The organism is Luteibacter sp. dw_328 (genome assembly GCF_018449605.1).
Classification (GTDB): Bacteria; Pseudomonadota; Gammaproteobacteria; order Xanthomonadales; family Rhodanobacteraceae; genus Luteibacter.
In genome coordinates this window covers 1-230,022 of the sequence record NZ_JAAVUW010000007.1, presented here as the reverse complement: position 1 = coordinate 230,022, position 230,022 = coordinate 1, and the positions used below count along the sequence as shown (strand labels likewise).

Below are 230,022 nucleotides of genomic sequence, written 5' to 3'. Positions count from 1 at the left end.
CGGGGCAGACGACGTCCTGCAGGACTTCCGGTCGCATGCGCTCGATAAACAGACGGGCGATGGCCCGGTAGCCGTCGGTATGCACCATCGACGACCAGTAGCGCCGCTGAAATGGGGTGCGCTCCCCGGGGGGTGCCACGGATCCCTGAAGCGTCACTGCGGCACGCAGTTGCGCGGGATCGTGGACACGAATGCCGGGCGACCAGGCAACAACACCCGCCACGACATCCGGCCGGCTCGCTGCCAGGTCCAGTGCCAGCGAGCCGCCCATGGACGTACCGACGAGAAGTACGCGCTCGCCCAGCTGGAGACCGATGTCCAGCGCATGCCGGACGTCGGCACGCCAGCGCTCCGGCGACGCACCGGCCATGGCGTCCGGCGCATCGCTGCCGTGATCGCGCAGGCGGGCCAGGTAGAGGTGAGCGCCCACGGCCTGGGCGATCTCACGGTGGGCCGGCGCCCCTTCGCCCTGGCTCGCCGTGAACCCGTGAAGGTAGACGACGGCGAGTGGACGCCGACCATGCGGCGCTTCGCCATGAAAAACGATGCGTGCCTCGTTATCGGGTTTGATCGCCATCGCCGCCAACTCGCCCTGCCCGACCTCGCGCGCCAGGCCGTCGAGTTCGGTCACGCGCCGGCGTCCGCGGCGGTGCGTGCACCCTGGCGTTGGGCATCGATAAAACGATGCACCGAACGACCGAGGGCATCCAGCTCGACCACGGCGGCGCGCATGTCGCCGCCGGCATCGATCAGCACGGAGAGATCGTCGCAGACCCTCGATGCGCCGGGCACGCCGAGGTTGCCCAACACGTTGCGCAGGGCATGGATGCACTCCGCGGCCGTGGCGATATCACGCGAGAGCACCGCGTTGCGCAAGGTTTCGAGATGGGTCTCCGCCGCTTGCGAACACAGGTCGATGAAGCCGATGTATTCCTCGACGCTGGTAAGCGCGCGCATCTCATTCAGCGGCGTAGCCACCGCACCACGCTCCGTCGGCTCGTCCAGCAGCGGCTGTTGCCAACCGCGCGCGGTTTCTTCCATGCGCCGCTCGGCCGCGATGGACTCGATCACGTCAAGGAGGCGCTGCGCGGCAATCGGCTTGGTCAGGTAAGCCCGTGCGCCAGCCTTGAAGGCGATGCGCACCGCGTCGTGGCTGGAATCGGCGCTGAGCATGACGATGGGCGGCACGCTTGCGGTGCGCCGGATCACGTCGATACGGCCGAGCACGTCCCAGCCGGAACTCCCGGGCATGTGCAGGTCCATGAAGATCAGGTCGAAACCGTCAGCACGCAGGCACGCCAGCGCCTCATCGCCGTTCGCACTGAAGACCGCCCGGTGCCCCGCGCGCTCGAGGATACGCCCGACGATCTCACGATTGGCCGCGTTGTCGTCCACCACCAGGCAACGTTGCGATTCCACGCGCGCACGGTGCTCGTCGAGCAGCTCGACCAGCGGGGTGTCCGCCACGCTGCGCGCGCCCGCGGCGGCACGCGGCAGCGGGAAGCGCCAGGTAAAGACTGCCCCTCCCATCGGGTTGTCGGTGACATCGAGGCCACCCTGCATCTGCTCGGAGACATTGCGCACGATATACAGCCCCAGGCCAACGCCCTCCTGCCGCCTGCTCTCGCCGGCGCTGAGCTGATGAAACGGGTCGAAGATGCGTTGCTTGTCGGCATCGGCGATGCCGATGCCCGTGTCCGAAACACTGCAGGTGATCGTAGGGTCGCGGCCACCGACGCCCTCATGGAGCTCCACGTGCACGTTCACCGAACCACCCGGCGGCGTGAACTTCAGGGCGTTGGACGCCAGGTTGGAGAGCACCTGCTCGATGCGCCCCGGATCGCCATTGAAGACACCCTCCACCGACGCGTCGCGGGCGAGGCTGAAAGCAATGCGCTTTTCTGCGGCGAGGGGGCGGCAAACCGCGCCCACCGTCGCCAGTACTTCGTCGAAGGAGAACGCCTGGTGGCGTAGCGTGAAACTGCCACCGGCGAACGAGGCCACGTCGAGCACCGCGTTGACGCGATGCAGGAGGGCGTTGGCATTGGTCGACAACAAGGCGACAAGGCGGCGCTGGTCGTCGCTCATCACCGCGGTGTCGATCAGGGAGGCCGAGTGGATCACCGTGCTCAAGGGCGTCCGCATCTCATGGCTCATCATGGAGATGAAGCGATGCTGGGCCTCCCGTGACGCAATGGCCTCGGCCGATACCTCGCGCAGCGCGTCCATCATCCGGTACAGCGTCATGGGCAGGACGATGACCAGGGCCAACGCGTAGAGCGCATAGGCGGGCCGGCCGATCCAGTAACCGTCCGGCGCGCTGACAAGAAGAATCGCCACCGAGGCGACAACGCCGCCGGCGAAAGCCCGTCGGCTATACCGCACGCCGACCGCGACCGAGAGGAACGGCAGGACGGCGGTCACCGTGATCACCAGCATGAAGGCCGACTTGAGCAACAACGCGACCATGGCGAAGTTGGCCACGCTGCCTATCACGTCGACGGTGCCGCTCTGCCCTTCCTGACGCGCACGGATGAAAAGCATCCACAGCGTGCTCACCGCGAACAGGGCAAGCGCGACGGGGAAGGCACGATGGGCTTCCAGCGCCATCGTCGTGGGGCCGTGCAACCAGGCGGCGGTCCAGATGACCACGAAGCCGAGGATGACCGTGCGCATGAGCGATACGCGGTACTCGCGGAAGCTCGCCACGATCCGGTCGATGCGGGGATTGCGCAGCCGTTCGGCAACCTCGCTCAGCATTACCGGCTCGGGGCGATTCACGCTGCCGCCATCGATCTTCATTACCGCCCGGTCCGCCCCCTCCCCTGATAGCTGCCTAGTCTAGGACTTGGGCGGGTGGTGGCAAGTGCGGGTTGCAGGGAGCGGGCATGCGTAAACGCTTACATTGGCGTTTGGGCGCGAATTAACCGATTTCAGCCAGCGCGGGGGCCGGGTTTCGCCCGTTTCGTTGCCGCCAGCTCGACCCACGTAGGGGCATGGTCACTGGCCTTGGGCAGGTCACGCACCCAGCGGTCCACATTGGCGTCCTTCAACCGGGCGGCTAGATCCTTCGACAGGAGCAGGTGGTCGATGCGCAGGCCCCGGTCACGGGGCCAGTGCTGGCGAAAATAGTCCCAGAAGGTGTAGATGCGCTCGTCGGGGTGCCTCTGGCGCAGGGCGTCGGTCCAGCCCTGGGCCAGGAGGCGGGCATAGGCCTCCCTGCTCTCCGGCTGGAGCAGGGCATCGCGGCGCCAGCCCTTGGGGTCGTAGATATCCTCGTCCGTGGGCACGACGTTGTAGTCACCCGCCAATACCACAGGGTGACCACTTTTCATCAAGGCCGAAGCGTGGCGCAGGAAGCGTTCGAACCACGCCAGCTTGTAGTCGAACTTCGGGCCTGGCTGCGGGTTTCCGTTGGGCAGATAGAGGCAGCCCACCAGCACCCCATGCGCCGCCGCCTCGAGGTATCGGCTCTGCGTGTCCTTCGGGTCGCCGGGCAAGCCGCGCCGGCTCTCGACCGGGTCCACCCCCTTCGCCAGGATAGCCACCCCGTTCCAGGAGGTCTGGCCCGCCCAGAGGGCGCCGTAGCCGGCGTCGTTGATCGCGTCGACCGGAAAGGCCGCGTCCGCCGACTTCAGCTCCTGCAGGCAGGCAACATCCGGCGCCTCCCGCTCCAGCCAGGCGAGCAGATGGTCGAGGCGCGAGCGGATCCCGTTGACGTTGAAGGTGGCGATCTTCATGGGGCGCAATGTCGGGCACCCCCGGTCGACGCCCGGTGACGGCGGCGCTCGACTTTTCTGGCACGGGATTTGCCACGATCCAAGACCGAGGACATTTTGTGAAGGTGAATTACCAAACCACCGGTTTTTTTCGGTTTTCTTTACGGGCCTCGAAGAGCCGCCCCGCCTTGGTTCCATGCCATGCCCTGTAAGTACAAAAAACCACCCAAATACCCATAGTTACACCGTTTTCTGCTGCGCCGCGCCATTCCATTTAGACGGCTGGACGGCCATCCAAACGCCCGTTCGAAGCTCTGGACATCTCGAGGCGCCTGCTGTAAACCGTCAGACCAGTTCATTTGGATCGAGACAAATGAACGTTTCAGCGATGGAGTGCGGGGAGGGGTCTTCGGGGCTCCGTTCACGGCGATAGGCGGGGGCCCGTCGCCGCGGTCCCGTGCTGCCGTCATTTCGGGGCAAACATTTCGGGGAAGGCATGAAAAACCAGTTTCTTTTTCGCAGGAGCGCACTCGCACTGGCGGTATGTACCTGCCTGGGCGGCGTTTCGAGCGTCTATGCGCAGTCCACTACCGGCAGCCTCAACGGCAGCGTTCCGACCGGCGGCAATGAGACCGTCGTGGTCGAAAGCGGGACAGGCTTCCGCCGCGAGTTCGCCGTGGACGCACGCGGCCGCTACGCCGCCAACCAGCTCCCGCTGGGCACCTATACGGTGACCCTCATGCGTGACGGCGCCGTTGCCGATTCACGCAAGGACGTCACGCTTCGCGTCGGCGCCAGCACCGATGTCTCCTTCAATGCGCCGGCGGCACAAGGTTCCGCGACGCAAACCGACGCGACCAGCCTCGCTGGCGTGACCGTAAGCGGTACCGTCCTGCCGAGCATCGACGTCACCTCGGTCGACTCGCGCACTGTCATCACCTCCGAGCAGCTCGCCAAGCTGCCCTTGGGTCGCAGCGCGGAAGCCATCGCGCAGCTCGCTCCTGGCGTCGTCAACAACGGCGGCGGCTTCAAGAGCGACAACGGTAATTCGGTCGTCAGCTTCGGCGGTGCCGCCGCCAATGAGAACGCGTACTACATCAACGGTTTCAACACCACCGATCCGCTCAATGCCATGGGTGGCCTGCAGCTGCCCTATGGCGCGATCGACCAACAGGAGGCTTACACGGGCGGCTACAGCGCCCAGTACGGCCGTTCCGACGGTGGCGTGATCAGCCAGGTCGGCAAGCGCGGTACGAACGAATGGCACTTCGGCGCTCAGGTGCTCTGGGAGCCGGAGTGGGCGCGTGCCTCGGGCCCGAACCTGCATTACACCAACACGCCTGCCTCGGCCCCGGCAGGTGACATGTACCAGCCGAAGAGCCAGGACACGCAGTGGACCACGACCACCAGCATTTACGCCGGTGGCCCGCTGATCAAGGACAAGTTGTTCTTCTTCGTCGCCGGCGAATTCGAGAAGGAGAGCCAGCGCAACGTCAACGAAGTCGGCAACACCACGCCCGCGTCTGACAACACTTACAAGAACCCGCGCTGGTACAGCAAGCTCGACTGGAACATCACCGACAGCAACATCCTCGAACTCACCAGCGTCGGCGACAAGCGCGAGGGCTCGGGTACGCGTTACAAATACGATTACGCGAACCTTGCGCGCACGACGACCATCGGTCCGGTAGACAATACGAAGACCGGCGGCGACCTGTGGGTGGCCAAGTACACCGGCTACATCACCGACAATCTCACCGTGAGCGCTACCTACGGCAAGATGTCGAGCAAGAACTACGACCAGGCCGGCGATTACGACCCGACCCTCGCACGCGTGGATAGCTCGACTCAGCAGAATCCCGCGCTGAACGGTGGCAAGCCCATCCAGAACAGCCAGGTCGCTGACATCAGCTTGCCGGGCCGTGGCAACAAGACCAACAACCTGCGTTTCGATGTCGCCTACACCGCCGGCGATCACACGATCTCCGTCGGTATCGACAACGTGAAGTCGCAGATCCTGGACTTCGGCACCAACAGCCCCGGTCCGGGCTATACCTGGACGTATGGCGTGCAGAAGGACCCAACCGTCGCCATCGACAACACACCGGGCCAGAACTTCGTGCCGGCGCCGGCCCTGTTCCCGAATGGCCAGAGCGGTTACTGGGTGAACAAGGCCGTCGTCGCGAACGCGGTGAACGTGCGCTCCGACCAGAAGGCGCAGTACATCGAAGACAAATGGCAGGTCAGCGATCGCTGGCTGGTCTCCATTGGCCTGCGCAACGACCAGTTCACCGACTACAACCAGAATGGCGAGGCCTTCATCAAGCAGACCTCACCACAGTGGGCTCCGCGCCTGGGTGCCGCGTGGGACGTCAACGGTGACGGCAGCTTCAAGGTCTACGCCAACGCGGGCCGTTATTACCTCGGCCTGCCCCTCAACCCCGCTACCGGCGCTGCCGCTGGCTACACGGCAACCCAGCAGTACTTCACGTACTCCGGCATCGACCCGGTGACCGGTGCGCCGACGGGTCTCACGCAGTTCAGCAATGTCGTATCCGGCAACAACTCGTACGGTATTGCTCCCGACCCGCGCACGGTTGCCGGCAAGGGCCTGAAGGCCGAGAACCAGGACGAGTACATCGTAGGCTTCGACAAGACGCTCACCGAGAACTGGACTTACGGCGCCAAGCTGACGGTCCGCAAGCTGAACTCGGTCATCGACGACTTCTGCGATATTGGCCTGGTAACCGACAAGGCTGCTGCGCTCGGCTATTCCGTGGGTTCGACCAACAGCTGCTACCTGGTGAACGGCGGACAGGCCAACACCTTCACCATTCTCGATAAGAGCGGGAATGCGCAGGAAGTGCCGCTCAGCCGTGAAGAGATGGGGATGCCGAAGCCGAAGCGTCGCTACTACGCTGCGGAGCTTTACATGACGCATGAGTTCGACGGCGTCTGGTACGGCAAGTTCGACTATGTGTTCTCGCGCTCGTACGGCGATACCGAAGGCCAGTCACGCACCGATACGCGTCAGAACGGTGCCGCCGGCAGCGTCGACTGGGACAACCAGTACGTCATGGCCAATTCCAATGGCGAGCTCGGCAACGACCATCCCCATGTGTTCAAGGCCTACGGCTACTGGCAGATCGCTCCTGAGTGGCAGGCGTCAGGCAACTTCACGGCCGCCAGTGGCGGCCCGCAGAATTGCCTCGGCTACTATGGCGACGGCGTCACCGACCCGGATCCGGCGCACTACGGCAGCTCGTACCACTCGTGCGATGGCAAGCCGTCGCCTCCGGGTTCCGCGGGTCGTCTGCCCTGGACCTTCCAGCTGGATCTCGGCGTCACGTACCGTCCGGAGTGGGCGGCGTCGAAGCTGGCGTTCTCTGCGAATGTGTTCAACGTGCTGAACGAGCAGCGTGCGACGTTCCGTTACCCGACCGAGTACAGCTCGCCGGGTACGCCGCATCCGATCTACGGCGTTGCACTGATCACCCAGGACCCGCGTTACGCGCGCCTGGCTGTGTCATACGACTTCTAAGAACGCTGAAACCCTTTTACATCCCTGTGTAACTCTTGCGCCCCCTTCGGAAACCGGCTCCTCCCCAGCCGGTTTCCGAAGTCGGGCGCTCTTTTTTTGAAAGGAAATGTGGGAGCCGCTTCAGCGGCGAAAAGCCAACGGAGCGGGGACGCCGTGCGCCTTTTCGGCGCGAGCTAGCGAACCTCACCCGAAGCAGCCACCACCATTTCGATGTAACCAAGGATCTCCGCCACGCTGAGCTCGAAGACCCCCGCATCGCCATTGTCATAGGCCTGGCGCCAGACAGCGTAGCCACTCTCCCAGGCCCTATCCTCGTCGGATGCCGTGGTCAGCTCGCGCAGGCTCTTGTCCAGCGTGGTGCGCAGCACCGCCGCGTGGTGCATCGCAGGCTGGGCGCCGCCCGGCACCCGGTGGTTGCGCAGCTTCACGCCGAGGATGGAGATGTGGAACACCTCCCCGTCGTCCGGCTCGATGCCCACCTTTCGGATGACAACGCGCGAGCCTTCCTCACCGGGGCGGTGGTCGTAGGTCCAGACCTGGCCCTCGGCGTAGTCGGGCTTCGTCATCGGTAGCACCTTGTTCCAGCGGGGATTTGCATCTTAAAGGTTGGGTCCCCCCGAGGATATGGATTATCCTTGACAGAACGACGCGCGAGGCAGCGCGGCCCCGAGGGCCGCTTCCCCAGCTGATCCCCGGCTTCCGCGCACGGTGCGGCGGTTCCGTCACTACGACTTCGAGGTTCGAACAGACCATGGTGGCATTGGCGACCGAGCACGTCATCGACGTGCACCACTGGAACGACACGCTTTTCAGCTTCCGCACCACACGCGATCCCGGTTTTCGCTTCGAAAGCGGGCATTTCGTGATGATCGGCCTGGAAGTGGAAGGCCGCCCGCTGATGCGGGCGTACTCGATCGCCAGTGCGCATTACGAAGAGCACCTGGAATTCTTCAGCATCAAGGTGCAGGACGGCCCGTTAACCTCCCGGCTGCAGCACCTGAAGCCCGGCGACCCGATCATCGTCAGCCGCAAGCCCACCGGCACGCTGGTCCTGAACGACCTCAAGCCGGGCAAGCGGCTGTACCTGTTGGGCACGGGCACGGGCCTGGCGCCCTTCCTCTCGATCATCCGCGACCCGGAAACCTACGAGCGCTTCGACACCATCGTGCTCGCGCACGGCGTTCGCCACGTGAACGACCTGGCTTACTCGGAATACATCGAGAAGGTGCTGCCCGAGCACGAGTATCTGGGCCCACTGGTGCGCGAGAAGCTCCTCTACTACCCCACGGTCACGCGTGAAGAGTTCCGCAACCGGGGTCGCATCACGGATGCGATTGCCGATGGCGAGATGGCACGGAGTCTTGGCCTGCCGCAGATCAATCCTGCCGAAGACCGCGTGATGCTCTGCGGCAGTCCTTCGATGCTGGACGATATCTGCGTGCTGCTGGACGGCGAGGGTTTTCAGGCGTCGCCGCGTACGCGGGAGCCGGGGGACTATGTGATCGAGCGGGCGTTTGTGGAGAAGTAAGCTGGCCCGCTGCCGCGGGATCGCCGCTGAAGCGGCTCCCACATGGCCTGATCTACATGACCTGATCTACATGGCCTGATCTGCATGGCCCGATCTACATGGCCTGATCTACATGGCCCGATCAGCGGCGGATGCGGCCCTGGCCCTCGTTGTCCCAGTAGCCGAAGATGCGCCGTGCGATGAGCTTGTAGAGGCGTTTCCCGGTGGCGCGCCAGAGCCGTGAGTGGGGCGCTGGCGCCGAGAGGATCGCCCGCTGCCGGGCGGAAAGACGGTCTGGCGCATAGGTTCGTTTGTGCTTGAGCAGGTGGCGCAGGTCTTCTCGCGCCAGCAGGCGGAACAGGCGGCCACGGCGGCCGCGGGTCCACGCTATCTGGAAGTCCACCAGGCCAGGCGAGCCGTCTTCGCGAACCAGCCAGTTCGGTTCCTTGGCCAGGTCGTTATGAACGATGCCGCGCCGGTGCAGCCTCGCGAGCAGGCGCAGGGCGTCACGGTAATACGCCGGATCCAGCGGTTTTCCCACCTGCATCGGTTCGCCAGCCATGTAGCTGCGCTCGAGCACGCGCCCGTTCCACGCCAGCAGTCGCGGAACACCATCCATGCCGTCGAGACGGCCCAGCGCGCGCGCTTCACGCGCAGCGGCCCGGCGGGCAAACCCGCGCGCCCACCAGCGCGCCGCGGCAATGTCGCGACGAATCAACAGCACGCCATGGCGCTCGACACGCTCGATGCGGCCGAGCTCGTCGGCTTTGAGGAGGGTGACGGTTTCTGTCGTCGCGTCGTGCACGCTTTTCCTTCGGTTCGTTGACGCTTCCTGCGCTGCGGGAGGGCTACGCTAAGATGCGAGCCTTGCAGGGAGGAATTGCCGACATGCTGGTGCGACACATCCTGTCGCTGGTCTTTGCCACGGTCGGCCTTGCAGCCTGCCGCGGCGGAACGGACCGGACGAACGGCGGGGACTCGCCGCCGCCCGCACGGGCGAGCGTCGACAAGGATACCGAATCCGGCCAGGAGGGCCTGTATACGATGGAATTGTCCCTTCCCGACCTGCCTCCGAAGGCCGAGCCGCTGCGCGCGACCATCGAGCGCTACGTGGGTCGGCAGAAACGCGCCTTCATGGACAGCCTGGAGGCCCCCGGCGCGCGTGAACGCGCGCGGGAGCTGCCCTGGGACCTGAACCTGGATATCGCGATCGCCTCGCGTACGGACCGCTTCATCAACGTGCAGGTCGACGGCTCCGCCTTCACCGGAGCGGCGCATCCGGCAGCCATCGTGGACAGTTTCACCTACGATGTCGAAGCCCGTCGTGTCGTCGGCCTTCGCGAACTGTTCGCCGATCCGCATGCCGCCGAGAAGGCTTTTGCCGCCGAGGCGCGCCGCCAGCTGCTTACCGCCCTGGACGACCAGGACGAGCCCCTTGCGTCGGACAGTCAGCAGATCGATGCCGGTACGGAACCGGGCAAGGATCACTTTCGCGTGTTCAGCCTTCTGACGGGGCCGGACAACAAGGTGCACGGCCTGACCTTCATCTTCCCGCCCTACCAGGTGGCCTCGTACGCCGCCGGCCCGCAGGCCGTGGACGTGCCCAGCGACGCCTTTTCGGCCTACCTGAAACCAGAATATCGCGGGGCATTTCGTTGATGGACCTCTTCCTCTACGTGCTCGCCACCGTCCTGATCATCGGAGGCCTGGCGGGCGCCATCCTGCCCGTCCTGCCCGGTGTCCCGATGATCTTCGGCGGTATCTGGCTGGCCGCCGCGGTCGACGAGTACAACCACCTCGGCTGGGGATGGCTGGTGGCGATCGGCGCGGTCGCGGTACTCGGCATCGCGGTGGATTTCATTTCCGGTTCCCTCGGTGCAAAGAAAATCGGCGCCAGTCCGCGTGCGCTCTGGGGCGCGGGTATCGGAACCACCATCGGCATGTTCTTCGGTCTTCCCGGGCTTCTCATCGGCCCTTTCGCGGGGGCGGTGATCGGCGAGCTGTGGTCGGGCAAGAGCATCCTTCGCTCGGCCCATGTCGGCGTCAGCACCTGGTTCGGCATGCTGCTTGGCGTCGTTGCCAAGGTCGTGCTTTCGTTTCTGATGATCGGCATGGCCGGCCTCGCCCTCCTCTTCAGCTGACCGGCCATTCGGCACATTGGCCGGACCCGGGCACAGCGGCTAGTCTCGGCGGATCATCACGGGGAGACACCCATGTTCCGACGACTGACCCTCGCCGCCGCCATCACGCTCACCATCGGCGCCGCCCATGCGCAGGACACCAAGCCGGCCGACTGGATCGCGCGCAGCAACGCGGACGCCCAGACCCTGCTCGACATCACGGCACGCTTCAGCCCGGAAACGGCAACCGATATCGGGGTGAAGGGCTACGATGAAAAAACGGCAGACCTGGGCCCCGACGCCGACAAGCGACAGCGCGAGGCGCTCGTCGCCGCGCGCGCGAAGTACGCGCAACGCCTTGCGGACGAAAAGGATCCCAACGTCCATCAGGACCTGCAGATCCTGCTCAAGCAGATCGACGGCAGCATCAAGGGCATCGACCTCAACGACAAATACCTGCTGCCCTGGTACGACGCGGGCCAGATCGTCTTCAGTGGCGAGTTCTCGTTGCTCAACCAACAGAGCACGCCGGAACAAAACCAGGCCGCCCTCGGCCGCCTGAAGTGCTATGTCGGCATGGCCCCCGGTTGCACGCCGCTGGTCGACGAGGCGCGTGCGCGCACCAACGAGAAGATAGGCGATAAAGCGTTGCTCGGGCCCGTGAAGGCCGACGTGGAACAGAAGCTCGGCAACACGCAGCGCTATGTGGATGGCATCCGCAAACTCTTCGCCGAGAAGAAAGTCGCGGGCAGCGAGGAGGCCATGGCGAAGCTGGACAAGCAACTGAAGGATTACAACGCCTGGGTAACCAAGACCGTGCTACCGCACGCGCGCACGGACTTCCACCTGCCCGAGCCGCTGTATACCTACAACCTCGAACAGGTCGGCCTTGACATCGCGCCGCGTGACCTGATCGGTCGTGCGCAGCTGGAGTTCATGGAAACGACCTATGCGTTGCAGGCGCTCGCGCCCGTCGTCGCAAAGGCCGAGGGGCTACCCAATGGCGACTATCGCGAGGTGCTCAAGGGGCTGAAGAAAAAGCAGCTCGCCAAGGACAAGGTGGAGCCCACCTATCACGAGGTCCTGCTGAAGATTGAAGACACGATCCGCAAGCAACGCATCGTCGAGCTGCCGCAGCGGCAGATGGCCATGCGTGTTGCGTCCGAAGCGGAGAACGCGCGCACGCCCGCGCCGCACATGGATCCCCCGCCCTTTGTCGGCAACACCGGTCAACGTGGCACCTTCGTCCTCACCACGGGTAACCCGCCCACCAGTGGCGAGAAGACGCAGATGTACGACGACTTCACCTTCGAAGCCGCGGCGTGGACGTTGACGGCACACGAGGGTCGGCCCGGTCACGAGCTGCAATTTGCCGCCATGGTCGAGCAGGGCGTGTCGCTCACGCGCAGCCTGTTCGCCTTCAATAGCGTGAACGTGGAAGGCTGGGCGCTCTATTCCGAAATGGAAATGATGCCGTACGAGCCGCCGGCAGGTCAGTTCGTCGCGCTGCAGTTCCGCTTGCTGCGTGCGGCGCGCGCCTTCCTCGATCCGATGCTCAACCTGGGGTTGATCGATCGCGATCGCGCGCACGACATCCTCGTCAACGACGTGGGCCTGTCCGAGCCCCTGGCACGCCAGGAACTCGATCGCTACACGCTGAACAGCCCCGGTCAGGCTACGGCCTACTTCTACGGCTACACACGCATTCTGCAACTACGCGCGGAAACGCAGATCCGGCTGGGCAAGAAGTTCGATCGCAAGGCCTTCAACGATTTCCTGATCGCCCAGGGCCTGCTCCCGCCGGACCTGCTGGCCGAAGCGGTGCGTACACGCTTCGTTCCGGAACAGGAAAAGAAAGGCGGCTAGCCGGCGACGCGCCGGCCCGTGGTCAACGCGCCGGCGCGTCGGGGATGACGTAAAGCAACACCGCCAGGAAATGCAGGACGCTTCCGGCCAGGACGAAAACATGCCAGATGGCGTGATGGAAAGGCAGCTTCCGCGCCAGGTAGAAAGGCACGCCCAGCATGTAAGCCAGGCCGCCGCCGAAGAGCAGAAGCAGGCCGCCCGTTTCCACGTGCTCGCGCAGCGGCTCGATCGCGATCACCGCGACCCAGCCCATCAACACATACATCAACACCGCGGCCTTGCGGTACCGCTTGAGGATGCCGAGTTCGGCCAGGCTGCCGATGATCGCCAGGCTCCAGATCGTGCCGAAGAGGCCCCAGCCCCACGCGCCCGGCAGGGCAAGCAGCGTGAACGGTGTGTAGGTTCCGGCAATGAGCAGAAAGATCGCGATGTGATCGAACGTGCGTAGGACGCGCTTGGCCGCGACGCCGGGGATCGAGTGGTACAGCGTCGATGCGGTGTAGAGCAGGACCAGCGTGCTGCCGAAGACCGAACTGGCCACCACGGCGCGCTGGCCGCCATACATCGCCGAGAACGCAACGAGGACGGCCAGCCCGGCGATGCTCAACACGAGGCCAATGGCGTGGATCACGCTGCTGGCGACTTCCTCGGCGAAGGGATAGCTCGGTTGGACGCTTTCGGTGGCCATGGCAATTCCGGACGACACAAAGAACGGAGCGTAACCGATGCGACGCGTTGTTGCGAAACACTCTCAATTGGACCCACGGCGCGGACACGGACATTGACCTGCATGCATCCCGCGTTGTTCCATGGGCCATGACACTCGAACTGCTCGTGCACATCGGTCGTCTTCCTCCGCAAGGCGCAGGGCTGCGTGCCGCGCTGGCCATCGCCACGCGCATCGACGCAAGACTCGACGGCATGCACGTGGTGGACCTGCCTGCCGCCGCCTTCACGGTTCCCGAAGCGGTACCGATGCAGCTGGATGCGGTCCGGCAGCGCTCCACCGACGCCAAGGCGGTCGGTGCGGACTGGACGGCACTGCTCGAGTCGCGGGGCCTCAAGGGCAACTGGCGAGTGGGCAATGGCGACACCGTCACCCTCCTGTGCCATGCCTCCGCCGGTTACGACATGCTGGTCATGGAGCGCTCGTCGACCATGCGCGGCGATGCACCGGTCGGCTTCGGTGTCGTCTCACGCACCGTCTTCGGCGCCAGCCGCGGGGTGCTCGTGGTACCCGAGGCGGCACCCGTCGAGACCCTGGGCGAACACGTGCTGGTGGCCTGGAGCGGAAGCCGCGAATCCGCGCTGGCCGTGCGCTCGTCGCTTCCGCTACTGCGCAAGGCCGCCCGGGTCACCGTCATCGACGGTAGCCGCGATGAAGATCTCGATACCTGCGCCCTGCCCGACACCGACATCTGTGGCTGGCTCGACACCCATGGCGTGAAGGCCGAGGTGCGCCGGCTGGATGCTGCCGCCCAGCCAGCGCCGGGACCGGCGCTGCTCGACCTCGCGCATCAGGAGGGGGCCGATCTCATCGTCATGGGCGCCTGGGGGCGGTCGCGGTTGTCGGAGATGGTCTTGGGCGGGACCACCCGATTCCTGTTCATGCAGTCCGATGTGCCGATGCTGGTTGCGCACTGAGGCGACCCCGGAAGAGCATCGCCGCTGAAGCGGCTCCCACAGTTACCTACTGAGCCGTCTAGACGGCCCTCTTGCAAGTTCCTTCGAAGCCTGCCTACTCTGCAACCGGACCTGAACACGATCCCCGCCGGTCCCCACCGGCCGTGTTCCCGACCATGCCTTACCTTCCCCCACGTTGCAGGAGGTGGCTCATGTCGTTCGCTCGTCCGCAATCCCTGGCCGGGGTTCACCCGGATACCGTCCGCATCGTCGCCATGAGTGCAGCCATTGCACTGAATGCCGCTGCGCTCATTGCCGTCATGCGACCCATGGTCGCGCACATGGTCGACGCGCCGGCGTTGCCCAAGGCATTCGTTCTCCAGTTCGTCGAACCCCCTCCGCCGGTGAAACCGCCCCCGCCGATCGAGCTCGAGCGCCTGCCGACCAAGGCACCCGTCATTACCCACGTGCAGAAGCAGGTCGAAGCACCGCCGGTCGTCGCACCGCCCGTCGCCAGCGACGAAGGCTCGGCACCGATGGTGCCGCCCGCACCGGCGGTCGATACGATCGCCCCGCCCTCCGTCCAGGCCGGACCGGTCGAGGCCACGCTGGCCTACGTCGCCGCACCCGCGCCGAAGTACCCCGCCCAGGCCATTCGCGGCCACATGCAGGGCACGGTGACGCTACGCGTGCTTGTGGACGAGACCGGTAAGCCGCTGGATGTCGTCATCGAATCCAGCAGCGGGCACGATCTGCTCGACCGCGCCGCTCGCGATCAGGTCCTGGCCAGGTGGCGCTTCCAGCCGGCGCAGGCAAATGGACACACGGTCCAGGCCTGGGCGCGTATCCCGGTCACCTTCGACCTCAGAAGTATCTAAGGCGCGGCAACGAAACGCCCCGGCTAGGCCGGGGCGTTTCACTCAGCGGTGGGTAGCGGGCATCACGACCACGTCCGGGCGGCGCGACGACCGCGCAATGGCCCAGACGATGAAGGCCAGTAAGGCCACCGGGAGAAGCACGGGCAACAGGGCCAGGGCGACGACAGGCGCTACCAGCAGCATCGCCACGCCGCCGATCACGGCGCCCAGGATGCCGCCGACGATGCTGAAAACGCCGCCAATGATGCCGAACACCAGCTTCAGCACGGCGCCGAGCAGCGCGAAGACCAGCCAGAAACCAACGGCAAGGACGACGAGCGAGGTGAGGACGATCATGGCTTTACTCTCCGTGGGTCGATAGCCGCCAGGTGGCGGTTCCGACAGTTCGATGCGGCCTGTGTGGAAAGAGTTTAAACCGACTCTCGAAAGTCCCGGGTTACGAGTGTTTAACGGGGCCCATGCTCCACTTCCCGCCAGTTGATTTCATGTGGACGGCCTCGGGCCATGGGTAAGCGCTCCTCCATCATCAAGACCTTGCGGGACATCGCGCTCGATCATTCGGACGTGGAGCACCCCGACCTCGCCTCCATGGGGCGGGAGATCGGCCGCGTGCTGCATGGCCGCAGCGCCGATGTCATCGAAGCACTGGGGCCGTTGCGCGAACGTCGCCGCGGCTTCGAACGCTGGATGGTCGCCGAGCGCGCCCGCCCGGGTGTCAGCATCCTGGTCCTCGCCTGGCCGCCGGGCTACGCCACGCCGGTGCACGATCACGGCGGACTCTGGGGTCTCGAAGCCATGATCGCGGGTGCTCTGGAAGTGGAATCGTTCGACAAGGACGACACCGACCATTCATTGCGCAGCACCGGCCGGACCTGGCTCGGCCCGGGCGATGCGACCTGGTTCGAAGCCGCCGAAGCCCACGCACACCGCTGCCGCAATTTGTCGCGGCATGACACGGCGCTCACGCTTCACGTGTACGGTGGCGATCTGGCACAGTACCTCGCGTATGAGCAGCCCGGTCCTTCGGGACACTGGATCGCACGACCGAGGCAATCGATTATTGCGGGACGCCTGACGGCCTGACGGTCTAACGGCCCTCCACCCCAACCCAAGGGCGAAGGACCAAAGCATGTTTCATAAAGTCGCCATCATCGGCGGTGGCGCAGCAGCGGCGACGCTGGTGAGCGAATTGCTGGAGCGTCGTACGCCCCGGCCGTTGCACCTGAACTGGTATGCCGGCGCCCCGGGCGCCGGGCGCGGTGTCGCCTACGGCACGCCGTCCGAACGCCACCTGCTCAATGTCCGCGCCGCTTCCATGGGCATGTTCGTCGGCAAGCCGGGCGGTTTCCTCGAGTACGCACAGGCGCTGGATCCGACGGTGAAAGGCTCGGATTTCCTGCCTCGCCGCCTGTATGGCGATTTCCTGCAGTCTCGCGTCGAACAGGCGGTCAAGAACGCCGGTTCGTTCGGACACGACGTGAACGTCATTCCTTTCATGGCCGAGTCGTTGGTGCCTTCCAGTGAAGGCGTGACGATCGGTTATGGCGATGAAGTCGCGCAGGCGGAAGCGGCGGTGCTGGCCATCGGCTCACTGCCTCCCCGCCCGTTGCCCGGCGTGGAAGATGCCGCCATCGCCAGTGGCCGATACGTCACCGATCCCTGGCCGTACCTCGTTTCCGCGCCTGCGGATGAGCGGCCGCTGCGCGTGCTGGTGATCGGTCTCGGTCTCACTGCCGTCGATGTCGTGCTCGAACTCTCCGCGCGCTGGCCGAAGGCGAACTTCACCGCCCTCTCCCGTCACGGCAAGTTGCCCGAGCCACATCTGGCTTCCGCCTCTGCGCCGGGTGAGAAAGACGCCGAACTGATCGAATCGTTACGCGACGACGCCAACGTGCGCGCCTGGATACGCGCCCTGCGCGAGGCCGCGGCGGAAGCCGACGACTGGCGCACGCTGGTCGACGGCCTGCGACCGTATACGCAATCGTTGTGGGCCGACTTGCCCGAAGGCGAGCGTGCACGATTCCTCCGTCACGCCCGTTGGGCCTGGGAGCGGGCGCGCCATCGTATGCCGCCGCAGGTCGCGGCCTCCATCGCCGACCTGGAGCGCGCCGGCCGCCTCACGCGTGGGCGTGGGCGCATGCGTGGCGTATCGCTTTCGCTCGAGGGTGCGCTGGACGTCAAGCGCTTGGTTCCGGGTGGCGGTGAAGCGGTCGAGTCCTACGATATCGTCATTCAGACGGTCGGCCTCAATACCGACACGCTGCGCACCGAGCATCGTCTGGTGCGCCAGCTGGTGATCGACGGCCTGGTCAAACCCGATCCGCTCGGCCTGGGCTTCGCTGCGCTGCCGGACGGCCATCTGCTCGATGGCAACGGCCGGCCGCGCTCGAATCTTTTTGCGATCGGTAGCCTGCTTCGTGGCGCGTTGTGGGAATCGACGGCGATCCCGGAAATCCGCAAGCAGGCCCAGAGCGTGGCGAACATGCTCATGGCCGAGAGTGCCGAGCGCGTCCACTCGCGCTAGGTCAGGAAAAGCCCGCGAGAACGACCTTGCCGATGGTCTTGCCGCTCTCGAGCATGGCGTGCGCCTTGCGCAGGTTGGCCGCGTTGATGGCACCCACGTTCTCGCGCATCGTCGTCCTGATCACGCCCGCATCGACGAGGTTCGCCACCTCGTCGAGGATCCGGCCCTGCTCGGCCATGTCCTCGGTGTGGAACAGCGAGCGCGTGTACATGAGCTCCCAGTGCAACGACAGGCTCTTGCGCTTCATCAGGCGGATGTCGATCGGCTCGGCGGGGTCGTCGATCAGGCCGAACTTGCCGTGCGGCTTGAGCAGCTCGACCAGTGCCGGGAAATGCTCTTCGGTGCGCGTCAGGCCGAGTACGTAGTCGACACCCTCCGGCGCCACCGCCCTCACTTCATCGACCAGTGACTTCGAGTGGTCCACCACGTGGTGTGCGCCCATTGCCTGGACCCATTCACGCGTTTCAGGGCGCGACGCCGTACCGATGATGGTGAGGCCCGTGAGCCGGCGCGCGAGCTGCACGGCGATGGAACCGACACCACCCGCCGCACCGACCACCAACAACGTGGCAGGACGACCCGGCGTGCCGTGTGCAATGCCCATGCGCTCGAACATCAGCTCCCACGCGGTCACGGCGGTGAGCGGCAGGGCCGCGGCTTCGGCCATGCTCAGCGTGGACGGCTTACGGCCGACGAGACGTTCGTCGATCACGTGGAACTCGCTGTTGGCACCCGGCCGGTCGAGCGCGCCGGCGTACCACACGGCGTCGCCGACCTTGAAGCGCCGCACTTCCGGGCCAACCGCGACCACGGTGCCTGCGGCGTCCCAGCCGAGCACCTTGTCGGTACCTTCCGGATCGGTGTTCTTGCGGATCTTGGTGTCCACCGGATTGACCGAGATGGCCTCGACCTTCACCAGCAGGTCGCGCCCCCTCGCCTCGGGCGTGGTCAGCTCGACATCGAGCAGGCTCTGCGGATCGGTCACGGGAAGCGGGGTGCGATAGACGACGGCTTTCATGGAGCTCTCCTGGAAGTCAGGCGCCTTCGGCCACCGCGGTCACGGGACGGCGGCGTTCGAGCGCAACGCTGGCCATCGTAGCAAGCAGGCCGGCCACGGTGACGCCGGCGCCGGTCAGGCTCACCATCGGCATCGAATAACCGGCCGCGAGCACCGCGCCACCCAGCCACGCGCCGCCAGCGTTGCCCAGATTGAAAGCGGCGATGTTCAAGGTGGACGCCAGGTTTGGCGCATCGCCCGCGACATGCACCACACGGGACTGCAACGGCGCGATCGTGGCAAACGCAGCAATGCCCCAGAGGAACACGGTGACGATGGACGCGACGGTCGAATGCATCGTCCAGGCAAACGCGACCAGAAGCGCGGTAAGCACCACCAGGATCCCCATCAGCGAGGGCATCAGCTTCCAGTCGGCCAGGCGGCCGCCGAGCATGTTGCCGATGGTGGTGCCGAGGCCGAACAGAACGAGCACGGCACCGGTCCAGTGGGGGCTGACATGCGACTGCTCCTGCAGGATCGGCGCGATGTAAGTGAACACGGTGAACACGCCGCCGAAGCCCAGCACTGTCATGCCCAGGGCGATCAGGGCCTGCGGCTCGCGCAGCACGCGCAACTCGCGACGCATGTCCGGCGCCTTGAGGTTGGGCAGCGAGGGAACGAAGCGGGCCACACCCAGCGCGGCGATCACGCCCAGCGCCGTCACCGCCCAGAACGTGGAGCGCCAGCCAGCCCACTGACCAAGGAACGTACCGAAGGGCACGCCAAGCACGTTAGCCAGCGTAAGTCCGGCAAACATCAGGGCGATGGCACGAGCGCGCTGGTTGGCTGGCACCAGGTGTGCGGCGACGACGGCGCCGATGCCGAAGAACGAGCCGTGACAGAAGGCGGCCACCACGCGCGCCACCATCAGCACGTCGTAGTTCGGCGCGATGGCGCACAGGGCATTGCCGAGGATGAACAGGCCCATCAGCAGCAAGAGGGCGTGTTTGCGCTCCATCTTCGCGGTGAACGCGGCAAGCAGCGGCGCGCCAACGGCCACGCCCAGGGCGTAACCGGAGACAAGCATGCCAGCGGAGGGAATACTCACCTTCAGGTCGGTAGCGACTTCCGGCAGTAGCCCCATGATCACGAACTCGGTGGTACCGATCGCGAAGGCGGCTACGGCCAGTGCCAGCAGGGGCAGGCGGGACGGAGAGGGGTTCATGCGTTAGGCTCGTTGGAAAGCGATAACGTGGATTGTCCGCCCCAGGCCCTTATGCACATACACCCGCACGCGACAAAGACTCTTGCCGCAGGATTGAAGATCGGGGTCGGAAGCCCATGATCACGTCAATGATCGCGATCGCCGCGTTGGCCCTGCATGTCGCGGGGATCTTCGCTGGCATGCATGCCGTGATGCATACACGCACGGCGCAAGGGGCCTTCGCATGGGTGCTTGGGCTGGTCTTCCTGCCCTACGTGACCCTCGTCCCCTACTTCTTCCTGGGCGCCAGCCACTTTGGCGGCTACGTCGACCTGCACCGCCAGCGCCAGGCACGCTTCTTCATGCTCCACGAGGAAGCCGAACTCTCGGCGCGGCCAGGCCTGCTTCCGGTGACCACCCCCGTGGGCGATGAGCGATATGACGCCATCGGCCGCATGCTGAAGACGGCGATGCACGGCGGCAACGGGCTGGCGCTGCACATCGATGGCGAGGCCGCCTTCAAGGCCATGTTCGCCGCCATCGCACGCGCGGAACATTACGTCCTGGTGCAGTTCTTCATCATCCACGACGACGTGCTGGGTCGACGCCTGCGCGATGCCCTGCTAGAGCGGGCGGCCGCCGGCGTAGAAGTCTGCCTGCTCTACGACGGCATCGGCAGCCACGATCTCCCCTCCAGCTATATCGAGGCCTTGCGCAGCGGAGGCGTGAACGCACACCGCTTCGCGACGCGACGCTGGCGCAACCGATTCCAGCTGAATTTCCGCAATCACCGCAAGGTGCTCGTCGTCGATGGCGTGCGCGGTTTTGTCGGTGGCCTGAATGCGGGCGACGAATACCTGGGCTCGAAGCCGCCGCTGTCGCCGTGGCGCGATACGCACATGGAAATCGAAGGCCCCGCCGTCGCCGACCTGCAACGCGTCTTCGCCGAAGACTGGTACTGGGTCACCGGTGAACGGCCGCCGTCGTCACCGCCGCCGGAGCGCTGCGGCCGCGCCAATACGATGATCGTCGCGACCGGCCCGGCCGACCGCCAGGAAAGCTGCTCGCTGTTTTTCACCCAGGCCATCCATGCGGCGAAGCACCGCGTATGGATTACCACGCCCTACTTCGTGCCCGACCAGGCCGTGTTCGGCGCGCTGCGTCTGGCCGTGTTTCGCGGCGTGGACGTGCGCATCCTCATTCCCTGCCGTCCCGACCATCGCACCGTGTTCATGGCCTCCACGCTCTATGCCCACGAAGCCACCCTGGCTGGCATCCGCATGTTCCGTTACCAGCCCGGCTTCATCCACCAGAAAGTGATGCTGGTGGACGACGACACCGCCGTCGTCGGCAGCATGAACATGGACAACCGAAGCTTCCGCCTGAACTTCGAGATCACGGCGTTGAACGTGGACGAGACGTTTGCCGGCGAGGTAGAAGCGATGCTGACCCACGACTTCGCTCAGTCCGAAGAGGTCAACCAGAACGACTACGATCGACTGACCTACCTGCAACGCGTGGCGCTGCACGTGGCACGCCTCTTCGACCCCGTCCTTTGATATGGGCGCCTTTGTAGGAGCCGATTTATCGGCGATAGGGTGCTCGCGAGAACGTTGCCCGCTGCCGCGGGATCGCCGATGAATCGGCTCCTACAAAAAAACCAGCTTAGGGAACCGACATGCTCCGCAGCCTCGCCTTTCTCACCGCCATGATCGCCACCGGCGCTTCCGCCGCCCCCGCGACATTCGTCGAACGCAGCGTGGACGTCCATGGCAAGACCTACCGCTACCAGGTGTTCGTTCCCGTCGATGTGGAAGGCAAGCATCCCGCCGTGGTCCTGTTCCTGCATGGCAGCGGCGAGCGCGGCAACGACAACCAGGCGCAGCTGTCGCAAGGCCTGCCGCCGTGGTTGAAGCAGCACACCGATTTCCCGGCCGTCGTGGTGATTCCGCAGGCGCCGAACGATACCGAGTGGACCGACAAGGCCGATGCCGACATGGCCCTGGCCGCGCTCGAGAAAACCGTGAAGGAATTCCACGGCGACCGTAAACGCCTGTACCTCACCGGCTTGTCCATGGGCGGTTTCGGCTCGTGGCAGATCGCTGCCGATCACCCGGGCATGTTCGCCGCCGCGGCCATGATCTGCGGTGGCGTCGAACCGCTCCCGGGCGACGGTCGCAACCTTTACGTGCACGGCGTACCCAAGGGCGACGATGCGTATGCCTGGGTGGCGAAGAAGATCGGCAAGCTGCCGGTGTGGATCTTCCACGGTGGCGACGACAACGTGGTGCCGACCGAACAGTCGCGCCGAATGAACGCGGCGCTGATCGAGCGCCACGCCGTCGTGAAATACACCGAATTCCCCGGCGTGAATCACGGCTCGTGGGAAAAGGCCTATGCGACGCCCGACCTGTGGGACTGGATGTTCAGCCACAGAACCTGAGGATACTTTCTGTAGGAGCCGATTCATCGGCGATCCGGTGCTCGCGATAACCCGGCCCCGCTGCCGCGGGATCGCCGATGAATCGGTTCCCACAGGGAATAGCGCGTTACGAAGAGCGCATGCCAGCAAGGAGGCGCTTGAAGCCGCCGGAGAACATCGCCCAACCGATGCACGCGCCGATCAAGGCGCCGACGATGTCGAAGAACACGCGCAGGCCGATGGCATCCGGATCGTGCACGGCGGCGAGCTTCAGCTGCAAGAGTGTCAACGACTGCAGCGGCGCCATGGTGAAGTAGAGCAGGTCCCACATGTCCTGACCGCCGCCGATCGCCACCGCGAGAACGAAGGCGATGGAAATCTCCTTGCCATCGCTCCAGCCGTTGGGTTTACCGGCGAAGGCGTGGAGCAGCGCGTAGACGATGATGCCGACGAGCAAGGCGATCCCACCCGATTCCAGGGCGCCGAGAACGCCAAAGTCCATCCAGCTGCGGTCGTACGGCATGTAGGAAACTCGTAAGGGATCAGGCGGCCATTATGCCCGTGCGTCGGCCCTTTGATCGCGCGGCGGCGCATCGCGGCCGAAACGCATGTATAGCGATACCGAAAGGATCGCCGCGGCGAGCGAGGTGAAGCCCGCGACCAGGAAGATCGCAGGGTAGTCGTACAAGCCTGCGATCCAGCCGCCGACGGGCCCGGTCAGGCCGAGCGCGACGTCCAGGAAGACCGAATACGCGCCGAGGGCGGCGCCGCGGTTGTGCGTGCTGACCCGACCGACCGCTTCCACGCCCAAGGCCGGGAAGACCAGGGCAAAACCCGAACCCGTCAACGCGGCACCCGCCAGCGCGGCATGCGGCGTCGTGCCCAGCCAGAGCAGGATCAGGCCAAGGCACTCCACCAGGAACGACACGATCGCCACGCGATAGCCGCCGAAGCGGTCGATCGCGTTACCGAAGATCAGCCGGATGCCAATGAAGCAGCCACCAAACACCGAGAGGGAAAGCGCCGCATCGGACCAGTCACGGCTGGCGTAATACAACGCCACGAAGGTGGACAACGAACCGAAGCCGATCGACCCGAGCGCCAGTCCCACGCCATAGGGCATGACGCGAGTCAGCACGCTCTTGAACGGCAGACGCTCGCCATGGCTTGGCGCGACGCGCGCTTTCATCAGCGCGAAGGGCAGCGCTACGAGACCCAGCGCGAAGGTGAGGATACCCAGCGCAATGAAGCCATGGTCCCGCGCCAACATCACGCCCAGCGGCGCGCCGACGGCAATACCGCCGTAGGTGGCGATGCCATTCCAGGAGATGACGCGTGCGGTGTGCTCACCGCCGATGCCGCCGATGCCCCACGTGATCGCTCCTGTGCTGACCCAGCTTTCGGCGAAACCAAGACCGAGCCGGCTGAGCAGGATCAGGGCAAGCGACAGCCCCGGCATCTTCGGCACGATGGCGCCCAGTGCCAGGAACAGGCCGGAAATCGCCAGCACGACCAGACCGGCGACCACGGTGCGTTTCGGGCCCATCGCATCCGCCATGCGCCCGGCATGAGGTCGACTGAGCAGGGTCGCAAGATACTGCGCACTCACGGCCAGGCCGGCGATGATCGTCGAATAGCCGAGGTCCAGATGCGCGAAACCTGGCAGCACGGCAAGCGGAATGCCGATGCACAGGTAGCAGACGAAGGAAAAGACGACCGAGGAAAGGATGCGCGCGGTCACGGCGAAGCGCCGGCCGCGGGTGGGAACTAGGGAGGGGAGAGACATGGCCGGCCCATTATACCGTGGCGTTGCTGCGGTGCGTCATAGTGGGTTTATGAAGGGTTTTTCATGGGGGATCACCGCCAGCACCTATCGCCCATCGCCGCTGAAGCGGCTCCCACAGAGAGAGCGAGGGCTGAGGGAAGCCGTGACCCTGTGGGAGCCGATTCATCGGCGATGCTCTTCAACCCGCCTCAGTCCAACAAAACCGGCTGCCCGCTCTGCAACGACTCCCGCAACGCAATCGCAATCCGCGTCGCCTCGACCGCATCATCCATGGTCAGGTCGAACGGCGTGTCATCCAGCACCGCATCCACGAAATGCTTCGCCTGAGTCACGAACGCCGGTGCAAACCGCTCATAGAACGACGGCACGACCGTATTACGCACACCATTCGCATCGGCAATCTCGACACGGTCCGCACGGGGATTGCGACCCACGCTCAAGCGCCCCGCCGTGCCCGTGATGTCGGTATGCGTGTCGTGCCCATGCGCCTGCGTCCGCGAGGCGTAGAACATCGCCATGCGGCCACCTTCGAACTCCACGATGGCGATGCCGTTGTCCACGTCACCCATCGCTTCCAGTGGCGGATACATCGCCACCGTGCCGGCCGAATACACTTTCTTCGCCTTCGGACGGCCGAGCAACCAGCGCGCCAGATCCACGTCGTGCACGCTGCAATCGAGAAAAATGCCGCCGCTGGTCGGCGCGAACTTCAGGAACGCTCCGCTCGGATCGGCCAGATCGGTGGTCTGCGAATAGACCAGGAAGGGACGGCCGATACCACCCGCCTCGATGTGCTGGAATGCGTGCTGGTAGCTTTCGTCGAAACGACGGACGAACCCCACCATGGCGCGCTTACCCGCCTTCGCCGCGTGCGCGGCAGCACGCCGGCAGTCCTCCAGCTCGAGCGACAAGGGCTTCTCGCAGAACACATGCTTGCCCGCGTCCAGTGCTTGCTCGATCTGTGAGGCATGCAACGAGGTTGGCGTGACCAGGAAGATCGCGTCGAGCGAGGGATCGGCGAGCATCTCCTCGTAGCCGTTATAGATGGTGGACACGCCAAGCGTGTCGCGTGCCCAGGCACGCTCACTCTCGACGGGACTGCATACCGCCGCCAGCTCCGCCCGCGGCACGGCGCGGGCGAGATTTTCAGCGTAACGCTGGCCAAGCCGACCGAGGCCGGCCAGACCGATGCGAAGGGAAGTCATCTCGGATGCTCCCCTCAGATGTTCACGGCCACGGCCTGGCCTTCACGCCAGGAACGTGCGGCGGCTTCGGCCAGTTCCAGCGCCTTGATGCCATCGGCGATCGTAGTCCGCACTGGCGTGCCTGCGGCAAGCGCGTCGAAGAAATGGGCGATTTCCGCGGCATACGCCTCGCGATAGCGCTCGAGGAAGAAATGCTCGGGGAGGTCATGGGCGATGTTCTTCGCCGTGTGCGAAACCACCTGGGTAGGCGACACATTGCCGGCCTGCAGCATGCCCTTGCTGCCGAGCACTTCGAAGCGCTGGTCGTAACCGTAAGCGGCGCGACGCGAGGTATTGATCTGGCAGAGCCGGCCCTTCTTCGTGCGGATGGTGACGGCGGTGGTATCGATGTCGCCCGCGGCTTCGATCGCCGGGTCGGTGAGGCAGCTGCCGGTGGCATGCACGCTGACGGCCTCGTCGTCGAGGATCCAGCGGAAGATGTCGAAATCGTGGATCAGCATGTCCTTGAAGATGCCACCCGAGCTCTTGATGTAGCTGACCGGCGGTGCACCCGGATCGCGACTGGTCACGACGAGCAGCTCCGGTGTGCCGATCTCACCCTCTTCCAGGCGCTTCTTCAACGCGGAGAAGGTCGGATCGAAACGACGCTGGAACGCGATCATGCAGACCACACCGGCTTTCTCGACGGCGGCCTGGCAGGAGCGCGCGCGCTCGACGTCCAGGTCGACCGGCTTCTCGCAGAAAATCGCCTTGCCTGCGGCGGCGGCGCGATGGATCAGGTCCGCATGCGTATCCGTGCTGGAGCCGATCACGACCGCGCCGACGGCGGGATCATTGAGGGCCTCGTCCACCGTGGCGACCTTCGCGCCATGCTTGTCCGCAAGTTCCTGCGCCGACGGCGCGTGCACGTCCACCACGTAGCGCAGGTGCGCTTCCGGGTGGCGGGCGACATTGCCCGCGTGAATCTTGCCGATGCGACCGGCACCGAAAACGGCAACTTCAATCATCGTATTCTCCTCGGGGAAGTGTTTCTTCAACTGTGAGTTCGAGCCGATAGGCCAGCGCAACGAACAGCGCCTGGCACAGGCACATGGTGCTGGTGAGGCCACGGAACGCGAACGCGCTCCCCTCCTTCACCTTGAGCAGAACGTCCGAGTGGCGCGCGAGTGGACCGAGATCGCTCTCGGTAATGGCGAGCACACTAGCCTTGTGTTGTTGCGCGACGCGCATCGCGTAGAGGGTTTCCTTGCCGAAGGGCGGGAAGCTGATCGCGATGAGCGCGTCGCCCTTGCCCATGCTGCGCAACTGCTCGCGGAACATGCCGCCCAGGCCACTGACCAGGTGCACGCGTTTCTGCGTGTGCTGCAGCGCATAGGCGATATAGGCGGCGATGGCGAATGAGCGGCGCACGCCCATCACGTAGATGTTCTCCGCCGTGGCGAGCATGTCCACGGCCTTCTGGAAGCGCGTTTCATCGAGTTCGTCGGCCAGTTCATCCAGGCCGGCACGGCTTGCATCGATGAAGCGCGAGGCGATTTCCACCGCCGGCATGGTCGAGGCGCGGTTCTTGATGACACTGCGGATGCGCTGCTGGTAGCTGCGCGAGGGCGAGGCCTGCGCCGTGAATGCCTCGCGGAACACCGCCTGCATCTCGGTGAAGCCGGAATAGCCGAAGCGCTGGGCGAAGCGGACCACCGCCGACGCATGCACCCCGCAGCCTTCGGCAATCTCACCGACGCGCAAGACCATGATCGAACTGCGATGTTCCTCAAGGTACCGGGCCACCCCCTGCAACTGGCGCGGCAGGGCCTCGAACTCCTCGGCGATGCGCTGCATGAGGGCATCGGCTTCGCTGCGTTTGGCCATCGGGGCACTCCATGGGGACCGGCCGCATTGAAGCACGCGATAGAACATATTTTCCATTTATTTTTTTGCTGCAATGCAAATTGCAACGCTGGAACAGCCGGTCCATGCTCGGTCCGCTCTCGGCAAAAAAGCGGCCTGCACGGCCGCATCGCGTTCGACACCCGTCCGGCCGGTAGAACCGGTCTCCTGTGGAGGCACTATGCGATCCAAACTGATTCAAGCCACCCTGGCTGCAGCCCTTGCCCTCGGTCTCGGCCTCGCCGCCCCCGCCTCCCAGGCGGCCCCGGGCGACCGTTATGTCCTCGTGACCCACGCCGCCGACTCGGACTCCTGGTGGAACACCATCAAGAACTCCATCAAGCAGGCCGGCGAAGATTTCGGCGTAGACGTCGACTACCGCGGTTCAGGCAACGGCGACCTCAGCGAAATGGCCCGCCAGCTGGAATCGGCCGCCGCCCGTAACTACCAGGGTGTCGCCTTCGATATCGCCAGCTTCGCCGTGCTCAAGGCGCCGGCCGCCAAGGTCTCGGCCAAGGGCATTCCCATCGTCACGATCAACTCCGGCACGCCGGACGAGAGCAAGAAACTCGGCGCGATCCTGCACGTCGGCCAGGGTGAGTACGACGCCGGTAAAGCCGCCGGTGACCGCGCCAAGGCGGCCGGTGTCACCAGCTTCGTCTGCGTGAACCATTACGCGACCAACAACGCGTCATTCGAACGCTGCCAGGGTTTTGCCGATGCGATCGGCGTGAAGGACTGGCGCAAGACCTCGATGATCGACACCGGCATGGACCCGACCGTGGTCGCCAGCAAGGTCAGCGCCTACCTGCGCAGCAACCCCAAGACCCAGGCCATCCTGGCCCTTGGCCCGAATGCCGCCGAGCCGACCATCAAGGTGGTCAACGACATGCACCTGGTCGGCAAGATCAACTTCGGCACGTTCGACCTGTCGCCCGCGATCATCGCCGGCATCAAGTCCGGCACCATCCAGTACGCGATCGATCAACAGCCGTACCTGCAGGGCTACATGGGCATCGCCGCCCTGGTGATCGCGCATGACCAGAAAACCAACGATCCGGCAAAGATCATCGCCACGCTGAAGGCCAACCCGAAGTTCCAGGCGCGCCTGAAGCAGTACGACCTGCACCCGGTCTATACCGCCACCGGCGTGAGCTCGGGTCCCGCGTTCGTCACCAAGGACAACGTGGCGACGGTTGAGAAGTACGCCGGCACGTACCGCTAAGCGATCGGAAGGACCAAGAACCATGAGTGCCATCAACGAGAGCGTTACGAACATGATTGAACCGAAATCCACGGACGAACGCGTACGCAAGCTGTCACCGTGGCGCATCCTGCTGGACCGCCCCGAACTGGGGTCCATTGCCGGCACGGTGCTGGTCTTCGCCTTCTTCGGCGTTTTCGCCGGCGGCTCGGGCATGTTCGCGCTCGATGGCATCATCAACTGGGCCCAGGTGGCCGGCTACCTCGGCATCATCGCCGTGGGCGCCTGCCTCCTCATGATTGCCGGTGAATTCGATCTGTCGATGGGTTCGATGATCGGATTCGCCGGTGTCATGGTGGCCATTCCACCCATGTATCTCGGCTGGCCGCTGTGGGCCGCGGTGATCTTCGCCTTCGTCGGCTCCATGGCGTTGGGCGCGCTCAACGGCTACCTCGTCGTACGCACGAAGCTGCCGTCGTTCATCGTCACGCTCGCTTTCATGTTCATCCTGCGTGGCCTCACGCTGGTGCTTTCCACCAGCTTCGCCAACAGCACCATCGTCAGCGGTATCGGTGACAAGTTCACCGACGACCCGGTCATCTCGGCGCTCTTCCAGGGCACCACGTTCCACTGGCTGTTCAATGGACTGGCCAGCATGAACCTGATCACCAAGCTGCCCAGCGGCGACCCGGTGGTCGGCGGCCTGCCCAAGGTGCTCGTGTGGTGGATCGTCATGGCCCTGGCTGCCGGCTTCGTGCTTGCCCGCACCCGTTTCGGCAACTGGATCTACACCGTCGGCGGCGATTCCAACGCCGCGAAGAATGTCGGTGTGCCGGTACGTCGCGTGAAGATTTCCCTGTTCGTGCTCACCGCCTTCTGTGCCTGCCTGTTCGGCGTGCTGCAGGTGGCCGACGTGGGTTCCGCCGCAGCCGATCGCGGCTTGCAAAAGGAGTTCGAGGCGATCATCGCCGTGGTCATCGGCGGCACCCTGCTCACGGGTGGCTTCGGTTCGGTCATCGGCGCGTGCTTTGGCGCGCTGATCTTCGGCGTCGTGCAGATCGGCATCTCGTACACCAATATCGATTCCGACTGGTACCGCGTCTTCCTCGGCGGCATGTTGCTGCTGGCGGTGCTGTTCAACCATTACATCCGCAGCCGCGCTGCGGCGACGAAGTGAGGAGTGCCACCATGGCCGACGATTACATCCTCGAGCTCGACGACGTAAGCAAGTTCTTCGGTACCGTCATTGCCCTGCAGGGCGTCACGCTACGCCTCAAGCGCGGCGAGGTGCACTGCCTGCTCGGCGACAACGGTGCCGGCAAGTCCACCCTGATCAAGACCCTGGCCGGCGTGCATCAGCCGAGCTCGGGCTCGTATCGTGTCGATGGCGAGGAAGTGCGTTTCAACTCGCCACGCGAAGCCCTCGACCGCGGTATCGCCACGGTCTACCAGGACCTGGCGCTCGTGCCCCTGATGAGCGTGGCGCGCAACTTCTTCGCCGGTCGCGAACCGCGGAAGAAGCTGTTCGGCGTCATCCCCGTCATCGACATGAACTACGCCAACGAAACCGCGCGCGACAAGCTGGCCGAGATGGGTATCCGCGTGCGCGACGCCAGCCAGCCCGTTGGCACGATGTCCGGTGGCGAGCGCCAGTGCCTGGCCATCGCGCGCGCCATTCATTTCGGCGCCAAGGTGCTCATCCTCGACGAGCCCACGGCCGCTCTCGGCGTGAAGCAGTCCTGCAACGTGCTCAAGCTCATCCATCAGGCACGCGCGCGTGGCATCTCGGTGATCTTCATCACGCATAACGTGCACCACGCTTACCCGATCGCCGACAGCTTCACGCTGCTCAACCGCGGCCAGTCCATGGGTACCTTCGCCAAGAAGGACATCACCAAGGAAGCCGTGCTCGACATGATGGCCGGCGGCACCGAGATCCAGAGCCTGGTCGACGAACTGGAAGGCCGCGCGGCCTGATTACGGAACCCTTATGCGAAGCCCCCTGCCCCGTTCCCCCTCCCGCCCCATCGACGTCGCCTGCCTTGGCCGGCTCGCCGTGGACCTCTACGCCCAACAGATCGGCGCCCGCCTCGAAGACGTCACCAGCTTCGCCAAGTACCTTGGCGGCTCCTCGGCCAACGTCGCTTTCGGCACGGCCCGACTGGGCATGCATTCGGCGATGCTCGCCCGCGTTGGCGACGACCACATGGGCCGCTTCCTCACCGAGACACTGGCCGCCGAAGGCAGCGATGTCAGCCAGATCCGGATCGACCATGAGCGCCTGACCGCGCTGGCCATCCTCGGCATCAAGGATCGTGAAACCTTCCCGCTGCTGTTCTATCGCGAGAACTGCGCCGACATGGCGCTGACCGCGGACGATATCGACGAAGCGTTCATCGCGACATGCCGGGCGCTCGCCATCACCGGTACGCATTTTTCCGAGCCGGGCGTCCATGCGGCCAGCTCGCGTGCGATCGAGCTGGCCCGCAAGCACGACGTGCGCACCGTGCTGGATATCGACTACCGCCCCGTGCTCTGGGGCCTGACCGGCCGCGGTGAAGGCGAGCAGCGTTTCGTCGCCGCCGACCACGTCACCCGTCACCTGCAGGCCATTCTTCCCGGTTTCGATCTCATCGTCGGTACGGAGGAAGAGTTCCATATCGCGGGCGGTAGCGAAGACCTCATGGCCGCCCTGCGTGCCGTTCGCGGTATCACTGCGGCCACCCTCGTGGTCAAGCGTGGCGCCATCGGCTGCAGCGTCATCGAGGGCGTCATTCCCGCGAGCATCGACGATGCACCGACGTATCGCGGCAGCCGCGTCGAGGTGCTCAACGTGCTCGGCGCCGGCGATGCCTTCCTGTCCGGCTTCCTCACCGGCTGGCTGAGTGGCGAGAGCATCGAGCGTGCCTGTGCCTTCGCCAATGCCTGCGGCGCCATCGTCGTATCTCGCCACGGTTGCGCGCCAGCTATGCCGAGCCGCGCCGAACTGGATGCCTTCCTCGCCCGTGAAGGCGGTATCCCGCGACCGGACCTGGATAAGGAGCTTTCCCATCTGCACCGCACCTCGGTGCCGCGCAAAACCTGGGACGATCTCTACGTCTTTGCCTTCGACCACCGCACGCCGTTCTTCGAACTGAGTCGTGATGTGGGCGGTCACGAGGCGAACATTCCGCGGCTGAAGGAACTGCTGGTCGAGGCCGTCGCCGCGACGGAGCGCGCCGGTCAGCTGCACGGGCACATCGGCCTGCTTGCCGACGACCGTTACGGTCAGGACGCGCTGAACTCAGCCAGTGGCCGTGGCTGGTGGATCGGTCGTCCGGTGGAAGTCCCCGGCTCCAACCCGCTCGAATTCGAACGCGGCCGTTCCATCGGCACGCAGCTGGTGAGCTGGCCGAAGGAACACGTCATCAAGTGCCTGGTCGCCTTCGATCCGGACGCCGACCCGATGCACCGCGTGGAGCAGGAGACCCAGCTGCTGGCCCTGTATGACGCAGCAAAGGTGAGCGGCCACGAACTGCTCCTCGAGGTCATTCCGCCGGGCTGCAAGGACGCCGCGCACCGCGACGACCAGGTGCTGCGCGCGATGAAGCGCATCTACAACCTCGGCATCCGGCCGGACTGGTGGAAGCTCTGTCCGCCGCGTCGCGAGGCCTGGGGCGCGATCGATGCGCTCATCCACGAGCGGGATCCCTACTGCCGAGGCGTCCTCCTGCTCGGCCTCAATGCGCCGGTGGAAGCGCTGGCAGCCGGCTTTACCGACGCCCTCGACAGCTCGACGGTGCGCGGCTTCGCCGTGGGCCGTACGCTCTTCATCGAGCCCGCTTCGGCCTGGCTGGCCGGCAAGATCGACGACGCCACCCTGGTCGCACAGGCCCGCGCGGCGTTCGAACGCATGATCGCGCTGTGGCGCGACGGACGGCGCACGCCGGACCAGCGAATGAAGGAAGGCGCGGCCGCATGAGCGCAACCATCCGTCTTACCACCGCCCAGGCGCTGATCCGTTACCTGGCCGCCCTGCGCGGCCGCGACGCGGACTCCGATGAATCGGCGCCGTTGTTCGGCGGCGTCTTCGCCATCTTCGGCCACGGCAACGTGGCTGGCATCGGCGAAGCGCTGTACGAAGCCCGCGACAAGCTGCCAACCTACCGCGCCCATAACGAGCAGGCCATGGCGCATGCCGCCATCGCTTATGCGAAGACGAACATGCGTCGCCGCATGATGGCCGTGACCACATCCATCGGTCCCGGTGCCACCAACCTCGTCACCGCGGCCGCGCTCGCTCACGTGAACCGTTTGCCGGTACTCCTGCTGCCAGGCGACATCTTCGTCTCCCGCGCGCCGGATCCGGTACTCCAGCAGCTCGAGGATTTCTCGGACGGCACGGTGTCGGTCAACGACACGCTGCGCCCGGTCTCGCGTTACTTCGATCGCATCGTCCGCCCGGAACAACTCCTCGTCGCCCTGCCCCGCGCGATCCGAGCACTGACCGATCCCGCCCTCTGCGGGCCGGTGACACTGGCCCTTCCGCAGGACGTGCAGGCCGAGGCCTGGGATTTTCCGATCTCGTTCTTCGAGCCACGCGAAATCGTCTTCCGCGCACCGCAACCGACCGACGACGAGTTGATGTACGCACTGGACGCGATCGAAGCCTCGGAGCGCCCGGTGATCATCGCCGGCGGTGGTGTCCTTTATGCGAAGGCCTCGCACGCGCTGCTCGACTTCGCCGACAAGCACGGCGTACCGGTGTGTGAGACCCAGGCCGGCAAGGGCGCCTTACCCTGGAACCATCCCCTGCACCTCGGGCCCGCCGGCGTGTCCGGGTCATCCTCAGCCAACGCCCTGCTTCGCGATGCCGACCTGATCATCGCGGTGGGCACGCGTCTCCAGGACTTCACCACGGGCTCGAACGCCCTGTTCTCGCACGTACCCATCCTGTCGGTGAACGTGAATGCGTTCGACGCACTGAAGGGCGAAGGCCTCGAAGTGATCGGCGATGCACGTCAGGTCCTCGACGACCTGAGCTTCGGTCTCGAAGACTGGGCCGCACCCGATGCCTGGACCACACGCTCCCGCGATGCCGCCAGCGAGTGGGTGCACGTGGTGTCGCGCATCACCGAACAACGCAGCGCACCGCCGGGCCGCCTGCCTTACGATGGCGAAGTGATCGGCGCGGTGCAGCGCTCGTCGTCGCAGTCGACGGTCAACGACATCGTGCTCTGCGCCGCCGGCACCCTGCCCGCCGAACTCGAGAAGCTGTGGCGCACGGAAACCCCGGGCGGCTATCACATGGAATACGGCTACTCGTGCATGGGTTACGAGATCGCCGGCGGCCTGGGCGCGAAGATGGCCGCGCCGGAGCGCGAAGTCGTCGTCATGGTCGGTGACGGCAGCTATCTGATGATGAACTCGGAGATCGCCACCTCGGTGATGCTCGACGCCAAGCTCATCATCGTGCTGCTGGACAACCGCGGCTACGGCTGCATCAACCGTCTGCAACAGGCGACCGGAAGCGCGCCCTTCAACAACATGTTCGACGACTGCCTGCAAGGCGGCCACGGCATGCCGATGATCGACTTCGCGGCGCACGCCCGTTCGCTTGGCGCCATCGCCGAGCACGTGGCCGACATCGCCGGGCTCGAAGCGGCCATGGAGCGGGCACGCGACGCTGACCGTACCTATCTCATCAGCATCGATACCGACCACACGCGCACGACCGAAGAAGGCGGCGTATGGTGGGAAGTGGCGGTGCCGGAAGTTTCCACGCGGGAAGCCGTGCGCGACGCGCGCGCGGGCTATGAATCCGCCACCGTGGGCCGCAAGGCCAGGAACACGCCAGCATGAAGAATGATCCCATCCGCATCGGCATCAACCCGATCTCCTGGAGCAACGACGACCTCCCGTCGCTCGGTGGCGAGACACCGCTTTCCACGGCGCTCAGTGAAGGCAAGGCCATCGGTTACGAAGGCTTCGAACTCGGCAACAAGTTCCCGAAGGATCCCGCCGCGTTGCGCGACCTGATGGCCGGCTACGGACTCGACGTCGTCTCCGGCTGGTATAGCGGCCGCGTCGCGGCGCGCCCGGCGAAGGACGAGATCGTCGCCGTGGAGACCCACCTTCGCCTGCTCGCCGAGAACGGCTGCAAGGTCATGGTCTACGGCGAGGTGGCCGATGCCATCCAGGGCGAACCGCATCCGCTCTACAAGCGTCCGCGTTTCCGTACGGCGGACGACTGGAAGCGTTACGGCGACAACCTCACCGAGTTCGCGGCGTTCACGCTCTCCCGTGGCGTGCGCCTGGCGTACCACCACCACATGGGTGCCTATGTGGAATCGCCCGACGATGTCGACCAGCTCATGGCCAACACCGGCGACGACGTGGGCCTTCTCTTCGACAGCGGCCACACGTATTTCGGGGGCGGCGATCCGCTCACTGTCCTGAACAGGCATATCGATCGCATCTGCCATGTCCACTGCAAGGACGTACGCCCCGGCATCGTGCGCATGGCGCGCAACCGCCACTGGACCTTCCTCGAATCCGTGCTCAACGGTGCCTTTACCGTGCCGGGTGACGGCTGCATCGATTTCGCCGGCATCATCGACCGGCTGAAGTCCCACGGCTACAAGGGTTGGCTGGTCGTCGAGGCCGAACAGGATCCTTCCGTCGCTCCCAGCTTCGAATTTGCCGAAAAAGGCTACAACACGCTGCGTTCGCTGCTCGATGGCGTGTCGGTGCGGGAGGTCGCATGAGCCTGCTGGTCAAGGCCGCCGCCAAGGGCGAGGCCATCGTTCGCGTCACGCCGGAATCCGCCCACTGGAAGCACGTCGGGTTCGAGGCACGTCGTCTCGTTGCCGGCGAGACGACCGAGATCGCGTTGCCCGCCGACCGTGAAGGCTGCCTGGTGATCCTTACCGGCACGGTCGACGTCATCGTCGGCGGCCACGACTGGAAGGGCCTGGGTGGGCGCGAGAGCGTGTTCGAAGACCGTTCCACCCACGCCATCTACGCGCCGCCGTCGTCGGTCTATAAGGTGACCGCGCAGTCCGACGCGGAGCTCGCCGTCGCCTCGGCACCCGCCAGTGGACGCCTGGACGTCCGCCTGATCGAGCCCGGCTCGATGAAACGCTCCGTGCGCGGCACCGGCGCCAACACGCGCTACGTGTGCGACGTGCTCCCGGAGACCGAGCAGGCCGAATCGCTGCTCGTGGTCGAAGTGCTGACGCCCGCCGGCCACTCCTCCAGCTATCCGCCACACAAACACGACACCGACGCCCTCCCCGACGAAAGCGTGCTCGAAGAGACCTACTACCACCGCATCGATCCGCCGCAGGGCTTCGCCTTCCAGCGTGTCTACACGGACGACCGCGATATCGACGAATCGATGGCCGTTGGCGACCACGACGTCGTGATGGTGCCGCGCGGCTACCACCCCGTGGTGATGCCGCACGGCTACCGCGGCTACTACCTCAATGTCATGGCCGGTCCCCGCCGCGAATGGCATTTCCGCAACGATCCCGCCCACGAATGGATGATCGCGCGCTGAGGCGCCGCGATCGGAGAAACCACCTCATGTCCGCCCAGCCCTCCCGCAACACCCTCCCCCGCATCGGTCACTTCATCGCCGGCAAGCCGTATGCCGGTACGCCCTCAGGCACCGCGCCGGTCTACGACCCGGCGCGCGGCGTCGTCGCTTCCGAGGTCGATCTCGCCTCCGTCGCCGATGTCGACCATGCCGTGCGCGCCGCGCATAACGCGTTCCCCGCCTGGTCGCAGCTTCCTCCGCTCAAGCGTGCGCGCGTCATGTTTCGCCTCAAGGAACTGATCGAGCGCGACATGGACCGCCTCTCGCGCGTCATCGTCGCCGAGCACGGCAAGGTGCTGTCGGACGCAAAGGGTGAAATCGTGCGCGGCCTCGAAGTGGTCGAATACGCCTGCGGCATCCCCGAACTGCTCAAGGGCGAGTACACCGAGCAGATCGCCAATGGCATCGATGCCTGGACCATGCGCCAGGCCATCGGCGTCTGTGTCGGCATCACGCCGTTCAACTTCCCGGCGATGGTGCCCATGTGGATGTTCCCGATGGCGATCGCCTGCGGCAACACCTTCGTGCTCAAGCCCTCCGAGCGCGATCCCTCGCTCGCGGTGGAACTGGCCAAGCTGCTCAAGGAAGCCGGCCTTCCCGATGGCGTGTTCAACGTGGTCAACGGCGACAAGACCGCCGTGGATGCGCTGCTCGACCACGAACTGGTGCGCGCGGTGAGCTTCGTCGGCTCGACGCCGATCGCTGAATACATCTATGCCCGCGGCACCTCCCAGGGCAAGCGCGTGCAGGCACTTGGTGGCGCGAAGAACCATATGGTCATCATGCCGGATGCCGATCTGGACAAGACCGCCGATGCCCTGATCGGCGCGGGCTACGGCGCCGCCGGCGAGCGTTGCATGGCGATCTCGGTCGCGGTCGCCGTCGGTGAAGCGACCGCGGACGCATTGGTGGCCCGGCTCGCACCGCGCGTGAAAGCGTTGCGTATCGGCAACGGCATGGACGAAACCGTGGAGATGGGTCCGGTGGTCACCGGTATCCACAAGGACCGCATCACCGGCTACATCGACGACGGTGTCGCCTCGGGCGCCGAGCTCGTCGTGGATGGCCGTGGCTACCAGGTCGCCGGGTGTGAGCAGGGATTCTTCGTCGGCGGCACGCTGTTCGACCGCGTCACACCGGCCATGCGTATTTACAAAGAAGAGATTTTCGGCCCGGTGCTTTGCGTGGTTCGCGTGCCTGACTTTGCCAGTGCATTGAAGCTGGTCGACGAACATGAATATGGTAATGGCACGGCGATCTTCACGCGCGACGGACAAATAGCGCGAGAATTTGCGCATCGTGTTCAGGTAGGCATGATTGGCGTGAACGTGCCTATCCCGGTTCCCATGGCATTCCATAGCTTTGGTGGATGGAAGAAGAGTCTCATGGGAGATCACCACGCGCACGGCCCTGAATCCGTGCGCTTTTACACAAAACAGAAGGCCGTTACACAGCGTTGGCTGAACCACGATGAAAGCGCTGGCGCGGAATTCGCGATGCCCACACATTAGTACGACAAAAACACTAGAATGCGGCGGTTGAATGCACGGGGAGTATTGTGCGTTGCAACTTAAATAATCAAAAGCCACAAACTAAAAAGCTTAAATTTTTTCAGGGAGAAGGGTAAATGCTCAATCATTTTTCTAAGCGTCCCCTCGCCGGTCTGATGCTCGCTTGCCTCGGTCTCGGCGCTACCGCCGCTCACGCAGACGACACGATGAAGTCCGACTTCAGCGACATGTCGACCAGCAAGTACCTCTTCGGTGATTGGGGCGGCACCCGCTCGCGTCTCGCCGATGAAGGCGTCACCTTCGATCTGGGCTACGGCTCGGAACTCGCGCACAACTACTCCGGTGGTGACCGCGAGATCACCCGCTACACCGACCAGTGGAAGCTCGGCACCTCGTTCGATCTCCAGAAGCTCTGGGGTTGGAATGGTGCGAAGTTCACCATCGTCGTGACCGACCGTAACGGCCGCAACCTCGGCGCCGACGCAAACATCGGCAACAACCAGCTCATTCAGGAAGTCTACGGTCGTGGCCAGACCTGGCATCTGACGATCTTCGCTCTCGAGCAGAAGTTCCTGGACGATCGCCTGACCGTGAAGCTGGGTCGTCTGCCGGTGGGCGAAGACGTCAACCAGTTCTCGTGCGACTTCCAGAACCTGACGTTCTGCGGTGCCCAGCCGGGTAATATCGTGGGCGACTACTGGGTCAACTGGCCGACCAGCCAGTGGGCCGCGGTCGTGAAGTATGCGACGTCGGAAAACACCTGGGTGCAGATCGCCGGCTACCAGGTGAACCCGAAGTACGTCGACGACACGTACGCCGAAGAGAAGGGCCTCCTGCCGGCCTTCCCGAGCGGCACCACCGGCGCGCTGATTCCGCTGGAGTTCGGCTGGAAGCCGACCGTCAACGGCCTGCCGGGTTCGTACCGCGTCGGCGTCTGGTACAACACCTCGCACGGCAACGATCTCTACCTCGACGCCAACCACGAGCCGATCGCGCTCACCGGTGCACAGCCGCTGCAGCACGACGGTCGCAAGGGTGCGTGGATCACGTTCTCGCAGCAGGTCACGGGTACGGCTGGCGGTGAAGGCGCGACGGTGTTCCTGAACATCACGTCCGCCGACCACGCTACCTCGGCCACGAACAACCAGGTCGCGCTCGGCATGGAGTACAAGGGCCCGTTCGGTCGCCCGAACGACTTCATCGGCGCCGCCTTCGGTGGTTCGTACGCCAGTGGTTACGCCGCGAAGAACCAGCGCCTGATCAACGAGATCACGGGTTCGAACACGATCGTCAACCGTGGCTACGAGCGCGTGTCTGAAGTGTTCTACAGCTGGTCGCCGATTCCCTCGATCGCGATCCGCCCGAACCTCCAGTACATCCAGGATCCGGGTGGCAGCAGCCAGCGTAACAACGCTTTCGTTCTTGGTCTGAAGACCAGCGTCGCGTTCTAAAAAGAAGAAAAGCTCAGGCTTGACTTGTCAGAGGCTCGGGGAAACCCGGGCCTCTTTTTTTTGGTTCATCGCGGAATCCCGGGGACGCCGAAGACGGTGAGGCGCAGAGCCTTCGGTGCCCACCCTCGCTGCTCAGACACGTCCTCCGCGTTTCGTACCGGAAAGGCCGCTGCGCGGCCGTGTACTTATTTGGCCTGCGGCCGCTCCACTTGTGCGGAACTCGCCTCGAGGGTGGGCACCGAAGGCTCTTCCCATCCTTGAGGTTCGTGTGGGTCGAGCCGACAAAGCAGCGCCGCTTCGGCTGCTGGCTCCTCGCCATCGCCACCGCCAAACGGTCGGCCCCAGCGTGCCGAGATCATCCGTGCGAGTCGTGCAGCGGTGAGGAAAACGCTCGCCGCGCCGGGAATGACGTATCTGCACGACCGTCGTAACAGCCAGCTTCGGCGGCAACACCCACGGCCAACGGCACTCCGTCCAGCTGACCGTATCGTCGTGAGAGACCTTGGTGTCCACCCTCGAGGCGAGTTCCGCACAAGTGGAGCGGCCGTAGGCCAGTTAAGTACATGGGCCGCGCGAGCGGCCGTCCTTTTCGAACGCGGAGGACGTGTCTGAGCAGCGAGGGTGGGCACCAAGGTCTCCCCGCGAAACGCCCAAGTGTAGAGAGCGATGGCAACGCCGAGCCCGCGAGGCCGAAGGCGAGCCACGTGCTACGTGCGAGGTGACGAAGCATGCCCGGCCTGAAAGCCGAGTGCCCGGGCCCCGGTAATCCGCGAAGAACCTTTTTTTGCTAAGGCCCGGATGAATCCGGGTAGTGTTTTTCATTCGCCGATGAATCGGCGACGCTCTCCACGATCACCCATCATTCTCGGCCGACGCGGTCAGGTCGAAACTCTCGTCCCCCTCATCCACCACCAGCCGCATCACGATCGGCCGGCAGCACACCTGGCAATCCTCGATATAGGTCTGGCTGCCGCCCGATGTATCGACCGCAACCTCGATGGTTTCGCCGCAATACGGGCAAGCGATGTCGGTGAATTCATAGCCGGGCATGATGTTTCTCGTAGCGCGCTTCGTGGTAGCCGATTCATCGGCGAATGGATGCTCGCGCTATCCTACCCCACCGCCAAACTCCGGATCTTGCACCCATGATCGACCTGGTCGGCTTCGACGGCGACGATACGCTCTGGCACAGCCAGGAGTTCTACGACCGTGCGCAGGACGAGTTCGAGGCCATCCTCGGACGTTATATCGACCTCGGCCGTGAGGGCCTTCGCGAGGCGCTGCTCGACACCGAACGCGGCAATATCAAGCTGTTCGGCTACGGTGCCAAGGGCATGACGCTGTCGATGATCGAATCGGCCATCGAGCTCACCGAAGGCCGTGTGGAGGCCCAGGACATCCATCGCGTCGTGCGCCTGGGCAAGGACGTACTCGCTCACCCGGTCGAGCTGCTACCGGGTATTCGTGAGGCGGTCGAAACCGTGGCCCGCGACCATCGCGTGGTCCTCATCACGAAGGGCGACCTCTTCCACCAGGAATACAAGGTAGCCCGCTGCGGCCTCGCCGACGTCTTCCACCGCATTGAGATCGTCTCGGAAAAAGACCCTGCCGCCTACGCACGGCTGTTCCGCGAGTTCGATGTCACTCCGGACCGTTTCGCCATGGTCGGCAACTCGCTGCGTTCGGACATCGCGCCGGTCGTCGAACTCGGCGGCTGGGGCGTTTACATGCCTTACCACAGCACCTGGTCGTATGAGACCGACACCGACTTCGCCATGAACGAGCGCGTGATCGAGGTGAAGGGCGCCGAGGGCATCCCTGGCGCCATCGCCCGAATGCACACGGCCCCCGGCCCGCGCTCCTTGTAGGAGCCGATTCATCGGCGAACGGGTGCTCGCCACGACCGGGCCCGCTGCCGCGGGATCGCCGATGAATCGGCTCCTACACGAGCTCAGGTGCCACTCCACGCGATTTTCGCGTTGCCACCGCGAAGCTGGGCTTGCTAGCGAGAAAACGGAGACCGACGCGTGCATTCAAGGCTAAAACTCGGCTTGACCGTGGTCCGCACCACGGCGAAGGGCTTCAGCGACGACGAGCTCATGACCCGGGCGGCCGCCCTGGCCTTCTATTCCGCGCTGTCGTTCGCGCCCCTGCTGGTACTCCTGCTTTGGGTGGTGGCTTCGCTCCGCCCGGAATGGCAGGCGCAGCTGATCGACAGCCTCAACGGGCTGGTCGGGGCGCGGGCCTCCGAGGCCGTGCGTCTGGTGATCGAGAATGCCAAGCAGAAGCCCAGTGTCGGCAGCATGGCCGGCGTGATCGGCCTGGGCGTGACCCTGGTCGGTGCCTCAGCGGTCTTCGCCCAGCTCCAGGGCGCCCTGAACCGCGTGTGGAGCCTGCAGCCACGGCCGGGCAAGGCCAGCCACGCGATTCTCGGCTGGCTGCGCGCACGTCTTCATGCGCTGGGCCTCCTCCTCTCCCTGGCCTTCCTGCTGGTGATCTCGTTTTCGGCCAGTGCGATGATCGCCGTCTTCGTGCGCGGCGGGACGACGGGCTGGAACGTGCTGGAGATGGTCGTCTCTTTTGGCGTGTTCGTGCTGATCTTCGGCGCCATCTACAAGGTGTTGCCGGATGCGGTGATCGAATGGCGCGATGCCATGATCGGCGCCAGCCTGACCGCCCTGCTCTTCGCCATCGGCAAGTTCGCCATCGGCATCTATCTGGAACGCAGCAACGTGGGCGGCCCCTACGGTCCGGCCGGCGGCGTCGTGGTGCTGCTGGTCTGGGTCTATTACTCGGCGTTGATCCTGCTGCTCGGCGCGGAGCTGACCGAGGCCGTGGCGGAGGCCCGTGGCACGCCGATTAAACCGCGGCCATACGCGATGTCGACCAAATCGACGGACCAGGCGCCTATTGACCCACCCGTCACGGTAGCGGCGGTATCCCTGAAGGCCACCGAGAAGGAGGACCTGCCATGAAGACCCATCTGCTCGCCGCTGCGGCATTCGCACTCGCCACCGGCGCTGCCGTGTCTGCCCCGCCGGCCCAGGCCCAGCACCGCAGCCAGCATCAGGAGTGCCGCGACGTCGAAACCAAGCAGATCAACTCCAGTGACGACCACCGGGTGGCCGGTACGGCCATCGGTGCCGTCGCGGGCGGCCTGCTGGGCAATCAGGTCGGTCACGGCAAGGGCAAGACCGTGGCCACCGTGGGTGGCGCCGTTGCCGGCGGCGTCGTAGGCAACCAGGTTCAGAAAGCCCACCAGAACAACAACGCGACCTACGAGACCCACCGCGAGTGCCATTGGGTGGACGATTGAGGCCGCTGTAAGCCTTAGGCGGAAACCCCGGTCTTAGTGGGAAGGGCGCGATCTCGCGCCCTTCCTTGCTTACGGAGGCTCCATGCGCAGCACCGATCCCGACCGCCGCCGCTTCCTGGGTGTCTTCGCCGCGACTGCGGTCGCGTCGATCTCCCTGCCCTTCATCCTGCGCGGCATGCGCCCCGCCATGGCTGCTGACGCGCCACGGCCCAAGGGCGGTAACGTGACGCTGGACGAGTTCGGCGCGAACAAGAAGCTGATCGACACCCGTTCCCTGCCCCGCGTCGTGATGACCGAGGAGCAATGGAAGGAGAAGCTCAGCACGCAGTCGTATTACGTCACCCGTGAAGCGGGCACCGAAGCGCCGTATAGCGGCGGCAAGGTCTACGAAAGCCACGCCAACGGGCTGTACCGCTGTATCTGTTGCGATACGGCCTTGTACGACTCGGCGACGAAGTTCGAATCCGGCACCGGCTGGCCGAGCTTCTACCAGCCGATTTCGAAGCGGAACATCGCGCAGAACACCGACCGCAGTCTGATCGAGGAGCGCACCGAGGTGAAGTGCGCGCGCTGCGATGCGCATCTCGGGCATGTGTTCGACGACGGCCCGGATCCGACCGGGCTGCGCTACTGCATGAATGCGGTGGCGATGACGTTTGTCGCGTATGCGGCGTAGAGGCGGCTCTTTGTGGGAGCCGGCTATGCCGGCGATGGGTTGAGGCGACCTGGCTTTCGCCGCTGAAGCGGCTCCCACATTTTTCACGCAAGAAAAAGACCTCGCTTCGCAGCGAGGCCTCCCCGTCGTTCGTCACAAGCTAAGTCATGCACGTGAGCCACACAACAACGCTCATCGGCCGCAAGCAACTTTATAGACAGTGGGCTTTGCCACAACGCCATCTGCGTCTCTCGCTTCGACCGAAATCTCCGCAAGCGGCTTGCCAACATCATCGCGGGTACACAGGTACTGGACCCTGTGTTTTTCAACATCGGCCTGACTGAACAAGCTCGCCGACCTCGAATGGCAATAGCGTCCCGAGCAGTTCAAGGCCCGCGACGTTACGTGAATAGGAAAGGCTGGATTGCCCGTCAACTCGACCGGAAGGTGCACGTCATACCCAACGCGACCAAAGGCTTGCAGTACGGGCTTGACCGAGAAATCCTCGCAAGGCTTGCCTTCGCGGAACAAGCGGTAGCCCTTCGCAACGCCTCTCATGGCGAGACCCTGGAACTCGCTATTGCGAAGCAGAAGCGCATCCTCGGGATTCGTGTGGAAGCCGACCTCGACGATGACGGACGGCATCTTGGCATGTTTGTTCTCGCCTCTGCCAACGAGAGGCATCGGCTTCGACGGGATGGGGTACGTGCTGAATTCATCCTTCGAATGAATCAGTTCCCGCATGCTGCAGAGGATATTGACGGCCAGCTTTCGATCCGGAGCGCGTTCCTGGATGACCGCTTGTGCACCGCGCGGTCTTGATGTGTCGTGTGCATTCGTATGAACGTGCAAGAAGGCGTCGGCGCCAAGGAAGTTGGCATAAAGGGGACGGCTTCGAAGATCCTCATCCCGTTCACGAAGCGCGTGGTCCGCTCCCTGGAAGGCATGCCATATTTCCGGATGATCCGGGAGCTTTTCTTCGAGCTGATATCTAGCCCCGAGTCGCCACCACGGCTGACCGCTTGGCCTGTGACTCAACACGTTGCCCTCCGGCCGAAGGTTGTGCACGGTCACGCCGTCGCGCTGTAGTGCCGAGGCGAGCTGACCGGCCATGACGGGCGTTATGTCGTCTTCGAGAACTCCGTTGACTGTTTCACGGTGAGGGCGCCAGTCTTTGAAGCCGTGGTGATAGTAAAGACCGTGACCCGGCGAAATGGCGACAACGGGCGCTGTGGCACGCTGCGTCGGTTGGACGAGCGGGTCGTCATCAGGTTCGTCTTGCGCCGGCTCGGGAAACCAGTGAGTTGAAGGCTTTCCGCCGAAGAGAAATCTTATTCCCATCATCCCCTCGATCCGATCGTAGTGCTCCAGAATCGAGAAACGAATCGTATCGAGGAAGTCTTCCGTCTCGGATCGCTCAGCTCGTGGCCCGATCCTCTCATCCAGATCAATCACGACAACGTTGTTGTCGATGTCGAGGCTTACCAAAGCAGTAACCGGTAATGGGTCTTCGTAGTAGAAGAAGCCCTTATCGCCGACCGCTTTCACCGAGGCGTTCATCTGACTAACCAGAAGCGTCCGCTCTTCTGGCGACATCTCAGCCAGGGTAGCCGCACCCACGTCCATCGATACGCACGCCGTCACCAAGGCAAAGATCATCGTGCTCAGCCTGCGCCGCCTAACCGCTCCTATGGCTTGCAAGAGGTTCATTCACGTCACCCGTAAGGCCGCGGATTGCGGCCCACTCATCGTCGCGGGAGGGTCCTTCGACGATCAGTCACCGGGGCCCGCGCCGAGGTCGAGGGCGTGTCCGCTTATTGCATGAGTGTCTGCTGACAGGGTGTCGGAGTGGGCGCGGTGTATGCGGGGGGCGTGGTCGCGGGGGGGGCGTTGCCTCTGGGGCGTGGAGACGTTATCGCCAGCACCCTTCGCCGATGAATCGGCTCCTACCAGGCAGAGCGCGCCCCGCTCGGCAGGAGCCGATTCATCGGCGATGCTGCTCAAACGCCATATCAGTCCGATCCGGACCAGTAGCTACGAAGCTGCCCGGACGATGCGTCGCGCCGCCACACGCAATGCAGCCCGCTGCGACGAAGACCATCGCTGCGGGAAGGCACATGCACGGAATAGGCTTTCGCTGCGACGCCGCCGAAAGCGCCCCGCAGGGCGAACAGGGAAACAAGAATCTTGAACATGGCACACCTCCAGCCCACGGCCGGAGGTGAGCGAGTTACCCGTGACGGATCTCGCCCACGCCTTGCGCGCGGACATGCACGTTGGGGGCGATCACAAACGCGAGATTCGCGATCGCCTGTCGACTCGGATAACTATCCATGGGTTCCACTTGAGTGAAAGACCGACCACACGATCGGCGCGGGGATCGTACGCCTTCCGTAAAGACCGGGTCAATATGAGAAATGTCTAAAAAAAGGCCCCGCTTCGCAGCGGGGCCTTCTTCGTTCACCAACCTGTGCTGGCCATCAGCCGCCGGGCGGCGTCATCGGCGTGAGCTGGTATTCCTTCGGCGGCGTGCCGCCGGCGAGATTGCGCACGAAGTAGTCCCAGCGGCGACGCGTCATGTACGTGGTAGCAGCGCCGTAGCCATGGTGAGCATTCGGGATCATCACCAAGTCGAAGTCCTTGTTCGCCTTGATCAGCGCATCGACCACGAGCAGGGACTCGTACGGCGGCACGTTGTCGTCGAACGTACCGTGGGCGATCATCAGGTGGCCCTTGAGGCCCGCGGCCCACTTCTGGTTGGCCTGGTCGTCGTAGTTGGACTTGCCGTCCTTATCGGTGACCAGCAGGCCCTGCCACTTCTCGGCCCAGTCATCTTCGTAGTTGCGGTTGTCGTGGTTGCCCGACTCCGAGATACCGACCTTGAACACGTCCGCATAGCGGAACATGGCGGTCGCCGTGGCGTTGCCGCCGCCGGAATGACCCCAGATGCCGACCTTGTCGGCGTCGAGCCAGCTGTACTTCTTGGTCAGCTCCTTCACCGCCGCGACCTGGTCGGGCAGCGTGTTGTCGCCGATGTTTTCGAAGTACGCGTCGTGGAACGCCTTCGAACGGAGCGGCGTACCCATGCCGTCGACCGCGATGACCACGAAGCCGAGCTCGGCCAGTGACTGGTTGTCGCCGTGCGATGCCACGAAGCTGCGCGAGCGCACCGAGCCGACCTGCGGGCCCGGATAGATGTAAACGACGAGCGGGTACTTCTTCGACGGGTCGAACTTCGTCGGCTTGAACATCTGGCCGTAGAGGTCCGTCTTGCCGTCACGCGCCTTCACCGTAAAAGCGGTGGGCGGAATCCAGCCCGTGGCCTTCAGGCGCGAGATATCGCCATGGGCGATTTCCTTCACCGTGGCACCGGTATCGGCGCGACGGACCACGGCGACCGGCGGCGTCTCGATGGTCGAATACGCGTCGAAGAAGTACGTGCCGTCCTTCGACATCGAGACCGAATGGTCCATCTTTTCCGGGGTGAGCAGGGTCAGGCCCTTGCCGTCGAAACCCACCTTGTAGAACGACTGGTAGTACGGATCGACACCCTTCTCACGACCCACGCCGCGGAACCAGATCGTTTTCGTCTTCGCATCGATGTGCAGCACCTGGGTGACGTTCCAGTCGCCGGTGGTGATCTGGTGTTCGAGCTTGCCGGTCTTCAGGCTGTACATGTAGAGGTGGCCCCAGTTGCTCCGCTCGGAGAACCAGATCACTTCGTCGGTCTCGGGCACGTACTGCCAGTTGACCATGTCGTTGCCGCTTTCGAAGTAGGTCTTCGCTTTCTCGCCGAAGACCTCGCGCACGTCACCCGTTTCCGGGTTCGCCACGCGGAACCATTCCTGCTTGTGGTCACGCGAGGTGGAGACGAAGGCGATGCTCTTGCCGTCGGCGGCCCAACGCACGTCGTCCCACAGGCCCGGGCTGCACGACACGTCGTCGCAGATCGTCGAGCGATGCTGGTCGGCCGGCATCTTGAAGCGCACGGTCTTCTTCGTCGGCACGTCGATGACGACGCGCTCGATCATGGTGACGTCCTTGTCGCCCGGCAGCGGGTACTTCCAGGTATCGACCTTGGGGTGGCCGACGTTGGTGCTGACGAGGGTCATTTCACCCGTCTTGCGCTGGTCCTGCTGAAAGGTCGCGAACTTCGTCGAGTCCGGCGACCACACGCCGATGGCGTCGTCGGTGTGCTTCCAGCCAGCGTTGTCGGTGGCGTAACCGTAATCCTTGACGCCGTTGGTGGTCAGCTGCGTTTCCGCACCGCTGGCCACGTCGCGCACCCAGAGATTCCAGTCGCGCACGAAGGCTTCGGACTTGCCATCCGGCGAGACCAGACCCGGCTCTTCGCCGTACGCCTTGCCGTTGGCATCTTTCTTCACCGCCGCCAGGTCGCACTTGTCGGCGGCCTTGTCGCAGAGGTAGTGCTTGCCATGCGAGGTGATATCGAGGGTGCCGTCCGGACGCACCGTGAATGCGGTCACCGGCAGCTTGGTTGCATCGACCTTCTTGCCCGTGGACGTCGACAGCGCCGCGGCCACCTTGTCGCGGTCGAATGCGCGCGTCGCCTGACCGGTCGAGGCGTCGACCGTGATGAACTGGTCGCCGTCCTTGTCGTGGTCGCGATACCAGAAATGGGTGTCGTCGACCCACGTGACGCGGGAGACCGAATGGTCCACCAGTGGCGCCGTATTGGTGCCGAGGAACGAGTCCGCGCGGCGGTAATCGTCGGTGGTGACGGTCTGCGCCGAGGCGGTGGCCCCGATCAGGCCAAGGAGGACGGCGCCGGACAGCGCCGCGTTACGTTTGATCGACATCGATGGTCCCCGTGACGGCAACGCGGCGCGGAAAGCGCCGCAAACCGGACGAGGCTAGCCCCAGGCGGCCCCGGCGGCCTATGCCAGAGGTCACGGGTCGACCGGCCAGCGCCCCTGTAGGAGCCGATTCATCGGCGATCGGGTGCTAGCCGTAACCGGACCCGCTGCCGCGGGATCGCCGATGAATCGGCTCCCACCACCGTTGGCGGCGGCGAGTTACCCGGAATGAGGCCCCGACCGGTACCGCTTGCCTTGCCTTTCGATCATTTTCAGGGCCAGGGCGTCCGGCATCAGCTTGAACAGGGCCTTGATCGCCCGGTTCACCCCGCCGTTCACGTAGACCGCCTTGCCGGCCTCCACCGCGTCCATGCCCTGCCGGGCCACGGTCGGGGCGTCCATCCACATGAAACCTGGCATCTTCGAGACGAGATTGCGCGAGCCCGTCACGTCGTGAAACTCCGAATACGTGAAGCCGGGACACACCGCCGTGGTGTGCACGCCGCTGGCCTTGCCTTCGAGCGCCAGCGACTGCGAGAACTTGATCAGGTAGGCCTTCGACGCCGCATAAAGCGTGTGCCCTGCTGAACCCGGAACATGGCCGGCCAGCGACGCGACGTTAACGATGCGACCGTAACCGCGCGACTTCATACCGGGAATCAACCGGTAGGCCAGTTCGGTCGGCGCCGTCATCAATACCTGGATGAAGGCAGCATGCGTCGCCCAGGGCTGCTCTTCGAGATAGCCGGTGACGCCGTAGCCCGCGTTGTTGATCAGCACATCGATGGTCAGGCCCTGGGCATCGAGGGCCGCCACGAGTGCTTCGGGCCCATCGGTACGCGACAGATCGAGCGGCGCGACGATGGCGTCGATGCCATAGCTGTCGCGTAGTTCGGTCGCGAGCGCTTCGAGACGCTCCGCACGACGGGCCGTGAGGACGAGGTCGTGGCCGCGACGGGCCAGTTCCCGGGCGAAGGCTTCGCCGATGCCGGCTGAGGCGCCGGTGACGAGCGCGCGACGACGATTCGATGCCATGAACGGTATTCCGTGTGTGTCGTGAACGTTGAGTATGCACCGCATGAGCATGAACAGCGTCTGGGTGTGTTGGTCTGCGCGACGCTTATTTCACGAATCCGTGCACCCCTTCGCGGCGAAGCTTGATGTCCCCGAACGACTCACCGTGAGTCACCCAAGGAGCCACCACCATGACCAGCACCGACCACGACATCAAGGTTCTCAACGGCCTTATCGAGACCACGATCGACAGCGCCGAAGGCTATGGCGAGGCGGCAAAAGATGCCGACAACACCCGTTATGCCGCATCGTTCCAGAGCCGCGCTGCCGAGCGTCGCCAGGTGGCACAGCGCCTGCAGCAGCAGGTCAGCTCGCTCGGCGGCACGCCGGAAGATGACGGCACCGTTCTGGCCAAGGCCCATCGCATGTTCGTTGAGCTGCGCGCCAAGATGAGCTCGAAGGACGACACTGCCATTGTCGACGAAGTGGAGCGCGGCGAAGACCACATCAAGGCGAAGTACGAAGACGCCCTGAAGGATACCGACGTCACCGCCGGCACGCGTTCGCTGATCAACGAGGCCTATGTCTCGGTGAAGAGTGGCCACGATCAGATGCGCGACCTGAAGCACGCGCTGCACGGTACGCACTAAGATCTCGAGTGATTAAAAAAAGGGCGAGACCGTGAGGTCTCGCCCTTTTTTTGTGCGAGCGGCGGATCAGTTACCGGTCGCGTCTTCGTTCATCAGGGCGTTGATCTGCGCCTTGTGCGACTCGTAGAAGGCCACGTTCTTCTGGTTCACCTTCGACTGGTCGACATACGCCGCCATCTGCGGATTGTTTTTCGCTTCCGACGCGATGGCCGCATTGGTCACGGCAAGGTTGGCGAGCAGGAACTCACGCGGGGTGAAGCCGTACTTCTTGATCAAGGGCTCAATGCGCGGATCGGCGGCGGTCACCTGCGCGGCGAGATCGTCGAGCGAATGGATCTTCGAGAAATCGGTCTTGGCATCCTTCGGCTTGATGCCTTCCTTCTTTGCTTCCTGCGAGACCTTGACGATGCGGGTGAACACGTCGTCGTTGAGGTTGTAGTTCTGGATGGCCTGCTTGTCTGCGGCGGGAATCTGAGAGGCAGGATTGGCGGCAGGCGCGGGCTGCTCGGCCGGAGCGGCCTGCTGGGCGAAAACAGCCGCCGGGGCGACAGCAGCGGTAGCGAGCAGTGCGGCAAGGATGTAACGAGACTTCACGGGCATCTCCTGAGGTTCGCTGTCCGTGGCGGACGGTGTGGCAGCATAAAGCGGCAATTGTTACGTATGTGTCTGCGCGGTCACGCTTTCTTCAGGAATCTTCGGCACATTCCAGCCCATGGCGTTATAGAAGTGGTATCGGGCAATGCCGACGTACTCGTGAATGGCGAAGTCCGCATAGGAGAGGTTGTCCGAGCCCGGCAGCCAGTCGTAGCGCGCCGTGACATAGTCGCCGCGCACAGGTTCGCCATGAATGGCGAAGTGCGCGAAGTACAACACGGCCCGTTTCAGGTGCACCGCGGAAGAGACCAGCACCACCTTGTCGGCACCGTAGCTCATCAACAAGGGCTTGGTGAACTGCGCATTCTGGAAGGTGTTCATGCTCTGCGCTTCGAGAATCATGTCCGCGCGCGGCACACCGAGCCGGTCCAGCGAGATCGCGTAGACATCCGCTTCGGCCTGCTTGAGCTTCATGGCATCGCCGCCGCTCACTTCCACCTTGCAATCGCCGCCGGTGGCCTTGCACGAGCGATACAGTTCGGCGGCCCGCAGGATACGGCCGTTCGCGTAGAGGCTGGGCTCGATCGCCCCTGCGCCGCTACGCACGGTACCCGCACCGAGCAGGATGATGACGTTGCGCTGGCCCCAATGGGCGATGTCCGGCGCGAAACCGGACTGCAGGTTGCCCAGCAGCATGCCGGTTAGCGGACCGCAGCCAGCGAAAAACAGCCAGGCGATACCGATGACCAGCCACGCCGATCCAGCGCGTGGACGACGGCGCCAGAGCAGAACGAGGGCGATGAGCAGCAGGAGCAGGAAGAGGATAAGTGTCATGCCGCCGAGCGTAACCGGATGCGCATGACCGCTCCACCCCGTAGGAGCCGATTCATCGGCGATCCCGCGGCAGCGGGCCAGGCTGAGGCAAGCACCCATTCGCCGATGAATCGGCTCCTACAGGGGGCGCGATACGTTACGCGACCGGGACAGTGCCTGCTCCAGGCAGGTCACCAGCGTGTCGCCGTGGAAGGGCTTGCCGAGGTAACAGAACGCACCCGCCGCCATGACGCTCTCGCGCACGGCCTCGTCGAGGAAGCCCGAGACGAAGACGATCGGATAGGTGCGGCCACGTTCAATCAGGCGGCGCTGCAAGGCGGTGCCATCGATCCCCGGCATATGGACATCGCTAACGAGGCAGTCGATGCCTTCGTCGCCACCGGGGCGGAGGAAATCTTCAGCGGAAGCAAAGCCTCGCACTTCGTGTCCCAGCGACCGCACGAGGCTGGCGGTCGCCAGTCGGACCGCTTCGTCGTCGTCTACGATCGCCACAATCCTGTTCGCGGCCAAGCTGTCGTCCTCATCCAGCACCATCGTGCGGGCCTACAGTGCGCGCCCGGCTCCAGGTTGGGAATCATACGGAGGTGTGCGGTCTGTCACCCCTTGGCTTCAAGGGTGCGTAGCGAGGGCCTCAGCCTGGCGCACCAGCTCAGCCAGTGAGCGGGCGGCCATTTTGCGCATCACGTTGCCGCGGTGGATCTTCACGGTGATCTCGGACAGGCCAAGCAAGCCGCCGACCTGCTTGTTCATCAGGCCCGCCGTGACATGGTGCATCACCTCGCGCTCCCGGGGGGTGAGTGAGGCATAGGCCCGGCGCAGGGCCCCGATGGCGTCGGCCTCACGACGCCCGGCGGCATCACGCTCGATCGCCATGCTCACCGCATCGAGCATGTCCTGGTCGCGAAAGGGCTTGGAGAGAAAGTCGAGCGCTCCGGCCTTCATCGCCCGCACCGACATGGGAATGTCGCCGTGCCCGGTCATGAAAACAATGGGAAGGCGGTTGTCCATGGCCGCCAGCTGGGCCTGGAAATCCAGACCGTTAACGCCGGGCAGGCGGACATCCAGCACGAGGCAGCCCGGTGCGTTGGCATTCTCGCGGGCGAGGAAGTCGGCGGCGCTGCCGAAGGCGGCCACGTTGAGGCCGACCGAACGGAACAGGGAATCCAGGGCTTCGCGCACAGCGGCATCGTCGTCGACGATGCAGACGACAGGCGCCTGCGCCGTTGTCAGGGGGAGCGGCATTCGGGTCACGCGCCAGCCTCCTCGGCTACCGTGACCGGCAGCGTGAAATGGAAGGTCGCCCCGCCTTCCGGTCGGTTCGTCGCCCAGAGGCGCCCCCCGTGAGATTCGACCGTCGACCGGCAAATGGCAAGGCCCATGCCCATACCGCCACCGCGCGTCGTCACGAACGCGTCGAAAAGATGGGCGGCGATATCCTCGGGAATGCCGGTGCCGCTGTCTTCCACCTCGACCAGGATGCCTTCCTCACCATCGGCCCGGGCACGCAGGACCAGCGAGCGCGTTCCCTCGACGGCGGACATCGCGCGGATCGCGTTACCCATCAGGTTCAGCACCACCTGCTGCAATTGCACGCGGTCGCCGCGGGGCAAGGGGGCTTCGGGAGCTATGTCGACACTCAGCATGACGTGATGCTGGGCCATCTCCCCCTCCAGCAACAGCGCGCATTCGGCAACCAGCGCGCCGAGATCGACGAGCACGTGCTGGCGTGGTTCCTTGCTGGCCAGGCTGCGTACGCGGTGCACCACCTCACTCGCCCGGCGTGCATCACGAACCACCCGCTCGATCGCGTCGCAGGCTTCCTGGAAGTTCGGCTCCTGGCGGCGAAGCCAGCGCAGGCTGGCTTCGCCATGGGTGACGATGGCGGCCAGCGGCTGGTTCACTTCGTGCGCAATCGAGGCGCTCATCTCGCCGAGCGCCGTCACTCGCGCGGCCTGGGCAAGCTCCGACTGGACCGCCATCAGCGCGCGCTCCGCCCGCTTGCGGTCGGTGATGTCGACCACGCTGACCAGGACACGATCGAAGCGCGTCGGACCCAGCGGCATGTTCAGGGCGAACAGCACGGTAAGCCGCTCACCCTTGAGATTGGCGATATGCGTTTCACCTTCCGCCACGCCGCCGCCTTGCGCAATGGTCAGTATCACCCGGCCGAATGTCGTATCCGTGGCGGGCAGAAACCGGTCCAGCGGCCCGAGCAGGTCTTCGCGGCAAGGTGCGCCAAGCATGCGAACGGTGGCGTCGTTGACGTCGGTCACCTGGGTGAGTTCGCAGCATTCGCGGACGAACGCCGGATGGGCCTGAAGGTAAGCCGCGAGGTCGACCATACCCTCCTCGCGCAGCTGGGCGATACGGGCCATGACCTGGGTCCAGTCCTCTTCCCAGAAAGAAAACCGGGCCTTTTCGAACATGCTGCGATAGCGGCCCTCGCTTTCGCTCAAGGCCGCATCCGCCGCACGGCGGGCAGTGACGTCGGTTCCCGCCTCGAGGATCACCCGCGCCTTGCCGCGATCGTCGCGTAACAGCGCGCAACGGGCGGCTACGATGACAAGGCGGCCATCCCGATGACGCTGCGTCACCTCGCCCTCCCAGCGCCCGGCACTGAACAGCGCGGCGTCCACGACGGTGTGATGGCCCGGCAACGTGGTGCCGAGCAGGTCGCTGGCGCGATGCCCCATGGCTTCGCTCGCCGTCCAGCCGTAGAGCTGCTCGGCGCCGGAATTCCACAGCACGATGACATCGTCCATGTCGCGCACGTAGATCGAATCGTGGGTCAGTTCGATGAGCCGGGCCTGCCCGGCGATCGTCGCCATGCGGTCGCGTGCCCGTAGCGACAGCACCGCCGTGATGGCGATCGCCGAGAGGCTGACCAGGCAACGCAACATGGCCGCATCCAGCCCGGGCCAACCATGACCACGGACGAAGGAAACGAGGGTCAGCGCCATGCAACCGAAGGCGGCCCCACCGATGGCACGACGGCTGCCACTGGCCGCCACCAGCAGCACCACAACCAGGTACACCACGGCCACGGCGCCTTGCAGCGGGGTAAAGGTGTCGACGAGGAAGACGGCCAGCGACAGCAGGGCGCCCGCCGTCATCAACAGACCGGCCACGGCCCGGCGTGGCCCGATGAGGGAACCGCCGGCGCTGGCTTGGAGGGGTCGGTAAGGTGGCATCGAAGGTGGCTCGGCCCGATCGTCTTGTGCAGATTCGGCCTGAAGCGTGGCCGAATGATGTCAGATCGTCTTGCACGCCGGTGATGGTTTTTGACCGTTACGGCACGACAGCTACAAGATATTCCGACAAGGGAGGGTTTAACCCTTTGGTATGAGCTTTACAGTCCCTTTGTAGAATTCAGTACACCCCCGCATCGCGACTAGGCTGCAAGTGTGGGCAGACCGCCCACGCCCGTTGCCGTGGAGCTCACGCTGATGCGATACGAAACCAACACGTTCGCCGGGACCGGTGGTGCGCGCACCACCGAGGCCATGCATGTCCTTGCGCCCTTCGCCATCGATGCCCCCGCTGCCGAGCAGGAACCGACGGTCACCCGCCTGCTCGAGCAGGCCCTCACCGCCGTCGAGACCGATCTGGCCACGACCCGCGCGTGTGTCGCACGTGTCGCCGCCCTCCTCGATCGCGAGGAAATCCACGCGGAAACCGCCAGCTCGGCACGCCGCCGCGTCGGTGCCGGCCTCGCCCCATGGCAGGCACGTCGTGTCGCTAGCCACGTCGAGGAAAACCTCGGTTTCGCGATCACCATCGACCATCTGGCCACGATCGCCGGTCTGTCGAGCAGTTATTTCTGTCGGGCGTTCAAGGACACCTTCGGCGATCCCCCGCACGCCTACATCATGCGTCGCCGCGTCGAGCGGGCGCAGACCCTGATGCTGCAAACCCGCGAACCGCTCAGCCAGATCGCCCTGGCCTGCGGCCTTTCGGACCAGGCCCACCTGTGCAACCTGTTCCGCCGCCTCGTCGGGCAGAGCCCGAGTCATTGGCGGCGTTCGCAGTGGCAGGAAGCGTAATCGTCAACCGAACAGCTTCGTCGCGACCTCGGCAATGTGTTTGCCCTGGAAACGTGCACCAGCCAGTTCGTTTTCGGAGACCTGACGGGAACCGTCGGTGCCTGCGATGGTCGTAGCTCCGTAGGGTGCACCACCCGTGACCTCGTCCAGCTTCATCTGACCCTGGAAACTGTAGGGCAGGCCCACCGGAATCAGACCCAGATGAAACAGGTTGGTGATGATCGAGAACAGGGTCGTTTCCTGGCCACCGTGCTGCGTCGCCGTCGAAGCGAATGCGCCACCGACCTTGCCGTTGAGCGCACCACGCGCCCACAACGGACCGGTCTGGTCGAGGAAGCTGGCCATCTGCGAGGTCATGCGGCCGTAACGGGTACCGGTGCCGATGATGATCGCATCATAGGATTCCAGTTCGTCGACGCGCGCGATGGGTGCGGGTTGGTCAAGTTTGAAGTGCGCGCTTTTGGCAACATCGTCGGGGACGGTTTCGGGCACGCGTTTAATATCGACGTGCGCGCCGGCTTCGCGAGCGCCTTCAGCCACGGCGTTGGCCATTTTTTCGATATGGCCGTACGCCGAGTAATAGAGAACGAGGACTTTTGCCATCGGGGTAACTCCTCTGCGAAAGAATCGGGAAGGGAAAGATAGGCACGCTGGTCGTCGAGGTGAGGTTATGGGTATGTCGTACGCACAGATTGTCGATATTCGCTCCGCCGCCGATGGGCCGGCGCGGAAGTCACACGCCTGGAAGGTGCTGCGCGAAGCCGCGCGCGTCGAGCCTGACGAAGCCCGTCGGATCGCCTGGTACCGCAACGACCCCATCGAGCACCTGGACCTGCAAACCGCCGAGGTCCTGGTGGCGTCCGGACGCTACGAGGAAGTGCTCGCCTTCTTGCGTGGCGTAAAGATAGATCTGGGTCTGGAGGTTTCCGTGGGGTTCGGGGCGTTCTGACGACCGCCCTCAGGCGCGGTAGACGCGTGCCTCCCCCGGGCGAAGCAAGGCCGGGGACGAGCCTGCCACGGTCGAGATGACCACGGCCCCCGGCACGGGCAAGGGCAAGGGCAACAGCCTCTCGCCGTCGGTGAAATTGAGCGCCACGACATAGCGCTCGTCGCCATCGCAACGTTCGTACACCATCACGGCGTCATCGACGGCGAGCAGCCGAAAGCTACCGACGCTCAGCGCGCGACTGTCACGGCGCAGGCAAAGCAGCGCTTTGTAGAGCGACAGCAGGGACGCATGATCCTCCGCCTCGCTGGCCACGTTGCAGGTCGCGATGTGGTCGCCCACGGGCAACCAGGGAGTACCACGGGTGAACCCCGCGCCTTCACGGGGAAACCAGCGCATCGGCGTGCGTTGCGGATCGCGACCGAGGCCCTTGCCGGGCTCGTTGAGTTCGAAGGGGTCACGCACCTGGCCCGGCGTGATCACCCCGTCGTGCATGCCGATCTCGTCGCCGTAATACATCGTCGGCGTGCCCCGCAGGGTCAGCAGCAACACCGCGGCGACGCGGGCCTGCAGGTCACCTACGCGCGAGGCGACGCGCGGCTTGTCGTGATTGCCGAGCACCCAGTTAGGCCAGCCGCCGGCGGGCAACGCCGCTTCATAGCGCTCGACCAGGCTGGCAATGGTTCGCGCCTCCCAGGCCGTCCCGATCAGCAGGAAGTTGAACGGCAGGTTCGCGCCGTCCAGGTTCTCGCCGTAATAAGCGACGATCCGGTCCAGCGGCAGGTAGAGCTCGCCGATCAAGACCCGCTCGGGAAACTCATCGATGACATCGCGCATGGCGGTCACGATGCCGAGCACCTCCGGCAGGTCGGCCGTGTAGACGGGAAGGAACCGGTTCGCCTCCGAATCGATGCCCTCGCGATACGCCGGGTTGAGCGGGTTGTCACGGAACTGCGCGTCCTTCATGACGTGGTAGAGCACGTCCACACGGAAGCCATCGACGCCACGGCGGAGCCAGAAGCGCATGGCGTCGTACATGGCTTCGCGGACGACCGGATTGCGCCAGTTGAGGTCGGGCTGTTTGTCGAGAAAGAGGTGCAGGTAGTACTGGCCCGTGGGCGGGTCGAAGGCCCAGGCGCTGCCACCGAAATTGGACAACCAGTTGTTCGGCGGACCGCCACCGGGCGCGGGATCGCGCCAGAGATACCAGTCGCGGAAGGCGCTGTCGCGCGAACGCCGGCTTTCGCGGAACCACGGATGTTCGTCGGAGGTATGGTTCGGCACGAAGTCGAGGATGATCTTGAGGCCCAGGGCATGGGCATCGGCAATCAGGGCATCCATGCTTTCGATATCGCCGAAAAGCGGGTCGATGCCGCGATAGTCGCTGACGTCGTAACCGAAATCGGCCATCGGTGAGGGAAAGATCGGCGATATCCAAAGCGCACGGACGCCCAGGCCCGCCAGGTAACCGAGTTTGGCGCGGATGCCTTCGAGGTCGCCGATGCCGTCGCCGTTGGCGTCCGCGAAGGAGCGCGGGTAGATCTGGTAGATGACGCCGTCTTGCCACCAGAGGGGGTGTGTCATGCCCGTACCTTGTTGATCGATGTGAGGCGTCGCTGCGGGCCATCGCCGATGAATCGGCTCCTACATGGAGCCGTGGCCAACAGAATGTTGGGGGGAATGTGTAGGGAACGCCTTCACGCGACTCCTCGTAGGCTCTTGCTCCTACCTCGTGCACCGGCTGCCGTCATGATCAACGACCTCTGGTACAAGAACGCGATCATCTATTGCCTCTCCGTGGGAACCTTCCAGGATTCCAACGGCGACGGCATCGGCGACTTCCAGGGACTCGGGCGCCGGCTGGATTACCTGCAAGGCCTGGGCGTGACCGCCGTGTGGCTCATGCCGTTCCAGACCTCGCCCTGCAAGGACGGCGGGTACGACATCAGCGACTATTACAACGTCGACCCGCGCTACGGCACGCTGGGCGACTTCGTCGAGTTCACCCATGCGGCGCATCAGCGCGGCATGCGCGTGCTGATCGACCTGGTGGTGAACCACACCTCGGACCAGCACCCCTGGTTCCGGGAAGCCTGTCGCGATCCCGACTCGAAATATCGCGACTGGTACGTGTGGTCGAAGACGCGACCGGCCAACGCGAACACCGGCATGGTGTTTCCCGGCGTGCAGAAAAGCACCTGGAATTACGAGAAGAAAGCCAAGGCCTGGTACTTCCACCGCTTCTACGATTTCCAACCCGACCTGGACACCTCGAACCCATACGTGCAGGCAGAGATCCTCAAGATCATGGGGTTCTGGACACAGCTGGGCGTCTCCGGCTTCCGCATGGACGCCGTGCCCTTCGTCATCTCGACCAAGGGCGCGGACGTAACGAAGCCGAAGGAACAGTTCGACATGCTGCGCTCGTTCCGCGAGCTGCTGCAGTGGCGCCAGGGCGACGCGATCATCCTGGGCGAAGCGAACGTGCTGCCGAAAGACGATCTGGAATATTTCGGCGACGACGGCGACCGGCTCCAGATGATGTTCAACTTCCAGGTCAACCAGAACCTGTTCTATGCGCTGGCCGCCGGCGACGTCAGGCCGCTGGTCGGCGCACTGGAGAAGACCCGGCCCCGACCGTCCACGGCGCAGTGGGCCATGTTCCTTCGAAACCACGACGAACTCGACCTCGGCCGGCTGACGAAGCGCCAGCGCGATCGCGTGTTTGCCGAATTCGGGCCCGACAAGGACATGCAGCTCTACGATCGCGGCATTCGCCGGCGCCTTGCCCCCATGCTGCGCAACGACCGTCGCCGGCTGGAGCTCGCGTACAGCCTCATGCTGACCCTGCCCGGCACGCCGGTCATCCGCTATGGGGACGAAATCGGCATGGGTGACGACCTCTCCCTGCCCGAGCGTGAGTGCGCACGGACGCCCATGCAATGGTCCACCGAGCGGCTCGCCGGCTTCACCGATGCGCGGCGTGCGGTGAGCAAGGTCATCGGCGACGGGCCGTTCGGCTTTCCCCACGTCAACGTGGCCGAGCAGCGACGCGACCCCGGCTCCCTGCTCAACTGGATGGAACGTGTCATCCGCATGCGCAAGGAGGTGCTCGAAGTGTCCTGGGGCGATTTCGACGTGCTCCCGCTCGATGACAACGCCATCCTGATGGTTCGCTATACCTGGCGCGGCAATGCCGTGCTGTTTTTGCACAATCTTTCCGACGCGCCGTGCGAGGCGGCATTCACCCTCGCCGAGCCCCTGGTCAACCTTTTATCGGACGACCACAGCCAACCCGAGGGCCGGGGAAAACACCGGATCCTGCTGGAACCGTATGGCTACCGCTGGTTCCGCGAAGGCGGGCTGGGCTACGTGCTCCAGCGGAAAGAAGTCGACGGCGTGTGAGAACCAGGTGTTGCATATGTGACATACCCCATTAGGGGGTGGCCGGCGATCCTTGCGTGCGCAATGCTTCGATTCACATCCGATTTCCCATGAGGATCGGCCCATGTATCGCGCCGAAGCAGCCTGTATCGCCACGACACCGCGTACGGCCACCGTCATCGTCGACCTGGCCCAGCGCTCCGCCGCGCTGGATCGCGGCGACGGACCGAGGGGAAGGCATAGCCTGCTGCACGAGTTGCGCCAGCGCGATGAAGTCATCGAAATCCTGCTCGAGGCCGTCGACGGTCTCGAGGACGAGCTGTTGCTCGTTTATCGCGCCAATCGCATGGCGGACGAAGGAACGGGGGCCATCCTTTTCCGGCGGCAACGCCCGGCCGGCGCCGAGGCGGTGCACCCGCCGGCCGTGCACACCCTGGCCCAGGTGCTTTTCGACAGTCTTCGGGCCGAGGCGCCAAACGCGCCCCTGCTCGCCCACGTGGCACTGGCCCTGCGGGCCATCCTTCCGTGTACGCCCGGACGAGACGACCCCGGCGCCCCACGCGGCGGTCTCGCGGGCTGGCAGGAGCGCCGGGCCATTGCCTATATGGAAGAGCGGCTCGACCAGTCGTTCCCGGTCTGCGATGTCGCCGAGGCCTGTGGCCTCTCCGTCAATCATTTCTCACGCGCCTTCCGCCGCAGCATCGGCAAGCCACCGCACCGCTGGCTCCTCGACCGGCGCATCGAACGCGCGCAGGACATGCTGCGGATCAATCATCTCTCGCTGGCGGATATCGCGCTGGCCTGCGGCTTCGCCGAGCAGAGTCACTTCACCCGCGTATTCACCCGCACCGTCGGCATGCCGCCGGGCGCATGGCGTCGCTCTGCCGATTAAGACCTACAAATGCGGGTCGGAAATGCCAAACGATTGTGCTTTCAGTCAAGCCATCATTCCATCGGCTACGTATCCTTTCACGTACGACAGCGGCATCGGCAGGAACATGAGCGGCGACGACGATAACAACAGCGGGGCGGCGCTCGACCTCGGCCGAGACCTCATGTTGGCGGGATCCCGCCTGCGCGATGCCGTTGGCCGTCGCGCCCAGCGCGAGTTCGGCATCACCGCGCTGCAGAGCGACATGCTCCTGCTGCTGGCCACGCGTGGCAGCATGATTTCCACCGAGCTGGCTTCCGCCTGCGGCGTCAACGCCAGCACCGTCACCCATGCAGTGGATGCAGGTATCGAGCGCGGACTGATGCGCCGCGTCCGTAACGAAGCCGACCGCCGTCTGGTCGACATCGGCCTCACGGTCGCTGGCAAACGCATGGCCGAGCGCGTCCGCGCCCTGGTGGCCGATCTGGCGCGCAGCGCGCTTGAAGGCCTGGGCACACCGGACCTGGCCGTCCTGGCGGAAAGCCTGGCCCAGGTCACCCGGAATCTCGAGAAAGACTAGGCCGCGCGGCGACCGAAGATCAGGTACAGGCCGAACAGCGAGAAGATCGCCCCGGCCCCACCGTCGATCCAGCGACTGGCCCGGACATAGCCCCGGCGCATGGCCGGCAGGGCGAAGATGCCGGCGACCACGGCGAACCACAGCATCGTTTCCACCGTGATCATGGCCCACAAGCCCCAGCGTGCGCCCGCCGTCATTTCATCGCCGACGAAGGCCGAGAAGATCGACGCAAAGTAGATGGCTGCCTTCGGGTTGGCCAGGTTGGTCGCCAGCCCGCGTACGAGTGCCTTCCAGGGACTGGAGCCGCGCACGTCCACCGTCGGCGCCACGGCGTCAGGCTTGGCCCGCCAGGCGGCCCGGAGCAGCTGAAACCCCATCCAGCACAGGTAAGCGCCGCCAAGGATGGCGATACCGCGCTCCAGCCACGCCAGCCTTTGCAGCAGCACGTGCAGCCCGAGCAGGGCCAGGGCGGCCCAGGCGGCGACGCCAAGGGCGATGCCGACGACACCGGCCAGGGCCTCGCGTCTCGACCGGCTTGCCGCCAGCTGGGAAACGAAGAAGAAATCCGGCCCCGGCGTGATCAGGGCGACGATGTGGACGAGGGCGATGGTCAGGAAGAGGCTCATGCGCAAAGGGTAACCCAGACCGCTCTCAGTCCCAATTTCGCGGGCTACCTTGCCCCACAAGGCCACCTCCCGTAACCTCCCGTCTCTCAACGAGTTCACGAAAAGCGGTCACGGGGCTACCCCCGGCCTTCATAGGGGTAAGTCACGATGCTCGGTCTGTTGGGCCATGTAGGGTTTGGCCTGTTCGGTCTGGCGATGCTTCTCGCCATCGCCTTCTGTTTTTCGAACAACAAGCGGGTTGTCGACTGGAAGCTCGTCGCCACCGGCATCACCCTGCAGATCGCCTTCGCGGCGGTCGTGCTGAAGGTGCCGCTGGGCCGCGATGTCTTCGACGCCATCGCCACCGGTTTCGTCCACCTGCTCGACTACGTCGACGTCGGCTCGCGCTTCATTTTCGGCAGCCTGCTGGACAGCTCCAGGTTCGGCGTGATCTTCGCCGTGAAGGTACTGCCGACCATCGTGTTCTTCGCCGCCCTCACCGGCGTGCTCTACCACATCGGCGTGATGCAGCAGATCGTCAAGGGCATGGCCTGGGTCATCACCAAGGTGATGCGCGTCTCCGGTGCGGAGACCACCAGCGTCTGCGCCAGCGTGTTCATCGGCCAGACCGAAGCGCCGCTGACCATCAAGCCCTATATCGAGCGCATGACCCAGGCCGAGCTCATGACCGTCATGATCGGCGGCATGGCGCATATCGCCGGCTCGGTGATGGCCGCCTATGTGGCGATGCTCGGCGGCGACGATCCGGCGCAGCGCATGTTCTACGCGAAGCACCTGCTTACCGCGTCGGTCATGGCGGCCCCGGCCACCATGGTGCTGGCCAAGATCCTCGTGCCCGAAACGCAGGAGCCGCTCACCCGCGGCACCGTGAAGATCGAGGTCGAGAAGACCACCGCCAACATCATCGATGCCGCTGCCACGGGCGCGGGCGACGGCCTCAAGCTGGCCATGAATGTCGGCGCCATGCTGCTCGCCTTCATCGCCCTCATCGCACTCGTCAACGGTCCGGTGCAGTGGCTCGGCACGCTCGGTGGCGACCACAGCCTCAATGCCTGGCTGTCCGCCGCTAACGGCCACGAGATCAAGCTCAGCCTCGAGACCATCTTCGGCTGGGTGCTTTCGCCCATCGCCTGGCTGATCGGCGTGCCCTGGCAGGATGCGACCCTCGTCGGCAGCTTCATCGGCGAGAAGGTCGTCATCAACGAGTTCGTCGCCTATGCCGACCTCGCCAAGCATCTCGACCAACTGCTGCCGCAGAGCCGCCTCATCGCGACGTATGCGCTGTGCGGCTTCGCCAACTTCTCGTCCATCGCGATCCAGATCGGCGGCATCGGTGGCCTCGCTCCGAACCGTCGTGGCGACCTCGCCCGCCTCGGCCTGCGCGCCGTGCTGGGTGGCTCCATCGCCACGTTCATGACGGCGACCATCGCCGGCGTGCTCGAGCAGTTCTAAGGAATGACCGCCGTACGTCTTATCGTCATCGGCGGGTACAGCGAAGAAGAGCGCTGGCAGACAGCGCAGCTTCCCCGCAATGGTGAGCCCGCCTATGCCGACAACTTCGAGCGTCGGCCAGGCGGCAAGGCATTTCATCAGGCCGTCGCCGCGTCGCATGCCGGCGTGGCTGTGGGCCTTATTGCTGCGATCGGCGATGACGTGATCGATCCGTCCGGCTTGCCGCCGTTGGTCGACGCGCGCTGGCAGATGACGCCGGGTGTGCGTACCGGGCGTACGGCTTTGATTGTCGATGCGAAGGGGCAGACGATTTCCGCGCTGTCCTCAGGTGCCAACGATCATCTTTCCGTGGACTTCGTTGCCACGCAGTCGGATCTTTTCGACTCGGCGAAGGTACTGTTGATCTCCGCCGAAGCGAATATCGATACGGTGGCGGCCACGCTTGAGCTCGCTGGCTCGAAAAGGCTGTTGCGCATTCTCGATCCCGGCCCGCTTCCGCCTGCCCTGTCGGTCCGCGAGTTCGCCAGCACCGACGTGTTGCTGTTGAGCCTGCACGAGTTCGCACGCTGCTGCGGCCGCTTCCTCTCCATCGACATCACCGCCAGCACGGTAACGGGCATGGACGACACCACCATCAACGCCCTGGCCCGCCGCCTCTGCGCCGGCACGGTGGTCGTCTCGCTCGACAAGACCTGCCTGGTCTCCCACGGCACCGACCGCCACGGCGACAGCGCCGACGTCTACCGCGCCGGCTCCTGCGGCCTCGGCGACGCCTTCAAAGGCACCCTCGCCGCCAAGCTCGTAGACGCCCCCTGCTTCCGCGATGCCCTGACCGCCGCCTGCCTGGCTTAGCTCTCCGCCCAAGAAACAACTACCGCCCCACCCTCACCTCATAAACCGCCTTCCACCGCTTCCCGGTAACGAACAGGCGATCGTGCGCCGCGTCGTACGCGATCCCATTCAGAACATCGTTGGCAGGGTCGCCCACCGTCTGCGCCTCCACCAGCTTTGTCATGTCGATCCACCCCACCACGTGCCCCGTCTTCGGATCGATCTGCGCAATCCGCGGCGTCTGCCACACGTTGGCGTAAATCTTCCCCTTCACCCACTCCAGCTCATTGATCTGCTGCAACGGCACGCCGTTCGCCGTCACGCTGATCGAACCGGTCTGCGCGAAGGTCTGCGGATCCAGGATGCGGATGACCGGCGTGCCGTCGCTCATGTAGATGTGGTCGGCATCGCGCGTCATCGCCCAGCCTTCGCCCGGATAGCGAATCTGGTCGATGAGCTTGAACGTGGCCTTGTCGTAGATGAAGCCGACGCCCTGCTGCCAGGAGAGCTGCAGGATGCGCTGGTTCGAAGCGATGATGCCTTCACCGAAATAGCCTGCTGGCGTGTCGCGGCGCTGGACCACTTCGCCGGTTTCCAGCTTCACCTTGCGCACGCCCGCACCTTCGAATTCGCCGGTGCTTTCGTAGAAGTAACCGTCTTCGTAGAAGAGGCCTTCGGTGAAGGCGGTGGGGTCGTGGGGGTAGGTGTGGATGATGCGGTAGGGGTGGACGGGGATGTTGTCGGCTTGGGCGCAGGCAGCTGGGACCAGGGCGATGGTCAGGCAGGCCCACAAGGTTTTGCGGGCGATGGGGTGATTCATTGCGAAGGGTCCAGCGTTCGGTAGGCGGCAGTGTAAGCGCGGTTACACGATTGCACGCAACCCCTTGTCAGCGAGGATATTGAGCAGCTTGAGCGCGGGGCCGGTGGGACGTGTGTCGCCCTGTTCCCACTTACGTACGGTAGACGTGGATGTGTGCAGATGAAGTGCGAATATGGGCTGGCTGAAATTGAGCTTGTCGCGCAATCCCCTGATGTCATCGGCACTGAAAGCACGCACGGGCGGAGGACAGATGGCGTCAAACTCACGCATCGTCACCTTATCGACTATTCCAAGCCTGTGAAATGCAGCCATGTCACTCCGCACTGATTCGATGATCTTGCTCGCCACAATAAATCTCCATTAATTTGCCGTCTTCCACGGCCCGCGACACGTCCTCAGCGGATAGGCGTAGAAGAATCTTCCCTTCAAACTGCAGATGCCTACGCTCATCGTCCGAAATGTTTGCTACCGCATGCTTGGCGAAGCCGTGCAGAAACACGTGGCGGCGTCCGATGCTAGCTGCCAGCAGCGTGCGGTAACCACCACTCTTGCCAGTGCCCTGACGTGCCACTCTTTTCTTAAAAAGACAGCCGCCAAGATCCGCATCAACAAGGCCGCCTTCCATCTCCTGCACCGCTTTGCACAACGCGGCATCAGGAAGACGTTCCCGTGCCTGCCATCGCGCAAAGTCCCTTCGCTTGAGGACCCTCATGTCCAGCCCGTCCTTGTGAGTATGCCCGTAGCGGGCATGTTTCTCCACTTTAGGTGCCGGCCCATTGGGCGGTAAGGCGGGTCAGCCGATAGCGCGTGACGGCGATTTACGCTTTCATGTGTAGGAATGCATCGGGTCGAATGCGGCGTAAAGCGAGCGAATCTTGGACGGACCCGTAGCGAGTCGCGAGCACCCTTCGCCGATGAATCGGCTCCTACCGATCCAGCGCCGAGCTGTTGCGGCGAGATGGGATTTGCGGAGGAGCCGCTGGGACATGAGCTGCGCAGCAGCTAGCCGCTTACGCATAAAAAAACCGCCGGCAAGGAGGCCGGCGGTTCGGTCACTCAAAGCGATCTATCAACCGTTCTTTTTCAACCAGGCATCCACCGCCGGCAGGCGCTGCGTGCGCACCATGTTGCGGTAACGGATGGTGGTCACCGCGGTCTCGGCATCACGACGCGAGGTCGGGGCGATGCTCTTCTCGGCGAAGGCCTGCAGCTTGTCGATCGTGGACAGTTCGAGCGAGCCGGAGGCGAGGCGCGGGTAGTAGCGCGAAGCGGAGGTCGAGTCGACGAAGCTGTCGACCTTGTCCTTGTGCGCCACGGCGAAGTCGAAGGCCAGTTCCGGATGGCGACGGGCGACACCCGAGATCAGTGCCGCGCTGTTGGTCTCGCCGGCTTCACCGGTCAGCGCGAGGTCGAGTGCACGCTTGGCCAGGGCTTCGTCTTCGGTCTGCGCGAGCAAGCCGTACAGGCGGTCCTTCACCAGCGGGGACTTCTCCGCCTTGGCCGCCTCGTGCATCTTGTCCCAGGTGGCCGCGTCAGCATGCTCGGCGACGACGCTGAGGATCACCTTGCGCAGTTCGGCCGGCATCGTGTCGGTCTCGTAGCGATGACGTGCCTCGGCAATGACCTTGGTATCGCCCAGGATGCCAAGCGTGGCGATGAGGGACGAGCGCAGGATCGCGACCGGTGCCTCTTCGCCTGCCTTCGCTTCCCATCCGACCTGAGCGAACTTCGGCGACAAACGCGCGATGGCGTACTTGCGCAGCACGGCCTGGCGCTTGGTGTCTCCGTGGTAATAGGCGTCGAGGGCGTTGAAGTCCCCCGCAATGCTGTCCCACAACTGCGGCGGCGCATCCAGCGGCGCGACCTTGATGAGGTCGAGCACATCCGACGCCGGCTCGAGGCCCGCCATGCCCAGCGACCACACATCGGCGAAGACGCCGAGCTGGTCGATCGGCTCGAGCTTGGCAAAGTTACCGGTCAGCGCCTTCACCTGCGCCGGCTGGTACAGCGTGCGGAAGTAACCGGTCTGGCCGGCGTTGACGACGACAGGAGCGCAACCGGCCACGGTGATCGTGCCCGAACCGTTCTCGAGCAGGGTGGTCGTCGCCGCGCCGCCGATCGTCTTCGCAATCACCGGCACGTGCCAGGCAATCGCCTGCTTGTCGGGGCGGTCGCGAGTGAACTCACCCTGCGCCAGCTTCAGCGTGGTCGAACCATTCGTGCACGTCGCCGATTCCACGCGCACCAGCGGAATGCCCGGCTGCAGCGTGAAGTCGTGCGCGATGGTGCTCACCGGCTTGCCAGCCGCCTTATCGATTTCCTTCCAGAGATCGTTCGACACGGTGTTCGAATAGGCGTGCGCCTTGATGTAGGCCTGCACGCCCTTCTGCCATGCATCCGGACCCACATAGGCCTCGAGCATACGGATGACGGACTCGCCCTTTTCGTAGGTGATCTCATCGAACGCCTGGCTGGCCTGCTCCACCGTGTCGATCTTCTGCACCACCGGGTGCGTGGTCGCGACAGCGTCGCGGGACATAGCGCCCTCGCGCGTGGCGATCGCGTAGAGGTTCGTGTGCCATTCCGGATGCAGGCGCTCGGTGGTGCGCGACGCCAGCCACGAGGCGAAGCCTTCGTTGAGCCAGAGGTCGTCCCACCAGCGCATGGTCACGAGGTCACCGAACCACTGGTGCGCCATTTCGTGCGCGGCGGTGTTGAAGACTTCCTGCTTATCGGCCTGCGTTGAAATCGACGGATCGAGCAGCAGCGCGTATTCGAAGGTGTAGATAGCTCCCCAGTTTTCCATCGCCGCGAAGAACTGGCTCTGGCCCGGCGACGCAATGTTGTCCAGCTTCGGCAACGGATACGGCACACCGAAATACGCGTTGTATTCCTTCATCACGTCCTTGCCCGTGTCCAGCGTGAACTGGGCCTGCGAGGTCAGTCCCTTCTGGGTGATCACGCCGATCTCGACGCCATCGGACATCGTGGTGGCGCGGTCGAACTCACCCACGCCGAAGAAAAGCAGGTAGGTCGACATCTTCGGCGTCTGCGCGAAGGTCACCTTCTTCAGGCCGTTGCCGAGATCCTTGCTCGACGCGACGGGCATGTTGTTCACCGCCATGTCGGCGGCGGGCACGGTCGCGTCGACGGTGAAGGTAGCCTTGTACGCCGGCTCGTCCCACGAGGGGATAAAGCGGCGCGCGTCGGAATTCTCGAACTGCGTGTAGAGCGCGCGCTTCTTGCCGTCGCTCTTGGTGTCGTAGTCGATGGCGAACAGGCCGTTGGCCTGCGTGCCGATCTTGCCCGTGTAATCCATCGCCAGGCGATAGCTACCGGCCGGAATCGCGTGGTCGAAGGTGAACGTCACCATCTGCGCGGCGGCGTCGATGGCCACCTTCGGTGCAGCGAACTTCACCTTGCCCTTGACCGGCGTGAGCGTGACGTTGGCGAACGTCATGTCTTCTGCGTTGAGCGTGATGGACGAGGTCGAGTCCAGCACGTCCACGGCGATCGCGACCTTGCCTTCGAACGCCAGCTTGTCGGCATGCGGTACGACGGAGACGTCGTAATGCGTCGGACGGACGCCGCGCGGAAGCTGGGTGGTGGCGAGCTGATCGCTGGTGTCGGCGGCCGGGGCGGCAAACGCCGCGGTGGTCAGGCCGGCGAGCGCGAAGGCAATCGCAGAGACGAGAGGTGTACGCATGATGGAGATCCCAGGGGGTGCGTCGCCCTGCCGGCAGCTCCGGCGGAGTCGATTACCCTGATGCTGGGGCACCCGTGGGGGCCGGAGAAGCGCCGGAAGTCATGGTCGCAGGATCTTGCGGGTGCTGTTCTGGCTTCGCCGCTACCAGAACTTCCACCAGGCGGGCTTCTCCAGCCGGCGCATCGCCTTCAGGTGGCCGCGCTTGGCCGCCTTGCGGTACCAGGCGCGGGCAATGGCAGCGTTGCGCGGCACGCCTTCGCCGCGCTCGTGAAGCAGGCCGAGCTCGAACTGGGCGTCGGCATGTCCGCCGCCAGCGGCGGACCGGTACAGACGCACCACCTCCTCGAGGTTACGCGGCACGCCGCGCCCATGATCGATCATCTGAGCCAGGGCGTACTGAGCCGGCACGTGACCGCGATCGGCGGCCAGGGCCAGCCATCGAACAGCCTCCGGTTCGTTGCGAGCGACACCGTCGCCCGAGGCCAGGCGCTGGCCGAGGAGGAACTGGGCAGGGGCATCCTGCGGGCCGATCTGGCTGATACGTTCGGTCCCGGCGGGAGTCTCCGCGGCCTCAGCGTCCAGCTCGGTCATTCGCTGCTTCGCTTCACTGTCGCCCTGGGCGGCCGCGCGACCCAGCCACAATCGGGCCTGCTCGCGGTCGCCGGGAAGATCGCTGGCTTCCAGGTACATCTTGCCGAGGGTGAACTGGGCGATGCTGTTACCCAGCTCAGCCGCGCGGCGGAAGTGATGCGCACCCATGGCGGCATCGCGGGTCACGCCGATGCCGTCCACATACATGTGGCCGAGGCTGCACAACGCGTCGCTGAAACCCCGTGCTTCGGGGTGCCCGCGCTCCACCGCCTTGCTGTAGAAGGCGAAGGCAAGCTCGGCATCGCGTGGCACGCCGCGACCGAAATAATGGGATACGCCGAGATTCACGCACGCCTGGACGTGACCCTGGTCGGCGGCCAGACCCCACCAGTGCAGCGCTTGCGCACGGTCCGCATTGACGCCGTTGCCCCGGGCATAGAGGGTGCCGAGTGCGCATTGCGCGTCGGGAAAACCGGCCTCCGCCGCACGGCGGAACCAACCGGCAGCCTCGAAGGGATCCCGCGGTACGCCCATGCCCTCGGCATAGTGCGAGGCGAGGCGGCACTGGCTTTCCAGGTGTCCCTGTTCCGCCGCGCGGCGAAACCAGTGCACGGACCGCGAGCGGTCCTGGGTGATGTGTTCACCCTCGAAATACATGGTCGCCACACGAAACTGTGCCTGCACGTCGCCGAGCTGGGCATCCCGTTCGAGGGAGCCGAACCGCTGCAGTGCATCCATTTCCGCGGCGAACCGACGGTCGCCCAGCAGCGTGCCTGTCTTCGCTTCCGACATCCCGTTCCCCTGAACCGCCTGCCGATCGTGCGCGCATCATAGGGGGATAAGCGGCCGGAAGATATCGGCTTTTTGGGCAGGTTATTTTCCCTCTGGCGATGAAACTGATCACGCGTTCCGACGGTTTTTCCCGGGGCCCCCAGGGCGGACCATAAGCCCCTGCCCAACGGAGAACCCCATGAAAGCCATCGTCTACACCCAGCACGGCCTGCCCCTCGACGACGCCAATGCCCTGGTCGAGATCGAATTGCCGAAGCCGCAGCCCGGTCCACGCGACCTGCTCGTCGCCGTCCGCGCCGTGTCCGTAAACCCCGTCGATACCAAGCTCCGGGCCGGCGTGCCGGTCACCGAGCCGCGCATCCTCGGCTTCGACGCCGTCGGTACGGTTGCCGAGGTGGGCAGCGAGGTCAGCCTCTTCAGGAAGGGCGACGAGGTGTTCTACGCCGGCTCCATCGTCCGGCCCGGCAGCAACGCCGAGTTCCAGCTGGTCGACGAGCGCATCGTCGGACACAAGCCGGCCAGCCTCGACGATGCCCATGCGGCCGCCCTCCCCCTCACCGCCATCACGGCGTGGGAACTGCTGTTCGACCGGCTGCGCGTGCCCGAAGGCGGCGGCGAAGGTGAGACCCTGCTGATCATCGGCGCCGGTGGCGGCGTCGGCTCGATCCTGGTCCAGCTGGCCCGCAAGCTCACACGCCTCAACGTCATCGGTACGGCCTCGCGCGAAGAGACCTCACGCTGGGTGCGCGACCTCGGTGCGCATCACGTGATCGACCATAGCAAGCCGCTGGCTGCTCAGCTCGCCGCCCTCGGTGTCACCCACGTCGACCACGTGGCGGGTCTCACGCACACCGCCGGCTACTACGAGCAGATCGTCGACATCCTCAAGCCGCAGGGCCAGTTCGGGATCATCGACGACCCCGCCACCCTCGATGCCATGAAGCTCAAGAAGAAGGCGATTTCACTGCACTGGGAGTCGATGTTCACCCGTTCCATGTTCGAAACGCCGGACATGATTCGCCAGCACGAACTGCTCGATCGCGTCGCGGCATTGATTGACGACGGCACGCTGTGTACCACGCTCGGCGAGAACGTCGGCAAGATCGACGCGGCCAATCTGCGTCGCGCCTATCAGCTCGTCCAGAGCCACAAGGCCCGGGGCAAGCTGGTCCTTGCCGGCTGGTAGTCCCGCGATTTGGCGGCCCTTCCGGACGTCGCTGCCTAGTCGAACATAGCGTGGACACTGGCCAGCAAGCCTTCGATCTCGAAGGGCTTGGTGATCATGTCCATGCGGGTGCCGAGAAAGCGCGAGCGCTGCAGGGCGTTCTCGGCATAGCCGGTCATGAACAGCACCGGCAAGGTCGGACGCCAGGCCCGCGCTACTTCGGCGAGGTCCCGGCCGTTCATGCCGGGCATGCCGACGTCGGTCAGCAACAGGTCGAGACCCTCATCGCCACGCAGCACACGCAGGGCGTGGTCGATGTCGCCCGTGGCAATGCATTCATAGCCGGCACGGACCAGGATTTCCTCGGCCATCATGCGTAAGGCATCCGTGTCTTCGACGATCAGGATGCGCTCGCCGTTGCCGCCGCTGATCGGGGCCGTGCGCTGCATGAGGGGAACCACTTCACCCTGGCCGACCGGCAACAGCAGGGACACGGCGGTGCCCTCACCCACCGTGCTGACGATGCGCGCCTGGCCGCCCGACTGCCGGGCAAAGCCGTAGATCATCGACAGGCCCAGGCCCGTGCCCTGACCGAGCGGTTTGGTGGTGAAGAACGGCTCGAACACCTTCTCGAGAATCTCCGGCGCGATGCCCCCGCCGTTGTCGACCACCGTAAGGACCACGTACTCGCCGTCGGCGAGCTGGGCATCACGTTCGATCCGCACCTGCGCCGTGGTGACCCGGATCTCGCCCTGGCCATCCATCGCGTCACGCGCGTTGATGACCAGGTTGATCACCGCATTTTCCAGCTGGTTCGCGTCGACGCTGGCGATGGCGGGCGACGCACCGAGTTCGAGCGCCAGCGAGATGTGCTCGCCGATCGTCCGGCGCAGCATGTCTTCGAGCGAACGCACACGGTCGTTGACGTCGGTGGCCTGGGCATCCAGCGGCTGTTGGCGCGCGAAGGCAAGCAGGCGGTGGGTAAGTGCCGAAGCACGTCGCGCCGAGCCGAGCGCGGCGTCGGCGAAACGCTGCACACCCTGAGTCTTGCCCGCTTCCACCGAGCGATTGATCAGGTCGATACCGGTAATGATGCTGGTAAGCAGGTTATTGAAGTCGTGCGCGATACCACCGGTGAGCTTGCCCAGCGCGTCCATCTTCTGCGCCTGCAACAGCTGCGACTCGCTGCGCTCGCGCTCGGCGATCTCGATCGCCAGCTGCGTGGTCGCCGTGTCGATCTGTTCCAGCTGCGATCGCTCGCGCAGGCGTTGTTCGGTGACATCGTCGATGAAGACCAGGCCTGCGTCGTCGCGGTAGGGCGTGACCCGCCACTCCGTCTCGCGCACGCCCAGCGCACTGTGCATGGACAGATCCCCGCGCCAGCGCTGCCGTGTCGCGAGGGTCTGCCGCATCTCGCCGAGCAGCTCGTCCTGGCCGGCGATAAAGCAGCCGTCCAGTGAATCGTCGCAGCCCGCGTCGCCGGCCAGCCGACGAAACGCGTCGTTGGCCTCGATGACCTTGAGATGGCCGTCGACCACGCCGATGGGTGCGGCGATATTGATGAATATCTCGCGGAAGCGCGCTTCGGACTCGCGCAGCGCGTCTTCGGTTTCGCGCACGCGCAACAGGGTGCGGATGGTCGCCAGCAACACGTCCGGATCGACCGGGTGGATCAGGTACGCATCCGCGCCGTTGTCGAGGCCCGTGATCATGTCACCGGTTTCGATCGAGGCGGCCGACACATGGATCACCGGAAGGAGCTGCGTCTCCGGCGAATCGCGCAGTTTGCGCACGATGTCGAAGCCGGTCATGTCCGGCAGGTTCACGTCGAGGATGAGGCCGGCGAAGTCATTCGCGGCGATCATGTCGAGTCCTTCCGATCCGGTACCCGCCTCCAGCACGGTATAACCGTGACGCTCCACGGTGCGACGCATGGCATAACGCGTGGCCGCGTTATCGTCGACGATAAGCAGTCGGTTATTCGGCGGCATCGAGGGCATCTTCGGCCACCTTCAACGGCAGCACGACATGGAACACGGAGCCCACGCCCGCCTTGCTCTCCAGGCCAACTTCGCCTCCCAGCAGGTGTGCGAACTGCCGGCATAGCGACAGACCGAGGCCCGTGCCGCGCAGGCGTTTCTGCAGCGGCGAGTCGACCTGGGCAAAATCCTCGAACAGCACGCCCTGCAATTCTTCGGGAATGCCTATGCCGGTGTCACTCACGGCAAAGCGTACGTGGTCGGGGCCTTCCATTCCGGCGGAGACACGCACTTCGCCACGCGGCGTGAACTTCAGTGCGTTGGAAATGAAGTTGCGCAGGATCTGGGAAAGCTTCTTGTCATCGGTATACAGGCGCGGCATACCCTCCGGCGCTTCGAAGATCAGGTCCGCTTCGGTGCCATCCACGATCGGACGAAACATGCCGCGTAGCGCGGTGAACAGATCCATCAGCTCGAACCAGGCCGGCGAGATGGTGATCCGACCGGCCTCGATCTTGGCCAGGTCGAGCAGGTCGTCGACCATGTCACTGAGGTCGCGCGCGGCGCCGCTGACGAAGGCCAGCTGCTTGTGCTGTTCCGTGGTCAGTGGGCCGTCCAGTTCGTCATCGAGCAGCCGCGTGATGCTGAGGATGGAACCCAGCGGCGTGCGGAACTCGTGACTCATGTAGGAGAGGAACCGGCTCTTCAGTTCCGAGGCCTGTCGAAGCTGCTCGGCCTGGTTGTCCAGCTCCGCATACAGCGCGAGCACGCCCTGGTTCGTTTCGTCCAGTTCCGCGCGCAAGGCGTCGTTCTGGGCGCGAAGGCTGTCGATGTCGTCGGGGCCACTCATACGGAAGTCTCCAGGCGGATCGCAAGCACGGCCGAATCATCGCGGCCGCGCGAGAAGTCCCGATGCAGCAAGGCGGTCACCACGGCTGGGTGACGGGTCACCAGGCCAGGATAGTCACGCAGGTTCCAGCGCGACTGCAGCCCGTCGCTGTGCAGGATAAGCAAACGGCCCTGCACCGGCGAGAACTCGAACGGCTGCCGGGGTCGCGCCTGTGTGCCGACAATACCCGGATGCGACGCAAGACCGCGCGTGCCTTCCAGGTCCTGCAGGCTACCGGCGATATTACCCAGGCCGGTGAAGCGAAGCGTATCGGTCTTGCGGTCGTAACGTGCCACCGCCACGGCGCCGCCGCGCGTGCCATGCATCGCGGCATCCATCGCGGCAAGCGCCGTGACCGGTTCGCTGCGCGCCTCGGTGAGCCAGGCGTCCGTGCCCGCTCGTGCGGCGGCATGCGCCAACGGCCCGTGCCCAAGCCCGTCGACGACCATCGCCGAGATGGCCTCGTCACCCAGGCTCATCGCCCAGCCGTCGCCACTCACGGCCTCGGTATGCAGGGGATGGTGGCTCGCCCCGAAGCGCACATCGGCGCGGGCGAAGCCTTTCGGGTACAGGCGTGCCAGCAGGACCGAACCCCGCTGGTCGGCATACATGTCGAGCACGTCGGCGACGCGCTTGACGGCACCCAGCCCTTCTCCTCGTGTTCCGCCCGTCGAAAAGCCGTCCGGCAGGCAGTCGGCAAGGTTGAATCCGGGGCCGCGATCCACGGCGATGAGTTCCACGCCACGCGTTCCCACGCCGGGAACGATGGCGACATGAATCTCGCCGGTTCGCGCGTGCTTGAATACGTTGGTAGCCAGTTCGGTAGCCACGAGTGCCACACGGGCTGCGTCCGTCTCGTCGAAACCCGCCCGCGTGGCTTCACTCACTGCCACCCGGCGCGCATGCCCGATCTGGCTGCTGTCTTCTACGCGGAGCACCACCGTGGGTTCTCCGGCAAAGGTCACGTCCATTTGCAGATCATGACCCGCGTACCCTGCCCAGGCGCACTTTCCACGGAAAAGTCGTCTACCAGGCGCTTCGCGCCGGTAAGGCCAAGGCCGAGGCCGCCGCCCGAGGTCCAGCCATCGGTCATTGCCAGCTTCATGTCCGCAATACCCGGGCCCTGGTCGCGAAAGGTCAACCGCAGGCCCTTGCGACGCTCTTCTTCGAGGATTTCCCAATCCATGTCGCCACCGCGGCCGTAGACCACGGTGTTGCGCGCCAGTTCGCTGGCCGCGGTCACCAGCTTGGTCTGGTCGACCAGACGCAGGCCCGCTTCCACCGCGAGCTTGCGCGCGGTCTGTCTTGCCAGCACCACGTCCTGTTCGATGCGAACCGCCTGGGTGCCGCTTCTGAGAACGTTCATTCCGACTGCACGCGTTCACGCAGGAGGCTCATGCCGCGCTCCACGTTCAGAGCGGTGATCACGCCAGGAAGCGTCAGGCCGAGTTCGACAAGGGTGATCGCGACAGCGGGTTGCATGCCGACCACCACGGTCTGTGCGTCCATGATTCGCGACAGGCCGGAAATGGTGCCGATCATGCGGCCGATAAACGAGTCGACCATGTCCAGCGCGGAGATGTCGATGAGCACGCCGCGCGCCGACGTCTTGCTGATCCGGTCGGAGAGGTCGTCCTGCAGCGTCATGGCGAGTTCGTCGTGCATGTCCACCTGGATGGTGACCAGCAGGAAGTCGCCCATGCGCAAGATGGGGATGCGTTCCATCAGGTCGCCTTGGTGACGGTAAGACCTGCGCGCTTCAACGCGAGCGCCAGCGCATCGGCGAGGTTCGCCTTGGTCACGATGCCCTGCAGGTCCAGACCCAGGTGCACGATGGTCTGCGCGATCTGCGGACGCACGCCGCTGATGATGGCGTCGGCACCCATGAGGCGGATGGCCGTCACCGTCTTGAGCAGGTGCTGTGCGACGAGGGTATCGACCGTGGGCACGCCGGTGATGTCGATGATGGCGATTTCCGCACCGGTTTCCACGATGCGCTGAAGCAGCGACTCCATGACGACCTGGGTGCGCTGCGAATCCAGCGTGCCGATCATCGGCAGAGCCAGCACGCCGTCCCACAGCTTCACCACGGGCGTCGAAAGCTCGAGAAGTTCTTCCTGCTGGCGGGCAATGACTTCCTCGCGCGACTTCTGGAAGGCGCGGACGGTGTACATGCCCAGCGCGTCGAGGAGTTCGGTCACTGCCCAGAGCTGACTGCCGAGCTCGGTCGGGTTGCTTGCGTACTGGGTGTGGACGAGTTCGAACAGCGGGCGTTTCAGCGAGAAGATGAAGTTGGCCGTGGTGTGCGAGTCGAAGCCCTGCAGCGCTCGGCTGCGCGAGAGACCGTCGAGGAATGCGCGAACGTCCGACCATTCGCTGGCGGCGATGTTGGCGCTGTCGCCGTTGTTGGTACCGGCCAGCAGCAGGCGCAGAAAATCACGCGTCTGTGTCTCGAATTCGGCGTGGTTGATGCGGGAATCGCGCGAGGCACCGCTCGCGTCGAGGTTGGCCTGCCAGCTGGCCAGCAGCTGGCTCTCGTTCTTGCGGGTGGCGTCAATCGTCTGCTGGCTGAGTGCTGTCATGGTCATCCCCTTAAAGCACGTATGATGCGGCCCAGCCGTAAGCAAGGGAATAGCACACGGCATACCGGGTCCGTTGACGCCGGGTTCACACCGAACCCGTTATTTGCGTCGCCGATAACATCATCGATTACCTCGTGAAGTGCCCTTCCATGACCCAAGATAAACCCCTCTTCGTTCTCCTTGTCGAGGATGATCCCGCCATCCGCGAGATCTCCGCGATGATCCTCGAGGACGCGGGCATGACCGTGCACACCGCCTCCAGCGGCGATGAAGCGGAACGCTGGCTCGAAACCGGCAAGGCCGACGTACTGTTCACCGACGTGCGCATGCCGGGAGGAATTTCCGGGCAGGAGCTCGCCACACGTCACGCCGACATGAACGTGCTGGTGACGTCGGGCGAGGCCAAGGAGCAGCATGCGTGGCTGCAGGCGAGCATGGGTTACCTGGCCAAGCCGTATGACCGGAAGGCGTTGTTGGCGGCGCTTCGGGACGTGGCTGCCTGAGGATTGTCGCGGGGTGATGGGTACTTGCGGCAGCCCTACTTCGCGCCCACCGCAACCTTGACCCCACGAACCTCATCCAACCCAGCCTTGGCCTTGGCGTCGTCGGGCTTCAGTTTCAGGCAGGCCTGGTAGGCTTTCGTTGCGTCGTCGTAACGCTTCAGCTGCAGCAGATCGAATCCCTGCCCGGTATGCGCCCGGCACAGGAAATCGTTCTTCTCGGCGTCCTGCCAGGTATCCATGAGATCGATGTTCCGGATCGCCGCACGATAGAGCTTGTACGAGTCGTCGTAGCGACCCTGGCGCTGGTTCACGAACGCCAGCTCGCCCAGGAACTGCGAATCCTTCGGCGATAACTGCAGCGCCTTGTTCAATTCGACATCGGCTTCCGGAAAGCGGCCGAGGTCGCCATAGGCATACCCGCGCGCCCAATACGCCATCGCCCAGGCCGGGCCGATGTTGAGTACACGCTTGCCGGTTGCCGGGTGTTTCTTGTCACCGGTCGCGAGGGCCGCATAGTCCAGGGTCAGCGCCGGTCCGCGAGCGGAATAGATCTGGTCGGGGCTGTTCGCGTATTGCTTCTCCAGCCGGGTCACGACATCCGCCAGGGGGCCGTCGATCGCCGCCTGCGGCTTCCCGGCCTTGATCATGCTGATGCCGTCGCCCACTTCCTTGTCGTCGGAATTCAACTTGACCGGCTTCTCCGACTGCGGCGTCTCCCTCGGAGGAAGCGCTGCCGCACAGGCGGCAAGCGACACCACCACACACGCAACCGCGGCGCGCTTCCAGACCGTGAACATCGCAGGCACCCTCATTTTCGATGAGGCAAAGCTTGGGAAACGCACCTGTCGGCAGGCTTTCAGCAAGAAATCACGGCTCATCCGCGATCGATGATGCGGTTGATCTTGCCGTTGTGGAAACCGAATTCCGAGGTGCCCTGCATCTCGATGATGCTGCCGGCACCCGGACCATCGGGGATGTCCTCGGCGATCTCACCGTGGAATTCGATCGTCGCGATGACGACGGTGCCTTCCTCGTGCATCTTCAACAGCTTCTGATGGCGCGAGGCGAACAACGCCGCGCCCACGCGGGCCAGCTTTTCCAGCTCGGCCTTGCCGTTGGTCGCCACACTCAGTTCGTCGCCGGTGTGGTGCTCGAAGCGCACGTCGTCCGTGACCAGGGCCAGCATGCGATCGATGTCGAAGTGGTTGTACGCGTCGATATAGGCATCGATGAGAGCGTGGCGTGCGGCGTCGATCATGGTCGCGGATTCCTGGGTGGTGTCGAAACGTGGCGTTCGCGGAAAAAGTCGATGAACACGCGCAGCTTGCGCGGCACGTGCACACGGCTGGGATAGTACAGATGGAAAGCGCTGAACGTAGGCCAGAAGGCTTCCAGCACGGGCAGCAGCCGGCCGCTGTCGAGGTCGGGCCGGACCAGTTCCTCGAAGTGGCAACCGATGCCGACGCCCTGCCGGGCTCCCTCGATCAGCAGGTCGGCATCGTTGCTGATCATCGACGGCGTGGCCTCGACCTCGATGAGACGGCCGTCCTGCTCGAAATCCCAGCGCATCAGGCTGCGCTCCTGGTCCAGGCGAATGCACGCGCAACGATGGGCAAGCAGGTCGGCCGGCGTGCGCGGCACGCCGTGACGGGCCAGATAGGCCGCCGAGGCGAAGCTCGCCAGCCGGTGCGGCCCGCCGATGGGCACGGCGACCACATCGTTAGCCAGGCTTTCGCCCAGGCGAAAGCCTGCGTCGAAGCCGCCCGCGATGAGGTCCTTGAAGCGGTTGTCGCAGTGCAGCTCCACGACCACGTCCGGATAGGTGTCCATGAACTGGCCTAGGTGAGGCATGACCACGAGGTCCGCCACCACGCGCGACAGGTTGATGCGCAACACGCCGGCGGGCGCCTCTCGCGACTCGTCCACGGCATCCACGGCCCGGGCAATGGCGGTCAGGCCGGTCTGCGCCTCGGCCAGGAACCGGCGCCCTATTTCGGTCACACCGACCCGCCGGGTCGTGCGGTCGAGCAGGCGCACACCCAGACGCCCCTCCAGTGTGCGGACGGTCTGTGAGAGGGCCGAGGGCGACACGCCCAGTTCCCGGGCCGCGCGCGTAAAGCTCTCGTGGTGAGCGACACGGGCAAAGGCGGAAATCGCGGGCAGCAGCTCGGGCGGCATCGCAGCGTCCATTATGAAGCAGTACTTCAAAGCCTATCCCCTGATAGCCCGTTTATCCAGGGGCAATCGCGAGCCTATCGTTGGCGGCATCCCTCCACGGAGTACGCCCCCATGAGCAAGCGCCTGAACGACTACATCACCCTCGGCCGCTCCGGCCTGCGCGTCAGCCCCGTCTCGCTGGGCACGATGACCTTCGGCGAGGAATGGGGCTGGGGTGCCGGCGAGACCGAGTCCCGCACCATGCTCGACACCTACATGGAACGCGGCGGCAATTTCATCGACACCGCCAACTTCTATACCGGCGGCACATCGGAAACCCTGCTCGGCAAGTTCCTCGCCGGCCGCCGCGACCACGCGGTGATCGCGACCAAGTACTCGCTGACGACCGATCCCACCAACGCCAATGCCTCCGGCAACCATCGCCGCAACATGGTTCGGGCGGTCGAAGACAGCCTGCGCCGCCTCGACACCGACTACATCGACCTCTACTACCTGCACGTGTGGGACGGCCTGGTGCCGGTCGAGGAAATCATGCGCGCGTTCGACGACCTCGTCCGCAGCGGCAAGATCGTCTACGCCGGCATCTCCGATACCCCGGCCTGGCAGATCGCCCGCATGCAGACACTGGCCGACCTCCGCGGCTGGGCGCCGCTGGTCGCGCTGCAGATCGAGCACAGCCTCATCGAGCGCACGGTGGAGCACGACCTCCTGCCGATGGCACAGGAACTCGGCCTCGGCGTGCTGGCGTGGTCGCCGCTGGGCAGCGGCGTGCTGTCGGGCAAGTACTCGCGCGCGGACATCGAAAAGCATAAGGGTGGCGACATGTTCAACGGAGGCCGCGCGGCCGTCGCCGCTGGCATGGGCTCGCTGAGCGAGCACAACCTCGACATCGTCGATGCACTGAAAGCTGTCGCGGAAGACGTGGGGCATACCCCGGCGCAGACCGCCATCGCCTGGCTGCTCGCGAAGCAAGCGCCGACGATCATCCCGATCCTCGGTGCACGCACCGCCGCACAGTTCGAAGAAAACCTCGCCGCCCTGGAAGTCACCTTCACCGACGAACAGATCCGCAAACTCGACGAAGCCAGCGCCATCAGCCCGATCTTCCCGCACTCGTTCCTGCCGCGCGTACACGACACCGTCCGCGGCGGCGCCAACATCACCCGCGCATAGGTGCGTTCTTCTGTAGGAGCCGATTCATCGGCGAACGGGTGCTCGCGGTAACGTTGCCCGCTGCCGCGGGATCGCCGATAAATCGGCTCCTACCGAGCAAGGGGATGCGCGTCCGGGGTGTCCACGGGATACGTCCGCGGACACACCCATGGTTGACGAGATCCGGCCTTGCCAACGACTCTCCCTTGGCCCACCCCTTGCAACGCCGCCCCCGACCACAAGGAGCGGCTATGGCAGGCATATCGAAGCGGGTGTGGGTTTTTCTGATCGCAACAGGCGGCATGACAGCACTCGCCCACGCGAACGAACCACCCCCGGTGCATTACGACATCGGCCTCGACGTGAAAGAAAACACCGTCGGAGGCATCACCGTCCGGGCTAGCGTGCGCACCGGCGACGATGGCACCGTCGACTTCGATCCACCGAAGCAACCTCCGGCCGAGGTGCATGCTGAGCGCGGCCAACTCGACACCTCAGTGGCCGGCCGCTGGCGGGTAACAGCCACACCCGGCACGGACATCGTGCTTGCGTGGCGAACCCCGACGCCCGAGCCCATCTCCGCTCCCGACTGGGTGGCCTGGGAAAAGGTCATGCGCCCTAACGGCGCAGTGTTCTCGTATGGCGCGATCTTCCTTGCCATTCCGAGAGGTCCCGCGACGCGGGAGGCAACCGCAACGATCGCATTGCCCTCCGGTTGGCGTGCCTCCACGGCCCTGGCAAACGACACGCTGACCACAGGGGATCTTGCGTATACGTCCATCCTGGCTTCGCGTGACCTCTACTCGACCACGCGCCCGATCGGAACGACCACATTGCGCATCAGTTCCATCGGCACTCGCCAGCAAGAAACTGACGCGATCGCCACACAGATGGCCTCCTTGTTGAGTGCATTGCGCAGCAGTGCAAACCTCCATGGCACCCACAGCGACAACGGCTCCACGCAACTGACGGTGAACCTGACGACTTTCAATGCAGGCGGAGGCCAGGGCAGCAGCGCCGGCGGGTCATCAGCAACGGTGTTTCTTTCTCACGAGGATCCTGCGCGAGGCTGGCTGTCCGAGGTACTGCGCAGTCTGGCGGCGGCGAATGACCCGGCGGCAGACACGTCCAACGCGTGGTTTACCCAGGGCTTCAACGCCTATCGCGTGGCCCGTGTGCTTCGTGCAGAGGGCATGCTCGACAACGTCACGTTCGCCCAGCACGTAGATCGAACGCTCGGCGCGTACGGTGGATCGCCCCTCCGGCGCGTGTCGAACGCGCGGGTAGTCGAGGACTACGACCGTATTCGCGAGATGCAAAGCCTGCCCGCCGCGCGTGGCGAGCTCTTCGCCTGGCTGGTCGATGCGCGAATGAAAGGGGCGACCCAGGGCCGAAAGGACCTGGCGGATGCGCTCCGCAGGATGGACGCCGAACCGGCCACGATGAGCGCCACCCGGGACCGGGGCCCCACCTTGATCGCTGCCGTCGCCGCCGAAGGTGGTGGCGACATCGCGCCGCTCTACCAGCGCTACATCGTCGATGGCGAGCTGCTGCAGCTGCCACGTGATGCGCTCGGCCCCTGCTTCAGCATCGGCACCGTCGTTTACGACTACGGCTGGCAGCAACAGCATGTTTTCGCCAAACCACCAAGCCAGTGCAACACCGCCGCCATGTAGGAGCCGTTTCATCGGCGAACGGGTGCTTGCATCGAACTGGCCCGCTACCTCGGGATCGCCGATGAATCGGCTCCTACCGGGCGAGCGATGCGGTCGCTAGCCTTGCCGGATGGCGGCCACCCCCGTATGTTCCGTTCTTCCGTCCCGATCGAGCCACCGCCGATGTCGCACCCGCAGGAATCGCCACCCGAACAGCACCTCAGGCGTAGCCTGTCGAACCGACACCTGCAGCTGATTGCCATCGGCGGCGCCATCGGTACCGGCCTGTTCATGGGCTCGGGCAAGACGATCAGCCTGGCTGGGCCGTCCATCCTTTTCGTTTACCTGATCATCGGCGTGATGCTGTTCTTCGTCATGCGCGCGATGGGCGAGCTGCTGCTCTCCAACCTGGACTACAAGTCGTTCATCGACTTCTCCACCGACCTGCTCGGTCCCTGGGCCGGGTTCTTCTGCGGGTGGACGTACTGGTTCTGCTGGATCATCACCGCCATCGCGGACGTGATCGCCATCTCCTCGTACGCGCAATTCTGGTTTCCCGGCCTTGCGCCATGGATACCCGCCCTGCTCTGCGTGATCCTGCTGCTGGTGCTCAACCTCACCACGGTGAAGCTCTTCGGTGAGCTGGAGTTCTGGTTCGCGCTGATCAAGATCATCGCCATCTGCGCGCTTATCGTCTGCGGCTTCGGCATGGTGGCCTGGAGTTTCCATTCGCCGAACGGCCACGTGGCCTCCCTGAGCAACCTGTGGAATGACGGCGGCATGTTCCCGACCGGCCTGGGCGGATTCTTCGCCGGCTTCCAGATTGCCGTGTTCGCCTTCGTCGGTATCGAACTGGTCGGCACCACGGCCGCCGAAACGGCCGATCCGGAGCGCAATCTGCCCAAGGCGATCAACTCGATCCCCGTGCGCATCATCCTGTTCTACGTCCTGGCCCTGGTCGTCATCATGTCGGTGACCCCGTGGCGCGAGGTCCTGCCGGGCAAGAGCCCGTTCGTCGAGCTGTTCGTGCTGGCCGGCATTCCCGCGGCGGCGAGCCTGATCAACTTCGTGGTGCTCACCTCGGCCACGTCGTCCGCGAACAGCGGCATCTTCTCCACCAGCCGCATGCTGTACGGCCTCGCCGAAGAAGACCACGCGCCGTCCGCGTTCAAGCGCCTGTCGAAGGCGGCGGTACCCTCGCGCGGCCTGCTGTTCTCGTGCATCTGCCTGCTCGGCGGCGCCACGCTGGTGTACGTCATTCCCGACCTCGTCACCGCGTTCACCCTGGTGACGACGCTGGCCGCGATCCTCTTCATGTTCGTCTGGTCGCTCATCCTCGCCGCGTACATCGCGTATCGCCGCAAGCGTCCCGAACTGCATGCGGTGTCGAGCTACAAGATGCCCGGCGGCGTGTTCATGTGCTGGGTCTGTCTGGTTTTCTTCGCCTTCGTGCTGGTACTGCTGGCATTGGAAGACGATACGCGCAAGGCACTCATCGCGAGCCCGGTATGGTTTGCCATCCTGGGAATCGGCTACGCGTTGCGCCGCCGTCGCGCGTAACGTAATCGACGCACGCGGCCTGATTTTGTAGGAGCCGATTCATCGGCGATCCCGCGGCAGCGGGCAGGGTTGTCGCAAGCACCCTATCGCCGATGAATCGGCTCCTACCGAGCAGTGCGAGATCGAACCCTCAGGGTGCGGACAGCACCGCTCCCTGCGCCAGCGCCGCGGTGATGAAGGCATCGGGCTGGTCCGGCGACAGGACCAGCTTGCTCCCACCGGCCAGCACCACCACCACGCCGTTATCGCGATTGCGCGCATAACTGCGCACGAAGCCAATCCGGCGGGAATAGAACAGTCCGTCGAAGGCGAAGAAGCCGCCGTTTCCGAACACGCGCGTCATGCCCTGGAACGCGAGGGCGTCGCGGCTTACCGACGCGCCGCGCAGCTCGAACGACTTGCTACCCAGCACCTTCTGCACGACCAGCCGGCCGTTGGAAATCTCGTACTCGCGCGTGGAAACCAGGTAGGTGCCACCGAGAATCAGCACGAGCACGCCGCCCAGGTACGGGCCGGCCGATTGCCCCGCATCGCGCCCGAACAGGATGACCAGGGCAACGACAAGAATCGCTACCGTCGTCAGTCCCAGCCAACGGACGTGGGGCGACATGCTTGTTGAAAACGTCGACATGCCAAACATCCCGGTCAATGCGTCACAGGCGGCGATGCCGGCACGGGTGCCGACAACAGCAGGCTACCGCGCACCACATTCACGTACGCCGACGCGACCGGCTCCAACTGGCCGTTCTTCAACCGCCACGCCGAAACCATCCAGTCGTCGTTGGCGCGCCAGCCCACATGGCCGTGGCCGATATAGCCGAGCAGTGTCTCGCCGCGGAAGGTGAACGGAAACATCGTCGCTTCGCTGTCGTAGCCGGTCATCGAACCCACGGCGAGGCCATCGCTGCCGAAGTCCGGAAGCGTCGGTGAGTCGCCCTTCGAGGCGATACCGCCCGGCGCCTTTGCACGCGCGACCGCGGCGTCATAGGCGGCTCTCTCGCTACCCTTCAGGGCACGATCCAGCGTACCTCCCTGCGGATTGCGGTCGTACTTCGCCACATAAGTCATGGCCGCCGTACCGAATTCGTCGCACGGCGACTGCTTCGGTGCACACGCCGAGCTATCGAGCTTCAATGCGTGGTCGAAACGCAGGATCAGATCCTCTGCTGGTCCAAAGCCTTTGCCCGCCCAGCGACTGGCTTCGATGGACTGCTGGTTGGGATCGCCGATATCGACGTTCATGGCGGCATAGTCGTCGCCCAGCTTCGCGACGAGGTGGTCCGTCATGCAATCGTCCCCCCAGACCGGTGGCCCGTCGATGGCGAACGCTTTCTTCCCATCGATGCGGTATGGCGCCTCGGTGAGGCAGTGCGCGGTGCCACCCATCGCGTACGCGGAGCTGAAGGGCGCGCCGGCGAGGACGCGGTTGTTGGGGCTCTCTTCGAGCTCGGTGATGGCCTTCTTCAGCGCGTTGTCCGCCTGATAAGGGAAGGCGGATACGTCCTTCATTTCCACCTCTTCAGCCAGCGCGATCGGGGCGCCCTGCTTCTTCAGGTCATTGAGGATGTCACGGGAGCCTGATGGCAGCTTCGGCAGTGCATCCGAAACAACCGTGAGCGGCGCCTTTGGCTTGCCGGCATCCAGGCCCGCAAGGAAGTCGATGCGCTGCTTGTACTGCCCGGCCAGGAAGTCTGGCAGCTGCTTGCCGAGGTCGCCGCTGAGGTACGTCCACGCCGAGTCGTCGCGACTGGCCAGCCAGTGACGTTGGTCCAGCTTGAGGGCGTCCGCCTTGTCGGGGTGATTCTTCAGTGCCGTGAGGAAGACATCGGCCAGCTTGCCGTCCAGCGCCGAGAGTTTCGGCGAGGCGCAGACGGCCTTCTCGCTGGGCGTGCGCGCCTTGGCGCAGTCGAAGCCGGCGGCATGGGCTACCAGCGGCGCAACAAGAAGCACCGCGACGCTGGCGACTCGTAATTTCCTGAACACAGGCGGTCCTTCGTCTTGCCGGCGGGGAGCGGCAGTGCCTGCATCTTGAACAAAACCGAAGGTGGCGCCAAGGGTTTGGCTTACATCAGACGTTGTAGCCACCAGCGACTTCGATCGATTGCGCGTTGATCCAGCCGCTCGCGCCGGACAACAGGCTCGCGATCACACGACCCACGTCGTCCGGCTCACCGACCCGGCCGAGTGCCGTCTGCCCCGCGAGCATCGCCTCGAACTCCGCGTTGAGACCGCCGCCGAGTTCGGTGCGGATGGCTCCCGGCGAGACCGCGTTGGCGCGGATCCGACGCTCACCGAATTCCTTCGCCATGTAGCGCGTCAGCACCTCGAGACCACCCTTGAAGGCGGCATAGGGCGCCACGCCAGCCGTAGCGACACGGGTGGTGGCACTCGTCAGATTCACGATGCTCGCGCCGTCGGCAAGCAGGGGAAGCAGCGCCTGGGTGAGGAAGAACGGTCCTTTCAGGTGCACGTTCATCAGGCCGTCGAACTGCTCGTGCGTCACGCTCTCCAGCGGATTGAAAAGGCCGTACCCCGCATTGTTTACCAGCCCGGCAAGGGAACGGCTTCCCCATGCGGAGGCAAGCGTGTCGCGGACGGTCTCGCGAAACGCTGCAAAGCTGTTGGCATCCGATACGTCCAGCGGGAGGGCGACCGCCTTGCCACCCAGCGCTTGGATCCGTTGAACGACCGAAGCGGCCGCTTCCGGCTGACTCTTGTACGTCAGGATGATGCCCATGCCCTGCTCGGCGCACTGGATGGCGGCGCTGGCGCCGATGCCGCGACTGCCGCCCGTGATGACGATGACTTTCATGCGTGGAAACTCGCTGTAGTGGGTAGAGATCCACCTTAGAAGTCGCAGCGATACGCTTCGCACCCGTTCCTGCTCCATACCTGCCCAATCCTCCCAACCGCTCCGGATGCCGCCCCGTCTCCCGCTACCATGAGGCATGAAAGACGCATTGCAGGAATTGAGAGCCCTGGCGGCGGGCGCCCGGAATCGCCTGACGGAGACGGGCATTCCGCGCGTGGCCATGGTCCAGGGCGTGATCCCGCAGCATCAGCTCGCAGCGGTCTACGAGCCTATGATCAACCTGATCCTGCAGGGCGGAAAGTCGATGACCGTCGGCGATCGCACGCTGCACTACGACCCCGCGACGTACTTCGTCATGTCAGTCGAACTGCCTGCCGTCGGCGCCGTTCGGCCGTCGGAACAAGGGGACCCGTATCTCGCGGTCAGCCTCACACTCGATCCCACCGTGCTCGCGACGCTGCTGACCGATCTTCCACCACCGTCACCGGACAGTCGCGGCGTCTCGGCTTTCGAGGTCGCCGCGGTCACCCCGGCGTTGATGGATGCCTGGGTGCGGATGTTGCGCCTCGTGCGGCACCCGGAAGACATTCCCGCACTCGCGCCCGCGTATGAGCGCGAAATCCTCTACCGCGTGCTCCAGGGCCCCCTCGGATGGATGCTGAGCGACATCGCCGCGCCCGATAGCGCCCTGGCTCGTATCGGGAAGGCCATCCAATGGATACGGCAGGAATTTGCCCTGCCGTTACGCGTCGAGTCGCTTGCCGAGCGTGCGGCCATGAGCTCGTCCGCCTTCCATCGTCACTTCAAGGCGGCCACCGCGCTCAGCCCCTTGCAGTACCAAAAGCGCCTCCGGCTCCTGCAGTCGAGGAAGCTCCTGTTAGGCGGCGCCGGCAACGTCACTTCCGTCGCGATGGAGGTGGGCTACGAAAGCCCCACCCAGTTCAGCCGCGAATACGCGCGTGCCTTCGGCCTGCCGCCCACCCAGGATGCGGCGCGGATCATTGCCGATGCGCGGCGCCATGGGGTCAGGGCGTTGTAGGAAACGGCCTACAGAAATCCACACGAAACCCCGCTATATTCCCCGAGTCCCAAGGACCCGCCGGGGGGCGGCGTCGCGTTGGGAAATCACAGGGGGAAGTCATGGAAGTCCTACCCGGCGCCCATGGGCGCCACTCGATGCCGTACCTAGAGGAGTCGCGCCGATGAGGCCCGGCATGAAGTCCGTTCGCCATCGTCACGACGATGCGCTGAGCCGGCTCACTTGGGGAGCATTCGAACACCTGGTGGCCGAGCACTTCCGACGACAGGGCTATCGCGTCGAACACACCGGCGCCGGCGAGGGCAACCTCCCGGACGGCGGCATCGATCTCAAGCTCCACCGCGACCAGGAACTCATCGTCGTCCAGTGCAAGCACTGGAACTCCTTCCAGGTGCCGCACAACGACGTGCACCAACTCATCGGCGTGATGCATACCGTCGGGGCCACGGGCGCGATAGTCGTCACCTCGGGCGAATTCACCACCGCAGCCATGGAGGCCGCGGTGAAGTTCCGGCATATCCGGCTGATCGACGGAAAGACCATACGGGCCATGCTCGGGCCGGTCGCGGAGCCCATCGGCGAAGCGCCTGCCTCGCCCGAGTTCCCTGCATGGTCGGGCGCGGCAAGACCGCCCGTCCGGCACACGCATACTCGCCAGGCGAGAATCGATCGCGCATCGGCCGTGGCCGCTGTCGCTGCCGTCGTCGTGATGGCGGGTGCCCTGGTGATGCTCTACACGTTCTACATTCACGAGATCCAGCAGGCGCAGATGGCGAGGTTGCTCGAGTCACGGAAGCCCGTGGCCACCGAGCAACAGCCGGTCGCCTCGCTACCCTCCGTACTCCCGGGGCTGAGATCTGGTCTGAGGGCAGTCGAAGCGATGCGGACGCACCCGCCCGTGGTCCACGACGCCGCCAGGGAACGTGAAATCGTCGCTTCCCTCGACGACAAGAAGCCGATCGCCACTGCCATCAAAGATCAGTAAGACCGCCTGCGATGGGACACAGGAAGGCAAGGTTCCGCCACGCCGATCCCCTGGCCAGCATGCCGTGGGACGAATTCGAACGCCTGATGGCGCGGCACTACGCGGCACGAGGCTATCGGGCCGAGCACTCGGGGACGGGGGTACAAACGTCGCGGAAGACATTCGACGGTGGCATCGACCTCAAGCTCTTCCGTGACGGTGAATACATCGTCGTGCAGTGCAAACGGGTGAACTTCTTCGAAGTGACGCATAACGTCGTTCACGAGTTGATCGGCGTGATGCACACGCAGCATGCCACGCGGGCGATTGTCGTTATCACGGGATCGTTCAGTGCCGCCGCCATCGCCGCAGCCGCTGAGTTTCCGCAGATCGAATTGATCGACGGTGTAGCGCTACGGCACATGCTCGCGGAAACGGGAGATTTGCCGACGACGTATTGGGCCGATGACGTGCTTTCATCCATGGCCGGTGCGAAGCCAACGGGTCCGTCGTGGACGCGGCGCAACCGGATGCCTGTAGCCATGCTAGCCGCGGCAATGCTGACAGCCGGGATAGCTGTACTCGGCTACTACGTCGTCATCCCCGCCGTGTTCCGGAGCATGACCTCATCCATTGTCCCCGCCACCCAGCGAGCGCCAACCGCGCGACCTGCGCCCGTCGTGGTGAGAGCGGTTCCTTATGCAGCCGCCGGCGCCGTGGGCAGCACGCCCAGCGGCGAGGCAACCGCCCCGCCATCCCCTCAGTCGCCGCCTGCCTTTACGAAGCTCAGCAAGAAAGAGGCGGAGGAGTGGGACAGGAAGAACGCCGAATCGATGCGGATTCTCGAGAAGACGACGCCGTCGCTGCCTTGAGACGCTAAGCCGGGGCAACCGCCTCGCAAGGCGTCGTCGACCTCATCGATCGCCTTAGGCGAATCGCGCACGCGCTCGAGCGACCGCCGAATGGTTGGCTACCGCGATCTGCCGAAAATCGTCGCTGATCTCCGTCCGCTCGGCCACACGCTTCCAGTAGATCTCAGCCCACGCAGCTGCTGTTGTCCAGTACGGCAGATCAGAAGGTGTCGGTGCAGGCGGCTGGAACTGACGCGCGACGACCTCACCCGTGCTGGCCGGCCTGTATAGCATCGGCAGCATGTCGTAGCTGGGAGTGACGCGAAGCGGCAACGTGTCGTCGAGGAAGAAACTCAGGTTTCCGAAATGCATGTCCGTATTCGCGATCATGCGCCCGAACCACCAGCGCTGTCGGACCTGTTGCTGGGTATCGTTGTTCACCCAACCGCCCTGCTGCATTCGCAGTGTGGCGCTCGGCCAGTCGTCGCGTTCTCCGTCATGCGCATCGCTCCATGCGGCGAGTGTTACGCACCCACGCCTTCCGTACGCTCCCACGCGATCGAAACGAGTCACTTCGAGGCAGAGTCGTCCCTGAGACCAGACCAGATCGGTACGAGCGCTGTCATTTCCCTGTTCGGCGAGCAGCTCGCTGGCGAGATGTTCGCAGATAAGGAGATCGGCCCACCGCCGTGCAGCCGGATGGTTGTCGACCGGCTCACTGAACTTGACGATGACGTGGCGCAGATGTTCGTCGCCGTCGTCGACGGTTGTGGTGAACTTGGGTTGCTCGCCGGCAGCGGACGAACCTACCGATTCGCCTGCAAGGGCAGCGACCGCGAGTTCTGCGTAGCGATGCGTTCGGGACGCACGAGGCGTGACTTCGGGTTCAGACTGCAGAGCACGTGCAAGAGCTCCTTCGCCGAGTACAAAGTCTCCAGGCCCGTCTTCTCCGTGCAGCACGAAGGCGGCGAGCACCGCATCATCGTTCCAACGAAGGATGTCCGCCGGGAGTCCAAGTTCGCGAGACCAGCGTTGGGCAAACTGTCGACCGAGGAAGCCTTGTGGCCGCTGGTCGTCGAGAAACCACGGCACCCCGGGGAACAGTCCATCCACGAAATCATCGCGAAGCCAATCGACCGGTTCTGGTGACGAGACGAGGCTGCCAGCGCCATAAAGCGAAGTCAGGCTGCCGAAGTCGTGTGGTCGCCCATGCGCATCGATTCGAAACAACGGCCATGTTGTGCCAAGACCCCGTACGTCTCGTAGCGCGGCGTAACGAGTGCGGCGGCCCCGGCCTATCTTGGCCACGCGGTCGCCAACCTCAGTGAGCATGCGCGAAATCGTCGGCTGACTTACCCCCAGCGCAAGGCCCAAATCGCGCGCGCTCGAAGGTCCTCGCAGGCGGAGGGCGTCAAAGAGAGGTCCGGAGCGGTCTACTTGGGCGGGCATGATTGAATAGATACTTGAATAGATTTTATAAGTCAACGATTAGCTATTTCAATGACTTACTCAGATCAACATGGGTCATATGAATAGATTTATATGGCGATTTTTGCTGATGCTGCATTTCTGCCGCGGCTTGAGGCTAAGAGGCGTCGGGTATCGCAAATGCCCATCAGTTCAACTTGCCGCAGAAGCCGTAGCCGTTGACTCTGCACGTGAACCCGTCGACATCCGATATTCGGTCCACCAGCGGTTGAATACGGCGCTCGATGCCCTCGCCCAGCCGATCGAGGGCAAACTCGTTAGGGAGCGATTGGACGCTGCTTCCATAAGAGGACTCCAAGAATAGCCAGTCAGTCGGGCCGTCCATCATCCTGACGACGCCATCCGACCGGTATCAGCGCAAGGCGTGGCGATTGTCGGGCGCGCCCGTCCCCACTCATCCCATTCCGGAATGAGCCCCATCCCATAACCCGCCTACTGACCGCCCTCGATGCCCCGACCTATGGCGCAACCGGAAGCCGCAAGCCGCTTCCCAACGCCCATCGGTCATCGAGGAAACGCTCATGTCTCGCCTGTTCTCACCCATCAAGGTCGGCCGTTACACCCTCTCCCATCGCGTGGTGCTCGCGCCCATGACCCGGCTGCGTACGATCCAGCCCGGCGACATCCCGAGCCCGATGATGGCCACGTTCTACGGTCAACGTGCTTCGGAAGGTGGTCTCGAGATCATCGAGGGCACCAGTGTCTCGATCAGTGCGCGCTCGTACCTGGGTGCCGCGAGCTTCTATCACGATGGTCAGATCGAGGGCTGGAAGGCCGTGGCCGATGCCGTGCATGCGAAAGGCGGTCGCGCCTTCATGCAGTTGATCCATGGTGGACGGCAGAGCCACGTGGAGATGACCGGCGGCGTCGATCCCGTGGCACCTTCGGTCGTCCCGTTCGAAGGCGTCGCCCTGACCAAGGACGGCTTCGTCCCGGCATCCCCACATCGTGCACTCGGCATCGAAGAGATCCCCGGCATCATCGAGGAGTTCCGCGTTGCGGCACAACGCGCTCTCGACGCTGGCTTCGACGGTGTGGAACTGCACGGAGCCAACGGCTATCTGGTCGACCAGTTCATCCAGGACGGCACCAACCGTCGCACCGACGCTTACGGCGGCCCGATCGAGAACCGAGCTCGCTTCCTGAAGGAAGCCGTCGAAGCCTTGATTTCCGTCTGGGGCGCCGATCGCGTCGGCGTGCGTATCTCCCCATCCGGCCAGTGGGGTGGTATTTCGGACAGCGACCCGGAAGCGACCTTCAGCTACGTGGCCAGGCTGCTGGACGGCTACAAGATTGCCTACCTCCATGTTGTCGAGCCGCGCATCAAAGGCGATGACACGCTACATGAAGGACAGGAGCCGGTCGCGGCCCACTACCTGCGGCCGCACTTCACGGGCCCGATCATCGCGGCAGGTGGATTCGACAAGGCGGGAGCGGAAGCCATCGTTGCTTCGGGTGACGCGGACCTCGTCGCCTTCGGTCGCCACTTCAGCTCGAATCCCGATCTGCCGCATCGCCTGCAGCACGACATTCCACTGACTCCGTATGTTCGCGCGGCATTCTGGGGCGGCACCGAGAAGGATTACACGGACTTCCCGCGTACGGAGCTGGTCGAGCCGGCCTGATTGCACCCGCACCCGCGGAGCCGATTCATCGGCGATCCCGCGGCAGCGGGCCAGTTCGAGGCTAGCACCCTATCGCCGATGAATCGGCTCCTACAACAGCGTCGCGAATCACGATCAATCAGCCAGGCAGCTCTCCACGAAAGCGGCGAACTGCCTGGCTTTCGTGCTGGCCATGCGGCCCGTGGGATACACGGCCGATACGCCGAGGCGCGGCAAAGCCCAGTCATCGAGCACCGAGACGACCTCACCGGATTTCAGTTCCGGCGCGAACGACCACGCCGACGCGATCGCCACACCCATATGGGCGAACACCGCCGCGCGAAGGCCCTCAGTCGCATTGATCTTCACCTGGCCGTGCAGCTTCACGTCCACCGCATCGGTTCCCTTACGGAACGTCCAGTCTTCGCCGCCGCCCATGTCGCGCGTGTAGATCACGGTTTCGTGGGCGAGAAGGTCTACCGGTGCTTTCGGTATGCCGTGTCGCTTGAAATATTCGGGCGTGCCGACCACGCGGCGAGGTGCTTCAGCGAGCAAGCGCGCCGTCATCGACGAACTGGCCAGTGGTCCCATGCGCAAGGCGATGTCGATGCCTTCGTCGACGAGATCGATCGTGCGGTCGTCGAGCACCAGCTCGAGGTCGAGCTCGGGATGCTCCTGAAGGAACTCCGGCAACCTCGGCACAATATGCAACCGGGCGAAACATACCGCCGCCGACACGCGAAGTTTGCCGCTCAATCCGGAAGCCGCGCCGCGCGCTGCGATCACCGCCTCACCGGCCTCCTCGATCGTCCGCAGCGAGCGTTCGTAGAAGCTCGTTCCGGCTTCGGTCGGGGTGACTGACCGCGTCGATCGCAGGAGCAGCTTCACACCCAGCCACTCCTCCAGTTGGGCCACCGCCTTGGAAACGGTCGGCTGGCCGACGTCGTAGTGCCGCGCAGCCGCCGAGAACGAGCCGGTCTCCACGACGCGCACGAACATCTCAATTGCCTCTAGGCGGTCCATCGGGGTACTCCGTCGCGGAAGGACTATCCGATGATACGACGTCGTCCACAATCAGTAATCAAATTCGGAAAGCTTGGCCAGAATTCGGAACTTCCTGTGGCAGGATCATTCTGCCGCTGTCCACTGTAGATCAGTGAACGGGCTCTCGGGGAACGTCGATTGGTTCGTAGATCGCATTCACTCGCCGCGCATGCGTGCGTGTCGACAACTATCCACGCCGTCACGCCAGCGACCATCGGATTCTGGACGATCCTCTCGACGAACCTCAATGCTTTAGGGCAGCGTCTCGCGGGATCATGGGGCGATGCGTAGTAACAAGCCGCCACCGAGATCAATCCAGATCAGTACGGCAAGGAAACATGTGCCGACTTCTGCGACATGGCCGCGCGTATTGCAAACATGCCGCCGATCAACAACAAATCGGACTATGGCCTGGCACGCTACCGTCAGACCTGTCGAGTAGCCCAAACCACCATCTGGCGCCGATGGACTGGAGTGACATGAAGCATTGCCGGAGCCTGCGTTACCTCTTGTCGGCCGTATATGCATTGGCAACCACGTCCTCGGTCGGCGCTGCCGCGACGTCGACCGATCCACCGCCCCTGCAGGGCCGATTTTTTTTCGTCGCCCTCGACCCGTCGGAACCTCCCGTACAGGGGAGCCCGTTACGTCAGCGGCTTTACGCGGCCCCCGCCGATGGAAGCACGTCTCCGGCGGTCGTCGCGAATTTTGCCAACGCTAGTGACCTCGTCGTGTATCCACGGCAGCACGCGCTCGGCGTAAACAGCAAATCTGGGGCAGATCGTGGACCCTTCCTCGTCGACCTGATGGCCGGGCATGCTTACGCGACCCAGAAGGCACTTAGTAGCCCGACCGTCGATCTCTTCACCGCAGCGGACTGGGACGCACCGTCATCGCAGGATCCCGCGCACCGCTATCTTGCTACCCAGGTCACCCTGTCACCGGATGCACGACGCGTCGCCGGCCTCGGCCCCGGAGGGCGAGTATGCGTTGCGCCGATCGACGGGCAAGAGGTGTCGGTCTGCGCATCCGACGTAACAGGCTGTCGAGGAATGTTCCCGACGTGGTCACCCGACGGCAAGACCCTCGCCTTTGCAGGTGGCACCAAGGGCAACCTCACGGCGTGCAATCTGCACGAGGTGTTCCTGATGGATACGGCCACCGGCGCAACGAGGCAGCTCACGGATATCCCTGGCGCCAGGCTCAACAACGAGATGCGCCACAGCATCGTGCGAGGCGGCGACCCCACGGACCATTGGCACCGGACCGGAGATCCGGTCTGGTCGCCGGACGGGCAATGGCTCGCCTTCAGTTCGGCCCAGGGGATCGGGAAAGTGCATCCCGATGGAACGGGGTTGCAGATGCTCGCGCAGGGCAGCAATCCGACATGGTCGCCGGATGGAAGCATGCTGGCGTATCTCGGGCCTCACGGTCACATCTACGTATGTCATGCCGATGGTAGCCATCCGGTAGAAATCGTCCCCAGGCAAGGGACACACCTGGGTATCTCGGACGTAGTGTGGGTCGAGTAGGATCCGCTAGCGTTTCAGCATCTCCGCCGCCTTCAGCGAATCCATATCCCGGTTCACCGTGGCCACGGCGATCACCCGCCCGTCCTTCTCGTACCGCACTTCGGCATCCTTGTCCGCCACGGAGCCTTCCTCGCGAATGGCGTCCCAGTCCTCGGCGTGCCCGACGTAGCGAATGGTCGTGTCGTAGTGGACGCTCCAGAAGAACGGCGGCTCTTCGAACGGGTCATCGATGCCCAGCATCCCTGCTGCGGCGACCTGGCCGTGACGCTCGGCGAGTACCCAATGCTCCACGCGCGCGAGCTCCCCATGTGCACCGGGGTAACGCGCGATGTCACCCGTGGCGAAGATGTTCGGGTCCGATGAGCGCATCGACGTGTCGACAACCACACCGCCTTCGATTCGCACACCGGCCGCTTCGGCCAGCTGTAAGCGCGGCTTCACGCCGATGCCGAGCACCACGCGCGTCGCACGTACCAATGTACCGTCATCCAGCTGCACCAGGCCATCGGCATAGCTTTCTGCGCGACGCCCCAGATGGAAAACCACACCGTTAGCCTCGTGCAAGGCCTTGATCATCGTTCCGATGGACGGACCGAACTTGCTTCGCAGTGGAATGAGCTCCGACCCGATCACATGCACCTTCGCACCACGATGGCGAAGCGATGCCGCCGCCTCCAGCCCGATGAAGCTGCTACCGATGACAGCGACGACATCGGAAGCGGTTACATCCGCGATCACCCGCTCGGCATCCTTCATGCTGCGTAGCGTGTGCACGTGCGGTTGATCGAAGCCCGGAGCGGAAGGGCGTATGGGCTCGGCGCCCGTAGCCAGCAAAAGCTTGTCGTACGAAAGCGTATCGCCCGAGGCCAGCGTGATCGTTCGCGAAGGCGCGTCGATACCGCGGACCACCGTCCCGAGCTTCAGGGAAATGTTCAGGTCCTTGTAAAACGCGTCGTCCTTCAGCGGCATCCACGCCGGGTCGGCCGTGCCGGCCAGGTAGTCCTTGGACACGTTCGGCCGGTCGTACGGTGCGTCCGCGTCGGAACTGATCATGGTGAGCTTGCCCGCAAAGCCATGCTCGCGTAATCGCTGCGCGGCCGCGAAACCCGACGCACCACCGCCGACGATCACGAAATGCTTGTCCGCCATAAGCGCCGGGGCAGAGGGCGCCTCTTCGGGCAGTGCCTCACGAATGAACACTTTGCCGCCCTCCTCTTCCACCTTCCAGCGCGCCACGGGGGCCAGTGCCGGCGCTTTCAATGCCCGGCCGGTCTTCAGATCGAAACAGGCGTGATGCCAGGGGCAGCTGATGGTGTCACCCACACGGAGGCCTTCGTGCAGCGGTCCGCTGTAATGGCTGCAGGCACCACCCAAGGCCACGATGCCGTCGTTGGTGCGCGCCACGATGATCGCCTCGCCATTGACATGGCCGGCGAAGACACCGTCCTCGGGAAGCGTGCTGGCGTAAACGCCCTGGCTGAAATCGGGCCCAACGGGTGAGGCGTCAGAATCGGTGGACATGACAGGTTCCCGTGCTGGCGAAAGCTAGCTTTTGAATGTAGAGGCCAAATGTGACCGTGGCTAGGCGGTTCTGTGTGTACATCGTGATGTGTTGACAGCACCAATGCGCCCTACGTTCCAGGTGTCATGCAATTTCGGAAGAAGTTGATGATTTCGTGAAGACACCGTAGTGAGAACCGGATCTCTTGGCTTTTTATCCTGCGTTCGGCAAGCTCCGGGGTCGCCATAAAGGAGCTCCACGATGAGAACGGCCCACACGCTCGCCATCACCCTCGCCCTCCTCGTCACCGGCAGCAGCGCCTTCGCCGCCGACAGCACCAGCCAGGTGATCAAGCGCCAGGCACCCAAGGGCATCACGGCTTCGTTCTATGCGTGCGTCGACAAGGCCGGTTCCGACACGACGGCGCAGGGCACCTGCCTCACCGCTGAAAAGAAGACGCAGGACACGCGCCTTAATACCACCTATAAGGCGCTCACCGCCAAGCTCACCGGCAAGGCGAAGGACAATCTCCTCGCATCGCAGCGCGCCTGGCTCGAGTTCCACAACAAGAACGGCGATTTCGAAGCCACGCTGTATGGTGATGAGCCGGTAGCCGACCTCCAGGTCACCCAGAACGATATCTTCCGCCTCGCCGAGCGCGCGGACGCCCTGGATAAGTACCTCACCATCGCCAACGATCAGTAATCCGTTCCTTCAAGGAGAGAAGTCATGGCTGGTATCGACACGCACGATGTGAACTCGCTCGCAGGTGCCACGTATTTCGTGGTGGGACGTGGCACCGAAGGCGGTCCGTCTTCGTACCACCTGTCCATCACCGGCGTGACCTCCGGAACGTCCGATCCCAACTGGGGCCATGCGAACAAGATCATCGCGGACAGCGGTTACTCGCTCGGCACCATCCAGGTTGACCTCGGCAAGCGCGGCACCTGGGCGCTGGGTGCCACCGATGGCGCGGCGCTGGCACCCGGCCAGACCACGTATGTGGACGGCATCATCGACCAGTCCTCGCAGTACGCGAAGGATCACGGACTGAGCTACACCAGCGACACGACGAAGCTCCGCCGTGACCTGCTCACGCATGGTAACGGCGAACACGGTCGCACCACGCTCAACTTCATCGACAAGGACACCCGCGACGGCATCAACGCGTGGGCGGGCTCGCAGAACGGCCAGAAGTGGATCCACACCAACATCGACTACCCGCAGATCAAGAACGCGACGCAGTCGGCGATGGACACGTTGGGCAAGTACGGCAAGAACATCCCCGAAGATCGTCGCCTGGAAACCGTCGCCATTCTCGCCAAGACGGAGAACCAGATTCCGTCGCAGATGAAGAAGTTCGAGAAGGTCATGCAGGATGGTGGCGACTACAACGCCGTACTCGCCAAGGCCAACGAGATCAAGGAAACCTACTCGTACTACGACGGCCCGAAAGCCGCCGCATTAGCCGAGCAGTACAAGAATGCATACAAGGACCCGGAAAAGGCCGCCGCACTCGATCGTGCCAGCGCCAAGGTCGGTGATCCAAACTTCGATCCGTCGAAGTCGGGTAATGACGCGGATATCAAGGCGGCGCTGCAGGCGATTGGCCAGGGTGGTCGTGCGCATGCGCCAGCTGGCCATGCGTCGTTGAAGGACGGCTCACATGGCGAGAAGGTGACTGCTCTGCAGACCGACCTGGCCAAGCTTGGCTTCACCGACGCGCATGGCCGTGCGCTGCGCCCCGACGGGGATTTTGGTCCGGGAACGAAGGCAGCGGTCGAGGCCTTCCAGCGTGCCCACGGATTGACTGCCGATGGCGTGGCTGGACCGAAGACGCTGGACGCGGTGCAGAAAGCGGCACATCCACCCCAGGTCAGCCATCCGTCGCCCGTCAGCCTGTCCGACACCAGGCATCCCGGCCATGCGATCTATACGCAGACGTTGGACGGCGTGAAGGCTATCGATGCGCTGCGTGGCCGTACGTCGGACCATCGGTCGGAAAACCTCGCCGGTTCGCTCGCCGTGGCGGCGAAGAAGGAGACGATGTCGCAGGTCGACCACGTCGCCATGAGTGACGACGGCTTGCGCGCCTATGCCATGCAGGGTGCATCGAATTCACCGTTCAAGCGCGTTGCTGAAGTCGATGTCGCCGAGTCTGTCGCAAGGCCGCTGGAACAGAGTAGCGCCGAGTTCGAGAAAGCTCACCAGCAGCAGGGTCAGCAGACCGTTCCACAGCAACAGCAGACGCAGCAGCAAGCTCACGTTCCGCAGCAGGCTCCGGGCGTGCAGCCGTAGCGGCATAGAATAATTCTGAAAAGTTGTGAAACTTAGCGAATTTCAATGGCACGTCCTTGTTGCCATCTGAAGGAACTGCAAGGATGCGCGTCGGTCGACGAACAAGGGCTCACGTATGAGCGCGTCGCCGCCCACCTTGAATGGAATTCAGATGAACAAGCTAAGTTTACTTTTCGCTGCCGCGGCGGCTGCACTCGCACTTTCCGGTTGCGCCACGCCCTTCGACCACAAGACCGGCACGTACGTCGCACCGGAGGCGCTCGCGGGCTTCACGAAAGGAACGACCACGCGCGATGACGTGGTCGCCGCCATCGGTCAGCCACCCGAGAAGAAAGAGGTCATGGGCAAGGAGGTCTGGACCTACCCCTACATGAATTTGCCGGCCAACCCGTATGCGAAGAAGACGCAGGAGACCACTGTGTTCGAGTTCGATCGCAACGGCAAGCTGATCAGCGCGTACAAATCCGGCGCCATCCCGGGAAAGAGCGGCAACCCCCTGTTGGACGCCGCGGGCATGTGATTGCCGCTTACGCCGATAGCGCCCGGGCAAGCACTTTGTAGACGCGCGCGTCCTGTGACTGCGCCACATTGAAACGCACGAAGCCCGTCGCACTCGACGCCTGGCTGAAAGCATTTCCCGGCGCGAGCACCACGCCCTCTTTCAGGCACGCTCGCGCCACTGTGGCCGCATCGACACCCGTCGGTAACTGGCACCACAGGAACATGCCGGCTCCCGGAACGAGCCATGGCTTGATGCCCAGGTCGGCAAGCTTTGCCACGGTTTTCTCCATCGCTTTCGCCAGGCGCTCGCGCACGGTTTCCATGTGCTTGCGATAGCCGCTGTCCGTCAATGCGGCAAACAGGATTTCAGCGGACAGGCGCCCTCCTCCGAAAGAGGTCGCGATCTTCAGGTCGGCCAGGCCCTCTATCCAATCAGGACGGGCCGCCACGTAGCCGCATCGAAGCGATGCCGAGATCGTCTTCGAAAAGCTACTGACGTGAATCACGCGCGAGAGGCCGTCAAAGGCCGCCAGCCTCGGCGCAGGCACGGCTTCGAAGTCGGCAAAGATATCGTCTTCGACGATCACCAGATCCGACGCCTCGGCAAGCTTCAGGAGGCGATGCGCAACGACGGCGGACAACACAGCGCCGGTCGGATTGTGCAGCCCCGAGTTGGTGATATAGAGGCGCGGCGAATGCGCCTTCAACGCTGCTTCGAACCTGCCGACATCCGGCCCGGTTGGGGTATACGGAATGCTGACAACGTTGACGCGATGTGCCTTCAGCAACGAGTGGAAATTAAAGTAGCAGGGATCGTCCACCATCACGGTGTCGCCAGGCTCCAGCAGGAACCGGCAGATCAAGTCGATGGCCTGGATGCCCGACTCGGTCAACATGATCTGATCGGGTGCCGCGTCGACGCCGATGCCATGCATCCGGCGGGCGAGCAGCTGACGCAGCCCGGGGTGTCCCAGCGGCGTCGCGTATTCCACCAGCTCCAGCGTCTCGGCCCTCGCCACGGCGCGCAGGGCGCGGCGCATGCCGGCTTCGAAGAGCCAGTCCGCCGGGAGCCAGCCGCAGCCCGGCTTGAGTAATGTGGCATCCGCTTCCAGCGACTGCCGGGAGATCCAGAGCGGATCGACCTCCCTCTCGACCTTCGGACCCATATCCGCCAGCGCTAACGGTGCCACCGGGCCGGCCACATAAAAGCCGGCGCCTCGTCGGGACGTAATGACGCCCTCGGCGGCCAGCCGCTCGTAGGCTTCCACCACGGTCGAGATCGATAACTGCATGGTTTGCGCTTGCGCACGCACCGATGGCAGTCGCGTACCCGGCAGATAGCTGCGCGAGGCGATGCGCGACCTCACTTCGGTCATGACGGTCTCTATCCGACTGCCGCTACGCATCGCTCGCCTCGACTGTACTGGGTTGGAAAGCATTACAGTTTCTTTTAATTGTACTGCTTTGTGCCTCGTTTGCGCCCTTTCCGGATGCTCAACTTCGTCGGTCTGATTAGGAACGACCGATGGAAAAAGCAGCAAGTGGATGGATCAATGGATTCATCGGTGTCGCCATCTTCGCCGGCTCACTGCCGGCAACGCGTGCGGCCGTGGCGGACTTCGACCCCATCTTCCTGACCAGTGCGCGGGCATCCATTGCCGGACTGTTAGGACTGGCGCTTCTTTTGGTGCTGGGACAACGGCGACCGGCATTCGTCCATCTCGTGCCCCTGGCGATGACTGCTTCAGGGGTCGTCGTGGGCTTTCCGCTGCTGACTGCGCTGGCATTGCGGCATGTCACATCCGCCCACTCGGTCGTCTTCGTTGGCTTGCTTCCGCTGTGCACGGCCATCTTCGGTGTGCTTCGCGGAGGCGAGCGTCCCCGACCCGTCTTCTGGGTGTTCTCGATCTGTGGTGCTGCGCTGATCGCCGGCTACGCAGCCATCAGCAGCGCGGGCGGATCCGCCCAAGGCGACCTGCTGATGCTGGCCGCCATCATCGTCTGCGGCATGGGGTATGCCGAAGGCGCGCGCCTTTCGCGCATCCTGGGAGGCTGGCAGGTCATCAGTTGGGCGCTGGTGTTGGCGCTACCCGTCATGTTGCCCACGGCGCTCGTCACCATGCCCGCCTCGTTCGAGCACGTGAGCCGGGCCGCATGGCTTGGACTTGCCTACGTCTCGGTATTCAGCATGTTGATCGGTTTCGTGTTCTGGTATCGCGGACTGGCGCAAGGCGGTATCGCCGCGGTAGGACAACTGCAATTGGTCCAGCCCTTCATGGGCCTCGCACTCGCCGCGCTCCTGCTGCGCGAAACGGTGAACTGGACGATGTTGCTCGTTACGCTAGCCGCGGTGGCGTGTGTTGCTGGGTCGAAGAGGTATGCAGCCCCGGCGCAAGGTAAGCTTTAGCCTTTCACCTTAGGGGCGTTATTCCGTGCGGACATTCTCGATCGTCGTCATGCTAGTGATCGCATCCATGGCAGGCAGTGCCGCGGCACAAGCCGAAGACTGCGACGAGGCGTCCAGTCAACTGTCAATGAACATGTGTGCCGACCAGGAATTCGAGGCGGCAGATAAGCAATTAAACGCCACGTACCGCCAGGTCACCGGTCGGTTGAAAGGCGACCAGGCCGCGACTTCGCTCCTGATCAAGGCACAACGCGCGTGGCTTTCATTTCGCGATGCACAATGCGAGTTCGCCGCCTCGGCGAACGCCCAGGGGAGCATCTCTCCGATGCTGATTGCCCAATGTCGCAGTGCTGCCACACACGCCCGAACCAAGGAGCTGGAAGCTCTTCTTCACTGTGAGGAAGGCGACATGAGTTGCCCTGTGCCCGGACCGTAATCCCGGGCTATCGTAAGCTTCCCCGTCAAGCAGACATTTCAAAACAGAACATCAGGCGGCTTGTTGACGGTATCGAGGCGTGAAAAGAGGTGTTGATCGAGGACTTCTTCGCGGAAGGTTCGATTGAATCGCTCGATGTACGCATAGACTTTCCCGTACCAGACACGTCGACAGTGAGCGCGCCCCTGCAGGACGGCATGATCAGCACGATGCCGTGAATACCGTCGCTTTCCACTCGCGCGGTCAAGGCAATGCGGCGGTGATCATAGACAGATGGGCTGGCACCCGAGACCGACGTGAAGACGCCCTACTTGTCGATGCAAAGCGAGATCGGTTTCGATCTCACCTCACCTTCGAAGCCTGCAAAATCTTTTGCCATTCCATCGTGGTAGATCGCCGAAATGGTGTAACAACCCTTTGTCAGCATATGAGCGTTCTTGATGATCTGAAGATTGAACATATGCCCGATTATTTGCCCAGGCGTCAGTATGATGTACGTACTTTCAGTAGGAACTTCGGGATTAATGTGCGACGCGTCAGGGAAGACCTTTGCGTGATTTCGAATATCGAAGGTCAGGCTCCCGAAGATCCGATCAAGCAGGAAGTCCTTACGCACCTTGACCGCGTTGTCTTGTGTGTTCGCAACAATAACGTAGATATCGCCCTTGTCACGCGACACTTTCAATGAAAGCTCGTCGGAAGCCTGAGACAGCACAGGAACCGCCATCGCAATTACGAAGGCGATGATCTGCTTCTGGAAATATTTCATATCAATTACCTAAAGGCTTATAGATGCGATGACCAATCAAGGACTTATTAATCGCCGCGGTAGGACAACTGCAATTGGTCCAGCCCTTCACGGGCCTCGCACTAGCCGCGCTACTGCGAGAAACGGTGAACTGGACGATGTTGCTCGTTGCGCTTGCGGCGGTGGTGTGTGTTGCCGGGTCGAAGAAGTATGCAAGCCGGGTCACATGAATTGCGATGCTTCCCGATAGCATCACTTCTACGCCGATGTGAAATACGCCGCGTTCCTCTGAATCGCCGGCTCAAGCACTCTCAGCACGTCGCTCGCCCGGATTCTCAGAGGCTCCCACGAGCGATGCCGCATGGCGGCGATGGATCCCTCGCGACTGTTCGTAGGCAGGCCCTCGACGACGATGGCCTCCTCAGGCAGTTCCTTCAATGCACTAGCCAGCCTAACGAGCGCATCAGCTTGCGCGCCCGTGAAGTAGGACAGCGGGGAGTTGACCATACCTGGAATCGGCCCTGAAACGTCCTCCTGAATTTCCCAGGCGACATTGTAGTTACCCATCACTTCGCACTGCTCGTCCGCACTGAGCTCAAGAATGCGAAGTGCCTTGAGGAAGTAGAAGATTTCGTGCTCGAACCACTCTTCCGCTGATAATTCTTCATTCACGATGGGTCCTCCACCCGACTACCTGCTTGAATCCATCATTGCTTTCACGGCCGCCCTACCCCCGGGGGTCATAAACGGAAGCAGCGCATCGAAGTCCGCAGTGAACCCGATGTCACAGCCGTCTCCCGTCGCCCATTGGTTGAAGGCCATGCCGGTGGCGGTAAGACTGATACGAAACAGCACCGCACCGGTGTAGTTCGCCGTGCAGTTGTCGTCGCCTGCCGGTATATCACCGGGCTTCACGAACTTCGCCAGCAGTGGCGCGGGCATGGTCGCCGAGTCATCGGCGCCTGGGGTACCTTTCGCACCGAACCATCCCCACAGGTCGACACGCTTGCCCGTCACCAGGTCCCAGGTCAGGTCGTGACTCGAAATACCGCTTTGTCCCATGCCAGCCGCCCATGAGTAGAAGTTTATCGACAGGTACCGGCCTAACCAGAACGAAGGTGCCACGGTCGTCTCGTCGTCCATGACGAACCCGCGCGTGCTCAGGTCGTTGCGACGTCGGGCGTTGTACTCAGCCACTGTTGCCGGGCTGTCGTCGATGAACTGGCGAAGGTCGCGGTTGATGGCGTCGGCGGCGGCACCCGGTAAAAGGATCTGGATCGTCGCCTGGTTAACGCCGGATAGCGTGCGGTAGCCGTGACCATTGAAGTCATTGCGCGGGCCGGTGACCACGCGCGGCGCGGTTGGCGCTTCCAGCAGCGCGACGAAGGCATCGCTGCCGCAAGCTTTTGGGTCAGCTACGCCGGCGCGGGTCAGCGCGACAGGCACCCCGACCGCGTCATCCTTTTTCTTCTTCCAGCTGCCGGTGAGCGTGTCGCTCCCTGCGGCCAGTTCGACTTCCCAGACGCCGTCGGCTTCCTTGATGGTCTTGTTACTCGCGTCGAAGCCAACGCTGATCGGCACGAGGTGCTTGAGGTAGTAGTAGCTGCCCTCCGCCCCGTGGGTGTCCGAGCGATTGAAGCAGGCGACGACAGGTTGCCATCCGATGCTGCCTTTCCAGATACCGGGCAGAGCCGCAGGATCGAGTGACGCGGCCATGACCAGTGGCGACGTGATCACCAGCGCAGCGACAAGTATTCGTATGTATCCAATCAGTCCCAGGCGCATATCCGGTGGAGTTCCTTCTCGTGGCGTTGCGGAATCTTACGCCGTACCGCTACACACCTGCGATGGGGCCTCGCACCAACGGCACCGCCGCCCGAATCACCGACAACCCTGTCTGCAAAAACAGCGCAGCCAACGCCGCACCGAAGACCAGGTCGAGCCACCACCAGCCGGTCCACGCGATCAGCCCGCTGGTAACCAGCACCCCTGCATTCCCGATGACATCGTTTCGCGAACACTGCCACACCGAACGCATGTTGATGTCGTCCGCGCGATAGCGTGTCAGCAAGGCCAGGCAGGCGCCGTTGAGCATGAGCGCGCCAGCCGACGCCAGGCTCATTAGGCCCGTGGTGGGTGGCACCCCGTGGGATAACCGGTAGACCACCTCGGCCATCACCACCGCCGCAAAGGCGACCTGCAACCCACCCTTGGTCAACGCGGACATCGCGCGAGCGCGCAGGGAACGACCGACCACCAGCAGACTGATGCCGTAGACCAGGGCATCTCCCAGGCTGTCCAGCGAGTCGCCCTGCACGGCACTGGAATTAGCCAACCAGCCGACGCCGAACTCGCCGCCGAAGATCACCAGGTTGATAACCAGCACGGTCCAAAGCACACGGCGGTGGGCCGACGTATCCGCCAGGGCGCGGGCCTCGCAGTTATCGTGATCACAGCAACCCATGCAGGGAGTTCCACCAGGAAAGGGCTTAGACTGAGGTCCGTAGTAACTACGGAGTCAACCCATGCGCATCAGCGAACTGGCCGCCGCCACCGGGTGCAACCTGGAGACGATCCGGTACTACGAACGGATCGCTCTGCTTCCCGAGCCGCCCCGGCTGGGAACGTATCGCCAGTACGGCGCCGACGACGTGGCGCGTCTGGACTTCATCATGCGGTGTCGGCATCTGGGTTTCAGTCTCGAGGAGACCCGGAGCCTGCTCGGCCTGAGTGCCAGGCGAGACGATTCGTGCGCGGCAGTCGACGTGATCGTCCAGACGCACCTTGAACAGATCGAGGCGAAGCAGAAGGCGCTGGCGGAGATGGCGGGGGATCTGCGCAGCATGCTGGCCGCCTGTGCACAGAAAACCGTCGCCACCTGTAGCGTCGTGCAAACACTGGCGCACTGAGGCCTATTGCGAGCTCACTCCGCAAACCGGCAGCTTCCTCCCTGCCGTCGGGTTCGCAATCCCCAGGAAGTCGAGCACATGCGGCGTCACTCCATCGATCTGGGTCAGCGGATAGCTGGTGAGGTCGCCATGGCAATAAGGAACCGCCGCGGGCTTCCCATACGTATTGTTGAGTATGAACAGCGCATCCCGCTCCGAGGCGCTCTGCCCGCCGTGGTTATCGTTGAGCCCACCGTGGTCCGAGGCCACCACGATCAGCCAGTCCTCATTCGCATAATCCGGCCGGTGGACAAGCGCATCGAGCACCTGTGCGATCTGCGCGTCCTCGTCGAGGATCTTCTGCTGATACACGGCGTTGAGTGGGTCGTAGCAGCAGGTGTGGATGTCCACATTGTGCAGATAGTAAAAGATCGCCGTCGGGGCGTTATCCCAGCTCAGCCATTCCTTAACCACGTCCGTCGCCTGTTGCGAGTTCTTGGCATCGTTACGCGAGACGAAGTCAGCACCCGTCGGCATCAGGCCCTGGGTAAGGTTGGCCCAATCGGCGACCACGGCTGTCGTCGCGTCCGGATAAACTTTCTTGATCAGGTCGAACACGTGGGGCTTCTTCAACACCTGGGAGATGTCGTTCGACGTAACTCCGTGGTCCGCGGCCCAGTACCCCGTGAAGTTGCTTGCCCAGCCCGGGCCACTCAGCGTCACTTGAGGCCCGCCGGCCAGCATGTCGCTGTGGAAGGCTCCGCCATCGATCAGCGCGTTGAGCGAAGGCGGATTCGCGCAGCCCGTACAGCGCACGGCATCGCCCCTGAGACCGTCGATCCCGATAACGAGCACGTGCCGTTTGCCGGGGATGGGATCGGGTGCGTTGACCGCTGGAGAAAGGCTGTAGTGGTCATACGGATTGCCGGCATAGTCCGTTTTCAGTCCACCTACATCCGCTGCCCGCTTGTTGCTCAGGTCGCACTGGCCGGACGCCCGGTAATAGTCGAACGAGACACACCACGCACCGTGGTCGACATCGCGACATGTCGTCGCGCACGCCTCGGGTGTGACGTTGTTCAGATGCTGCGTGTTGAATCCCGAGATAGCCGCGTTCGGCGTGAAGCGGAATTCGCCCAGCGATTGCGCGTGAACTTGCGTGGCCAGGCCAAGCAAGGCAGCCACGCCCGACAAGAAAAGCTTCTTCATGGTCGCTCCCTTCCAGTGAGGTGAATCAGAACTGCACGCGCACGCCGGTCATGACATTGACCGCGGACGTAAAGAGATAGCCGTTCGCCAGGCCGTCCTCGACATGCGAATACATCGCGCCCGCGTACACGTCGAATCGTTTGTCGAACCGGTAGTCGAGGACGGCGGACACCGCGTTGAGTGTGCCGCTGCACGTACTCGCGGAACGATTGGAACAGCCCTTGCCGTCAAAGCTGTCCTGGTCGTAGTGGTACCAGGCGCCCGTCAGCGTGAGCGCATCAGTGAGGCGCATGTTCGAGCCGACCCAGGACACCTTCAACACCTTCTCATGCGGATAGGCATTGTTGTTCACGAAGCTGATGAAGTAGCCGCCCAGCGAACTGAAGCCGGCAGCCAACGGCGACGACGGATTCTCGTAGGTGATTCGTTCGAACCCGCCCATGACATTCCACCAGCCTCCCGGCCGGTACGCGGCGGTCAGCCCATAGGAGTGGTTATCCGAAACGGTCGCCGCCAACGAGTCGTGTGGCACACCCGGCGTCGCCATCTGAGCGGCCGACAGCGATGATGCAAGCAACGCCTGTTTCTTCGAGGCATAGATGGCGTCGACGGCTAAGGCCCCGAACACGCCACCCGCATCCAGCTGAAGTGCCCTACCCGGGCTCGTGTCGTTATGCCCGAACTGATACAGCGCGCCCGCGTGCAGGTTCTGCCATGTGTAGGTGTACTTCAAGGAATCGTCCAGCCGCACGTCCTGGGTGTTGCCGCCACCCGCCGTCGTGCCCGAAGCACCCAGCACGGAGAAGGCGTAGGAAACGGTCAGCGGGTCGAACTTCGTCACGACATCCGTCAGGAAGGTGTTATGACGGCCAACCGTGAGCGTGCCGAAGGTCGGCGAGGCTAGTCCTGCGAATGCCGGACCGTTGAACAACTGCCCCGCGCGGGAGCCATCGGCGCCCGTCGTCTGCACATCCGCCGACTTGCCGTTGTTATGGACCAGAGCGGCCAGCGCGTCGGAGAGCTTTCCAGACTCGGGATTGAAGCCCGACTCCAGGTTGAAGACGAAACGAAGGTCGTCGGCCACCGGAACATCGCCCCTCAAACCCAGCTTCGACTGACTCAGTCCGTTCGGCGCCACTGAGGTGATCGCGTGGTTGCTGTTCTTGGTGACCATGTACGCCAGGCCCGTATACATGTCCTGGCTGAGTGGCGCACCGTGGTTCTGGTGAGCCACGCCAATGTCCACCGTGCCGTAGAGCGTGATGCCGCTCCAGGTGAGGCTATTGTCATCGGCGGCAAAGGAAGTCTGCGTGATGCCCAGGGCGGCGAGACCGATGATCGCGCCGAGTTTCTTCCGGTGTGCCGGATTGTCGTGTCGTGCCACGTTGTAACCCCCGTCGAACGTTGCGAATGAGTGGGAAAACGATGGATTCAGGCAAGCCGCCCCCATGGCGCATCGCGTGGCGATGCGCCCGAACAAGACTCGTGGAGTGAAATCAGTGCGTGTGAGTGTGCGAGAGCGTGCCGTACGGCTGGCTGCGTGCGGCGGCTTCGCGAGCGCGTGCCGTTTCCACGCTGCCCTCTTCGAGCGAGACGTTGCGGGTCTCCTTACCCATGCGCCACCACAGTGCGGCGGCGATCGGGCCCGGCAGGGCCAACGTAATCAGGACGATCAGGGCAGACGAAGGCACGCCGGACATCTGGTAGGCATAGGTCAGCAACAGCGGCGAGATCATGGCCCCCACCCTTCCGACCGCCACCGAGATGCCCAGGCCCGTGGCCCGCATGCGGGTCGGCAGTACTTCGGACGAGATCACGTAGCCGGAGATATACGCCCAGGTCACCCCAAACTGGATCATGCAGTACGCGGCGACCATGCCGGGCAACGTGTGCAGTACATAAAGCGGAACGATCGCCAGGGCCGTGAAGCTGTAGCTCACCAGCAACGACCAGCGGCGTCCCCAGGCTTCCACCAGCCAGGCCGCCGTAAGGCCGCCAAGCAACGCCGCCGCATTGCCGTACACATAGTAGATCGGCATGCGATCCGCAGGCACCTTCATGTACGGCAGGATCACCAGGGCCATCAGTGAGAGAACGCCATATACCACGGCTGCCTGTGAGAAGTTCAGCGCGCTGGCGAGGCCGCAGCGCAGGCGGTATTGGCCGAAGAGCTCACGGATATTGCGCAGGAAGGCCGGCGTCGTCGGTGTGTACGGTACAGCCGGGTAGCGCTTGCGGGCCTGGAGCTTGTGATCGACCGACGTACCGGCGCGCTCGGCACTCGCGGCGATGCGATCCACGATCGCTTCCGTCTCCGCAATGCGCCCTTGCTGAAGTAACCAGCGCGGTGACTCGGGAATCACGCGACGAATCCAGAAGAACATCAGCGCCAGCGTCGTCCCCAGACCAAAGCCCACACGCCAGGCGATATTGCCGGGAAGCTGGTTGAGTAGCAGCAGCGTGACGGCAGCGGAAGTCAACGCGCCCAGCGGAAACCCGGAAAGAATCGTTGCGTCCGTTCGTCCGCGATGCCGCTTCGGAATGAACTCGCCCATGGTCGCCGTCACCGCCGAGTACTCACCGCCTACAGCGAGCGCCGTCATTACGCGAAAGAACAGGAAGGACTCGTAGTTCCACGAGAACACCGTGCCCGTGCTGAACACCGCATACCAGAGAAGCGTGCCAAGGAAGAGCCTCTTACGGCCGTAACGATCAGCGAGATAGCCGAATCCGATCGCACCGATGAGCATGCCAATCACCCAAAGGCTCACGGCGAGCGACCCCTGCGTGGACGAAAGATGCCATTGCGCTTTCAGCACACCGAACACGCTACCGATGATGTTCGTCTCGAACGAATCGAGTGCCCAGCCCACGCCAAGCGCAAGGGTCAGGATGGTGTGGAATCGCGTCCACGGCATTTCGTCGAGGCGCGCAAGCGCATCGGTCTGGATACTCTGCTGCGCCTTCATAAGGATGCCCCTACGGCTTGGCTGCCCGGTACGTCCACAACGTCCCGAAACGGAAAGCGCTCGATGGCGCCGATGAAGTTGCGACCGCGCACGCCGTCGAACGCTTCGGCGACGACGTCGCGCCACTGCGCCGGATCCATGCCGTAGTCGCGCGAATCCGATGACACGCCGAGGCCGTCGAGGAAGATCCGCAGCGTCTGTGGCGCGCTGCGCAGGTCGCCGAAGAGGTCTTCAAGCGCGCTGTCGCAGGACGGTTCCGCGCCGATCGCGGCCGTCATCACGTCCGGCAGGCAGAACGAGCAGGCGATGCCGTGCGCGATGCCCTGGCGGAGGGTGATCGGGTAAGAGATGTTGTGAGCCAGCGCGGTGCGTGTGTTGGAAAACGCGAGGCCTGCGCGCAGCGAGCCCAGTGCCATCAACGTGCGGGCGTCGAGGTCATGGAGGTCGCCGTTGAGGCGCGCCAGGCCCCGCATGATTTCCTTTGCTGCCTGCACGGCCAGGCTTCGCGTAATTGGGCTGGCGTTCTTGTTCCAAAGGCTTTCCAGGGCATGCGACAACGCATCGAGACCGCTGGCGATGGTGACGCTACGAGGCAAGCCGGCCACGAGTCGCGGGTCCACCACCACCGCTTCGGGGTAGAGATCGTCCCGCGACAACGACAGCTTGCGGTCGTTTTCCGGATCCCACACGGTGGCCCAGCAAGTGACTTCGCTGCCCGTACCCGAGGTGGTCGGAATGGCGATGATCGGCATGGCGCGTGGCACGTCGGCCGCCGGGTTGTTGAGTGCCTCGACCACAGGCTGCCAGCGACCGTGGCCGGTGGCGAGCACCTTGGCGGAGTCCATGACCGAGCCACCACCCAGCGCGACGAGCACGTCCGGCTTGGTCGGTAGCGCCTCCATCTGTGCACAGACGGTCTGCAGCATCGCCAAGGTCGGGTTGGGCTCGATGGCGTCGATGGTCACCAGCGCCGGCCCGGCCTGCGCCGCGATACGTTGCGCGAATCCGCGAAAGATGTCTCCCGCATAAGTCACCAGCGCGTAGCTACGTCCGTGCAGCAGACGACCGATCGTATCGAGCGAGTCCACGCCGAAGTGCACGCGAACCGGGTTATGAAACGACCAGTCCTTCATGGCGCCACCCCATCGGCAAGACGCGCTTCGATGGCATCGATCACCGGCAGCAGGTCCGCGATGGTCTCGATCACGAAATGCGCGCCCGCGGCTTCCAGGCGATGCCGCGCTACCCCCAGCCGTTCCTGCTGCTGTGTAGAAGGCAGCGCATGCCAATCGGCCAGCGACAGACCCACCTCGTTACCACTCGCGGAAACACCCACTGCCCACATGCCGGCAGCGCGTGCCGAGAGCAGGCCACTCGGGCTGTCATCCACAACCACGCAAGCCCTCACGTCCAGCGCCTCGAGGACCAGCGCGTTGACCAGGCACATGTCCGGCGCCGGACGCCCACGCGGCACGTCGCTCACCGTGCAGGTGTGGTCGGGTTCGTAGCCCTGAGCCTTCGCTAGCGGAACAAGGTTAGCCATGACTTCATGCGGATAACCCGTCGTGCTGCCGATGCGCAGGCCACGTGAACGCAGGGCAGCCATGGTCTCCAGGGCACCGGGGATGAGCGCGCTGTGGCGCTCCACGTTCGCGGCATCCGCGCTGAGAAAGGCGGCGTAGAGCTGGTCCAGATCGCCCGCGGTCGGCTTATGACCCCTCACGGCGTGCCAGCGACCCTCCACCTCGCTCATGGCCAGGATCATGGCGATGTGCTCGCGCTTGGCTGCGCCCATGGGCAGCCGGGCTTCGGCGATCGAGATCGGCACGCCGGCCGCCTCGAACACCTGACGGAAGGCGTCCACCGGCGCCATGCAGCCGAAGTCGAGCACGGTGCCCGCCCAGTCGAAGATCGCGGTGGTAAGCGGCCCGGGATAGCTACCACCCGAGGGCCGGGACGAAGGAATAACCGAAGACATGATGATGAGCGCCGCTCTACTGCCGATGATGGAGGCAGGTTAGAGACGCCAGGTTGCACCTCAATGATCGAATCCCGCCCCCTTAACCGATGGTTCCATCGGTTTTTTCGGTGGATAGATGTCACATGGATCGTTCAACCTATGGCGCAAACGATCGGACCGCCCCCATGACCCTCACCCAGCTCCGCAGCTTCATCGCCGTTGTCCAGCATGGTGGATTCACCGCTGCGGCGCGTGCCATGCACACCAGCCAGACCACGGTGACCTCTCAGATTCAGGCACTTGAAGAAGAACACGGCGTGGAGCTGTTCCATCGGCGCGGCCGCCGCGTGGACCTCACGGCCACAGGTAGCGAGTTCCTGCGCATCGCGCGGCAGATCGTGGATCTGGAAGACGACGGGCGCGTGCTATTGGAAGACAGCGGTTCCATGCGTCGCGGTTCGCTGAGGATCGGCGCGGTAAGTCCGTTCCATGTCACCGAGATGATCGACAAGTACCACGCGCGTCATCCGCAGATGTTCCTGTCGATGTCGCTGGGTAACTCGGAGAAAGTGCTGCACGATCTGGAGCACTACCTCTGCGACGTGGGCGTCATCGCAAAGGGAACCGTCGATACGCGGTTCCATATGCAGCCTTACGCGACGTACCCGGTGATCGTCTTCGTACATCGGGAGCATCGGTGGGCGAAGCGCGAGTCGGTCAGCCTTGAGGAACTCAGCGCCGAGCCGTTGCTGGTGCGAGAGCCCGGATCCACCACGCGGCTCGCACTGGAAGCAGCGCTGGGCGAGCAAGGACTCGCCGCGACGGTAGCGATGGAGATCGGCAGCCGCGAGGCACTACGCGAGGCGGTGATTCGTGGGTTGGGCGCAGGAACCGTGTCGAAGTCGGAATATGTGCCGGATGAACGACTCGTTCCGCTACCGATCGAGGGCGAACCAGTGGTGACCCATATCCAGGTCTGTTGCCTCAAGGAGCGTCGAAGAACGCAGTCGGTAACTTCGTTCTTCGACGCGATCAAACCTACTTCCGCGCAGCAATAATCTCGCTCAAGTCATCCGGCGTCCCATGTGCGCAGGAAACCGTCGCCACATGTAGCGTCGTGCGCAAACTCGCTCATTGATTCGCCATATCGTGCCCGCCCAGTATTCGATGCCTAGCCCATTTCCGTTGGACTGGAGGTACTCCGTACCGCCGCCAGTCCATGACTTCAGGCATGTATTACCATTAGTATTCAGATACTTAGACATACATGGCAGCTGTACTGACCCCTTGCCGCCTTCCAGGACATGCTCTAAACTGCACTTGTGCAAGAACCTGTACAAGTTAAGAAAGACATCAGAAGTACATAGAAAGGTAAGACACACAGGAGAACCCCATGCGAGTCGTCAGCTTTTCGGACGCCCGTAACAACCTCAAGGGTGTGCTGGATACCGTAGCGAGCGACTGCTCCATCACGGTCATCCATCGCCGTGACCACGAGGACGCAGTAGTCATGTCCCTTGCGGACTACAACTCGATGGCAGACACCATTCACCTGCTCAGCAACAAGGCAAACCGCGATCACCTCGCCAAGTCCATCGCTCAGTTCAAGGCGGGCAAGACTTCGAAACGAGAGCTGATCGAGGAGAAGGAAACCGCTTGATGGCACGGAGTATCAAGTTCACGGACGAAGCCTGGAAGAACTATCAGGATTGGACCGAAGATAAGAAGACGCTGAAAAAGATCAACTCCCTTATCAAGGATGTGCAGAGGAGTCCGAACGACGGATTGGGCGATCCACACGAATTGAGCGGTGATCTGGCTGGCTTTTGGTCCAGATCCATCAATAAGAAGGATCGACTGGTCTACGCCTTCGACGATGAGTGCATCTCCATCATCAGCTGCAAGTTCCACTACGGTGATCACTAAGCCGAAGCGCAGCTTCAGCGAAGACACAGCCGCATCGGGAGATACGGCCGTGTCTTCGGGTCAACGTTAGCGGGTAACTGCCTACTTCCGCGCAGCAATAATCTCGCTCAAATAATCCGGCGTCCCATCCACCCGCACCAGATGCGGATACTGCAGACCACCGTGATAATCCACGGGAACGGTACGGAAGCGACCCTGGTACTTCAGCGTCAGCTCGATCGGCGTCTTGCTGTCCTTGGCGGCGGTAATCGCCGTCGTCAGCACATCCTTCGAATAGGCGGCGCCATTAACCGCGACCACGGTGGCACCGCTGCTGACGCCTGCCTTGAACGCAGGGCCATCCCAGCGCACGTCGCCCACCTTGCCAGCGTCGGTCATCGTCAGGCCGATCGACCAGGTGAAGTTCACCAAGTGGCGAAGCGCTTCCGGCCGGGCGTCGTACGCCTTCTCGTAGTCGCTCTCCTTGTCGTCGTAGACCAGCTTCCAGCCCGTGCCCGCAAGGCCATCCTGCAGCTGCGGATTGATCGAGGCGACATGCGCCTTCAGGAAGGTTGCCCAGTCGTACTTGGCAACACCATCTAACGCTGCCACCACGTCCTCGAACGTATAGGTCTTGGGCACATAACTGCCATTCTCGACACCGAAGAAGCTGCGCGCGAAATCGTCGAGTGACGACTTGTCGTGCGTGAGACTGCGCAGCTTGGTGTCCACGGCCAGCCACATCATCTGGCCGCCGCTGTAATAGTCCTCACTCATCTGCCAGCTGCGGTACGGCAGGGGCCGACGCTGCGCGACGGTCGGATCATTCGTGGTGTCCTCGAGCGTGCGCCACTGGAAACCTTCGCGGTTGCGCTCGTAGTTGGCCGCGACCAGCGCCAGCCCGTCACGGAACTCCTGCGGCGACCACATACCGGCGCGCGCGGTCAGTACAAAGCCCCAGTACTGCGTCTGGCCCTCGTACACCCACAGAAGTGAATCGCCCATCGGTACGTTGAAGTTGGGAGTCCACAGATCGGCCGGACGGCGGAACTTGCCGTTCCACGAATGCGTGTACTCATGCGCCAGCAGGTCGCGCTCGGATGCCGCGTCCTTCCAACCGGTGAAGTAGTCGGCGCCCAGTCCGTCTTCGCTGGACTGGTGATGCTCCGTGCCGTTACCCGCCAACTGATCCGACAGTGAGAACAGGAAGTCGTAATGGTCGTAGTGGTGCGAGCCGAACAGCTTCGTCGCCTGCGTCACCAGGTTGCGATGCACCGTGAGCTGCTCGGGCGTTATCTCGAGGTACTTCGGCTCGTCGGCGACCACGTCCAGGAACACCGGCGCCTTGTCACCCGGATTGAGCGCGACGCGCTTGAAGTACTGGCCCGCGTAAACCGGCGAATCGACGAGGTTCTCGAAGGACACCGGCTTGAACGTGGTGGTGTCGCCTGCCTTCGAGGCGGTCTCCAGTGCGGTGCCGAGCTGCCAGCCGTGCGGCAGCGTCAGGCTGGGCGCGAAGGTGATGCCGCGCGTGTAATAGCCCGCGGGATACAGCGCCACCTTGCTCCACTCCATCGACATCAGGCGATCGGTGATCTCGAAGTCCGCGTCATCCCCGCGCTCGGACAGGTACTGAAAGTCCGCGTCGATCGACGAGACATCCGCCGGCACGTCGAGATGGAAGGCGTAGACGTTGTACTCATCGCGCTTCCACGCGAGCGGCTTGCCATTGGCGCTGAGCTTAAGGCCAGCGAGCATGGCGATCGGGCCGGTGGGCGAGTGGTCGCCGGGAATCCACTGCGGGTACAGCAGGGTCAGCGCGCCCGCCTTCACCGGAATGGATTCATGGACGCGGAAGATGCCCTGCGCCGTATCGTTCGCATCGACGTGGATCGCCACCGTCCCGACGTACGGCGTGTCCTGCGGCGGGGGTACATGGTCGGAGACAGTCCATTGCGCGGCCGCCGTGCCGGAGGCGAGGGCCAAGGCAAGGGAGAGAGAGAGGCGCGAAAACTTACGATGCTTGGCAGCCGGCACACCGGCGAAAGGGACTGAGTGCATGAAAGGCTCGACGAGTAAGTGAGGAGGGGCACATGCGAACCATGCGGCCGCCGTGAATCATAGTGCCCATTCCGCTCTTACCCGAGTGCCTTTACGCCTCGACGTTTGGCAACCGCCGCGCGCTTGCCTGCCGCCTTCGCGACGTTCGCCGCCGGCGCGCAACTACCACCGCTACCCGCGCAGCAGTTCTCGGTCAGGTAACCGACAAGGCCATTCACCGCGGCGATCACCGGCGCGTAGTAAATGAAGCGACCGCTCTGGCGACTGGTGACAAGGCCCGCGTGCAGCAGCTCTTTCAGATGGAACGAGAGGGTGGCACTCGGAAAACCCAGACGTTCGCCGATCACCCCCACGGGCAATCCTTCCGGCCCCTGCTCGATGAGCAAGCGGAATATCGCCAGGCGCGACTCCTGAGCGAGCGCGGAAAGGACCTTGATGGCGTCGGCGGTTTGCATGGCGGTTGCGTCGTTCGTCTCGATATCTCTAGAATGATAGAATCATTAGCGCCAGGCAACCCTCGGAGAGCATCGTGACGTCAGTCGATCTTCCCCACCTGACCGGCAACCTGCCGCTGCCCGAGTGGGAACGCCTCACCGTCCAGGGCGACGGCGGCCATGCGCCGCGCATCCTGATCCTGTACGGCTCGCTGCGACCGCAATCCTTCAGTCGCAAGCTCGCCTACGAGGCGGAGCGCATCCTCCAGCACCTGGGCGCCGAAACACGCGTGTTCGATCCCGCCGACCTTCCCATGCTCGACAGCGTGCCCGCGAGTCATCCGAAGGTGCAGGAGCTTCGCGCGCTTTCGTTGTGGTCGGAGGGCCATGTCTGGGTCAGCCCCGAGCGGCACGGCAGCGTGACCGGTGTATTCAAGAACCAGATCGACTGGCTACCGCTGGAAGACGGCAGCGTGCGTCCCACCCAGGGCAGGACGCTGGCCGTCATGCAGGTATCGGGTGGCTCGCAGTCGTTCAACGTGGTCAACGCCTTGCGCGTACTCGGCCGCTGGATGCGCATGGTGACCATCCCGAACCAGTCCTCAGTAGCGAAGGCCTGGAACGAATTCGATGCCGCCGGCCACATGAAGCCGTCGCCGTACTACGATCGCGTGGTTGACGTCATGGAGGAGCTGATGAAGTTCACGCTTCTGGTCCGTGGCCGCAGTGATTATCTTGTTGACCGCTACAGCGAGCGCAAAGGCGCCGCTGAGGCCCGTGCACTGGCTGCCGCTGCAGCCGTAGTGGAACCTACGTCATGACCATGAACGCAACGATCTATCACAACCCCCGGTGCGGCACCTCGCGCAACACGCTGGCGATCCTTCGCCATGCCGGCATCGAGCCGACCGTGATCGAGTACCTGAAGACCCTGCCGGATCGAGTGACACTGCTGCGCCTCCTCGTCGATGCGGGGCTGACGCCCCGCGAGGCGGCGCGTCAGAAGGAACCGCTGTTCGGTGAGTTGGGCTTAAAGGACCCGTCTGTCAGCGACGAGGCGATTGTCGACGCCATGCTTGCGCATCCGATCCTGATCGAGCGGCCGTTTGTCGTCACGGATCGCGGAACGCGCCTGAGTCGTCCGTCCGAGAAGGTGCTCGAGATCATCCCGCCGCTGCCCGGCCCGTTTACCAAGGAAGATGGCGAGATCATCGCCCCCTAGAGCGACCCGATGAGCCGCGAACCTCATATCCATTGCCCGCGTTGCAGCTGGGAACCCAAACCCGAGAGTCGCTGGGTATGTGCACCCGGCGAACCCGGCTCAGGATGCCTTACGCAGTGGCATACCTTTTGGACCGCAGGCTGCTGTCCAGGATGCGGCCATTTCTGGACCATGACCGCTTGCCCGTCGTGCAAGCGGTCGTCTCCCCACGAAGCGTGGTACCACTTTCCGCCGCCGGACAAGGATGAAGAGGTGACGAAGGAGAAGGAAGAGGTGGCTGTGGGTTGAGGCGTATGCCCGGAGCAAGCTCACCGGGACGTGACGCGTGAATCCGTGCTTCAAGAAACGCGCGGAAGCGTCAACCGGAGCGTCCTGTACTCAAGATCAGAGACGCGCTTCAAGAGTGCCGGGAAAAGCATCCTTTCGCCGCCGTGAATTACCCTTAAAAAATCGAGGTCGGCCTGCATCAGATCGAGCTCGTCGTTCAGAAGCGAATGCACCGAGCCATCCGACTGCTGAACGAACAGATCGATCGTGTCCGTTTGTGCAGTGACGGAGTCGACGATGAGTTCGATATCTCCGCTCTCGACGAAGCCCAGCAGGTTGCACGCCATATCCACCGCATCGATAGCGGCCGACGTGTAGTCAGAGTCGTACCGGCCTTCGGAATCCGGCACAGCACGCTCGCATTCCGCGACGGATACGAACTTGACCGCCTCGGCCGGACTACCCTCCAGCACCGCCCAACACCGGGCAACGGCCGCGCGCATGACGCCGCCGCCGACCCACCCCGTGTCACATTGGAACTGAAAGAAGGCCGGCATGGCCCGCTCAAGCAAGCAGATGCCGAACGCCAGGGCCTTCGCGTCACCAAGCTCCCTGATGCCGGCCACCAGTTGGTCAATCTCCGACAGCTCACTCATATCAAGGAACGCCAGTCGGAAGCTGAGGTGCACTGCCCACGTAGACCGAAAGGAGATTCTTCCCTGACGACTGCACGGTGTAGATGCCGAAATCGGCGGGGACGCGGTAGCTGACCGACATCTCGTTCGGCAGTCGCATACAGGCCGACGACATGTAGACATCGCAGGGATACTTCCGCAGATCTTTCTCGGCGGCACGTACGCTTCCAAGCGTGCAAACGCAGATGAAAAGGAGGCACGCCAGCCTCTTTGTAAATGCCATACGTCATTGCTCCAACGGGTCTGGTGCCGCCAATCGGTAGGGACCTATCCTTGGCGCCAGCTGCCGCCAGACCGTCCACGGAGACCTGCGATGACATTCCCTAAGCGCTTCATACTCGGCTTCGCCACGCTTGTCACCCTGCCCTCAGCGCATGCCTTCGACACCCAGGAGTCTCGCCGACCTACGTGATGCTTCCAGCGGATCACGCTTCGCTTCCACGTACCTAGTTGCCGGTATCACGCGTGTTGGTTCGCGCGTAAGTCGCCACCCATCGCGCTACATCGTCTGCCTCTAGCTTCCGCCCGGCAGGATGCAACGTCCAGCTGCCTTGCAAGTCCAGCAGGCGGCCATGTCGATCCACGATGCCAAGCGTTGGATACATCGCGATGTTGGCCCTGTCGAAAAAGGAGACGGCGCCCGTGACGATTTCCCACTGCATCCCGTACTTCTTTCGGAAGGCGGCTAATCCTTCCTTTGCCTCGTACGTTAACCCCAGCGCACCGATCTCCGGATGCGCCGCGTGGAATGCATTGAGCGCAGGAATCTCGGCGATGCATCCAGTGCATTCGTAAAAGAAAAAGTTGACGACGGTGAGGTCATGGTCGAAGCGATGCGAGCGGATGGTGCGGCCTTCGCTCGAGGGCAACGTGAAGGCAGGTAGCGGATCGCCGATGACCAAATCGCCCCACTTGTTCAGCGGCTTCGAGGGCAGCTTGCTGAGCGTCAGCGTGACAATGCCGCTACCCGGGTCAGGAATGAAAGAGAACTCACCGCCCGGAGCGTTCGCGCCAGCCAGAAACGCCTTGATGCCGATAGGTGAACCATCGCGACCGCGCAGCACGAGTTTCGAATGGGGGTCGATGCTCAGGCGTTGCCGTAGCGTGGCTTCGTCGGGAAAGGCTTTGGGCCGACTGTCAGCCACCACCGTGCCGGTCGCCAACATGGCTAGCAGGAAGAGAACACCGATCTTCTGCATGGCATGACTCCGTCGCGATGGATGGACGCGCTTCAGGACACCCAGTTGCTCCGGCTAGAAACGATGCGCCAGCCCCAATGGTCGTGAGATACGACGGATGTCATCGAGCCTGCGCACATCACGCCGCAGTAGTGCCCGTACGTGACGTCGTAATTGCCATCCGGCCGTTTCTGCGGGAGGCCGATGCTGATGTGATATTCGCCTTGCACGGCGTTGTCGCTCGCCGTGGCACTTGGCGCGGCACTAGCCGGAAGGATCGTAATGCCCGCGATCTGTGTCCTGGCGATGGCGGCTGCTGGGAGATCGACAGGTTTTTCGCCGCCAGTGCTGACGCTGACGTACCAGGTGCTTCCGTAGCCTCCTGAGGAAGGCGGTGTGCTGGGAGCCATCTTGAGCAGGACCGTGAGCCAGAGGTCTTCGAGATCCGGTGGACGATGCAGCCCTGCCTCTTCGGCGGCCTGGGCGGTGGCCTGCATCTGAGGAAGCGCGGGAGAGCCGACGGAGATGGCGGGGGTAGCCAGAAAGCCCAGTAGGGCCACTACGAGCCGACAGGTACGGAGATCGAGGCTACGAACGATCAGCGTGCTCATGGACGTCCCTATAAGTAAAAAGAGAGTGACTACCCCAATGCCGATACGCGTCGCCCCCTCCCTCGGCGATGCTCACTCTAACAATTTCGTGATACCAAGGCGTCCACGAGGATGCCCGAGCCGCGCCCAGTCATGTGCTCTGCCGTTTTTGTATAACCCGGACGCAATGGATCCGCGCTACCGGCCACCCTGCCCGGCGACCATGGCGGCCTTTGTCTCCGCATAGGTGCCATCCAAGGCGTAGATTTCCCTATGAAGGTCTGACCCAGGTTCGTCCCGCGGACGAGCCGCCAGGCACACGCCGAGCACTTCAGCCAGACGAAGAGAGTTCGCCGACCAGTGGGTCGCACCACAGCTGACATGCTGCACGATCAGGCACAGCTGCCGGTGATCGGGCGGCTTGTGGCTGGCAGCCTCGCGAAGCAACAGACCTTGGGCCAACTTGACGGCAAACAGGATCCCGTCGAAGGACGTGTTCGGCGGCACATCGCTCAGCCAAGGCTCCCCGAGGCTGACTTCTCGGGCCTCGAGGACGCGCATGGGATGTCGTCCTGGCTGACTGGCGAAGCGTTTCAGCCGTGCCCAGAGCCTCGCCAGCGAGGAGGCGGTACGAACGACCAGCCAGCGCACGTCATCGTCGGTCAGAGGGTCAGGTAGGGCTGCGGTGGTCATGCGGCCGATCGTGAGCCTCGGCCGTATCAAATCTTGCGAGCGGCGCTAGAGCCATCCCATGGCCGACCCCTGCTCTATCTCCTGAGCATGGTGCTGGCTCTGCTGCACGATCTCGGATCCTTGTTTTAATGGTACCACATATGATACCATTTTGGCATAACAAAGGATTGGCTGATGGCCACAATAGTTCAGGAATACGTTTCATCAGACGGGCGAAACCACTACCGCGAGTTTTTCAACAGCCTTGCTCCGCAAGCAGCAGCTAAAGCGGCTACTGCCGTTGCCCGCATGGCTGCTGGCAACACCAGTGGACTAAAAGGCCTCGGAAGCGGGCTCGCAGAATGGCGCATTGATTGGGGACCGGGCATCCGCCTCTACGTTCACCAGGATGGCGATCAACTGGTGGTGATGCTCGGAGGTAGCGACAAAGGCAACCAGTCCGCTGAAGTCACCGCTGCCGCCACGCTGGCAGCAGAATACAAAGAACGAAAGAAAGCGGCGGCGAAGACCGCCAAAGAAGCCAGCAAGGATGCGAAGGTTCAAACTGGCAAATCCACGAAACGAAAATAGCCCTCTAAACGACGGCATCAATATCCTGATTAAGGAAAGCCTTCATGGCACTTACAGTGGACTACCGCGACACGATCGCGAACCGCATCAAGGAAGATCCAGAATTTGCAAGCGCGCTCTTGGACGAAGCCATGGCACTCATGGTCAACGGCGAAGCCGAGGCCGCACGTCTGCTAATGCGTGACCTCACTCATGGCTTGCTTGGCTTCGAAACTCTCGCACGGGTCACGGGAACGCCGCCGAAGTCGTTGCACCGAATGCTTTCACCACGTGGCAATCCGAGCATGAACGCCTTGTCCGGAATCTTTGCGGAACTGGTGAAAGCCACGATCCACGCGCCGGCATTGGTGCACGTGAGCGCCGCACCGACCGTCGCCTGATACCAGTCATGAACGTCCGAATCGCTTCGACCGTTACGTGGCGCCTCTCCGCCACTAATGGCGGCTCGATGCATTTCAGCCGCATATCCGAAGATGGACCCACAAGCCGATAGACCACGAAATATCGCTATGCCATCGTGAACGCTGGCATCGAAAACATGAACCTTGAGAATGGCGGATTCGACGATGAATGTGTAAGAAACATCTTCGGCATAGAGAAAAATCCGCTTTCTGCACTTTGAAGAAAAAGTTCGAACCGCGCATCATCATTCACGAGATCCTCTCGCGAATAGATATCTTCGTCATACCCAAAATACTTAGGCATAAGTCTTTCGGGGAGAGTTCCAAGTGACGACAGCACTCGCTTGAGACTGTCTTTTTGAAATGCGTGCTGAATATCGATCATAGATCTCGACTCAATCTTTCGGACCCAGGCTGTCTCGTCGCTCTTGAGCAATCTCCTGCCGGCGATCTTGTGGTGACGGCTCGTTCTGGCACCGATACCTCACCTGGCCCAGCCGCACTGAAAGTCATCAACCACGATCGAATCATCGACAGCCACCCCATTCCTGTCGCGAGTGCTTCCACTGCGCTCGCCATGTACGGTGAAGACACAATGTTCGCTGACACGGGGAAGCTTCGTCGCGGCTGAAACATAGGCAAGTTTCAGCTTTGTCGTCGCGGTCCCGTGCTCAGTCACCGTAATATCCACCCAGCTGATGATGACGCCTGATGGCACCCTCGGCGTTTCTGATACCGCGATGACACGCGCATTCATCGTATGCGGCGCGGAAGCGCTGGCCGAGAAAGACAGAAGAAGCCCCACGACTAGTAGCGAAAACTTGCCCAAGCGGTACATGCTCGACTCCAGATCATGGCGCACCAGCATTCTTAGGAATAGCGAACGTGGTCTCGATCACCTCCGAAAAGCAGCCCGGGCCAGGATCCAGCTTGAGCCTCCAAGAGACCGCGACGGCCGACCGGGTCAGCGTCGATTCGAGGTCAGGAAAGATTGAGACCAGATCGAACTCCCGGACGAACTTATCCTTGGCTCGAATTGTGATCGGCGAAACGCCTGGTGACACTAACGGAACCAGTGTACGCAAAGGCCGATTGTTTTCTTTCTCGACGGCGCTCAATCGAAGCAAGTCTGACTCGAAGTAGAATGCCATGAGGTCGACTGCGACGTCCGTTGGATTGGTGACGGTAAGTACGAGTTTGTGACCGCCATCGGTCTTGATCAATGAACCATTGGCAGGCAATGAAGTGCAGACAGCAATACTTTCGGCGGCCACTGCGGTGTTGGACGTAGCGCCAGCAAGCAGCAGGAGAAACACAAAGCAGTTCCTGATCGTCGATAGGTTCATGCTATTTCCCCCTAGGTCCCGGGCTAGCAATGACCTTGATGCGTTCCTCCGGACGGGCGCCAAGATCCAGTCCCGTTGATCCGCACACCATAAGGCTGACACCGTAAGACGAGGAATCCGCGACGAAACGTCCCGTAATCTCTACGTACTTGCCCGTCAACGTCTTTGCCATGGATCCCAGGCTTCCCGCATTCAAAAGGCTCAGACAGCCTGAGTTTTTCTGCCACGCATCATCGTTGTCGAATTTTCTGTCGACAATGTACAACTGCTCGGGCCCGATCCACAGGTAGCCCTTGAGCCTGACGTCCTTACCGTCAAACTCCCCCCTACGTTGATTGAGAGACGAAACCGTATCAACCGACGTCGACTCAGAGGCGCTCGTCGATGCGGACAGAAGAAGCCCCAACACTAGTAACGAGAACGCAGGCAGATGTGCGCGCATCAGTAACCTCTCGACACACATTGACGTAAACGGCGTGAACGGACCCAACAATAGGATTGATCAGATGATCGTTAGGTTCGTTCCGTTCGCCTTTCTATTCGCGGAATTAGCGCGGAACGCAACAGTTCTATCCGGCTGCGCAACATGTCCGCGTGCTTGACAGTTGGCTCGGCCGATACCGGAAACACTTTGCTAAGGTCATCGGCGCTGCGAACCGCGGCTATCCACTGATCCATCAATTCGCAATATCGCTCAAGCGCCTGCGCCTCGTCGTCCATCGGCTCGACAACTAAATAGGCGCTAGGTACGTCACCAACGACTACCCAAAGCTCCTCATCGTAGCCTTGGATTTTCTGAAGAAACTCCACTATGAACACGGCGACTACTCCGCCAACCCCGCACGCGAAGTACATGTCCTTGATCGGTGGGCACCAAGAGAAGGACTGTATGTAGGCCTTTGCAGTATCCGCATCATCACCCCCAATGATGCCAGTGGCCTTTTTATAGTGCTGCTTGCTCATCATGGGATGAATCGCCGTTGTCCTTGTGATCCTGCCTATGCCCGGCAAGTGCGCGCCCCACTTGACAGGACCCAGGTCCAGCTGTTCTAGAATACCCCGCCATGCGTCCCCGCTTCCGCCTTAGCCGCCGCCGTCGAGCCCTCTCCATCGGGCTGGTGATGTTCTGCCTGCTGTTCCAGCAGCTGGCGATGGCGGCTTATGTGTGCACCCTGCCGACCCAGCCGACCGCCATGGTCATGGCCGGCGGGTGTGCGGACATGGCGATGGCCGCCGCGCCAACGAGCCACGCCCCCAGCATGCACGGCACCGATCCGCGCTGCGCGGAACACTGCGCCGACCACACCTCGGCCGTGCCCGATGCCCGCGTGCCGACGCTGCCGCCCTTGCTCCTGCCCGCCGACTGGCCGGTCCTGACGGCCACGCTGTCCGATTGCCCGGAACGCGTCGCGCTGCCGGACCCGACCCTGCTCCGGCCTGATCCACCGCCCTCGCTGCGGTTCTGCACGCTCCTGATCTAGACCCCGATCGCACGTCCCTCGTCGGCCGTGTGCGCACGGCCGTGTGTGTCTGCGATCGGAGATCATCATGGTTTCGTTCAAGCGGCTTTTGGCCGCTCTCGTTCCTGCGTTAGTACCCGTCGTGGCGGCCGCGGCGTCGCCACCTATCCTTACCCTGCAAGCCGCCGCTGATCAGGCCGTGGCGCAGGCGCCGTTGCTCGAAGCGCGCCGCGCGCAGGCGGAGTCCGCCCGTCAGGAAGCCGCCCGCGCCGGTGCCCTGCCCGACCCGCAACTCACCTTCGGCATCGACAACCTGGCGACGCAAGGGCCGGGCGCGTACACCGCCGGCGGCGACGACATGACCATGCGCACAGTCGGGATCAGCCAGGCGCTGCCCTCGCGTAGCAAGCGCAACGCAGAGCGCGCCATGGGTCAGGCGCAGGCCGTGGTGGCCGGCGCCACCGAGGTGGCGACCTCGACATCCGTCCGGCAAGCCACCGCCGAGGCGTGGGTCAGTGCCTGGGGCGCACAGCAGGAAATCGCGATGCTTCGCGCCCTGCGCTCGGCCTGGAATCAGGACATCGACGCGGCGACTGCCCGCCTGCGTGGCGCCTCCGGTAGCGCGGCGGATGTCCTGGCGGCGCGCATGGAAGCGCTGGATCTGGATAACCGTCTCGACGAAGCGACCGCGCAGGAGGCGCAGGCGCGGGTCAGTCTGGCCCGCTGGGTCGACACGGCGAACGATGCGTCGCTGGCGGATCCGCCGGACTTCACCGTGCTGCCTTTCGACGAAAAAGGCCTGCTCGCGCATGTCGACGCGCAGGGTGCCTTGCTGGCGTGGCCCGCGCGCGAAGACGCCGCAGCCGCCGCGCTCACCGCCGCGCAAGCGGACAAACGCCCCGCTTGGAATCTCGGCGTGAGCTACGGCTCGCGCGTTCGTGGCCTGTCCGACATGGTCTCCTTGCAGGTCGGCGTCAGCCTGCCGCTGTTTACACGCAACCGACAGGACCGTGGCATCGCCGCGCGTGCCGCCGATCTGGATGCCGTGCGTTTCGAACACGAAGACGCAAGGCGTGCGCAGATCGAGGCCATCCAGCGCGCATGGTCGCAATGGGAGGCGTGGGGCGCGCAAGTGCGTCGCCACCGCGATGTGCTCCTCCCTCTCGCCCGCGATCGTGTCGCGCTCGCCCTCGCCGCCTACCGCGGCGGTGGCGACATCGCACCCCTACTTAGCGCCCGCCGCGACGAACTCGCCCACCACGCCGACTACGCACGCATGCAAGCCGAGTACGGCCGCGCGTGGGCGGCCCTGGCTTACCTCATTCCCGCCGGAGCTGACCGATGAACCGCCCTGCCCGTCTTGCTCTTGGCGCGTTGCTTGTCGTCGTGATCGCGACCGCCGCTTATCTCGCCGGCCGCCACGGCGCGACGCCACCCGAAGCTTCCCCGATGCAAGCCACCGCGAAGGCGCCAGCGAAGGCCGTCCGCTACTGGTACGACCCGATGGTCCCCGAGCAGCACTTCGACCATCCCGGCTTGTCGCCCATGGGCATGGAAATGGTGCCCAAGGTCGATGACGCGAGTGCACCCTCGGGTGGCGTTCGCATCGACGCCGCCACGGAACAAAACCTCGGACTGCGAACGGCCCTCGTCGCGAAGCGCAGCCTGGCATCCGCCGTGGACGTGCCCGGCAACGTGACGTGGGATATGCGCCAGGCCGTCACGGTCAGCGCGCGCGTCGATGGCATCGTCGAGCACCTGGATGTCCGTGCACCGTATACGACGGTGACCAAAGGCGCGCCCTTGCTTGCGCTTCTCGCACCGCAGTGGCGCAGTGCCCTAGCCGAAGCCGAGGCACTGCGTCACGTGCAATCGCCCGACGCGAAGGCCTTAAACGACGCCTCGCAAGCGCGCCTGCAGGTGCTCGGCCTGTCGCCGGCCGATGGTGCGACCGCGCGCAACGATGGCGCGGCGATTCGACTCAGCGCGCCGATCGGCGGCACCATCACCACGCTCGATGTCCGCGAGGGCCAGCGCGTCACCGCCGGCCAGACACTCATGACCATCAACGGTACGACATCGGTCTGGGTCGAAGCGGCCGTACCACAGGGACAGGCATCAGCGATTCGGCCTGGCACGCCGGTGTCCGTACGCGTCGACGCGTGGCCGGGTCGCATCTTCAGCGGTCAGGTCGAGACCTTGCTGCCGGAGATCGATGGTGCCACCCGTACGCAGCGTGCGCGGATCGTGCTGAGCAATCCCGATGGTGCGCTCGCCGCAGGGATGTTTGCGCATGTCACGCTGAGTCCCGCCTCGGAAGCGCCCGTCATCGTCGTGCCCGATGAAGCCTTGATTGCCGATGGGGAGGGCACGCGCATCATCGTGGCCGAGGGCGAGGGTCGCTTTCGGGCGGCGGTGGTCACGCCGGGCCGTACCTCCGGCGGCATGACGGAAATCCGCAGCGGACTGGCGGAAGGAGACCGCATCGTTGTCTCCGGACAGTTCCTGATCGATTCCGAAGCCAACCTGTCGGGTGCGCTGGATCGTCTGGAGCATCACCCATGATCGCGCGCCTGATCCGCGCGTCGATCGCCCACCGCGGCTGGGTGCTGCTGGCTGCCCTGGTGCTTGCCGCCGCCGGTATCTACTCGGCGGCACGTACACCCATCGACGCCCTTCCCGACCTCTCCGACACCCAGGTGATCATTCGCACCAGCTGGGCCGGCCAATCGCCGCAGATCGTCGAGGACCAGGTCACCTACCCCCTCGTCACCACCATGCTCTCGGTGCCCGGTGCGACCAGCGTGCGCGGCTATTCCTTCTTCGGCGACTCCTACGTCACCGTGCTGTTCGACGAGCAGACCGATCTGTACTGGGCGCGCTCACGCGTGCTCGAGTACCTGAGCCAGGTGCGCGATCGCTTGCCGACCGGGGTCTCTCCCGCCCTCGGTCCCGACGCGACGGGTCTTGGCTGGATCTACGAGTACGCGCTGGTGGACCGCACCGGTCAGCACGACCTCGGGCAACTACGAAGCCTGCAGGACTGGTTCCTGCGCTACCAGCTGAAGACCGTACCGGATGTCGCCGAAGTCGCCAGCGTGGGCGGCATGGAGCGCGCGTGGCAGATCGTGCCCGACCCGGCGGCGCTCGCCGCACGCGGCATCACCGTGGATCGCCTCGTCGACGCGGTGCGCGCCGCCAACGGTGCCAATGGCGGTTCCGTGATCGAGCAAGGCGAAGCCGAGTTCATGGTGCGTAGCGAGGGCTATCTGCGAACGGCCGAGGACTTCGCCACCGTGCCGATCACGACATCGGCCGGAGGAACACCCGTGCTCCTGCGCGAGGTGGCCACCGTGCAACGCGGCCCGACCTTCCGTCGCGGTATCGCCGAGCTCGACGGCCAGGGCGAGGTAGCCGGCGGCGTGATCGTGCTGCGCTCGGGCAAGAACGCGAAGGCCGCCATCGCCGCTGTGAAAACGAAACTGGAAACACTGCAACGCAGCCTGCCCGCCGGCGTGCAGATCGTGCCGACCTACGACCGCTCGCAGTTGATCGACGCCGCCGTGGACAACCTCACCGGCAAGCTGATCGAAGAGTTCCTCGTGGTGGCGCTGGTGTGCGTGCTATTTCTTGGACACCTGCGTTCCGCCCTGGTCGCCGTGATCACCCTGCCGCTGGGTGTACTCGCCGCCTTTGTGGTGATGCACATGCAAGGTGTCTCGGCCAACCTCATGTCGCTGGGTGGCATCGCCATTGCCATCGGCGCGATGGTCGACGCCGCCGTCGTGATGATCGAGAACGCGCACAAGCACCTGGAACACTGGCGGGATCGGAACGATGGGGTGGAGCCCTCCTCGGCCGAGCGCTGGACACTGATCGCCGAAGCCTCGGCCGAAGTCGGTCCGGCGCTGTTCGTCAGCCTGCTGATCATCGCGCTGTCCTTCGTGCCGGTGTTTGCGCTGGAGGCGCAGGAAGGCCGGCTGTTCAAACCGCTGGCCTTTACCAAGACCTACGCGATGGCTGCGGCGGCCGGACTTGCGGTGACACTCGTGCCAGTGCTGATGGGTTACCTCGTGCGCGGGCGTATTCGTGCCGAGCGTGACAATCCGCTCAACCGTGTGCTCATCGCTGCGTATCGGCCGATTCTCGATGCGGTGTTGCGCTTTCCGAAGACGACCCTGGCCCTCGCCGGCCTGCTACTGCTGAGTGCGCTGTTTCCGTGGAGTCGGCTTGGTAGCGAATTCATGCCGCCGATGGATGAAGGCACGTTGCTTTACATGCCCACCGCCTTGCCGGGCTTGTCCGCTGGCAAGGCGTCGCAACTGCTGCAGCTGACCGACCGGATGATCAAGACGGTGCCTGAGGTCGACCACGTCTTCGGCAAGGCCGGCCGGGCGGAGACCGCGACCGATCCCGCACCACTGGAGATGTTCGAGACCACGATCACCTTCAAGCCCAAGGATCAGTGGCGTCCCGGCATGACGATGGCGAAGCTCAAGGACGAGTTGAACCAGGCGGTGCACGTGCCCGGGCTGACCAATCTCTTCGTGCCACCCATCCGCAATCGTATCGACATGCTGGCGACCGGCATCAAGAGTCCGATCGGGATCAAGGTACTGGGGAGCGATCCGTCGAGCTTGCAGCAGGTGGCGGATCGTATCGAAGCGGTAGCGCGTGGCGTACCGGGTGTGGCCTCTGCCGTAGCTGAGCGCAGCGCGAGCGGGCGCTATGTCGATGTGCGGGTACGCCGGGACGACGCGTCGCGCTACGGTCTCACACAGGCTCAGGTGCAAGGCACGATCGCTACCGTCGTTGGCGGTGATCCGATCGGGCAGACCGTCGAAGGGCGCGAGCGCTATCCCATCGTGGTGCGTTATCCGCGGGTGGATCGGGATTCGTTGGCGGCACTGCGGCAGCTGCCATTGGTCGCCAGTGGCGGTGCGCAGGTAACGTTGGCGCAAGTGGCCGACATCACCGTGGTCGCCGGCCCGCCGATGCTCAAGAGTGAAAACGGGGCACTGGCGACGTATGTATATATCGATACGGCGGGGCGCGATCTTGGGTCGGTGGTTGCTGACCTGCAACGTACCGTCGGTGCGCAGGTCGTGTTGCCTCCGGGCACCACGCTCGCGTGGTCCGGTCAGTTCGAGTATCTCGCGCGTGCGATGGCGCGGTTGGTCTGGGTCGTGCCTGCTGCGCTGGTGATCATCTTTGGCCTGATCTACGCGGTGTTTCGTCGTGTCAGTGAGGCGCTGGTGATCATGGCTAGCGTGCCACTCGCGCTGGTCGGCGGACTGTGGCTGATCTGGGCGATGGGTCACGCGATTTCTGTCGCGACGATCATCGGGTTTATTGCGCTAGGTGGCGTAGCCGCCGAGTTCGGCGTGGTGATGCTGCTGTATCTGCGCCACGCCTGGGACCGCACGTTGGCGGCGCATCCCGATGCCGGAGAGGCCGAGCTGGATGAGGCCATCCGCGAGGGTGCCGTGCAGCGTGTGCGGCCCAAGGCGATGACGGTGGCTGTGATTCTTGCTGGCCTGTTGCCGATCTTGCTGGGGCATGGCGCTGGGTCCGAGGTCATGCAACGCATTGCGGCGCCGATGGTCGGTGGAATGCTGACCGCGCCGCTTCTTTCCATGTTGGTTCTTCCTGCTGCTTTTCACCTTCTGGTTCGTCGGCGCTTGCGTCGGCGGGCTGGAATGCTTCCCTCCCCTCACTAAGGAACACTTCGATGAAAACGATGTTTGCTCTTCTTGCACTTGCCAGCCTTGGAACCGTCACTGTGGCTAGCGCACAGCAACCCATGGACCCGCACATGGCCGGCATGGACCACGCTGCGCAGCCGGCAGATGCTCAGGGCGTTGGTGTGATCAAGGCGATCGACACGGCCAAGGGGACGATCACGCTGCAGCATGAGGCGATCAAGGCGATTGGGTGGCCGGCTATGACGATGGCGTTCAAGGCGGGTTCGCCAGAGTTGCTCACGGCTGCCAAGGTAGGTGATCGGGTGCGGTTTGGATTGAAGCCGAATGGGATGGGTGGGACGGTGACGTCGATCGCGCCGGCGGACTGAGTCGATCAGTCACATGGACGTACCACCCATGCGGGTCGTGCGTCCATGTGACCGCTCCCCCCTATGCGCTGATCCATCGCGACTATTCGCTCGTACCGAAAGCCGCCCCCACCAAGGCGATCAACCCGGCCACGCCCGCAACAAGCGCAATCCCCGCGAGAGCCAGTACTAGCAGCGTCCCATCTCCCCCGTGCACAAGGGTGATGCCGTAAGCGGCTGCTCCTGCCATGCCCACGCAAACAACCCCGTATACGCCCGAGCCTTTCCGCGCTGCTCGTGAGCGACGTGCCCTGATCGCCCCGAACAACGCCAGTGAAGGCAGGCCGAACAGGATCAAGCCGGCTATGGCGTACATGATATAGGTCGCCGTCTGTTCCACGGACCGGCGTGCCTCGTCCGCTGCGCGCTCACGTGTTCCCCGCTGCTCCTCCTGGCGCACCTCCTCGGCCATCTCGCCGGAGGCTGCCACGAGGCCGCTTGGCCAGGTTATCTTGGCCGCAACCATGCCTGGTGATGGACCTTCGGTCTGCAGCTTGACCAGGCGGTCGAGCAGGGGCGCATCTGCCTCGTCATTCGCCCGCTGGTTGAGCGCCGGTAAAGAGCAGTAGCCGTGGCTCGGCGAAGAAGGTATCCAATTGCCCACACCACAGGACAGAACAGCCTCGGGAACACCCGGAGACGGCGGAAAGCGAAAGCGTGCCTCGGCCGACCAGTGTGCTAACGCGACGTCAGGACGCACGCTGACACGGATGATGTAAAGATCCGGCGCCTGGCTAGCGGCAGACTCGATAACAATGGCCCTCCACACCCCCGGACGCACAAGCGTGGTCTTGGTAGGCCACCTGCCCGCACTAGGCGGGTAGCGGGCGTCTTCGGCCTCCCATGCAGCAAGGGCTGTCTGCGACAGATGCGCACGCCACTGGAAGTCGTAACTGAGACCCGTTGTCGCCAGACGCGCCTTCATCGCATCGAGGCTCACCCGCGTCGCGAGCTCGCGAGCCTGGGTGCTATTGAAACGGATGTCATCGGCCAGGGGCTGGCCTGCGGCGGCCATGAGCGTCTTACGCTTTTCGAACTCCTCACGCGTATCCGCGGCATGGCCGTTTGGCAGTGCCGAAGGGGGCGTTAGGTGGACATAGGCCACGTACAACACGGCGCACAGCACTATCGCCGGCAGGAGCCAGCGGAGTTGTCGCTTGAGCATGTTTTCCCCCTTGCATGCAGACCGTCCTGTGGTTGCATTACGTCGGCATGCTGCCGGATTTGCGGCGGGATGTCACGAGGAGGGCGGCTGGGCGTGGCCGGGGGCATATGACCAAACTATCGATCATTTCGCCGCTCTGTCCCACTACGGCCGTTCGATGGTCACCTGGGAACAAGCCGGTTCAGGCGCAGCCGGTAACAAGCGGACAGTATCCTGCCTAGCAAGATGTCCAGCGCGATCTGATGTGCCATCGCCGAGCCGAAGTCCGTCGCGGTGAGGACAGCCCTGGCCGCGATAGCTACGCCATCGCCTAGTTCCGTGAACCACCGCTCCGATACTTCGAGCGATGCATCGGTCGAAGGTTCATCTGAGTTGATCAAGTGGAGAACCTGCGCCGTGAGGCTGGCCCTCATGTCGGCCGGCGTAGTGTCGAAGGTCCACGAATAGTGGACAAGCCACCGACTCAGCGTTCCACCCCAGGGCAACGTGAACTCTTGCAGATGACTGGCGTCCTGTTCCAGGTCTTCTACAAAATGGAAGAAGTCAGGAAACTCTTTCCTTCGCTTGCCTCCCGACAGAGAGGTGCCCAATTCAAGCGCGACTTCCAATCTTCGAAGGAAGGCGGCGCGCTCGTCTTCGGTCAGTGTTTCGTACTCGTCGCACCCTGTGATCACGGCGGGTAGTTGGGTGGTCACGTCCAGCACTCCTTTAGAGCCGACGTCACCCAGCTTACGTTGCTGTCGGCCTCAACGATGAACACAGCATTCTACTCTCGAGACTAAAGGGTGAGGCACGATGGGGTGAAGGTGTAGTGAGTCGCAAGAACGCAAAACCCATAAGGGTCGTGCGTTTCAATCATGGGACAGGGCCTGAAGGTCGATCTCGGGTGAATAGTCCAGATCGGCGTCGACCTCTCCGATCAAGTGGATTAGCTCACTGGGCACGTAGAACCCACGGCGATCATCATCCTCCTTGTAATAAGCCGAGATCTGGATGGATATCTTGCCACCACATGCCCGAGCCGCTTTGAGTTGCGCCTTCAGCGATGTCAGTAGGTTAATGCAAGCAACCTCCGGTGACTCGAGGACCTTGACAGGCTTGGACACCCAGTAACTATCCCCTAAGCCTCCTGGCACCGCACGATGGCCAAGGTACGGCCGAACTTCGCCGGCACCTTCTAGCGCGTGATTTTCTGCAAATGCTTGAGGACTAAAGTTCGAACCGCTTATCTTCAACCGCACTTCAAATCGCATGTCGACTCCACATTGATCGACGCATTACTTCCGCCGATGCCGCAGGTGCCTACGGGCTTGATCACAATCGATCCATCGTCACATGCACATAGGTAGTTCAGCCCGCTCTCGACATCGTAGTACTGGCCGGGTAGCCCTTATTTGCATTATTCAGGTTGGGTGCGCGGACGGTCATAACGAATCTCGGCGAGCTTACCTCCAATAAAGCGAAGCTCGTAGAACGCGCCCCCAGGCTTCTCTACCAACTCGAAACTCCAGCAATCAAATTTCATCAGCGACGCAGCCTCTGCAGATGACAGGCCCTTTGGTTTGAAGAGCTGGGCCCGATCGATATGGTTCTCGTACGGAGGAATGCCGATTGCATAGACGTCGAGTGACTTTGCGCGTGCAAGCGCTGCGGCCTTGTCACCGCCAATCTGAAATCCATTGAGCCCACCCTGCGTGACAACCTCGTGCTCAGTCAAAACGGCATCGACACATCCCGAGCACGCGCCGAGACAAGCCAGTAGGACGATTACTACAGCAATCCGCGCGGCGCACAACATCTCTATCCTCCCATCGGCCGAGGCGGCGCAATATAGTAGTACTCAGCAACTGCGCCTGGTACGTCCGGAATGTTTATGTTTGCGTGGCCTCCATCTTAGATAATTGCAGCTGCTGCGGTATTGGAGTTCGGTCCAGTCAGACTGTATTGACCTTGCGAATAACTGGGGGGACGTCGGACAAGCCAGACAAGTCCGAGTCGAGCCGTACTTCAGGCGTTGCTCACGGCTGGCAAAGCGGGGTTTGTGTGCGCTTTGGTGAGAGCTACCAAGCATGCGAGCACGGTGATGTCGATCGTGCCAGCAAATGAGCCGCGGGGACGCACGACCTATGTGGGCCCACGTCAGGCCGTGCATCCTTGGGATAACTTACTGCGTCAAACCCGCATCGATCGCCCCGGCATACGCCGCCGACAGCGTCTTACCGTTGTACGTCTTACCCGCCACATCGTCGTAAAGCCAAAGGAAACCACCAGTGACGCTGCACTCATCAGCCCAGTTGGCGAACTTACTCTGCGCGCCGGGTACCGAGTCGCCGCCGATCGACGAGTCACCGATGCCGGGATAGACAGGAACACCGCCGAAGTCCCAACCCGAACAGGGACTATTGCCCGCGCCACCAGCATAGGCCTGCAGATGCACACCATCCACCGTACCGGCGCGCTGGCTGTTGATCTGCTTGACCACGGATGTCCAATAGGAGGCGTTCGTGTAGGCATCCGGCATGACGTGGTAACCGAGCTTGCCGAGCATCACGGAGAACACGACGGTTGATGCGGTGTCGTAGCCGTTCTCGTCATCCAGGTCGATGGCATCGATCGAAGGGATGGCCTTCTTCAACGCCTGGAAGTTCTTGTAGAGCGTGCTCTTGGTGCCGGTGCCGCCGCCGGTGGCGGTGCTGTTCACCAGGGCTTTGATGTCCTGGAAGTCGCCGAAGTTGGACGAGCCGATGCTGAAGGTGATGCGTTTGACGCCCGCCGTCTTCAGGCTGGCCAGGTTGGACACGAAGTTCGGATACGTCTGGTTGCCGATATAGGCGCCGTTGGAGACGATGGGGAATTCACCGTTGAGGTTGAGGTCGCCATTCGCCTTGACCTCGACACTCCACACAATGACTTCCGTAAAACCCGACTGGCTGAGCTCGGTAATGTTGTTGTTGGCGTTCTTGTAAATCGGTCCGCCGCCGAAAATGCCTATATAGCCAGTGGTGTCGGCGAGCGATGCTGAGGAAACGGTCAATCCGGCGATCGAGAGAAGCAAAGCAGCTGTGACGCGCGTGCGCTTAAACCGAGACTTGGGACTCATTAACCTGCTCCGATGGTTGTGTATGAGGCCACGCCACTACCCAACGCGCACTCCGAATCCTTCGCTATCGGAGCGATGTTCCGCGTTACCCCTTTGATGGCGTGTCGTATTTTCTTGCAGAGTGCATTGCGGAACGCTGCAGCGCTCCGTGCCGGTTTAGATCGATCTAAATGCCGGCTTGGGAAACTCTATAGCGGTGCGTTCGGTGACGCACGCTGCGATGCAAAAGGAAGGTGACCCAGGTCACACTTCATCGGCTCTCAGGAAAGAGACATCCGCCGTTGCGGACCAGCGTCTTTACCTTTTCGCTCGTCTGCATGGGGCTTCGGCTTAAGCGAGCAAGGAACTCTTTGGCGCCCCGCACGTACGATTTCGAATCGTGCTTCGCGCTCCAAAGGACGATGTTAAGCACCACGGGAATGAGGTCCAGGCCCTTCTCGGTCAGCGTGTAAAAGTCCTTACGACCGTCGTCGGGGCTGGGTGCCCTCGAGAGAATCCCTTGCTCTTCAAGAAAGGCCAGGCGCGATGCAAGGACATTGGTCGCGATGCCCTCCTCCGACTTCAGGAACTCGCCATACGTCTTCTTACCAACGAAGACGATGTCGCGAATGATCAGGAGCGACCAACGGTCGCCGAAGACCTCCACGCCGTAGTTCACAGCGCAGTGGGACCGGATGTCTTCTTTGCCTGTCGTCTTCATGACCCGATCTTAACATCACTTGCGCGTCGCAAGTAACATCACATACTTTCACTTGCTATTTGCAAGTAATGAGGCCAGCATGATTTGAACGTTGAACGAGGAGACGGCGCATGAGCACTATCAGCATCATTGGCTCAGGAGGTATGGCCGCAGCCATCGGAAGCCTTGCCGCCAGGGCCGGACACGCTGTCGAGGTGACCAGTCGCGATGCCGCCAAGGCGCGAGCGCTGGCCGGACAGTTAGGAGCCGGCGCGACAACAGGAACGTTTGGCGCCGCCCCGGCCGGGCACGTCGTGATCCTGGCGGTTCCCTACTCCGCCGTTCTCGACGTGGTGGAGCAGTACGGCGATGCGCTGGCAGGCAAGCTACTCGTCGACATTACCAATCCCGTCGGCTCCGACCTCACGAGCTTTGTGACTCCGGAAGGCAGTTTCGGCGCGCAGGAGATCGCTAGGGCCGCCCCTGCCGATGCGCAAGTCGTCAAGGCGTTCAACACCCAGTTCTCGCACGTCCTGGCTGCCGGTCCCCTCGAGGGCCACCCGTCGGACGTGTTCCTCGCCGGTGACGACCCGCAAGCGAAGCTGCGCGTCTCGTCGTTCGTCGAGAGCATCGGACTGCGCCCGCTGGACGTTGGCTCCTTGCCCATGGCGCGCACGCTCGAGCACGTCTGCCTTCTGTCGCTGGGCCTCATGACGCACGCCGTCAAGCACACCCACTTCGCCATCGGCCTCAGCCTGTTCGGCTGAGTACGCCGGCACCACGACGTCTCGAATCACATCACCCACAAGGATTATCAGCATGCATGTTTTTGTTACCGGCGGAACCGGCCATTCCGGTCCGTATATCATTTCCGACCTCATCGCAGCCGGTCACACGGTTACTGCGCTAGCCCGGTCGGATAAGTCTGCGGAGGCAGTGTCCGCCCTTGGCGCCAAGGTGCGTCGCGGCGATCTTGATGATCTCGACGGGCTAAAGGCGGCAGCTGCAGATGCCGACGGCGTCATCCACGTCGCGCACCGGCAAGACCTGCTTCCCACCGGAGGCCTCGACGCGGTGGCTGCCGCGGAGCACAAGATCATGCTCGCCTACGGTGAGGCTCTGAAGGGGACCGGAAAGCCACTCGTCACGTCCGGGAGCATCGGCTCGCCAGGTTGGGAACATCTCGGCCGTCCAGCCACCGAGGAGGACCCCACCCTCTCTGGCGGCGAGAAGTTCAAAGGCACCTTGCGCGTTCGCAACATTGTCGAAACGACGGTGCTCGGCCTCGCCGAGCAAGGCGTGCGCTCTTCGGTCGTGAGGATTCCTACCATCATGCACAGCACGACCGACAACGCCGGCTTCCTCCCGATACTGATCGGGCTTGCGAAGGAGAAGGGCGTCGTAGGCTATCCCGGTGACGGCCAGAACAAGTGGTCGGCCGTGCACGCCCGCGACCTCGCCACCGTGTTCCGTCTGGCGCTGGAGGAGAGCCCCGCCGGCAGGAATTGGCATGCGGTTGCCGACGAGGCTATTCCCTTCCGCGAGATCGCCGAAGCCATCGGCAGCCGCTTGAACCTGCCAGCCGTGCCGATTCCCGCGGATGAGCTGATGCTGCCAGGCTTTTTCGGGTTCCTCGCGAATCTGGTGAAGCTGGACGTCGCCGCATCTAGTGCCATTACCCGTCGGACCCTTGGCTGGGAACCCACTCAGCCCGGCCTGCTCACCGACCTGGACAACGGCCATTACTTCCCTGCCGGCTAAGCCATACCCCATCTCATCAGGAGACTGCATATGAGCACCATCAGCATCATTGGATCAGGCGGCATGGCCGCAGCGATCGGTGGCCGTGCCGCCAAGGCCGGACACGCCGTTGAGGTGATCAGCCGCGACGTCGCCAAGGCACGGGCGCTGGCCGACCGGCTCACGGCCCCAGCGACCACAGGGACCTACGGCGCCGCGCCGAAGGGCGACATCGTCATCCTCGCCGTGCCGTACAGCAGTGCGGCAGCGGTGGTCGCCGAGTACGGAAACGCGCTCGACGGCAAGCTAATCATCGACATCACCAACCCGGTCTCCAAAGACGCCAAAAGCCTCGTCACCCCCGCAGGTAGTTCGGGGGCGCAGGAGATCGCCAAGGGCGCGCCGGCCAGCGCGCATGTCGTCAAGGCGTTCAACACCCTCTTCGGCCCCGTACTTGCTCAGCGTGGACGCCTCGACGCATTCATCGCAGCCGACGATGCGGACGCCAAGGCCCGCGTCTCGACCTTCATCGAGAGTCTCGGTCTGCGTCCGCTCGATGTCGGCGGCCTGCACATGGCGGCGACACTTGAAGCGGTCGGTCTGATGCTCATCGGCCTGGCCCAAAACGGCGCCGGCAGCTTCGACATCGCGATGAAGGTCGACCTCGGATGAGCGTGCAAGAGAATGTCCAGGTTGTGAAGGACTTCTTTGCAGCCATGGGCAGCGGCGATAAGGAAGGCCTGCTCGCGTTGTGTGCCGACGATATCGAGTGGATCGTTCCGGGCGAGGATTGGTCGCTGGCCGGTACGCACCGGGGGCACGCGGGATTGCGTGCCTTCCTTCAGAAGGCCTCCGAAACGATGGAGACTTCATTCCCGGAGCCTCCTGAATACGTGGCGCAGGGAGACCGGGTTATGGTCGTGGGCTTCGCTACGGGAAGAATCAAAGCCACGAACAGGACGTTCGAGGACGATTGGGTGTTCGCCATTACCGTTCGAAAGGGCAAGGTGGCGAAGATTCGGGAGTATGTTGATACGCAGGCATTGGCGCGGGCGTCGACAACGCGTTCAGGAACGCGGTGATCTCGTGCTCGGCCAAACGCATGGTGTGCCGTCACGCTGTGCGTATGCGTCAGGAGATCCAGTTCATCCGGCTCGAAATGAGGTGCCATCCCCAATGGTCGTGAGACATAACGGCTGTCATCGAAGCGGCGCAGACCACGCCGCAGTAGTAACTGTACGTGACGTCGTAGTTTCCGTCCGGGCGCTTTAGCGGGAGGCCGATGCCGATGTGGTACTCCCCTTGCGTGACGGCGCTGCCCACTGTGGCGCTTGGCGCGGCACTTGCCGGAAAAATCTTGATGCCCGGAATCTGTGCCTTGGCGATGGCGGTTGCTGGGAGATCGACAGGTTTCTCTGCACCCGTGCTGACACTGACATACCACGTACTTCCGAAGCCTCCCGGCGAAGGCGCCTTGCTTGGAGCAATCTTGAGCAGGACCGTGAGCCAGAGGTCTTCGAGATCCGGCGGCGGATGCAGCCTTGCCTCCTCGCTCGCCTTGGCAACGGCCTTAGCTTTGGCGATCTCATCGCTCGCGCTGCCCTCGGCGGCGCATTTGTCCTGATGTTCGAACAAGGCACAGATTTCTCCGGTGCTCTCGTCCAGGGTAACGATGAAGCCATCCCCCGTATTCCGCTTGAACAGGGTCACCCAGCGAAGATTGGCGGCCTCGTAAGGCATGGGGGCGATAACCAGATCGGTCACCCCAGGCACCTGGCGGGCTACGCGACTACTAAGGTCGATAGCCTGCATCTGAGAGAGGATGGGTGCGTCGTTGGCAAAGGCAGGGGCGGCGATGGAGGCCACCAGGACCAGCGCCGGCCAGCGGGCGTGGAGGCAAAGGGTGCGAGCGGTCACTGTTCTCATGAACTTCCCCTACTCCCACCGTTCCTGTGGGCTTGAGGCTGAGCATAGGATTGCGTGCGGATGAAGTCGAGTCGTCCGGGGGGCGTTCCTCACGCACTCCAAGGACCTCCGTTCCTACAAGCTGTAACTCACCTTCGTTCCATCAATGACAGCGTGACCAGCCTTAACCAGTTCGCCCAGAACGGCCTTGATGTCGCTCTCGCCCAGCTGCTTCTGAAAGAGCGCCCCAATGGTGCTCGACAGAGTCTTGACCGTACGGGGCCGCGCGCTGCCCCGCTGCCGAAGATTGGCTACAACGACTTCGACCTTCTCGGCCAAGGTTTTGGTATTGGCGGCCTTCAACAACGGGATATCGCTGACGTCCTTGTGCCGGGCTGCGAGAATCTTCTTGGTCTTCAGGTGGGCAATTAGTGGATCAAAGCCCGCGTCCTTGCTGATGATATGGAAGAAGGCTGTCGGATCCTCACAGGCAATCCGGCCGATGTAGTAGGCGACATGAAAATCCAGCGCGTTCGATCCATTGCCGCTGATCTTGACGTAGCTGGCATTTCCCCCGAGTGCCTGCATGGAATCAGCGACCTCGAAGGTCACCTTCGCCTGGCTGGCACCGACGAACAGCAGCACCTTGAAGGGCTGGTCACCTGCGAGTGCCGCCAAGGATTTAGGTTGGACGTTCTCGTAGTCCACCAGGACATAGTTCGTTCTCATGAGCCCCCTCCTCGCAGTTCAAGCCAATTGAATCGTCCAGCCGATCCAAGCGCTGGTCAACCGTATGAAGGAAGAGGGGTCACTCGGGCCATGTGCACGACTCCGACAGCCGCTTCATCTCGCCAGTCGCAGCTTCCGAGTCGTCACGCATAAGATGCGCCGTGATAGGGACGCCTTCGAGCGCCGCGTTGGTCGCGCCTGCCAGGCCACCAACGATGCGAAATCCCATGCCGGGGGACGAGATCGACGCCCTCGCCAGATACGATCCCTGCGATGCCGCCTGAACCACCATGATGGCAACGCCGCCGACGACGGTCCCAACAACTGCGCTGCCTTTGTCAGGCGTCTTGGCCGTGGACGCATCGGCATCGCGGACGACGCCACAGAGGTTCTCACCCCGCTGCACGATGGCAAGCCTCACAGCGTTGCACTGCTCGGCCGCGCCCTCCCTCGCGGGGTAGCACTCGGCATTCTTCCAGGTTCCGGTGAAGACATCGGGAGGCGGTATTGTTCCCTTTGGCTCGAGGTATCTGGCCGCGTTGCGGTCTGCGTTCCAACGGCTGACGGCTGGGTACTCCGAGGGCTCTCCCGGAACCGCCATTTCATACTGCGAGCCTGACAGAACCTTGCCCACACATCGATACGTGAAGTCGTTTGCCCCACTGGACGAGATGAACGTTCCGTCCTTCAACTTGCCGACACTGATGTAGCTCAGGCGTCCCTCGTACTCGGCCTTATTCTTTCCCGTGTCGACAACGCCTTTGGAGTTGAAGAACTGGTTGGTCCAGTCCGAGTCGGTACTGGGCTTGGCGGAACGCAGCCCCTCCAGCACGTCCCTGTACCGATCTTCCAGCATGCGTCGGCATGCCGCGAAGCTGGAGAACGTTTCAGGCGGTATGTCGTATGGACCGATTTGTGCGCTTGCACTTGCCTCGGGAGATACGGAGGCCATCGCCGCAATGAGGAGGCCGAACATCGGTGCGTGTTTACTGATTGACATAGTCCCTGTCCTTTTCTCTCGTTGTGGGAATGTAGCAGCTGATGGGTCGGCCACGTCTCCCTGACCCAGTTATCGCGCGTGTTGCCCAGCAGAAGCCGGACCGTCGTCCCAGCTGATTGCTGCGGTACTGCAACCACTCGCTGGGTTGGCTCAAGAGATCGCCAGAGTCAGCCAACTACATCGACATGCCTTGCTGGCCCAACTGGGCGCTCTGCGCCTGGAATGCCTGTGCCATCTGCATCTCTTGCTGATCGAACTTTTGAATCTGCTCGACTGCCTGCTCCGGCTGCGGAGGCGGAACGCTCAGGTCGATCTGCGCGGCCGTGGTGAGTGGTCCTGATCCGCGGATATCCAGCGTCATCTTCTCTTCGTCCAGATGCACTGTGGTCAGGTTCTCCGCGGTGATCATGTTCTCGTGACAGGCGGCCGTGAACTGCAGGAGTCGGTTTTCTGAGGCGTCAGGGATGCACCGCTGTAACTCGTTATAGAGCGCATGAGTCGGGCTGTCGGGGTTTCTCGGGTCGTTAACTGCGAGGCCAATGTTCGGCGGATTCATCACTGCCGCTGGGCGCGTCACGTTCACCTGTGCAGGCGTGCTCTGCTCGGCTTCCGGTGAGCGCATTGCCTCCAAGACCGGGGTCTCTCTCGCCGCCCTGGATGGAGCAAGCTGCTGCAACTCTGCGATGAAGGCCTGGCTCTGAGCCATGGAACGTGTCGCCTCATCTGCGTGGCCAGTGATCGGTAGATCGTGACCTGACTGGAATCTCGCCACAGCACTGAGGGTAGATGGACCATACAAGCCGTCCACCGCCAGTGCCTCGCCCTTCATATCTACGACCCCCAGCGTATTCATGTTCTCCTGCAACGCGCGCGTCGTGTCGGGATCCGGACGACCGAAAGCAGCTGCTTGCAGCGCATCCGTTCTCGGCTCGGCCTGTGTAGAGCTGACATCCGGTAGGACCGGCGTTGCAAAAGTCGGTTCGGGGGCCAGTGAATGATAGGCAGCCAGCGCTTCGTTGGGTTCCTCGGCTCGCAGGTACGGTGCGTCAGGCTGACCTATGGAGCGCAGCTCAGTCTGGACGGCGTGTTCGATGGCGGCGAGCGTGGCGCGACCAGCGACGCCATCGGCTTTCAGCTGGTGCTCGCGCTGGAAGGCTTCGAGGGCTAGACGGGTTAGCCGGCCGAAGTCTTGATCAGCGGCAAGAGGTGTTCCATCGGGTGCCATATAGCCGAGTCGGCGCAGCCGGTTCTGCAGCTCACCTACGGCGTCCGAACGATCGCCTTCTCGAAGGGTGCCACTCCTGGACGACCCGGCTGCCGTCGTGCGCGCGACCTCTTGCCCGCTCGCCAACGCGATGCTGCGGCGCATCGTTGGACCATTGAATACTTCGAGAAGTCCCTCGACGTAGTGCTTGTCCGTAGCGAAGCCCGCCTTGTACAAGGCTTTAGCTTCCGCCTCAATGTCGCCAAGCGTGCCTTCGTCAAACAGACCTGCTTTCGCGTATCGAGGGTTCTCCGTAAGGAACTTCGCGCGATCCCTGAACGACTCCTCCACCGTTTTATAAACCCGGAACGGATGGTCCTCCCAAGTTTTCTTTCCGGTGTTGTCGTACGTCTCGTCGACATGGGCGGTCTTTTTCTCGCCAGACCACCGGCCAAACGCCTTGACGTTAAACATGTTGTTCGTGCCCGGAAGAACATGCCTTCCCCAACCGGTCTCTTTAGCGGCCTGAGCAAGCATCAGCTCCCAGGAAAGGCCCGTTTCAGCGGAAATCTTCCTGGCGATCGGGTACAACCTTGCAATGAATTCTTCGTTGGTTTCCATGGAGTGCTCGCGGAATAATTACTAGGACGGCTACATCTTGATCGTGACGGAGAACGGAAAGTCGTCTTCCGTATCCAGATATCGATACTTTCCTGTAACAAGGAATGCGTCATTGACCACCTTGAGTCCGTCGTCATCCCAGACCCAAGATGTATATGGTCCCTTGGCATTGGGTACTGGAACGTCTTCCTCGCCCTCGGTGCTGCCGTCTGCTATGCGAACTTTCACTATGCTGAGCAGAGTCTGCGAGAGCGACCGTGGGGCCTGGGTATCGAGCTGGAGAAGCACATACAGTGCGTCTCCCCGCCGCACGCAGTGAGTCGCCCTGCCCTCATAGAAGTCGTCCGGCATATCCATATACCTGGCCCATTTGATTCGCTCGCCCGCCGCGTCGGCGACATAGACGTAGGGGCGGGAGAACATGCCGTCTTCGTCTGTCACCTTTCCAGCCACGCATTTGCTGTTGTCACCCACCGGTGTAGTCGAGTAGAGGTCGAAGTACTCGGGAAGTCCGTGGCTCGTAGCGGTTCGTGCCTTGGCCGGACTCGAATCGTGCGACGATGCATTTGCAAGGCCGCCTGCAAGAGTGACGGCGCCGATAGCTGCGGCCATCGCAACGGATTGAAGTTTCATGATCTCTGCCTCCTGAGGGTCGTAAGCCATCTGAGTTTCGGAATCGCCAGGCGACGGTGTCGCAGCACCGGTAACGCGCGCGGCATCACCGTGCGAATCTGCCGCTTTGGGAATGCTGGGCTTTCTCTTCACCGCCACGGGCACCCCATCGGGTGGAAGGTGTCCGAGTTCGACGCGGGTGCGCGCGTTTGCTATTTCAAGGTCACGCAGAAGCTGCGAGTCGTAGTGGATATCGCGGCTTGACAGCTTGTGTACGGAGAGCAGGGACGACGGCCGTGCGCCTTCGTCCTCGTCCCAGGAGTCTTCTTGCGTCGTCATGTTGCCTTGGGTCAGCTTTCGAGGGGTGGAGTGGCTCGCGCCACTAACTATTACTGGGCCAGCGCCGCGAGCACTCGAGCGTTAGTTTGCTTCCGCACGGCCTGGGCGCGCGCCAACGTACGTGACACCTGCCCCGCATGGGCCACTACAGAAACTGGCATACCGGCGCGCGCCTGCAGCCTCTTGTCCTTGAAGAACCAGTTCTTCCTTGCCCGGATCGGTCGGCAACCTTCGTAGAAGATGAGCTCTTCGTCGGCCGGCAGCTCCTTGATCTCCTGGGGCAGGAGAACGGCTCGGCGCTCCTCACTGAAGCTCGTCGACACCTGCGGCGCTCCGCCACCCCGACTGGTGCTCCGGTGTTCCTTCCGGACCGTTTTGTAGCCCAGCATTTCGCTGTATTCGTTGGCGTCGCTCTGCTCTCGCGGTGCGAAAACGATCTGCGCACCGTGGTTCGTGATGAAGTTCTGGGCGTCGTTCTCGCCGTAGGCGGAGCGCAGCTGGGCCCGACTCTGGACGATGCACAAGTCGCGCACGCCATAGCTAGCGGCGATGGATATTCGCTTCGCCCATACATCGACCCTTCCCATGGCGGTGAACTCGTCCATCAACATGAGCATCTGATACTTGAGATCAGGATCTTCTCCGAGTTGCTTGCCAAGATTGTTTCCGATCACGGTGCTGAAGAAGATGTTGAGTAGCTTGCTGCTCTCGTCCAGCTTGTTTGTGGGGATGATCACGTAAAGGGTGGTTGGCCGCTTGCGCAGGGCGCCGATGTCGAAATCCGTGGCGTTCGTCGCTGCGGCGAGGATCGGGCTAAGGAACTGCTGCAGGGGCGCCTGCATGGTGGCGATCACTGACGAAAAGGTATCTTCCGCCATGCCTGCGAGGTTGCCGAAGACGATTCGGGTCTGCTGGCTGACAAACCTGTATCTGGGCTTCCGGAGAATTGAATCGATGACCTCTTTGGTGCTTTGGGTGTCCGTTCCACTTGAGAAATGCAAGATGCGCTCGAAGCTGGGGAAATCCGGCGAGGTGTTTATATCCGCCATGAGCGGTTCGGTACCGTCCACTGCCTGCGAGATCATCTGGTCGTCCCAGGCTTCGAAGAGGTACGAAGCCATGGCGGTGAATGCCGCACGGCTCTGCGACGTCCAGAATGGATCGTTGCCTGGCTGGTCCGGGTAGAGAATGGCGGCGATGGTCTGGATCTCGCCAATACGCTTCGCAGGATCGACACCCGCCAAGGTGGTCATCGGATTGAATCGATGCGTGTTTCCCGCGTCATCGTAGGGCGCCCATACGTAGACTTTCTGCTGCTGCGATTCGCGCCAGCCGCTGGTCGCCTTGTACAGCTCACCCTTCAGGTCCAGCACCACCATTGAGTGCTGGTACGAGAGCAGCGCCGGAATGGCAATGCTGGTGGTCTTACCGGATCGTGTAGGGCTGATGGTAATGACATGCTGGGCGCCGCCGAGCCAGAGATAGCGACCCTTGTACTTCCCCATGAGGATGCTTTCCGGAGTTTGCTTGAGCAGCCCCGCCTTTTTCATGTCCGCCAGCTTTGCGAAGCGTGCGTCGCCGTGCATGGTTTCTGGTTTGGACCTCAGTACCGGCATGAAAAGACTCAACCATGCCGCCAGCGGCCCACCGAATCCGAAGGCACCGCACAGCTTGATCTTAAGGACGTACGGCGCGACCTGGGGCAGATCGAGTGCGCGGAAGTATTGCCAATACGTGGTCACCTCCAGAGACACCTGGCCGAGGCCAAGAATCCATAGGGTAAGGAAACCCGCCAGGTACTCTCCGCCCACCAGGGCAAAGAGTCCAAGTACGAGCAACGTTAATGCCTTGTACATTCCGCTCATCTAACTGTGTTCCCTCACGCGAATGCCAATCTGCGAGCATGCTTTAGTCCGGGTCAGAATCGGAGTGCGCCGCACACGTCTGGCCCACTTTTCAGAATTCTTCTATCCGCCGTGGCCGCGGTTCTCACGCCCGCCCTGCCCGCTCCCATGTCATGCGCGCATGCGCCTCCGCCGTACAGCGCACCCCCAAGCGCGTCAGCGCACTGATGGCTTCAAGCCCCATCGCCATACGGTTGCAATCGACCGCATCGGACTCGTGCACGAGTTCGGCCAACAGCTCGGTAAGGCCTCGGGCGTATTGCAGCCACTCGGTGGCCTGGTTCAAGAGATCGTGGGTGGAGGTTTCGCTTTCGTTGATTTCACTCATGGTCTTCTTCCTTTCGGATGGCCGCCCCACGTTTAAGTTGCGGCACGCCGTGCAAAGCGCGGCGTGCCGCGGACCATAGGACTCGCGGGTTCAACGACTGCCCGTGTCCGGGCGCCGGCGGCGTAATTGACGAAGTGGATCGCGGCGTCAGCCCTGACCACCGACCCAAGCGGCTACGTGCCGGGTAAGACGGCGAAGAAAGTTCTTAGAAAAAGCGGCCGCCGCCGCGGTTCTTCAACCGTGTCTGCGCGGTATGCAGACTGGCCGGTAACCGTTGGGGGTGTCGCCGAGGGGGTTCGGCGGGCGAGCGCGTGCCGTATGATCGGGGGTAGCCATTGTCGACTTCCTGAGAGTTGGTCATGGTCAGCAGGCTGAGGGTGTTGGTAGCACCCTTGGTCTGCGCTTTTCACCGCTTTAGCGATGGTTGTCTGCGCGTGTGTGATGGCGATGACGCAGTCAACGGGAATGACCGTAGCAAAACAACCTTCGGTTGTCTGTAGGGGACCAAACGATCAAGTGCTTTCAAGCTTAAGCAAGGGCGCTCGTCGATGACCCGTGTAAATGGGGCAATCGGCCGGCGAAGCTTTCGTGATCCAATTCTCAAGGACTTGCGATGATCTCGATCTTCTTTTCCGCCGCATTGATGATCGGCGGAATCAGTGGCGAACTACAGCTGACGGCACCCGCACAACCCGAGAAGATCAGCTGCTTAGACGGACCGGTCAGGCACACTTTCGGTGGCGCTCCATGGCTCGTCTTTGCGTGCTCGGACGAGCGTGTGATGGCGGTTTTTTCGACGCCGGAGGGTCTCGACGGCTCGTTCTACTTTATCGTCAAGGCGGACGGTGGAACCACCAGCGTCATGGGTGAGGGCACTGGTAGTAAACGTGTGACCGATGCGGCGCATGACGAGCTGCAGAAGCTACCAGCGGACGCCATCCGTGAACTTATTCACGAGGCCAAAGCCAAGGGCTCGCAACCCTAGCAACCCGGCTGGCTATTCTGTGGCGACGCCATCGACGCTGGTCTCGATAATTTGGTCATGGTTAGCAGGCTGAGGGTGTTGGTAGCACCCTTGGTCTGCGCTTCTCAAAGCATTAAGCAATGGTTGTCTGCGCAGCACCGATAGCGACGACGCAGGCAACGGAACGGCCGTAGCAAGACAACATTCGGTTGTCTGTAGTCCTGCGCGATGACACGCGTACATTCGCCCGACCTCGGGTGCTCTCGTCAATGCTTTTGGGATAGCAAGGATATGACGGTACGTCACTGGGCAAAGCAGCATCGCCTTCGTCTCGCCTGGATAGGCTTTGCCTGCCTCGTGGCGTACTTCTTGACCCCTGTATTGATACTTGTCTTCATGCTGGATCAGTGGGTACTCAGTCCCTCGCGCTCGGAGGCGACCCATGAACAATGGCGACACGTCGTAACCACAAACCAAGGACGCGGCGTAGCTCTTCGCCGCTACAGCAATGGTCTTGACGGCAAGTGCGCGATCTTCTTCCCCGGCCAGCACGGCGGAATGGCGAGATACGAACGAGACCTCCTCCCCTTGATCCGAGTCGACGGCGTCGCCCTCTATACGATCTCGTATCCCGGCCAGGATGGCGCTCCAGGGCAAGGCTCGCTCAAGCACCTCTCCGAGGACGTGGAACGTACGCTGAGATTCCTCGCAGACGACGGCCTCTGCACGATGGCGCAAAGCCTCTTTGTCGGCCGCTCCTTGGGCGCAAGCATCGCTGTCGTGGAAGCTGCGAAGTTACGACCCAAGGGCGTATTGGTGGAAGGCGTATCTCCGGACCTGGCGACTGCTATTCGAGCCTGGATGCGTCGGCACATCGCAACATGGGCCTGGCAGTCGTTACCCATCCGAGCCCTCGTACCGATGGCAGGGGAGCTGGAGCCGGCGGTAAGCCGTTGGCAGGGTCCGCCCATGATCGTTTTCCAGGGCACCGACGATAAAGTCGCACCCTTCGATGCGGCGAATGCAATCATGCTCAACCGTCCGGGCGTGAGGTTCGAAGCCGTGCCCGGGGGCAATCACGAGGATACCTTTCTAATCGCGGGGCCAGCCTATCGAGCCGCGCTTCTCGATCTTTTAGATCGATAGAGCAAAGCACCCAGAAACAGTAGCCTAGTCAGTCAACGAGCTTCTAGGCGGATCGGCGGCTGGCCGTCAAACGACACGCTCACCCCGCCGGGCGGAGCTCTCCTTGAGCGCTGCGTATTAAGGCTATATACCTCAGCTGGCCGGTGATCGAAAACCGCCTGCACGAGTTGCAGACACAGACTGCTGGATTGCTTGAATTTTCGGGGAAGGCTGAGGTGCTGTTCGAAGGACTGAAGCACATCTTTAGCGTTGGCACCCTCGCCGAGTGAACCCGTCATGATCACGACATCCTCAAGCAAGTCGACCTCTCCGCGCGAGGCGAAGTCCGCATGGCGGCTCGCCGCGAAGTCACCCCAGCGCTTCGGATGGAGAATTCCGCCGAGGTTCTTCGCTTCGTGCACATGCGATCCCGTGACTTTCACGCGGTGCTTCTGTAGCCGCTTAAGGATGCCCTCGGGCTTCGCTTTGTCGTCGGCAGCTATGCCCACGTAGACCGCCGGGTACGGATCGAGAAAGCCAATGACGTACACACCGTGCCGGTGCGGCAGCTGCTTGCCCGGGACGAGCTCCAACCCCCGCGCATACGAAATGAAGGATGCCAGTCCTCGCGCGGGCGTTCTTACAAGGCTACGGCCCTCCCTGGGACGAGGTACCGCGTCGTATTGTCCGTCCCATGCGGTGAGGTCCGGCTTAACGGTGAAAAGGTCGCTTAACTTGAGACGAGGTGCAAACGTGAGAAGTGACGACATAGACGATTCCTTGGGTCAGTAACGAACGTGCTTCGCCAACGTCAAGTATCAATCAACGCGGCGCCACGGCATCAGCCGCTCCACAAGCTGCTCGATATCTGTGGACTCACGCCGAATCATATTCTCACCCCCGCAGGCAGGGCAGTGCTTGAAGTAGGTGAGCCCCTGCATCAGGACATCACCTGCAGGCGGCGACGTCTTGCGCCAAGAGCAGTCCAGACATTCGGAGGTAAGATTTCTTGCCTTCCCCCACATCGCCTACTCCTCGACCGTCGAATAATTGACGCGCGCCAAATAAGTAGATATGCCAAGAATGGCGAAGCCGTAAACAACTGTTGCACCGATAATTTTGAACATGAAAGTCTTCCGTTGAAGTGGTGGGCTCGCGCAATCGCGATAGATGACATGCGGCATCCTCGCCGCGGCAAGCGTTCCCTCATATCCCATTCTGCGTTTCGATGCGACATACTGCGTCGCACATCGATGCATCATGGAGAGCATCGAGGGCCGCAGGGGGCGGAGTTGTGAGCACTGCAACGAATGACACGATTTGGCGCCAATGGACCCTGTTGCGCTTGATTCCGCGGGCGCCATGGCGAACCACCGCATCAGATTTGCGCGGCTCGCTCAGCCGCCAAGGCATTGAAGTCACCCGGCGGACCGTCGAACGAGACCTCCAGACCCTGTCTGTGCGTTTTCCCCTTGTCGCGGACGAATCCAGCAAACCCTTTGGCTGGTACTGGGCCAGAGATGCAAACTTCGAGTTCACTCCAAAGCTAAGCGTTTCGCAGGGCATCGCGCTTTTGCTCGCGCAGCTCCACCTTCGCACTTTGATGCCCGATAGCTTGATGCACGAACTCGCGCCGATCTTCGATATGGCAAACCAGGAGCTCGCAGCGGGCGCATGGAACGAGTGGCACCGGCGCACCGCGGTCATCCCGTCGGCGCTCGCCCTGCTGCCACCCGCAATTGATCGGTGCGTACTAAGAGATGTGCATGAGGCGCTCGCCACCCGTCGCCAGCTGATCGCCGGTTATCGATCAAAAGGGGCGTCTGATGTTCGCGATCTCACAATTCATCCATTAGGGCTACTGGTTCGTGGGTCTGTGCAGTACCTGGTATGCACCCTCTTTGATTACGCAGACATCCGTCAGCTAGCACTGCACCGACTGTCGGACACACGACCAACACATGACACTGCCCGCGTTCCAGTTGGTTTCGTCTTCTCCACCTACGCAAGAGTCGCCGCCAAATACGAGTCGCAGGGCGAGATACGGCTTGTCGCTCACTTCACGCCTGAGGCCGCGGAGCACTTGCGTGAAACACCGCTATCCGCGGACCAGACAATCACTGATCTACCAGCAATCCGCCGAGTGGCGGTGACGGCGACCGTAGAGTCGGATCAGACGCTCCGCTGGTGGCTGAAAGCCTTCGGCAGCGGCGTTGAGGTGCGCGAACCAGTTGCCCTCCGCGACGAGTTACTAGAAGAAGCCCGTAAAACAGTTTTCAACTATGTGGGCGCCTGAGTTTCCGAGCGATCCTGCAAGCCCTGTCAAAGGAATGTAGACCATGTTGCCGTCACAAGAATCACTCTGTCGCTACGCCGATGATGTCTCCGCCATCCTCGATGGAGTCAGCATAGATTCGACCGCGTTCTCGGACATAAGTCACGATCTGGCACGCACAGACGTAGTTATTCCGGTAGTCGGAGGATTCAGCGCTGGAAAGAGTTCGCTACTCAACGCGCTGCTCGACCGACCCATTCTACCGGTAGGCCTCACTCCGGAGACGGAATTGGCGACAGAGCTTCGCTACTCGGTCGATGAGCACCTGCTCGCGTGGCGCAGTGATGGGACGAGCGAACGCATGGAACTGGCGAATATCAGCAGCATCAAGACGCGAGCCGCCGAGTTCACGCATCTGCAGGCTTTCATCGATAGTGCCTTCCTGGCTGAGCGCCCGGAACTCGTTCTGGTGGATATGCCAGGGTTTGGATCGTCATTCGCCAACCACGACAAAGCCGTCGCTTACTACCTGCCTCGCGGTGCCCATTTTATTGCGGTAATCAGTGTCGAGGACGGTAACCTTACACATTCGATGACGAGGCAGTTGTCCGAGATTCACGGCCTTGGCCGGTCGTTGACCTTCGTGCTCTCTAAGACCGATCTTCGAGCGGCAGAGGATGTAGAGGCCGTCGCCGAGCTCGTGCGGGATCAGGCCGAGGTCGCGTTCGACGGCCGCGTTGACCTGCACCTATTGGAAAGAGATGCGGGAAAGGGCATGCGTGCTCTCGTTGAGATGCTAGACCCTGACGAGATTGTGCGGAGCGCCTACACCCCCTTGTTGAAGAACGAAACATTGGAAGTCCTCGGCCGCATCAACATCGCCGTTGCCGCCTTCCAGCGCGACGACACTCAGAATCGCAGGCGTCGAGACGAGCTGGCCTCAGGCCTTCAGGCAGTCGAAGCCAAACGCGACGACATCATCAAGGAGATCCAGGGGGCCCGCGTCGATCGGGCGGTCGACAGATGCATGCGCGAAATGACACGCGAGCTTGATCAGGCTCAGGGCGAGTTCGTGCAAGCCGCGATGTCGGGCAGCGCTGACGCCCTCGGCGTCGCAATCACGCAGATCACGCGGAATGTTGTCGGTCGGGTAATGCAAGGCGAACTACGAGATGCGAGCCAGACTATCGCCTCAGCAGTTGCTGGAGCGCTCAAGCCCGTAGGAAGCGGCGCGGCCGAGCCCGCGGGCCTGGGCCAGGAACTCTTGGTGACCGTGCAGAACAGTCTCAAACTGGCAGGTGAGACGCTCAACTCGTGGTCTACCGCGATGTCGAGCCGTAACGCGGCCGAAACGAAGAAACTCAAGGAGGAAATGAACTGGAAGCAAGGGCAGCCGATTCCGAGGGCTGCTTACCAGGGGCTGACGACGGTGCTTGCAGTGACCACTAATGTCGTCACCCCACTAGTCGAGCTGGCTATCATATTCCTGCCCACTATCATCGATTGGGTAAAAGAATCTCGCGCCCGCGATGCCATAGGCCAGCGCATTGCGAATGACATTATTCCTGCTTACATCCGCGGGCTTCGCGATGAATTGCCCGCCATAGTCAGCACGGAGGTCGCCGCACTCGTCGAGGCGGTCACTCAGCGCTTCGAAAACGAGATCGAGGAGCAACGCCGGGCAGTGTCGGAAGCACTTGCGATGTCCAACGCCAGCCAGGGAGGCGCAGCAGTCCAGATCGCCGCCTTGTCGACCGCACGCAATGCCGTGCAACGGTTGGCCAACGAAGTGCTGTACAGCGAGGCTGTCGCATGATGTCGGTTGCTTTGGTCGAAAAAGTACGCAGGCTGCACGCATGGTCCGATACCTACCAAGACGTCATCGGAAGGGATTTTTCTGTCCAGGCATCCAAGCATGGCGTCGATACGCATGACCGGCTCGCCGCGACCATCGCGGGAGCTGAGGATGCGGGGCGCCTCCTGACAATCGGCATCGTCGGTCGAGTAAAGGCTGGTAAATCATCGCTGCTCAACGCCCTGCTGTTCGACGGCAAACCAGTCCTGCCGAAGGCCGCCACGCCGATGACGGCGGCCCTGACCACGCTCGCGTTCGGCGAAACGTTCCGGGCGGAGGTCCAGTACTTTTCCAGTGCTGATCTGGAAAGAATCTCCGGTGACGGAAAGCGCTTTCAAGACAGGCGGAAATTGATTGCCGATGGGATCATCGCCTCTACGTTGTCGCGGGCGCGCGAGAACGCGCAGCCGGCGCCCGACATGAATCGTCTACGTGATCTCGCGGAACGCCAGTCGTTGCGTACTGCGACCGAGGAAGCGCCATCCATGGCGGCGTCCCACGATCAGTGGCGGCGCATTGAAGCGGCGCGTCATGGCGTCGATTCCGAACGGCCCGGCGCGATCGATGGCAGTTCGCCTGAAGACCTGGCGGCACGCCTTATGGACTTTGTTGGTCCCGAGGGCCGGTATATGCCTTTCACCAAGTCTGTCGACATCTATATGCCAATCGAGTGGCTAAAGGATATCCGTATCGTCGACACGCCAGGCATGGATGACCCGGTACAGTCCCGCGAGGAACGTACCCGTCAGCTACTCAAGGATTGCGATGTCATCTTCATCGTGAGCCCAGCGGGCCAGTTCCTGAATCATCGCGATATTGAGGCGATGAGCCTCATCACCCGCAGGGAAGGGGTGAGGCACCTAGCCGTTGTCGCAAGCCAAGTCGATAACCAGCTCTTCGGAAGCGAGAAGCGCGCGACGCCTGAGGCGACCTTAGAGGGCATTAGCTCCGTACTTCGTGGTCACATGAGAGGCACGCTTACTCGGCTCACCGATTCTAATCCCGAGTTCCGCGGTGCCTTTGATGAGCTTATCAACGCGGCTGAAGAAACACTCCTCTGGACGTCGAGTGCATGCCAAGGCCTTGCAACTAGATTTGACGAAACGGACAGCTGGGACTCGACGGATCGTACTGTCTGGCGCAACCTCAGCGAGCACTTTCCCGAATTCTTTGACGAGGGCAATCCAGAAAGAAGCAAAGCCACTCTTCGCTTGCTTTCTAATATCGATCGGCTGAAGGCATCCATCGACGAGGTGCGGAAGCGCAAGGCGGCCCTCATGGCCAGTAAGCTGGATGATCTGGTGACAGCAAAGTCGATCGCTGTGAGAGACCTCAAGTCTGCGCTTAGGCAAGAGGTGGAGAAGCGCAGCGCGGAGCTCGACGCCACAGATGTCAAGGCGCTAAGGGGACAGCGGCTGAAGCTTGAGAACGCCGCCACCAAGGCCGGCCACGCCATCGACGGGGCCTTCGTTGCATGGAAGCACAGCTTCCTTGATGCCATGACAGTAGAGCTCACCAAAGCGCTGGTGACGATTTACGACGAGGCGGTCGAACGGTCTGCCGACGCAAAGCACGTGGTGAAGGGGGAGCGAACCGGCGACGGCGTAGGAAACTGGCTTGCTGACGTTCTCTGGGACGGCGGAAAGGTCAAGACAGAAACGCTCACGGTTTTCCGAGACCAGGCCGTAACGGCCCTGGAACTATTCGCGCGACAACTCAATGACCGAATTATTACCACATCGGAACGCAATGAGACCCGCGCTCGCACCGATATTGAGACGGCGCTGGTCCGAGCCGCAGAGCATCAACTCATTCGGGCTTATGAGATAAGTGGCGGCGCTGATGACGATGATAACGAACTTGCATCTGAGACGATCATCTCGTGGGTTTCCCGGGCAGTGACTGTGGCAGTGAACAGCCTGAAGGTTGATCTCCCTGCGCCGGTAAAGGTAGATCGCAGCTGGCCATCAGAACAGAAACTCGTCGGAAGCGCAGCGAACTCATTTATCGAGGACGTGCGCATGACATTTCTCGCCCTGCGCGACGATGCGACCACGAACATTCATGATTTCGTAGCGAGCATGCACGCATCACTTCCGAAGACGCTTGCACATGTCGTATTCGACGACCTACTGGGGCGAGTCGATTCACTGATCGGACATATTGAGAGCCTCGCCATCAGTCGCGAACGTTTCGCCTTGATGAAGAAGGAGCTTGAGGCGATATGACAGAGAGATTAGTAGCCGGCGAACTGTTCTCCGCACTCGATCGTGTCGGGAAGCCGTTTGTCTGGAAGCGACGCCGGCTCGCCAGCGAGATTCGAACGATCGTACTGGTAATGGACGAACAGGTCACCACCCTGAGCGCGCGGAGGGACGAGTTGCAGGCCAGCCTGGAGGTCTCCCTGCGCAGGGGGGCTGAGCTTCTAACGGAAGTCGAGGCCCTGAGCGACCTTGTAGAGGCGTCCACCCTGCGAACTGCCCACCTGGCCGCGGTACACGACGACCTGGCAAAGAGATTTGCGTCAACGTCAGCCATGTCCACCCTGATAAGCAAGCTTCACGACGCCAAACCCGAGCCAAATCCGGGTGTCGGCGAGTTCAACCGCTTGCTCGCGGACGACTACCTTCGCTTTGCCGACGCAGAGTCGTCACTTGCGGCGGAAGCCAAATCGCTCATGATGCTGCAATCGGTGGCCGGTGAGCTCGAGATGCTCGCCCGCTTTCCCGACATCCACCGACGCCGCATCGTGAGTATAGTCGGCGGTTTTAGCGCAGGAAAGTCCAGTTTCATCAACAGCTTCATCCAGGACGCCGATGTTCGCCTCGCTGAGGGAATCGTACCGGTAACAGTCATTCCTAGTTACGTCATACCAAGTGACCGGTCTGCTATCGAAGCCTGCGCGGCCAGTGGAGGAAAAATCGACCTCGATCCGTCGTTCTACGCCACCCTGTCACATGATCTGGTTCGCTCGATCGGCTTCGACCTGAGCGACCTGATGCCGCTCATGTTTGTCCGAACTCAGTTGAATCCGGAGCTCTTTGAGCATCTTTGCCTCATCGACACACCAGGCTACAACGCCGGCCACGGCGTATCGGAGGGCGGCGCGCGAGACCGTCATCAAGCCTCCAATCTCGCACACCGCGCTGATGAGCTGGTCTGGATGATCGGAATCGACGTAAACGGCGTGATTCCGGAATCCGACATGGCCTTTATATGCGAGATAGGGCACGGACGCCCCATATACGTGGTGCTTAACAAGAGCGATCAGCGTTCAAAAGAAGATATTGAAGAGATCATAGACGCCGTATCGCTTGCTCTCGATCTGCGTGGGATCGATGTCGCAGGTATTAGTGCCTACAGCGCGGCATTGAAGCGAGAACTCGCGTTTATGGGTCTCTCACTGCATGACTTTCTGCGCAAGGCCAATGTGCCCGGCGACGCGGGCTCGTCCCTTGTTAACCGCATCCACGATGTATTCGACATGTACGACGAAGCACTGGAGAGTGACCGCGAGCTTTCTGAACGCCAGCGCATGCTGGTCTCCCGCCTCGATCTCGCCGCTTTCGCATCCGGCGGAACCGAATTCCGCGACAAGATGGCGCCGAACATCACGGAGCTGAAGAAGGCACTGTCCGTAGCGCCTGTGAAAGCTCTTTTTGAGCAGTCGCGTCAGCTGAGAAAATGCTTCGTCGAATGCGTCGAGGTCGTCACCGGTCCGGTGTCGGGCATTTCGCGACCAGTGCGCGCCGAAGCTGTCGCCCCCCTGTCTTGGGCTTCCATGAGTTCCTCGGCCGGCCCCCTAGGCCATGGAGACACTTAGGGCTTAAATATCAGCGCTTCGGGCATTTCGAAGGGTGAATCCACCGGTAGCGTCTGCATAAGCAGCTCGACCAACGGGTAGCTTACCGACAATAAGCAACGCTTAATCTTATACAGGGACAAGAGAATCATGCGGCTGGATCCGAAACATTACACGCTTGCACAACTTCTTCAAGGCAGACTTTTCCGCATTCCTGACTACCAGAGGCCGTATGCGTGGCGGAAACAGCAACGCGACGAACTCTTTTCAGACATCGAAGAAGTGCAGGAGACAGACCAAGATCACTTCATGGCTACGGTGGTTGCGCTCGTTAAGGATAGGCGAAAGATTGTTGCCGACGAGTACACCGCCGTCGACCTTGTCGACGGTCAGCAACGCATCACCACGCTGATTGTCCTGCTGAAGGCAGTCGAGCAGGCACTGGATCTCGACGACAAGGTAGAGTCCAAGATCCGGTCTGAGATCAAGGACCTTCTCGTCAAGACTGACGATCATTCGCTGTTACTGCTTCAGACGAACCACGACAGTACCAATGTGTTCGCCGATTACATCCGATCGGGAGCGTATGGCGCCAACGCCCATACGACTGAGGCCGAGCGAAACCTAATCGACGCCTGCATGGAGTGCCAGAGTTTCGTAACTAGATGGCAAAAGACCTCCACCTTGATTGACCTGGTTTCGATTCTCAGAAATCGGCTATCGATGATCTATCACGAACTGACGGACGAAGCTTCTGTCTACCGCGTATTTGAGGTGTTGAATAGCCGCGGCTTGGACGTTAAGCAGGTTGACAAGGTCAAGAGCCAACTCATGGCGCTCATTTTCTCAAGCGCCAAGGGCGGCGCAATGGAGGAAGCCCTAGACGAGATGCGGGAGATATGGCGGCGCATCTACCGGACGGTCGGCCTTCGCGGGACCCTGGCAGATCAGGCGCTGAGATTTGCCGGCACGCTGCAACTGAGTTACATACCCAATCGCATACTTAGCGAAGAAGATGCGGCGGCGGAGCTTATTCGGGCGGCAGGCAAGGATCTTCCTTCGATCATCAAGGTCGCCCGCATCCTTGAATCGATCGTCGAATCCATCGATAAGCTCGATCAGAATCATCGGATCAAGGCCGTTACTAGTGTCATGCAGGCCAGATTTGCCGCCACCTGCATCGATATACGGAAGTTGGCTGCGAGTGACGCACTTCGCACGATGAAGGCATGGGAGCACGTCACGTTCCTCGTGTATGGTCTCGGTGGATCCGATAAGCGAAAAAAGGTTGGCGAGTACACCCGACTCGGACACGAGATAGTGAATGGATCGATGAGCGCCGATGCCATCTGCGATCGCCTCATAGCGATCCCAGGCAGTGACCATCATATCGACAAGGTCTTAGCAAATGCCGACTGGAGTGACTGCTACTCCGGCTGGGCGGAGCCGCTCCGATATATCCTGTATCGCTACGAGGAGCACCTTTCCAGCAAGCACGGGGAAAAGATCAATGTAGGCGAGTGGAAGAAGATCTGGCAGCAGGATCCCTCAAAATCCATTGAACATATAACTCCTCAGAGCTCAAATCGGAGCTTCATCCACCAACTCGGCAACCTTACGATGTTGCCACCCGGCGTGAATTCGTCGTTGCGCGATAAGTCACCGGCCGACAAGATCAAGGCTTACGAAGATTCCGGCATCCGTGCCACGCGCCATGTCGCCGCGGTCGTTCGCAAAGAAGGTTGGAAAGCGAAGAATGTGGAGACCCGGACCAACGAGATCATCGAGTTCATCCGGGAGGAATGGTCGCTCTGAGTTGATCTCCTCGATCGGTGGGCTGCACTGGATTTATGCGGCCCGCCACCGTCTTCATGAGCGCTGCATCGCGGGCATGTCAATAAAGAAGAACGAATCGCACGCAGCGCGACGGACGTTCTCCTATGACGAAGCCAGGTCGACGCGCCGAAGCGGCTCTTCCGCACAAAAATCGGGCGGAACTCAACTTCGTATCGCGGGTGCCCGCCCAGAGCATTACGGCCGGAGCGCTGGTCCAGCCAATTCTCTGCGGCGATCAATTGCAGCGAGCGGATGCCTAGACGCCCGCCACCCGGGCACATTGAACGCGAACGACCTTACCATCTGCCTTGAGGAGTGCATCGCCCTTGCCGTTTAAGACCTCTGCGCCGGCCTCGTCGATCAAGACCCGGCTTTCCGTTGCGCTCTTAACCCGCAACCCAAGTTGAGCAGGCAGGTTGGACCGCAGATTGGTACTGATGACATCTGCACTTGGTTTTTGCGTAGCGATAATCAGATGGATACCGGAAGCGCGCGCCTTCTGTGCCAGACGCTTCAACTCCTGTTCGATGTCCTTCTTCGATTGGGCATCGTTGGTGAGATCGGCGTACTCGTCAAGAACAATGACCCACCACGGCAACCGCTCATCGGATGGCGCAACGGAGTTGTAGTCGGATATCGTCCTGGTTCCCAGTGCTTTGAAAAGTGCGTATCGCCTCTGCATCTCCTCTACTGCTTCCTTCAAAAGTAACAGGGCGTCCCCATCGTCCCAGCCAATCGTCCCGTGAAGGTACGGACTGCCTTCAAACGGTAGGAGCTCAGTGCCCTTTGGATCTACCAGGAGTAGACGCAGTTCAGAGGCTGCGTAGAAGTGACAGAGACCGAAGAGGATCGTATTCAAGGCTTCAGACTTGCCGCTTCCCGTGGTGCCACCAACGAGAAGATGCGGCGAATTTGACGAACTGAAACATATGCTTATGATCTTTCCGAAGCGATCCTCGCCAAGAGGCGCCTCCAACACGCCGACTGGACGAGTCCAACGACTCCACATCGCCTCGGCGGATACAAAATATCGCTGCGCTGAACTCTTTGGCACGTCAACGGTTACGTAGCCGGCATCAATACCAAAAGCGACGTTCTGCTCTTCGGAAAGACGAAGGCTCAGCTTGAGCGCGGCGGACTTTTCCGAGAGCTTCTTCGGGTCGACCCCATGGCCAGGCTTCACACGGAAGAGTATCGACGCCGGCCCCTCCACGAATGGTACGTCGTCGTCGGGGGCTCTTGAGACCTGGACGTCGTGCTCGGCAAAGCACCCCAAGACCTCGCCGTAAATGCGAAGAAGCTCTTCGTTCGTCATTCGCTTGCGCGCAACGCCATCGGGACCGGGAGAAGCAGATGTCAACGGCCCCGGTGCATGCGAGTCCGTGGCATCCATTGCAAAGTGGCCTGCCGAGGTCGAGTCATTGGGTTCAGTGACCGCTATAGATACTGCGCCAGTCAGTTCTGGGTGAACCGTCGGCTCGAAAGCATGCAGTTCTGCGAGCGCGGGACTCTCAAATAAATTGCTCGGTGATGTGGCGACGAATAGCGCTCTGCCTGCTGCCCGGACGACCGTAATGCCCCGCTCATCCTGAACCTGCTCAGCGGCCTCCAGCTCGTCCCACAGCGTGATGCAGTACAAGCCAGTCAGCGACCTAAGAACGAAACGCCCCTCACGAATACTAGCTCGGATGTCAGCAGGAATTGCCCCTCCTCGCGCCCTCTCTTCTGCCGTTACGCCAAACGCCTGCCTCGCCTCAACAGCTGTGGATTCCATTGCTGCCAAAATCCGCTCATTCCACATCTCGGAGTCGATTCTATCCTTTGTCGATTGATGGCTAAGAACGCCAGAGAAGAACGAAACGCCCCGAAGGACTTGCTCGACACCATGTGCGTCATACTGTTGACGAAGCTTTCCCTCCAGGACAAGGACGTCGAGAAGGACGCTACCGTCATCTGCCCGTTCAAAACAGAAGCGACACATGTCAGGGCGCACTTGCCCTTGGCCTCCGAACCAAGTTGCGTGATCATCGAGACTCAGCCAGACGCGAAATCCATCCTTAGGCGTTGCAGGGTACAGCCTCTCGGCGGTGGATCGAGCGACATACAGTCCGAGGATCTCCTCTGTCACCCGCGAAATCCCCATGGCGCGAAGCGCTAGGTGAGGCGCAATGCGACGCGTCTCATCATATATCTGAGCTGCCAGAATCGGCAGGACTAACGAAGCATCTGCTTCCCTATCATGGGGTACAAGCCTGCCAAGCTTTCTCGAGATCCGAGACTCAATAAGGCGACGACCCGAGCTCGACGACACTATCAACGTGCTCAATCCATTGTTACCGATCTGGTCCTGGATGCTAAGAACATCTGGCGCACCGGCCTCTGTCGATTCGATCTGCTGTCGAGAAATATGGCGCTCCAGAGTAATCACCCAATGCGAAGCTTGATGTAGCGCATTGAACAACCTCGCAGAGTCTTCAAAGTTCACTCGAAGCTCGACGAAATCTATATTCTCGGGTTGATCCGGCGCGACCGGACGGGTCCTGTTCGCACGGACGACAAGTGTCGACCAAGCCTCCAAGAGTGGATCTGGGTCGCGCGGACGCATGACAACCGAAATGGAGCCTCCGTCACCTTGCTTATCGAGGCGAACTGGTCGATCAAGAAGCGGATCGAACCGGCCCGGTCGCGCACTCGGCGCTTCCGTGTTCGGCTGACAAAGCACACTATCCTGCAGGATATGCGTAACTATCGAGAGGTCAAATTCGGCGTCACCAATGGCACCCGCGATGTCACCGCCGCGATCGAACTCAACGAAGGTCAGATCGAAGCGAGGAAATAGGCCAGCGCGTTTGCCGATGCTATCCGAGGAGTCAAGCTGCTCGAACTTTCGAGCGATCGTCTCCCAACGACCTTTAGGCGCTGCGACTGTCATGGACGCCCTCATACGACGCCATCGGCCGCGGGCGGTCAGCTCGAGCAAAGTCGCAGGGAAGTCGTCCGACGAGGGAAGCACAGCGAGCATCGAGAGACCAGCCTCCTTATATGGGTGGGCCTCTAAATACTTCGTAACCTGTCCCGCAATACTGTCTAACGCGTACCGATCGGACGAGACGTCTGTTACGTCATCGTCCAGCGCCCCGAACTCTTCGAACCAACCGGCCTCTCCCTTGGCATAGAGAAGAGTGCCTTGCTCATCCGCAGCGACGGCCGGCGATTCGTGAGGAGAATGATCCTCCAACCAAGCCAGGTAGTCTGAGCCGTCTGAATCGGAGAACTTGAGGTCACCCGAAAGACAGGCAACCGATAGGTCGACGCATCGCCCCAGATAGCTCGCCAACCACCTAAGCCTGATCGGGTGGGTCGGCAGCATTACTCTTCGGCCGTCGGGACCGACGACAACAAAGTCTGTCGTCAAGAAAGCGTCCATCTCCGGGATATGCCGCCCGTTGGGAACATAGGTTTCCCTGGCCCGTTCGAGATTACCCAGCCAACGGTCGCCATATACGTTCAGTATTTCGGCACTCAAACCCTCGCCGGCTACCGCTGAACGAAGCCACTCTCTGTCTCTAACAACCTCGAGACAGAGCGAGTCGAGAGTGAGCGTCGAGTTACTCTTCAGCGAGGCCAAACTAGCGATGCGCTGCACGTACCGTAGGTGCCACTGAGCGGGATCATCCTCAGCTGTCACCCTCAAGCTTCCCATTGTCGAACTCAACGGAGACTGCGCATCGACAACAAGCAGCCAGAACATCGCATGGAGGCCCATCGAATCGCTAGCCCATCGAACCTGATCGGCCACTTCTATCACGCTACCGCCGCTGCCAAACGCAGTGAATCGAAGCGCCAGCTCCTCCCACTCTATTGCCGCCTCCTCTTCATCGTCACCCGCATCTGCATCAGGTTCGACGATTAAGCTCGGGATTGGCCGCTGCCGCACAAGGTCCTCGGATAGCACCAGCTCGCAGGACGAGGGAAGGCCTTCGATGCTTCCTTGAATCGCCCTGAGGCTACCCGCAAAAAGAAACGTAAAGAGACCGAGGGAGGGTGAGTCCGTTCGAACATCTGCGGAAAGCTGTACTTCGATCCGCGCAACCCTCTCGCCTGCCACGGCCGCCTGGTTATAGAAACGCACCAATTCGATGCACGGGTTGAAGAACCGCCGAACTCTAGGGGTCGCAACACGTTCGACCAAGCGTTTTGTGGCTGCGGTGAGGAGATCAAAGATCCGTGCATCTCCAGGGACCAATGGCTCGGCCACCATAAGCCTTTCAGCGTCGGACTGAATCTTCGCATTAAGGCCCGTGACCACATCCAAGGCTAAAAGCTCGGCTGATCGACTCGCGCCGACCAATGAAATTTCATTAGTGACGCGATCGCCGAGGGGTTGGCCAACGCTATCTAGCGCAAAGAGCTGCTCAAAGATAAAGAAGTCAATGAGTCTCAGCTTTTCAGTTGAAGGCCCTTGCACGTAATCTGCGCAAAGACTTCTGAGCCGAACTTGCTCCGCTTCTGCTAATGGAAGTCCCGACTGGTTATTGAACTTCGTCTCTCGAATTCGCTTGACCAACATGTCGGCATCGAGATCACCGGATGGGCTAGATAGGTCGGCCAACCGCGAGTTCGTCGTCAGTCGACGCTTCGTCCTGGCGTCGGACACTGTCGAGCGCCAGTTCATATCTGGGAACAATCCCAACAGCCAAAGATTGCTTCCAATCAGAGTCGTTGCTGCCTCGGCATCAAAAGCTTGGGCGCTGGATCGCCATTGTGTAGAGACAGCTTCGGCGAACGTTGCGAAGCGTCGAACTGGTATCGGAATCAGTTCAGGGTGAAGTATTGAAAGGAGCTCCTTAATCAAGGACACCAACAGGCGAGGAGCCTTCTCGCCGGATCCTGATCCGCCCGTGACACCCCATGCCATCTGAACAATCAGCTCTGGAACCGAGTCCTCTCCTGCAGCCGACTTGTCGAAACTTCCGTCAAGAAAGTTGCTGTCACGCAGAGTAAAGATATTCTGCAGGCCCTGCTCGTCGCTTTGAACTCTGGTCTCAAGGTAAACGAGACCACCTGGGTTATTGTTCCGGTAATAAGTGATCGATCGACCAGGCTCTGCAACGAAGGCGTCGGGAATTGCACCGCCCGCTGATTCCGCCGAAACTAGACGAACATTCTCCATGCTCGGGCGACTGGAGACTGCGGGCCAGAGATTCACGAAGTGGCCGACCTCTTCTGCGAGCAGATTCTTTACTCGAAAGCATCTGTGGCTCGCGTCTTCCGTCTCTTTGAGAACATGTACCGCAATTGCAAGGGCCGTCCTTGCGATGGTCCGATAGCTCATTGCACAGCTCCTGCCGCGACCATTCGGGTCGCATCCGAATAGACTCTTAGCATCCCGGTGGCGCGGATTCGCTCTGCCAAGGCTCTCTCGTTCTCTTCAAAAATTGTGGCGTCGAACGTGTCCAGCAAGCTAGCCGATTCAGCAGCGCTTCTACCTATCACCAGTTGGCATCGACCGAACAACCAATCACCCGCAAAAGATTCAAACTCGCGTTCCTCCCCCTCGCAAACGGAAGCCATCACCAAGCTCTCAATTGCGTCGAGCTTCAGAGTAAAGTGACGGCGGCCCTTTGCAGAATTCAGAAGCCCGCAAGTGCTAGCCGTGCTCGCAAAGAATCCTTTGATTTGGCCAAGCTGACTGGCATTGAGCTTGGAGCCCAGCTTGACTGAAGCAGCGAGCGACGCCTCTCCTATCACTGAAAGCGACTCCTTAAGCGACCGCTGGGCGGCTCGTCGCAGCTGCGCATGCTCTCCGGCGCAATCCAGAATAATTCCCTTATAGGACGCGTTGACGTATCGCGAACTCTCTGATGCCTGCAAGAGCACAATCCAGATACCTGTCCAGCTCATCAGCGCACGAACACGCTGAACGGAGGGCAGACCGACGTAACTTAGTATGTTTGCGACGCCGTCTCGGTAGAGCTCGGTCCACCTACTCTCGACAACGACCGACTTCCGCTCGATGACGTCTTCGACCGGGTCACTGTCCACGTATCCTTGCGCGCGAAGCACTGCCGCGATGCGATCGAGCGGCGAGTCATCGTGCAGAGGGTAGAGAAGATTGAAGCCGTCTTGGATGGCCTGGCGCCGCCCTACATTCGGGTCCTTGCGTAGCACAGTGAACGCGTACGCTCCACCGCCGCGCAGATAGATCCGCTCGGCAGACACTTCTTCGCCTTTCGCTCGATATCTTACTCTTGCATCCCAATGCACCAATGAGCGCGAATAGGGAAAGAAATGTGTTCTCCCCCAACTCTTTGCTTTCACGACGTTAGGAGTTGGGAGCTCTAAGCACCGAAAGAGCTTACCTACAGCAACTTCGGTGTGCTCATCAAGGATGACGTTCCGCCGGACGGCCTCAGTGAGGCCGCCGTCACGAATTAACCTTCTGGCAAAGTCATGTGCGACACGACGAACTTGCACGATGTCACCTGACGGCAGCGGCCCATCAAGCGACGTAACGACAAGATTTATCAACTCAAGGCCGGGGTAGAAACCTGAGCCGTCAATGACAAAGGTCCCGCCGAATAGCTCAGTGGTCACTTCCGGAGCAGCTGGCGCCGAGCTCATGACACACCCCCTACTTGGACAACGCCCATGTCAAGCGACACGTTCTGAACGGCCCCATTGATGAATAGGGAAACCTGAGGCTCACCGGCTTTGCCGCGGTCCGCCAACGTTCCCAGGAAGGACCGCACTCTTCTAAGTTGACTTGCGTAGAAATCTTCCGAGACAAGGCCTGATGCCGCCCTTGCCAGACACTCAAACGCTAGAAGATCCAATTGAAGATCGGCGATGCCGCCGGATGCATCTTCCACGCGAAGAACGATAAAGCGATCGATCCAGTCGACTGACTTCTCAATCGGCCACTCTCGGTGCTCGCGCATCCACGCTTCCCCGGAAGGAATGAGTGTTAACGCGCTCGTCGGCAGGCGCCTTGCAATAATTGCCGCGTCAACACTCGCACGCCCGAACGCCGGATCAACGAGATGAAGCATCGTCTCCGTCCGAGAGAGACGCAGCCCCTGAACGGCGTGAAGGCCCGCGACAATCAAGTTTTTCAGTTTAATTGTGACTTGGGCAGACAGGCGACCAGCAACCAAGTCAAGGAACTCACCACCAAACCTGAAACCGAGGCGCGCTAATAGCTCGCTCGCGGTGGTCTCGTCGTCAAAGAAAGACCGTCGCCTGAGAGCTGCAACTACAGTGCCACATAGCGCGGACTCACGTAGCAGGTCCGAATGGCTCTGCGGATTTCCGATAACCTCATCGATCCCAAGAGCGCCATCTACCGGATAAGCCCTACCGGGGTAGCTAAACTGCAGGTCTAGTTCGCCTTCCTTAAAGGAATGCCCTTCGTTCAGAAGTCGCTCGTCTAATGAGCGGTTCGCCACCGCGCCCGGATCCAGAGTCTCGAGGGCGGTCAGGATCGGTATTCCCTTGTGAAGTCGGTCGCGGGGAATTGTGGGAACGCGTGCGAATATCGCGTTATAGAAACTATAGTCAGTTTGCCAGCCTGGGGCGCTTCCCCGACTGTGAACGTCTGTGCACGTCAGACCGCCGGTGATTGCGTACGAGACCAACATAAGCATCTCTCGGATGGTTATGACGTGCCCCAAACGCTCAACCGTTGCGCACAGTTCTTCCAGTTTCCCCACGCGGCGAGGCGACAGCTCCGCGTCCTCCGCCAAGAGGTATCGATTCCGACGTATAGGACACACACTCTCGGATTGGCAGCTTCCGCACGCCGACTGGCCCCATCTGCGACCGTCGCCCACCCATCTCTCAAGGGTCCGACGGACCAAACTCGCTTCAGGCGGAGTTACCGCTGCGACGGATTGGTAGTTCAGGTTAATTACGTGGATTTTACCGTCGGCTGACGCCACGCCCGTCACGAAGCTCTGTTTGAAGAGCTCCCGGATCGTCCTGGCCACTGAGCCAGCCGATGGCTGATTCAGAACCGCCCGAAGTCGACCCTCGTTCGCGCAGACTATCAACGCCTCACCGTAATGCGTTGGCGCGCCTTCAAGGTACCGAGCGGCCATCTCGGGTGCCGTCTCGGAGAAGTCCTTGTGAATCCGCAACCTTTCTGATGAACCAAGAACGTTACTCAAGATCGCTGATTCACCGTCACAGGCAGAATTCAGCAGCGCGCGTGCCTCGTGACCTGAGTATCCGAGATGCTCTTGCAGAAGACGCCGACACATATGGGTCTTTCCGTGACCAGCGTCGCCCGTGAGAACGATGCAGGTCGCACCTGAGAAAAGAGCCTTCTTGGCGTAATCGATCGCTACAGTATCCAAGTCAAGGGCATCGTCCTCTGTCTGATACTCCTCGTAGATCTGATCATGAGCGGCACTGAAGGGTAAAAATCTACCCAATCTCGTGACATGGCCGTTCACCTTGAATGACCGATCGATCTGCATGTTGATCTCCCCCTTGGAAATCATTAGTTACGATTCTTATCTTGGGCTACGAGAGCTTCGAGATGGCTCAATGCACGTTTAGAAGAGTAGCCACTATTTGTGCAACTTTTGCGGCAAGAAGCGGTGGCACAGCGTTGCCGACTTGTACATATTGCTGTGTTCGATTGCCTACAAAAAAATAGTTATCTGGGAACGTCTGGATGCGAGCAGCCTCGCGCACGGTGAGGCTGCGGCATTGTGCCGGGTCGTAGTGAATGAAGTAGTGGCCGTCTTTCGCAATATGACTCGTTACGGTCGTCGCGAATCTATTCTCAACCTGCACTCGAAACCTGTCCGCAAAGTGACCCGAAGCGAAATTACTATGGGCTGGGATTAGCGACTCAGGATAGTCAGATGGCTTGGGAAAAGGGTGCAATGAAGGATTGCCCTGTGCCACCTTTGCCCAGGCGGAGCAATATAGATACCTCTGCAAGTCACCGGGCATATGACTTCGCGACTCGTGATTGCATAGCAACCCCCTACCCGATGGGTCCGCGTACCAACGGCGCAGCGATCGAGGCATGCTCCCGAAAATCCGCGCCGGAACAGAGTCCGGCGAAAAATTCTGCCCACGAGAATCGGGAACGGTAAGCGATTCGTCGATCGCTGCTCGAATTTGCTCGACGACACGTGCCCCTGCATGAGCTCGCACCTCAGCCAAGTTGGCCTTCAGGCCCGACATAGCGGCGCGCCAAGTATCGCGATTGTCATCGGTCCGCGAGACGCCGCTGCGCAATTTCGGCAAGCCGCCAATGACATCTCTTACCGTTAACTCAGCGGCTTGCTCCAACAGCAGGTTCGGCCGCCATCGCGGCGCAACGTCCTCGCGGATGCCGAACAGAAGAACGCGGTGTCTCGCTTGGGGAATCCCGAATCGCTCCATCTTAACCACGTAATCCGCGGGGTCGTCCAGAACCCCAGCATCGACGCCCGAAGGAACCGCGAGCGAGTAAATGCGATAGCCCAGTCCGCCCTTCTTAGAGCGCCCCCAAGGGCGCTGCAGGTCCTCCAGAATGCGATGAAAGACGCGCTCCCCCCCGACCTCCGCAGATAGCATCCCCTTTACGTTCTCCATAACGAACGCGACAGGACGACACTTGGTGATAATACGCAAGTACTGTTGGTACAAGAAGTTTCTGCCGTCGTTTTCCGCCACGTATGAGGCGTCGCTCATTCTTCTCGATCGGCCGACAAGCGAATAGGCTTGGCAGGGTGGACCGCCGATGACGACACATTCACGATTCGAGCCCATTGAAGTATGGAGAGCGGCATCGATCTCGTCGTCGTGCTCGCCTAAGGTAAGACAGCGAGCCTCTTCGCGAGCACGGGCAATTTGTTTCCGGAATTTTGCGAGTGAGTACAACGAAGACTCCGGACGCGGCCCGAGCCTGCCGGAGATAAAATCGTAGTATTCAGAGGGGGCCTCGCCATGAGGGAACTGGCGATAGAACGCACGGAGGAGCAGCGTCGAATGAGCGCTGCTTTCCTTCTCGATCGAAATGGCTGTCTGGAAAGGCGATTGGCCTTTTCCATTGACAAACGAAGAGAATCCCTCGTTCAACCCCCCTGGCCCAGCGAAAAGGTCAATGACGCTGATTTTACTCGACATAGATGTACGCGCCCCTAGAGACGCATAGGATATCAAGTCGAGGGACTTTCGCCAGGAGTTGTCGCGTGACAGACATTGTAGACTCAGCTAGGCGCTCACGGATGATGGCCGGAATTCGCGGTAAGGACACCAAGCCGGAGCTGACCGTTCGCCGTCTCCTTCATGCCGCTGGCTTACGGTTTCGACTCCATCGAAAGGATCTGCCGGGACACCCCGACCTAGTCCTTCCACGCTATCGCACCGCGGTGTTCGTTCATGGATGTTTCTGGCACAACCACGATTGTTACCTGTTCAAGTGGCCAAGTTCGCGACCTGAATTCTGGCGGGAGAAACTGATCAGGAACCGACAGAGAGACCTTGCCGCGCTCAATGCGCTGCATGAAGGTGGCTGGCGGACGCTCGTCATCTGGGAATGCGCACTCAAAGCCAGCCCCTTTAAAAGCGATTCGGAAGCGCTTCGTAATGGAATTGTAGAATGGCTAGATGGATCGAGCCGACATGCGGATATATTCTCGATAGGATCGAGGCAAGCTGCCCCAACGCTTGTGAGCTCGCCGTAGCGGCAGTTAGCGAGTTAGCCGGCTCCGAGAGCAGAGTCCTTCGCTGAAGCCTGTTCGGCACCTTCGAGCTACGCGAGAAGTGCCGCGTCGCCCCTCGATGCGTTAGTCGGAAGTGACGTCGGACCTTCTTTCAGACACTTTAAAACTAGAGTCGAGCCGCTTCTCACGTTGCTTCCCGTCCTTGTTGTGCGTAGACGCTCGGGGTCAGATGACCAAGGAGGCCGCACGACCTCGAAGCAAGCGAACCCTCTATCGATGGCGCCGCCTAAGCCGCCACGGGCAGCTCGTCAGGAATATCTGTCAGCTTGGGGCTGAAGAACATCACCTCAGACCCGATGTATCGACGACGGGCCGTATATCTAAGGCCGTACCCCATTCCCTGGACCCCTGAATACATTGCTCGAATCTCTGGCGCGTCGTCATAGGAAACCACCCAGCGCCTCGGAAACTTCGAGCGTTGCAGCAAGCGAGAAATGGCCAAATGATCATCGTGCTCGTAGAAATTACGGTAGAGCCCCTGCCCCTTGAGGTAGTACGGAGGGTCTAAATAGATGAGCGAGCGCGATGGAAGAAAGTCCTTGCACCGCGCCAGCAGTGCGAGCGCGTCCTCGCCGTAGACGTTGATTGCCGTCGAATGCTGCTTCAGGAGTTCTAGGCGACCGACCAGAACATCGCGCTTGTATCGCGCGTCCAATCGGTAGATTCCGGACTGCGCCTTCCCCCCAATCACCCCGGCTTTAAGAATTCCAGACCGGTTGGTGCGATTCATAAACAAGGTGGCGAAGCCACGGTGGAGAAGGCTCGCTTTGGTCTCCCCGAAGAGAACCGAGCGCCAATGGTGCCACGCGTCCATCGTGACCGGCTCGTCCTGCACGAGACGAATCAGGGCATCGGTCTGGCGCGTCGCAACCATCCAGAAATCGTGTAGAGCTGGGTCAGCATCGTTGATATGGATGTCGGTCACCACGCCGTCGTACAGCAGTTCAAGCGCTACGCCGGCACCTCCCGCGTAGGGCTCAAAGTAGTGACCGCCTTCCAACCCGTTGGCTCGCATGATGTCGGCGATGTAGGGTGCAAAGCGGCCCTTACCACCGGGGTATCGCAGCGGAGTAAAGAGTTTGTTCGAATACATGGACCCGACTCTAGGGGTTAACAGGCATTTTGGCGAGCGTCCGCAACCGCTTGGCGACCACTTTCACCGCGGCCTCGAAATCCTTATGGAACTGCTCGACCATTGCTTGGTTTTCAGCCATCCAAGCCTCGAACAGCTTCCAAGACTTAATGACGTTAGCCCGATCTTTCCACCACTTCTTTGCATGGGATCTCTTCGACAGATCGTCCTTCCAGTCTAAAAGGTGGGCATTGATCTGGTCGGTCGTTATGTTCTTCTCGGTCAAGATGCGCCACGTTTCGGGATGCGCGTCTCGGTTGCTGATCAAGTCTTGAATGAACGCAAAAAGAGTACGCTCCGGGGAGGCTTTCGCAGCGCCCGGCAGCTTCACGATGTTTTGGTATTTAAGGTGCTTTGCCCGGATATTGGCATCAGCATCTAGTGCGAACAAAGCGAGCTTAAAGTGCGAGTCAATCGAGGTCAGGTTTGCCAAGCTATCGCATCCCACGCCCATAGCGATGGGCTTGATGGCCACATCGTACGCTGCGCCTAGCGCGCGCTTGCGCGCCGCCGGAATGAGCAAATTGAAGATGGTTTCCGCTTCTTTGTCTTCCAGATAGGTCCTGAGCACCGGTCGCTTTGATACTGTCTCAAGACCTGGCGGAATCAGATCCATGTCATCTAGGATGCTTTGGAGCGTTCCGGAGCTCATCAAACGAGGCGCACGGGTATCCATAAGATACGCGACAACATTCTTCGCGGACCGACTGTTAGCCCGAGGGTAAATGGCTTCGATGAGCTTGGTGGAGTGTGTGGTGGCCACAATCTGCAAATTGAGATCTTCGGCCGCTTTCGCCAGCTGCTCAACGAGCCGCTTAATCGCATGGGGATGAAATCCTGAATCCAGTTCGTCGATGACCAAGAGGCCACCAGGGTAGTCCACCCAGTCCCTTTTCAGCATTTGAAAGGATGCGATAGCCGCTGCGATGCTACCTAGGCTGTCCTGCCCGAGCGAGACGCACCTAGCGTCGTAGCCGTATTGGGGATGGCTAGAGAACTTACTTGTCCCTTTGATGCGATTCGAGGTGACCGACGCCTGCTTCGCGTCCGTGCCAACGATGACTGCGTTCATGAAGTCAGCAATGAGCTGCCTATCCGCGTCGGGCATCGTCTTCAACACCTCACTGTAACCTGACCCTTCTTCTGCTTCGCCCAAGGGAAACACTCGGGTCATGCCCAGGTAAAGCGTAGGAAGCGGTACTTTGGAAGCATCACCAATAGTGATGGTGTCGTCAGCTGACACAAACTTCTTACTGGACGGATAGAAATTACGGGGCACGATGCGGGCACGTCCTTCTGTGCTGCGGTCGGTCAGCGCGCATCGCTTTTGGAAACTTTCCTGTCCGTTAATTTCGTAGGTGATGATGGGCCGCGGTAGGGCGTCTGCTTCCTGCGCGCTCAGGAATTCGCCTTCGTAGTCGATGAAGATGATTTCAGACAGATTCGCTTGGAAGGTCTTGCCGAAATACGATTTCGGGGCCTTAGTGAGCTGTGTCAGTCCTGAGCTATTTGCCAGAAGCCCCAAGATGGTGGATTTACCGATGCCGTTATGCCCAGACACCAAAGTAATCCTGCTCGCGATGTCGACACTGAAGTCCTTCAGCTTACGGAATCCAATATCACCGAATTCGATACTCTTCACTTTGATGTTTGGCACTTCGCCCCCCTTCTCCATAAGAAAGTACTACCGCCTAACTCGGCGGCACTACCGGCGGGCGCCGCCTTTGTGGAAGCGCGCCAGCCACTCAGCGTTCTCCGGGGCGCAGGCCCGCTGTCGAAACACCGCCTTGCTGTCAGTTAGGTTTGAACCGGCCCCCGAGGTACTGCGAAGCCGCAGCATACTTGGAGTCAGGGGCGTAAGCGCGGGCTTAGCTGCAGCTTGATAGCTCGCGCTTAACGGCCGCTCGACGACAGCCCAACCGGCCTGAGCGAGAAGGCTCAGCGCTATGACAAAGCAGGACACTGGAACGGTAAACCAATTGATGCTTAAGGCGTATGGCGTGTTGAGCGAGAGACTTGCACCACAACAAAAATCCTGAGAACGAAAAAGCCCTGAAAAAACAGGGCTACTGGGGGCGAGGCCTAAAGACCAAGATTCAGGGCAATTTATCAACGATCAGCGGTCACCTGGCAACGACGAGGCTTTACCCGCACTTCGAATACCCACAATTCAAACAAGTCTGGCACCCATCCATCAGCACCAACGCCTGGGTATTGCACTTAGCGCAGAGCGTGGCGCCAGCGGGGAAGCCTGAGGCGTTCATGTGGGCGGCTTCTGCGGCGGCCTGGGAAGCAGGAGCATCGCCGGCGGAGCCGGCTCCTACAGGAACAGCTGCGGGAACGGCAGGCTTGGCGGCCTTTTCGTAAGCAGCACGCTTCTCGGCAATCAGCGCGCGAGTCGCGTCGCTCATTTCCGGGTCGTGAATCAGGCCGATCGACTTCATATGCTGCTCAACCACCGCGCCGATCTCGGCAACGATGCTCGGCATATAAACGCCGCCAGCCTTGAAGTAGCCGCCGCGCGGGTCGAAGACCGCCTTGAGTTCTTCAACAATAAACGTCACGTCGCCACCCTTGCGGAAGACGGCGGACAAAATTCGGGTGAGCGCCACGATCCACTGGAAGTGGTCCATGTTCTTCGAGTTGATGAACAGCTCGAAGGGGCGGCGCATTTCGTGTTTGGTGCCGGCGTTCAGGACGATATCGTTGACCGTCACGTACAGCGCGTGCTCGAAGAGCGGCGACTTGATCTTGTACGTGCTGCCGACGAGGGTCTCCGGTCGTTCCAGGCTTTCGTGCATCTGGATGACTTCAGCCACGGGCGCGGCTTCTTTCACCGGCACGGGCGCGGGGGCCGGAGCGGCCTTGTCTTCGGGCTTAACGACGTTATAGCCCTTGATCTTCTTTTCGATCTTGATCGCCATGACTCTTCTCTTATAGGTATTCCGCCCGGCGCCTGGCGCCGGGCGGAATAGGTGCTACTTACTTACGACGGCCACGAACGGCGCTCTTGCGTGCCGCCGTACGACCGGTCTTGCTGGCAGTGGACCTCTTGACCGCCTTGGGGGCGATCTTCTTGCTGGCGGCCTTGCGGACCGTCTTCTTTACAGCTGCGACGCGGCCGGCGCTCTTGCGAGCTACCTTGGCTACGCCCTTCTTGACGGCCTTGCGAGCCGTCGAGACCTTCTTCGCAACGCGACCGGCAGCCTTCTTGACCGTCTTGCGGACGGCGGCTGCCTTCTTCACGACGCGACCGGCTGCCTTGCGGACAACCTTCTTGACTGCTGCTGCCTTACGGGTCGAACCCTTCTTGGCGACCTTCTTCGAGGCAACCTTACGAGCCGGCGCCTTCTTGACGGCCTTAGTCACAGCCTTCCTGGAAGCGACCTTCTTGGAAGCTGCCTTCTTGACCGCGACTTTCTTCGTGGCCTTCTTGGCGGCAACCTTCTTAGCAACAACCTTCTTGACCGCAGCCTTCTTCACGGCAGTCTTCTTGGCCGGTGCCTTCTTGGCGACTGCCTTCTTCGCAGCCACCTTCTTCACCGCAGCCTTCTTGACGGCCTTCTTAGCCGTAGCCTTCTTGGCAGCAACCTTGGTCGGCGCAGCCTTCTTGGCAGCAGCCTTCTTACCAGCCGCCTTCTTCGGAGCAGCCTTTGCCGCCGCCTTCTTGGCCGGAGCCTTCTTGGCAGCAGCAGCCTTCTTCGGCGCAGCCTTCTTAGCGGCAGCCTTCTTCGGCGCAGCTTCAGCAGGTGCCGCCTTCGGAGCCGCCTTCGGAGCCGCCTTGCGAGTTGCCTTCTTCGCAGCCTTCTTGGCCGGAGCCGGCGTCTCCACCGGGGCAACCTCGACAACGGCAGCCTTCTTCACCGGCGCCTTGCGAGCCTTCTTGACGACCGGGGCCGAGTACGGCTCCGACACAACCGACTCGGAAGCCGGCTCCGACACGAAGTCGGGTTCGCCAAGATCGTGGTCGCTCGAAGCGGCAGCAGCCGGCTCGGGCGTCGGGTCGATCGTCTTGATCGCGACCGGCTTCTTCTTGACGACTTTCTTCGCAACCACCGGCGACGGCGTCACTTCAGCGGCGACATTCGTCTCCGCTTCGGGCGTCTCGACGGTGTCATTGGTGTCGATATCGGGCAGCTCACCCTCGACAACCTGGTTTTCGTTGGACATGTTTTTCCCTCTCCGCGGGGTCAGAACTTACCGTAATAGCCTTCCTTCAAAGCATCAAAGAGGTTCGCGGCGGTGTGCATTTCACCGTCGTATTCGACCTCTTCATTACCCTTCAGTTCGACAACGCTACCGTCTTCCAATTCGAAGCGATAGAGGGTGTTCTCCAGGTCGGTTTCTTTTACGAGCACGCCCTGGAACGCGGCGGGGTTAAAACGGAAGGTTGTGCAGCCCTTCAGACCCTGCTTATGGGCGTACATATAGATGTCCTTGAAGTCCTCATACGGATAATCCGTCGGGACGTTCGCGGTCTTGGAAATGGAAGAATCGATCCACTTCTGCGAGGCCGCCTGGATGTCTACGTGTTCTTTCGGGCTGATGTCGTCGGCGGAGACGAAGTAATCCGGCAGGCGGGTCTTCGGGTCGTCGGAGAACGGCAGCGCCTCGGAATTGATGAGGGCGCGGTAGGCCAGCAGCTCGTAGCTGAAGACCTCGACCTTCTCTTTCGACTTCTTCCCTTCGCGGATCACATTGCGGGAATAGTGGTGCGCAAAGCTGGGCTCGATGCCGTTGGAGGCATTGTTGGCCAGGCTGAGCGAAATCGTGCCGGTGGGCGCGATGGACGAGTGGTGGGTGAAGCGCGCGCCGGTCTCGGCCAGGGCTTCGATCAGCTCCGGGGCCACGTCGGCCACGCGCTGCATGTAGCGAGAATACTTCGCGTGCAGCACGCTGCCACGGATAGCCTGGCCGACCTTCCAGCCGTCGGTGACCATCTCCGGGCGCTTGCGCAGCATCTCGGCGGTGACGTCGTACTCGCGGCTGAGGACCGGCGCCGGGCCCTTTTCCTTGGCGAGCTCCAGGGCCACTTCCCAGCCGGCGACCGCCATCTCACGCGAGACTTCCTCGGTGAAGGCGACCGCATCGGCGTTGCCGTAGCGCATCTTCAACATGGTGACCGTGGAGCCGAGGCCCAGGAAACCCATGCCGTGGCGACGCTTGGAGATGATCTCTTCGCGCTGCTGGGCGAGCGGCAGGCCGTTGATCTCGACCACGTTGTCGAGCATGCGGGTGAACACGCGGACCACCTCGCGGTATTCCTCCCAGTCGAACCGGGCCTTGGGGCCGAACGGATCGCGGACGAACACGGTGAGGTTGATCGAGCCCAGCAGGCACGAGCCGTACGGCGGCAGCGGCTGCTCGCCGCAGGGGTTGGTCGCGCGGATGTGCTCGCACCACCAGTTGTTGTTCATCTCGTTGACGCGGTCGATGAGGATGAAACCCGGCTCGGCGTAGTCATACGTCGAGACCATGATCATGTCCCACAGGTGCCGCGCACGGATGTGGCCGTAGATCTTGCAGGCGACCAGGCCGTCTTCGCGCGTGACGTAATTCTGCTTGGTCGGCCACTCGCGCCAGAGGACCTTGGCGGCGTCGTTGAGGTCGATCTCGTGCTGCTCTTTGACGTGCACCGGGAAGACCGTCGGCCAGTCCTGGTCGTTCTCGACTGCTTCCATGAAGCCGTCGGTGATCAGCAGCGACAGGTTGAACTGGCGCAGGCGACCGTCTTCGCGCTTGGCGCGGATGAATTCCTTGGCGTCCGGATGCGCGATGTCGAAGGTACCCATCTGCGCACCGCGGCGACCGCCGGCGGAGGAGACGGTGAAACACATCTTGTCGTAGATATCCATGAACGACAGCGGGCCCGACGTGTGGGCGCCGGCGCCGGAGACGTAGGCGCCGCGCGGGCGCAGCGTCGAGAACTCGTAGCCGATGCCGCAACCGGCCTTCAGCGTCAGACCGGCTTCGTGCACCTTCTCGAGGATGTCGTCCATCGAGTCGTGGATGGTGCCCGAGACCGTGCAGTTGATCGTGGAGGTGGCCGGCTTGTGCTCGAGCGCGCCAGCATTGGACGTGATGCGGCCAGCGGGAATGGCACCGCGGCGCAGGGCCCAGAGGAAACGCTCGAACCAGTGTGCGCGCAGCTCGTCGGTGCCTTCGACATCGGACAGTGCGCGGGCGACGCGCTGGTAGGTGCCGTCCACCGACTCGTCGACGGGGTTACCCGACTTCGCCTTCAGACGGTACTTCTTGTCCCAGATGTCGTACGAGGCGGGCTGAAGCGGAATGGCCGCGGTCTCAAGCCCCATGGCTTGCGCACGTGCAGTGCTCATGTATGTGTCGTCCTCGAGTCTCGGCCTTTGTAGGCCTTTTATTGGTATGCGGTAACGCAACCACCTCGACAGCTCTCCCCCCGGAGCCTCTGCCGACCATCCTTGCTCCCTCGTCGACCCCCGAAAAGCCTTTGCCGACGATGGTTTGAAGCCTGAACCTGAGTAACCGCAGCACCAGTGCTAGGTAACAAGTCAGCCTGGGAACACAAGATGTTGTGGTTACGACCGGAGTGAACCTTAAACCCGGAAGGGGTCGAAGTAAAGTGTCGGTGATCGTTGTCTCAGGGTTTGAAATTCACCAAAAAGGAGTTCTTGCATGACCGCCAGCGCTTATCGGCGAACCACGATTTTTTCCGTCCTCGCGACCCTGGGTTTTGCCCTGGCCTCGCCCGCCTTTGCCGGCCTGCCACCGTCCATCAACGGTGAGCCGATGCCTTCACTGGCACCGATGCTGGCCAAGGTGACGCCAGCCGTGGTGAACATCTCGACGAAGACCCGCGTGCGTACGCGCAATCCGTATTTCGACGATCCGACCTTCCGCCAGCTGTTCGGCAACCAGGGCGTCCCGCGCGAACGCGTGGAGCAGAGCCTGGGCTCGGGCGTGGTCATCGATGCCGATAAAGGCTATGTGCTGACCAACCACCATGTCGTCGGGGGCGCGGACGATATCACGGTGACGCTGCAGGATGGTCGCGACTTCAAGGCGAAACTGCTCGGTAGCGACCCGGAGACGGACGTGGCGGTGCTGCAGATTCCGGCGGAGCGCTTGCAGGCGCTGCCGATCGCGGACTCGTCCGCGTTGCGTGTCGGTGACTTCGTGGTGGCCGTGGGCGATCCCTTCGGTCTCGGGCAGACGGCGACGTCGGGGATGGTCTCGGCGCTGGGTCGGTCGGGGCTCGGCAAGGGCTTCCAGAACTTCATCCAGACCGATGCCTCGATCAATCCCGGCAACTCCGGCGGCGCCCTGGTGAACCTGCGCGGCGAGCTGGTCGGCATCAATTCGATGATCTTCACGCCGTCCGGCGGCAATGTCGGTATCGGCTTCGCCATTCCGACGGATCTGGCGACGGGCGTGATGAAGCAGCTGCTGTCTTACGGCAAGGTGCGACGCGGGAACCTCGGCGTGGAGGTGCAGGACATCACGCCGCGCATCGCCCAGGCGCTTCGATTGAAGGACGCGAACGGGGCGGTGGTCACGCGGATCAATGAGGGCTCGCCGGCGGAGGGCGCGGGTCTACAGACGGGTGATGTGCTCACCGCGATCGATGGGAAACCGGTGCGCTCGGCGCAGGATGTGCGCAATACGGAGGGGCTGCTGCCGCTGGGCGCGAAGGTGAAGCTGGCGGTGCAGCGCGAGGGAGCGTCTCGCGATGTGGTGGCGACGATCGCCGCCGTGGCGATTGCGTCGTTGGATGGCGGGAAGGTGGATCCGCGGTTGGCCGGGGTGACGCTGAGCGATCTCACGGCGGAGCAGAAGGCGGCGGGGGCGTTTGGTGTGGTGTTGAGTGGGGTGAAGCGTGGGTCGGCCGCGGCGGGGGCGGGGTTGAAGGATGGGGATATTGTTGTGGGGATTCAGCAGCGGAAGGTGGCGTCGGTGAAGGCGTTGCCCTTGGGCCGCGGGTTGGGTGGGGGGCAGTTGTTGTTGACGGTGGTTCGTGATGGGGATGTGTATTACGCGGTTTTGTAGCGCCTTTCGCCGATGAATCGGCTCCTACCGAGCAAGAGCCCCTTGCTCGGTAGGAGCCGATTCATCGGCGATGCTCTCCCCACAAATCCCCGACAGCCTACGTTCCGTTTCCCCCCGGCAGGATGCCGATTGACGTCAAAGGGTGCGCCGACGGCCTCAATAGCCCACAATTGCGCCCCAATGCCCAACCCCGCTTCCGTCCCGAGGTTCTTGCCGTCCATGTCTCTCCGTCTTGCGCGACTGTTTACCGCCACGCTGATCGGCCTTAGCGCCTCTGCAACCCTTTTCGCTGCCGATACGGCTCTCATCTGGCGTGGCGATATCACCACCGCGCGCGGCGTGGTCATCGACGTCGCCAAGGCCTGGGAGAAATCCGGCAAGGGCAAGTTCGAACTGCAGCCCTTCAATACGGCCTCCGGTATCGACGCTGTCGTCAAGGGCACGGCGGATATCGCCGGCTCCGCGCGTCCGGGTGTCGGCGCTGCCGAGCAGTCGCTCACCTTCACGCCTGTCGCGTGGGACGCCCTGGTGATGGTCACCTACCCGTCCAACCCGGTGAGCAACATCACGCTCAAGCAGCTCCATGAGATCTACATGGGGCACATCACGAACTGGAAGGAGCTCGGCGGTGCCGATGCCCCGATCAACCTCTACGCCGTGGCCAGCCCGGCCGACGGTGTGGAATACAGCATGCGTCGCCTGCTGTTCGGACGCGGCAACCAGCCCGTCGCCGCACCGCGCCTGTACGTCAACGTGGCCAAGCTCGAAGAGGGCGTGACCCTCGACAAGCAGGGCCTGGGCGCTACCACCCTCGCGGGCGTGGCCTCGAACAAGAAGGTGAAGATCCTGCAGATCGACGGCGTCACGCCGTCGGCATCGACGGTCGCCAGCGGCGCCTACGTGCTCTACAGCGAGATCTACCTGGTCACCAACGACACCAACCCGAAGGCTGCCGAGATCAAGGAATTCCTTGCTTTCGTCACCTCGAGCACGGGTAGCGCCCTGCTTCGTTCGCACAGCCTCGTGCCGTACGCCGATGGCGCCTCGCTCGCCTCGGGCGATGCCGCTCGCCGCGCGACGATCGCTTCCACCGTCGGCACCCGTGCCAACGTAGGCCAGGCGATGACCACCGCGCCGACCGTCGCCGCTGCCGCTCCGGCGGAAGCCGCGAGGGAAGTCGCTGTCGCCAAGGCAGAGACCAAGGGCAAGGGCGCCAAGGCGGCTAAAGAAGCCAAGGGCTCCGTTGCCACCACGGCTGAGCCGTCGCAGTTCGCCGCGGTCGTCGCCAGCGTCAGCACCTCGGCGCATGTCGGCTTCTCCGGCGTCCATTCGGAAGCCTTCTCGGTCTCCGACAACGCCAAGGTCGGCGGCAAGTTCGCCAAGGTCCTGGCCGATGCCGTCACGGTGAAGGGCAAGATCGCCGCCAAGCCGCCGATCGACAGCTCCGAGAAGTCGAACAAGGTCGTCCTGCCGAAGCTGAGCGAGGCCAAGCCGGCCGCTGCGAAGCCGGAAGCCAAGGTCGCGGCCGTCAAGGAAGCGAAGAAGCCGGCCGCCATGGTCGCTTCGCGCACCTATAAGGTCTCCGCCGGCGACACGCTCTATTCCATCGCCAAGAAGAACGCGGTGGACGTGAACCAGCTGCGCGCCATGAACGGCCTGAAGGACAACAATGTCCATGCAGGCCAGGTGCTCAAGGTGAGCGCACGCTGAGCCCTATGGCCGTCCGCGCCGTCTCCCTCGACCTCGACGATACCCTGTGGCCGGTTCTGCCGGCCCTTATCGAGGCCGAGCACGTCGTCGACCGCTGGCTCAGGCAACACCATCCCGATGTCGCAAGCGCATGGCCTATCGAGGCCATGCGTGAGCTTCGCGAGCAGATCGCCCGCGACAACACCCATCTTTCCCACGACTTCAGCGAACAGCGCCGGATGACCATCCGCGCCGCCTTCGCGCACTGCGGCATCGACGATGCCCCGGTGGATGAACTGTGGCGGCTGTACTTCGCCGCCCGCAATAACGTGGAGCTCTACCCCGACAGCCTGCCGGCGCTGGAGCGCATTGCGCACCGCGTGCCCATCGTCAGCATCTCCAACGGCAACGCGGACCTGGAGATCATCGGCCTGCACCACCTCTTCCACACGCGCATCAGCGCCGGTGGACTGGGCGTGGCCAAGCCGGACGCTCGTATTTTCCTGGCCGCCGCGGAAGCCCTGGGTATCGAGCCCGGCGAGATCCTGCATGTCGGCGACGATCCCTTGCTGGATGTCGTCGGCGCGCGCGAGGCAGGCTTGCGCACCGTTTGGCTCAATCGCACGGGTGAGGTGTGGTCGCATGGACCGGCGCCCGACATGGAATTTCCGGATATGACCCATTTAGCCGATTGGGTAGAAGCGTCGGCGGTTACGGACAGCTAGAATAGCGGTTCACCGATTGCAACAATCCATTGACGCGGTTGCCAATGACCGCGAGGCACGGGAGGCCTGATGTCGCCGCTGATCGAACGCAAGTCCGGGAAACGTATCGTCATCCCCATCGAGACCGTCGATATGGCAGGCATGCCGGCGGCCGAGGGTCGGCTCGATGCGGTGCATCGGCAGTGGTTGATCTCGACGGCCTTTCGTCCGACACCGGGCGCCATCCTCGTGCTCCCCGATGCCAGTGGCGCCATCGCCCGCATTCTTGTCGGCGTCGACCGCGCGGATCCCATCGCGGCGCTCGGCTCCCTGCCCTCGCGCCTGCCCGAAGGTCTGTACGAGCTCGCCGCTGAGAGCGTCATCGAAGACCGCGACCTGCTGGCACTCGGCTGGGCACTCGGTGCCTACCGTTTCGATCGTTACCGCGCGCGTGCGCGTCCGCCGGCACAGCTGGTCGTGGACGCCGCGACGCTGCGCTCCGTGCAGCCGGTGATCGACGCCACGACGCAGGTGCGCGACCTGGTCAATACGCCCACCGAAGATATGGGCCCGGAACATCTCGCCGCCGCCATCCGCGCGCACGCCGAGGAACACAAGGCGAAGGTGCAGGAATGGGTAGGCGATGAACTACTCGCTGCGAACTTCCCGACCATTCATGCCGTAGGCCGCGCAAGCCATCGTGCGCCGCGCATGATCGAACTGACCTGGGGCAAGAACTCCAACCCGAAGCTGGTCATCATCGGCAAGGGCGTCTGTTTCGACACCGGCGGCCTGGACATCAAGCCGTCCGATGGCATGCGCTGGATGAAGAAGGACATGGGCGGCGCGGCACACGCTATCGCGCTCGCCGGCCTGGTGATGCAGGCGCGCCTGCCGGTACGCCTCACCCTCCTAGTTCCTGCGGTCGAGAATGCGATCGCCGGGAATGCCATGCGCCCGGGCGATGTCATCAAGACGCGCGCCGGACACACGGTGGAAGTGGACAACACCGATGCCGAAGGTCGCCTCGTTCTCTGCGACGCCATCGCCTACGCGGTGGAGCAGGCCCCGGATCTGATCATCGATTTCGCGACGCTGACCGGCGCCGCGCGTGTGGCACTCGGTCCCGAGCTGCCCGCGCTGTTCACCAACCGCGACCAGCTCGCCGACCACGTCATCGGCTCAGCGGAACTCGTCGGCGATCCGCTCTGGCGCTTGCCGCTGTGGCGTCCGTACCGTCGCATGCTGGAGTCGTACGTGGCGGACTTCGCCAACGCCGGCCCCTCACGTCACGCCGGCGCCGTCACCGCCGCGCTCTACCTCGAGCGCTTCATTCCCGAGACCCAGAACTGGATGCACCTGGATACCTACTCGTGGAACGACACCGACCGCCCGGCCCATCCGCGCGGTGGTGAAGCGCAGGGGCTGCGTGCATTTTATCGGTTCTTGTCCGAGCGTTATTCGTAACCTCGCCCGATGAAAAGGAAGGTTCGCTAACGCGAACGTTTCTCTTCAGGCCCTGCCGGGCCTGTGCTCGGTAGGAGCCGATTCATCGGCGATGGGTGCTTGCAACAACAGTGTGGGAGCCGGCTATTGCCGGCGATCCCGCAGCAGCGGGCCAGGTTTCGGCAATCGGGTCATCGCCGCTGAAGCGGCTCCCACATAGAGCCGGATCCCACAGAGAGCCGGCACACACATAGAGCCGGATCCCACAGAGAGCAGGCACACACAAAGCGGCCCTTATTCCGCGACCCTCATTCCTGAGGCTCGCTTTTCGCCGCATCATCGTCGACCACAACCCCAACCGAAGCCGCCTCCGCCGCCGCATCAATCGCCTCGGCCTTCTGCTTCTTCATCGCAACCACCGAGCGCAGGTTCCGCTCCAGCTCCGCGATCGACAGCGGAAAGTACGCGTCGTCCTGATCGTTCACTTCCCAGCTATGCAGGCGCTTCCCGGTAACTGCCACACCGGAAGCCACCAGTGCCGCACGGACCTCGTTCGGATCCAGGTCGGTCGCCTGCAGGATCAACTGCCAAAGCCAGTTCATGCGCTGCGGATCGACACCGCGCGTCATCGGCGGACGCGTGTATTCGCGCGACGGCGCGTCAAAATCGCTCATGAGAAACCCCTGTTTTGGCCCGTACGCCCGATTATGGCATCGACCTCCTCCGATCGGCACCGCACCCCGTTCGGTAGGAGCAGGCGGGCCTTATTCCTCAGGCTCGCTCCCGGTCATCGTGACTTGGGCCCGGCGTCTAAAGTATCAGGCGGCAGTCCGCTATCGCACTGCTCGTCCTTGCATTCATAAAGACGTTGATCCTGCGAGGATGGACCGCGCGCGCCGGTACACCATTCGTACGCAACCAGATTGCTCTTCAGATCGTCGCAGACCCCGGGATATTCAGGAGATCTTACGTACACGATGTCACGGTGGGTGATTTTTGAAATGGGCGTCATGAGGACGGTGCCATCAAAAAAGTTCGCCCGTTTGAATGACGTCGGCTCCTGCTCGGTGCCCTCTCCGATGACCAGGTCGTGGGAAGCCATGCGAAGGTATAAACCCACCGGCCGTTTAAGTGATGGATACTTCGCCCTCAGCGCGTCAATCTTGGCAAGCGCCGATTCGTAGGCATCATCCTTTGACTCGTTAGGACCTCGCATCCTGACGGCGGCACTGAAGTCGACCCCCTCGGAGGCGCATTTCGCAAACTCGTCGAAGCGCTGGGATGTGATGTAAACGACTTTTGATTCATCGGCGTTCCGAAACGCGTCTTTCCGCCAGTCGACCTGCTTGAGACACCCCGGCGTCTTGTCTACTACCCCGGTCACCACACCGGCGAGAGATGGCATAGAAAACAGAGCGCACACCGCTAAAAAATAGTACCTGCATCCCTTCATGTTCATCACGAATCCTTTCGGGCGAACTACCCGGTTGACTGCATGGCCCCCGGGAAGAGTATCTCCCGGTACCGCCGCAGATGGCGCAGGGCGGGAAAAGTCAGCGCTCTCGAAAGAGCCCGTGCTTGTTGCCGTTAGCTGGAAAGCGTCCGATTTCGCATACAAAAATTGCGACCGGGATAAACCCGCGGGCGAGTCAGCCCCGCCGGGGGCTGTTGAAGCCGGTTCATTGGCGATCGGATGTTCGCGGCGCCCTGGCCCGCTGCCGCAGGATCGCCGATGAATCGGCTCCTACACGGAGCTTGGGATATGGTCGGCATCTGACTGCACCGGAGTTCCGTCATGCGTCGCACGCTCATCGCCCTCGCCCTCGCCCTGCTCTGCATCACCACGCCGCTCCTCGCCGACGACACGCCCACCATCAAGGAACTCGGCCCGCGCCTCGAACGCGTCGACTACCCTTACCCGGTCACGATGTTCCCCGTGCAGAACCAGGGCCAATCGCTCGAGATGGCCTACATGGATCTCAAGCCGGAGAAACCGAACGGCCGCACCGTCGTCCTCCTGCACGGCAAGAATTTCTGCGGACCGTATTGGCAAGCGACCGCCGAGCATCTCCGTGTCGCCGGCTTTCGCGTGGTCATCCCCGACCAGATCGGTTTCTGCAAATCATCCAAGCCGCGCGGCTACCAGTACGGCATCGCCCAACTCGCCGCGAACACGCATGCGTTGCTGGCGAGTCTTGGCGTCGACAAGGTCACGGTCGTCGCGCATTCGATGGGCGGCATGATCGGTGCGCGCTATGCGCTCATGTTCCCGCAGGGCGTGGAGAAGCTGGTGCTGGTCGATCCGCTGGGCCTGGAAGACTGGAAGGCCAAGGGCGTGCCGTGGCGCAGCGTGGACGCGTGGTACGCGAGCGAGATGAAGACCTCGTACGCCACCATCCGCGCTTACCAGCTGAAAAGTTACTACGACGGCAAGTGGAAGTCCGACTACGGCCGTTGGGCGGTGATGCAGGCCGGCATGTATGAAGGCAGCGGCCGCGAGACGGTGGCCTGGGCGGGCGCGCTTACGTACGACATGATCTTCAGCCAGCCCGTGGTCTACGAGTTTCCCGATATCCGCGTGCCCACGGTGTTGATCATCGGGCAGGCGGACAAGACGGCGATCGGCAAGGATGCCGCGCCGTCGTCTGTGCAGGAGAAGCTTGGGGATTACGCGACGCTGGGTAAGGAAGCGGCGGCGAAGATTCCAGGGGCGAAACTGATTCCGCTCGATGGGTTAGGCCACGCACCCATGATCGAAGCACCCGAGCGCTTCTATAAAGCGCTCGACGAGGCCCTGTAACGGCACTCTCGCTCTTTGTAGGAGCCGATTCATCGGCGATCCCGCGGCAGCGGGCACGGTTACCGCAACCTGGTTATCGCCGATGAATCGGCTCCTAAAAAAGCGTGGCCTTGCACCATCAGGCGACTTGCTCGCGAGGTGGTATGAAGCGGTCGAGCTTGCCGCTGAAGATGCGGTCACGGTTAGCGGGATCTTCCAGCAGCGAACGCGGAAACACCGGACGCAAGGCACTGACCGCATCGAGCCGTTCGATCTGCTCAGCTGACAGCGTGACCTTCGTTGCCGCCAGATTCGCCTGAAGCTGCGCGACGCTGCGCGGGCCGATGATGGGGAGCGCGCCCTTGCACGCTACCCAGGCGATAGCGACCTCACCCGGCGTGACATTCAGTTCGTCGGCCGTCGCAATCACGGCATCGAGGATCGCCGTGCGTTGCGTCGTGTCTTCGGCCTGGAACACACGCCCGCCGAAGCCTTCGGCGCGACCCTTCTCACCTTGACGGTACTTGCCGGTGAGCATGCCGCCGCCGAGCGGCGACCACGCGACGACGCCCAGACCCAGCGCTTCGCCCATCGGCAGCAGCTCCTGTTCCGTCGTGCGCTCGACAAGGCTGTGCTCGACCTGCAGGCCGGCGATCGGGATGCTGCCGCGCAGTTCGGCGATGGTTGCCGCGCGTGACACGCGCCATGCGGGGAAGTCGGACAAGCCGGCGTAGAGAATCTTCCCCGCGCGTACGAGATCGTCGAAGCCGCGGACAATCTCCTCCATGGGTGTCACACCGTCGGCGTAATGCACCCAGTAGAGATCGAGGTGATCGGTGTTGAGTCGCTTCAGGCTCGCCTCGAGCGAGGCCACCATCGCCTTGCGGCTGTTACCGGTGACCAGGAGGCCTGCGTTGGCCTGGGCACTCTGGCTGAACTTGGTGGCCAGGACAAACTCGTTGCGGCGACCCACGAGCAGTCGGCCGAGGATCTCTTCCGACTCGCCGAACTGATAGCTGTCGGCGGTATCAATGAAGTTGCCGCCGGCGTCGGCGTACGCGTCGAGCATTCGGCTCGCCTCGTCCTGCTCGCTGCCATGGCCCCACCGCGTGCCGAAGCTGCCGGTGCCGAGCACCAGCTCGGAGACGCGCAAACCCGTGTGCTTACCAAAGAGCTTGTAACGCATGATGTCCGATTCCTCTGTTATGCGAGAAGGCCCTCACCCCTCGGGCGAGGGCCTGAGTGCTTACTTGCCGGCGGCTTCTTCGATGACCTTGACCACCACGTCGGGGTGCGAGAGGAACACGGTGTGGCTCGAGCCAGGCACCGTCGTGACCTTGGCCTTGGCGCGGTCGTACATCCAGCGCTGCAGGTCCATGTTGATGGTCTTGTCGGCACCGGGCAGCACGGCCCAGGAGGGTTTGGTCTTCCACGCCGCCGCCTTCGCTGGCGTGCCGAAAGCCTCGACGGACAGGATCACCTGCGAATGCGCCATGAAGGACGCCAGCGCCGACGATGAGTCCGCGGCGAAGTTTTCGCGGAACTTCGTGGGGTCCATGTAGAAGAACTTGCCGTCCGCGGTCTTCTTGACGTCGTTGTTCGGCGCCGGGTACTTCGCCATCGTCTCGAGCGTCTGGGTGCTCTCACCGACATCGGGCACGAGCGCCGCGAGATACACGAGTGATTTCACCTTCGGGTCGGCACCGGCTTCGGTGATGACCTGGCCGCCCCAGCTGTGGCCGACAAGCACGGTCGGGCCGTCCTGCTGGTCGATCACGCGCTTGGTGGCGTCGACATCGGCGGCGAGGCTGGTTTCGGGAATCTGGACGATCGACACCTCGTAGCCCTTGGCGACGAGCGAGTCGTAGACGGCGCGCCAGCCTGAGCCGTCGGCGAAGGCGCCATGGACGAGTACGACGTTGTGGATCGGGGCCGCCTGGGCGGCGGGGGTACCTGCAACACCCAGGGTCAGGGCACTGAGTGCGAACAGCGTGGAAAACCTCGACATGGCGAATCTCCTTCGTGGCGGGTTATGATTGCAACTGCAATCTAATATCTTTTCGTGGCGGTTGCAATCAAAACCGTCGGAACGGTTCAGGAGTGTGAAATGCGTGTTTCCAAGGAAAAATCGGCCGAGAACCGCGAAGCCCTGCTCGCAGCGGCGAGTCGGCTGTTCCGGGAGAAGGGCGTTGATGGCGTCGGAGTGGCGGAAGTGGCAAAGGAAGCCGGGCTGACCCACGGCGCCCTCTATGCCCACTTCCCCTCTAAGGACTTGCTCGCGGCCGAGGCGTTCTCGCACGGTTTCGCGCAGCGGATGGACCGTGCACGTGCCTGGGCGGGTGATCGGCATCCCTCGTTCGAGGAATACCTGGGCAGCCTCTACACCACGCTCCAGCGAGACGACCTGACTACGAGTTGCCCGATGACAGCATCTGCCAGCGATGTCGGACGCCAGGGCGAGGCACTCAGCCGTAGCTTTGCGCAGGCGTTCGAGGAAGAGGTAGCGATGATGGCCGGCGCTATCGACGAGACGGTGCCGCAGGACGTGCGGCGGCAGTTGGCGGTGGCGTCGATTGCGGCGCAGATCGGCGCGATCGCCGTCTCGCGTGCGGTCGCCAAGACCGACGCCGCGCTGTCGGATGAAGTGCTAGTGGCGACGCGCGATGCGATTGCGGCGGCCTTCGCGGCGCGCACCGCGACGGAATAGGAGCCGATGAATCGGCCCCACACTCACTGCACGAATGAAATCTCGCGCTGCACGGGCCGGATGACGTAACCAACGGGCATCCACCCTGCACTGCCCGGCGCCAGCGATACGGTCTCGAAAAGAATCGCCCGGGCGAACTGCGCGATGAAGATCACGTTGAGGTAATCGCCGGGGGGCAACCCGACCGGGTCGCGAACGCGGGTGACTTCGAACCACTCGCGGCTGTTCAGTGCCCCGCGATCGAGACGAATCTTCCGCAGATACCGAACCCAATCCGCACGCGGCACCAGGCGCTGCATCATCGCGCCGGCTTCGAGCCACATGGCATCGGGGCGGCGCGCTGTGTTGGATAGCTGTACCCAGTGCGTGGCGTTGGCGACGGCATTGTCCAGCGAGTTCGGCTGGGGCCCGAGACGTGGCTCGTGGGCAACGGTGAGCAGTGCCCCGAGGGCATTCGTGCCCGTCAGCCGCGGCGCGGGAATCTTTCGTGCAACGGCGCTCGCCGGGGCCATGAGTTGCCTCCACCTTATCGTGGGGTCCAGCTTCCGGCGCGCAGGCGGCTGTGCCAAGTCGGCCGGAGGGTATACGGCGGTTGGTGGAGGCTGCTCTGCTACGGACGGCGGCTTTGTGTGGGAGCCGATTCATCGGCGATAACCAGGTATCGGGAACCTGGCCGGCTGCCGCCGGATCGCCGATGAATCGGCTCCCACAAGGGGGAGGCAAGCTTTAGCGGCGGCCGAAGGCCAGCACTTCCGAGGTATAGGTCTCGATGACCAGGCTGAAGGGCTGGCTGGCCTCGTTGAACAGGACGGCGCGGTGGCGCAGCAGCTCGTGGGGGATCGTCAGGGGGCCCTTGGCGGATGCAGGCAGCGGCGCATCCATCTCCCAGCCCTTGGGCAGCGGCGACCACAGGAGGTCCGCGCTGATCGTCTGGCGGCGGAAATGCAGCGGCTGGACGACCTTGCCGAACGGCTGGTCGGTGCTGTCGAGGATCTGGTTCATTTCCGGGGTGAGGCGCGACGGGACGTACCAGTTGTCCGCCTCGGAGAGCACATGCTCCCCGCAGGCCAGTTGGACGCGACGATATTTCACCGGCTCTTCCGGACCGATACCGAGCGTCTGCCGTCCGTCATCCGGGAGGGGCTTGTCCTGCCCCTTCACGCGGCGGGCGAGGATCTTCGCGTCGCCAGCCAGCGCGTGGTCGCTGCACCAGCGCTCCAGCGTGAGCGTCGCGCTGGGGTGGCTGAGCAGGTCGGCATTGAGCGTTTCCAGCAGCGCCAGCGCCTGCGTGCGCGAGGCGACATCGTCACTGAAGGGCTCGCGCGCCTGTACCGACGGCGCCGAGGTGGCGGCCATGACGGCAAGACTTCCGGCGGCGATGAAGGTACGCGTGCTGCTCATGAGTTTCATTCGGTCCGTGACGTTGGTGCCAGAGGTATCGGAATCGGTTGCGCCGCAGGTTTTTCTGTAGGAGCCGATTCATCGGCGATCCCGCGGCAGCGGGTAGGTAGCCATAAGGATACCGCTAGCACCCGTTCGCCGATGAATCGGCTCCTACCGAAGGAGCGTGTGGCACAGGGGCTTTATTTGCCCGTATCCATGAAGAAGATCGCGAAGACGTTCTCTTCGACCTTGATGCTGCCTACTTGCAGATCGATTTTCGGAAGGGTCGCCGCGGTGACCGTGACGCTGGAGAGATCGCTTCGTCCCCCGACGTAGGCCGGTGAATCCGTGACGGTATAGAGCGTGCCGAGCTTGACCCCGTAAGCGTCCGCCATAGCCTTGGCGGAGCGGATGGAATCCTTAATCGCGTCGCGACGCACGTCCTGCCGGACCGCTTCGATATCGCTACGGGTGACGGTGGTTCCGGTGATCTGCAACTCCTGGTCGGCCTCGACGCCGTCGATGAACTGGCGAAGGTCGTCCAGGTTCGCGAACACCGCATGGGCCGTACGCGAGACCTGCGTCCCGAGGAAGGCGTCCTTGTCGTCGCGGTACTCCGACTTGGCGTCGACGCTGATCGCCGTCGCGTCGATTGACTCCGGTATCGCGTGGTGCGCCTTGAAGCCGGCGAGTACACCGGCCATCAGTTTCTCGACGCGGGTGCGCGCCACGGCCGGCTTCATGTCCACGGCGATGACACGCAGATCGATGCCGAACCGGTCCGGCTGGACGCTGCGCTCGGCGTGGCCTTTGGCGGAAAGGTAGGGAGAGGATGGCGTCTCGGACGCCGAGGCGAGCACAGGTAAGGCGGCAAGAGCGACAGCAAGCAGATAACGATTCATACCCGACGATCTCCTTTCGACACGGATGACGGCAACGCACTGTTCAACGGCAACGCATTCTTCCGACGGCAACGCCCGCTTTCTGTGGGAGCCGATTCATCGGCGATCCCCGCGGCAGCGGGGGAAAGGGTGCGGCTAGCACCCTATCGCCGATGAATCGGCTCCCACACAGAGCATCGCCGATGAATCGGCTCCTACAACAGCGCTAGCAGTTAGAGGCCTTTCGCGGCTTGGGCTACTGCGCGGAACAGTGCGCGACCCTTGTTCATCGTCTCTTCCCACTCGGCCGCGGGGTCGGAATCGTAAACAACGCCACCGCCGGCCTGCACGTGCAGGCGGCCGTCCTGGATCACGGCGGTGCGGATGGCGATGGCGGTATCCGCGTCGCCCCACCAGCCGAGCCAGCCGATGGCGCCGGCGTAGATGTTGCGCTTGAACGGTTCCAGTTCCTGGATGATCTCCAGCGCGCGGATCTTCGGCGCGCCACTCACCGTACCGGCCGGGAACGTCGCCTTGATGACATCCATGTAGGAGAGGTCGTCGCGAATATCGCCTTCGACCTGGGACACGATGTGCATGACGTGCGAGTAACGCTCGACCACGAAGGATTCGGACAATTCCACCGTGCCCGTCTTGCTCACGCGGCCGACGTCGTTGCGACCGAGGTCGATCAGCATGAGGTGCTCGGCGCGTTCCTTCGGATCGGCGAGCAGCTCGGTTTCCAGCGCGACATCCTCCGCTTCATCGGCTCCGCGACGACGCGTGCCGGCGATCGGCCGCAGCACGACGCGACCCGCCTTCAGGCGCACGAGGATCTCCGGCGACGAGCCGACGATCTGGGTCGGGCCCATGTCGATGAAGAACATGTACGGCGAGGGATTCATCGCGCGCAGTGCGCGGTAAACATCCACCGGCCGTGCATTGAACTTGACGCTAAGGCGCTGCGACGGAACGACCTGGAAGATGTCGCCGGCGCGGATGTATTCCTGTGCCTTGCGCACCACTTCCTCGTACTCCTCGCGGGTGAACGAGGATTTGAAATCGGACTCGTCGATCGCCGCCGGCTGCAGCATCTGCGGGTACGAGACGCCACCCTGGCGCAGGCGGAAGGCGAGCGCATCGAGACGGCGCGAGGCATCGGCATAGGCCTGCGGCTTCGACGGGTCGGCGTGGACGATGAGGTACAGGCGGCCCTTCAGGTTGTCGAACACCGCCACTTCGTCGGCGAGCATCAGCAGGACGTCGGGCGTGCCAAGTTCGTCGTGCTTGTCCCACTGGGCGAGGCGCTTTTCGATATAGCCGATGGTTTCGAAACCGAAGTAGCCGACGAGGCCACCGGTGAAGTCGGGCAGGCCCGGCAGCTTGGGCACGTCGTACTGCTTGCGAAGCACTTCGATCTCGGCGAGCGGATCCTCTAGATGACGACGCTCGATGACCTCCCCACTCTCCTCCACTTCCAGCTCATGACCGCGCAGGCGATACACACGCCGCGCCGGCAGGCCAATGATGGAATGGCGTCCCCACGTGGCGCCGCCCTCGACCGACTCGAAGAGGAAGGTATACGGGCCATCGGCCAGCTTCAGGTACACCGACAGCGGCGTGTCGAGGTCGGAGAAGACCTCGCGCACCAGCGGAATGCGCGTATGGCCCTGCGCGGCGTAGGCATCGAATTGTTCGCGGGAAATCATTCGGGGCGTCGAATCGGGTGGGGTGACCGGGGATTGTAGGATATCGGGACCCGGGCAGACCCTGCCCAGATACACGCAGGTCTTATGTAGGAGCCGATTCATCGGCGATAGCCAGGTTGCCGCGAACTCCATTCGCCGCTGAAGCGGCTCCCACAGGGAGCATCGCCGATGAATCGCCTCCTACAGAGAGCTGGGCACACACCGTGGGGGTTACGCCAGACGCTGGCGCGGCAGACCCCTCAGGTGCAGCGTAAACGCCACGCCACCCTCGATATTCCGCGCGCTGGCGCTGCCCTGGTGACGCTCCGCGACCAGACGGACCACGTAGAGGCCCAGGCCCAGGTGCGGTGCGTCGCCAGGGGTGGCCTTGTCGCGCAGGCTGACCAGGGAGTCGAACAGACGCCCCTGCATGGCGGCCGGCAACGACGGACCTTCGTTGGCCAGCTCCACATCGGCACCTTCGGCGGTCGGGCTGAGCGTGATGCGTAGCCAGCCGCCCGGTGGGGTGAACGACAAGGCGTTGTCGAACAGCTTGTCCAGGGCCTGCGCGATCAGTTCCGGCGAGACATGCATCGGCACGGGCCCGGGCGGCAGGACGGCGTCGAGCGTGCGGTCGCCGGCCAGGCCGCGATAGCCGTCCGCGCAGCCACGCACGATGTCCGCGAGGTTCACGTCTTCCGCTTCGGCCGACGCGATGGCGCGCTCCATGCGGCTCGCTTCGCTCATGGCGCGAACGAGCGCCCCGAGACGAGCCACGCCGTCGCGCGCTCGGGCGAGGTAAGGCTCCGCTTCCGGCGGAAGGCCGGCATGGTCGAGGTTGTCCAGCGACGACTTCACGATCGCCAGCGGCGTGTTCAGCTCATGCGACAGCTTGGACGCCAGCGTGCGCAGGTAGTCCGTATAGCCACCCACCACCTCGAACAGCCGCGCGAAGCTCCGTGCGAGGTCGCCGAGTTCGTCCGTGGCATCGATCAGCGGGAACGGGCCATCCAGACGGCCGTCGTTGTCCTGCGCCCGCTCGGCGGCGTTGCGCAGGCGACGGAGGCGGAAGGTGAGCCGCGTGGCGAACAGCAACAACACGCCGCCGGCAATCAGCAGTACGGCGAAGCTGGTCAGCAGCAGGCCGAAGAGTGCGCGGTTGGCCAGCAGCGGCACCGCGCGACTGGGCTGTTCGAGCAGCACCACGCCGTGCAGCTTGCCACCGCTCTGAATCGGCAAGGCCGCGGCGAGCACGACGCTGCCGCGCGATTCGCCGGCGCGCCATGCGGTCGCGGGTTTGCCCTGCAGCGCTTCGCGCACTTCCGGCAGGTCGATGCGCGGTGCGTCTTCGGCCCAGCCACCTTCGGCGTCGAGTCGCGTCGCCAGCAAGGAGCGATACACCAGCGAGGCGAACCAGCCCGGCCGTTCGTTGGCGGGAAGGTCCGGCAGGTCGAGCTTGCCGCTCTGTGCCACCAGCCAGGCATCGGGCGAGAGCACGCGCACGCGCACGCCGTCGGGCGCCAGCCGCGCCAGCTCCTGCGAGAGCGGCGTGGAGAAATCGATCAAGGGTCGTGTCTCGGCGGTGAGCGGCTCGCTGTCGCCATCGGACGTAATGTGCACGCCGAGGCCGAAGTGATCCAGCCGCAGTCCACGCGGCAGGCGGAATTCCGCACGGAAACCGCTGCCGTCTTCCTGCCATTGGGCGTTGATGCGGTCGGGCAGCACGCCTGCCTCGGGGTCGAGCGCGATGGCGGTCGTCGCACCCGGCGCCGCGCTGGCCATGAGGTAGCGCTGCGCATCGTCCGCGCTGGCGATGGAAATGATGAGGTGGTCGGCGTTGAGCGCGAGGCGGTCGCCCGCATCCGCACGGTGGCGTTGCGTGGCGCGTACGTCGATGTAGAAGTACAGCCAGCGGTCGTCCTCGGCGAGCATCACGCGCGCGTTCTTGCCGAAGCTCTGCGCCCAGGCACTCAGCGAGGCCCAGTCGTCCGCATAGCCGTCCATCGTGATGGGGGTCGGCGTGTGCTGGATGTACCAGGCGTTGCCCGCCGGCGGCAGCGGTGCATCGACCACCACCAGGCTGCGCGCCAGCGCCCGCCCCGACGCGACCAGCGCCTGCGCCTGGCCTTCGCGAAGCAGCGTTTCCATCTGCCGCACATACAGCCACCCAGCCACAGGAAGGGCCAGCGTGCAAAGCGCAACAAGGAGGAGTTTCTGGCGAAGAGTCATACGTAAACGCGCTGTTGTAGGAGCCGATTCATCGGCGATCCCGCGGCAGCGGGCAACGGTGCCGCAAGCACCCAATCGCCGATGAATCGGCTCCTACAGAAATCAGGAGGTCCAACGATAACCGACCCCATGCACCGTCTCGATCGCGTCGAACTCCGGCGCCAGCGCGATGAACTTCTTGCGGATACGCTTGATGTGCGAGGTGATCGTGGCATCGTCCACCACCAGCTCGGCTTCGCGCATCAGCTGGTCGCGGTTCTTCACGTGGCCCGGGAAACGCACCAGCGTGTGGACCATCCAGAACTCGGTGACGGTGAGCGGAATCTCGATGCCGTTCCACAGGATGCGCATGCGCTCGGACTCGAGCTTCAGCGGACCGTGCTCGATGACCGTCTCGCTGGAGGCCGGGGCCTTCAGCGATTCGATACGGCGGAACAGCGCCGCGATGCGCGCCGCGAGCTGGTGCAGGCTGGTGTCCTTGGACAGGTAGTCGTCGGCGCCCAGGCGCAGGCCCGAGATGACGTCGAAATCCGAATCGCGCGCGGTGAGGAAGATGATCGGCAGGGTGGCCGACTTTGCACGGAGCTCGCGGCAGAGGTCGAAGCCACCTTCCGGCTCGTCGCCCAGGCCGATGTCGATGATGACCAGTTCCGGCAGGCGCATGGCGAAGGCCATGGAAGCCTCCCCGCGTGAGCCGTAGCCGCGGGCCTCGTAGCCGAAGCGGTTGAGCGCCTCGACGTAGTTGGCGCGGATGAGGGGTTCGTCTTCGACGATGGCGATGCTGCGGGCCATGGGCATTCCGTTGAGGTGAATTTGCCAGCGCAGGTTCCTATGCGCACGGCCCGTCCGCAAGGCCCCGGCAGCGATTGCCCGCGTCTTGCCCCTTCTCGCACCCCTGCCCGGCCCGGGCGCCTACACGTTTTGTTTGCCCGGGATTTGCCACAAACGGCCTGCGGATTGCCCGAATGCGGACGCTCCGCCTACCGACCCGGCGCCGAGGATAGGAACCATGAAAACCAAACCCGACGCTGACAACACCGAACTGGAACGCGACTTCGAGCCGCTCCGCGTGGCCCTGGCCATTGGCGCCCTCGTGTTGGGCGTCCTGTTCGGCATGCACTGAGACGGGAGAATCCTATGGATCTTTTCGACGACTTCGTGGAACCGGCCATGGAAGGCCTCGGCGCGGCTGGTGCGCACGGAAGTGCGCCAGCCGCTGGGGTGGCGGAGCCTGATCCCGAGTGGCTGCCGATTTAGCGATTCCGCACGCCCCGGTTAATCCGGGGCTTTTGGCGTTTCGGCGACGACCTGGCCGATCGGCACGAGGTTGACGGGCGTAACTTCGCCGACGGTGACGGTACCGGCCATGCCACGGAAGAACTCCTCGCCCGCCTTGTTCAGCGTCCGGTTGACGGCGAAGCCCGTCTGACCGGAGACGCGTGAGGTTTCGCCGTTGGCGAACTCGCCAAACCCCGGACCATTGGGCGGCGTGATGCCGTCGATGAAGACCGAGCCGCCGAACATCGAAGCGGCCTCGATGTTGCGCATTTCATTGGTATACCGGCGGCGCGCGCGCTGCCCAGCCACGGCGTCGCTGTAATCCTCTTTCAGCTGCAACCAGTATTCATTGGCCTGTGCGCGCTCGGCTGGCGTGGCCTGCGCGTAGGCCTTGATGAAGGAACCTTCGAAACGCGGGTCGTGGCGTTCGTCGGCCAGTGCCAGCCACGCGATCCCGAGCGGCCGGTTCGACGGGCCTTCGTCACCGTTGAAGTACATCAGGCCGAGGGCGTACTGCGCCGGTTTGCTCGCCCAATGCGCGGCGTCGCGCAGGCGTTCGCGCGACAAGCTGTTATGCCCGTGGCTGAGGTCGCGCGCGGCGGCGCAGAAGTAATAGTCCCCGGGCAGCAGGCGCTCCAGGCCCTGGGCACAGCCCTGGATGGTCTTGCGGATCTGCGCCTTCGCATCGGACGCCGAGGTGGCGGCGTCCGATGCCGAAGCGACACCGGTGACGGCACAGAGAAGGGCAAGTGCGGCGACATGAAAATGCTTCATGGGGTTCTCTCCTTGATCAATCGTCGGTCTTGCGTGCCACGACCTGGCTGACGGGCACGAGCTCGGCTTCGCCTACGAACACATGGCTATCGTAACCATAGAAGTACATGGCTTTCTGGGACTGAAGCAACCGCGCGACACTGAAGCCGCTCAGCAGGGGTTCGTTGTCCGCCGTCGGCGTGGAGACCGTGGGCATGAACACGCCATCGATAAAGACACTGCCGCCGAAATTCGCGGCCCATTCGATCTCGTGGTAAGCCCGGTCGAACTGCTTTCCGGCGCGCGGCGCGGCGACGGCATCGGCGTACACGGGCTTGAGCTCCTTCCAATACGCGTCGGCCTGCGCGAGTTCTTCGGGCGTGGCCTGGCGGTAGGCGGAGATGAAGGCGGGCTCGTACGCGGGGTCGTGTCGCTCGGCGGCGATCGCGAGCCACGCCAGGCCGAGTGGCCGATTCTTGTCGGCGTGGTCGCCGTTGAAGTACATGACGCCAAGCGCGTACTGGGCCGGCTTGCTCGCCCAGCGGGCGGCGTCTTTCAGGTTTTCGCGCGCCCGGCCCATATGGCCGCTCCAGAAGTCGTTGGCGGCTGCGCAGAAATAATATTCACCCGGAAAGAAGCGCTCCAGGCCACCCGGACAGGGCTGCAACGAGTCGGCGACTTTGGCCTGCTGGTCAGGCAAGGGGACCGGGCGATCGGCGGCCTGGGCGGCCGTCGATGCGATAAACAATGCGGCGGTAAGGCTCAGTACGGACAACGCTTTCATAAGCACATCCTCGACTGTGACCCACCCCGAGTCTTGATTACAGTACCACCCAGTTTGCTTTTTATTCGTGAAATCTTTTTTATGACCGGCCGCGCCGGCGCAATTACTTGCCGTCGATGGCCGCGTGCATGCGGCGGATCACGTCGGCGTAATCGGGCGCATTGAAGATGGCCGAGCCGGCCACGAAGGTGTCGGCACCGGCCGCCGAGATCGCGCCGATGTTGTCGGGGGTGACGCCGCCGTCCACTTCGAGACGGATCTTGCGGCCGCTGGCGTCGATACGCTCGCGCACCTGGCGGATCTTCTCCAGCGCCGAGGGGATGAACTTCTGCCCGCCGAAGCCCGGGTTCACCGACATGATAAGCACCATGTCGATCTTGTCCATGACGAAGTCCAGCCACGACAGCGGCGTGGCCGGGTTGAACACCAGGCCAGCCTCGCAGCCTTCGCCCTGGATCAGCTGGATGGTGCGATCCACGTGCTCGCTGGCTTCCGGATGAAAGCTGATGCTGCGCGCGCCAGCCTTGGCGAAGTCCGGCACGATGCGGTCCACCGGCTTGACCATGAGGTGCACGTCGATGTGCTCGGTAATGCCGTAGTCACGCAGCGCCTTGAGCACCATCGGTCCGATGGTGAGGTTGGGCACGTAGTGGTTGTCCATCACGTCGAAATGCACCCACTGCGCGCCGGCGTCGAGCACCTTGCGCGTGTCCTCGCCCAGGCGGGCGAAGTCGGCCGAGAGGATGGACGGGGCGATGACAGGGGATTGCTTGGACATGATCGATACCATGTAGAGGTTGTGTAGGAGCCGATTCATCGGCGATCCCGCGCCAGCGGGCCAGCTACCGAAGAACATGGGGCCTGGCCAAGCGTGATCCAGTGGGGCGGTTATTTCTAGTGTGTGTGCGCTTTGGGCGAGCACCCTATCGCCGATGAATCGGCTCCCACATTGCCTTATTTGAAGCCGCGCTCGGCCTTGATCCGCTCATACGCCGCGTTGATCTCGCTGGCCCGCGACTCGGCACGCCGACGCATATCCTCCGGCAGATCGCCGAGGCGATCCGGGTGGTGCTCGGAAATCAGCTTGCGGTAGGCGCGCTTGATGCCGCGGTCGTCGGTGTCGCGCTGGATGCCGAGCACCGCGTAAGGGTCCGGCCCTTGCGCGCTGCGCTGTGGCGGCACATAGCCACCACCGGTACGACCCTGGCTACCGCCGTACGAGCGGCCGCCGGCGTTGGCATTCCAGGCATAACCCTTCATGGCCATGAGGGCCATCAGCTCCATGTCGCTCACGCGCAGGGCGAAGGCGAGCTGGCGCAGGATGGCCATCTTCTCGGGCGACGGGTTGCCCTCGGCGAGCACCGTTTCGATCACCACGTCGATCACCGGGAACGCGTGGTCGCGACGGTGGCCGACCCACTGACGAAGCTCGTCGATCACTTCGGCGGCGTTGAACTCCGGCTGCTTGCCTTCATTGAAGGCGCCCACCGCGATCGTGCGCTGGTCCTGGTCCAGGCCCATGCGTGCCATGAGGCGTTCGGCGATGGCGATCTCGGCTTCGGAGATGCGTCCATCGGCCTTGGCCACCGCGCCGATCAGCGCGAACAGCGGCGAGATGTAGCCGCCCTGTGCGGGGGCGCGCCGGCGCTGGTTCTGCTGGCGACTGGCGTCGAACATGAAGCCGAGGGCGCCGCCGATGAGGGCACCGAGCAGGTTGTGGGTCAACCAGATGCCCGCGACGATGCCGATGAAGGTACCGGTAAAATTCATGGAGCCGCTCTGGAAGGGGTTTGCGCGGAGAACCACTGGGCCAGCTGGTCCAGTTCCGCATCGGTGAGGGGGCCGGTGGCTGCGCGCATCACGGGGATGTCGCGGCGGCCATCGCGGTACTGGCGAAGCGCTTCGCGAAGATAATCGAGTTTCTGCCCGGCCAGATTGGGTGCGCCGGGAATGCGTGCCATGCCGTCTTCACCGTGGCACGCCGCGCACAGTCCCAGGCGCGCCGGCTTCGTGGGCGGCGTGGCAAGGACAGGGGCGGATAAGGCCAGGGCAAGCGCCGCGGTCGTCAGGATTCGCATGGCAGGGCAATGGGGGCAGTAACCCTAAATTCTAGCAGGCCAACGCCTACGGCCTTTCCATCCTGCTCGGTAGGAGCCGATTCATCGGCGATCCCGCGGCAGCGGGCCAGGTTGTCGCCAGCACCCCATCGCCGATGAATCGGCTCCTACACCAGCGGGGGCCCGGTACAATGGCGGACTTCGAACCGCCCTACCCCGGAGTCCTCGCCGTGCCTACGACCCTGAGCCAATCCGACCTGCCCGGCCTGGACCTCATCCATCGCGGCAAGGTCCGCGACGTCTATGCCTTGCCGGGCAACCGCCTGCTCATGGTGGCGACGGACCGGCTCTCGGCGTTCGACGTGGTGTTGCCCGATCCGATTCCGGGCAAGGGCGAGATGCTCACGCAGATCTCCAACTTCTGGTTCGGCAAGACCGCCCACATCATTCCGAATCATCTCACCGGCGAAGACGTCGCCTCGGTGCTGCCGGCCGGCGTGGATGCCGCGCTGTACGCGAAGCGCGCCGTGATCACCAAGCGCCTCAAGCCCGTCCCGGTCGAAGCCATCGCCCGCGGCTACATCATCGGCTCGGGCTGGAAGGCGTATCAGGCCACCGGTGACATCTGCGGCATCAAGCTGCCCGAAGGCCTGCAGATGGCCGCGAAGCTCCCGGAGCCGATCTTCACCCCGTCGACCAAGGCCGCCGTGGGCGACCACGATGAGAACGTCAGCTTCGAGGCTGTCGTCGCCCTGGTCGGCGAGGACATGGCGAACGCCGTGCGCAAGGCCACGCTTGAGATCTACGCCTGGGCCGCGGCCTATGCCGCCGAGCGCGGCGTGATCATCGCCGATACGAAATTCGAGTTCGGTACCGACGAGAACGGCGTGCTGCACATCATGGACGAGATGCTCACCCCGGATTCCTCGCGCTTCTGGCCGGCCGACGACTACCAGGTCGGCATCAGCCCGCCGAGCTACGACAAGCAGTTCGTCCGCGATTACCTCGAGCAGATCGGCTGGAACAAGACGCCACCCGCACCGAAGGTGCCGGCGGATGTCATCGACGGCACCGCGGCCAAGTATGCCGAGGCGCTGGACAAGCTCGCGGGCATCCGACTGGACTAAGCTCTGGCTGGAAGGTTCTTACAGGGGTACGACCATGCGCGACGCAGCCACCTGGTTCGACAACTACGCAGCCGATCATCAGAACCCGACGAATCGGCTGATTCACTGGATCTGCGTACCGGCCATCACCTGGACGGTGGTCGCACTGATCTGGCTGATCCCGGTGCCCGGCTGGCTCGGTCGTCCGGGCCTGTGGGCCGTGCTGGCCATGTTCCTGGCCTTCTGCTTCTACTACTACCGGCTGTCGCGCAAGATCGGACTGGCCATGGCCGGCGCCTTCCTCTCGCTGGCGCTGGTTACCGATTCGCTCTACCGCAACATCGGCAGCAGCGGTCTGCTCTGGCTGGCCATCTGCATCTTCGTGGTGGCCTGGATCGGCCAGTTCATCGGACACAAGATCGAAGGCAAGCGTCCCTCGTTCCTGACCGACCTCCAGTACCTTCTCATCGGGCCGGCATGGCTGATGAGCAAGGCACTCGGCCGCTTCGGCCCGGCGTACTGATGGAAGCCATGTGACCCAGCCTCTCCTGACCTTCCTCTCCGCCGCTATCTGGTGGGTGATCTACTCCAGCGCCGCCGCTGTCATCCCTGCCCTTATCGTCTGGGGAGCCCTACGCTTACTCGAGAAGACACCGGTGGTGTTCAACCGTGCCTATATGGCCAGCCTGATCTGGGCGCTCATCGCAGTGCTTACCGGCGGCCTGGCGATCGCCGCGCAGCACGGCCAGGCGCCGGGACAGTCGATCTTCGTCCTGCCCTGGATGCGCGCCTCGCTGGTGCTGGACATGCTGATCGGCGCCTTCCTCATCTGGCGGCTGGTTCCGCGGATCGACGCCCGCCGGGTCAAGCCGACCAGCGCCTGCATGGCCGTCGCGCTGGTCATGGTCGTGGCGATGGTGCTCGGGACAACGATTCGTCGTTGAGGGTCGTCGGTCGATAGGGAACTCCTATCGATTCGATGCGAACCATCAGTTGGACTCGGGGCCCGCCATCCCCATAATGAGAGTCATTCTTATTGGAGAGTCCGGCCGTGGCCAGGAAAATCAAATACGCGGCGACGCACTTCAGCATCGCCTTCTCGATGAGTTACGCGGTGAACCAGAACGTGGCCCTCAGCGCCATCGTCGGCCTCGCCGAGCCGCTGGCCTTCGCCTTCGGCCGTGAAGTGGCCCGCGAGACCCGCAACGGCTTGCAGCTAGCGCCCGCCGCCTGAGCGCGCGTTCACGTCGGTGACGGCGCGCGTGAAACCCTCGAACGGGATGTCGGTGATGCCGACCAGGCCGATATGGCTGTTCTCCCCGTCGAGGATGCGACCGGTGACCGGCTGGTCGACATACTGAAACCAATGCGTGCCGACGATGACGCCCGATGCAACGGCGGCATCCACGAAGCGCGCGTAAGCCTTACCCCGCTCGTCCTCGCTGCCTACCGCGGCGACGCCATTGCCGAAGGGCCCGCGATCGGCCGAGCCGAAATGGAACTCGGTGATCATCACCGGCTTGTCGAACTTGCGAAACTCGGCCACGTCGAAGCCGTGCTCGGGCAGATCGGTATAGGTGTTGATGCTGGTCACGTCGGCGTACGTGGCGCTCGCCTCTTCGGTCTCCGGCGTGCGCACGGCAAGCCGGCCGCCAAGGAAGAGATGATGCGGATCGGCCTTCTTCAGCGTCTGCGCGACGGTGCGGAAATACTGTCCCGCATAGAGTTTCAGGAAGGCGATGTAGTCCACCGCGACGGCGGGATGCGCTTCGCTCGGGTCGGGTGCCTTGAAGCCTTTCGCGGCCACCTGGTCCCACGATGACGCTTCGACGCCCCACGCCTTGGCAAACGCCGCGGCCTCACCATGCGTCTTCTTCAGGTAGGCGAGAAACGCCTGCTTCGCCGGACTCTCCGGCCCCTGCGCGAGGCTGCCGACGGCGAGCGCCCAGCGGCCTTGCGGTCCCTGCCCTGCCCACGCCAGTTCGTTGTCGGCAAAGTAGCCGAGCAGCCAGGGATCGTCGCGCACGCCCTTGCTCGCCGCGGCGACGGCGGCTTCGGTGGCCTTGACGAAGCGCGGGTCGAAGGGATCCGGCATGCGGCCCCAGTAGTCGTAGCCCGTGCTCACCGTGTTGAAGTCGCCGTGGATGAGGATCGGCACGGTGTAGGCAATCCGGTGGTCGCCAGCGAAGCCCGGATCGCTCCAGTTGCCGAGCGTGTTGAAGCGCCAGGCCTTCAGGCGATCGACCGTGCGCTTGCGCCACGCGGCTTCCGGATGGTCGCCCAGGGTCAGCGCGATATTGTTCGCGTAGATGTCCCACCAACGGCCGTGGTTCATGCCGTTTTCGCGCTGCGAGCCGGCGTCGCTGCGGCTGTCCGAGGTGCCACTGAACGGTCCGTTCGCCACGGCAGGGTCGGCGAACATGAACTCGCGTCCCTGCACGTAGGTGCGGCCGTCCGTCATGTTCACGGCGTTGACGCCGAGCGAGAAGAAGGCGTGGCCTTCCGGCGTGACCAGCCACCAGCGATTGCCCTGCTTCTGCGTGTGGAACCATCCGGTTTTCTGCAAGGCGGGCAGATCGGTGCGGCCGCCGTATTGATCGAGGCCTTTGACAGGGGCCGCGGCCGGCAACGCGTTCGCGCGCTGCTTGAGCGCTTCGGTGTTGGCCACCTTCTCCGGCCATGCGCTGCGCGTGTACTGGCCAGATCGATCGACGAGGACGGCATATGCCTGGCGAAGATCGACATCGTCGGCCACGGTGTCCAGTTTGCCGAACAGCAGCGTCTGCGCCGCGCCCGGCTGTGGCATCGACAGCGTCACCGAGGTGATCGCGCCAGCGTCGACCTGGCCTTCGACCGCCGTGGCGACGAGCCACTTTTCCCTGCCTTCGTCGAACGGCATCGGTGGCCCGACCTGCATGCCGAAGGCACGCGGCGAGGTCGGCTTCAGCGAGACCGACAGTGTCTGCGGCGGTCCCGGAGGCACGCCGACCGTGGTCATGATGTGCTTGCCGTTCGAGGCGATGTCGACGATGAGCGTGACGGGCCAGGGCATGCCGTTCTGCACGCGAAGGCGCATGGCGCCGTTCGCCGGCCACGCCCAACTCCCCTGCTTTGGAGCGATCACCAGCGAGGGCGAAGGCGACGGCTGGAAGGTCACCGCGACCAGCTCACTTCCATCCGCCGCTTTACAGATGGTGGGATCCAGCGAGGCACCCTTCGGCGTCATACGCACGGCATCCGGATGAGCCAGATCCACCGTCGCGGCCTGCGCCGACACGGTGGCACCCACAAGCAAAAATGAAAGAAGGGTTCGCATCCCCCGATGCTCCCACGTTGTGGAAGCCGATTCATCAGCGAGGCCCCCGCCCGGTAGGAGCCGATTCATCGGCGAGCTCTATTCCACCGGCAAGCGCTACATCACCAGCAAGCCCTAAACCGCCCGCCTCTTCCGCCACATGTAATAAACCGGCACACCAATCGCAATAATCACCAGGCTCATCCCCGCATCACCCGGCTGCGTAATCGCCGAGGCGGCAATCACGCACAACACCGTCACCGTAAAAATCAACGGCAACACCGGATACCCCGGCACCAGATACGGCGACGGTTCCGACTTCAATTTCTTGCGATACCAGAAGATGGTCGCGATGCCGAACGCATGCGATAGCCACTCGCCCACGGTCGTGTAATTGAGCAGTGCATTGAAGCTGCCGGAAACCAGCAGGACGATCGCCCAGCCACCCAGCGCGACGAGCGCAAACTGTGGCGCACCCGTGCGCGGCTCGATACGCGCGATCGGCTTGAAGAACATCCCGTCCGCGCTCATCACCTGCAGCACGCGCGCACCACCGGCAATGGCGATGCTGCAGTAACCGAACGTGGAGCATGCGATACCGACGGCGATGATGGTCGCGCCGGATTCGCCGAAGACGCGACGCATGAGGTCGGCTGCCGGCGCGGTGCTCGCGGCCAGACCGGCATGACCGAGGCCGGTCATGTAAGCGATGTTCACCAGCACGTAGCAGACCACGACGCTAAGCATGCCCAGACCCAACGCACGCGGCAGCGTACGTTGCGGATCACGCACTTCACCCGCGAGGTCGTTGAGGTAGTGGAAGCCGCCATAGGCGAACAAGGCCGGAAGGATCGCACCGATCACCGTACTCACGGGCACGTCGTGCGTCGGATCGGCGGCGAAGGCGGCACCGAGATGACCCTTCGCAAGGAAGAGTCCGACCACGATCAGCAAGGCCACGGCGCCGAGCTTGAGCACGGTGAAGATGTTCTGCACCAGGGCACCGGCGCGAATGCCGAACAGGTTCACCGCGACGATGAAGCTGATCGCACCCACGGCCAGTGGCTTGACCCACTCATGCGGCAGGCCCATGGCGCGGCACGCATAGTCGGCGAACGTGGTCGCCACCGCGGCCACGCTGCCCGGGTAGTTGATCAGCGCCATGGTCCAGCCGAACAGGAAGGCCGGCAACTGACCGAAGGCCTCGCGCAGATACACATACGTGCCACCCGCCTGCGGCCGCCGCGCACCGAGTTCGGCATAACAAAGCACCCCGGCCAGGGTAAGCAGGCCACCCAACGTCCAGAAGAGGATGACTTCCCCGCCCGAACTGGTGAGCTGCGCGACGGTGGCCGGCGTACGGAAAATACCCGCACCGATGACACCGCCGATGACGATCATCGCGGCATCCCAGATACCCAGGCGACGGAGGTAGTGAGCAGGCTGAGGGGCAGACATCCCCGGACGATGCCATAAGGCTGAGAATTTGTCCCGAGGCAGGACGCAGATCCGTACAGGGCACCGCGCCCCCGCTCGGTAGGAGCCGATTCATCGGCGAACCCCTAACCGTGTCGCACAACCCATCGCCGATAAATCGGCTCCTACCAAGCAGGGGGCCGATGCGTCAGCGAGGCGGCATTAAAGCCAAGCAGCATTCCAATACGGATACTCCCCAACGCTCTCAGCAAGCCCCGCACGCAACGGGTTGGCCACCAGATACCTCGCCGCAGCCTTAACATCGTCATCCGACCGCAACGCCGCATCATGAAACGTCCGTTGCCAGACCGGCGACTTCCGCCCCGTCTTCCGCTTGATGTTGCTCGAAACCATCGCCTTGAACCGGGCGATCGTCCGGGAAAGATCACCCTCATGCAGTTCAATCAACCCATGCCAGTGATCAGGCATGACCACCCACGCAAGACACGTGGCATTCGGCCATGTCTTCGGGCTATGACACACACGGGAAGCGATACGTGCGTTGCGCACATCGCGAAAGACAGGTGCCCGATTCCAGCACACCGAGGTAATCAGATAGATGCGGCCGGGTTCCGACACACGGGCCAGGCGAAGCCGATGGGATTGCAGCAGGGGGGAATGCATCACCCCACGATGCCGCCAACGCGTCACCCGCGATGCCGTCCGGCACCGCGGGTGAGCGTGGGTTACTTCTTCTTCGGAATGTACAGATCCGTGATCGTGCCTTCGTACACCTCGGCAGCCATGCCGACGGATTCACCGAGCGTGGGATGCGGGTGGACGGTGCGGCCGATGTCACCGGCTTCGGCGCCCATTTCGATGGCGAGCGCGAGTTCGGAGATGAGATCGCCAGCGTGGACACCGACGATGCCGGCACCGACGATGCGGTGGGTCTCTTCATCGAACAGGAGCTTGGTGAAGCCTTCGGTGCGGTCGATGCCGATGGCACGGCCGGAGGCCGCCCAGGGGAACTTGCCGACGCCGATCTTCAGGCCCTTTTCCTTCGCCTCGCGCTCGGTCACGCCGACCCAGGCGATTTCCGGATCCGTATAGGCCACCGACGGAATCACGCGTGCGTCGAAGAAGCTCTTCTGGCCGGCGGCCGCTTCCGCAGCGACCTTGGCTTCGTGCGTGGCCTTGTGCGCCAGCATGGGCTGGCCGACGAGGTCGCCGATGGCGAAGATGTTCTTCACGTTGGTGCGCATCTGCCGATCGACAGGAATGAAACCGCGGTCGGTGACTTCGACGCCGGCCTTGTCCGCACCGACCTTGTTACCGTTCGGCGAGCGGCCGACGGAAACGAGCACGCGGTCGAACACCTTGGTCTCGGGAATGCTTTCGCCTTCGAAGGTGACTTCGATGCCGGCCTTGGTGGCTTTCGCTTCGACGACCTTGGTCTTGAGGTGGATGCCCTTGTAACGCTTGGCAATACGCGCCTGCAGCGGCTTCACCAGGTCGAGATCGGCACCTGGCATGAGCTGGTCGGCGAGTTCGACCACGGTGACTTCCGAACCGAGGCGAGCGTACACCGTGGCCATTTCCAGGCCGATGATGCCACCGCCGACGACGAGCATGGTCTTCGGTACGTCACGCAGTTCGAGCGCGCCGGTCGAGTCGATCACGCGTTCGTCGTCCCACGGGAACGACGGCAGCTTCACCGACTGCGAGCCTGCCGCGATGATGGCATTCTCGAAACGGATGAGCTTGGTGCCTTCGGCCGTCTGGACTTCCATTTCGTTGGGCGAGATGAAGGTGCCGACGCCGGTGACGGTGCGGACCTTGCGTGCCTTCGCCATCTGAGCGAGACCGCCGGTGAGCTTGCCGACGACCTTTTCCTTGAACGAGCGCAGCTTGTCCAGGTCGATGGTCGGCTTGCCGAAGGTGATGCCGTGCGCGGCGATGGCTTCGGCCTCGTCGATCACGGCAGCGGCGTGAAGCAGCGCCTTGGACGGAATGCAGCCGACGTTGAGGCAGACGCCACCGAGGATGGCGTAACGCTCGACGAGGACGGTATCCAGGCCGATGTCCGCACCACGGAACGCGGCGGTATACCCGCCCGGACCGGAGCCGAGGACGACGAGCTGGCACTCGATGTCGGCCTTGCGACCGGAGTCGGCGGCCGCCTTTGGCGCAGCGGACGTCGCGACAGGAGCGGGAGCCGGCGCTTCCGATACCGTCGTGGACGGCGTCGCAGGTTTCGAAGCGGCAGGCGCCGCAGCGGCCGGCTTCGCAGCCGCAGAAGCCTTGTCGCCCGCTGGCTTCTCAGCCGAAGCCGAAGCGCCAGCCTCGGCCTCGATCAGTGCGATCACGCTGCCGTCGTTGAGCTCGTCGCCGACCTTGACCTTGATCTCGACGATGGTGCCACCCTGCGAGGCCGGCACGTCCATCGTGGCCTTGTCGGATTCGAGGGTGACCAGGCTCTGGTCCTTGGCGACGGTGTCGCCCACCTTCACCAGGATCTCGATGACCGGCACGTCGTGCGAACCGCCGAGGTCGGGGACTTTCAGTTCAATCGTGTTTGCCATGGCGATGCGTCCCCGTCAGAGCAGCAGGCGACGGATGTCGCCGAGCTGGTTGGCGAGGAAGACGGCAAAGCGAGCGGCGAGCGCGCCGTCGATGACGCGGTGGTCGTACGACAGCGACAACGGCAGGATCAGGCGCGGAGCGAATTCCTTGCCATTCCAGACGGGCTTCATCGCGGCCTTCGAGACGCCGAGAATCGCCACTTCCGGGGCGTTGACGATCGGCGTGAACGCCGTGCCGCCGATGCCGCCAAGCGAGGAAATCGAGAAGCAGCCGCCCTGCATGTCCGCAGCGGTGAGCTTCTTGTCGCGCGCCTTCTTCGAGATCTCGCTGAGTTCCGCCGCCAGCTCGAGCAGGCCCTTCTTGTCCGCGTCGCGGATGACCGGAACGACGAGTCCGTCCGGCGTATCGACCGCGATGCCGACGTTGAAATACTTCTTCAGCGTGAGCGTCTCGCCCGCCGCGTCGAGCGAGGCGTTGAACTGCGGGAATTTCTTCAGCGCCGCAACGACCGCCTTGATCTGGAAGACCAGCGGGCTGACCTTGACGTCCTTGTTCTCTTCGCCGAGCTTCTTGCGGAAGGCTTCCAGCTCGGTGATGTCGGCGTCTTCGAACTGCGTGACGTGCGGGATCATCGCCCAGTTGCGGGCGAGGTTCGCGGCGGAAATCTTCGGGATGCGGCCGAGCGGCTTCTCTTCGATCTCGCCGAACTTCGAGAAGTCGACCTTCGGCCACGGCAGCAGCGAAAGACCGCCACCGGCAGCAGCCGTACCACCGGCGGACGTCGGCACGCCCGCGGTCATGACCTGCTTCACGTAGCCGGAAATGTCTTCGCGCTGGATGCGACCACCGCGGCCGCTGCCCTTGACCTGGGCCACGTCCACGCCGAGTTCGCGAGCGTAAGCGCGCACGGACGGGCTGGCGTAAGGCACGGAGTCCGGCATGACGACGCTGGCATCGAACGACACGGGCGGCGTGCGCGGTGCGCCACCGGCCGGAACGTCGGCGGCGGCTTCGCGCTTCGGTGCTTCGGCAGGCGCCTCGGCAGCGGCCGGCTTGGCGGCTGCGGCGGCCGGCTGTGCGTCGGCTTCGGCAGCGGTGTCGCCGCCCTCGCCTTCCAGCACGGCGATCAGGTCGCCGTCGTTGACCTCGTCGCCGACCTTGACCTTCAGTTCCTTGATCACGCCGGCGGACGGCGCGGGAATATCCATCGTGGCCTTGTCGGACTCGAGCGTCATCAGGCTCTGGTCCTTGGTGACGGTGTCGCCGACCTTGACCATGAGCTCGATGATCGGCACCGGCTTACCGCCGATGTCGGGCACGGTGACGTTGATCGGGCCGGAGGACTTGGACGCGGACGGCGCCTTGGCGGCGGCCGGAGCCGGCGCGGGTGCGGGTGCGGCGGCCTTGGGCGCATCGGCCTTCGGAGCATCGGCCTTGGCGACCTCAGCCTTGGGCGCTTCCGCCTTCGGTGCGGCGGCAGCCGGGGCGTCGCCGTCGGCTTCGACCAGAGCGATCACGTGGCCTTCGTCGACTTCATCGCCGACCTTGACCTTCAGTTCCTTGATGACGCCAGCGAACGGCGCCGGCACTTCCATCGTGGCCTTGTCGGATTCGAGCGTCACCAGGCTCTGGTCTTTCTCGACGCGATCGCCGACCTTGACCATGATTTCGATGACGGGGACCGCGCTGCCACCAATATCGGGGACACGGGCTTCTTTGACGTCGGCCATAGGAACTCCTGAAGCAGGCGTCGGCGGGCGGCAAACCCACCGGCGGGGGAAGGACGGGCGCCGCTGGACGGCGCAACCGGTCGATTGTAATCCCTCAGGCGGCGTTTCCCACGATTCAAACGGTTGTTTGCCAGTATTTCAGCTAGAACCAAAGGGCGTTAACGCCGCCTGTGCCCGGTAGGAGCCGATTCATCGGCGATTCGGGCCCTCGGCAACCTGGCCCGCTGCCGCGGGATCGCCGATGAATCGGCTCCTACGAGGGGCTGGTCGCGTCCGGGGCTGCGGGCGTGGGGGCCTGGACCAGGCGAATCTCGCTCTGCGGATACGGGATAGTGATGCCGGACTCGTCGAACCGCTCCTTGATGCTGCGGATCAGCGTGGTCTGGGTCTCCCACAGATCGCCGGTAGCGGTCCAGCCCCGGACGACGAGGTTCACGCTGGAATCGCCGAGGGCTTCGGTCCAGACACCCGGGACAGGATCCTTGAGGATGCGCGAGTCGGCGGCGAACAGGTCGCGCACCACCTGCATGGCCTTGCCGATATCGTCGTTGTAGCCGATGCCGACCTTGATCTCGAAGCGACGCGTACCGCGAACATTGAAGTTGATGATCGCGTCACCGCCGACCTTGGCATTCGGCAGAACGGCCTGGCGATTGTCCGGCGTGATCAGGTAGGTGTGCATGAGGTTCACGCTCTGCACGTCACCTTCGACACCGCCGATGGTGACGTGATCGCCCACGCGAAACGGACGGAACAGGATCAACAGCACGCCCCAGGCGAGGTTGGACAGCGAGCTGTTGAGGGCCAGGCCGATGGCCAGCCCGGCGGCGCCGATCGCGGCGATGAACGAGGCCGTGGGAATACCGGCCATGCCGAGCACCTGGATCAGCAGCAGCGCGATGAGGATGCCGTAGATGATGTTGCGCAGGAACATCGCCAGCGTGACATCGACGCGGGCGCGCTCTAGAGCACGCCGACCCAGGTTGGCGACGCGTGCGGAGATCCAGAAGCCGATCAGCAACAGCAGCAATGCCAGGGCGATGCGGATCGAATAGGTGACGATCAGCGCGCGCGTGGCCGCGTCGATGCCGAGATGATCGAGAAAGTCGTTCATGGGGTGTGCCTCCTGCCGTTTCTAATTCGGCACTGAGGCTAGCATCGCAAGCCCTTCTGTAGGAGCCGATTCATCGGCGAATGGGTGCTTGCGACAACCTGGACCGCTGCCGCGGGATCGCCGATGAATCGGCTCCTACACGGAGCAGAAAAAAAGCCCGCCAGTGGCGGGCTTCTTGTTTTACGGCGTGGTCGACGCCGGAGGGCTCGACGGCACCTGCGCCGTTTGCGGGGCGTCGATTTTCCGCCCGCCGTACGGCAGCACCTGCGCAGCGACCTTCGGGTCCGCCTTGATCAGCGAAACCTCATCGCCAACGATGTGAGCGGCTTCATCGAGCGGCGTGTCCTTCGCCTTCTTCGCATCGGCTTCCGCCTTGATCTCGGTCTTGAGGCTGCGCTCGTTGGCATTGAGGCCGTCGTCGCCGTTGTTCGCGTCGTCACCGGCGCCCGCCGGGCTGCCATCGCCACCGAAGATCGCCTTGCGGCGGTTACGGAAGTCGGTCTGCAGCGCGTCGTACTGCTTGCGCTCGGCCTGGCGTGCGGCGAAGTTCAGCGAGATGTCGGTCTTGTCGCGCAGCTTCTTGTACTCGGCCATTTCGTCGAGCATGAGCTTCCACGCCGGCGAGTTCGCCACGCGCGCTTCGTGCTTGGCGTTGAGCGGACCGACGATCGGCTTCAGGTCGGCGACCGGCTTGTAGTCCGCCGGATCGATGTGACGCCACGGCAGTGCGTTGTCGTAGGTGGACTCGCCGAATTCCTTGGCGTCGCCGTTCTGCGGGAACATGACGTCGGGCGTGACACCGCGCAGCTGCGTGCTGTCACCGTTGATGCGGATGAACTCGGCGATGGTCATCTTGAGTTCGCCGTACTTGGCATCTTCACCCGTTGCAGCCTTGCCGAACTTGTCGAGGTCGACCAGGTTCTGCACGGTGCCCTTGCCGAAGGTCGGCTCGCCGATGATGACGCCGCGACCGTAATCCTGGATCGCCGCGGCGAAGATCTCCGACGCCGATGCCGAACCACGGTTGACCAGCACGGCCATCGGGCCATCCCACGACATGCCCGGCACGTCGTCACCCTGGGCGTCGATCTGGCCGCGCGCATCGCGCACCTGCACGACCGGACCGGTATCGATGAAGAGGCCGGTGAGCTCGGTCGCCTCGGACAGCGAACCGCCGCCGTTGTTACGCAGGTCGATCACCACGCCCTCGACCTTCTGCGCCTTGAGCTCGGTGAGCAGCTTGGCAACGTCGCGGGTGGCGCTCTTGAAATTGGTATCGCCGGCGCGGCGTGCACCGAAGTCCTGGTAGAACGTGGGCAGGTCGATCACGCCGATCTTGCGCGTGACATCGCCGTCCTTCACGTCGATGACCTTGGACTTGGCGGCCTGCTCTTCCATCGTGACCTTCTTGCGGATCAGCGTCACGATGTCGTGCTTGCCGTCCACGCCGGCATCGGCCGGAAGGATCTCGATGCGGACCGTGGTGTCTTTCTTGCCGCGGATGAGCTTGACCACGTCGTCCTGGCGCCAGCCAACCACGTCGACCATGGGACCGGTTTCGCCCTGGCCGATGGCGACGATGCGGTCGCCCGCCTTCATCTTGCCGGACTTGATCGCCGGGCCACCCGGGACGAGCTCGCGGATGGTGGTGTAGTCGTCGCGTGCCTGCAGCACCGCGCCGATACCTTCCAGCGACAGGCGCATGGCGATATCGAAGGCGTCCGCGGCACGGGGGCCGAGGTAGTCGGTGTGCGGATCGGTCGAGTTGGCGTACGCGGTCATGAAGGCCTGCGTCGCGTCTTCGTCATCGAGCTGGCGCACGCGGCTGATGTACGTCGCGTAGCGCTTGTCGAGCGTCTTGCGGATGTCGTCGTCGCTCTTGCCGGCAAGCTTCAGGCGCAGCCAGTCGTTCATGGTGCGCTTGCGCCACACGTCGTCGAGCTCGGCCTGGTTCTTCGGGATCGCGGCCTTCTTGCGGTCGAAGTTGAAGCTGTCGTTGCCGCTGAAGTCGAAGCCCTTCTTGAGCAGGCCGCGCGCGTAGTTCATGCGATCCACGGCGCGCGTCACGTAAAGGTTGAACACCGAGAACGGACCGGTGAGGTCCTGGTTCCAGATCGCGTCGTCGAACTGCGTCTTCAGCGGCGCGAACTTGTCCATGTCTTCCTGGGTGAAGAAGACTTTTTCGGCATCGAGCGAGTCGAAGTAGGCCTTATAGATCTTGGCCGACATGGCGTCGTCGAGCGGCTGCGCCTGGTAGTGGAAGCGCGTGAGAAAGCGCGCCGACAGCTGCGAGGCCTGCGCTTCGGCGGCGGTCGGCTTCAGTGGGAGGCTGGACTCCTTGCGCTGCGGCTCCGGCGAGGTCGCCGCTTCGGAGGCGTCCTTCGGCTGCGGTGTCGCGGCCTTCGTCGCCGGCGCGGCCGCGCCCGGCTGCTGCGGGGCGGCTGTCTGTGCCTGGGCACCTGCGGCGGAAAGGGCCAGCAGGAGGGCGAACGCGGGGCGAAGGGTCATGTAGTCGAAGCCTCGGATTGCTTTGGGGCGTTTATTCGACGACGCCGGCGGCGTGAGCCATCAGGTCGGCATGGTAGGAGGATCGCACCAACGGGCCGGAAGCGACATGGCCGAAGCCCATCTCTTCACCGGCGACGCGCAGCGCCTCGAATTCGTCCGGCGTCCAGTAACGGACCACCGGGTGGTGATGCGCCGTCGGCTGCAGGTACTGGCCGATGGTGATCATGTCGACGTCATGGTTACGTAGATCGCGCATGGTCTCGAGCACCTGCTCCATCGTCTCGCCCAGGCCCAGCATGATGCCGGACTTGGTCGGCACCTCCGGGTGCTGTGCCTTGAAACGCTTGAGCAGGTCGAGCGACCACTGGTAATCGGCACCCGGACGGACTTCGCGGTACAGGTGCGGCACCGTCTCGAGGTTGTGGTTGAAGACATCCGGCGGGAAGTCCTTCATGACTTCCAGCGCGCGCTCCATACGGCCCTTGCCGCGGAAATCCGGGGTGAGGATTTCGATGCGGATGTTCGGGCTGGCGTGGCGCACCGCACGGATGCACGAGGCGAAATGCTCGGCACCACCGTCGCGGAGGTCGTCGCGATCGACGGAGGTGATCACCACGTACTTCAGGCGCATGTCGCGGATGGTCTCGGCCAGACGTGCCGGCTCCATCGGATCCGGCGGCTGCGGGCGGCCATGGGCCACGTCGCAGAACGAGCAACGGCGGGTGCAGACCTCGCCGAGGATCATGAAGGTGGCGGTGCCCTTGGAGAAGCACTCGTGGATGTTCGGGCAGGAGGCTTCTTCGCACACCGTGACCAGCGAGTTCTCGCGCAGGCGCGCCTTCAGCTGCTGCACGGCATTGCCCTGGGGCAGTCGCACGCGGATCCAGCTCGGCTTGCGCAGCGTGGGCACGTCGGTATCGAAGTTCGCGCGGTTGAGCGCGATCTTGTCGTTACCGAGCATCTTCTCGCCCGGCTTGTCGACGACGGCGATGGGAATGCTGCGGGAGGGGGAAGTGGAGGGTTGGCTCATAACGGCTACGACCTCAGACCGCAATGCGGGCGGGGAGTTCGGGGAGGGAGGGTTCGGCTGATACGGCGTGGAAGCCAAACTGCTTGCAGAATTCCTGTACCAGGACGTCTTCCACGTCTGCCAACCGCGACGGACCGCCCAAGTCTAACACCTGGGTGACCTCCAAACCCTTGTAGCCGCAGGGATTGATGCGGTGATAGGGCTCGAGGTCCATGTCCACGTTGAAGGCCAGCCCATGGAAGCTGCAGCCCCGGCGGATGCGCAGCCCGAGGGCCGCGACCTTGGCCCCGGCCACGTAGACGCCCGGGGCGCCCTCAAGGCGTTCGGCGCCGATATTCCATTCGCCCATGGTGTCGATGATGGCCTGCTCGATCCGGTTGACCAGCTCGCGCACGCCCACGCCGACGCGGCGCAGGTCGATCATCGGATAAGCCACGATCTGGCCGGGACCGTGATAGGTCACCTGGCCACCGCGATCCACACGCACCACCGGGATATCCCCCGCCGCCAGCACGTGTTCCTCCTTACCCGCCTGCCCCAGGGTAAACACCGGGTCATGCTCCAGCAGCCACAGCTCGTCGACGGTGTCGTCGGTGCGGTTGTCGGTGAAGGCGCTCATGGCCTTCCACGTGGATTCGTAGGGGACGCGCCCCAGCCGGCGGACGTTGAGCGGGAGGGTCATCGGGATCGGGTCGGAGGGGATGTCGAGGAATTGTGGGCGCTGGCCCAGTGTTACAAGGCTGATGGAGCGCTGATGGTGGGGCTGATGGTGGGGCTGATGGTGGGGCTGATGGTGGGGCTGATGGTGGGGCTCTGTGTGGGAGCCGCTTCAGCGGCGATCCGGCGGCAGCCGGCAAGGCCCATCGCCGCTGAAGCGGCTCCCACACAAGGCATCGCCGATGAATCGGCTCCCACAAAGGGCGTCACATCGTAAAGCGGATGTTCTCGTCAGCCCGCAAGGTGCTGTGCGCTTCCAGGTACTTCTCACGACTCGGTGCGACGAAGCTCACCGTGACCGACTGGTAATTCCCAGCCGGGGTGAGCTTGGTCGACAGGGTCTCGTGCAGTACTTCCAGGCCGATGGCGTGGAGCAGCGCCGGGATGTGCTTGTCGAGGCCGGCCGCGGCATTGCCGATGGCCGTAATCTCGAACTCGCCCGGGAACTGGAAGCCCTTGCCGTCTTTCTGCGCATCGCTGAAGTCGATCTCACGCATGGTGCCGCCCTCTTACTTCTTGTCGCTGTCGCTGTGGAACCACAGCATGATCGTGTCCCAGAAGCGGGAGAAGAAGCCGCCTTCCGGTGCATCGTTCAGGGCCACCAACGGCGTGGTGAGCACCGGCTGGCCATCAAGCGTCACGCGCAGCGTACCGACCTGCTGGCCCTTCTTGAAGGGAGCGATCAGCGTGGCCGGGATGTCGAGATTGGCCTTGAGCTTGTCGTAATCGCCGCGCTTGACCGACACCAGTGCGTCTTCGGCAACGCCGAGCGGGATCGTGTTTTCAGCGCCCTTCCACAGCTTGGGCGTTGCCAGCGGCTTGTTGGCTTCGTACAGCTTGTGCGATTCGTAGAAACGGAAGCCGTAGTTGAGCAGCGCCAGCGCGGCGTCGGCGCGGCCCTTCTCGCTGCTGGCACCCATGATGATGGCGATCATGCGGGCATCGCCCTGCTTGGCCGAAGCGGCCAGGCAGTAGCCGGCAGCGGCGGTGTGACCGGTCTTGATGCCGTCGACGGTGTTGTCGCGCCACAGCAGCAGGTTACGGTTGTGCTGCTTGATGCCGTTCCACTCGAACTCTTTCACGGCCGAGATCGCGTAATCCTCGGGGAAGTCGTGGATGAGTGCGCGCGACAGGATCGCGATGTCATGAGCCGTCGTGTAGTGATTCGCTACCGGGTAACCCGAGGCGTTCTGGAACTGCGAATGCGTCATGCCGATCTGCTTGGCGTACGCGTTCATCAGGTTGGCGAACGCCGGCTCGGAGCCCGCGGTGTGCTCGGCCAGCGCGATGGCGGCGTCGTTACCGGACTGGATGATCATGCCGTAGAGCAGGTCTTTCAGCGGCACCTGGCTGTTGAGCTTGAGGAAGCTGGTCGAGCCGTCGGTGCTCGCACCGCCGCCGCGCCAGGCGTTCTCGCTGATCGTGACCGGATCGGAGTTGTGGATCTTGCCGTTGCCCAGCTCGGCCGAGACGACGTAGTCGGTCATGATCTTGGTGATCGAGGCCGGCTCCAGCTGCACGTCCGGATCCTTCGAGGCGATGATCTGCCCGGTGTTGTAATCCATCAGCACCCAGCTCTTGCCCTCGACGTCCGGCGGCGGCGGTACCGGCGCTTCGGGAACGACCGGGCGCGGAACGGGCGTGGGATGCGGCGGGGTCTGCTGCGCCACGGTGACGCCGGCGACGAGCGCAGCGGCGGCGAAAGCGAACAGGGAGCGTGGGAAGAGCTTCATCGTTTCAGCGATCCAGTCAAAGCAAGAAAAAAGGAGGTCAGTCTACCGCGACCGACGGGCGAGGCAGGCCCATGCCGGATATCTGGTCGGTCACGCGGTCAGCGGTGTCGACATCGGCCAGAGGGCCCACGCGCACGCGGCGCACGCTGCGGCCGCCCACGGCGGTCTCGATAACACTGACAGGGCCCAGACCCGCTTTGTTCAGCTGGTCGGCCACGCGATTGGCATTCGCCACGTCGGAAAAGGCGCCGACCTGGAGGTAAATCGTGGGTTTGCCCGGGACGGAAGCGACGGTCGGCCCCTGGGCAGGCGTTGCGAGGCGCGGCATCGCGCCGGACGAGGCGGCGGGACCCGGTACTGACTTCTGGCCCGGCATCGGCGGTAACGCCTCGGCGGCGGAAACACCGGTCATCCCGGGTACGGGGCCGTCGTCGCCCTCGCCGTCGGCTACGGCGCTCGCGGGCGGTGTTCCACTCGGCGTGGCGCGCAGCGGTACGGCACCGACAGGCGCAGATATGGCGGCGCTCGGCGCACGCGTACCGGAAGCGACGACCGGCGCGGTAGCGGCGGCCCCGACGAAGCGTGAGGACGACGGCGGCGACGAGGTCGCCATCTCCGGCGTCGGCGCCGTGCGCGCAGCCGGCGGCGCAGCGGCAAAGGCCGGGCGCGGCGGCGGCACCGGCGCGGTCACGGGCGCCGGCTTGGGTGCGGTGTTCACGTACGGCGCACCGCGATCGCTGTTCGCTTCACTGGGATCGATGGCGCGCACTTCGACCAGGCCCGTGCCTTTCGGCCAGACGCCGAGCTTCACGGCCGCCGCGAAGGACAGGTCGATGATGCGGTTCTCGTGGAAGGGACCGCGGTCGTTGATGCGGACGATGACGCTCTTGCCGTTCTCGAGATTGGTGACACGCGCATAGCTCGGCAGCGGCAGCGTCTTATGCGCGGCGGAAAACTGATACATGTCGTATTCCTCGAGGCTCGAGGTCTTGTAGCCGTGGAACTTGTTGCCGTAGAACGAGGCTATGCCGCGCTCGACGTACCCGCGCGGCGTGGGCAGTACGTTGTAGGTCTGGCCGAGAACGGAATACGGCGACTTGTTGCCGTAGAGCGCGCGCGGCTCCACCTTCGGGACCGGCTCCGGAAGCTTGCTGACATCCGGTATCTCGGTGGGCACGCTGTCCGAGCTGGAGCGATAGCGCGAGCCCTGCGATTTGCTGATGTCGTCGTGACCGCCCCGCGAGGAGGAGGACGACGAGCCACCGCTGCTGCGTGCCGACGGGCGGGTATTTTTCGAACCGCCGCAGGCGGCGAGGAGCATGGCTACGAGGCAGATGAAGGTGAGGCGTGTCGCCAGCATCCTTCGCCGCTGAAGCGGCTCCCACAGGGAGCCCACCGCAGCCTGCAGGCTGCCGGCTGTATGTGGGAGCCGGCTATGCCGGCGATCCCTGCGAAGCACGGAGATCACATCAGCGACATTCCCCCCGCCAGCGCCGCTCATCGCGCCGCAGACCCATGCGTCCGTTCCCGAATCGCCTGCGCCAGCTGATTCACCGCCATCGCATACATCGGACTACGGTTGTACGTGGTGATCACATAGAAATTCTGGAAGACGAACCAGTACTCCGGACCCGATGGCCCCTCCAGACGAACCAGCTGCGCGTCGCGCCCCGGATTCAAATGCTGCAACGGCGCGAAACCCTCGGCGACGAAGGTTTCGACCGGCGCCACGGGACGCCAGTCCTTCGGCAGGGCGGGATCGACCACGCGCGCATCCGGTTGGGCGCGCACGGCGAGCGGGCCGCCGGTTTCCCAGCCGTGCTGGGAGAAATAGTTGGCCACGCTGGCGAAGATGTCGCCCATCGAGCCCTTCATGTCGATCTTGCCGTCGCCGTCGTAATCCACGCCCCAGTCACGGATGGACGAGGGCATGAACTGGCCCCAGCCCTGCGCACCGGCATACGAGCCCGTGAGCGTGTCCAGCGGACCGGCGAGATGGTTCGGCGGCAGTTCCAGCAGGGTTTTCAGCTGCTCGCGGAAGAACGGCCCACGCTTGGGGTAATAAAACGCCAGCGTGGCCAGCGCATCGAGCACTTTGTACTTGCCGGTGTTCTTGCCGTAGAAGGTTTCCACGCCGACGATGGCCACGATGTATTCCGGCGGCACGCCGTACTTCTTGCCGATCGCATCGAGCAGGGCGCGATGCGTCTGGTAGAAGTCGGCGCCGGCCTGGATCCGCTGCTCGGTAAGGAAAATAGGCCGGTAATCGCGCCAGGGCTTGCCTTCCGCCGGGCGGTTCATCGCGTCGATGATGGACTGCTGCATCTTCGCGCCGTCGAGGATCGCGTTCAGCGATGCCTTGCTCTTACCCGTGTCTTTCGCGACTTCGCTCACCAGTTGCGCCTGGCCCGGATGGGTCTCGGCGAACACCGCGGGGGCGAACATCAGGGGGAAGAGGATCATCGCGCCAGCGAGGCGCGGGAATAAACGTGCGAGGCGTGCGCAGTGCGCGGCGAGAACTTCATCCATGCGCCGAAGCGTAGCACGCAGGAAAGGCGCGTCCGGGGCGCGCTTCGGGAAGCGTTCAGGCATCAATCGTGGAGCTTGCGATTGGCATGGATCGACATCAAGACCCCGAAGCCGACCAGCAGCGACACCGCGGACGTACCGCCGTAACTGATCAGCGGCATCGGCACGCCCACCACCGGCAGGATGCCCGCGACCATGCCGCCGTTCACCGCCACGTAAACGAAGAAACTCATGCCAATGGCACCGGCGAGCAGGCGCGAATAGGTGTCGCGCGCATTCATCGCGATCCACAGGCAACGGCCGATGATGAAGGCGTAGAGCAGCATGATGGTGATGACGCCGATCAGCCCGAATTCTTCCGAGAACACGGCGAAGATGAAGTCGGTGGTGTGCTCGGGCAGGAACTCCAGGCGTGACTGCGTGCCGTGCTGCCAGCCCTTGCCGAAGATGCCGCCCGAACCCACGGCGATCTTCGACTGGATGATGTGCCAGCCGTTGCCCAGGGGATCCGATTCGGGATCGAGCAGCGTGCGCACGCGATTGCGCTGGTACTCGTGGAGGAACTGCCAGGCCACGGGAATGGCCGCGCCCGCGCCACCGACGAGCAGGCCGATGCGCCACCAGGCCATGCCGGACAGGAACAGCGCGAAGGCGCCGGCCGCCGCCACCAGCAAGGCGGTGCCCAGGTCAGGCTGCTCGGCGATCAGCGCCGCCGGCACGGCGATCATCAGGCCGACCACGATGATGTCCTTCCAGCCTGGCGGCAGCTGCCGCGGATGCAGGTACCACGCCACCATCATCGGCATGGTGAGCTTGAGCAGCTCGGACGGCTGGAAGCGCATGAAGCCGAGATCCAGCCAGCGATACGCGCCGCGCCCTTCACCCAGCGCCGCCACCACCACCAGCAGCGCCGTACTGCCCATGTAGAGCCAGGGCGTCCACGAGCGCAGCACGGGCGGCGGAATACGCGAGATCACCACCAGCAACACCGCGCCGAGCACGAAGCGCGCCGCCTGACCGCCGACCAGCGAGAGGTTGGCGTTGCCGGCGCTGTAAAGCGTGGCGAGGCCGGCGCAGGCGAGCAGGAACAAAGCCAGCAGTAGCGGCAGATCGAGACGCGGCCGCGTGAGCAGGCGCAGGCCGAAGCGTTTGAGACGAACGGAGAGGTTGGCGAACATGCTTATTGATCCTCGCCATTGTCGTCGGGTGGCAGTTCCGCGCTGGACGGTGCGGCAGGCTGTGCACCCTGTACAGAGCCAGCGCTGGCCGGTGCGTCTTCGACAGGCGCGGCCTCGGCCGGCGCATCGGAGAGCGTAATGGGACCCGGCGGCAGCGCGGTCGGGCGCGCGCCGCCCGAGTCGACAACCCACTGGTCAAGAATCTTGCGGGCAATAGGGCCGGAATCCGCCGCACCCCACGCACCCGCCTCGAGCACCACGGCCACGGCGATCTTCGGATCCTCCGCGGGCGTGTAAGCGATGAACAATGCACGGTGGCGGTTCGCCAGGTATGCAGTGTTCTTGTTGTTGTCATAGGCGTCGGATTTGCGCGAGAAGCGCTCGGCCGTGCCGCTCTTGCCGGCGATGACGAAGGGGAAACCGATGCCGAGCTTCTTGCCGGTACCTGCGCCCGAGTTGATCACCGCGATCATGCCCTCGTTCACGGTGTCCCAATCCTGCGGTTTGCGGATCACCGAAGGACCCGTCGGCGGGAACGACTGCGGCACGCGCGCGGCATCCACGCCGTCCTGCGTATCCATCAGCAAATGCGGCGCATAAGGCACGCCGTGGCCAGCAAACGTCGCGACGGCGTGGGCCAGCTGAATCGGTGTCACCGCCCAATAGCCCTGGCCGATACCGGAAATGATCGTTTCGCCCGGATACCAGCCCGCCTTGCTGTGCTTCGCCTTCCATTCGCGTGAGGGCAGCACGCCTTCGACTTCACCGGTGAGGTCGATGCCGGTCTTGCTTCCGAAACCCAGGCTGCCCATCCACTGCGCAAGGCGGTCGATGCCCATGTCGAGCGCGAGCCGGTAAAAATACGTGTTGGTGGACAATTCGATCGCGCGAACCATATTCACCGTGCCGTTGCCGCCGCGAACATCGTCACGATAGCAACGCGATTGCCCGGGAATGCAGAACTCACCCGTGGAGAGCACCGTATCCGACGGCCGGCGAATGCCCATGGTGAGGCCGCCGAGCGCCAGGAACGGCTTCACCGTGGAACCGGGCGGATACACGCCGCGTAGAGCACGGTTGTAGAGCGGCTTGTCAGGTGCCGTCATCAGGTTCTTGTAATCGACCGAACTGATGCCGTTGACGAAGAGATTGGGGTCGAAGTCGGGGACGCTGGCGAAGGCCAGGACCTGTCCGTTACGCGGATCGATGGCGATGGCGGCACCGGAACGACCCGCCATCGCGTCGAGCGCTGCCTTCTGCAGGCGCACGTCGATGCTGAGGTAGATGTTCTTGCCCGGTGTCGGCGGCGTGGTGTCGAGTACGGCTTGGGTGCGGCCGTCCGCGTTCACCTCGACCAGCTCGTAGCCTGGCTCACCGTGCAGCAGCTTTTCGTAGGACCTCTCGATACCGATGCGGCCGATGTGCGTGGTGCCCTTGTAGCTGGCCTCCTCGTCGTCGTCCATGTTGTTCAGGTCGTCCACGTCGATGCGGCTCACGTAGCCGATGACATGCGCCAGAGAGGGTCCCAGCGGGTAGCGCCGGGTGAGATACGGCACGACGTCGACGCCAGGGAATCGCCAGCGATTCACGGCGAAGCGACCGATCTCGTCCTCGGTGAGCTTGAGCTTGAGCGGAATGCCTTCGAAGCGCCGGCCCAGCTTCACCTGCTTCTTGAACGTGACGATGTCGTCGTCGCTGATCGGCACCACCGCGCTGAGCTTCTGCAGCATGTCGTCCATGTTGGCGACCTGCTCGGGCGTCACTTCGAGGCGGAAAGCGGGCACGTTGTCGGCGAGCAACACGCCGTTGCGATCGTAGATGAGACCGCGCGCGGGCGGGATCGAACGCGGCTTCACGCGGTTCTGCTCCGAACGCGTCACGAACTCGTCGTGATGGAATACCTGCAGGTAGACATAGCGGCTGCACACGGCGATGAGGCCGAGCAGGAGCAGGAAGAATCCCGCCAGGGCGCGCCGTCGGAACAGCGCTACCTCGCCGCGGACCTCCTTGATCGAGGCGCGACGCCGGCTCATGTGTCGTGGATGCGCAGACGCGCGCGCAGGTCGTCGAGGATCAGGAAGACGAACGGCCACAGCACTGCGCCCACCAGCGGCGAGATCCAGTATTCCGGCGGCGGTAGCGGATCGCCGGCAAACACCCGGATGAGCAGCAGGAGCACGCGGTCGTTCAGCAGCAGGCCGAGCACGGCCAACGACTGCTGCCACATCGGGAAGAAGCGCAAACGCGAGCGGAAGCGCAGCGCGATGAAGACCATGGCCGTAAGGCGCAGCGCCTGTTCACCGAGCAGCACGCCGTCGAACAGATCGGCGCCCACGCCCAGGCAGAACGCCAGGCCGAGCGTGACGCGATCGCCCGACTGCAGGCACCAGTACAGCAGGATCAGCGCCGGCCAGTACGGCTTGAACGGCGTGAGCGGTCCCGGTAGCGGAATCAGCATCAGGAACAGCGACAGCAACAGCGTTGCGGCGAACCACAGCTGGCGGACACGAAGCTTGTTCATGGCGTCGTCCCCGCTGGCGATGTTTCCGTCGACGAGGCCGCGCGGGCGGGCACCGGCGTCGTGGTCGGCGAGGTCACCTTCGGCAGGGTCGGGGTCACCGGTGCGGTCGGCGGCGCGTTCGGATCCGGCGCCATGCCGGCCGGCGGCCCTGCATTGGGTGCGAGGGGTGGCGGACCGTCCTGTTCGGCGAGATCGTGGAGCAGGAGCACATCCTCACTGCGATCGAGGTCGGCGGCGGGCCGGGCCTGCGCAGACAGGAAGGTGCCCGAGGCCGTCTGCGCCACGTCGCGGATCTCGCCGACCGGGAAGCCCGGCGGGAAGCGCCCGCCCAGGCCCGAGGTGACCAGCTTGTCGCCGGACTGCACGTCGGCGGAGACGGGAATATTGGGTAGCACCAGCATGTCGCCGCCGCGCGACCCATAGGCCACGGTGCGCAGGCCGGTGCGCTCGATCGTCACGGGAATGGCGTGGTTCGGGTCGGTGATCAGCATAGCCACGGACGTGGTCGGCATCACTTCGACGATCTGGCCCATCACGCCGCGTGCGTCGATCACCACCTGGCCGGCCTGCACCTTGTCGCGCGCGCCGACGTTGAGCACGATCCGGTGACGGAAGGTGCCCAGGTCCACGCCGATGAGGCGCGCGAGCTGCACGTTGAGCGAGAGGCTGTGCTGGGTGTCCAGCAGTTCCTTGAGACGCTGGTTCTGCTCGGCCACGGACGCCATGCGATTGAGCTTGGCGTTGGCCAGCAGGAGATCTTCCCGCAGGCGCTGGTTCGTTTCGGTAAGGCGCTGGCGATCGGCGAACGCCACCGTCGCCGCCTGGAAACCCTGCGACGGCAGGCCGGCGATCCGGTAGATCGGTTCGACCACGATGGACAGCCCGTAACGAACGTTACCGAGCCAACCGCCGCGGTGATCGAGCACCATGAGCACACAGGCGAGCGCGAGATAGACGATCAGGCGCAGGGTCCCCGCCACACCGGGCGCGAACAGCGGCGACTGATCGTCGCGATTGAGGGCCATGGCTCAGCGCGTTCCGGCCAGCGCGCCGTCGCGCGCGGCCATCATTCGAACGCGAAGAAGTCGCTGCCGTGCTGGTCGATCATCTCCAGCGCCTTGCCGCCACCACGGGCGACGCAGGTGAGCGGGTCATCGGCCACCTGCACGTGCAGGCCGGTTTCCTCGGAGATGAGACGATCCAGATCGCGCAGCAACGCGCCGCCACCGGTAAGTACGATGCCGCGCTCGGCCACGTCGGAGCAGAGCTCCGGCGGGGTCTGCTCCAGCGCAGCCTTGACCGCTGCCACGATGCCCGACAGCGGCTCGTGGAGGGCTTCCAGGACTTCGTTGGAGTTGATCGTGAACATGCGCGGCACGCCCTCGGCGAGGTTACGGCCGGAGATTTCCATCTCACGGACTTCGCTCTGCGGGAAGGCGCAGCCGACCTCGAGCTTGATCCGCTCGGCGGTGGATTCGCCGATCAGCGTGCCGTGGTTGCGGCGCACGTAGTTGATGATGGCTTCGTCGAAGCGATCGCCACCGACGCGGACCGACTGCGAGTACACGATGCCGTTCAGCGAGATGACCGCGACTTCGGAGGTACCACCGCCGATATCCAGGACCATCGAGCCGCGGGCCTCATGCACCGGAATACCGGCGCCGATGGCCGCTGCCATGGGCTCCTCGATCAGGAAGACGTCGCGGGCACCTGCGCCCTCGGCCGATTCCTTGATCGCGCGGCGCTCCACCTGGGTGGAGCCGCAAGGCACGCAGACCAGCACGCGCGGGCTCGGACGGAGCATGCGCGAACGGTGCACCTGCTTGATGAAGTGCTGCAGCATCGCTTCGGTCATCGTGAAGTCGGCGATGACGCCGTCCTTCATCGGGCGGACCGTGGCGATATTGCCGGGGGTGCGACCAAGCATGCGTTTTGCGTCACCACCGACGGCGGCAACGGTACGCGGGCCGCCCGGTCCACGATCCTGGCGGATCGCGACGACCGACGGTTCATTGAGGACGATTCCCTGGCCGCGCACGTAAATGAGCGTGTTGGCCGTACCGAGATCGATGGAAATGTCGTTCGAAAAGAGACCGCGGAACTTCTTAAACATGATGCGGCGGACGCCAGTAGCAAGAAAAAGTAAGCGTGCGAGTCTAGATTGGCCTACTCCCCCACGCAAGGGCAGAGAAGTTAAGAAAGCCTTGTAAGTCCGGATGATGCGAGAGGATTCTCGCCCGACCCCGTAAATCTGTACGACTTTGGGAGTCGCCTCGGCGCCCGATTTTGGGTACGATCCGTCGGTTTGCCGAACCCGTCGCGTTCGGCCCTCGCTGCGGCCGGGTCACGGCCGCGCCATTTATTCTTTTCAGGGTCACCTAACGCATGACTGCCGTTATCTGCGGATCGCTCGCCTACGACACCATCATGGTGTTCCAGGACCAGTTCAAGAACCACATCATTCCGGACCAGGTCCATATCCTGAATGTGTCGTTCCTGGTGCCGGCCATGCGTCGCGAGTTCGGCGGCTGCGCCGGCAACATCGCGTACAACCTCAAGCTGCTCGGCGGCGCACCGATGCCGGTGGCCACGGTGGGCCAGGACTTCGCGCCGTATCGCGCGCACCTGGAGAAGTTCGGCATCCGCCTCGACGGCGTGCGCCAGTTCGACGACCAGTTCACGCCGCAGTGCTTCATCACCACGGACCTGGACAACAACCAGATCACGGCCTTCCATCCCGGTGCCATGTCCAGCGCTCACGAGAACCACGTGCGCGACATCCCGGACTACTCGTTCGGCATCGTCGCACCGGACGGTCGCGAAGCGATGCTGCAGCACGTGAACGAGTTCGCCGCGCGCGGCGTTCCCTTCATTTTCGATCCGGGCCAGGCGATGCCGCTGTTCAACGGCGACGAGTTCCGCGCGATGATCGAGAAGTCCACGTACGTCATCGTCAACGACTACGAATCGCAGCTGCTCCAGCAGCGCACGGGCTGGAGCGCGGACGACATCGCGTCGAAGGTCACCGCGTACATCATCACGCAGGGCCCGCGCGGTTCGCTCATCCATGTCGGTGGCGAGATCATCACGGTGCCGCCGGCACGCGAGCGCAAGGTTGTCGACCCGACCGGTTGCGGCGATGCTTATCGCGCCGGCCTCATCTTCGGCATCATGAAGAACTACGACTGGAAGACCATCGGCAACATGGCCTCGCTCATGGGCGCGCTGAAGGTCGAACACCCCGGCACGCAGAACCAGTACTTCACGTACGACCAGTTCGCCGCGGAGTTCAACGAACAGTTCGGCTACGCGCTACCCTGAAGTACCTTAAAAAAAGGGGCGGCGCATCACTGCGCCGCCCCTTTTTTTTGCGTCAGCCCCGCTCTATGTAGGAGCCGATTCATCGGCGATAACCAGATGGCGACAACCTGGCCCGCTGCCGCGGGATCGCCGATGAATCGGCTCCTACAACGTAAGCAGGCCTTGCCAGCTTACTTACGCGGCTTGAAACCCATCGTCGCATTGACAGCCTGCTGCCAGCCTTCATACAACTCGTCGCGCGTTTCCTTCGTCATCGACGGCTTGAACTCGCGATCCACCGCCCAGCGCTTGGTGATATCCGTCTGGTCCTTCCAGAAACCGACTGCCAGACCGGCAAGATACGCCGCGCCCTGCGCGGTGGTTTCCTGCACCTTCGGACGCAACAGAGGAACCCCGAGCATGTCCGCCTGGAACTGCGCCATAAAGTCATTGGCGATCGCGCCGCCATCGGCACGCAATTCCTTCAACTTGATGCCGGAGTCGATTTCCATAGCCTCGAGCACGTCGCGTGTCTGGTAAGCCATCGACTCGAGCGCGGCGCGGATGAACTGTTCCTTCGTCGTGCCGCGTGAGAGACCGAAGACGGCGCCACGCACATCGCTTCGCCAGTAAGGCGCACCGAGACCAACGAAGGCAGGCACGAAGTAAACACCGTCGTTGTCCTTCGCGCGCTCCGCGTACGACTGCGAATCCGACGCCTTGCCGAGCATGCGAAGGCCATCACGCAGCCACTGGATCACGGAACCGGCGACGAAGATGCTGCCCTCCAGCGCGTATTCCACCTTGCCGTTGAGGCCCCACGCGATGGTGGTAAGCAGGCCGTTCTTCGAACGCACGGCCTTCTCGCCGGTGTTCATCAGCATGAAGCAGCCGGTACCGTAGGTGTTCTTGGCCAGGCCGGGTTCGAAACACGCCTGCCCGAACAACGCGGCCTGCTGGTCGCCCGCAATGCCGGCGATCGGCACTTCACGGCCGAAGAAATGCTTCGCCAGGGTGTTGCCATAGACCTCGCTGGACGACTTCACTTCCGGCAGCATGGCGCGCGGCACGTTGAGCATCTTCAGCAGCTCGTCGTCCCACTCGCGCTTGAAGATGTCGTACATCAGCGTGCGCGAGGCGTTGGTGTAATCGGTAACGTGCACCTTGCCGCCGGTGAGGTTCCAGATAACCCAGGTGTCGATCGTACCGAACAGCAGTTCGCCCTTCTCCGCGCGCTCCTGTGCACCTTCGACATGGTCGAGGATCCAGCGCACCTTGGTGCCGGCGAAGTAGGCATCGATGAGCAGACCGGTCTTCTCGCGCACCATCGGGTCGAAGCCGTCTTCCTTGAGCTTGTCGCAGATGTCCATCGTCTGACGCGACTGCCACACGATCGCGTTGTAGATCGGCTGGCCGGTGGCCTTGTCCCACACCACGGCGGTCTCGCGCTGGTTGGTGATACCGATGCCTTCGATAGCGCTGGCGTCGATGCCCGAGCTGCTGATGACCTCGGTCATCGTCGACAGCACGCTGGTCATGATCTCGCGTGGGTTGTGTTCGACCCAGCCCGGCTGCGGGAAGATCTGCGGGAACTCGCGCTGCGCGGTGCCGGCGATGTTGCCGTCATGGTCGAAGAGCATCGTGCGCGAGCTGGTGGTTCCCTGGTCGATCGCCAGGATGTAGCGCTTGTCCTTGGACTTGTCCATTGCTGGCCTCACCGAGTCGTTTGGTTGGAAGAGTTGCGACCGGCGGCCTGGCGCGCTTCTTCAAGCGCACGCTGACGTGCCGGCAGGAAGGGATGCACGAGCAGCTGGTACGCGCCGCCACCGACCACACCACCGATCAGCGGGCCGACGATCGGCACCCACCAGTAGTTGTCCGGCGAAGGCAGCGCCGAGGAACCCCAGCCCGCGAAGAACGCGAACAGGCGGGGACCGAAGTCGCGCGCCGGGTTGATCGCCCATGCTTCGAGGTAACCCATCGACGCACCGATGGTCGCGACCAGCAGGCCGATGATCAGCGCGCCGCTGTTGGCACCCGGTGCCGTCTCGTTGTACTGCTCGGTGATCGCGAAGATGCCGAACAGCAGGAACGCCGTCAGGATGACCTGATCCAGAAGCGCGTGCATCGGCGTGATGGCCAGACCCGGATGGGTGAAGAACACGCCTGCCGCGCCTCCGGCCTCACGAGTGAGGTTGTGCGTTGCATTGAAGTGGTCGATGACCGGTCCGAACAACACATAGACGATCGCGGCGCCGAGGAATGCACCGATGACCTGGGCGATCCAGTACGGGACGACCTTCTTCCATGAAAAGTCGCGGAAGATCGCGAGTGCCAGCGTGACGGCTGGGTTCGCATGCGTACCGGAGACCGACGCCGTCGCGTAGATCGCGATGGTGACCGCCAGACCCCAGGCGATACAGACGCCCCAGTAAGCGTTGAGGTAGGGACTAGGGTCGTAGAGCACGTACATGCACGCTACGGAATCGCCGAACGCAATGATGATGAACATTGCGAGGGCTTCGGAAATCAGCTCGCCTATCTGTTGTCGCATGATCCGTCTCTCCATCGGGTTTCATGACTGGGAAAGCGCCAGGGCGCTACGGGTTGGTGGCAGGCCCCTGGGGGACGCGCCGGTTCAGGTACTCGGTAAGGCGACGCACGTCGTCGGGGCCGACGCGCAGGCCGATCTTGCTTCGGCGCCACAGGATGTCTTCAGCTTCGGTCGCCCATTCGTGGCGGATCAGGTAGTCCACCTCCACCTGGTACAGATCCGAGCCGAAGTGCTCGCCGAGCGCGGCGAGGCCGTCCGCTTCACCCAGCAGGTCGCGGGCGCGCGTGCCGTACATATGCGTGAGCCGCCAGGCAAAGGTTTCCGGCAGCCAGGGGCGCGACGAGCGGATGTCGTCGGTGAGCGCATCGATATCCCGTTCGCCACCACCCGGAAGCGGACGCGCATCGGCTGTCCATGCGGGTTTGTCGTTACCCAGCAGCGGGGCGAGTTTATCGACAGCCTCTTCGGACAACTTGCGGAACGTCGTGAGCTTGCCGCCGAAGACGTTCAGCAGCGGCGCACCGTCCTGGTCGATGTCGAGCAGGTAGTCACGTGTGACTTCGGACGCGCTACCGGATTCGTCCTGCAGCAGCGGCCGGACGCCGCTATAGCTCCAGACAACGTCGGCGGGCGTGAGCTGCTTCTTGAAGTAGCGGTTCACGGCCTCGCACAGGTACTGCGTTTCCTCCGCTTCGATCACCGGGTGCGACGGATCCGACTTGTATTCGATATCGGTCGTGCCGATCAGCGTGAAGTCGCGCTCGTACGGAATGGCGAAGACGATGCGACGATCCGGCTGCTGGAAGATGTACGCGTAGCGGTGATCGAAGATCTTCGGGACGACGATATGGCTGCCCTTGATCAGGCGTAGCGTATGCGAATGCTTCAGGTGGACGACGTCGTCGAGAAAGCTCGCCGCCCAGGGACCGGCGGCATTGACCAGCGCGCGCGCCTTGACGAAGTGGCGGCTGCCGTCGCGCGATTCGAGCTCGGCCGTCCAGCCATCCGCATCGCGACGTGCACTGATGCATTTGGTATGGGTCTCGACCTTCGCGCCACGATGCACGGCGTCCATCGCATTGAGGACGACCAGGCGTGCATCCTGCACCCAGGCATCGGAGTAAACGAAGCCCTGGTGGAACTCACTGCGCAGCGGCTCACCGGTGACGTGTTTGGCAAAGCGCACACGCCGCGAACCCGGCAGGGTACGGCGGCCACGACCCAGGTGGTCATAGAGGAACAACCCGATGCGAATCATCCATGCCGGACGCAGATGCGGTTGGTGCGGGAGGATGAAGCGCAGCGGCCAGATGATGTGCGGCGCGGCCCTGAGCAGTACCTCGCGCTCGGCAAGCGCCTTGCCGACGAGGGCGAACTCGAATTGCTCGAGGTAACGCAGCCCGCCGTGGATCAACTTGGTCGCCGCGCTGGATGTGTGCGATGCCAGGTCGTCCCTTTCGCACAGCCACACCGATAGCCCGCGCCCTACCGCATCACGTGCGATACCGACGCCGTTGACGCCACCACCGACCACCAGAACATCGACCTGCTCGACCATCGCGCACTCCGCTTGGCTGGAGGCACCACTTCACTGAGAGGGGAATAGCCATGTTCGGCTGCGCTCGTTTTTCCTTGCGGAGGCGCCCGAGGGGCGCATAAACGAACATTTCACACGGTCAGCAAGCGGCGCCTGCGTTAAAAGTGAGCATATTCGAACATAAACGAACATGGCACGCTGCAGTGCAGCGCAGGGTTTGTTTGAAACAAGGCCCTCAGTCGTGGGTAGATGCCTGATAGATCGACACTTTCTGCCCTCGGCGTGGTTTCAGTCCACGGCTGCCCAGGCAGCCTCCCCTAAAAGAAACCGCAATTCGTGCTGCTGTAGGAGCCGATTCATCGGCGAAAACACATCACCTCAGTCCCCCGCGACATGCAACTGCGTCCCCGCAGCCTCCAGCACGGGCATCAACGGCTCAGGCGGCGCCTTGTCGGTAAACCAGGCATCCACCCGCGAGAAATCACCCAGCCGAACCATCGCGTTGCGTCCGATCTTGGTGTGATCGGCGCCCAGGTACACCTGCCGCGAGTGCTCGATGATCGCCTGCGCAACGCGTACTTCGTGGAAATCGAAATCCAGCAGGGTCCCGTCCAGCTCGATACCGGAGATTCCGATGATCCCGTAGTCGACCTTGAACTGACGAATGAGCTCGATCGTCGCCTCGCCGGTCACACCACGGTCGCGACCGCGCACGACGCCGCCGGCGACAATCACCTCGAAGGTCGGGTTGTCGCTGAGCAGGAGCGCGATGTTGAGGTTATTGGTAATCACACGCAGGTCGCGGTGATCGAGCAGCGCGCGGCCGACGCCCTCGTTGGTGGTGCCCAGGTTGATGAAGAGCGAGGAGCCATCCGGGATCTGCTTTGCGATCGACGCCGCGATACGGTTCTTCTCTGCGGCCTGGAGCGTCTGACGCGCCGCGTAGGCGACGTTCTCCACGCTCGAGGAAGGACTCACACCGCCGTGGTATCGACGAATCAGGCCGCTGTCGGAGAGCAGGTTCAGGTCACGGCGAATGGTCTGCGGTGCAACGTCGAAATGACTGGCCAGTTCATCGACACCAACGAAACCCTCGCGCTGCACGATCGCGATGAGCTCTTCCTGACGTCGGTTCAATCGTGGATCCATCGTTTTCCCGTTACTGCACAACACGCGAGCATGATGCCGGGTCGCGACAAGCGTGTCATGCGGCGGTTGCGATGCAGGGCCGGACGTACCCCCGCAGGAGCCGATTCATCGGCGATCCCGCGGCAGCGGGCTGGGCCGCCGCAATCTGGTTATCGCCGCTGAAGCGGCTCCCACAGGGGCCGA

General features: G+C 63.0%; 210 protein-coding genes and 3 pseudogenes (1 of these 213 only partly in view). 83 read left to right on the top strand and 130 right to left on the bottom strand.

All coding sequences use genetic code 11. The annotated features are described in order from the left end of the window. The 3 genes and pseudogenes from HB634_RS17865 to xth all read right to left on the bottom strand — a co-directional run. Positions 1-631, bottom strand: the 5' portion of a protein-coding gene (locus tag HB634_RS17865) for an alpha/beta fold hydrolase (protein ID WP_213949570.1). The gene continues 227 nt to the left of window position 1, outside the view; the window shows 631 of its 858 coding nt (coding positions 1-631); its start codon is at positions 629-631; its stop codon lies off the left edge, out of view. Next, positions 628-2,802, bottom strand: a complete 2,175-nt coding sequence (locus tag HB634_RS17860) for an ATP-binding protein (protein WP_213949569.1) — start codon at positions 2,800-2,802, stop codon at positions 628-630. Before HB634_RS17860 ends, HB634_RS17865 begins: the two co-directional genes overlap by 4 nt. Before the next feature lie 173 nt (positions 2,803-2,975). Continuing rightward, positions 2,976-3,740: pseudogene (gene xth, locus HB634_RS17855) on the bottom strand (exodeoxyribonuclease III); the annotation flags it as partial. Positions 3,741-4,215: 475 nt separating this feature from the next. Here xth and HB634_RS17850 point away from each other — a divergent pair. Beyond that, a complete protein-coding gene (locus tag HB634_RS17850; RefSeq protein ID WP_213949567.1) occupies positions 4,216-7,260 on the top strand; it encodes a TonB-dependent receptor in 3,045 nt (1,014 codons plus the stop codon). Between the two features lie 173 nt (positions 7,261-7,433). Here HB634_RS17850 and HB634_RS17845 read toward each other — a convergent pair whose 3' ends face one another. Continuing rightward, positions 7,434-7,826 carry a hypothetical protein gene (locus tag HB634_RS17845; protein WP_063573013.1) on the bottom strand — a complete coding sequence of 131 codons (393 nt, stop codon included), beginning with the start codon at positions 7,824-7,826 and terminating at the stop codon, positions 7,434-7,436. Between the two features lie 185 nt (positions 7,827-8,011). On the opposite strand from HB634_RS17845, the gene HB634_RS17840 reads away from it, so the two are divergent. Beyond that, the gene (locus HB634_RS17840; RefSeq protein WP_213949566.1) at positions 8,012-8,788 is read left to right on the top strand and encodes a ferredoxin--NADP reductase; all 777 of its coding nucleotides are present in this window, start codon (positions 8,012-8,014) and stop codon (positions 8,786-8,788) included. A gap of 121 nt (positions 8,789-8,909) precedes the next feature. On the opposite strand, the gene HB634_RS17835 is transcribed toward HB634_RS17840, so the two are convergent. Next, entirely contained in the window at positions 8,910-9,572 is a 663-nt protein-coding gene (locus HB634_RS17835; protein WP_213949565.1) for a serine/threonine protein kinase, read from the bottom strand. 83 nt (positions 9,573-9,655) lie between these two features. On the opposite strand from HB634_RS17835, the gene HB634_RS17830 reads away from it, so the two are divergent. From HB634_RS17830 to HB634_RS17820, 3 genes are all read left to right on the top strand, one after another. Next, on the top strand, positions 9,656-10,426 hold the full coding sequence (locus HB634_RS17830; RefSeq protein ID WP_213949564.1) for a DUF3298 and DUF4163 domain-containing protein: 771 nt from the start codon (positions 9,656-9,658) through the stop codon (positions 10,424-10,426). After that, entirely contained in the window at positions 10,426-10,908 is a 483-nt protein-coding gene (locus tag HB634_RS17825; protein WP_213949563.1) for a DUF456 domain-containing protein, read from the top strand. Before HB634_RS17830 ends, HB634_RS17825 begins: the two co-directional genes overlap by 1 nt. Before the next feature lie 72 nt (positions 10,909-10,980). Next, positions 10,981-12,753 (top strand): DUF885 domain-containing protein, encoded by a 1,773-nt coding sequence (locus HB634_RS17820; protein WP_063572043.1) that lies wholly within the window; start codon positions 10,981-10,983, stop codon positions 12,751-12,753. 22 nt (positions 12,754-12,775) lie between these two features. On the opposite strand, the gene HB634_RS17815 is transcribed toward HB634_RS17820, so the two are convergent. Further along, entirely contained in the window at positions 12,776-13,441 is a 666-nt protein-coding gene (locus tag HB634_RS17815; RefSeq protein ID WP_197478296.1) for a hemolysin III family protein, read from the bottom strand. 128 nt (positions 13,442-13,569) lie between these two features. On the opposite strand from HB634_RS17815, the gene HB634_RS17810 reads away from it, so the two are divergent. After that, positions 13,570-14,397 (top strand): universal stress protein, encoded by an 828-nt coding sequence (locus tag HB634_RS17810; RefSeq protein ID WP_063572042.1) that lies wholly within the window; start codon positions 13,570-13,572, stop codon positions 14,395-14,397. A 191-nt stretch (positions 14,398-14,588) separates the two neighbouring features. Continuing rightward, positions 14,589-15,254 carry an energy transducer TonB gene (locus HB634_RS17805; RefSeq protein ID WP_213949562.1) on the top strand — a complete coding sequence of 222 codons (666 nt, stop codon included), beginning with the start codon at positions 14,589-14,591 and terminating at the stop codon, positions 15,252-15,254. A gap of 42 nt (positions 15,255-15,296) precedes the next feature. Here the strand turns inward: HB634_RS17805 and HB634_RS17800 are convergent, their stop codons facing one another. Further along, positions 15,297-15,590: a hypothetical protein gene (locus HB634_RS17800; RefSeq protein WP_218625542.1), complete on the bottom strand. Its 294-nt coding sequence runs from the start codon at positions 15,588-15,590 to the stop codon at positions 15,297-15,299. A 168-nt stretch (positions 15,591-15,758) separates the two neighbouring features. Between HB634_RS17800 and HB634_RS17795 the strand changes: the two genes are divergently transcribed. Beyond that, the gene (locus HB634_RS17795) at positions 15,759-16,337 is read left to right on the top strand and encodes a cysteine dioxygenase family protein (protein WP_063572039.1); all 579 of its coding nucleotides are present in this window, start codon (positions 15,759-15,761) and stop codon (positions 16,335-16,337) included. Positions 16,338-16,383: 46 nt separating this feature from the next. Beyond that, on the top strand, positions 16,384-17,778 hold the full coding sequence (locus tag HB634_RS17790; RefSeq protein ID WP_213949561.1) for an FAD/NAD(P)-binding protein: 1,395 nt from the start codon (positions 16,384-16,386) through the stop codon (positions 17,776-17,778). 1 nt (position 17,779) lies between these two features. Here HB634_RS17790 and HB634_RS17785 read toward each other — a convergent pair whose 3' ends face one another. Together HB634_RS17785 and HB634_RS17780 are read right to left on the bottom strand one after the other, a co-directional pair. Further along, positions 17,780-18,796, bottom strand: a complete 1,017-nt coding sequence (locus HB634_RS17785) for a zinc-binding alcohol dehydrogenase family protein (RefSeq protein ID WP_213949560.1) — start codon at positions 18,794-18,796, stop codon at positions 17,780-17,782. Positions 18,797-18,812: 16 nt separating this feature from the next. Further along, the gene (locus HB634_RS17780; protein ID WP_213949559.1) at positions 18,813-20,000 is read right to left on the bottom strand and encodes an MFS transporter; all 1,188 of its coding nucleotides are present in this window, start codon (positions 19,998-20,000) and stop codon (positions 18,813-18,815) included. 116 nt (positions 20,001-20,116) lie between these two features. Between HB634_RS17780 and cls the strand changes: the two genes are divergently transcribed. Further along, positions 20,117-21,538: a cardiolipin synthase gene (gene cls / locus HB634_RS17775; protein WP_063573722.1), complete on the top strand. Its 1,422-nt coding sequence runs from the start codon at positions 20,117-20,119 to the stop codon at positions 21,536-21,538. Between the two features lie 119 nt (positions 21,539-21,657). Then, positions 21,658-22,422 (top strand): prolyl oligopeptidase family serine peptidase, encoded by a 765-nt coding sequence (locus tag HB634_RS17770; protein WP_255548675.1) that lies wholly within the window; start codon positions 21,658-21,660, stop codon positions 22,420-22,422. A 106-nt stretch (positions 22,423-22,528) separates the two neighbouring features. Here the strand turns inward: HB634_RS17770 and HB634_RS17765 are convergent, their stop codons facing one another. From HB634_RS17765 to HB634_RS17745, 5 genes are all read right to left on the bottom strand, one after another. After that, positions 22,529-22,924, bottom strand: a complete 396-nt coding sequence (locus HB634_RS17765; protein WP_063572848.1) for a hypothetical protein — start codon at positions 22,922-22,924, stop codon at positions 22,529-22,531. A gap of 30 nt (positions 22,925-22,954) precedes the next feature. Then, positions 22,955-24,142, bottom strand: a complete 1,188-nt coding sequence (locus tag HB634_RS17760) for an MFS transporter (protein ID WP_231873969.1) — start codon at positions 24,140-24,142, stop codon at positions 22,955-22,957. A gap of 233 nt (positions 24,143-24,375) precedes the next feature. Beyond that, complete coding sequence (locus HB634_RS17755) at positions 24,376-25,392, bottom strand: Gfo/Idh/MocA family oxidoreductase (RefSeq protein WP_197478372.1); 1,017 nt, start codon at positions 25,390-25,392, stop codon at positions 24,376-24,378. A gap of 14 nt (positions 25,393-25,406) precedes the next feature. Next, on the bottom strand, positions 25,407-26,399 hold the full coding sequence (iolG, locus tag HB634_RS17750; protein ID WP_063572845.1) for an inositol 2-dehydrogenase: 993 nt from the start codon (positions 26,397-26,399) through the stop codon (positions 25,407-25,409). After that, a complete protein-coding gene (locus HB634_RS17745) occupies positions 26,392-27,258 on the bottom strand; it encodes a MurR/RpiR family transcriptional regulator (RefSeq protein ID WP_213949558.1) in 867 nt (288 codons plus the stop codon). The genes iolG and HB634_RS17745 overlap by 8 nt, the downstream gene beginning before the upstream one ends. A gap of 199 nt (positions 27,259-27,457) precedes the next feature. Between HB634_RS17745 and HB634_RS17740 the strand changes: the two genes are divergently transcribed. The 9 genes from HB634_RS17740 to HB634_RS17700 all read left to right on the top strand — a co-directional run bounded on the left by HB634_RS17740 (position 27,458) and on the right by HB634_RS17700 (position 39,021). Next, the gene (locus HB634_RS17740; RefSeq protein WP_063573761.1) at positions 27,458-28,501 is read left to right on the top strand and encodes a sugar ABC transporter substrate-binding protein; all 1,044 of its coding nucleotides are present in this window, start codon (positions 27,458-27,460) and stop codon (positions 28,499-28,501) included. A 22-nt stretch (positions 28,502-28,523) separates the two neighbouring features. Further along, the gene (locus tag HB634_RS17735) at positions 28,524-29,657 is read left to right on the top strand and encodes an ABC transporter permease (RefSeq protein WP_063573762.1); all 1,134 of its coding nucleotides are present in this window, start codon (positions 28,524-28,526) and stop codon (positions 29,655-29,657) included. An 11-nt stretch (positions 29,658-29,668) separates the two neighbouring features. Then, the gene (locus HB634_RS17730) at positions 29,669-30,457 is read left to right on the top strand and encodes an ATP-binding cassette domain-containing protein (RefSeq protein WP_213949557.1); all 789 of its coding nucleotides are present in this window, start codon (positions 29,669-29,671) and stop codon (positions 30,455-30,457) included. Between the two features lie 13 nt (positions 30,458-30,470). After that, positions 30,471-32,441 (top strand): 5-dehydro-2-deoxygluconokinase, encoded by a 1,971-nt coding sequence (gene iolC / locus HB634_RS17725; RefSeq protein ID WP_213949556.1) that lies wholly within the window; start codon positions 30,471-30,473, stop codon positions 32,439-32,441. Continuing rightward, a complete protein-coding gene (iolD, locus tag HB634_RS17720) occupies positions 32,438-34,321 on the top strand; it encodes a 3D-(3,5/4)-trihydroxycyclohexane-1,2-dione acylhydrolase (decyclizing) (protein WP_063573326.1) in 1,884 nt (627 codons plus the stop codon). Before iolC ends, iolD begins: the two co-directional genes overlap by 4 nt. Further along, positions 34,318-35,226, top strand: a complete 909-nt coding sequence (gene iolE, locus HB634_RS17715; protein WP_213949555.1) for a myo-inosose-2 dehydratase — start codon at positions 34,318-34,320, stop codon at positions 35,224-35,226. Before iolD ends, iolE begins: the two co-directional genes overlap by 4 nt. Further along, a complete protein-coding gene (iolB, locus tag HB634_RS17710) occupies positions 35,223-36,020 on the top strand; it encodes a 5-deoxy-glucuronate isomerase (RefSeq protein ID WP_213949554.1) in 798 nt (265 codons plus the stop codon). Before iolE ends, iolB begins: the two co-directional genes overlap by 4 nt. Before the next feature lie 26 nt (positions 36,021-36,046). Next, positions 36,047-37,570, top strand: a complete 1,524-nt coding sequence (locus HB634_RS17705) for a CoA-acylating methylmalonate-semialdehyde dehydrogenase (RefSeq protein ID WP_213949553.1) — start codon at positions 36,047-36,049, stop codon at positions 37,568-37,570. Positions 37,571-37,686: 116 nt separating this feature from the next. Continuing rightward, complete coding sequence (locus HB634_RS17700) at positions 37,687-39,021, top strand: carbohydrate porin (protein ID WP_082879066.1); 1,335 nt, start codon at positions 37,687-37,689, stop codon at positions 39,019-39,021. Between the two features lie 852 nt (positions 39,022-39,873). Here HB634_RS17700 and HB634_RS17695 read toward each other — a convergent pair. Beyond that, positions 39,874-40,071, bottom strand: coding sequence for a CPXCG motif-containing cysteine-rich protein (locus HB634_RS17695; RefSeq protein WP_063572002.1), 198 nt, complete (start codon positions 40,069-40,071; stop codon positions 39,874-39,876). 95 nt (positions 40,072-40,166) lie between these two features. Here HB634_RS17695 and HB634_RS17690 point away from each other — a divergent pair, with 95 nt between their 5' ends. The 4 genes from HB634_RS17690 (at position 40,167) to msrB (ending at position 43,013) form a co-directional block, all read left to right on the top strand. Next, on the top strand, positions 40,167-40,889 hold the full coding sequence (locus tag HB634_RS17690) for an HAD family hydrolase (RefSeq protein WP_213949552.1): 723 nt from the start codon (positions 40,167-40,169) through the stop codon (positions 40,887-40,889). A 159-nt stretch (positions 40,890-41,048) separates the two neighbouring features. Further along, a complete protein-coding gene (locus tag HB634_RS17685) occupies positions 41,049-41,996 on the top strand; it encodes a YihY/virulence factor BrkB family protein (protein WP_231873918.1) in 948 nt (315 codons plus the stop codon). Further along, complete coding sequence (locus HB634_RS17680) at positions 41,993-42,337, top strand: glycine zipper 2TM domain-containing protein (RefSeq protein ID WP_063572004.1); 345 nt, start codon at positions 41,993-41,995, stop codon at positions 42,335-42,337. The genes HB634_RS17685 and HB634_RS17680 overlap by 4 nt, the downstream gene beginning before the upstream one ends. Before the next feature lie 82 nt (positions 42,338-42,419). After that, positions 42,420-43,013 (top strand): peptide-methionine (R)-S-oxide reductase MsrB, encoded by a 594-nt coding sequence (msrB, locus tag HB634_RS17675; RefSeq protein WP_063572005.1) that lies wholly within the window; start codon positions 42,420-42,422, stop codon positions 43,011-43,013. Positions 43,014-43,184: 171 nt separating this feature from the next. Here the strand turns inward: msrB and HB634_RS17670 are convergent, their stop codons facing one another. The 4 genes from HB634_RS17670 to HB634_RS17655 all read right to left on the bottom strand — a co-directional run bounded on the left by HB634_RS17670 (position 43,185) and on the right by HB634_RS17655 (position 48,844). Further along, positions 43,185-44,702: an N-acetylmuramoyl-L-alanine amidase gene (locus HB634_RS17670; protein ID WP_213949551.1), complete on the bottom strand. Its 1,518-nt coding sequence runs from the start codon at positions 44,700-44,702 to the stop codon at positions 43,185-43,187. Between the two features lie 302 nt (positions 44,703-45,004). After that, positions 45,005-45,187: a hypothetical protein gene (locus HB634_RS17665; RefSeq protein WP_213949550.1), complete on the bottom strand. Its 183-nt coding sequence runs from the start codon at positions 45,185-45,187 to the stop codon at positions 45,005-45,007. Positions 45,188-45,472: 285 nt separating this feature from the next. Further along, positions 45,473-47,812 (bottom strand): S9 family peptidase, encoded by a 2,340-nt coding sequence (locus HB634_RS17660; RefSeq protein ID WP_213949549.1) that lies wholly within the window; start codon positions 47,810-47,812, stop codon positions 45,473-45,475. Between the two features lie 216 nt (positions 47,813-48,028). Then, a complete protein-coding gene (locus HB634_RS17655) occupies positions 48,029-48,844 on the bottom strand; it encodes an SDR family oxidoreductase (RefSeq protein ID WP_213949548.1) in 816 nt (271 codons plus the stop codon). 170 nt (positions 48,845-49,014) lie between these two features. On the opposite strand from HB634_RS17655, the gene HB634_RS17650 reads away from it, so the two are divergent. After that, positions 49,015-49,473 (top strand): PA2169 family four-helix-bundle protein, encoded by a 459-nt coding sequence (locus tag HB634_RS17650; RefSeq protein WP_046980384.1) that lies wholly within the window; start codon positions 49,015-49,017, stop codon positions 49,471-49,473. Between the two features lie 66 nt (positions 49,474-49,539). Here HB634_RS17650 and HB634_RS17645 read toward each other — a convergent pair whose 3' ends face one another. The 5 genes from HB634_RS17645 to HB634_RS17625 form a co-directional block, all read right to left on the bottom strand. After that, entirely contained in the window at positions 49,540-50,067 is a 528-nt protein-coding gene (locus HB634_RS17645; protein ID WP_213949547.1) for a hypothetical protein, read from the bottom strand. A 60-nt stretch (positions 50,068-50,127) separates the two neighbouring features. Beyond that, entirely contained in the window at positions 50,128-50,901 is a 774-nt protein-coding gene (locus HB634_RS17640) for a YdcF family protein (RefSeq protein WP_063574166.1), read from the bottom strand. Between the two features lie 117 nt (positions 50,902-51,018). Beyond that, a complete protein-coding gene (locus HB634_RS17635; RefSeq protein ID WP_197478547.1) occupies positions 51,019-51,393 on the bottom strand; it encodes a response regulator in 375 nt (124 codons plus the stop codon). Between the two features lie 117 nt (positions 51,394-51,510). Then, on the bottom strand, positions 51,511-52,143 hold the full coding sequence (locus tag HB634_RS17630; protein WP_213949651.1) for a response regulator transcription factor: 633 nt from the start codon (positions 52,141-52,143) through the stop codon (positions 51,511-51,513). Between the two features lie 5 nt (positions 52,144-52,148). Then, positions 52,149-54,029, bottom strand: coding sequence for an ATP-binding protein (locus HB634_RS17625; protein WP_213949546.1), 1,881 nt, complete (start codon positions 54,027-54,029; stop codon positions 52,149-52,151). Between the two features lie 318 nt (positions 54,030-54,347). On the opposite strand from HB634_RS17625, the gene HB634_RS17620 reads away from it, so the two are divergent. Beyond that, a complete protein-coding gene (locus HB634_RS17620; RefSeq protein WP_157504005.1) occupies positions 54,348-54,944 on the top strand; it encodes an AraC family transcriptional regulator in 597 nt (198 codons plus the stop codon). 3 nt (positions 54,945-54,947) lie between these two features. Here the strand turns inward: HB634_RS17620 and wrbA are convergent, their stop codons facing one another. Continuing rightward, positions 54,948-55,547, bottom strand: a complete 600-nt coding sequence (gene wrbA, locus HB634_RS17615) for an NAD(P)H:quinone oxidoreductase (RefSeq protein ID WP_213949545.1) — start codon at positions 55,545-55,547, stop codon at positions 54,948-54,950. A gap of 73 nt (positions 55,548-55,620) precedes the next feature. Between wrbA and HB634_RS17610 the strand changes: the two genes are divergently transcribed. Next, positions 55,621-55,893: a hypothetical protein gene (locus HB634_RS17610; RefSeq protein ID WP_157504006.1), complete on the top strand. Its 273-nt coding sequence runs from the start codon at positions 55,621-55,623 to the stop codon at positions 55,891-55,893. Between the two features lie 9 nt (positions 55,894-55,902). On the opposite strand, the gene HB634_RS17605 is transcribed toward HB634_RS17610, so the two are convergent. After that, positions 55,903-57,474, bottom strand: a complete 1,572-nt coding sequence (locus HB634_RS17605) for an alpha-amylase family glycosyl hydrolase (RefSeq protein WP_213949544.1) — start codon at positions 57,472-57,474, stop codon at positions 55,903-55,905. Between the two features lie 165 nt (positions 57,475-57,639). On the opposite strand from HB634_RS17605, the gene HB634_RS17600 reads away from it, so the two are divergent. From HB634_RS17600 to HB634_RS17590, 3 genes are all read left to right on the top strand, one after another. Then, positions 57,640-59,295, top strand: a complete 1,656-nt coding sequence (locus HB634_RS17600) for an alpha-amylase family protein (protein ID WP_213949543.1) — start codon at positions 57,640-57,642, stop codon at positions 59,293-59,295. A 103-nt stretch (positions 59,296-59,398) separates the two neighbouring features. Then, positions 59,399-60,166 carry an AraC family transcriptional regulator gene (locus HB634_RS17595; protein WP_063571790.1) on the top strand — a complete coding sequence of 256 codons (768 nt, stop codon included), beginning with the start codon at positions 59,399-59,401 and terminating at the stop codon, positions 60,164-60,166. 106 nt (positions 60,167-60,272) lie between these two features. After that, a complete protein-coding gene (locus HB634_RS17590; RefSeq protein ID WP_213949542.1) occupies positions 60,273-60,725 on the top strand; it encodes a MarR family transcriptional regulator in 453 nt (150 codons plus the stop codon). On the opposite strand, the gene rhtC is transcribed toward HB634_RS17590, so the two are convergent. Beyond that, positions 60,722-61,351, bottom strand: coding sequence for a threonine export protein RhtC (rhtC, locus tag HB634_RS17585; protein ID WP_213949541.1), 630 nt, complete (start codon positions 61,349-61,351; stop codon positions 60,722-60,724). The genes HB634_RS17590 and rhtC overlap by 4 nt on opposite strands. Before the next feature lie 147 nt (positions 61,352-61,498). On the opposite strand from rhtC, the gene HB634_RS17580 reads away from it, so the two are divergent. Together HB634_RS17580 and HB634_RS17575 are read left to right on the top strand one after the other, a co-directional pair. Beyond that, positions 61,499-62,803 (top strand): nucleoside transporter C-terminal domain-containing protein, encoded by a 1,305-nt coding sequence (locus HB634_RS17580; protein WP_063574046.1) that lies wholly within the window; start codon positions 61,499-61,501, stop codon positions 62,801-62,803. Between the two features lie 3 nt (positions 62,804-62,806). Next, on the top strand, positions 62,807-63,655 hold the full coding sequence (locus tag HB634_RS17575) for a PfkB family carbohydrate kinase (RefSeq protein ID WP_213949540.1): 849 nt from the start codon (positions 62,807-62,809) through the stop codon (positions 63,653-63,655). Positions 63,656-63,674: 19 nt separating this feature from the next. Here HB634_RS17575 and HB634_RS17570 read toward each other — a convergent pair whose 3' ends face one another. The 5 genes from HB634_RS17570 to HB634_RS17550 form a co-directional block, all read right to left on the bottom strand. Continuing rightward, positions 63,675-64,454, bottom strand: coding sequence for a glutaminyl-peptide cyclotransferase (locus tag HB634_RS17570; RefSeq protein WP_213949539.1), 780 nt, complete (start codon positions 64,452-64,454; stop codon positions 63,675-63,677). Between the two features lie 42 nt (positions 64,455-64,496). Then, positions 64,497-64,766, bottom strand: a complete 270-nt coding sequence (locus HB634_RS17565) for a DNA-binding transcriptional regulator (RefSeq protein ID WP_063570641.1) — start codon at positions 64,764-64,766, stop codon at positions 64,497-64,499. Position 64,767: 1 nt separating this feature from the next. Beyond that, positions 64,768-65,166, bottom strand: coding sequence for a type II toxin-antitoxin system RelE/ParE family toxin (locus HB634_RS17560; protein ID WP_213949538.1), 399 nt, complete (start codon positions 65,164-65,166; stop codon positions 64,768-64,770). A gap of 357 nt (positions 65,167-65,523) precedes the next feature. Then, on the bottom strand, positions 65,524-68,160 hold the full coding sequence (locus tag HB634_RS17555) for a M1 family metallopeptidase (protein WP_213949537.1): 2,637 nt from the start codon (positions 68,158-68,160) through the stop codon (positions 65,524-65,526). A gap of 141 nt (positions 68,161-68,301) precedes the next feature. Then, complete coding sequence (locus HB634_RS17550) at positions 68,302-69,543, bottom strand: tetratricopeptide repeat protein (protein ID WP_063570632.1); 1,242 nt, start codon at positions 69,541-69,543, stop codon at positions 68,302-68,304. 178 nt (positions 69,544-69,721) lie between these two features. Between HB634_RS17550 and HB634_RS17545 the strand changes: the two genes are divergently transcribed. Continuing rightward, positions 69,722-70,729, top strand: a complete 1,008-nt coding sequence (locus HB634_RS17545) for a zinc-binding alcohol dehydrogenase family protein (protein ID WP_213949536.1) — start codon at positions 69,722-69,724, stop codon at positions 70,727-70,729. Positions 70,730-70,764: 35 nt separating this feature from the next. Here HB634_RS17545 and HB634_RS17540 read toward each other — a convergent pair whose 3' ends face one another. The 6 genes from HB634_RS17540 to HB634_RS17515 are packed head-to-tail and all read right to left on the bottom strand — an operon-like array spanning position 70,765 to position 76,158. Then, positions 70,765-72,699, bottom strand: a complete 1,935-nt coding sequence (locus tag HB634_RS17540) for a response regulator (RefSeq protein ID WP_213949535.1) — start codon at positions 72,697-72,699, stop codon at positions 70,765-70,767. Beyond that, complete coding sequence (locus tag HB634_RS17535) at positions 72,686-73,537, bottom strand: ATP-binding protein (protein ID WP_213949534.1); 852 nt, start codon at positions 73,535-73,537, stop codon at positions 72,686-72,688. Before HB634_RS17535 ends, HB634_RS17540 begins: the two co-directional genes overlap by 14 nt. Further along, complete coding sequence (locus tag HB634_RS17530; RefSeq protein WP_213949533.1) at positions 73,534-74,547, bottom strand: ATP-binding protein; 1,014 nt, start codon at positions 74,545-74,547, stop codon at positions 73,534-73,536. The genes HB634_RS17535 and HB634_RS17530 overlap by 4 nt, the downstream gene beginning before the upstream one ends. Then, the gene (locus tag HB634_RS17525) at positions 74,538-74,942 is read right to left on the bottom strand and encodes an anti-sigma regulatory factor (RefSeq protein ID WP_213949532.1); all 405 of its coding nucleotides are present in this window, start codon (positions 74,940-74,942) and stop codon (positions 74,538-74,540) included. The genes HB634_RS17530 and HB634_RS17525 overlap by 10 nt, the downstream gene beginning before the upstream one ends. Continuing rightward, a complete protein-coding gene (locus HB634_RS17520; RefSeq protein ID WP_063573796.1) occupies positions 74,939-75,301 on the bottom strand; it encodes an STAS domain-containing protein in 363 nt (120 codons plus the stop codon). The genes HB634_RS17525 and HB634_RS17520 overlap by 4 nt, the downstream gene beginning before the upstream one ends. After that, the gene (locus HB634_RS17515; RefSeq protein ID WP_063573795.1) at positions 75,301-76,158 is read right to left on the bottom strand and encodes an STAS domain-containing protein; all 858 of its coding nucleotides are present in this window, start codon (positions 76,156-76,158) and stop codon (positions 75,301-75,303) included. Before HB634_RS17515 ends, HB634_RS17520 begins: the two co-directional genes overlap by 1 nt. 149 nt (positions 76,159-76,307) lie before the next feature. Here HB634_RS17515 and HB634_RS17510 point away from each other — a divergent pair, with 149 nt between their 5' ends. Beyond that, positions 76,308-76,661, top strand: a complete 354-nt coding sequence (locus tag HB634_RS17510; RefSeq protein WP_213949531.1) for a response regulator — start codon at positions 76,308-76,310, stop codon at positions 76,659-76,661. Between the two features lie 35 nt (positions 76,662-76,696). On the opposite strand, the gene HB634_RS17505 is transcribed toward HB634_RS17510, so the two are convergent. The 3 genes from HB634_RS17505 to HB634_RS17495 form a co-directional block, all read right to left on the bottom strand. Next, positions 76,697-77,458, bottom strand: a complete 762-nt coding sequence (locus HB634_RS17505; RefSeq protein ID WP_213949530.1) for a tetratricopeptide repeat protein — start codon at positions 77,456-77,458, stop codon at positions 76,697-76,699. A gap of 77 nt (positions 77,459-77,535) precedes the next feature. Further along, positions 77,536-77,919, bottom strand: coding sequence for a nuclear transport factor 2 family protein (locus HB634_RS17500; protein ID WP_063573692.1), 384 nt, complete (start codon positions 77,917-77,919; stop codon positions 77,536-77,538). Next, on the bottom strand, positions 77,916-78,839 hold the full coding sequence (locus HB634_RS17495) for a LysR family transcriptional regulator (protein ID WP_255548673.1): 924 nt from the start codon (positions 78,837-78,839) through the stop codon (positions 77,916-77,918). Before HB634_RS17495 ends, HB634_RS17500 begins: the two co-directional genes overlap by 4 nt. A 111-nt stretch (positions 78,840-78,950) precedes the next feature. On the opposite strand from HB634_RS17495, the gene HB634_RS17490 reads away from it, so the two are divergent. The 3 genes from HB634_RS17490 to cycA all read left to right on the top strand — a co-directional run bounded on the left by HB634_RS17490 (position 78,951) and on the right by cycA (position 83,206). Beyond that, entirely contained in the window at positions 78,951-80,012 is a 1,062-nt protein-coding gene (locus HB634_RS17490) for an aldo/keto reductase (RefSeq protein WP_213949528.1), read from the top strand. Positions 80,013-80,293: 281 nt separating this feature from the next. Continuing rightward, entirely contained in the window at positions 80,294-81,667 is a 1,374-nt protein-coding gene (locus HB634_RS17485; RefSeq protein WP_213949527.1) for a hypothetical protein, read from the top strand. 162 nt (positions 81,668-81,829) lie between these two features. After that, positions 81,830-83,206: a D-serine/D-alanine/glycine transporter gene (cycA, locus tag HB634_RS17480; RefSeq protein ID WP_255548683.1), complete on the top strand. Its 1,377-nt coding sequence runs from the start codon at positions 81,830-81,832 to the stop codon at positions 83,204-83,206. Between the two features lie 130 nt (positions 83,207-83,336). Here cycA and HB634_RS17475 read toward each other — a convergent pair whose 3' ends face one another. From HB634_RS17475 to HB634_RS17465, 3 genes are all read right to left on the bottom strand, one after another. Further along, on the bottom strand, positions 83,337-83,816 hold the full coding sequence (locus tag HB634_RS17475) for a PH domain-containing protein (RefSeq protein ID WP_213949525.1): 480 nt from the start codon (positions 83,814-83,816) through the stop codon (positions 83,337-83,339). 35 nt (positions 83,817-83,851) lie between these two features. After that, on the bottom strand, positions 83,852-85,189 hold the full coding sequence (locus HB634_RS17470; RefSeq protein ID WP_213949524.1) for a lysozyme inhibitor LprI family protein: 1,338 nt from the start codon (positions 85,187-85,189) through the stop codon (positions 83,852-83,854). An 85-nt stretch (positions 85,190-85,274) separates the two neighbouring features. Continuing rightward, positions 85,275-86,018, bottom strand: coding sequence for an SDR family oxidoreductase (locus tag HB634_RS17465; RefSeq protein ID WP_213949523.1), 744 nt, complete (start codon positions 86,016-86,018; stop codon positions 85,275-85,277). Between the two features lie 136 nt (positions 86,019-86,154). On the opposite strand from HB634_RS17465, the gene HB634_RS17460 reads away from it, so the two are divergent. From HB634_RS17460 to HB634_RS17450, 3 genes are all read left to right on the top strand, one after another. Next, positions 86,155-87,057, top strand: coding sequence for an AraC family transcriptional regulator (locus HB634_RS17460; RefSeq protein ID WP_255548672.1), 903 nt, complete (start codon positions 86,155-86,157; stop codon positions 87,055-87,057). Between the two features lie 175 nt (positions 87,058-87,232). Beyond that, the gene (locus tag HB634_RS17455; protein ID WP_213949522.1) at positions 87,233-88,042 is read left to right on the top strand and encodes a restriction endonuclease; all 810 of its coding nucleotides are present in this window, start codon (positions 87,233-87,235) and stop codon (positions 88,040-88,042) included. A gap of 11 nt (positions 88,043-88,053) precedes the next feature. Next, a complete protein-coding gene (locus HB634_RS17450; protein WP_213949521.1) occupies positions 88,054-88,893 on the top strand; it encodes a restriction endonuclease in 840 nt (279 codons plus the stop codon). A 54-nt stretch (positions 88,894-88,947) separates the two neighbouring features. On the opposite strand, the gene yjjJ is transcribed toward HB634_RS17450, so the two are convergent. Then, positions 88,948-90,357 carry a type II toxin-antitoxin system HipA family toxin YjjJ gene (yjjJ, locus tag HB634_RS17445; RefSeq protein ID WP_255548671.1) on the bottom strand — a complete coding sequence of 470 codons (1,410 nt, stop codon included), beginning with the start codon at positions 90,355-90,357 and terminating at the stop codon, positions 88,948-88,950. A 524-nt stretch (positions 90,358-90,881) separates the two neighbouring features. Here yjjJ and HB634_RS17440 point away from each other — a divergent pair. Next, positions 90,882-91,985: an alkene reductase gene (locus tag HB634_RS17440; protein WP_213949520.1), complete on the top strand. Its 1,104-nt coding sequence runs from the start codon at positions 90,882-90,884 to the stop codon at positions 91,983-91,985. Between the two features lie 114 nt (positions 91,986-92,099). Here HB634_RS17440 and HB634_RS17435 read toward each other — a convergent pair whose 3' ends face one another. Continuing rightward, entirely contained in the window at positions 92,100-92,987 is an 888-nt protein-coding gene (locus tag HB634_RS17435; RefSeq protein ID WP_213949519.1) for a LysR family transcriptional regulator, read from the bottom strand. Positions 92,988-93,814: 827 nt separating this feature from the next. Here HB634_RS17435 and HB634_RS17430 point away from each other — a divergent pair. Beyond that, positions 93,815-94,540: a PD40 domain-containing protein gene (locus tag HB634_RS17430; protein ID WP_213949518.1), complete on the top strand. Its 726-nt coding sequence runs from the start codon at positions 93,815-93,817 to the stop codon at positions 94,538-94,540. A gap of 6 nt (positions 94,541-94,546) precedes the next feature. Here the strand turns inward: HB634_RS17430 and HB634_RS17425 are convergent, their stop codons facing one another. Continuing rightward, positions 94,547-96,061 carry an FAD-dependent oxidoreductase gene (locus tag HB634_RS17425; protein ID WP_213949517.1) on the bottom strand — a complete coding sequence of 505 codons (1,515 nt, stop codon included), beginning with the start codon at positions 96,059-96,061 and terminating at the stop codon, positions 94,547-94,549. A 241-nt stretch (positions 96,062-96,302) separates the two neighbouring features. Between HB634_RS17425 and HB634_RS17420 the strand changes: the two genes are divergently transcribed. The 3 genes from HB634_RS17420 to bamE all read left to right on the top strand — a co-directional run bounded on the left by HB634_RS17420 (position 96,303) and on the right by bamE (position 98,859). Next, a complete protein-coding gene (locus HB634_RS17420) occupies positions 96,303-96,746 on the top strand; it encodes a lysozyme inhibitor LprI family protein (RefSeq protein WP_213949516.1) in 444 nt (147 codons plus the stop codon). A 24-nt stretch (positions 96,747-96,770) separates the two neighbouring features. Next, positions 96,771-98,339, top strand: a complete 1,569-nt coding sequence (locus tag HB634_RS23030) for a peptidoglycan-binding domain-containing protein (RefSeq protein WP_276571548.1) — start codon at positions 96,771-96,773, stop codon at positions 98,337-98,339. Positions 98,340-98,490: 151 nt separating this feature from the next. Further along, the gene (gene bamE / locus HB634_RS17410; RefSeq protein WP_063571700.1) at positions 98,491-98,859 is read left to right on the top strand and encodes an outer membrane protein assembly factor BamE; all 369 of its coding nucleotides are present in this window, start codon (positions 98,491-98,493) and stop codon (positions 98,857-98,859) included. A gap of 7 nt (positions 98,860-98,866) precedes the next feature. On the opposite strand, the gene HB634_RS17405 is transcribed toward bamE, so the two are convergent. Next, the gene (locus tag HB634_RS17405; protein WP_213949647.1) at positions 98,867-100,216 is read right to left on the bottom strand and encodes a PLP-dependent aminotransferase family protein; all 1,350 of its coding nucleotides are present in this window, start codon (positions 100,214-100,216) and stop codon (positions 98,867-98,869) included. Between the two features lie 149 nt (positions 100,217-100,365). Between HB634_RS17405 and HB634_RS17400 the strand changes: the two genes are divergently transcribed. Both HB634_RS17400 and HB634_RS17395 read left to right on the top strand, forming a co-directional pair. Next, a complete protein-coding gene (locus HB634_RS17400) occupies positions 100,366-101,247 on the top strand; it encodes a DMT family transporter (protein ID WP_213949515.1) in 882 nt (293 codons plus the stop codon). A 25-nt stretch (positions 101,248-101,272) separates the two neighbouring features. After that, the gene (locus HB634_RS17395; RefSeq protein ID WP_197478254.1) at positions 101,273-101,683 is read left to right on the top strand and encodes a lysozyme inhibitor LprI family protein; all 411 of its coding nucleotides are present in this window, start codon (positions 101,273-101,275) and stop codon (positions 101,681-101,683) included. A 59-nt stretch (positions 101,684-101,742) separates the two neighbouring features. Here HB634_RS17395 and HB634_RS17390 read toward each other — a convergent pair. The 5 genes and pseudogenes from HB634_RS17390 to HB634_RS17370 all read right to left on the bottom strand — a co-directional run. Then, positions 101,743-101,826, bottom strand: a pseudogene (locus HB634_RS17390) (integrase core domain-containing protein); the annotation flags it as partial. Between the two features lie 164 nt (positions 101,827-101,990). Beyond that, complete coding sequence (locus tag HB634_RS17385) at positions 101,991-102,452, bottom strand: hypothetical protein (protein WP_063571695.1); 462 nt, start codon at positions 102,450-102,452, stop codon at positions 101,991-101,993. A gap of 237 nt (positions 102,453-102,689) precedes the next feature. Next, positions 102,690-103,103, bottom strand: a complete 414-nt coding sequence (locus tag HB634_RS17380; RefSeq protein WP_213949514.1) for a hypothetical protein — start codon at positions 103,101-103,103, stop codon at positions 102,690-102,692. Positions 103,104-103,121: 18 nt separating this feature from the next. Then, a complete protein-coding gene (locus HB634_RS17375) occupies positions 103,122-104,216 on the bottom strand; it encodes a hypothetical protein (RefSeq protein WP_213949513.1) in 1,095 nt (364 codons plus the stop codon). A 49-nt stretch (positions 104,217-104,265) separates the two neighbouring features. Next, entirely contained in the window at positions 104,266-104,895 is a 630-nt protein-coding gene (locus HB634_RS17370; RefSeq protein WP_213949512.1) for a cation transporter, read from the bottom strand. A gap of 61 nt (positions 104,896-104,956) precedes the next feature. On the opposite strand from HB634_RS17370, the gene HB634_RS17365 reads away from it, so the two are divergent. Beyond that, positions 104,957-105,340: a helix-turn-helix domain-containing protein gene (locus HB634_RS17365; RefSeq protein WP_213949511.1), complete on the top strand. Its 384-nt coding sequence runs from the start codon at positions 104,957-104,959 to the stop codon at positions 105,338-105,340. A 3-nt stretch (positions 105,341-105,343) separates the two neighbouring features. On the opposite strand, the gene HB634_RS17360 is transcribed toward HB634_RS17365, so the two are convergent. From HB634_RS17360 to phnX, 5 genes are all read right to left on the bottom strand, one after another. Continuing rightward, on the bottom strand, positions 105,344-106,528 hold the full coding sequence (locus HB634_RS17360) for an alkaline phosphatase family protein (protein ID WP_213949510.1): 1,185 nt from the start codon (positions 106,526-106,528) through the stop codon (positions 105,344-105,346). Positions 106,529-106,553: 25 nt separating this feature from the next. Further along, complete coding sequence (locus HB634_RS17355) at positions 106,554-107,912, bottom strand: porin (RefSeq protein ID WP_345777511.1); 1,359 nt, start codon at positions 107,910-107,912, stop codon at positions 106,554-106,556. 112 nt (positions 107,913-108,024) lie between these two features. After that, positions 108,025-109,497: an MFS transporter gene (locus HB634_RS17350; RefSeq protein ID WP_213949509.1), complete on the bottom strand. Its 1,473-nt coding sequence runs from the start codon at positions 109,495-109,497 to the stop codon at positions 108,025-108,027. Beyond that, the gene (gene psrA, locus HB634_RS17345) at positions 109,494-110,630 is read right to left on the bottom strand and encodes an iron-containing alcohol dehydrogenase PsrA (RefSeq protein ID WP_213949508.1); all 1,137 of its coding nucleotides are present in this window, start codon (positions 110,628-110,630) and stop codon (positions 109,494-109,496) included. The genes HB634_RS17350 and psrA overlap by 4 nt, the downstream gene beginning before the upstream one ends. Beyond that, positions 110,627-111,475 carry a phosphonoacetaldehyde hydrolase gene (phnX, locus tag HB634_RS17340; RefSeq protein ID WP_213949507.1) on the bottom strand — a complete coding sequence of 283 codons (849 nt, stop codon included), beginning with the start codon at positions 111,473-111,475 and terminating at the stop codon, positions 110,627-110,629. Before phnX ends, psrA begins: the two co-directional genes overlap by 4 nt. 167 nt (positions 111,476-111,642) lie before the next feature. Between phnX and HB634_RS17335 the strand changes: the two genes are divergently transcribed. The 3 genes from HB634_RS17335 (at position 111,643) to HB634_RS17325 (ending at position 113,383) form a co-directional block, all read left to right on the top strand. Next, positions 111,643-112,515: a LysR substrate-binding domain-containing protein gene (locus tag HB634_RS17335; protein WP_213949506.1), complete on the top strand. Its 873-nt coding sequence runs from the start codon at positions 111,643-111,645 to the stop codon at positions 112,513-112,515. A 335-nt stretch (positions 112,516-112,850) separates the two neighbouring features. Beyond that, positions 112,851-113,117 carry a type II toxin-antitoxin system prevent-host-death family antitoxin gene (locus tag HB634_RS17330; RefSeq protein ID WP_213949505.1) on the top strand — a complete coding sequence of 89 codons (267 nt, stop codon included), beginning with the start codon at positions 112,851-112,853 and terminating at the stop codon, positions 113,115-113,117. Further along, positions 113,117-113,383, top strand: a complete 267-nt coding sequence (locus tag HB634_RS17325) for a Txe/YoeB family addiction module toxin (protein ID WP_213949504.1) — start codon at positions 113,117-113,119, stop codon at positions 113,381-113,383. Before HB634_RS17330 ends, HB634_RS17325 begins: the two co-directional genes overlap by 1 nt. Before the next feature lie 81 nt (positions 113,384-113,464). Here the strand turns inward: HB634_RS17325 and HB634_RS17320 are convergent, their stop codons facing one another. Together HB634_RS17320 and HB634_RS17315 are read right to left on the bottom strand one after the other, a co-directional pair. Next, on the bottom strand, positions 113,465-115,423 hold the full coding sequence (locus HB634_RS17320; protein ID WP_213949503.1) for a peptidase M61: 1,959 nt from the start codon (positions 115,421-115,423) through the stop codon (positions 113,465-113,467). Positions 115,424-115,500: 77 nt separating this feature from the next. Then, positions 115,501-115,878 carry a metalloregulator ArsR/SmtB family transcription factor gene (locus HB634_RS17315; protein ID WP_213949502.1) on the bottom strand — a complete coding sequence of 126 codons (378 nt, stop codon included), beginning with the start codon at positions 115,876-115,878 and terminating at the stop codon, positions 115,501-115,503. 110 nt (positions 115,879-115,988) lie between these two features. Here HB634_RS17315 and arsH point away from each other — a divergent pair, with 110 nt between their 5' ends. Continuing rightward, a complete protein-coding gene (arsH, locus tag HB634_RS17310; protein WP_218625544.1) occupies positions 115,989-116,678 on the top strand; it encodes an arsenical resistance protein ArsH in 690 nt (229 codons plus the stop codon). A 2-nt stretch (positions 116,679-116,680) separates the two neighbouring features. Then, positions 116,681-117,079 carry an arsenate reductase (glutaredoxin) gene (gene arsC / locus HB634_RS17305; RefSeq protein ID WP_213949645.1) on the top strand — a complete coding sequence of 133 codons (399 nt, stop codon included), beginning with the start codon at positions 116,681-116,683 and terminating at the stop codon, positions 117,077-117,079. 338 nt (positions 117,080-117,417) lie between these two features. On the opposite strand, the gene HB634_RS17300 is transcribed toward arsC, so the two are convergent. The 5 genes from HB634_RS17300 to HB634_RS17280 all read right to left on the bottom strand — a co-directional run bounded on the left by HB634_RS17300 (position 117,418) and on the right by HB634_RS17280 (position 120,502). Further along, complete coding sequence (locus HB634_RS17300) at positions 117,418-118,002, bottom strand: DUF416 family protein (RefSeq protein WP_213949500.1); 585 nt, start codon at positions 118,000-118,002, stop codon at positions 117,418-117,420. Position 118,003: 1 nt separating this feature from the next. Further along, entirely contained in the window at positions 118,004-118,156 is a 153-nt protein-coding gene (locus tag HB634_RS17295) for a hypothetical protein (RefSeq protein ID WP_197478475.1), read from the bottom strand. Positions 118,157-118,487: 331 nt separating this feature from the next. Further along, positions 118,488-119,240 (bottom strand): TlpA disulfide reductase family protein, encoded by a 753-nt coding sequence (locus HB634_RS17290; RefSeq protein ID WP_213949499.1) that lies wholly within the window; start codon positions 119,238-119,240, stop codon positions 118,488-118,490. Between the two features lie 32 nt (positions 119,241-119,272). Continuing rightward, on the bottom strand, positions 119,273-119,830 hold the full coding sequence (locus HB634_RS17285) for a hypothetical protein (RefSeq protein ID WP_213949498.1): 558 nt from the start codon (positions 119,828-119,830) through the stop codon (positions 119,273-119,275). A 177-nt stretch (positions 119,831-120,007) separates the two neighbouring features. After that, positions 120,008-120,502: a hypothetical protein gene (locus tag HB634_RS17280; protein WP_213949497.1), complete on the bottom strand. Its 495-nt coding sequence runs from the start codon at positions 120,500-120,502 to the stop codon at positions 120,008-120,010. A 174-nt stretch (positions 120,503-120,676) separates the two neighbouring features. On the opposite strand from HB634_RS17280, the gene HB634_RS17275 reads away from it, so the two are divergent. After that, a complete protein-coding gene (locus HB634_RS17275; RefSeq protein WP_213949496.1) occupies positions 120,677-121,072 on the top strand; it encodes a type II toxin-antitoxin system RelE/ParE family toxin in 396 nt (131 codons plus the stop codon). A gap of 44 nt (positions 121,073-121,116) precedes the next feature. Next, a complete protein-coding gene (locus tag HB634_RS17270; RefSeq protein WP_213949495.1) occupies positions 121,117-121,452 on the top strand; it encodes a transcriptional regulator in 336 nt (111 codons plus the stop codon). A 505-nt stretch (positions 121,453-121,957) separates the two neighbouring features. On the opposite strand, the gene HB634_RS17265 is transcribed toward HB634_RS17270, so the two are convergent. The 4 genes from HB634_RS17265 to HB634_RS17250 form a co-directional block, all read right to left on the bottom strand. Further along, on the bottom strand, positions 121,958-122,311 hold the full coding sequence (locus tag HB634_RS17265) for a hypothetical protein (RefSeq protein WP_213949494.1): 354 nt from the start codon (positions 122,309-122,311) through the stop codon (positions 121,958-121,960). Positions 122,312-122,324: 13 nt separating this feature from the next. Then, positions 122,325-122,819 (bottom strand): hypothetical protein, encoded by a 495-nt coding sequence (locus tag HB634_RS17260; RefSeq protein ID WP_213949493.1) that lies wholly within the window; start codon positions 122,817-122,819, stop codon positions 122,325-122,327. Position 122,820: 1 nt separating this feature from the next. Continuing rightward, positions 122,821-123,261: a hypothetical protein gene (locus HB634_RS17255; RefSeq protein ID WP_213949492.1), complete on the bottom strand. Its 441-nt coding sequence runs from the start codon at positions 123,259-123,261 to the stop codon at positions 122,821-122,823. Between the two features lie 71 nt (positions 123,262-123,332). After that, positions 123,333-123,785, bottom strand: a complete 453-nt coding sequence (locus HB634_RS17250) for a hypothetical protein (RefSeq protein ID WP_213949491.1) — start codon at positions 123,783-123,785, stop codon at positions 123,333-123,335. Positions 123,786-123,883: 98 nt separating this feature from the next. Here HB634_RS17250 and HB634_RS17245 point away from each other — a divergent pair, with 98 nt between their 5' ends. From HB634_RS17245 to HB634_RS17225, 5 genes are all read left to right on the top strand, one after another. Then, positions 123,884-124,300, top strand: coding sequence for a hypothetical protein (locus HB634_RS17245; protein ID WP_213949490.1), 417 nt, complete (start codon positions 123,884-123,886; stop codon positions 124,298-124,300). A gap of 67 nt (positions 124,301-124,367) precedes the next feature. Beyond that, on the top strand, positions 124,368-125,624 hold the full coding sequence (locus tag HB634_RS17240; protein WP_213949489.1) for a TolC family protein: 1,257 nt from the start codon (positions 124,368-124,370) through the stop codon (positions 125,622-125,624). Further along, positions 125,621-126,844 carry an efflux RND transporter periplasmic adaptor subunit gene (locus tag HB634_RS17235; RefSeq protein WP_213949488.1) on the top strand — a complete coding sequence of 408 codons (1,224 nt, stop codon included), beginning with the start codon at positions 125,621-125,623 and terminating at the stop codon, positions 126,842-126,844. Before HB634_RS17240 ends, HB634_RS17235 begins: the two co-directional genes overlap by 4 nt. Continuing rightward, a complete protein-coding gene (locus HB634_RS17230; protein WP_213949487.1) occupies positions 126,841-129,999 on the top strand; it encodes a CusA/CzcA family heavy metal efflux RND transporter in 3,159 nt (1,052 codons plus the stop codon). The genes HB634_RS17235 and HB634_RS17230 overlap by 4 nt, the downstream gene beginning before the upstream one ends. Before the next feature lie 11 nt (positions 130,000-130,010). Further along, positions 130,011-130,352: a copper-binding protein gene (locus HB634_RS17225; RefSeq protein WP_213949486.1), complete on the top strand. Its 342-nt coding sequence runs from the start codon at positions 130,011-130,013 to the stop codon at positions 130,350-130,352. 82 nt (positions 130,353-130,434) lie between these two features. On the opposite strand, the gene HB634_RS17220 is transcribed toward HB634_RS17225, so the two are convergent. The 6 genes from HB634_RS17220 to HB634_RS17195 form a co-directional block, all read right to left on the bottom strand. Then, entirely contained in the window at positions 130,435-131,556 is a 1,122-nt protein-coding gene (locus HB634_RS17220) for a hypothetical protein (protein ID WP_213949485.1), read from the bottom strand. A gap of 161 nt (positions 131,557-131,717) precedes the next feature. Then, entirely contained in the window at positions 131,718-132,251 is a 534-nt protein-coding gene (locus tag HB634_RS17215; protein WP_213949484.1) for a hypothetical protein, read from the bottom strand. Between the two features lie 156 nt (positions 132,252-132,407). Continuing rightward, on the bottom strand, positions 132,408-132,809 hold the full coding sequence (locus HB634_RS17210) for a hypothetical protein (RefSeq protein WP_213949483.1): 402 nt from the start codon (positions 132,807-132,809) through the stop codon (positions 132,408-132,410). A gap of 146 nt (positions 132,810-132,955) precedes the next feature. Then, a complete protein-coding gene (locus HB634_RS17205; protein ID WP_213949482.1) occupies positions 132,956-133,354 on the bottom strand; it encodes a hypothetical protein in 399 nt (132 codons plus the stop codon). Positions 133,355-133,720: 366 nt separating this feature from the next. Beyond that, the gene (locus tag HB634_RS17200) at positions 133,721-134,656 is read right to left on the bottom strand and encodes a hypothetical protein (protein ID WP_213949481.1); all 936 of its coding nucleotides are present in this window, start codon (positions 134,654-134,656) and stop codon (positions 133,721-133,723) included. Between the two features lie 250 nt (positions 134,657-134,906). Continuing rightward, on the bottom strand, positions 134,907-135,314 hold the full coding sequence (locus HB634_RS17195) for a helix-turn-helix domain-containing protein (protein WP_213949480.1): 408 nt from the start codon (positions 135,312-135,314) through the stop codon (positions 134,907-134,909). Positions 135,315-135,466: 152 nt separating this feature from the next. Between HB634_RS17195 and HB634_RS17190 the strand changes: the two genes are divergently transcribed. The 4 genes from HB634_RS17190 to HB634_RS17175 are packed head-to-tail and all read left to right on the top strand — an operon-like array spanning position 135,467 to position 138,157. Further along, entirely contained in the window at positions 135,467-136,102 is a 636-nt protein-coding gene (locus HB634_RS17190; RefSeq protein ID WP_213949479.1) for an NADPH-dependent F420 reductase, read from the top strand. A 52-nt stretch (positions 136,103-136,154) separates the two neighbouring features. Then, the gene (locus tag HB634_RS17185; protein ID WP_213949478.1) at positions 136,155-137,096 is read left to right on the top strand and encodes an SDR family oxidoreductase; all 942 of its coding nucleotides are present in this window, start codon (positions 136,155-136,157) and stop codon (positions 137,094-137,096) included. A 30-nt stretch (positions 137,097-137,126) separates the two neighbouring features. Then, positions 137,127-137,747: an NAD(P)-binding domain-containing protein gene (locus tag HB634_RS17180; protein ID WP_213949477.1), complete on the top strand. Its 621-nt coding sequence runs from the start codon at positions 137,127-137,129 to the stop codon at positions 137,745-137,747. Beyond that, on the top strand, positions 137,744-138,157 hold the full coding sequence (locus HB634_RS17175) for a nuclear transport factor 2 family protein (RefSeq protein ID WP_213949476.1): 414 nt from the start codon (positions 137,744-137,746) through the stop codon (positions 138,155-138,157). The genes HB634_RS17180 and HB634_RS17175 overlap by 4 nt, the downstream gene beginning before the upstream one ends. 49 nt (positions 138,158-138,206) lie before the next feature. Here HB634_RS17175 and HB634_RS17170 read toward each other — a convergent pair whose 3' ends face one another. The 7 genes from HB634_RS17170 to HB634_RS17140 all read right to left on the bottom strand — a co-directional run bounded on the left by HB634_RS17170 (position 138,207) and on the right by HB634_RS17140 (position 145,717). Further along, on the bottom strand, positions 138,207-139,001 hold the full coding sequence (locus tag HB634_RS17170; RefSeq protein ID WP_213949475.1) for a hypothetical protein: 795 nt from the start codon (positions 138,999-139,001) through the stop codon (positions 138,207-138,209). 114 nt (positions 139,002-139,115) lie between these two features. After that, positions 139,116-139,709 carry a PIN domain-containing protein gene (locus tag HB634_RS17165; protein WP_213949474.1) on the bottom strand — a complete coding sequence of 198 codons (594 nt, stop codon included), beginning with the start codon at positions 139,707-139,709 and terminating at the stop codon, positions 139,116-139,118. Between the two features lie 79 nt (positions 139,710-139,788). Then, entirely contained in the window at positions 139,789-140,709 is a 921-nt protein-coding gene (locus HB634_RS17160; RefSeq protein ID WP_213949473.1) for a hypothetical protein, read from the bottom strand. A gap of 175 nt (positions 140,710-140,884) precedes the next feature. Beyond that, positions 140,885-142,534, bottom strand: a complete 1,650-nt coding sequence (locus HB634_RS17155) for a peptidoglycan-binding protein (protein ID WP_213949472.1) — start codon at positions 142,532-142,534, stop codon at positions 140,885-140,887. A 30-nt stretch (positions 142,535-142,564) separates the two neighbouring features. Beyond that, positions 142,565-143,485, bottom strand: a complete 921-nt coding sequence (locus HB634_RS17150) for a hypothetical protein (RefSeq protein WP_213949471.1) — start codon at positions 143,483-143,485, stop codon at positions 142,565-142,567. A 50-nt stretch (positions 143,486-143,535) separates the two neighbouring features. Further along, complete coding sequence (locus HB634_RS17145) at positions 143,536-145,350, bottom strand: type IV secretory system conjugative DNA transfer family protein (RefSeq protein WP_255548669.1); 1,815 nt, start codon at positions 145,348-145,350, stop codon at positions 143,536-143,538. A 124-nt stretch (positions 145,351-145,474) separates the two neighbouring features. After that, positions 145,475-145,717, bottom strand: coding sequence for a hypothetical protein (locus HB634_RS17140; RefSeq protein WP_213949470.1), 243 nt, complete (start codon positions 145,715-145,717; stop codon positions 145,475-145,477). 613 nt (positions 145,718-146,330) lie between these two features. Between HB634_RS17140 and HB634_RS17135 the strand changes: the two genes are divergently transcribed. Further along, positions 146,331-146,702 carry a hypothetical protein gene (locus HB634_RS17135; RefSeq protein WP_213949469.1) on the top strand — a complete coding sequence of 124 codons (372 nt, stop codon included), beginning with the start codon at positions 146,331-146,333 and terminating at the stop codon, positions 146,700-146,702. Positions 146,703-146,972: 270 nt separating this feature from the next. Next, positions 146,973-147,827, top strand: a complete 855-nt coding sequence (locus tag HB634_RS17130; protein ID WP_213949468.1) for an alpha/beta hydrolase — start codon at positions 146,973-146,975, stop codon at positions 147,825-147,827. Between the two features lie 32 nt (positions 147,828-147,859). Here the strand turns inward: HB634_RS17130 and HB634_RS17125 are convergent, their stop codons facing one another. Beyond that, a complete protein-coding gene (locus HB634_RS17125; RefSeq protein WP_213949467.1) occupies positions 147,860-148,576 on the bottom strand; it encodes a hypothetical protein in 717 nt (238 codons plus the stop codon). Between the two features lie 524 nt (positions 148,577-149,100). On the opposite strand from HB634_RS17125, the gene HB634_RS23075 reads away from it, so the two are divergent. From HB634_RS23075 to HB634_RS17100, 5 genes are all read left to right on the top strand, one after another. Further along, positions 149,101-150,102, top strand: coding sequence for a WYL domain-containing protein (locus HB634_RS23075; RefSeq protein ID WP_213949466.1), 1,002 nt, complete (start codon positions 149,101-149,103; stop codon positions 150,100-150,102). A gap of 43 nt (positions 150,103-150,145) precedes the next feature. Continuing rightward, on the top strand, positions 150,146-151,897 hold the full coding sequence (locus HB634_RS17115; protein WP_213949465.1) for a dynamin family protein: 1,752 nt from the start codon (positions 150,146-150,148) through the stop codon (positions 151,895-151,897). Further along, positions 151,894-154,164, top strand: a complete 2,271-nt coding sequence (locus HB634_RS17110; protein WP_213949464.1) for a dynamin family protein — start codon at positions 151,894-151,896, stop codon at positions 154,162-154,164. The genes HB634_RS17115 and HB634_RS17110 overlap by 4 nt, the downstream gene beginning before the upstream one ends. Then, entirely contained in the window at positions 154,161-155,759 is a 1,599-nt protein-coding gene (locus tag HB634_RS17105; protein ID WP_213949463.1) for a GTPase, read from the top strand. The genes HB634_RS17110 and HB634_RS17105 overlap by 4 nt, the downstream gene beginning before the upstream one ends. 129 nt (positions 155,760-155,888) lie before the next feature. Continuing rightward, positions 155,889-157,553 carry a DUF262 domain-containing protein gene (locus HB634_RS17100; protein ID WP_213949462.1) on the top strand — a complete coding sequence of 555 codons (1,665 nt, stop codon included), beginning with the start codon at positions 155,889-155,891 and terminating at the stop codon, positions 157,551-157,553. 277 nt (positions 157,554-157,830) lie between these two features. Here the strand turns inward: HB634_RS17100 and HB634_RS17095 are convergent, their stop codons facing one another. The 4 genes from HB634_RS17095 to HB634_RS17080 all read right to left on the bottom strand — a co-directional run bounded on the left by HB634_RS17095 (position 157,831) and on the right by HB634_RS17080 (position 167,702). Then, the gene (locus HB634_RS17095; protein ID WP_213949461.1) at positions 157,831-162,909 is read right to left on the bottom strand and encodes an FtsK/SpoIIIE domain-containing protein; all 5,079 of its coding nucleotides are present in this window, start codon (positions 162,907-162,909) and stop codon (positions 157,831-157,833) included. Next, on the bottom strand, positions 162,906-164,198 hold the full coding sequence (locus HB634_RS17090) for a hypothetical protein (protein WP_213949460.1): 1,293 nt from the start codon (positions 164,196-164,198) through the stop codon (positions 162,906-162,908). The genes HB634_RS17095 and HB634_RS17090 overlap by 4 nt, the downstream gene beginning before the upstream one ends. Beyond that, positions 164,195-166,054, bottom strand: coding sequence for an ATP-binding protein (locus HB634_RS17085; RefSeq protein ID WP_213949459.1), 1,860 nt, complete (start codon positions 166,052-166,054; stop codon positions 164,195-164,197). Before HB634_RS17085 ends, HB634_RS17090 begins: the two co-directional genes overlap by 4 nt. 67 nt (positions 166,055-166,121) lie before the next feature. Further along, positions 166,122-167,702 carry a DNA cytosine methyltransferase gene (locus HB634_RS17080; protein WP_213949458.1) on the bottom strand — a complete coding sequence of 527 codons (1,581 nt, stop codon included), beginning with the start codon at positions 167,700-167,702 and terminating at the stop codon, positions 166,122-166,124. A 2-nt stretch (positions 167,703-167,704) separates the two neighbouring features. Between HB634_RS17080 and vsr the strand changes: the two genes are divergently transcribed. Further along, positions 167,705-168,262, top strand: a complete 558-nt coding sequence (gene vsr, locus HB634_RS17075; RefSeq protein ID WP_213949457.1) for a DNA mismatch endonuclease Vsr — start codon at positions 167,705-167,707, stop codon at positions 168,260-168,262. 265 nt (positions 168,263-168,527) lie between these two features. On the opposite strand, the gene HB634_RS17070 is transcribed toward vsr, so the two are convergent. The 5 genes from HB634_RS17070 to HB634_RS17050 all read right to left on the bottom strand — a co-directional run bounded on the left by HB634_RS17070 (position 168,528) and on the right by HB634_RS17050 (position 175,771). Then, complete coding sequence (locus tag HB634_RS17070; RefSeq protein ID WP_213949456.1) at positions 168,528-169,394, bottom strand: DNA adenine methylase; 867 nt, start codon at positions 169,392-169,394, stop codon at positions 168,528-168,530. A gap of 10 nt (positions 169,395-169,404) precedes the next feature. Then, positions 169,405-171,090, bottom strand: a complete 1,686-nt coding sequence (locus tag HB634_RS23070; RefSeq protein ID WP_213949455.1) for an AAA family ATPase — start codon at positions 171,088-171,090, stop codon at positions 169,405-169,407. A 487-nt stretch (positions 171,091-171,577) separates the two neighbouring features. Beyond that, on the bottom strand, positions 171,578-172,357 hold the full coding sequence (locus HB634_RS17060; protein ID WP_213949454.1) for an NrdJb: 780 nt from the start codon (positions 172,355-172,357) through the stop codon (positions 171,578-171,580). A 58-nt stretch (positions 172,358-172,415) separates the two neighbouring features. Then, the gene (locus HB634_RS22935; protein WP_255548668.1) at positions 172,416-173,603 is read right to left on the bottom strand and encodes a hypothetical protein; all 1,188 of its coding nucleotides are present in this window, start codon (positions 173,601-173,603) and stop codon (positions 172,416-172,418) included. 20 nt (positions 173,604-173,623) lie between these two features. Further along, on the bottom strand, positions 173,624-175,771 hold the full coding sequence (locus HB634_RS17050) for an adenosylcobalamin-dependent ribonucleoside-diphosphate reductase (RefSeq protein ID WP_213949453.1): 2,148 nt from the start codon (positions 175,769-175,771) through the stop codon (positions 173,624-173,626). A gap of 316 nt (positions 175,772-176,087) precedes the next feature. Between HB634_RS17050 and HB634_RS17045 the strand changes: the two genes are divergently transcribed. The 4 genes from HB634_RS17045 (at position 176,088) to HB634_RS17030 (ending at position 181,318) form a co-directional block, all read left to right on the top strand. After that, entirely contained in the window at positions 176,088-177,458 is a 1,371-nt protein-coding gene (locus tag HB634_RS17045) for a Do family serine endopeptidase (RefSeq protein WP_213949452.1), read from the top strand. 219 nt (positions 177,459-177,677) lie between these two features. Next, positions 177,678-179,168 (top strand): substrate-binding domain-containing protein, encoded by a 1,491-nt coding sequence (locus HB634_RS17040; RefSeq protein WP_213949451.1) that lies wholly within the window; start codon positions 177,678-177,680, stop codon positions 179,166-179,168. 5 nt (positions 179,169-179,173) lie between these two features. Next, positions 179,174-179,872 (top strand): HAD family hydrolase, encoded by a 699-nt coding sequence (locus tag HB634_RS17035; protein ID WP_063573045.1) that lies wholly within the window; start codon positions 179,174-179,176, stop codon positions 179,870-179,872. A gap of 69 nt (positions 179,873-179,941) precedes the next feature. Beyond that, positions 179,942-181,318: a leucyl aminopeptidase family protein gene (locus HB634_RS17030; protein WP_213949450.1), complete on the top strand. Its 1,377-nt coding sequence runs from the start codon at positions 179,942-179,944 to the stop codon at positions 181,316-181,318. A 287-nt stretch (positions 181,319-181,605) separates the two neighbouring features. Here the strand turns inward: HB634_RS17030 and HB634_RS17025 are convergent, their stop codons facing one another. Both HB634_RS17025 and HB634_RS17020 read right to left on the bottom strand, forming a co-directional pair. Beyond that, positions 181,606-181,971, bottom strand: coding sequence for a hypothetical protein (locus HB634_RS17025; RefSeq protein ID WP_213949449.1), 366 nt, complete (start codon positions 181,969-181,971; stop codon positions 181,606-181,608). A 113-nt stretch (positions 181,972-182,084) separates the two neighbouring features. Beyond that, a complete protein-coding gene (locus HB634_RS17020) occupies positions 182,085-182,756 on the bottom strand; it encodes a hypothetical protein (RefSeq protein WP_213949448.1) in 672 nt (223 codons plus the stop codon). Between the two features lie 336 nt (positions 182,757-183,092). On the opposite strand from HB634_RS17020, the gene HB634_RS17015 reads away from it, so the two are divergent. Beyond that, the gene (locus tag HB634_RS17015) at positions 183,093-184,097 is read left to right on the top strand and encodes an alpha/beta hydrolase (RefSeq protein WP_213949447.1); all 1,005 of its coding nucleotides are present in this window, start codon (positions 183,093-183,095) and stop codon (positions 184,095-184,097) included. A 118-nt stretch (positions 184,098-184,215) separates the two neighbouring features. On the opposite strand, the gene HB634_RS17010 is transcribed toward HB634_RS17015, so the two are convergent. Together HB634_RS17010 and HB634_RS17005 are read right to left on the bottom strand one after the other, a co-directional pair. Next, entirely contained in the window at positions 184,216-185,262 is a 1,047-nt protein-coding gene (locus HB634_RS17010; RefSeq protein ID WP_213949446.1) for an aldo/keto reductase, read from the bottom strand. A gap of 60 nt (positions 185,263-185,322) precedes the next feature. Next, positions 185,323-186,084 carry an alpha/beta hydrolase gene (locus HB634_RS17005; protein ID WP_213949445.1) on the bottom strand — a complete coding sequence of 254 codons (762 nt, stop codon included), beginning with the start codon at positions 186,082-186,084 and terminating at the stop codon, positions 185,323-185,325. Between the two features lie 99 nt (positions 186,085-186,183). Between HB634_RS17005 and HB634_RS17000 the strand changes: the two genes are divergently transcribed. After that, positions 186,184-186,783, top strand: a complete 600-nt coding sequence (locus tag HB634_RS17000) for a TetR/AcrR family transcriptional regulator (protein WP_213949444.1) — start codon at positions 186,184-186,186, stop codon at positions 186,781-186,783. 23 nt (positions 186,784-186,806) lie between these two features. On the opposite strand, the gene HB634_RS16995 is transcribed toward HB634_RS17000, so the two are convergent. From HB634_RS16995 to HB634_RS16945, 11 genes are all read right to left on the bottom strand, one after another. Further along, complete coding sequence (locus tag HB634_RS16995) at positions 186,807-187,295, bottom strand: DUF4019 domain-containing protein (protein WP_213949443.1); 489 nt, start codon at positions 187,293-187,295, stop codon at positions 186,807-186,809. Between the two features lie 214 nt (positions 187,296-187,509). Further along, the gene (locus tag HB634_RS16990) at positions 187,510-188,184 is read right to left on the bottom strand and encodes a hypothetical protein (RefSeq protein ID WP_213949442.1); all 675 of its coding nucleotides are present in this window, start codon (positions 188,182-188,184) and stop codon (positions 187,510-187,512) included. A 182-nt stretch (positions 188,185-188,366) separates the two neighbouring features. Further along, a complete protein-coding gene (locus HB634_RS16985) occupies positions 188,367-189,068 on the bottom strand; it encodes an SIMPL domain-containing protein (protein WP_213949441.1) in 702 nt (233 codons plus the stop codon). A gap of 212 nt (positions 189,069-189,280) precedes the next feature. Next, a complete protein-coding gene (gene trpE / locus HB634_RS16980; RefSeq protein WP_213949440.1) occupies positions 189,281-190,756 on the bottom strand; it encodes an anthranilate synthase component I in 1,476 nt (491 codons plus the stop codon). 210 nt (positions 190,757-190,966) lie between these two features. After that, entirely contained in the window at positions 190,967-192,964 is a 1,998-nt protein-coding gene (locus tag HB634_RS16975; RefSeq protein ID WP_213949439.1) for an ATP-binding protein, read from the bottom strand. A gap of 102 nt (positions 192,965-193,066) precedes the next feature. Further along, positions 193,067-193,756, bottom strand: a complete 690-nt coding sequence (gene pdsR / locus HB634_RS16970; protein ID WP_046967898.1) for a proteobacterial dedicated sortase system response regulator — start codon at positions 193,754-193,756, stop codon at positions 193,067-193,069. 483 nt (positions 193,757-194,239) lie between these two features. Further along, positions 194,240-195,016, bottom strand: a complete 777-nt coding sequence (locus HB634_RS16965) for an SEL1-like repeat protein (protein ID WP_213949438.1) — start codon at positions 195,014-195,016, stop codon at positions 194,240-194,242. Between the two features lie 16 nt (positions 195,017-195,032). Further along, entirely contained in the window at positions 195,033-195,779 is a 747-nt protein-coding gene (locus HB634_RS16960) for a hypothetical protein (RefSeq protein ID WP_213949437.1), read from the bottom strand. 103 nt (positions 195,780-195,882) lie between these two features. After that, positions 195,883-196,557 (bottom strand): ribulose-phosphate 3-epimerase, encoded by a 675-nt coding sequence (rpe, locus tag HB634_RS16955; RefSeq protein WP_063573953.1) that lies wholly within the window; start codon positions 196,555-196,557, stop codon positions 195,883-195,885. Between the two features lie 176 nt (positions 196,558-196,733). Beyond that, entirely contained in the window at positions 196,734-197,549 is an 816-nt protein-coding gene (gene djlA, locus HB634_RS16950) for a co-chaperone DjlA (RefSeq protein ID WP_063573952.1), read from the bottom strand. Beyond that, positions 197,546-197,857 carry a c-type cytochrome gene (locus tag HB634_RS16945; RefSeq protein WP_213949436.1) on the bottom strand — a complete coding sequence of 104 codons (312 nt, stop codon included), beginning with the start codon at positions 197,855-197,857 and terminating at the stop codon, positions 197,546-197,548. Before HB634_RS16945 ends, djlA begins: the two co-directional genes overlap by 4 nt. A 209-nt stretch (positions 197,858-198,066) precedes the next feature. Between HB634_RS16945 and HB634_RS16940 the strand changes: the two genes are divergently transcribed. The 4 genes from HB634_RS16940 to HB634_RS16925 all read left to right on the top strand — a co-directional run bounded on the left by HB634_RS16940 (position 198,067) and on the right by HB634_RS16925 (position 200,176). Next, complete coding sequence (locus tag HB634_RS16940) at positions 198,067-198,963, top strand: phosphoribosylaminoimidazolesuccinocarboxamide synthase (RefSeq protein ID WP_213949435.1); 897 nt, start codon at positions 198,067-198,069, stop codon at positions 198,961-198,963. 34 nt (positions 198,964-198,997) lie between these two features. Further along, positions 198,998-199,465 (top strand): Mpo1-like protein, encoded by a 468-nt coding sequence (locus tag HB634_RS16935; protein ID WP_213949434.1) that lies wholly within the window; start codon positions 198,998-199,000, stop codon positions 199,463-199,465. A gap of 10 nt (positions 199,466-199,475) precedes the next feature. After that, positions 199,476-199,886, top strand: coding sequence for a hypothetical protein (locus HB634_RS16930; RefSeq protein WP_213949433.1), 411 nt, complete (start codon positions 199,476-199,478; stop codon positions 199,884-199,886). A gap of 107 nt (positions 199,887-199,993) precedes the next feature. Further along, positions 199,994-200,176 carry a DUF2061 domain-containing protein gene (locus tag HB634_RS16925; RefSeq protein ID WP_213949432.1) on the top strand — a complete coding sequence of 61 codons (183 nt, stop codon included), beginning with the start codon at positions 199,994-199,996 and terminating at the stop codon, positions 200,174-200,176. Here HB634_RS16925 and HB634_RS16920 read toward each other — a convergent pair. The 19 genes and pseudogenes from HB634_RS16920 to HB634_RS16825 form a co-directional block, all read right to left on the bottom strand. Beyond that, positions 200,159-202,258, bottom strand: a complete 2,100-nt coding sequence (locus tag HB634_RS16920) for a beta-agarase (protein WP_213949431.1) — start codon at positions 202,256-202,258, stop codon at positions 200,159-200,161. The two genes, HB634_RS16925 and HB634_RS16920, sit on opposite strands and share 18 nt — an antisense overlap. A gap of 114 nt (positions 202,259-202,372) precedes the next feature. Further along, positions 202,373-203,695 (bottom strand): amino acid permease, encoded by a 1,323-nt coding sequence (locus HB634_RS16915; RefSeq protein ID WP_213949430.1) that lies wholly within the window; start codon positions 203,693-203,695, stop codon positions 202,373-202,375. 180 nt (positions 203,696-203,875) lie between these two features. Next, positions 203,876-204,337 carry a transposase gene (locus tag HB634_RS16910; RefSeq protein ID WP_213949429.1) on the bottom strand — a complete coding sequence of 154 codons (462 nt, stop codon included), beginning with the start codon at positions 204,335-204,337 and terminating at the stop codon, positions 203,876-203,878. A gap of 62 nt (positions 204,338-204,399) precedes the next feature. Further along, a complete protein-coding gene (gene lpdA, locus HB634_RS16905; protein ID WP_213949428.1) occupies positions 204,400-206,238 on the bottom strand; it encodes a dihydrolipoyl dehydrogenase in 1,839 nt (612 codons plus the stop codon). A gap of 15 nt (positions 206,239-206,253) precedes the next feature. Beyond that, positions 206,254-207,969, bottom strand: coding sequence for a dihydrolipoyllysine-residue acetyltransferase (gene aceF, locus HB634_RS16900; RefSeq protein WP_213949427.1), 1,716 nt, complete (start codon positions 207,967-207,969; stop codon positions 206,254-206,256). A gap of 253 nt (positions 207,970-208,222) precedes the next feature. Then, positions 208,223-209,083 (bottom strand): mechanosensitive ion channel domain-containing protein, encoded by an 861-nt coding sequence (locus HB634_RS16895; protein ID WP_213949426.1) that lies wholly within the window; start codon positions 209,081-209,083, stop codon positions 208,223-208,225. A 180-nt stretch (positions 209,084-209,263) separates the two neighbouring features. Continuing rightward, positions 209,264-211,591: a carboxy terminal-processing peptidase gene (locus HB634_RS16890; protein ID WP_213949425.1), complete on the bottom strand. Its 2,328-nt coding sequence runs from the start codon at positions 211,589-211,591 to the stop codon at positions 209,264-209,266. 31 nt (positions 211,592-211,622) lie between these two features. Further along, the gene (lipA, locus tag HB634_RS16885) at positions 211,623-212,621 is read right to left on the bottom strand and encodes a lipoyl synthase (RefSeq protein ID WP_063573515.1); all 999 of its coding nucleotides are present in this window, start codon (positions 212,619-212,621) and stop codon (positions 211,623-211,625) included. A gap of 13 nt (positions 212,622-212,634) precedes the next feature. Beyond that, on the bottom strand, positions 212,635-213,303 hold the full coding sequence (lipB, locus tag HB634_RS16880) for a lipoyl(octanoyl) transferase LipB (RefSeq protein ID WP_213949424.1): 669 nt from the start codon (positions 213,301-213,303) through the stop codon (positions 212,635-212,637). Positions 213,304-213,544: 241 nt separating this feature from the next. Next, the gene (locus tag HB634_RS16870) at positions 213,545-213,835 is read right to left on the bottom strand and encodes a DUF493 family protein (RefSeq protein WP_063574054.1); all 291 of its coding nucleotides are present in this window, start codon (positions 213,833-213,835) and stop codon (positions 213,545-213,547) included. A gap of 12 nt (positions 213,836-213,847) precedes the next feature. Then, positions 213,848-215,071 carry a D-alanyl-D-alanine carboxypeptidase family protein gene (locus HB634_RS16865; protein ID WP_213949423.1) on the bottom strand — a complete coding sequence of 408 codons (1,224 nt, stop codon included), beginning with the start codon at positions 215,069-215,071 and terminating at the stop codon, positions 213,848-213,850. 37 nt (positions 215,072-215,108) lie between these two features. Beyond that, positions 215,109-215,399, bottom strand: coding sequence for an SPOR domain-containing protein (locus HB634_RS22930; protein WP_255548678.1), 291 nt, complete (start codon positions 215,397-215,399; stop codon positions 215,109-215,111). Between the two features lie 420 nt (positions 215,400-215,819). Continuing rightward, positions 215,820-216,431, bottom strand: a pseudogene (locus HB634_RS16855) (septal ring lytic transglycosylase RlpA family protein); the annotation flags it as partial. 137 nt (positions 216,432-216,568) lie between these two features. Continuing rightward, on the bottom strand, positions 216,569-217,516 hold the full coding sequence (gene mltB / locus HB634_RS16850; RefSeq protein WP_213949641.1) for a lytic murein transglycosylase B: 948 nt from the start codon (positions 217,514-217,516) through the stop codon (positions 216,569-216,571). Between the two features lie 146 nt (positions 217,517-217,662). Further along, positions 217,663-218,778, bottom strand: coding sequence for a rod shape-determining protein RodA (gene rodA, locus HB634_RS16845; RefSeq protein ID WP_213949422.1), 1,116 nt, complete (start codon positions 218,776-218,778; stop codon positions 217,663-217,665). 2 nt (positions 218,779-218,780) lie between these two features. Further along, positions 218,781-220,811 carry a penicillin-binding protein 2 gene (mrdA, locus tag HB634_RS16840; RefSeq protein ID WP_213949421.1) on the bottom strand — a complete coding sequence of 677 codons (2,031 nt, stop codon included), beginning with the start codon at positions 220,809-220,811 and terminating at the stop codon, positions 218,781-218,783. After that, positions 220,808-221,299: a rod shape-determining protein MreD gene (mreD, locus tag HB634_RS16835; RefSeq protein WP_063572784.1), complete on the bottom strand. Its 492-nt coding sequence runs from the start codon at positions 221,297-221,299 to the stop codon at positions 220,808-220,810. The genes mrdA and mreD overlap by 4 nt, the downstream gene beginning before the upstream one ends. Next, on the bottom strand, positions 221,296-222,324 hold the full coding sequence (mreC, locus tag HB634_RS16830; RefSeq protein ID WP_213949420.1) for a rod shape-determining protein MreC: 1,029 nt from the start codon (positions 222,322-222,324) through the stop codon (positions 221,296-221,298). The genes mreD and mreC overlap by 4 nt, the downstream gene beginning before the upstream one ends. A 41-nt stretch (positions 222,325-222,365) precedes the next feature. Then, a complete protein-coding gene (locus HB634_RS16825; protein WP_036139600.1) occupies positions 222,366-223,412 on the bottom strand; it encodes a rod shape-determining protein in 1,047 nt (348 codons plus the stop codon). A 272-nt stretch (positions 223,413-223,684) separates the two neighbouring features. Here HB634_RS16825 and HB634_RS16820 point away from each other — a divergent pair, with 272 nt between their 5' ends. Beyond that, a complete protein-coding gene (locus tag HB634_RS16820) occupies positions 223,685-224,620 on the top strand; it encodes a carbohydrate kinase family protein (RefSeq protein ID WP_063572170.1) in 936 nt (311 codons plus the stop codon). A 170-nt stretch (positions 224,621-224,790) separates the two neighbouring features. On the opposite strand, the gene glpK is transcribed toward HB634_RS16820, so the two are convergent. From glpK to HB634_RS16800, 4 genes are all read right to left on the bottom strand, one after another. Then, positions 224,791-226,305 (bottom strand): glycerol kinase GlpK, encoded by a 1,515-nt coding sequence (gene glpK, locus HB634_RS16815; RefSeq protein ID WP_213949419.1) that lies wholly within the window; start codon positions 226,303-226,305, stop codon positions 224,791-224,793. An 8-nt stretch (positions 226,306-226,313) separates the two neighbouring features. Next, complete coding sequence (locus tag HB634_RS16810) at positions 226,314-227,156, bottom strand: MIP/aquaporin family protein (protein ID WP_063572172.1); 843 nt, start codon at positions 227,154-227,156, stop codon at positions 226,314-226,316. A gap of 43 nt (positions 227,157-227,199) precedes the next feature. Next, positions 227,200-228,711, bottom strand: a complete 1,512-nt coding sequence (gene glpD, locus HB634_RS16805; protein ID WP_063572168.1) for a glycerol-3-phosphate dehydrogenase — start codon at positions 228,709-228,711, stop codon at positions 227,200-227,202. Positions 228,712-229,068: 357 nt separating this feature from the next. Then, positions 229,069-229,839, bottom strand: a complete 771-nt coding sequence (locus HB634_RS16800) for a DeoR family transcriptional regulator (protein ID WP_063572167.1) — start codon at positions 229,837-229,839, stop codon at positions 229,069-229,071. Positions 229,840-230,022 lie beyond the last annotated feature (183 nt).

Coding starts and splice junctions, on each gene's coding strand:
- HB634_RS17860 (WP_213949569.1), bottom strand. CDS start 2,802: ATGAAGATCGATGGCGGCAGCGTGAATCGCCCCGAGCCGGTAATGCTG.
- HB634_RS17850 (WP_213949567.1), top strand. CDS start 4,216: ATGAAAAACCAGTTTCTTTTTCGCAGGAGCGCACTCGCACTGGCGGTA.
- HB634_RS17845 (WP_063573013.1), bottom strand. CDS start 7,826: ATGACGAAGCCCGACTACGCCGAGGGCCAGGTCTGGACCTACGACCAC.
- HB634_RS17840 (WP_213949566.1), top strand. CDS start 8,012: ATGGTGGCATTGGCGACCGAGCACGTCATCGACGTGCACCACTGGAAC.
- HB634_RS17830 (WP_213949564.1), top strand. CDS start 9,656: ATGCTGGTGCGACACATCCTGTCGCTGGTCTTTGCCACGGTCGGCCTT.
- HB634_RS17825 (WP_213949563.1), top strand. CDS start 10,426: ATGGACCTCTTCCTCTACGTGCTCGCCACCGTCCTGATCATCGGAGGC.
- HB634_RS17820 (WP_063572043.1), top strand. CDS start 10,981: ATGTTCCGACGACTGACCCTCGCCGCCGCCATCACGCTCACCATCGGC.
- HB634_RS17815 (WP_197478296.1), bottom strand. CDS start 13,441: ATGGCCACCGAAAGCGTCCAACCGAGCTATCCCTTCGCCGAGGAAGTC.
- HB634_RS17810 (WP_063572042.1), top strand. CDS start 13,570: ATGACACTCGAACTGCTCGTGCACATCGGTCGTCTTCCTCCGCAAGGC.
- HB634_RS17805 (WP_213949562.1), top strand. CDS start 14,589: ATGTCGTTCGCTCGTCCGCAATCCCTGGCCGGGGTTCACCCGGATACC.
- HB634_RS17800 (WP_218625542.1), bottom strand. CDS start 15,590: ATGATCGTCCTCACCTCGCTCGTCGTCCTTGCCGTTGGTTTCTGGCTG.
- HB634_RS17795 (WP_063572039.1), top strand. CDS start 15,759: ATGGGTAAGCGCTCCTCCATCATCAAGACCTTGCGGGACATCGCGCTC.
- HB634_RS17790 (WP_213949561.1), top strand. CDS start 16,384: ATGTTTCATAAAGTCGCCATCATCGGCGGTGGCGCAGCAGCGGCGACG.
- HB634_RS17785 (WP_213949560.1), bottom strand. CDS start 18,796: ATGAAAGCCGTCGTCTATCGCACCCCGCTTCCCGTGACCGATCCGCAG.
- HB634_RS17780 (WP_213949559.1), bottom strand. CDS start 20,000: ATGAACCCCTCTCCGTCCCGCCTGCCCCTGCTGGCACTGGCCGTAGCC.
- cls (WP_063573722.1), top strand. CDS start 20,117: ATGATCACGTCAATGATCGCGATCGCCGCGTTGGCCCTGCATGTCGCG.
- HB634_RS17770 (WP_255548675.1), top strand. CDS start 21,658: ATGCTCCGCAGCCTCGCCTTTCTCACCGCCATGATCGCCACCGGCGCT.
- HB634_RS17765 (WP_063572848.1), bottom strand. CDS start 22,924: ATGCCGTACGACCGCAGCTGGATGGACTTTGGCGTTCTCGGCGCCCTG.
- HB634_RS17755 (WP_197478372.1), bottom strand. CDS start 25,392: ATGACTTCCCTTCGCATCGGTCTGGCCGGCCTCGGTCGGCTTGGCCAG.
- iolG (WP_063572845.1), bottom strand. CDS start 26,399: ATGATTGAAGTTGCCGTTTTCGGTGCCGGTCGCATCGGCAAGATTCAC.
- HB634_RS17745 (WP_213949558.1), bottom strand. CDS start 27,258: ATGGCCAAACGCAGCGAAGCCGATGCCCTCATGCAGCGCATCGCCGAG.
- HB634_RS17740 (WP_063573761.1), top strand. CDS start 27,458: ATGCGATCCAAACTGATTCAAGCCACCCTGGCTGCAGCCCTTGCCCTC.
- HB634_RS17735 (WP_063573762.1), top strand. CDS start 28,524: ATGAGTGCCATCAACGAGAGCGTTACGAACATGATTGAACCGAAATCC.
- HB634_RS17730 (WP_213949557.1), top strand. CDS start 29,669: ATGGCCGACGATTACATCCTCGAGCTCGACGACGTAAGCAAGTTCTTC.
- iolC (WP_213949556.1), top strand. CDS start 30,471: ATGCGAAGCCCCCTGCCCCGTTCCCCCTCCCGCCCCATCGACGTCGCC.
- iolD (WP_063573326.1), top strand. CDS start 32,438: ATGAGCGCAACCATCCGTCTTACCACCGCCCAGGCGCTGATCCGTTAC.
- iolE (WP_213949555.1), top strand. CDS start 34,318: ATGAAGAATGATCCCATCCGCATCGGCATCAACCCGATCTCCTGGAGC.
- iolB (WP_213949554.1), top strand. CDS start 35,223: ATGAGCCTGCTGGTCAAGGCCGCCGCCAAGGGCGAGGCCATCGTTCGC.
- HB634_RS17705 (WP_213949553.1), top strand. CDS start 36,047: ATGTCCGCCCAGCCCTCCCGCAACACCCTCCCCCGCATCGGTCACTTC.
- HB634_RS17700 (WP_082879066.1), top strand. CDS start 37,687: ATGCTCAATCATTTTTCTAAGCGTCCCCTCGCCGGTCTGATGCTCGCT.
- HB634_RS17695 (WP_063572002.1), bottom strand. CDS start 40,071: ATGCCCGGCTATGAATTCACCGACATCGCTTGCCCGTATTGCGGCGAA.
- HB634_RS17690 (WP_213949552.1), top strand. CDS start 40,167: ATGATCGACCTGGTCGGCTTCGACGGCGACGATACGCTCTGGCACAGC.
- HB634_RS17680 (WP_063572004.1), top strand. CDS start 41,993: ATGAAGACCCATCTGCTCGCCGCTGCGGCATTCGCACTCGCCACCGGC.
- msrB (WP_063572005.1), top strand. CDS start 42,420: ATGCGCAGCACCGATCCCGACCGCCGCCGCTTCCTGGGTGTCTTCGCC.
- HB634_RS17670 (WP_213949551.1), bottom strand. CDS start 44,702: ATGAACCTCTTGCAAGCCATAGGAGCGGTTAGGCGGCGCAGGCTGAGC.
- HB634_RS17665 (WP_213949550.1), bottom strand. CDS start 45,187: ATGTTCAAGATTCTTGTTTCCCTGTTCGCCCTGCGGGGCGCTTTCGGC.
- HB634_RS17660 (WP_213949549.1), bottom strand. CDS start 47,812: ATGTCGATCAAACGTAACGCGGCGCTGTCCGGCGCCGTCCTCCTTGGC.
- HB634_RS17655 (WP_213949548.1), bottom strand. CDS start 48,844: ATGGCATCGAATCGTCGTCGCGCGCTCGTCACCGGCGCCTCAGCCGGC.
- HB634_RS17650 (WP_046980384.1), top strand. CDS start 49,015: ATGACCAGCACCGACCACGACATCAAGGTTCTCAACGGCCTTATCGAG.
- HB634_RS17640 (WP_063574166.1), bottom strand. CDS start 50,901: ATGACACTTATCCTCTTCCTGCTCCTGCTGCTCATCGCCCTCGTTCTG.
- HB634_RS17630 (WP_213949651.1), bottom strand. CDS start 52,143: ATGCCGCTCCCCCTGACAACGGCGCAGGCGCCTGTCGTCTGCATCGTC.
- HB634_RS17620 (WP_157504005.1), top strand. CDS start 54,348: ATGCGATACGAAACCAACACGTTCGCCGGGACCGGTGGTGCGCGCACC.
- wrbA (WP_213949545.1), bottom strand. CDS start 55,547: ATGGCAAAAGTCCTCGTTCTCTATTACTCGGCGTACGGCCATATCGAA.
- HB634_RS17610 (WP_157504006.1), top strand. CDS start 55,621: ATGTCGTACGCACAGATTGTCGATATTCGCTCCGCCGCCGATGGGCCG.
- HB634_RS17605 (WP_213949544.1), bottom strand. CDS start 57,474: ATGACACACCCCCTCTGGTGGCAAGACGGCGTCATCTACCAGATCTAC.
- HB634_RS17600 (WP_213949543.1), top strand. CDS start 57,640: ATGATCAACGACCTCTGGTACAAGAACGCGATCATCTATTGCCTCTCC.
- HB634_RS17595 (WP_063571790.1), top strand. CDS start 59,399: ATGTATCGCGCCGAAGCAGCCTGTATCGCCACGACACCGCGTACGGCC.
- HB634_RS17590 (WP_213949542.1), top strand. CDS start 60,273: ATGAGCGGCGACGACGATAACAACAGCGGGGCGGCGCTCGACCTCGGC.
- rhtC (WP_213949541.1), bottom strand. CDS start 61,351: ATGAGCCTCTTCCTGACCATCGCCCTCGTCCACATCGTCGCCCTGATC.
- HB634_RS17580 (WP_063574046.1), top strand. CDS start 61,499: ATGCTCGGTCTGTTGGGCCATGTAGGGTTTGGCCTGTTCGGTCTGGCG.
- HB634_RS17575 (WP_213949540.1), top strand. CDS start 62,807: ATGACCGCCGTACGTCTTATCGTCATCGGCGGGTACAGCGAAGAAGAG.
- HB634_RS17570 (WP_213949539.1), bottom strand. CDS start 64,454: ATGAATCACCCCATCGCCCGCAAAACCTTGTGGGCCTGCCTGACCATC.
- HB634_RS17565 (WP_063570641.1), bottom strand. CDS start 64,766: ATGGCTGCATTTCACAGGCTTGGAATAGTCGATAAGGTGACGATGCGT.
- HB634_RS17560 (WP_213949538.1), bottom strand. CDS start 65,166: ATGAGGGTCCTCAAGCGAAGGGACTTTGCGCGATGGCAGGCACGGGAA.
- HB634_RS17555 (WP_213949537.1), bottom strand. CDS start 68,160: ATGCGTACACCTCTCGTCTCTGCGATTGCCTTCGCGCTCGCCGGCCTG.
- HB634_RS17550 (WP_063570632.1), bottom strand. CDS start 69,543: ATGTCGGAAGCGAAGACAGGCACGCTGCTGGGCGACCGTCGGTTCGCC.
- HB634_RS17545 (WP_213949536.1), top strand. CDS start 69,722: ATGAAAGCCATCGTCTACACCCAGCACGGCCTGCCCCTCGACGACGCC.
- HB634_RS17540 (WP_213949535.1), bottom strand. CDS start 72,699: ATGCCGCCGAATAACCGACTGCTTATCGTCGACGATAACGCGGCCACG.
- HB634_RS17535 (WP_213949534.1), bottom strand. CDS start 73,537: ATGAGTGGCCCCGACGACATCGACAGCCTTCGCGCCCAGAACGACGCC.
- HB634_RS17530 (WP_213949533.1), bottom strand. CDS start 74,547: ATGGACGTGACCTTTGCCGGAGAACCCACGGTGGTGCTCCGCGTAGAA.
- HB634_RS17525 (WP_213949532.1), bottom strand. CDS start 74,942: ATGAACGTTCTCAGAAGCGGCACCCAGGCGGTTCGCATCGAACAGGAC.
- HB634_RS17520 (WP_063573796.1), bottom strand. CDS start 75,301: ATGGAACGCATCCCCATCTTGCGCATGGGCGACTTCCTGCTGGTCACC.
- HB634_RS17515 (WP_063573795.1), bottom strand. CDS start 76,158: ATGACAGCACTCAGCCAGCAGACGATTGACGCCACCCGCAAGAACGAG.
- HB634_RS17510 (WP_213949531.1), top strand. CDS start 76,308: ATGACCCAAGATAAACCCCTCTTCGTTCTCCTTGTCGAGGATGATCCC.
- HB634_RS17505 (WP_213949530.1), bottom strand. CDS start 77,458: ATGTTCACGGTCTGGAAGCGCGCCGCGGTTGCGTGTGTGGTGGTGTCG.
- HB634_RS17500 (WP_063573692.1), bottom strand. CDS start 77,919: ATGATCGACGCCGCACGCCACGCTCTCATCGATGCCTATATCGACGCG.
- HB634_RS17495 (WP_255548673.1), bottom strand. CDS start 78,839: ATGCCGCCCGAGCTGCTGCCCGCGATTTCCGCCTTTGCCCGTGTCGCT.
- HB634_RS17490 (WP_213949528.1), top strand. CDS start 78,951: ATGAGCAAGCGCCTGAACGACTACATCACCCTCGGCCGCTCCGGCCTG.
- HB634_RS17485 (WP_213949527.1), top strand. CDS start 80,294: ATGACAGCACTCGCCCACGCGAACGAACCACCCCCGGTGCATTACGAC.
- cycA (WP_255548683.1), top strand. CDS start 81,830: ATGTCGCACCCGCAGGAATCGCCACCCGAACAGCACCTCAGGCGTAGC.
- HB634_RS17475 (WP_213949525.1), bottom strand. CDS start 83,816: ATGTCGCCCCACGTCCGTTGGCTGGGACTGACGACGGTAGCGATTCTT.
- HB634_RS17465 (WP_213949523.1), bottom strand. CDS start 86,018: ATGAAAGTCATCGTCATCACGGGCGGCAGTCGCGGCATCGGCGCCAGC.
- HB634_RS17460 (WP_255548672.1), top strand. CDS start 86,155: ATGAAAGACGCATTGCAGGAATTGAGAGCCCTGGCGGCGGGCGCCCGG.
- HB634_RS17455 (WP_213949522.1), top strand. CDS start 87,233: ATGAAGTCCGTTCGCCATCGTCACGACGATGCGCTGAGCCGGCTCACT.
- HB634_RS17450 (WP_213949521.1), top strand. CDS start 88,054: ATGGGACACAGGAAGGCAAGGTTCCGCCACGCCGATCCCCTGGCCAGC.
- HB634_RS17440 (WP_213949520.1), top strand. CDS start 90,882: ATGTCTCGCCTGTTCTCACCCATCAAGGTCGGCCGTTACACCCTCTCC.
- HB634_RS17435 (WP_213949519.1), bottom strand. CDS start 92,987: ATGGACCGCCTAGAGGCAATTGAGATGTTCGTGCGCGTCGTGGAGACC.
- HB634_RS17430 (WP_213949518.1), top strand. CDS start 93,815: ATGGCCGGGCATGCTTACGCGACCCAGAAGGCACTTAGTAGCCCGACC.
- HB634_RS17425 (WP_213949517.1), bottom strand. CDS start 96,061: ATGTCCACCGATTCTGACGCCTCACCCGTTGGGCCCGATTTCAGCCAG.
- HB634_RS17420 (WP_213949516.1), top strand. CDS start 96,303: ATGAGAACGGCCCACACGCTCGCCATCACCCTCGCCCTCCTCGTCACC.
- HB634_RS23030 (WP_276571548.1), top strand. CDS start 96,771: ATGGCTGGTATCGACACGCACGATGTGAACTCGCTCGCAGGTGCCACG.
- bamE (WP_063571700.1), top strand. CDS start 98,491: ATGAACAAGCTAAGTTTACTTTTCGCTGCCGCGGCGGCTGCACTCGCA.
- HB634_RS17405 (WP_213949647.1), bottom strand. CDS start 100,216: ATGACCGAAGTGAGGTCGCGCATCGCCTCGCGCAGCTATCTGCCGGGT.
- HB634_RS17400 (WP_213949515.1), top strand. CDS start 100,366: ATGGAAAAAGCAGCAAGTGGATGGATCAATGGATTCATCGGTGTCGCC.
- HB634_RS17385 (WP_063571695.1), bottom strand. CDS start 102,452: ATGAAATATTTCCAGAAGCAGATCATCGCCTTCGTAATTGCGATGGCG.
- HB634_RS17375 (WP_213949513.1), bottom strand. CDS start 104,216: ATGCGCCTGGGACTGATTGGATACATACGAATACTTGTCGCTGCGCTG.
- HB634_RS17370 (WP_213949512.1), bottom strand. CDS start 104,895: ATGGGTTGCTGTGATCACGATAACTGCGAGGCCCGCGCCCTGGCGGAT.
- HB634_RS17365 (WP_213949511.1), top strand. CDS start 104,957: ATGCGCATCAGCGAACTGGCCGCCGCCACCGGGTGCAACCTGGAGACG.
- HB634_RS17360 (WP_213949510.1), bottom strand. CDS start 106,528: ATGAAGAAGCTTTTCTTGTCGGGCGTGGCTGCCTTGCTTGGCCTGGCC.
- HB634_RS17350 (WP_213949509.1), bottom strand. CDS start 109,497: ATGAAGGCGCAGCAGAGTATCCAGACCGATGCGCTTGCGCGCCTCGAC.
- psrA (WP_213949508.1), bottom strand. CDS start 110,630: ATGAAGGACTGGTCGTTTCATAACCCGGTTCGCGTGCACTTCGGCGTG.
- phnX (WP_213949507.1), bottom strand. CDS start 111,475: ATGTCTTCGGTTATTCCTTCGTCCCGGCCCTCGGGTGGTAGCTATCCC.
- HB634_RS17335 (WP_213949506.1), top strand. CDS start 111,643: ATGACCCTCACCCAGCTCCGCAGCTTCATCGCCGTTGTCCAGCATGGT.
- HB634_RS17330 (WP_213949505.1), top strand. CDS start 112,851: ATGCGAGTCGTCAGCTTTTCGGACGCCCGTAACAACCTCAAGGGTGTG.
- HB634_RS17325 (WP_213949504.1), top strand. CDS start 113,117: ATGGCACGGAGTATCAAGTTCACGGACGAAGCCTGGAAGAACTATCAG.
- HB634_RS17320 (WP_213949503.1), bottom strand. CDS start 115,423: ATGCACTCAGTCCCTTTCGCCGGTGTGCCGGCTGCCAAGCATCGTAAG.
- HB634_RS17315 (WP_213949502.1), bottom strand. CDS start 115,878: ATGCAAACCGCCGACGCCATCAAGGTCCTTTCCGCGCTCGCTCAGGAG.
- arsC (WP_213949645.1), top strand. CDS start 116,681: ATGAACGCAACGATCTATCACAACCCCCGGTGCGGCACCTCGCGCAAC.
- HB634_RS17300 (WP_213949500.1), bottom strand. CDS start 118,002: ATGAGTGAGCTGTCGGAGATTGACCAACTGGTGGCCGGCATCAGGGAG.
- HB634_RS17295 (WP_197478475.1), bottom strand. CDS start 118,156: ATGTCGTCGGCCTGTATGCGACTGCCGAACGAGATGTCGGTCAGCTAC.
- HB634_RS17290 (WP_213949499.1), bottom strand. CDS start 119,240: ATGCAGAAGATCGGTGTTCTCTTCCTGCTAGCCATGTTGGCGACCGGC.
- HB634_RS17285 (WP_213949498.1), bottom strand. CDS start 119,830: ATGAGCACGCTGATCGTTCGTAGCCTCGATCTCCGTACCTGTCGGCTC.
- HB634_RS17280 (WP_213949497.1), bottom strand. CDS start 120,502: ATGACCACCGCAGCCCTACCTGACCCTCTGACCGACGATGACGTGCGC.
- HB634_RS17275 (WP_213949496.1), top strand. CDS start 120,677: ATGGCCACAATAGTTCAGGAATACGTTTCATCAGACGGGCGAAACCAC.
- HB634_RS17270 (WP_213949495.1), top strand. CDS start 121,117: ATGGCACTTACAGTGGACTACCGCGACACGATCGCGAACCGCATCAAG.
- HB634_RS17265 (WP_213949494.1), bottom strand. CDS start 122,311: ATGTACCGCTTGGGCAAGTTTTCGCTACTAGTCGTGGGGCTTCTTCTG.
- HB634_RS17260 (WP_213949493.1), bottom strand. CDS start 122,819: ATGAACCTATCGACGATCAGGAACTGCTTTGTGTTTCTCCTGCTGCTT.
- HB634_RS17255 (WP_213949492.1), bottom strand. CDS start 123,261: ATGCGCGCACATCTGCCTGCGTTCTCGTTACTAGTGTTGGGGCTTCTT.
- HB634_RS17250 (WP_213949491.1), bottom strand. CDS start 123,785: ATGATGAGCAAGCAGCACTATAAAAAGGCCACTGGCATCATTGGGGGT.
- HB634_RS17245 (WP_213949490.1), top strand. CDS start 123,884: ATGCGTCCCCGCTTCCGCCTTAGCCGCCGCCGTCGAGCCCTCTCCATC.
- HB634_RS17240 (WP_213949489.1), top strand. CDS start 124,368: ATGGTTTCGTTCAAGCGGCTTTTGGCCGCTCTCGTTCCTGCGTTAGTA.
- HB634_RS17235 (WP_213949488.1), top strand. CDS start 125,621: ATGAACCGCCCTGCCCGTCTTGCTCTTGGCGCGTTGCTTGTCGTCGTG.
- HB634_RS17230 (WP_213949487.1), top strand. CDS start 126,841: ATGATCGCGCGCCTGATCCGCGCGTCGATCGCCCACCGCGGCTGGGTG.
- HB634_RS17225 (WP_213949486.1), top strand. CDS start 130,011: ATGAAAACGATGTTTGCTCTTCTTGCACTTGCCAGCCTTGGAACCGTC.
- HB634_RS17220 (WP_213949485.1), bottom strand. CDS start 131,556: ATGCTCAAGCGACAACTCCGCTGGCTCCTGCCGGCGATAGTGCTGTGC.
- HB634_RS17210 (WP_213949483.1), bottom strand. CDS start 132,809: ATGCGATTTGAAGTGCGGTTGAAGATAAGCGGTTCGAACTTTAGTCCT.
- HB634_RS17205 (WP_213949482.1), bottom strand. CDS start 133,354: ATGTTGTGCGCCGCGCGGATTGCTGTAGTAATCGTCCTACTGGCTTGT.
- HB634_RS17200 (WP_213949481.1), bottom strand. CDS start 134,656: ATGAGTCCCAAGTCTCGGTTTAAGCGCACGCGCGTCACAGCTGCTTTG.
- HB634_RS17190 (WP_213949479.1), top strand. CDS start 135,467: ATGAGCACTATCAGCATCATTGGCTCAGGAGGTATGGCCGCAGCCATC.
- HB634_RS17185 (WP_213949478.1), top strand. CDS start 136,155: ATGCATGTTTTTGTTACCGGCGGAACCGGCCATTCCGGTCCGTATATC.
- HB634_RS17180 (WP_213949477.1), top strand. CDS start 137,127: ATGAGCACCATCAGCATCATTGGATCAGGCGGCATGGCCGCAGCGATC.
- HB634_RS17175 (WP_213949476.1), top strand. CDS start 137,744: ATGAGCGTGCAAGAGAATGTCCAGGTTGTGAAGGACTTCTTTGCAGCC.
- HB634_RS17170 (WP_213949475.1), bottom strand. CDS start 139,001: ATGAGAACAGTGACCGCTCGCACCCTTTGCCTCCACGCCCGCTGGCCG.
- HB634_RS17165 (WP_213949474.1), bottom strand. CDS start 139,709: ATGAGAACGAACTATGTCCTGGTGGACTACGAGAACGTCCAACCTAAA.
- HB634_RS17160 (WP_213949473.1), bottom strand. CDS start 140,709: ATGTCAATCAGTAAACACGCACCGATGTTCGGCCTCCTCATTGCGGCG.
- HB634_RS17155 (WP_213949472.1), bottom strand. CDS start 142,534: ATGGAAACCAACGAAGAATTCATTGCAAGGTTGTACCCGATCGCCAGG.
- HB634_RS17150 (WP_213949471.1), bottom strand. CDS start 143,485: ATGACGACGCAAGAAGACTCCTGGGACGAGGACGAAGGCGCACGGCCG.
- HB634_RS17145 (WP_255548669.1), bottom strand. CDS start 145,350: ATGAGCGGAATGTACAAGGCATTAACGTTGCTCGTACTTGGACTCTTT.
- HB634_RS17140 (WP_213949470.1), bottom strand. CDS start 145,717: ATGAGTGAAATCAACGAAAGCGAAACCTCCACCCACGATCTCTTGAAC.
- HB634_RS17135 (WP_213949469.1), top strand. CDS start 146,331: ATGATCTCGATCTTCTTTTCCGCCGCATTGATGATCGGCGGAATCAGT.
- HB634_RS17130 (WP_213949468.1), top strand. CDS start 146,973: ATGACGGTACGTCACTGGGCAAAGCAGCATCGCCTTCGTCTCGCCTGG.
- HB634_RS17125 (WP_213949467.1), bottom strand. CDS start 148,576: ATGTCGTCACTTCTCACGTTTGCACCTCGTCTCAAGTTAAGCGACCTT.
- HB634_RS17115 (WP_213949465.1), top strand. CDS start 150,146: ATGTTGCCGTCACAAGAATCACTCTGTCGCTACGCCGATGATGTCTCC.
- HB634_RS17110 (WP_213949464.1), top strand. CDS start 151,894: ATGATGTCGGTTGCTTTGGTCGAAAAAGTACGCAGGCTGCACGCATGG.
- HB634_RS17105 (WP_213949463.1), top strand. CDS start 154,161: ATGACAGAGAGATTAGTAGCCGGCGAACTGTTCTCCGCACTCGATCGT.
- HB634_RS17100 (WP_213949462.1), top strand. CDS start 155,889: ATGCGGCTGGATCCGAAACATTACACGCTTGCACAACTTCTTCAAGGC.
- HB634_RS17095 (WP_213949461.1), bottom strand. CDS start 162,909: ATGAGCTATCGGACCATCGCAAGGACGGCCCTTGCAATTGCGGTACAT.
- HB634_RS17090 (WP_213949460.1), bottom strand. CDS start 164,198: ATGAGCTCGGCGCCAGCTGCTCCGGAAGTGACCACTGAGCTATTCGGC.
- HB634_RS17085 (WP_213949459.1), bottom strand. CDS start 166,054: ATGCAGATCGATCGGTCATTCAAGGTGAACGGCCATGTCACGAGATTG.
- HB634_RS17080 (WP_213949458.1), bottom strand. CDS start 167,702: ATGTCGAGTAAAATCAGCGTCATTGACCTTTTCGCTGGGCCAGGGGGG.
- vsr (WP_213949457.1), top strand. CDS start 167,705: ATGTACGCGCCCCTAGAGACGCATAGGATATCAAGTCGAGGGACTTTC.
- HB634_RS17070 (WP_213949456.1), bottom strand. CDS start 169,394: ATGTATTCGAACAAACTCTTTACTCCGCTGCGATACCCCGGTGGTAAG.
- HB634_RS17060 (WP_213949454.1), bottom strand. CDS start 172,357: ATGGCGATCAAGATCGAAAAGAAGATCAAGGGCTATAACGTCGTTAAG.
- HB634_RS22935 (WP_255548668.1), bottom strand. CDS start 173,603: ATGTCCAACGAAAACCAGGTTGTCGAGGGTGAGCTGCCCGATATCGAC.
- HB634_RS17050 (WP_213949453.1), bottom strand. CDS start 175,771: ATGAGCACTGCACGTGCGCAAGCCATGGGGCTTGAGACCGCGGCCATT.
- HB634_RS17045 (WP_213949452.1), top strand. CDS start 176,088: ATGACCGCCAGCGCTTATCGGCGAACCACGATTTTTTCCGTCCTCGCG.
- HB634_RS17040 (WP_213949451.1), top strand. CDS start 177,678: ATGTCTCTCCGTCTTGCGCGACTGTTTACCGCCACGCTGATCGGCCTT.
- HB634_RS17035 (WP_063573045.1), top strand. CDS start 179,174: ATGGCCGTCCGCGCCGTCTCCCTCGACCTCGACGATACCCTGTGGCCG.
- HB634_RS17030 (WP_213949450.1), top strand. CDS start 179,942: ATGTCGCCGCTGATCGAACGCAAGTCCGGGAAACGTATCGTCATCCCC.
- HB634_RS17025 (WP_213949449.1), bottom strand. CDS start 181,971: ATGAGCGATTTTGACGCGCCGTCGCGCGAATACACGCGTCCGCCGATG.
- HB634_RS17020 (WP_213949448.1), bottom strand. CDS start 182,756: ATGAACATGAAGGGATGCAGGTACTATTTTTTAGCGGTGTGCGCTCTG.
- HB634_RS17015 (WP_213949447.1), top strand. CDS start 183,093: ATGCGTCGCACGCTCATCGCCCTCGCCCTCGCCCTGCTCTGCATCACC.
- HB634_RS17010 (WP_213949446.1), bottom strand. CDS start 185,262: ATGCGTTACAAGCTCTTTGGTAAGCACACGGGTTTGCGCGTCTCCGAG.
- HB634_RS17005 (WP_213949445.1), bottom strand. CDS start 186,084: ATGTCGAGGTTTTCCACGCTGTTCGCACTCAGTGCCCTGACCCTGGGT.
- HB634_RS17000 (WP_213949444.1), top strand. CDS start 186,184: ATGCGTGTTTCCAAGGAAAAATCGGCCGAGAACCGCGAAGCCCTGCTC.
- HB634_RS16995 (WP_213949443.1), bottom strand. CDS start 187,295: ATGGCCCCGGCGAGCGCCGTTGCACGAAAGATTCCCGCGCCGCGGCTG.
- HB634_RS16990 (WP_213949442.1), bottom strand. CDS start 188,184: ATGAGCAGCACGCGTACCTTCATCGCCGCCGGAAGTCTTGCCGTCATG.
- HB634_RS16985 (WP_213949441.1), bottom strand. CDS start 189,068: ATGAATCGTTATCTGCTTGCTGTCGCTCTTGCCGCCTTACCTGTGCTC.
- trpE (WP_213949440.1), bottom strand. CDS start 190,756: ATGATTTCCCGCGAACAATTCGATGCCTACGCCGCGCAGGGCCATACG.
- HB634_RS16975 (WP_213949439.1), bottom strand. CDS start 192,964: ATGACTCTTCGCCAGAAACTCCTCCTTGTTGCGCTTTGCACGCTGGCC.
- pdsR (WP_046967898.1), bottom strand. CDS start 193,756: ATGGCCCGCAGCATCGCCATCGTCGAAGACGAACCCCTCATCCGCGCC.
- HB634_RS16965 (WP_213949438.1), bottom strand. CDS start 195,016: ATGAAGCATTTTCATGTCGCCGCACTTGCCCTTCTCTGTGCCGTCACC.
- HB634_RS16960 (WP_213949437.1), bottom strand. CDS start 195,779: ATGAAAGCGTTGTCCGTACTGAGCCTTACCGCCGCATTGTTTATCGCA.
- rpe (WP_063573953.1), bottom strand. CDS start 196,557: ATGTCCAAGCAATCCCCTGTCATCGCCCCGTCCATCCTCTCGGCCGAC.
- djlA (WP_063573952.1), bottom strand. CDS start 197,549: ATGAATTTTACCGGTACCTTCATCGGCATCGTCGCGGGCATCTGGTTG.
- HB634_RS16945 (WP_213949436.1), bottom strand. CDS start 197,857: ATGCGAATCCTGACGACCGCGGCGCTTGCCCTGGCCTTATCCGCCCCT.
- HB634_RS16935 (WP_213949434.1), top strand. CDS start 198,998: ATGCGCGACGCAGCCACCTGGTTCGACAACTACGCAGCCGATCATCAG.
- HB634_RS16920 (WP_213949431.1), bottom strand. CDS start 202,258: ATGCGAACCCTTCTTTCATTTTTGCTTGTGGGTGCCACCGTGTCGGCG.
- HB634_RS16915 (WP_213949430.1), bottom strand. CDS start 203,695: ATGTCTGCCCCTCAGCCTGCTCACTACCTCCGTCGCCTGGGTATCTGG.
- HB634_RS16910 (WP_213949429.1), bottom strand. CDS start 204,337: ATGCATTCCCCCCTGCTGCAATCCCATCGGCTTCGCCTGGCCCGTGTG.
- lpdA (WP_213949428.1), bottom strand. CDS start 206,238: ATGGCAAACACGATTGAACTGAAAGTCCCCGACCTCGGCGGTTCGCAC.
- aceF (WP_213949427.1), bottom strand. CDS start 207,969: ATGGCCGACGTCAAAGAAGCCCGTGTCCCCGATATTGGTGGCAGCGCG.
- HB634_RS16895 (WP_213949426.1), bottom strand. CDS start 209,083: ATGAACGACTTTCTCGATCATCTCGGCATCGACGCGGCCACGCGCGCG.
- HB634_RS16890 (WP_213949425.1), bottom strand. CDS start 211,591: ATGACCCTTCGCCCCGCGTTCGCCCTCCTGCTGGCCCTTTCCGCCGCA.
- lipA (WP_063573515.1), bottom strand. CDS start 212,621: ATGAGCCAACCCTCCACTTCCCCCTCCCGCAGCATTCCCATCGCCGTC.
- lipB (WP_213949424.1), bottom strand. CDS start 213,303: ATGACCCTCCCGCTCAACGTCCGCCGGCTGGGGCGCGTCCCCTACGAA.
- HB634_RS16870 (WP_063574054.1), bottom strand. CDS start 213,835: ATGCGTGAGATCGACTTCAGCGATGCGCAGAAAGACGGCAAGGGCTTC.
- HB634_RS16865 (WP_213949423.1), bottom strand. CDS start 215,071: ATGAAGCTCTTCCCACGCTCCCTGTTCGCTTTCGCCGCCGCTGCGCTC.
- HB634_RS22930 (WP_255548678.1), bottom strand. CDS start 215,399: ATGCCGCGCCTCGCAACGCCTGCCCAGGGGCCGACCGTCGCTTCCGTC.
- mltB (WP_213949641.1), bottom strand. CDS start 217,516: ATGTTCGCCCCCGCGGTGTTCGCCGAGACCCATCCGGGCCAGGCGCAA.
- rodA (WP_213949422.1), bottom strand. CDS start 218,778: ATGTTCGCCAACCTCTCCGTTCGTCTCAAACGCTTCGGCCTGCGCCTG.
- mrdA (WP_213949421.1), bottom strand. CDS start 220,811: ATGAGCCGGCGTCGCGCCTCGATCAAGGAGGTCCGCGGCGAGGTAGCG.
- mreD (WP_063572784.1), bottom strand. CDS start 221,299: ATGAACAAGCTTCGTGTCCGCCAGCTGTGGTTCGCCGCAACGCTGTTG.
- mreC (WP_213949420.1), bottom strand. CDS start 222,324: ATGGCCCTCAATCGCGACGATCAGTCGCCGCTGTTCGCGCCCGGTGTG.
- HB634_RS16825 (WP_036139600.1), bottom strand. CDS start 223,412: ATGTTTAAGAAGTTCCGCGGTCTCTTTTCGAACGACATTTCCATCGAT.
- HB634_RS16820 (WP_063572170.1), top strand. CDS start 223,685: ATGACTGCCGTTATCTGCGGATCGCTCGCCTACGACACCATCATGGTG.
- glpK (WP_213949419.1), bottom strand. CDS start 226,305: ATGGACAAGTCCAAGGACAAGCGCTACATCCTGGCGATCGACCAGGGA.
- glpD (WP_063572168.1), bottom strand. CDS start 228,711: ATGGTCGAGCAGGTCGATGTTCTGGTGGTCGGTGGTGGCGTCAACGGC.
- HB634_RS16800 (WP_063572167.1), bottom strand. CDS start 229,839: ATGGATCCACGATTGAACCGACGTCAGGAAGAGCTCATCGCGATCGTG.